The sequence below is a fragment of the Exiguobacterium sp. LL15 genome, assembly GCF_024436095.1.
GTDB classification, from domain to species: domain Bacteria; phylum Bacillota; class Bacilli; order Exiguobacteriales; family Exiguobacteriaceae; genus Exiguobacterium_A; species Exiguobacterium_A indicum.
In genome coordinates this window covers 1,793,309-2,023,994 of the sequence record NZ_JANFNX010000001.1, presented here as the reverse complement: position 1 = coordinate 2,023,994, position 230,686 = coordinate 1,793,309, and the positions used below count along the sequence as shown (strand labels likewise).

The 230,686-nt window shown below is 47.7% G+C and carries 235 protein-coding genes, 2 tRNA genes, 1 riboswitch and 2 other annotated features (2 of these 240 cut by a window edge); of the genes, 192 read left to right on the top strand and 45 right to left on the bottom strand.

Annotated elements, in window-relative coordinates; genetic code table 11:
- Together NOM72_RS10590 and pulA are read left to right on the top strand one after the other, a co-directional pair.
- A protein-coding gene (locus NOM72_RS10590; protein ID WP_023467480.1) for an LCP family protein crosses the window boundary here: on the top strand, positions 1–46 show its end. Its footprint begins 881 nt before the window's first position; only the last 46 of its 927 coding nucleotides appear in the window; its start codon lies off the left edge, out of view; its stop codon occupies positions 44–46.
- A 228-nt stretch (positions 47–274) separates the two neighbouring features.
- Entirely contained in the window at positions 275–3,187 is a 2,913-nt protein-coding gene (pulA, locus tag NOM72_RS10585) for a type I pullulanase (protein ID WP_255999150.1), read from the top strand.
- Between the two features lie 68 nt (positions 3,188–3,255).
- On the opposite strand, the gene NOM72_RS10580 is transcribed toward pulA, so the two are convergent.
- Complete coding sequence (locus NOM72_RS10580) at positions 3,256–4,515, bottom strand: dicarboxylate/amino acid:cation symporter (RefSeq protein WP_050678369.1); 1,260 nt, start codon at positions 4,513–4,515, stop codon at positions 3,256–3,258.
- A 313-nt stretch (positions 4,516–4,828) separates the two neighbouring features.
- Between NOM72_RS10580 and rpsU the strand changes: the two genes are divergently transcribed.
- The 21 genes from rpsU (at position 4,829) to NOM72_RS10475 (ending at position 23,986) form a co-directional block, all read left to right on the top strand.
- Positions 4,829–5,002: a 30S ribosomal protein S21 gene (gene rpsU / locus NOM72_RS10575; protein ID WP_012369719.1), complete on the top strand. Its 174-nt coding sequence runs from the start codon at positions 4,829–4,831 to the stop codon at positions 5,000–5,002.
- 21 nt (positions 5,003–5,023) lie between these two features.
- Complete coding sequence (locus tag NOM72_RS10570) at positions 5,024–5,470, top strand: GatB/YqeY domain-containing protein (protein WP_023467485.1); 447 nt, start codon at positions 5,024–5,026, stop codon at positions 5,468–5,470.
- A 181-nt stretch (positions 5,471–5,651) separates the two neighbouring features.
- Positions 5,652–6,161, top strand: coding sequence for an NfeD family protein (locus NOM72_RS10565; RefSeq protein WP_023467487.1), 510 nt, complete (start codon positions 5,652–5,654; stop codon positions 6,159–6,161).
- Positions 6,158–7,141: a flotillin-like protein FloA gene (floA, locus tag NOM72_RS10560; protein ID WP_023467489.1), complete on the top strand. Its 984-nt coding sequence runs from the start codon at positions 6,158–6,160 to the stop codon at positions 7,139–7,141. Before NOM72_RS10565 ends, floA begins: the two co-directional genes overlap by 4 nt.
- A 13-nt stretch (positions 7,142–7,154) precedes the next feature.
- Positions 7,155–7,625 (top strand): hypothetical protein, encoded by a 471-nt coding sequence (locus NOM72_RS10555; RefSeq protein WP_023467490.1) that lies wholly within the window; start codon positions 7,155–7,157, stop codon positions 7,623–7,625.
- Between the two features lie 171 nt (positions 7,626–7,796).
- Positions 7,797–8,759, top strand: a complete 963-nt coding sequence (locus NOM72_RS10550) for a PhoH family protein (protein WP_023467492.1) — start codon at positions 7,797–7,799, stop codon at positions 8,757–8,759.
- Between the two features lie 36 nt (positions 8,760–8,795).
- On the top strand, positions 8,796–10,853 hold the full coding sequence (locus NOM72_RS10545) for an HD family phosphohydrolase (protein WP_255999149.1): 2,058 nt from the start codon (positions 8,796–8,798) through the stop codon (positions 10,851–10,853).
- A complete protein-coding gene (gene ybeY / locus NOM72_RS10540) occupies positions 10,850–11,326 on the top strand; it encodes an rRNA maturation RNase YbeY (protein ID WP_029341033.1) in 477 nt (158 codons plus the stop codon). The genes NOM72_RS10545 and ybeY overlap by 4 nt, the downstream gene beginning before the upstream one ends.
- Complete coding sequence (locus tag NOM72_RS10535) at positions 11,323–11,673, top strand: diacylglycerol kinase (protein WP_023467497.1); 351 nt, start codon at positions 11,323–11,325, stop codon at positions 11,671–11,673. Before ybeY ends, NOM72_RS10535 begins: the two co-directional genes overlap by 4 nt.
- Before the next feature lie 48 nt (positions 11,674–11,721).
- Positions 11,722–12,120, top strand: a complete 399-nt coding sequence (locus NOM72_RS10530; RefSeq protein WP_023467498.1) for a cytidine deaminase — start codon at positions 11,722–11,724, stop codon at positions 12,118–12,120.
- Complete coding sequence (era, locus tag NOM72_RS10525) at positions 12,113–13,021, top strand: GTPase Era (RefSeq protein ID WP_023467500.1); 909 nt, start codon at positions 12,113–12,115, stop codon at positions 13,019–13,021. The genes NOM72_RS10530 and era overlap by 8 nt, the downstream gene beginning before the upstream one ends.
- 3 nt (positions 13,022–13,024) lie before the next feature.
- Complete coding sequence (gene recO, locus NOM72_RS10520; RefSeq protein ID WP_023467502.1) at positions 13,025–13,774, top strand: DNA repair protein RecO; 750 nt, start codon at positions 13,025–13,027, stop codon at positions 13,772–13,774.
- A 288-nt stretch (positions 13,775–14,062) separates the two neighbouring features.
- Positions 14,063–14,953 carry a glycine--tRNA ligase subunit alpha gene (glyQ, locus tag NOM72_RS10515; protein ID WP_029341034.1) on the top strand — a complete coding sequence of 297 codons (891 nt, stop codon included), beginning with the start codon at positions 14,063–14,065 and terminating at the stop codon, positions 14,951–14,953.
- On the top strand, positions 14,946–17,006 hold the full coding sequence (gene glyS / locus NOM72_RS10510) for a glycine--tRNA ligase subunit beta (protein WP_255999148.1): 2,061 nt from the start codon (positions 14,946–14,948) through the stop codon (positions 17,004–17,006). Before glyQ ends, glyS begins: the two co-directional genes overlap by 8 nt.
- Before the next feature lie 21 nt (positions 17,007–17,027).
- A complete protein-coding gene (gene ccpN, locus NOM72_RS10505) occupies positions 17,028–17,657 on the top strand; it encodes a transcriptional regulator CcpN (protein WP_023467507.1) in 630 nt (209 codons plus the stop codon).
- Between the two features lie 12 nt (positions 17,658–17,669).
- Positions 17,670–18,479, top strand: coding sequence for a pyruvate, water dikinase regulatory protein (locus tag NOM72_RS10500; RefSeq protein ID WP_047396410.1), 810 nt, complete (start codon positions 17,670–17,672; stop codon positions 18,477–18,479).
- Between the two features lie 146 nt (positions 18,480–18,625).
- Entirely contained in the window at positions 18,626–20,422 is a 1,797-nt protein-coding gene (gene dnaG / locus NOM72_RS10495) for a DNA primase (RefSeq protein WP_023467510.1), read from the top strand.
- A 34-nt stretch (positions 20,423–20,456) separates the two neighbouring features.
- A complete protein-coding gene (rpoD, locus tag NOM72_RS10490) occupies positions 20,457–21,542 on the top strand; it encodes an RNA polymerase sigma factor RpoD (protein WP_023467512.1) in 1,086 nt (361 codons plus the stop codon).
- A gap of 153 nt (positions 21,543–21,695) precedes the next feature.
- The gene (gene cccA / locus NOM72_RS10485) at positions 21,696–22,037 is read left to right on the top strand and encodes a cytochrome c550 (RefSeq protein ID WP_023467513.1); all 342 of its coding nucleotides are present in this window, start codon (positions 21,696–21,698) and stop codon (positions 22,035–22,037) included.
- A gap of 117 nt (positions 22,038–22,154) precedes the next feature.
- On the top strand, positions 22,155–22,874 hold the full coding sequence (locus NOM72_RS10480; RefSeq protein WP_326937793.1) for a tRNA (adenine(22)-N(1))-methyltransferase: 720 nt from the start codon (positions 22,155–22,157) through the stop codon (positions 22,872–22,874).
- Entirely contained in the window at positions 22,874–23,986 is a 1,113-nt protein-coding gene (locus tag NOM72_RS10475; RefSeq protein ID WP_058712882.1) for a Nif3-like dinuclear metal center hexameric protein, read from the top strand. Before NOM72_RS10480 ends, NOM72_RS10475 begins: the two co-directional genes overlap by 1 nt.
- A gap of 83 nt (positions 23,987–24,069) precedes the next feature.
- Here the strand turns inward: NOM72_RS10475 and NOM72_RS10470 are convergent, their stop codons facing one another.
- A complete protein-coding gene (locus NOM72_RS10470) occupies positions 24,070–25,017 on the bottom strand; it encodes a 4-hydroxy-3-methylbut-2-enyl diphosphate reductase (RefSeq protein ID WP_214747538.1) in 948 nt (315 codons plus the stop codon).
- A 144-nt stretch (positions 25,018–25,161) separates the two neighbouring features.
- Between NOM72_RS10470 and NOM72_RS10465 the strand changes: the two genes are divergently transcribed.
- The 5 genes from NOM72_RS10465 (at position 25,162) to NOM72_RS10445 (ending at position 30,914) form a co-directional block, all read left to right on the top strand.
- Positions 25,162–26,925, top strand: coding sequence for an ATP-binding protein (locus tag NOM72_RS10465; RefSeq protein ID WP_255999147.1), 1,764 nt, complete (start codon positions 25,162–25,164; stop codon positions 26,923–26,925).
- On the top strand, positions 26,922–27,875 hold the full coding sequence (locus tag NOM72_RS10460; protein WP_055966910.1) for a sugar ABC transporter substrate-binding protein: 954 nt from the start codon (positions 26,922–26,924) through the stop codon (positions 27,873–27,875). Before NOM72_RS10465 ends, NOM72_RS10460 begins: the two co-directional genes overlap by 4 nt.
- A 47-nt stretch (positions 27,876–27,922) precedes the next feature.
- Positions 27,923–29,275, top strand: a complete 1,353-nt coding sequence (locus tag NOM72_RS10455) for a DEAD/DEAH box helicase (RefSeq protein WP_023467520.1) — start codon at positions 27,923–27,925, stop codon at positions 29,273–29,275.
- A gap of 98 nt (positions 29,276–29,373) precedes the next feature.
- A complete protein-coding gene (locus tag NOM72_RS10450; RefSeq protein WP_058712880.1) occupies positions 29,374–30,276 on the top strand; it encodes a deoxyribonuclease IV in 903 nt (300 codons plus the stop codon).
- A 20-nt stretch (positions 30,277–30,296) separates the two neighbouring features.
- Positions 30,297–30,914 carry a hypothetical protein gene (locus NOM72_RS10445; protein ID WP_255999146.1) on the top strand — a complete coding sequence of 206 codons (618 nt, stop codon included), beginning with the start codon at positions 30,297–30,299 and terminating at the stop codon, positions 30,912–30,914.
- Positions 30,915–31,035: 121 nt separating this feature from the next.
- On the opposite strand, the gene NOM72_RS10440 is transcribed toward NOM72_RS10445, so the two are convergent.
- From NOM72_RS10440 to NOM72_RS10430, 3 genes are all read right to left on the bottom strand, one after another.
- The gene (locus NOM72_RS10440; RefSeq protein WP_023467523.1) at positions 31,036–31,206 is read right to left on the bottom strand and encodes a XapX domain-containing protein; all 171 of its coding nucleotides are present in this window, start codon (positions 31,204–31,206) and stop codon (positions 31,036–31,038) included.
- 65 nt (positions 31,207–31,271) lie between these two features.
- A complete protein-coding gene (locus tag NOM72_RS10435) occupies positions 31,272–33,425 on the bottom strand; it encodes an RNA degradosome polyphosphate kinase (RefSeq protein WP_075642018.1) in 2,154 nt (717 codons plus the stop codon).
- Complete coding sequence (locus tag NOM72_RS10430) at positions 33,422–34,960, bottom strand: Ppx/GppA phosphatase family protein (protein WP_023467525.1); 1,539 nt, start codon at positions 34,958–34,960, stop codon at positions 33,422–33,424. Before NOM72_RS10430 ends, NOM72_RS10435 begins: the two co-directional genes overlap by 4 nt.
- 215 nt (positions 34,961–35,175) lie before the next feature.
- Here NOM72_RS10430 and NOM72_RS10425 point away from each other — a divergent pair, with 215 nt between their 5' ends.
- The 5 genes from NOM72_RS10425 to NOM72_RS10405 all read left to right on the top strand — a co-directional run bounded on the left by NOM72_RS10425 (position 35,176) and on the right by NOM72_RS10405 (position 40,718).
- Complete coding sequence (locus tag NOM72_RS10425; protein WP_023467526.1) at positions 35,176–35,943, top strand: metal ABC transporter ATP-binding protein; 768 nt, start codon at positions 35,176–35,178, stop codon at positions 35,941–35,943.
- Positions 35,940–36,809: a metal ABC transporter permease gene (locus tag NOM72_RS10420; RefSeq protein WP_023467527.1), complete on the top strand. Its 870-nt coding sequence runs from the start codon at positions 35,940–35,942 to the stop codon at positions 36,807–36,809. Before NOM72_RS10425 ends, NOM72_RS10420 begins: the two co-directional genes overlap by 4 nt.
- Positions 36,781–37,212, top strand: coding sequence for a Fur family transcriptional regulator (locus NOM72_RS10415; RefSeq protein ID WP_023467528.1), 432 nt, complete (start codon positions 36,781–36,783; stop codon positions 37,210–37,212). Before NOM72_RS10420 ends, NOM72_RS10415 begins: the two co-directional genes overlap by 29 nt.
- Positions 37,213–37,306: 94 nt before the next feature.
- Positions 37,307–38,737 carry an NAD(P)H-hydrate dehydratase gene (locus NOM72_RS10410; protein ID WP_255999145.1) on the top strand — a complete coding sequence of 477 codons (1,431 nt, stop codon included), beginning with the start codon at positions 37,307–37,309 and terminating at the stop codon, positions 38,735–38,737.
- A gap of 151 nt (positions 38,738–38,888) precedes the next feature.
- Positions 38,889–40,718 (top strand): GGDEF domain-containing phosphodiesterase, encoded by a 1,830-nt coding sequence (locus NOM72_RS10405; RefSeq protein ID WP_255999144.1) that lies wholly within the window; start codon positions 38,889–38,891, stop codon positions 40,716–40,718.
- Between the two features lie 59 nt (positions 40,719–40,777).
- Here the strand turns inward: NOM72_RS10405 and NOM72_RS10400 are convergent, their stop codons facing one another.
- The 4 genes from NOM72_RS10400 to NOM72_RS10385 all read right to left on the bottom strand — a co-directional run bounded on the left by NOM72_RS10400 (position 40,778) and on the right by NOM72_RS10385 (position 44,387).
- Positions 40,778–41,857 (bottom strand): GGDEF domain-containing protein, encoded by a 1,080-nt coding sequence (locus NOM72_RS10400; RefSeq protein WP_058712875.1) that lies wholly within the window; start codon positions 41,855–41,857, stop codon positions 40,778–40,780.
- A gap of 98 nt (positions 41,858–41,955) precedes the next feature.
- Positions 41,956–42,525 carry a 5' nucleotidase, NT5C type gene (locus NOM72_RS10395; RefSeq protein WP_023467532.1) on the bottom strand — a complete coding sequence of 190 codons (570 nt, stop codon included), beginning with the start codon at positions 42,523–42,525 and terminating at the stop codon, positions 41,956–41,958.
- Between the two features lie 99 nt (positions 42,526–42,624).
- Positions 42,625–43,734 carry a flavodoxin-dependent (E)-4-hydroxy-3-methylbut-2-enyl-diphosphate synthase gene (ispG, locus tag NOM72_RS10390; RefSeq protein ID WP_023467533.1) on the bottom strand — a complete coding sequence of 370 codons (1,110 nt, stop codon included), beginning with the start codon at positions 43,732–43,734 and terminating at the stop codon, positions 42,625–42,627.
- 167 nt (positions 43,735–43,901) lie between these two features.
- Positions 43,902–44,387 carry a hypothetical protein gene (locus tag NOM72_RS10385; RefSeq protein ID WP_055966894.1) on the bottom strand — a complete coding sequence of 162 codons (486 nt, stop codon included), beginning with the start codon at positions 44,385–44,387 and terminating at the stop codon, positions 43,902–43,904.
- A gap of 207 nt (positions 44,388–44,594) precedes the next feature.
- Here NOM72_RS10385 and NOM72_RS10380 point away from each other — a divergent pair, with 207 nt between their 5' ends.
- The 22 genes from NOM72_RS10380 (at position 44,595) to NOM72_RS10275 (ending at position 66,802) form a co-directional block, all read left to right on the top strand.
- Positions 44,595–46,238, top strand: a complete 1,644-nt coding sequence (locus NOM72_RS10380; RefSeq protein ID WP_255999143.1) for a Na/Pi cotransporter family protein — start codon at positions 44,595–44,597, stop codon at positions 46,236–46,238.
- Positions 46,239–46,365: 127 nt separating this feature from the next.
- Positions 46,366–46,439, top strand: a tRNA-Met gene (locus tag NOM72_RS10375).
- Positions 46,440–46,450: 11 nt separating this feature from the next.
- Positions 46,451–46,524: transfer RNA gene (locus tag NOM72_RS10370), tRNA-Ile, on the top strand.
- 116 nt (positions 46,525–46,640) lie between these two features.
- Complete coding sequence (locus NOM72_RS10365) at positions 46,641–48,101, top strand: alpha-amylase (RefSeq protein ID WP_023467536.1); 1,461 nt, start codon at positions 46,641–46,643, stop codon at positions 48,099–48,101.
- A gap of 93 nt (positions 48,102–48,194) precedes the next feature.
- Positions 48,195–48,803 carry a superoxide dismutase gene (locus NOM72_RS10360; RefSeq protein WP_016404085.1) on the top strand — a complete coding sequence of 203 codons (609 nt, stop codon included), beginning with the start codon at positions 48,195–48,197 and terminating at the stop codon, positions 48,801–48,803.
- 135 nt (positions 48,804–48,938) lie between these two features.
- Positions 48,939–51,011, top strand: coding sequence for a peptidoglycan D,D-transpeptidase FtsI family protein (locus NOM72_RS10355; RefSeq protein WP_023467537.1), 2,073 nt, complete (start codon positions 48,939–48,941; stop codon positions 51,009–51,011).
- Between the two features lie 225 nt (positions 51,012–51,236).
- A complete protein-coding gene (locus NOM72_RS10350; RefSeq protein ID WP_023467538.1) occupies positions 51,237–52,181 on the top strand; it encodes a PstS family phosphate ABC transporter substrate-binding protein in 945 nt (314 codons plus the stop codon).
- A 90-nt stretch (positions 52,182–52,271) separates the two neighbouring features.
- Positions 52,272–53,213, top strand: coding sequence for a phosphate ABC transporter permease subunit PstC (gene pstC / locus NOM72_RS10345; protein ID WP_023467539.1), 942 nt, complete (start codon positions 52,272–52,274; stop codon positions 53,211–53,213).
- Position 53,214: 1 nt separating this feature from the next.
- Positions 53,215–54,123, top strand: coding sequence for a phosphate ABC transporter permease PstA (gene pstA / locus NOM72_RS10340; protein ID WP_023467540.1), 909 nt, complete (start codon positions 53,215–53,217; stop codon positions 54,121–54,123).
- 99 nt (positions 54,124–54,222) lie between these two features.
- Positions 54,223–54,999, top strand: coding sequence for a phosphate ABC transporter ATP-binding protein PstB (pstB, locus tag NOM72_RS10335; RefSeq protein WP_053454494.1), 777 nt, complete (start codon positions 54,223–54,225; stop codon positions 54,997–54,999).
- A gap of 18 nt (positions 55,000–55,017) precedes the next feature.
- Positions 55,018–55,680, top strand: coding sequence for a phosphate signaling complex protein PhoU (gene phoU / locus NOM72_RS10330; RefSeq protein ID WP_023467542.1), 663 nt, complete (start codon positions 55,018–55,020; stop codon positions 55,678–55,680).
- Positions 55,681–55,787: 107 nt separating this feature from the next.
- A complete protein-coding gene (locus tag NOM72_RS10325; protein WP_035398333.1) occupies positions 55,788–56,510 on the top strand; it encodes a DUF4912 domain-containing protein in 723 nt (240 codons plus the stop codon).
- 32 nt (positions 56,511–56,542) lie between these two features.
- The gene (locus NOM72_RS10320; RefSeq protein ID WP_023467544.1) at positions 56,543–58,726 is read left to right on the top strand and encodes a 1,4-alpha-glucan branching protein domain-containing protein; all 2,184 of its coding nucleotides are present in this window, start codon (positions 56,543–56,545) and stop codon (positions 58,724–58,726) included.
- A 104-nt stretch (positions 58,727–58,830) separates the two neighbouring features.
- Entirely contained in the window at positions 58,831–58,980 is a 150-nt protein-coding gene (gene rpmG, locus NOM72_RS10315) for a 50S ribosomal protein L33 (protein WP_012369771.1), read from the top strand.
- A gap of 57 nt (positions 58,981–59,037) precedes the next feature.
- Positions 59,038–59,583: a 5-formyltetrahydrofolate cyclo-ligase gene (locus NOM72_RS10310; protein ID WP_255999142.1), complete on the top strand. Its 546-nt coding sequence runs from the start codon at positions 59,038–59,040 to the stop codon at positions 59,581–59,583.
- Complete coding sequence (locus NOM72_RS10305) at positions 59,577–60,356, top strand: DUF92 domain-containing protein (RefSeq protein ID WP_029341068.1); 780 nt, start codon at positions 59,577–59,579, stop codon at positions 60,354–60,356. Before NOM72_RS10310 ends, NOM72_RS10305 begins: the two co-directional genes overlap by 7 nt.
- A 165-nt stretch (positions 60,357–60,521) precedes the next feature.
- A complete protein-coding gene (locus tag NOM72_RS10300) occupies positions 60,522–61,478 on the top strand; it encodes an L-lactate dehydrogenase (protein ID WP_029341069.1) in 957 nt (318 codons plus the stop codon).
- A 254-nt stretch (positions 61,479–61,732) separates the two neighbouring features.
- Positions 61,733–62,242 carry a GNAT family N-acetyltransferase gene (locus tag NOM72_RS10295; protein WP_023467548.1) on the top strand — a complete coding sequence of 170 codons (510 nt, stop codon included), beginning with the start codon at positions 61,733–61,735 and terminating at the stop codon, positions 62,240–62,242.
- 159 nt (positions 62,243–62,401) lie between these two features.
- Complete coding sequence (locus NOM72_RS10290) at positions 62,402–63,439, top strand: M42 family metallopeptidase (RefSeq protein WP_029341070.1); 1,038 nt, start codon at positions 62,402–62,404, stop codon at positions 63,437–63,439.
- Complete coding sequence (locus NOM72_RS10285; protein WP_023467550.1) at positions 63,423–63,626, top strand: YqgQ family protein; 204 nt, start codon at positions 63,423–63,425, stop codon at positions 63,624–63,626. The genes NOM72_RS10290 and NOM72_RS10285 overlap by 17 nt, the downstream gene beginning before the upstream one ends.
- A gap of 83 nt (positions 63,627–63,709) precedes the next feature.
- Positions 63,710–64,660 (top strand): ROK family glucokinase, encoded by a 951-nt coding sequence (locus tag NOM72_RS10280; RefSeq protein WP_035398324.1) that lies wholly within the window; start codon positions 63,710–63,712, stop codon positions 64,658–64,660.
- A gap of 216 nt (positions 64,661–64,876) precedes the next feature.
- Positions 64,877–66,802, top strand: coding sequence for an LTA synthase family protein (locus NOM72_RS10275; RefSeq protein WP_023467552.1), 1,926 nt, complete (start codon positions 64,877–64,879; stop codon positions 66,800–66,802).
- Between the two features lie 101 nt (positions 66,803–66,903).
- Here the strand turns inward: NOM72_RS10275 and NOM72_RS10270 are convergent, their stop codons facing one another.
- On the bottom strand, positions 66,904–67,083 hold the full coding sequence (locus tag NOM72_RS10270; RefSeq protein WP_023467553.1) for a DUF2759 domain-containing protein: 180 nt from the start codon (positions 67,081–67,083) through the stop codon (positions 66,904–66,906).
- 168 nt (positions 67,084–67,251) lie between these two features.
- Between NOM72_RS10270 and NOM72_RS10265 the strand changes: the two genes are divergently transcribed.
- Positions 67,252–67,869, top strand: coding sequence for an MBL fold metallo-hydrolase (locus tag NOM72_RS10265; protein WP_023467554.1), 618 nt, complete (start codon positions 67,252–67,254; stop codon positions 67,867–67,869).
- A 42-nt stretch (positions 67,870–67,911) separates the two neighbouring features.
- Here the strand turns inward: NOM72_RS10265 and NOM72_RS10260 are convergent, their stop codons facing one another.
- Positions 67,912–68,175, bottom strand: a complete 264-nt coding sequence (locus tag NOM72_RS10260; RefSeq protein ID WP_023467555.1) for a DUF2626 family protein — start codon at positions 68,173–68,175, stop codon at positions 67,912–67,914.
- A gap of 224 nt (positions 68,176–68,399) precedes the next feature.
- Here NOM72_RS10260 and NOM72_RS10255 point away from each other — a divergent pair, with 224 nt between their 5' ends.
- From NOM72_RS10255 to gcvPB, 13 genes are all read left to right on the top strand, one after another.
- The gene (locus tag NOM72_RS10255; protein WP_023467556.1) at positions 68,400–68,786 is read left to right on the top strand and encodes a Spx/MgsR family RNA polymerase-binding regulatory protein; all 387 of its coding nucleotides are present in this window, start codon (positions 68,400–68,402) and stop codon (positions 68,784–68,786) included.
- Between the two features lie 62 nt (positions 68,787–68,848).
- Positions 68,849–69,691, top strand: coding sequence for an ATPase, T2SS/T4P/T4SS family (locus NOM72_RS10250; RefSeq protein ID WP_023467557.1), 843 nt, complete (start codon positions 68,849–68,851; stop codon positions 69,689–69,691).
- A gap of 14 nt (positions 69,692–69,705) precedes the next feature.
- Complete coding sequence (locus tag NOM72_RS10245; protein ID WP_255999141.1) at positions 69,706–70,647, top strand: type II secretion system F family protein; 942 nt, start codon at positions 69,706–69,708, stop codon at positions 70,645–70,647.
- Between the two features lie 17 nt (positions 70,648–70,664).
- A complete protein-coding gene (locus tag NOM72_RS10240) occupies positions 70,665–70,976 on the top strand; it encodes a competence type IV pilus major pilin ComGC (protein ID WP_023467559.1) in 312 nt (103 codons plus the stop codon).
- Complete coding sequence (locus NOM72_RS10235; RefSeq protein ID WP_023467560.1) at positions 70,945–71,406, top strand: type II secretion system protein; 462 nt, start codon at positions 70,945–70,947, stop codon at positions 71,404–71,406. Before NOM72_RS10240 ends, NOM72_RS10235 begins: the two co-directional genes overlap by 32 nt.
- Positions 71,407–71,411: 5 nt before the next feature.
- Positions 71,412–71,771 (top strand): type II secretion system protein, encoded by a 360-nt coding sequence (locus tag NOM72_RS10230; RefSeq protein ID WP_023467561.1) that lies wholly within the window; start codon positions 71,412–71,414, stop codon positions 71,769–71,771.
- Between the two features lie 19 nt (positions 71,772–71,790).
- Entirely contained in the window at positions 71,791–72,057 is a 267-nt protein-coding gene (locus NOM72_RS10225; RefSeq protein WP_235147625.1) for a hypothetical protein, read from the top strand.
- Positions 72,033–72,326: a hypothetical protein gene (locus NOM72_RS10220; protein ID WP_035398316.1), complete on the top strand. Its 294-nt coding sequence runs from the start codon at positions 72,033–72,035 to the stop codon at positions 72,324–72,326. Before NOM72_RS10225 ends, NOM72_RS10220 begins: the two co-directional genes overlap by 25 nt.
- Positions 72,319–72,804 (top strand): shikimate kinase, encoded by a 486-nt coding sequence (locus tag NOM72_RS10215; protein ID WP_023467564.1) that lies wholly within the window; start codon positions 72,319–72,321, stop codon positions 72,802–72,804. The genes NOM72_RS10220 and NOM72_RS10215 overlap by 8 nt, the downstream gene beginning before the upstream one ends.
- Positions 72,801–73,115 (top strand): hypothetical protein, encoded by a 315-nt coding sequence (locus tag NOM72_RS10210; protein WP_023467565.1) that lies wholly within the window; start codon positions 72,801–72,803, stop codon positions 73,113–73,115. Before NOM72_RS10215 ends, NOM72_RS10210 begins: the two co-directional genes overlap by 4 nt.
- 184 nt (positions 73,116–73,299) lie before the next feature.
- The gene (gene gcvT, locus NOM72_RS10205; protein WP_050678404.1) at positions 73,300–74,382 is read left to right on the top strand and encodes a glycine cleavage system aminomethyltransferase GcvT; all 1,083 of its coding nucleotides are present in this window, start codon (positions 73,300–73,302) and stop codon (positions 74,380–74,382) included.
- A gap of 13 nt (positions 74,383–74,395) precedes the next feature.
- Positions 74,396–75,742 carry an aminomethyl-transferring glycine dehydrogenase subunit GcvPA gene (gene gcvPA / locus NOM72_RS10200; RefSeq protein ID WP_133207975.1) on the top strand — a complete coding sequence of 449 codons (1,347 nt, stop codon included), beginning with the start codon at positions 74,396–74,398 and terminating at the stop codon, positions 75,740–75,742.
- Positions 75,735–77,204 carry an aminomethyl-transferring glycine dehydrogenase subunit GcvPB gene (gcvPB, locus tag NOM72_RS10195; RefSeq protein ID WP_133207976.1) on the top strand — a complete coding sequence of 490 codons (1,470 nt, stop codon included), beginning with the start codon at positions 75,735–75,737 and terminating at the stop codon, positions 77,202–77,204. Before gcvPA ends, gcvPB begins: the two co-directional genes overlap by 8 nt.
- 66 nt (positions 77,205–77,270) lie before the next feature.
- Here the strand turns inward: gcvPB and NOM72_RS10190 are convergent, their stop codons facing one another.
- Entirely contained in the window at positions 77,271–77,651 is a 381-nt protein-coding gene (locus NOM72_RS10190) for a rhodanese-like domain-containing protein (protein WP_023467569.1), read from the bottom strand.
- A gap of 138 nt (positions 77,652–77,789) precedes the next feature.
- Here NOM72_RS10190 and NOM72_RS10185 point away from each other — a divergent pair, with 138 nt between their 5' ends.
- The 3 genes from NOM72_RS10185 (at position 77,790) to hpt (ending at position 79,746) form a co-directional block, all read left to right on the top strand.
- A complete protein-coding gene (locus tag NOM72_RS10185; protein ID WP_023467570.1) occupies positions 77,790–78,620 on the top strand; it encodes a lipoate--protein ligase family protein in 831 nt (276 codons plus the stop codon).
- Positions 78,621–78,644: 24 nt separating this feature from the next.
- Positions 78,645–79,067 (top strand): transcriptional regulator MntR, encoded by a 423-nt coding sequence (mntR, locus tag NOM72_RS10180; protein ID WP_035398709.1) that lies wholly within the window; start codon positions 78,645–78,647, stop codon positions 79,065–79,067.
- A 151-nt stretch (positions 79,068–79,218) separates the two neighbouring features.
- A complete protein-coding gene (gene hpt / locus NOM72_RS10175; protein WP_023467572.1) occupies positions 79,219–79,746 on the top strand; it encodes a hypoxanthine phosphoribosyltransferase in 528 nt (175 codons plus the stop codon).
- 57 nt (positions 79,747–79,803) lie between these two features.
- Here hpt and NOM72_RS10170 read toward each other — a convergent pair whose 3' ends face one another.
- Positions 79,804–80,205: an SA1362 family protein gene (locus tag NOM72_RS10170; RefSeq protein ID WP_255999140.1), complete on the bottom strand. Its 402-nt coding sequence runs from the start codon at positions 80,203–80,205 to the stop codon at positions 79,804–79,806.
- A gap of 20 nt (positions 80,206–80,225) precedes the next feature.
- Positions 80,226–81,158 carry a DUF1385 domain-containing protein gene (locus NOM72_RS10165; RefSeq protein ID WP_023467574.1) on the bottom strand — a complete coding sequence of 311 codons (933 nt, stop codon included), beginning with the start codon at positions 81,156–81,158 and terminating at the stop codon, positions 80,226–80,228.
- A gap of 156 nt (positions 81,159–81,314) precedes the next feature.
- Between NOM72_RS10165 and aroQ the strand changes: the two genes are divergently transcribed.
- The 15 genes from aroQ (at position 81,315) to spo0A (ending at position 95,113) form a co-directional block, all read left to right on the top strand.
- Positions 81,315–81,761, top strand: coding sequence for a type II 3-dehydroquinate dehydratase (aroQ, locus tag NOM72_RS10160; RefSeq protein WP_023467575.1), 447 nt, complete (start codon positions 81,315–81,317; stop codon positions 81,759–81,761).
- On the top strand, positions 81,758–82,822 hold the full coding sequence (locus tag NOM72_RS10155; RefSeq protein WP_023467576.1) for a M24 family metallopeptidase: 1,065 nt from the start codon (positions 81,758–81,760) through the stop codon (positions 82,820–82,822). Before aroQ ends, NOM72_RS10155 begins: the two co-directional genes overlap by 4 nt.
- Before the next feature lie 35 nt (positions 82,823–82,857).
- A complete protein-coding gene (gene efp / locus NOM72_RS10150; RefSeq protein WP_023467577.1) occupies positions 82,858–83,424 on the top strand; it encodes an elongation factor P in 567 nt (188 codons plus the stop codon).
- 168 nt (positions 83,425–83,592) lie between these two features.
- The gene (gene accB, locus NOM72_RS10145) at positions 83,593–84,042 is read left to right on the top strand and encodes an acetyl-CoA carboxylase biotin carboxyl carrier protein (protein ID WP_023467578.1); all 450 of its coding nucleotides are present in this window, start codon (positions 83,593–83,595) and stop codon (positions 84,040–84,042) included.
- Between the two features lie 15 nt (positions 84,043–84,057).
- Entirely contained in the window at positions 84,058–85,410 is a 1,353-nt protein-coding gene (accC, locus tag NOM72_RS10140; RefSeq protein ID WP_023467579.1) for an acetyl-CoA carboxylase biotin carboxylase subunit, read from the top strand.
- Between the two features lie 120 nt (positions 85,411–85,530).
- Positions 85,531–85,935 carry a transcription antitermination factor NusB gene (nusB, locus tag NOM72_RS10135; protein ID WP_023467580.1) on the top strand — a complete coding sequence of 135 codons (405 nt, stop codon included), beginning with the start codon at positions 85,531–85,533 and terminating at the stop codon, positions 85,933–85,935.
- A 69-nt stretch (positions 85,936–86,004) separates the two neighbouring features.
- Positions 86,005–86,838: a bifunctional methylenetetrahydrofolate dehydrogenase/methenyltetrahydrofolate cyclohydrolase FolD gene (gene folD, locus NOM72_RS10130; protein ID WP_023467581.1), complete on the top strand. Its 834-nt coding sequence runs from the start codon at positions 86,005–86,007 to the stop codon at positions 86,836–86,838.
- Positions 86,835–88,157 (top strand): exodeoxyribonuclease VII large subunit, encoded by a 1,323-nt coding sequence (gene xseA, locus NOM72_RS10125; RefSeq protein ID WP_023467582.1) that lies wholly within the window; start codon positions 86,835–86,837, stop codon positions 88,155–88,157. Before folD ends, xseA begins: the two co-directional genes overlap by 4 nt.
- 2 nt (positions 88,158–88,159) lie before the next feature.
- Positions 88,160–88,381, top strand: coding sequence for an exodeoxyribonuclease VII small subunit (gene xseB, locus NOM72_RS10120; RefSeq protein WP_023467583.1), 222 nt, complete (start codon positions 88,160–88,162; stop codon positions 88,379–88,381).
- Positions 88,378–89,247 (top strand): polyprenyl synthetase family protein, encoded by an 870-nt coding sequence (locus tag NOM72_RS10115; protein ID WP_255999139.1) that lies wholly within the window; start codon positions 88,378–88,380, stop codon positions 89,245–89,247. The genes xseB and NOM72_RS10115 overlap by 4 nt, the downstream gene beginning before the upstream one ends.
- 117 nt (positions 89,248–89,364) lie before the next feature.
- Positions 89,365–91,251 (top strand): 1-deoxy-D-xylulose-5-phosphate synthase, encoded by a 1,887-nt coding sequence (dxs, locus tag NOM72_RS10110; protein ID WP_255999138.1) that lies wholly within the window; start codon positions 89,365–89,367, stop codon positions 91,249–91,251.
- A gap of 6 nt (positions 91,252–91,257) precedes the next feature.
- The gene (locus NOM72_RS10105; protein ID WP_029341099.1) at positions 91,258–92,064 is read left to right on the top strand and encodes a TlyA family RNA methyltransferase; all 807 of its coding nucleotides are present in this window, start codon (positions 91,258–91,260) and stop codon (positions 92,062–92,064) included.
- A gap of 154 nt (positions 92,065–92,218) precedes the next feature.
- On the top strand, positions 92,219–92,668 hold the full coding sequence (ahrC, locus tag NOM72_RS10100) for a transcriptional regulator AhrC/ArgR (protein ID WP_023467586.1): 450 nt from the start codon (positions 92,219–92,221) through the stop codon (positions 92,666–92,668).
- Between the two features lie 12 nt (positions 92,669–92,680).
- Positions 92,681–94,387 carry a DNA repair protein RecN gene (recN, locus tag NOM72_RS10095; RefSeq protein ID WP_029341101.1) on the top strand — a complete coding sequence of 569 codons (1,707 nt, stop codon included), beginning with the start codon at positions 92,681–92,683 and terminating at the stop codon, positions 94,385–94,387.
- Positions 94,388–94,390: 3 nt separating this feature from the next.
- Positions 94,391–95,113 carry a sporulation transcription factor Spo0A gene (gene spo0A, locus NOM72_RS10090; protein WP_035398295.1) on the top strand — a complete coding sequence of 241 codons (723 nt, stop codon included), beginning with the start codon at positions 94,391–94,393 and terminating at the stop codon, positions 95,111–95,113.
- Between the two features lie 36 nt (positions 95,114–95,149).
- On the opposite strand, the gene NOM72_RS10085 is transcribed toward spo0A, so the two are convergent.
- Both NOM72_RS10085 and NOM72_RS10080 read right to left on the bottom strand, forming a co-directional pair.
- The gene (locus NOM72_RS10085) at positions 95,150–95,728 is read right to left on the bottom strand and encodes a dihydrofolate reductase family protein (RefSeq protein ID WP_255999137.1); all 579 of its coding nucleotides are present in this window, start codon (positions 95,726–95,728) and stop codon (positions 95,150–95,152) included.
- A 675-nt stretch (positions 95,729–96,403) separates the two neighbouring features.
- A complete protein-coding gene (locus tag NOM72_RS10080; protein WP_058265115.1) occupies positions 96,404–96,658 on the bottom strand; it encodes a DUF2627 family protein in 255 nt (84 codons plus the stop codon).
- Positions 96,659–96,780: 122 nt separating this feature from the next.
- Here NOM72_RS10080 and NOM72_RS10075 point away from each other — a divergent pair, with 122 nt between their 5' ends.
- The 15 genes from NOM72_RS10075 (at position 96,781) to trpA (ending at position 113,394) form a co-directional block, all read left to right on the top strand.
- On the top strand, positions 96,781–98,436 hold the full coding sequence (locus NOM72_RS10075; protein WP_058713638.1) for a sigma 54-interacting transcriptional regulator: 1,656 nt from the start codon (positions 96,781–96,783) through the stop codon (positions 98,434–98,436).
- Between the two features lie 144 nt (positions 98,437–98,580).
- The gene (yqiS, locus tag NOM72_RS10070; RefSeq protein WP_041255026.1) at positions 98,581–99,501 is read left to right on the top strand and encodes a phosphate butyryltransferase; all 921 of its coding nucleotides are present in this window, start codon (positions 98,581–98,583) and stop codon (positions 99,499–99,501) included.
- Positions 99,502–99,514: 13 nt separating this feature from the next.
- On the top strand, positions 99,515–100,639 hold the full coding sequence (locus NOM72_RS10065; protein WP_023467593.1) for a Leu/Phe/Val dehydrogenase: 1,125 nt from the start codon (positions 99,515–99,517) through the stop codon (positions 100,637–100,639).
- A gap of 16 nt (positions 100,640–100,655) precedes the next feature.
- Positions 100,656–101,759, top strand: coding sequence for a butyrate kinase (buk, locus tag NOM72_RS10060; protein WP_087679920.1), 1,104 nt, complete (start codon positions 100,656–100,658; stop codon positions 101,757–101,759).
- On the top strand, positions 101,729–103,150 hold the full coding sequence (gene lpdA, locus NOM72_RS10055) for a dihydrolipoyl dehydrogenase (RefSeq protein ID WP_255999136.1): 1,422 nt from the start codon (positions 101,729–101,731) through the stop codon (positions 103,148–103,150). The genes buk and lpdA overlap by 31 nt, the downstream gene beginning before the upstream one ends.
- 13 nt (positions 103,151–103,163) lie before the next feature.
- Complete coding sequence (locus tag NOM72_RS10050) at positions 103,164–104,177, top strand: thiamine pyrophosphate-dependent dehydrogenase E1 component subunit alpha (protein WP_023467595.1); 1,014 nt, start codon at positions 103,164–103,166, stop codon at positions 104,175–104,177.
- The gene (locus tag NOM72_RS10045) at positions 104,174–105,157 is read left to right on the top strand and encodes an alpha-ketoacid dehydrogenase subunit beta (protein WP_023467596.1); all 984 of its coding nucleotides are present in this window, start codon (positions 104,174–104,176) and stop codon (positions 105,155–105,157) included. Before NOM72_RS10050 ends, NOM72_RS10045 begins: the two co-directional genes overlap by 4 nt.
- A 14-nt stretch (positions 105,158–105,171) precedes the next feature.
- Entirely contained in the window at positions 105,172–106,452 is a 1,281-nt protein-coding gene (locus NOM72_RS10040) for a dihydrolipoamide acetyltransferase family protein (protein ID WP_255999135.1), read from the top strand.
- 56 nt (positions 106,453–106,508) lie between these two features.
- Positions 106,509–106,760: a binding site (T-box leader), on the top strand.
- A 48-nt stretch (positions 106,761–106,808) separates the two neighbouring features.
- Positions 106,809–107,057 (top strand) — a binding site (T-box leader).
- 51 nt (positions 107,058–107,108) lie between these two features.
- Positions 107,109–108,503 (top strand): anthranilate synthase component I, encoded by a 1,395-nt coding sequence (gene trpE, locus NOM72_RS10035; RefSeq protein ID WP_055966843.1) that lies wholly within the window; start codon positions 107,109–107,111, stop codon positions 108,501–108,503.
- Positions 108,500–109,066, top strand: coding sequence for an anthranilate synthase component II (locus tag NOM72_RS10030; RefSeq protein ID WP_035398279.1), 567 nt, complete (start codon positions 108,500–108,502; stop codon positions 109,064–109,066). Before trpE ends, NOM72_RS10030 begins: the two co-directional genes overlap by 4 nt.
- Before the next feature lie 6 nt (positions 109,067–109,072).
- Positions 109,073–110,089, top strand: coding sequence for an anthranilate phosphoribosyltransferase (gene trpD, locus NOM72_RS10025; protein WP_255999129.1), 1,017 nt, complete (start codon positions 109,073–109,075; stop codon positions 110,087–110,089).
- Complete coding sequence (gene trpC, locus NOM72_RS10020) at positions 110,086–110,853, top strand: indole-3-glycerol phosphate synthase TrpC (RefSeq protein WP_041255028.1); 768 nt, start codon at positions 110,086–110,088, stop codon at positions 110,851–110,853. Before trpD ends, trpC begins: the two co-directional genes overlap by 4 nt.
- The gene (locus NOM72_RS10015) at positions 110,850–111,419 is read left to right on the top strand and encodes a phosphoribosylanthranilate isomerase (RefSeq protein WP_058265120.1); all 570 of its coding nucleotides are present in this window, start codon (positions 110,850–110,852) and stop codon (positions 111,417–111,419) included. The genes trpC and NOM72_RS10015 overlap by 4 nt, the downstream gene beginning before the upstream one ends.
- Positions 111,416–112,612 (top strand): tryptophan synthase subunit beta, encoded by a 1,197-nt coding sequence (gene trpB / locus NOM72_RS10010; RefSeq protein ID WP_023467602.1) that lies wholly within the window; start codon positions 111,416–111,418, stop codon positions 112,610–112,612. Before NOM72_RS10015 ends, trpB begins: the two co-directional genes overlap by 4 nt.
- Positions 112,612–113,394 carry a tryptophan synthase subunit alpha gene (gene trpA / locus NOM72_RS10005; protein WP_055966839.1) on the top strand — a complete coding sequence of 261 codons (783 nt, stop codon included), beginning with the start codon at positions 112,612–112,614 and terminating at the stop codon, positions 113,392–113,394. The genes trpB and trpA overlap by 1 nt, the downstream gene beginning before the upstream one ends.
- 264 nt (positions 113,395–113,658) lie before the next feature.
- On the opposite strand, the gene NOM72_RS10000 is transcribed toward trpA, so the two are convergent.
- The 6 genes from NOM72_RS10000 to NOM72_RS09975 all read right to left on the bottom strand — a co-directional run bounded on the left by NOM72_RS10000 (position 113,659) and on the right by NOM72_RS09975 (position 121,174).
- Positions 113,659–114,129 (bottom strand): GNAT family N-acetyltransferase, encoded by a 471-nt coding sequence (locus NOM72_RS10000; protein ID WP_255999121.1) that lies wholly within the window; start codon positions 114,127–114,129, stop codon positions 113,659–113,661.
- 16 nt (positions 114,130–114,145) lie between these two features.
- Complete coding sequence (locus NOM72_RS09995) at positions 114,146–116,119, bottom strand: penicillin-binding transpeptidase domain-containing protein (protein WP_255999119.1); 1,974 nt, start codon at positions 116,117–116,119, stop codon at positions 114,146–114,148.
- A 116-nt stretch (positions 116,120–116,235) separates the two neighbouring features.
- Complete coding sequence (locus tag NOM72_RS09990; RefSeq protein WP_023467606.1) at positions 116,236–116,952, bottom strand: M23 family metallopeptidase; 717 nt, start codon at positions 116,950–116,952, stop codon at positions 116,236–116,238.
- Positions 116,953–117,198: 246 nt separating this feature from the next.
- On the bottom strand, positions 117,199–118,092 hold the full coding sequence (locus NOM72_RS09985) for a diacylglycerol/lipid kinase family protein (RefSeq protein WP_035398267.1): 894 nt from the start codon (positions 118,090–118,092) through the stop codon (positions 117,199–117,201).
- A 67-nt stretch (positions 118,093–118,159) separates the two neighbouring features.
- Positions 118,160–120,013 carry a ribosomal protection-like ABC-F family protein gene (abc-f, locus tag NOM72_RS09980; RefSeq protein ID WP_255999117.1) on the bottom strand — a complete coding sequence of 618 codons (1,854 nt, stop codon included), beginning with the start codon at positions 120,011–120,013 and terminating at the stop codon, positions 118,160–118,162.
- A gap of 279 nt (positions 120,014–120,292) precedes the next feature.
- Positions 120,293–121,174 carry a DUF1002 domain-containing protein gene (locus NOM72_RS09975; RefSeq protein WP_255999115.1) on the bottom strand — a complete coding sequence of 294 codons (882 nt, stop codon included), beginning with the start codon at positions 121,172–121,174 and terminating at the stop codon, positions 120,293–120,295.
- 193 nt (positions 121,175–121,367) lie between these two features.
- Positions 121,368–121,474, top strand: a riboswitch (TPP riboswitch).
- A 74-nt stretch (positions 121,475–121,548) separates the two neighbouring features.
- On the opposite strand from NOM72_RS09975, the gene tenA reads away from it, so the two are divergent.
- Positions 121,549–122,244, top strand: coding sequence for a thiaminase II (gene tenA, locus NOM72_RS09970; protein WP_255999114.1), 696 nt, complete (start codon positions 121,549–121,551; stop codon positions 122,242–122,244).
- Between the two features lie 51 nt (positions 122,245–122,295).
- Positions 122,296–122,592 carry a hypothetical protein gene (locus NOM72_RS09965; protein ID WP_058712931.1) on the top strand — a complete coding sequence of 99 codons (297 nt, stop codon included), beginning with the start codon at positions 122,296–122,298 and terminating at the stop codon, positions 122,590–122,592.
- Between the two features lie 30 nt (positions 122,593–122,622).
- Here NOM72_RS09965 and NOM72_RS09960 read toward each other — a convergent pair whose 3' ends face one another.
- Positions 122,623–124,539, bottom strand: coding sequence for a glycoside hydrolase family 3 protein (locus NOM72_RS09960; protein ID WP_255999112.1), 1,917 nt, complete (start codon positions 124,537–124,539; stop codon positions 122,623–122,625).
- A 208-nt stretch (positions 124,540–124,747) separates the two neighbouring features.
- On the bottom strand, positions 124,748–125,521 hold the full coding sequence (locus NOM72_RS09955) for a sporulation protein (RefSeq protein WP_023467614.1): 774 nt from the start codon (positions 125,519–125,521) through the stop codon (positions 124,748–124,750).
- Positions 125,522–125,631: 110 nt separating this feature from the next.
- Between NOM72_RS09955 and NOM72_RS09950 the strand changes: the two genes are divergently transcribed.
- From NOM72_RS09950 to NOM72_RS09920, 7 genes are all read left to right on the top strand, one after another.
- Positions 125,632–126,816, top strand: coding sequence for a class I SAM-dependent methyltransferase (locus NOM72_RS09950; protein WP_023467615.1), 1,185 nt, complete (start codon positions 125,632–125,634; stop codon positions 126,814–126,816).
- 30 nt (positions 126,817–126,846) lie between these two features.
- The gene (locus NOM72_RS09945; RefSeq protein ID WP_023467616.1) at positions 126,847–127,272 is read left to right on the top strand and encodes a BrxA/BrxB family bacilliredoxin; all 426 of its coding nucleotides are present in this window, start codon (positions 126,847–126,849) and stop codon (positions 127,270–127,272) included.
- Between the two features lie 287 nt (positions 127,273–127,559).
- Positions 127,560–128,333 carry a transporter substrate-binding domain-containing protein gene (locus tag NOM72_RS09940; RefSeq protein ID WP_029341130.1) on the top strand — a complete coding sequence of 258 codons (774 nt, stop codon included), beginning with the start codon at positions 127,560–127,562 and terminating at the stop codon, positions 128,331–128,333.
- 57 nt (positions 128,334–128,390) lie between these two features.
- Positions 128,391–129,050: an amino acid ABC transporter permease gene (locus tag NOM72_RS09935; RefSeq protein ID WP_035398698.1), complete on the top strand. Its 660-nt coding sequence runs from the start codon at positions 128,391–128,393 to the stop codon at positions 129,048–129,050.
- Between the two features lie 13 nt (positions 129,051–129,063).
- Entirely contained in the window at positions 129,064–129,786 is a 723-nt protein-coding gene (locus NOM72_RS09930; protein WP_041255311.1) for an amino acid ABC transporter ATP-binding protein, read from the top strand.
- 64 nt (positions 129,787–129,850) lie between these two features.
- A complete protein-coding gene (locus NOM72_RS09925) occupies positions 129,851–130,387 on the top strand; it encodes a GNAT family N-acetyltransferase (protein WP_023467620.1) in 537 nt (178 codons plus the stop codon).
- Positions 130,369–131,007 carry an HD domain-containing protein gene (locus NOM72_RS09920; protein WP_255999109.1) on the top strand — a complete coding sequence of 213 codons (639 nt, stop codon included), beginning with the start codon at positions 130,369–130,371 and terminating at the stop codon, positions 131,005–131,007. The genes NOM72_RS09925 and NOM72_RS09920 overlap by 19 nt, the downstream gene beginning before the upstream one ends.
- Before the next feature lie 65 nt (positions 131,008–131,072).
- Here NOM72_RS09920 and NOM72_RS09915 read toward each other — a convergent pair whose 3' ends face one another.
- The 4 genes from NOM72_RS09915 to NOM72_RS09900 form a co-directional block, all read right to left on the bottom strand.
- Positions 131,073–131,786, bottom strand: coding sequence for a ZIP family metal transporter (locus tag NOM72_RS09915; RefSeq protein WP_047390876.1), 714 nt, complete (start codon positions 131,784–131,786; stop codon positions 131,073–131,075).
- 227 nt (positions 131,787–132,013) lie between these two features.
- Positions 132,014–132,778: a 2,4-dienoyl-CoA reductase gene (gene fadH, locus NOM72_RS09910; protein WP_214747665.1), complete on the bottom strand. Its 765-nt coding sequence runs from the start codon at positions 132,776–132,778 to the stop codon at positions 132,014–132,016.
- A gap of 85 nt (positions 132,779–132,863) precedes the next feature.
- A complete protein-coding gene (locus NOM72_RS09905) occupies positions 132,864–133,799 on the bottom strand; it encodes a manganese-dependent inorganic pyrophosphatase (protein ID WP_023467624.1) in 936 nt (311 codons plus the stop codon).
- Positions 133,800–133,856: 57 nt separating this feature from the next.
- A complete protein-coding gene (locus tag NOM72_RS09900) occupies positions 133,857–134,933 on the bottom strand; it encodes an N-acetylglucosaminidase (protein WP_255999105.1) in 1,077 nt (358 codons plus the stop codon).
- An 85-nt stretch (positions 134,934–135,018) separates the two neighbouring features.
- Between NOM72_RS09900 and NOM72_RS09895 the strand changes: the two genes are divergently transcribed.
- Together NOM72_RS09895 and NOM72_RS09890 are read left to right on the top strand one after the other, a co-directional pair.
- A complete protein-coding gene (locus NOM72_RS09895) occupies positions 135,019–135,972 on the top strand; it encodes an aromatic acid exporter family protein (protein ID WP_255999104.1) in 954 nt (317 codons plus the stop codon).
- Between the two features lie 229 nt (positions 135,973–136,201).
- Complete coding sequence (locus tag NOM72_RS09890; protein WP_050678519.1) at positions 136,202–137,326, top strand: M20/M25/M40 family metallo-hydrolase; 1,125 nt, start codon at positions 136,202–136,204, stop codon at positions 137,324–137,326.
- Positions 137,327–137,388: 62 nt separating this feature from the next.
- Here the strand turns inward: NOM72_RS09890 and NOM72_RS09885 are convergent, their stop codons facing one another.
- Positions 137,389–137,568: a hypothetical protein gene (locus tag NOM72_RS09885; protein ID WP_023467629.1), complete on the bottom strand. Its 180-nt coding sequence runs from the start codon at positions 137,566–137,568 to the stop codon at positions 137,389–137,391.
- Between the two features lie 108 nt (positions 137,569–137,676).
- On the opposite strand from NOM72_RS09885, the gene rnz reads away from it, so the two are divergent.
- From rnz to NOM72_RS09850, 7 genes are read left to right on the top strand one after another with little or no spacing between them, the layout of a single operon-like run.
- Positions 137,677–138,582, top strand: coding sequence for a ribonuclease Z (rnz, locus tag NOM72_RS09880; protein WP_058712926.1), 906 nt, complete (start codon positions 137,677–137,679; stop codon positions 138,580–138,582).
- Between the two features lie 3 nt (positions 138,583–138,585).
- Positions 138,586–139,482 carry a hypothetical protein gene (locus NOM72_RS09875; RefSeq protein WP_058712925.1) on the top strand — a complete coding sequence of 299 codons (897 nt, stop codon included), beginning with the start codon at positions 138,586–138,588 and terminating at the stop codon, positions 139,480–139,482.
- Positions 139,479–139,883: a DUF4430 domain-containing protein gene (locus tag NOM72_RS09870; RefSeq protein WP_255999101.1), complete on the top strand. Its 405-nt coding sequence runs from the start codon at positions 139,479–139,481 to the stop codon at positions 139,881–139,883. Before NOM72_RS09875 ends, NOM72_RS09870 begins: the two co-directional genes overlap by 4 nt.
- Entirely contained in the window at positions 139,861–140,580 is a 720-nt protein-coding gene (locus NOM72_RS09865; protein ID WP_058265135.1) for a hypothetical protein, read from the top strand. Before NOM72_RS09870 ends, NOM72_RS09865 begins: the two co-directional genes overlap by 23 nt.
- Entirely contained in the window at positions 140,516–141,469 is a 954-nt protein-coding gene (locus NOM72_RS09860) for an ATP-binding cassette domain-containing protein (RefSeq protein WP_255999099.1), read from the top strand. Before NOM72_RS09865 ends, NOM72_RS09860 begins: the two co-directional genes overlap by 65 nt.
- On the top strand, positions 141,466–142,029 hold the full coding sequence (locus NOM72_RS09855; RefSeq protein ID WP_058265136.1) for a hypothetical protein: 564 nt from the start codon (positions 141,466–141,468) through the stop codon (positions 142,027–142,029). The genes NOM72_RS09860 and NOM72_RS09855 overlap by 4 nt, the downstream gene beginning before the upstream one ends.
- 27 nt (positions 142,030–142,056) lie before the next feature.
- Positions 142,057–142,428, top strand: a complete 372-nt coding sequence (locus NOM72_RS09850; protein ID WP_255999097.1) for a hypothetical protein — start codon at positions 142,057–142,059, stop codon at positions 142,426–142,428.
- Between the two features lie 43 nt (positions 142,429–142,471).
- Here the strand turns inward: NOM72_RS09850 and NOM72_RS09845 are convergent, their stop codons facing one another.
- Positions 142,472–143,287: an SDR family NAD(P)-dependent oxidoreductase gene (locus NOM72_RS09845; RefSeq protein ID WP_023467637.1), complete on the bottom strand. Its 816-nt coding sequence runs from the start codon at positions 143,285–143,287 to the stop codon at positions 142,472–142,474.
- 145 nt (positions 143,288–143,432) lie between these two features.
- On the opposite strand from NOM72_RS09845, the gene NOM72_RS09840 reads away from it, so the two are divergent.
- A complete protein-coding gene (locus tag NOM72_RS09840) occupies positions 143,433–144,893 on the top strand; it encodes an MDR family MFS transporter (protein WP_255999095.1) in 1,461 nt (486 codons plus the stop codon).
- A gap of 254 nt (positions 144,894–145,147) precedes the next feature.
- Here NOM72_RS09840 and NOM72_RS09835 read toward each other — a convergent pair whose 3' ends face one another.
- A complete protein-coding gene (locus NOM72_RS09835; protein ID WP_255999094.1) occupies positions 145,148–146,044 on the bottom strand; it encodes a DMT family transporter in 897 nt (298 codons plus the stop codon).
- A 44-nt stretch (positions 146,045–146,088) separates the two neighbouring features.
- Here NOM72_RS09835 and NOM72_RS09830 point away from each other — a divergent pair, with 44 nt between their 5' ends.
- The 5 genes from NOM72_RS09830 to NOM72_RS09810 all read left to right on the top strand — a co-directional run bounded on the left by NOM72_RS09830 (position 146,089) and on the right by NOM72_RS09810 (position 153,166).
- Complete coding sequence (locus tag NOM72_RS09830) at positions 146,089–148,206, top strand: DNA topoisomerase III (protein ID WP_255999092.1); 2,118 nt, start codon at positions 146,089–146,091, stop codon at positions 148,204–148,206.
- Positions 148,206–148,625, top strand: a complete 420-nt coding sequence (locus NOM72_RS09825) for a hypothetical protein (protein ID WP_023467641.1) — start codon at positions 148,206–148,208, stop codon at positions 148,623–148,625. The genes NOM72_RS09830 and NOM72_RS09825 overlap by 1 nt, the downstream gene beginning before the upstream one ends.
- Before the next feature lie 71 nt (positions 148,626–148,696).
- Positions 148,697–149,149, top strand: coding sequence for a hypothetical protein (locus tag NOM72_RS09820; RefSeq protein ID WP_023467642.1), 453 nt, complete (start codon positions 148,697–148,699; stop codon positions 149,147–149,149).
- Between the two features lie 208 nt (positions 149,150–149,357).
- Positions 149,358–151,913 (top strand): sensor histidine kinase, encoded by a 2,556-nt coding sequence (locus NOM72_RS09815; RefSeq protein WP_255999090.1) that lies wholly within the window; start codon positions 149,358–149,360, stop codon positions 151,911–151,913.
- A 143-nt stretch (positions 151,914–152,056) separates the two neighbouring features.
- A complete protein-coding gene (locus NOM72_RS09810; RefSeq protein ID WP_255999089.1) occupies positions 152,057–153,166 on the top strand; it encodes an MFS transporter in 1,110 nt (369 codons plus the stop codon).
- A 52-nt stretch (positions 153,167–153,218) separates the two neighbouring features.
- Here NOM72_RS09810 and NOM72_RS09805 read toward each other — a convergent pair whose 3' ends face one another.
- The 6 genes from NOM72_RS09805 to NOM72_RS09780 form a co-directional block, all read right to left on the bottom strand.
- Complete coding sequence (locus NOM72_RS09805) at positions 153,219–154,391, bottom strand: MFS transporter (protein ID WP_035398227.1); 1,173 nt, start codon at positions 154,389–154,391, stop codon at positions 153,219–153,221.
- Between the two features lie 114 nt (positions 154,392–154,505).
- A complete protein-coding gene (locus NOM72_RS09800; RefSeq protein ID WP_058712917.1) occupies positions 154,506–155,534 on the bottom strand; it encodes an ABC transporter permease subunit in 1,029 nt (342 codons plus the stop codon).
- The gene (locus tag NOM72_RS09795; protein ID WP_058712916.1) at positions 155,534–156,394 is read right to left on the bottom strand and encodes an ABC transporter permease subunit; all 861 of its coding nucleotides are present in this window, start codon (positions 156,392–156,394) and stop codon (positions 155,534–155,536) included. The genes NOM72_RS09800 and NOM72_RS09795 overlap by 1 nt, the downstream gene beginning before the upstream one ends.
- A gap of 28 nt (positions 156,395–156,422) precedes the next feature.
- A complete protein-coding gene (locus tag NOM72_RS09790; RefSeq protein WP_255999087.1) occupies positions 156,423–157,490 on the bottom strand; it encodes a DUF58 domain-containing protein in 1,068 nt (355 codons plus the stop codon).
- Positions 157,491–157,496: 6 nt separating this feature from the next.
- Positions 157,497–158,420 carry an AAA family ATPase gene (locus NOM72_RS09785; RefSeq protein WP_029341157.1) on the bottom strand — a complete coding sequence of 308 codons (924 nt, stop codon included), beginning with the start codon at positions 158,418–158,420 and terminating at the stop codon, positions 157,497–157,499.
- 17 nt (positions 158,421–158,437) lie between these two features.
- Entirely contained in the window at positions 158,438–159,133 is a 696-nt protein-coding gene (locus NOM72_RS09780) for a hypothetical protein (RefSeq protein ID WP_255999086.1), read from the bottom strand.
- 181 nt (positions 159,134–159,314) lie between these two features.
- Here NOM72_RS09780 and NOM72_RS09775 point away from each other — a divergent pair, with 181 nt between their 5' ends.
- Both NOM72_RS09775 and NOM72_RS09770 read left to right on the top strand, forming a co-directional pair.
- Entirely contained in the window at positions 159,315–159,929 is a 615-nt protein-coding gene (locus NOM72_RS09775; protein WP_023467651.1) for an NAD(P)-dependent oxidoreductase, read from the top strand.
- Positions 159,930–159,944: 15 nt separating this feature from the next.
- A complete protein-coding gene (locus NOM72_RS09770) occupies positions 159,945–160,814 on the top strand; it encodes a hypothetical protein (protein WP_255999085.1) in 870 nt (289 codons plus the stop codon).
- A 171-nt stretch (positions 160,815–160,985) separates the two neighbouring features.
- Here the strand turns inward: NOM72_RS09770 and amyS are convergent, their stop codons facing one another.
- On the bottom strand, positions 160,986–162,527 hold the full coding sequence (gene amyS / locus NOM72_RS09765) for an alpha-amylase (RefSeq protein WP_255999084.1): 1,542 nt from the start codon (positions 162,525–162,527) through the stop codon (positions 160,986–160,988).
- A gap of 337 nt (positions 162,528–162,864) precedes the next feature.
- On the opposite strand from amyS, the gene NOM72_RS09760 reads away from it, so the two are divergent.
- The gene (locus tag NOM72_RS09760) at positions 162,865–163,689 is read left to right on the top strand and encodes an endonuclease I family protein (protein ID WP_035398221.1); all 825 of its coding nucleotides are present in this window, start codon (positions 162,865–162,867) and stop codon (positions 163,687–163,689) included.
- A gap of 360 nt (positions 163,690–164,049) precedes the next feature.
- The gene (locus tag NOM72_RS09755) at positions 164,050–164,634 is read left to right on the top strand and encodes a YdcF family protein (protein ID WP_023467654.1); all 585 of its coding nucleotides are present in this window, start codon (positions 164,050–164,052) and stop codon (positions 164,632–164,634) included.
- Between the two features lie 52 nt (positions 164,635–164,686).
- Here the strand turns inward: NOM72_RS09755 and NOM72_RS09750 are convergent, their stop codons facing one another.
- Together NOM72_RS09750 and ytzI are read right to left on the bottom strand one after the other, a co-directional pair.
- The gene (locus NOM72_RS09750) at positions 164,687–165,238 is read right to left on the bottom strand and encodes a hypothetical protein (RefSeq protein ID WP_023467655.1); all 552 of its coding nucleotides are present in this window, start codon (positions 165,236–165,238) and stop codon (positions 164,687–164,689) included.
- A 134-nt stretch (positions 165,239–165,372) separates the two neighbouring features.
- Positions 165,373–165,546: a YtzI protein gene (gene ytzI, locus NOM72_RS09745; protein ID WP_023467656.1), complete on the bottom strand. Its 174-nt coding sequence runs from the start codon at positions 165,544–165,546 to the stop codon at positions 165,373–165,375.
- 126 nt (positions 165,547–165,672) lie between these two features.
- Between ytzI and NOM72_RS09740 the strand changes: the two genes are divergently transcribed.
- Together NOM72_RS09740 and NOM72_RS09735 are read left to right on the top strand one after the other, a co-directional pair.
- Positions 165,673–165,936 (top strand): response regulator, encoded by a 264-nt coding sequence (locus NOM72_RS09740; protein ID WP_255999083.1) that lies wholly within the window; start codon positions 165,673–165,675, stop codon positions 165,934–165,936.
- Between the two features lie 75 nt (positions 165,937–166,011).
- Positions 166,012–166,776 carry a PP2C family protein-serine/threonine phosphatase gene (locus NOM72_RS09735; RefSeq protein WP_255999082.1) on the top strand — a complete coding sequence of 255 codons (765 nt, stop codon included), beginning with the start codon at positions 166,012–166,014 and terminating at the stop codon, positions 166,774–166,776.
- 80 nt (positions 166,777–166,856) lie between these two features.
- Here NOM72_RS09735 and NOM72_RS09730 read toward each other — a convergent pair whose 3' ends face one another.
- Complete coding sequence (locus tag NOM72_RS09730) at positions 166,857–167,792, bottom strand: magnesium transporter CorA family protein (RefSeq protein WP_023467658.1); 936 nt, start codon at positions 167,790–167,792, stop codon at positions 166,857–166,859.
- A 122-nt stretch (positions 167,793–167,914) separates the two neighbouring features.
- Here NOM72_RS09730 and NOM72_RS09725 point away from each other — a divergent pair, with 122 nt between their 5' ends.
- Positions 167,915–168,283, top strand: a complete 369-nt coding sequence (locus tag NOM72_RS09725; RefSeq protein ID WP_023467659.1) for an Hpt domain-containing protein — start codon at positions 167,915–167,917, stop codon at positions 168,281–168,283.
- 45 nt (positions 168,284–168,328) lie between these two features.
- Here the strand turns inward: NOM72_RS09725 and NOM72_RS09720 are convergent, their stop codons facing one another.
- A complete protein-coding gene (locus NOM72_RS09720; RefSeq protein WP_055967060.1) occupies positions 168,329–169,207 on the bottom strand; it encodes a chemotaxis protein CheV in 879 nt (292 codons plus the stop codon).
- A gap of 218 nt (positions 169,208–169,425) precedes the next feature.
- On the opposite strand from NOM72_RS09720, the gene NOM72_RS09715 reads away from it, so the two are divergent.
- The 11 genes from NOM72_RS09715 (at position 169,426) to NOM72_RS09665 (ending at position 178,895) form a co-directional block, all read left to right on the top strand.
- Complete coding sequence (locus tag NOM72_RS09715) at positions 169,426–170,865, top strand: NADP-dependent glyceraldehyde-3-phosphate dehydrogenase (protein WP_023467661.1); 1,440 nt, start codon at positions 169,426–169,428, stop codon at positions 170,863–170,865.
- A 173-nt stretch (positions 170,866–171,038) separates the two neighbouring features.
- On the top strand, positions 171,039–172,010 hold the full coding sequence (locus NOM72_RS09710; protein ID WP_255999081.1) for an MBL fold metallo-hydrolase: 972 nt from the start codon (positions 171,039–171,041) through the stop codon (positions 172,008–172,010).
- Complete coding sequence (locus tag NOM72_RS09705) at positions 172,010–172,768, top strand: SDR family NAD(P)-dependent oxidoreductase (protein ID WP_255999080.1); 759 nt, start codon at positions 172,010–172,012, stop codon at positions 172,766–172,768. Before NOM72_RS09710 ends, NOM72_RS09705 begins: the two co-directional genes overlap by 1 nt.
- Positions 172,769–172,787: 19 nt before the next feature.
- Positions 172,788–173,984 carry an ABC transporter substrate-binding protein gene (locus NOM72_RS09700; RefSeq protein ID WP_255999079.1) on the top strand — a complete coding sequence of 399 codons (1,197 nt, stop codon included), beginning with the start codon at positions 172,788–172,790 and terminating at the stop codon, positions 173,982–173,984.
- Entirely contained in the window at positions 173,971–174,729 is a 759-nt protein-coding gene (locus NOM72_RS09695; protein WP_035398208.1) for an ABC transporter permease family protein, read from the top strand. The genes NOM72_RS09700 and NOM72_RS09695 overlap by 14 nt, the downstream gene beginning before the upstream one ends.
- Positions 174,726–175,475, top strand: a complete 750-nt coding sequence (locus NOM72_RS09690; RefSeq protein WP_251055778.1) for an ABC transporter permease subunit — start codon at positions 174,726–174,728, stop codon at positions 175,473–175,475. Before NOM72_RS09695 ends, NOM72_RS09690 begins: the two co-directional genes overlap by 4 nt.
- Complete coding sequence (locus NOM72_RS09685) at positions 175,447–176,334, top strand: ABC transporter ATP-binding protein (protein ID WP_058265152.1); 888 nt, start codon at positions 175,447–175,449, stop codon at positions 176,332–176,334. The genes NOM72_RS09690 and NOM72_RS09685 overlap by 29 nt, the downstream gene beginning before the upstream one ends.
- 1 nt (position 176,335) lies before the next feature.
- The gene (locus NOM72_RS09680; protein WP_023467668.1) at positions 176,336–176,917 is read left to right on the top strand and encodes a CDP-alcohol phosphatidyltransferase family protein; all 582 of its coding nucleotides are present in this window, start codon (positions 176,336–176,338) and stop codon (positions 176,915–176,917) included.
- Positions 176,914–177,498 carry an NUDIX hydrolase gene (locus NOM72_RS09675; RefSeq protein ID WP_255999078.1) on the top strand — a complete coding sequence of 195 codons (585 nt, stop codon included), beginning with the start codon at positions 176,914–176,916 and terminating at the stop codon, positions 177,496–177,498. The genes NOM72_RS09680 and NOM72_RS09675 overlap by 4 nt, the downstream gene beginning before the upstream one ends.
- Before the next feature lie 162 nt (positions 177,499–177,660).
- The gene (locus tag NOM72_RS09670; RefSeq protein WP_023467670.1) at positions 177,661–178,197 is read left to right on the top strand and encodes a PadR family transcriptional regulator; all 537 of its coding nucleotides are present in this window, start codon (positions 177,661–177,663) and stop codon (positions 178,195–178,197) included.
- An 80-nt stretch (positions 178,198–178,277) separates the two neighbouring features.
- Complete coding sequence (locus NOM72_RS09665; RefSeq protein WP_255999077.1) at positions 178,278–178,895, top strand: hypothetical protein; 618 nt, start codon at positions 178,278–178,280, stop codon at positions 178,893–178,895.
- A 63-nt stretch (positions 178,896–178,958) separates the two neighbouring features.
- Here NOM72_RS09665 and NOM72_RS09660 read toward each other — a convergent pair whose 3' ends face one another.
- Both NOM72_RS09660 and NOM72_RS09655 read right to left on the bottom strand, forming a co-directional pair.
- Positions 178,959–179,618 (bottom strand): type 1 glutamine amidotransferase domain-containing protein, encoded by a 660-nt coding sequence (locus NOM72_RS09660; RefSeq protein WP_255999076.1) that lies wholly within the window; start codon positions 179,616–179,618, stop codon positions 178,959–178,961.
- 67 nt (positions 179,619–179,685) lie between these two features.
- The gene (locus NOM72_RS09655) at positions 179,686–180,540 is read right to left on the bottom strand and encodes an aldo/keto reductase (protein ID WP_023467673.1); all 855 of its coding nucleotides are present in this window, start codon (positions 180,538–180,540) and stop codon (positions 179,686–179,688) included.
- Positions 180,541–180,721: 181 nt separating this feature from the next.
- Here NOM72_RS09655 and NOM72_RS09650 point away from each other — a divergent pair, with 181 nt between their 5' ends.
- From NOM72_RS09650 to NOM72_RS09600, 11 genes are all read left to right on the top strand, one after another.
- Complete coding sequence (locus tag NOM72_RS09650) at positions 180,722–181,252, top strand: NUDIX domain-containing protein (protein WP_023467674.1); 531 nt, start codon at positions 180,722–180,724, stop codon at positions 181,250–181,252.
- A gap of 101 nt (positions 181,253–181,353) precedes the next feature.
- A complete protein-coding gene (fur, locus tag NOM72_RS09645; RefSeq protein WP_023467675.1) occupies positions 181,354–181,836 on the top strand; it encodes a ferric iron uptake transcriptional regulator in 483 nt (160 codons plus the stop codon).
- A 125-nt stretch (positions 181,837–181,961) separates the two neighbouring features.
- Entirely contained in the window at positions 181,962–182,846 is an 885-nt protein-coding gene (xerD, locus tag NOM72_RS09640; RefSeq protein ID WP_029341179.1) for a site-specific tyrosine recombinase XerD, read from the top strand.
- A 118-nt stretch (positions 182,847–182,964) separates the two neighbouring features.
- On the top strand, positions 182,965–184,137 hold the full coding sequence (gene deoB, locus NOM72_RS09635; RefSeq protein WP_058265155.1) for a phosphopentomutase: 1,173 nt from the start codon (positions 182,965–182,967) through the stop codon (positions 184,135–184,137).
- 18 nt (positions 184,138–184,155) lie between these two features.
- Complete coding sequence (locus NOM72_RS09630; RefSeq protein ID WP_029341181.1) at positions 184,156–184,968, top strand: purine-nucleoside phosphorylase; 813 nt, start codon at positions 184,156–184,158, stop codon at positions 184,966–184,968.
- Between the two features lie 46 nt (positions 184,969–185,014).
- Complete coding sequence (locus NOM72_RS09625; RefSeq protein WP_023467679.1) at positions 185,015–186,316, top strand: pyrimidine-nucleoside phosphorylase; 1,302 nt, start codon at positions 185,015–185,017, stop codon at positions 186,314–186,316.
- Positions 186,317–186,421: 105 nt separating this feature from the next.
- Positions 186,422–187,081, top strand: coding sequence for a hypothetical protein (locus NOM72_RS09620; RefSeq protein WP_255999075.1), 660 nt, complete (start codon positions 186,422–186,424; stop codon positions 187,079–187,081).
- A gap of 81 nt (positions 187,082–187,162) precedes the next feature.
- Positions 187,163–188,167 (top strand): S66 family peptidase, encoded by a 1,005-nt coding sequence (locus NOM72_RS09615; RefSeq protein ID WP_255999074.1) that lies wholly within the window; start codon positions 187,163–187,165, stop codon positions 188,165–188,167.
- Between the two features lie 103 nt (positions 188,168–188,270).
- The gene (locus NOM72_RS09610) at positions 188,271–188,708 is read left to right on the top strand and encodes a peptidylprolyl isomerase (RefSeq protein ID WP_023467682.1); all 438 of its coding nucleotides are present in this window, start codon (positions 188,271–188,273) and stop codon (positions 188,706–188,708) included.
- Between the two features lie 97 nt (positions 188,709–188,805).
- Positions 188,806–189,333, top strand: a complete 528-nt coding sequence (locus tag NOM72_RS09605) for a type 1 glutamine amidotransferase domain-containing protein (RefSeq protein ID WP_035398198.1) — start codon at positions 188,806–188,808, stop codon at positions 189,331–189,333.
- Positions 189,334–189,484: 151 nt separating this feature from the next.
- Positions 189,485–189,832 (top strand): GNAT family N-acetyltransferase, encoded by a 348-nt coding sequence (locus NOM72_RS09600; RefSeq protein ID WP_023467684.1) that lies wholly within the window; start codon positions 189,485–189,487, stop codon positions 189,830–189,832.
- Between the two features lie 17 nt (positions 189,833–189,849).
- On the opposite strand, the gene NOM72_RS09595 is transcribed toward NOM72_RS09600, so the two are convergent.
- Positions 189,850–190,314 (bottom strand): DUF309 domain-containing protein, encoded by a 465-nt coding sequence (locus NOM72_RS09595; protein WP_058712906.1) that lies wholly within the window; start codon positions 190,312–190,314, stop codon positions 189,850–189,852.
- Positions 190,315–190,406: 92 nt separating this feature from the next.
- On the opposite strand from NOM72_RS09595, the gene NOM72_RS09590 reads away from it, so the two are divergent.
- The 37 genes from NOM72_RS09590 to NOM72_RS09410 form a co-directional block, all read left to right on the top strand.
- Positions 190,407–191,162, top strand: a complete 756-nt coding sequence (locus NOM72_RS09590) for a segregation/condensation protein A (RefSeq protein WP_023467686.1) — start codon at positions 190,407–190,409, stop codon at positions 191,160–191,162.
- Complete coding sequence (gene scpB / locus NOM72_RS09585) at positions 191,152–191,724, top strand: SMC-Scp complex subunit ScpB (RefSeq protein ID WP_023467687.1); 573 nt, start codon at positions 191,152–191,154, stop codon at positions 191,722–191,724. Before NOM72_RS09590 ends, scpB begins: the two co-directional genes overlap by 11 nt.
- A complete protein-coding gene (locus tag NOM72_RS09580; RefSeq protein WP_023467688.1) occupies positions 191,724–192,485 on the top strand; it encodes a pseudouridine synthase in 762 nt (253 codons plus the stop codon). The genes scpB and NOM72_RS09580 overlap by 1 nt, the downstream gene beginning before the upstream one ends.
- Positions 192,486–192,611: 126 nt before the next feature.
- Positions 192,612–193,202, top strand: a complete 591-nt coding sequence (resA, locus tag NOM72_RS09575) for a thiol-disulfide oxidoreductase ResA (protein ID WP_023467689.1) — start codon at positions 192,612–192,614, stop codon at positions 193,200–193,202.
- A gap of 22 nt (positions 193,203–193,224) precedes the next feature.
- On the top strand, positions 193,225–194,772 hold the full coding sequence (resB, locus tag NOM72_RS09570; protein WP_023467690.1) for a cytochrome c biogenesis protein ResB: 1,548 nt from the start codon (positions 193,225–193,227) through the stop codon (positions 194,770–194,772).
- Entirely contained in the window at positions 194,769–195,935 is a 1,167-nt protein-coding gene (gene ccsB, locus NOM72_RS09565) for a c-type cytochrome biogenesis protein CcsB (protein WP_023467691.1), read from the top strand. Before resB ends, ccsB begins: the two co-directional genes overlap by 4 nt.
- A 170-nt stretch (positions 195,936–196,105) precedes the next feature.
- The gene (locus NOM72_RS09560; protein ID WP_023467692.1) at positions 196,106–196,822 is read left to right on the top strand and encodes a response regulator transcription factor; all 717 of its coding nucleotides are present in this window, start codon (positions 196,106–196,108) and stop codon (positions 196,820–196,822) included.
- Positions 196,823–196,824: 2 nt separating this feature from the next.
- Positions 196,825–198,552: an ATP-binding protein gene (locus tag NOM72_RS09555; RefSeq protein WP_023467693.1), complete on the top strand. Its 1,728-nt coding sequence runs from the start codon at positions 196,825–196,827 to the stop codon at positions 198,550–198,552.
- Between the two features lie 33 nt (positions 198,553–198,585).
- On the top strand, positions 198,586–199,137 hold the full coding sequence (locus NOM72_RS09550) for a cob(I)yrinic acid a,c-diamide adenosyltransferase (RefSeq protein ID WP_023467694.1): 552 nt from the start codon (positions 198,586–198,588) through the stop codon (positions 199,135–199,137).
- Positions 199,134–200,387, top strand: coding sequence for an EF-P 5-aminopentanol modification-associated protein YfmF (yfmF, locus tag NOM72_RS09545; RefSeq protein WP_255999073.1), 1,254 nt, complete (start codon positions 199,134–199,136; stop codon positions 200,385–200,387). Before NOM72_RS09550 ends, yfmF begins: the two co-directional genes overlap by 4 nt.
- Positions 200,384–201,655, top strand: a complete 1,272-nt coding sequence (gene yfmH / locus NOM72_RS09540; RefSeq protein ID WP_255999066.1) for an EF-P 5-aminopentanol modification-associated protein YfmH — start codon at positions 200,384–200,386, stop codon at positions 201,653–201,655. The genes yfmF and yfmH overlap by 4 nt, the downstream gene beginning before the upstream one ends.
- Positions 201,655–202,359 (top strand): elongation factor P 5-aminopentanone reductase, encoded by a 705-nt coding sequence (gene ymfI, locus NOM72_RS09535; RefSeq protein ID WP_023467697.1) that lies wholly within the window; start codon positions 201,655–201,657, stop codon positions 202,357–202,359. The genes yfmH and ymfI overlap by 1 nt, the downstream gene beginning before the upstream one ends.
- Positions 202,360–202,453: 94 nt before the next feature.
- Positions 202,454–203,236, top strand: coding sequence for a DUF3388 domain-containing protein (locus tag NOM72_RS09530; RefSeq protein ID WP_023467698.1), 783 nt, complete (start codon positions 202,454–202,456; stop codon positions 203,234–203,236).
- A 9-nt stretch (positions 203,237–203,245) separates the two neighbouring features.
- Positions 203,246–204,163, top strand: coding sequence for a helix-turn-helix domain-containing protein (locus NOM72_RS09525; RefSeq protein WP_023467699.1), 918 nt, complete (start codon positions 203,246–203,248; stop codon positions 204,161–204,163).
- Between the two features lie 63 nt (positions 204,164–204,226).
- Positions 204,227–204,805: a CDP-diacylglycerol--glycerol-3-phosphate 3-phosphatidyltransferase gene (gene pgsA, locus NOM72_RS09520; protein WP_023467700.1), complete on the top strand. Its 579-nt coding sequence runs from the start codon at positions 204,227–204,229 to the stop codon at positions 204,803–204,805.
- Between the two features lie 71 nt (positions 204,806–204,876).
- Complete coding sequence (locus NOM72_RS09515; RefSeq protein ID WP_035398191.1) at positions 204,877–206,109, top strand: competence/damage-inducible protein A; 1,233 nt, start codon at positions 204,877–204,879, stop codon at positions 206,107–206,109.
- A gap of 111 nt (positions 206,110–206,220) precedes the next feature.
- Complete coding sequence (gene recA / locus NOM72_RS09510; RefSeq protein ID WP_023467702.1) at positions 206,221–207,264, top strand: recombinase RecA; 1,044 nt, start codon at positions 206,221–206,223, stop codon at positions 207,262–207,264.
- A 193-nt stretch (positions 207,265–207,457) separates the two neighbouring features.
- A complete protein-coding gene (gene rny, locus NOM72_RS09505; protein WP_023467703.1) occupies positions 207,458–209,020 on the top strand; it encodes a ribonuclease Y in 1,563 nt (520 codons plus the stop codon).
- Between the two features lie 49 nt (positions 209,021–209,069).
- Positions 209,070–209,864 carry a TIGR00282 family metallophosphoesterase gene (locus NOM72_RS09500; RefSeq protein ID WP_023467704.1) on the top strand — a complete coding sequence of 265 codons (795 nt, stop codon included), beginning with the start codon at positions 209,070–209,072 and terminating at the stop codon, positions 209,862–209,864.
- 29 nt (positions 209,865–209,893) lie between these two features.
- Positions 209,894–210,154 carry a stage V sporulation protein S gene (locus NOM72_RS09495; RefSeq protein WP_023467705.1) on the top strand — a complete coding sequence of 87 codons (261 nt, stop codon included), beginning with the start codon at positions 209,894–209,896 and terminating at the stop codon, positions 210,152–210,154.
- Between the two features lie 189 nt (positions 210,155–210,343).
- The gene (locus NOM72_RS09490) at positions 210,344–212,092 is read left to right on the top strand and encodes a 2-oxoacid:acceptor oxidoreductase subunit alpha (protein WP_035398188.1); all 1,749 of its coding nucleotides are present in this window, start codon (positions 210,344–210,346) and stop codon (positions 212,090–212,092) included.
- Positions 212,079–212,945, top strand: a complete 867-nt coding sequence (locus NOM72_RS09485; RefSeq protein ID WP_023467707.1) for a 2-oxoacid:ferredoxin oxidoreductase subunit beta — start codon at positions 212,079–212,081, stop codon at positions 212,943–212,945. The genes NOM72_RS09490 and NOM72_RS09485 overlap by 14 nt, the downstream gene beginning before the upstream one ends.
- 99 nt (positions 212,946–213,044) lie before the next feature.
- Positions 213,045–214,133 carry an L-threonine 3-dehydrogenase gene (tdh, locus tag NOM72_RS09480; RefSeq protein WP_023467708.1) on the top strand — a complete coding sequence of 363 codons (1,089 nt, stop codon included), beginning with the start codon at positions 213,045–213,047 and terminating at the stop codon, positions 214,131–214,133.
- Positions 214,133–215,308 (top strand): glycine C-acetyltransferase, encoded by a 1,176-nt coding sequence (locus NOM72_RS09475; protein ID WP_023467709.1) that lies wholly within the window; start codon positions 214,133–214,135, stop codon positions 215,306–215,308. The genes tdh and NOM72_RS09475 overlap by 1 nt, the downstream gene beginning before the upstream one ends.
- A gap of 128 nt (positions 215,309–215,436) precedes the next feature.
- Positions 215,437–217,071: an alpha/beta hydrolase gene (locus tag NOM72_RS09470; protein WP_174316078.1), complete on the top strand. Its 1,635-nt coding sequence runs from the start codon at positions 215,437–215,439 to the stop codon at positions 217,069–217,071.
- Positions 217,068–218,522 (top strand): phytoene desaturase family protein, encoded by a 1,455-nt coding sequence (locus NOM72_RS09465; protein WP_255999056.1) that lies wholly within the window; start codon positions 217,068–217,070, stop codon positions 218,520–218,522. Before NOM72_RS09470 ends, NOM72_RS09465 begins: the two co-directional genes overlap by 4 nt.
- Before the next feature lie 124 nt (positions 218,523–218,646).
- Positions 218,647–218,934 (top strand): hypothetical protein, encoded by a 288-nt coding sequence (locus tag NOM72_RS09460; RefSeq protein WP_029341204.1) that lies wholly within the window; start codon positions 218,647–218,649, stop codon positions 218,932–218,934.
- A gap of 105 nt (positions 218,935–219,039) precedes the next feature.
- Entirely contained in the window at positions 219,040–220,308 is a 1,269-nt protein-coding gene (locus NOM72_RS09455) for a DUF445 domain-containing protein (protein WP_055967116.1), read from the top strand.
- Positions 220,305–221,132: a DNA-3-methyladenine glycosylase family protein gene (locus NOM72_RS09450; RefSeq protein ID WP_023467713.1), complete on the top strand. Its 828-nt coding sequence runs from the start codon at positions 220,305–220,307 to the stop codon at positions 221,130–221,132. Before NOM72_RS09455 ends, NOM72_RS09450 begins: the two co-directional genes overlap by 4 nt.
- Before the next feature lie 111 nt (positions 221,133–221,243).
- Positions 221,244–221,681 carry a YlbF/YmcA family competence regulator gene (locus NOM72_RS09445; RefSeq protein ID WP_023467714.1) on the top strand — a complete coding sequence of 146 codons (438 nt, stop codon included), beginning with the start codon at positions 221,244–221,246 and terminating at the stop codon, positions 221,679–221,681.
- A gap of 62 nt (positions 221,682–221,743) precedes the next feature.
- Positions 221,744–224,275 (top strand): DNA mismatch repair protein MutS, encoded by a 2,532-nt coding sequence (gene mutS / locus NOM72_RS09440; protein ID WP_058713411.1) that lies wholly within the window; start codon positions 221,744–221,746, stop codon positions 224,273–224,275.
- Positions 224,276–224,285: 10 nt separating this feature from the next.
- Positions 224,286–226,118, top strand: coding sequence for a DNA mismatch repair endonuclease MutL (gene mutL / locus NOM72_RS09435; RefSeq protein ID WP_023467716.1), 1,833 nt, complete (start codon positions 224,286–224,288; stop codon positions 226,116–226,118).
- 270 nt (positions 226,119–226,388) lie between these two features.
- Positions 226,389–226,778 carry a CidA/LrgA family protein gene (locus NOM72_RS09430; RefSeq protein WP_255999048.1) on the top strand — a complete coding sequence of 130 codons (390 nt, stop codon included), beginning with the start codon at positions 226,389–226,391 and terminating at the stop codon, positions 226,776–226,778.
- Positions 226,771–227,454: an LrgB family protein gene (locus tag NOM72_RS09425; RefSeq protein ID WP_055967125.1), complete on the top strand. Its 684-nt coding sequence runs from the start codon at positions 226,771–226,773 to the stop codon at positions 227,452–227,454. Before NOM72_RS09430 ends, NOM72_RS09425 begins: the two co-directional genes overlap by 8 nt.
- Before the next feature lie 101 nt (positions 227,455–227,555).
- On the top strand, positions 227,556–228,080 hold the full coding sequence (locus NOM72_RS09420) for an AAA family ATPase (RefSeq protein WP_058713409.1): 525 nt from the start codon (positions 227,556–227,558) through the stop codon (positions 228,078–228,080).
- 101 nt (positions 228,081–228,181) lie between these two features.
- The gene (locus tag NOM72_RS09415) at positions 228,182–230,221 is read left to right on the top strand and encodes an ATP-binding protein (protein WP_058265170.1); all 2,040 of its coding nucleotides are present in this window, start codon (positions 228,182–228,184) and stop codon (positions 230,219–230,221) included.
- Positions 230,222–230,460: 239 nt separating this feature from the next.
- Positions 230,461–230,686, top strand: the start of a protein-coding gene (locus tag NOM72_RS09410; RefSeq protein WP_255999042.1) for an anaerobic ribonucleoside triphosphate reductase. It continues 1,604 nt past the right edge of the window; only the first 226 of its 1,830 coding nucleotides appear in the window; its start codon is at positions 230,461–230,463; its stop codon lies beyond the right edge, outside the window.

The window sequence follows — 230,686 nt, the reverse complement described above, 5'->3', positions numbered from 1 at the left end:
GGAACAGACGAAGCAGACAATCGCTAAACTTCTTGCACGATCGTAAGCTATAACTAGTAGTACCATCAGACAAACCAGGATGAGCGTCTCTAGCACATGATTGTGGAGACGCTTTTTTTCTGTCTTCCTCTGATGTAACTCCCCATTCTTTTTGAAAAAAAGTGCTTGGTTCAAAAGTCTTATTTTCGACCAAACCGATGAAATAGGCTTTGACAGGACCTGTAAACGGATGCAAAATGAAAACGATTACATACCAAAAGGAGATGGCTACCGTATGAAACGCATGAGATTCGTTTGTATCGTTGCGCTAACGTTTGCACTGATATTTAGTGGACTCTCTTTATCTGGTCAAGCACTGGAAAAAGGGAAGTCGACATTGGTCATCATTCACTACAAGGCAGACCCGAATGCCACGAAGGATTGGAATCTGTGGTTATGGGCAAATGGACCGGATTATTTTCCGAATAAAGCTCACGCTTTTAACGGCGAGGATGCTTACGGAAAAATCGCAGCTTATGAATTCCCAGTTGATCAGCCGGAAAAAATCGGCTTTATCGTTCGAGATGATAACTGGAACAAAGATGGGGGATCTGAGAATGATCGCTTCATTACGAAAGACATGATTAAAAATGGTGTTGCTGAAATCTGGATCGAGTCGGGAAGTAAGAACATCTCGACAGTCAATCCAAGCAATGGAGCAGATGTCGAAAATATCGACACGAACATCCACTATTACCGGTATGACAATGATTATGAAAAGTATGGCGTTTGGTCTTGGCCGGAAGAGCAGGATGGCAAGCGATTCGAGTTTGACAAGCAAGATGAGTTCGGTGCCGTTGCCAAGGTAACACTCGATAATCCGACGAAAGCACGTCTTGCAGGCGTCATTCCTCATCTTGAAGGATGGTCGGAAAAAGACGGAGCTGATCGTTTCTTTTATGCAGGGGCGAAAGACATCTGGTTGATTGAAGGGGATCAGACGGTATACTACAGCAAACCGGAAATCGATCGCACACCGAAAATCACAAGCTTTTTAGCAGATGACTTCCGGACGATGACATTGAAAACGAATGCACCGTTGACGGAAGAAGACGTAAAGGCATTTACGTTTGAAGGCGTGACGAATCCAGCCGTGTCAGCAATCGATGCCAAAACGGTAAAAGTCGAAGTCACTTCAGATATCGATTTAGCAAAAGTCGTCCGAGCGTCTCATCCTGTTTTTGGAGAAGCAGTCCTTGAAGCGGGTAAAGTGCTCCGTTCGAAAGCATTCGACCAAAAGTATGCCTACGATGGAAAACTCGGTGTCGACTATCAAAAGTCAAAGACGACGTTTAAAGTTTGGGCACCGACAGCACAAGCGGTCGAGCTCGAATTGTATCGCTTACCAAAGCAACAAGCTGCTACGACAAAAGATATCACGCGCGAAATCAAGATGGAACGAACGGATCGTGGTGTGTATCAAGTGACGGTCAAGGGCGATCTTGACGGTGTCGGATACACATACGAAGTCAAACATGCCAAAGAATCGACGCGTGCGGTTGATCCGTATGCGACAGCAGTCGCCGTCAATGGCGACCAAGGTGTCGTCGTCGACTTACGCGAGACGGATCCAAAACGCTGGACAAATGGAAAAATGCCACTTCGCCATGCGACAGATGCGATCATCTATGAATCACACGTCCGTGATTTATCGATGTTTGATGTGACGAACTCGGGTTACGATTCAGGTATCAAACAAAAAGGGAAGTATCTCGGCGTCATCGAGCCAGGTACACGTTTAACGAAGGATGGTAAGAAAACGAAGACGAAGACGGGACTTGATCATCTGAAGGAACTTGGCATCACGCACGTTCAGTTCATTCCAGTCTATGATTTCAACACAGCTTCCGTCGATGAGACGAACCCGCTTAAATCTTATAACTGGGGTTATGATCCAAAGAACTATAACGCACCAGAAGGATCGTATGCGACAAACCCCTATGATCCAAAAGTCCGAATCAAGGAAATGAAGCAGATGATTCAAGGGCTACATGACAATGGACTTCGTGCTGTCATGGATGTCGTCTACAACCACATGTTTGACGCAAAGGCATCAAACCTTGATAAAATCGTTCCTGGTTATTACTACCGTTATACAGAAGGCGGCGATTTAGCGAACGGAACGGGTGTCGGAAACGATACAGCGTCTGAGCGTAAAATGATGCACAAATTGATCGTTGACTCTGTCTCTTACTGGGCGAAAGAATACCACTGGGACGGATTCCGCTTTGACTTAATGGGCATTCACGACGTCAAGACGATGAATGCTGTCAAACAGGCGACAAAACGAATTGATCCGTCGATTCTTGTATTCGGAGAAGGGTGGAGCCTTGGAACACCACTTCCAGATTCAGAGAAGGCCAACCAAACGAATACAAAACAAATGCCTGGAATCGGACATTTCAATGACAATCTACGCGATGCGCTCAAAGGTAGCGTCTTCATCGATTCAGATGCTGGTTTCATTAACGGAGCAACCGGTCTTGAAACGCGCATCAAACGCGGAATTGTCGGAGAGATTGCTTATGACAAAGAGATTCAAGGATTTACGCAAGAACCAGATCAAGCGATCACGTACGTTGAAGCACATGATAACCATACGCTTTGGGATAAGTTGAAGCTGACGAATCCACAAGACAATGACGCAACGAAGACAAAGATGCATCGTCTAGCTTCAAGTATCTTGTTGACGTCTCAAGGAACAACGTTCATCCATGCAGGACAGGACTTCATGCGGACGAAGGGTGGCGACCATAACTCATATAAATCACCGGATTCTGTCAACCAGCTCGACTGGAAACGGAAGATGGACCGTCAACAAGACGTTGATTATATGACAGGATTGATCGAGTTACGTAAAAAGAATCCAGTACTTCATTTAGCAACAGCAAAAGACATTCGTCGTTACCTGACGTTTGAAGCAGCACCGGCACAAGTCATCGCGTATCGACTAGATGATGCTGCGCCGAAACAAAAAGATGATCTCTACGTCATTCACAACGCAAATCGAACAGCAGTCGATATGAAGCTACCGACAGGGAAATGGAAGCTGCTTGTAGACGGTAAACAAGCAGGATCCAAAACAATCCGTAAAGTATCAGGTACGGTTCGTGTCGAAGGACTTAGCTCATTCGTCTTATCAAAATAAGTGAACAAATAAAAAAGGACGTTCCGCAGTTGGCGGAACGTCCTTTTCGTCAGTCGAGAAACGTGCAATCAAGCGTAACGCTCATCCGTTTCTTCGTTCTCTTCTTCTTTCAGATTACCTTCTTCCGATTTCGAGACGATGACGGCACATGCTGCGTCACCAGTAATGTTGACGGCTGTCCGCATCATATCAAGAAGACGATCGACACCGATGATCAATGCAATCCCTTCGACCGGTAGATTGACCGACTGGAGAACCATCGTTAGCATGACGAGACCGACACCCGGTACACCGGCTGTTCCGACCGATGCAAGAACAGCTGTCAGGACGACCGTCGCAAGTTGACCTGGCGTCAAGTCAACAGCGTAGACTTGCGCGATGAAGACAGTCGCGACACCTTGCATGATTGCTGTTCCATCCATGTTGATCGTCGCACCGAGAGGCTGGACGAAACTTGAGACGGAACGCGGAACCTTCAACTCTTTTTGAGCCGTTTGCATCGCAACAGGGAGTGTTGCGTTCGACGAAGACGTCGAGAAAGCGAACAGCATGACAGGTGCGAACTTCTTAAAGAAGAAGAACGGGTTCATCTTCCCAAGAAGTGAAACAGTCGAACCATACGTCAATACGGAATGGACGAATAGTGACAAGATGACGACACCCATATAAAGTCCCATTGCTTTTAGCGAATCCCACCCTTGAGAACCGACGGCTGATGCGATCAAAGCAAATGCTCCAAGCGGTGCCATTTTCATGACGAGCGTGATCAAGTACGTCATTAAATCATTACCCTGCTCGATGAACGTCCGTAGTGTCGAGACTTTTTGACCGAGGAACGTGATCCCAAAACCGATAAAGACACTGAAGACGATGATTTGTAGCATATTTCCTTCCGCCATCGACGTGATCGGGTTCGTCGGGAACATACCAACGATTGTGTTGATTATGCTCGTATCTGGTAGATTTCCGTTATCATATTCCAGACCTTGCGTCTCGAAGTTACCAAACGTACCCGGTTTGATCAGTAATGACAAACCGAGAGCAATGACAATTGCGACAGCTGTCGTCGTCATGAAATAAGTGATGGCTTTACCACCAACACGACCAAGCTCTTTTGGATTTCCAAGTCCCATGACGCCAAGGGCGATTGAGAAGAAGACGATCGGTACGACGAGCATCTTAATTAAGTTCAGGAAGATCGTTCCGATGGGTTGTAAAGCATATTTATTCAATCCCTCATAAATCGACTTGTCCGGTAAGGAAGCGAGGACGATTCCGAGAATCACCCCGAGAATCAATCCCCAGATGATGCGCTTTGCTTCTTTCATAAGTAATGTCACACTCCTTTATTTGATAATTGTCTATATTTTGACACATCATCACCCTTTTTGACAAAACATTTTAAAAAATAGATGATAACGCTTACAAAAAAGTTTCTGGATTTTGATGCAGGAATGACTAGATTTTGTTGTCAAACGGATGCAACCATGAGAGGATAGATAAGAACAAAAAGGAACAGCGTAGGGTACAGAAAAGTCGCTAGAATCAACTGTTGACCAAATTGTATATTCCTACTATAATGTTGTATGACGTGTCTGACACGTTTCCTTTAGTCGGTAATATCGGAGGGAGGGAAAACTAGTGGAAACTCGTGTACGTAAAAATGAATCACTTGAAGACGCACTTCGTCGCTTCAAACGTGGTGTTTCAAAAGATGGTACGCTTGCAGAAGTTCGTAAACGTAAACACTACGAAAAGCCAAGTGTAAAACGTAAGCTTAAATCGGAGGCTGCGCGTAAGCGTAAGAAGTTCTAACGTTAGAGAGGGTGTATCCTCATGAGTCTTCAGGAGCGTTTGACAGCGGATATGAAAGAAGCCATGCGTCTACGTGAAAAAGATCGTCTTACGACGATTCGGATGGTGAAATCATCGCTGCAAAATGAAACGATCAAACTCGGTAAGCAAGAATTGACAGACGAGGAAGAATTAACAATTCTTTCACGTGAAATGAAGCAGCGCAACGACTCCCTCCGAGAATTCGAAAGCGCTGGTCGTCACGATCTCGTCGAGAAAATTCAAGCAGAGATTGTCGTGCTCGAAGCTTATATGCCAAAACAGCTTTCCGAGGAAGAAGTACAGGAAATCGTCGACGCAGCTATTGCGCAGACGGGTGCCTCTGCTCCTTCAGATATGGGGAAAGTAATGGGTATCGTCATGCCACAGCTTAAAGGCAAGGCAGACGGTGCGTTAATTAATCGACTCGTCAAACAACGGCTCGCTTAATACATGAAAAAGGTGTCCTTCGGGGCACCTTTTTTGTCGTTCCTGTCACAATTAAAAGTTTCTTAATGAATTCAGAATAGTCATGAAACCTTTTTGTTTTGAAAGCGTATATAATTATAGTAACGAATCAAAGTGCAAAAGAAGCAGCTTCTGACACGAATGAAAAGGGGTGAACGTACGCATGACGTTTAGCTTAGGAATGATTTTGGCGGTCTTCATGATTGGGGTCCTCATGTTACTGGTCGAAATATTCGTCACAGGGTTCGGAATCTTTGGAGTCCTCGGAATCGGTGCGGTCCTTGCTAGTCTGATCATGGCAGGCGCTACAGTTGGTCAAGTAGGTATCGCAATCGGACTTGCTGTATTTCTATCGCTTGCGGCCGGATACTGGGCGTATCGCAGAATTAAATCAAATCAGTCGTTACTATGGCGCGGTTTGATTTTGACGGATTCGACATCGTCTGAAAAAGGCTATCTCTCCCATCAAGACAAAGTACAACTGTTAGGACAAGAAGGAGTCAGTTTGACGCCTCTTCGTCCATCAGGAACGATTGAAATCGATGGGAATCGAATTGATGCCGTAACGGAAGGGACCTTCATTCAAGCGGGGGAAACAATCGTCGTAAAAGAAGTGACGCATGGACGCGTCATTGTTAGAGTCCAACATACGAAGGAGGAGTCCCACACATGACACCTGAACTATTGACCGTATTACTCATATCTGGAGGAATTTTAATTTTCCTCGCCATCTTCTTCACGCTCGTTCCGATCCCACTTTGGATCAGCTCGCTCGCGGCAGGCGTACGTGTATCGATCTTTACATTAGTCGGGATGCGACTACGTCGAGTGACACCATCTAAAATCGTCAATCCGTTGATTAAGGCAGTTAAAGCGGGATTGAACTTGAATACGAATCAACTGGAAAGTCACTTCCTTGCCGGTGGTAATGTTGACCGCGTCGTCAATGCCTTGATTGCAGCACACCGTGCGAATATCGAGTTGAGCTTCGAACGCGCAGCAGCGATTGATCTTGCTGGTCGTAACGTTCTGGAAGCTGTTCAAATGTCGGTTAACCCGAAAGTCATCGAAACACCATTTATCGCCGGTGTGGCAATGAACGGGATTGAAGTAAAAGCGAAAGCCCGGATCACGGTACGTGCGAACATTGATCGTCTCGTCGGTGGTGCTGGGGAAGAAACGGTCATCGCACGTGTTGGTGAGGGTGTCATCTCAACCATTGGTTCGTGTAATGACCAAAAAGAAGTACTTGAGAATCCAGAGATGATCTCACGGACGGTTCTTGCGAAAGGACTCGATTCGGGTACGGCGTTCGAGATTCTCTCGATTGATATCGCGGACATTGATATCGGTAAGAATATCGGTGCGGTTCTGCAGACGGATCAAGCAGAAGCAGATAAGAACATTGCGCAAGCAAAAGCGGAAGAACGTCGCGCAATGGCGATCGCAAGTGAACAAGAGATGAAATCACGTGTTGAAGAGATGCGTGCGAAGGTTGTCGCTGCTGAAGCGGAAGTGCCGCTTGCGATCGCTGAAGCGATGCGTGACGGTAACTTTGGCGTCATGGATTATGCAAACTACTTGAACGTGACGGCAGATACGAAAATGCGTCAAGCAATCGGTGGGCAATCATCACCAAATGACTCACAATAAAGGGTGAGACGGTATGGATATCATATGGGTCGGATTGATGATCGCATTCGGTGTCATCTCCGTCATCTCAAAAGCAGCGGATAAAAAACCGAAGCAGACGAACCGGACACCTTCAAAGGAGTTCGGCGACTATGTGAAACAAATAACCGAACAGGTCGATACGGCGCGACAAGAGATGGTACCTCCACCTGTCGTTCGTAAAAAAGCACCCGCGAAGAAACAACCGGGGGTAACGCAAACAAAAGCGCGACCCGTTCATGAACGAACGGAATTGCAACAACGTTTGGACCAGCGTCAGAAACAACATTCGAAAAAAGGGATGTCCTCTTCGACGATCGGTGAAATCAAAGATAGCGTCGCAGACGGTGCTATTGGAACGTCGAGTCGTTCAGCATCAGCGACGAGACTCTCACAGGATGAAATGCGTCGTGCCATCGTCTGGAGTGAGGTTCTGGGTGCACCCGTTTCAAAACGAAAACGATGATGATTAGACAGTGAGTCGATCCTACGAAACGCGTAGGATCGACTCTTTTTATTTCCCAAAAGGTGGGAACGGGTTTTTCTTTCCATCTTTTCGGCGGAAGTGCTAAAGTGGAAGAGATTAGATATGAAGCGATGACAACTTGTTATCCATGACTAGGAGGCCATTCACAACGTGATATTCAACGAAAGAATCCCATTTGCATTTTCGAATTCAGAACAGATTCAAGCATTCGTCGGTCCGAATGATGCAGTCTTACGTACGATGGAAGCAGAACTTGACGTTCAGCTTACGCATCGAGGAGATGAGCTGTTGGCACAATCCGAACAGGAGCAGTCTGTAATCTTAGCAGGACAGGTCGTAGGCGTCTTGAAACAACTTGTGAATCGTGGAGCTGTTTTGACGGAGCGTGACGCGACGAGCGCCATTCAACTGGCACGTCAAGATCGGGTGGATGAACTACTGGAACTTTACGATACGGTCATTCATACGAATCATAAAGGAAAACCACTTCGTGCAAAGACACTCGGTCAAGCACGTTACGTTCGGGGAATCGACCGCTGTGATTTGACATTTGGTATTGGACCAGCGGGAACCGGAAAAACGTATCTTGCTGTCGTGATGGCGGCAAAAGCGTTAAAGGAAGGTCACGTCAAACGACTTGTCCTGACGCGTCCAGCAGTAGAAGCAGGAGAAAATCTAGGATTCCTTCCAGGGGATCTGAAAGAAAAAGTCGATCCCTATCTACGTCCTCTATACGATGCGCTACATGACGTACTTGGTGTCGAACATACGGCTCGTCTGCTTGAGCGTGGCGTCATCGAGATCGCGCCGCTCGCTTACATGCGTGGACGGACACTTGAACATGCCTTCGTCATTCTTGATGAAGCGCAAAATACGACACGTGAACAAATGAAGATGTTCTTGACGCGTCTCGGATTCCATTCGAAGATGATCGTCACAGGCGATTTGACACAAGTCGATCTTCCGCGAGGAAAAACGTCTGGTCTACAAGAAGCGTTACATTTGCTCGGCAATGTCAAAGGGATTCATTTTGAGCACTTTGGCTCAGCGGATGTCGTGCGTCACCCACTTGTCCGAAAAATCGTTGATGCTTATAGTCAGGATTTGACCTAAGCCGTTACGAAAATAGATGGAAAAGGGGGAGATGATATGCGCAAGGTTGGGGTCTGGGTCGGGCTTTTGACAGTAGTATTCTATCTCGTCGTATCGACGATGATGTATGTCAGTGTTCGGCCAGAAGCCTTGTCCGCAGAACCATTCTCAATTGCAGAAGAAGATATCCGGTCACCCTTGACGATGGAGGACCGGGTTGCAACAAATCAAATCAAGGAAAATTCGGTTGCTGCAATCGAGAGTCAGTATACGATCAAACAAGAGTATGCAGCACAACAAATTGATAAAGTCGAACAACTTTTTGCGAGTTTGTCTGGTATCAAAAAAACAAATGAGATCGGTAAAATCAAACAGCGTCTGCGTGGAACGGAGGCGGCAACTCTTTTGAAGGATGATGAGTTACGCTTGCTTGTGACGTCGACGACAGCACTACGGAATACGACACGTGACGTCGTCATCACCGCGATTGAAGAAGCGATGCGTCAACGTATCTCGTCTGATGGTGGTGAAGTAGCGGAGGCACGTGAGAATGCGCGAACGGATATTGAACGTTCGCCACTGTCCTTTTCACTAAAAGCAGTCGCTAAAGCGATGACCGATCAACTGATCGTGACGAACTACGTCTATGATCCGGAAAAGACGGAACAGCTTCGTAAGCAGACGAGTGATAAAGTTGAACCAGTCATCATTTCAGAAGGCGAAGTGATCGTTAAACGAGGCGAAGTGATTTCACAAGATGCCTATCGTCAGCTACAATTAGTCGGCTTGATTTCTGATCGACAGTCGTTGAAACCGTTACTCGGAGCGATGCTTGTCAGTGCGTTGATGACTGCCTTTTTATTTGGATTCATTCACCGTTCAAAACTGCGATACGCTCAAATGGGGCGGATTCGATTATTCGGGCTTGTCTACCTCGTCGTCAGTCTACAATTACTCGTCATGTATGGTATGGCGTTCTTAGCAGACGACATCAATCCAGCATTTTACTTACTCACGCCGACCGCTTTTGCTGCGCTCGTCTTGCGCAATTTATTGAACGAACGGATTGCATTATCGAGTTCTCTGTTTACGGCGCTTGCCGGAACGTTCTTCTATAGTACGAACCAGAACTTCAGCTTCAATATCGCAATCTATTTATTGGTCGGTGGTTTAGTCGCAACGTTTTTCCTGCGCTCTAGTTTGTCACGACGTCGTATTTTCATGAGCAGTGTTTCGATTGCCGGAGCAAACATTGCGATCTTTTTGGCATTCGTCCTGTTACGAAGTGGAACGTTCGAACTGCGCGAAACGCTGATTTTAGTTGGTTTTGCGATTGCGAGCGGTATCTTGAGTGCCGTCCTAGCAATTGGACTATTGCCGTTTCTTGAAATGACGTTCGGTATTTTAGCACCGACCCGTCTACTCGAACTGTTGAACCCGACGCATCCGTTACTCAAAAAATTATTAGTTGAAGCACCGGGAACGTACCATCACAGTATGATGGTTGCGAATCTAGCAGAAACAGCCTGTGAAGCAATCGGAGCAGATGGCTTGCTTGCACGAGTCGGCGCCTACTATCATGATTTAGGGAAAACGAGACGACCGCTTTATTTCATTGAGAACCAGCATGGACGCAATCCACATGATCGATTGACACCGGAAGAGTCGGCACGTGTCATCTTGGCACATACCGAGGATGGTGTTGAATTACTCGAAGAAGCAAAACTGCCTGCAGCAATCGTTGATATTTGCCGCCAGCATCATGGAACCTCTCTGCTGAGATACTTTTATGTCAAGGCAGCAGAACAAGGTGAGGTCGATGAGGAGACGTTCCGTTACACGGGTCCGAAACCACAAACTCGTGAAGCGGCGGTCATCATGATCGTTGACTCGATTGAAGCGGCAGTTCGTTCGATGAAAGCTCCTTCAGAAGAAGGAATTCGGGACTTGGTCGCGAAAATCATTCGTGAAAAGATGATGGATGATCAATTTGCGGAATGTGACATTACGACACGTGAGATTTATCGCGTTGGTGAAAGTGCGTGTCATACCTTATCCGGTTTGTTCCATGAACGAATCGAGTATCCAGAATTAAAGAAAGAGGCAACGACATGAATATTTATATGACAGACGAAAATAATCGTCTAACGGAAGAACAACGACAGCTTGTCGAATCGATTTTGATTTACACGGCAGAACAAGAAGAAGTCGATTCAAATAGTGAGTTGTCCGTGACTTTCGTTTCAAACGATGAGATTCAAGAGATCAATCGTGAATGGCGTGGAAAGGATCAGGCAACGGACGTCATTTCCTTTGCGATGGAAGAACTCGGAGAAGATGAAATCGATTTTGGATTGCTCGAAGACGAACCAATCGTCCTCGGCGATTTGATCATTTCCGTAGAACGGTGTCGCGAACAAGCGGCAGAGTATGGCAATCATTTTGAGCGAGAGCTCGGTTTTCTCGCTGTCCATGGTTTTCTCCATTTACTTGGATACGATCACATTGAAAAAGCAGATGAGGAAGTCATGACGAAGCGACAGGAGGAAATCCTGCATCACTTCGAGTTATATCGGGGCACATTGTGAAAAGCTGGTGGCAACCGTTTCGGCATGCCATGAACGGATTGTGCCAATCGATTCGAGAAGAACGGCATATGAAAGTTCACGTGACAGTTGGTGCCATCGTGTTACTTGTCGCTTTTCTATTACCATTGACGTCTGTCGAGCGAGCGATCCTCTTCTTGACGGTCGGGATCGTCATCAGTGCCGAGATGTTCAATACAGCGTTTGAGCGCGTCGTTGATCTCGTGACGCAGGAATGGCATCCGCTGGCAAAAGCAGTCAAGGATATTGCAAGTGGAGCTGTTCTCGTGTTGGCGCTTACATCTATTGCAATTGCACTATGCATCTTCATCCCATATTTGGTACAATAAGAATCCGGCCTTTTTGGCCAATACCGTTCCTAAGAAGGGGATATTCACATGAAAACAGAACAATTACTCGAACAAGCTAAACGTGCACGCGAAAAAGCGTATGTTCCATATTCGAAATTCCAAGTCGGTGCTGCTCTACTAACAAAAGACGGACAAGTCTTCCACGGCTGCAATATTGAAAACGCTGCATATGGTCTTTGTAACTGTGCAGAACGGACAGCAATCTTCTCTGCGTGGGCACAGGATGCGCGCGAGTATGCAGCGATGGCTGTCGTTGCGGACACGGAAGGACCGGTCGCACCGTGCGGACAATGCCGCCAAGTGTTATCAGAGATGTGTGACGCGGATATGCCAATCTATTTGACGAACCTTAAAGGGGATGTCACAGAAACAACAGTGGGTGCCCTCTTACCAGGAGCATTCACGAAAGGGGATTTACATGTTTAAAGAAGGATTCAAATCGGGCTTTGTCTCGATCATCGGACGCCCGAACGTCGGAAAATCGACATTCCTCAACCGTGTCATCGGACAAAAGATTGCCATCATGTCTGATAAGCCACAAACGACGCGAAACAAGATCCAAGGTGTCTATACGACAGAAGACGTTCAGACGATTTTCATCGATACACCAGGGATTCACAAACCAAAACATAAACTCGGCGACTTCATGATGAAGGTCGCGACGAACGCATTGCGTGAAGTTGATGCGATTTTATTCATGGTCAACGTGACGGAACCAAAAGGAAAAGGTGACGATTTCATCATTGAAAAATTGAAGGAACTCGATACACCCATCATCCTCGTCATGAATAAGGTCGATTTGATTCATCCGAATGATATTCCGCCAATCATCGAGTCATATAAAAATGAGCTCGAGTTTGCGGCAGTCGTTCCGATCTCTGCGCTTCAAGGTAACAACGTCGGACCGTTACTTGAAGAAATCGCGAAGATCTTACCAGAAGGACCGATGTATTACCCGGCGGATCAAGTCACTGACCACCCGGAGCGTTTCATCATCTCAGAGATGATCCGTGAGAAAGTCTTGCAGAAGACACGCGACGAAGTACCACACTCGATCGCAGTCGCGATTGATCAAATCAAGACGCGTGAGAATGGAAACATGGTCGATGTCCATGCGACGATCTTGATCGAGCGCGATTCCCAAAAAGGAATCATCATCGGTAAACGCGGAGCACTTCTAAAAGAAATCGGCTCTGAAGCACGAACGGACATCGAGATGTTACTCGGAACAAAAGTTTACCTGAACTTGTGGGTCAAAGTCCAAAAGGATTGGCGTAACAAGGCCGGTCAATTGCGTGAACTTGGCTTCCGCGATGACGAGTATTAAGCGATGATCGATAAGGCGGAAGGGCTTGTACTACGAACGGTCGTATACGGTGAATCGAATAAGATCGTCACGCTACTGACACGTGAATACGGCAAGCTCGCCGTCATGGCGCGAGGAGCGAAGAAGCCGGGTAGTCGTTTCAACGCGGCAAGCCAGCCTTTCGTTCGAGCCGTCTATATCTATCCACGGTCACGTGGTCTCGGTCAGTTGAAATCAGCAGACGTCATCACGAGCCACGCGCATATCCGGCAAGATGTCGTCTTGATGGCGTATGCGATGTATCTACTGGAGCTGGCAGATAAAGCGCTTGATGAACGAGTGCCGCAACCGGCACTCTATGATTTGTTCGTCGAAGGACTGGAGGCGATGGATGAAGGACTTGATCCCGACGTCGTCTCTTTCATCATCGAGTTGCGCCTGTTGCGTCATCTAGGGATTGCGCCGCACTTGAATGGCTGTACGATTTGCGGGAGTGCTGAAGCACCGTTTGCTTTTTCGTTACACCACGGTGGTCTACTCTGTCGCCGGCATCGCCATGAGGATGAACATGCTGTCTTTATGTCAGAGGCAGTCGCGAAGATGCTCTATGTGTTTTCTGTCTATGATTTCTCGCGGATCGGGACAGTGACGGTGAAGCCGGAAACGAAGCGTCTATTGCGTCAAATCATGGATGCTTATATGGAACGCTACAGCGGGTTACGTCTACGTTCAAAACGTGTCCTCGACCAGTTGATTGATTTCGGCAACGATTGACAGCAACAAGCGGGTTCGGTAGAATAAATGCGGTAGAAGCAACTAAATGAACACGATGACGAAAAGGAGTACCGTCTTTTTCTCAATCAAGCGATTCCAGGGTGGTGTGAGCTGGAAGTGAGAGGGGCGCGAATGGCGTTTCGGAGTGTTCTTTGTCAAAAAGAGTGGCATGCGATGCATGCAAGTAGGGTGGAACCGCGGGCTCGTCTCGTCCCTATGTGCAACGATTGTTGTACATAGGGGCGTTTTTTGCGTTCCTTAATCATTTCGGAGGTGAAAGTCGTGAAGATGACAGTACAAGACATGATCTTGACATTACAAAAATTTTGGGCAGAACAAGGCTGCTTGACGATGCAAGCATACGACGTAGAAAAAGGAGCCGGTACGATGAATCCGATGACGTTCTTACGGAGTCTCGGACCAGAACCATGGAACGTTTGTTATACAGAACCATCACGCCGTCCGGCTGACGGTCGTTACGGGGAAAACCCGAACCGTCTGTATCAACACCATCAATTCCAAGTCATCATGAAACCATCACCTGACAACATTCAGGAATTGTACTTACAAAGTCTCGAGTTGCTTGGTATCAACCCACTCGAACATGATATTCGTTTCGTAGAGGATAACTGGGAGAACCCGACGTTCGGTGCTGCAGGTCTCGGCTGGGAAGTATGGCTGAACGGGATGGAAATCACACAATTCACGTACTTCCAACAAGTCGGTGGAATCGAGTGTAATCCGATTGCAGTAGAGATCACGTACGGAATCGAGCGTCTCGCTTCGTACATCCAAGACGTCGAGAGTGTCTTTGATCTCGTTTGGACAGATGGCTTCAAATACGGTGATATCTTCTATCAACCGGAGTTCGAACATTCGAAGTATACGTTTGAAACATCAGATGTCGCCTTACTCTTCACGTTGTTCGATCAATATGAAAAAGAAGCGAATCGCGCCTTGGACGAGAACCTCGTTTTCCCAGCGTATGATTACATCTTGAAATGTTCACATACCTTTAACCTTCTCGACGCGAAGGGGGCGATTTCCGTCACGGAACGTACAGGATTCATCCATCGTGTCCGGAACATGTCGCGCCGTTGTGCGCAAAGTTTCATCGAAGAACGGGAACGTCTTGGCTTCCCATTGATCAAGTCGAAAGCAGGTGAGTCACATGCATGAATTATTACTTGAAATCGGTTTAGAAGAGATGCCGGCTCGATTCGTCCTTCAATCCGAAACACAACTCAAGGAACGCGTGACGCGTTTCCTTGAAGAAGCTCGGATTGAGTTCACAAGCGTCGAATCCTTCTCGACACCACGTCGTCTTGCAGTGTATGTCAAAGGTCTCGCAGCACGTCAAAGTGACCTCGAAGAGACATTAAAAGGACCAGCAAAACGTATCGCGATGGACGAAGCAGGGAACTGGACGAAAGCAGCCGAAGGGTTTGCGCGTGGTAAAGGGTTAACGACGGACGATCTCTTCCTTGGAGAAGAAAAAGGAGTCGAGTATCTCTATGCGACACGTAAGGAAGTCGGACAAGCGACAGCCGATCTACTTCCTGGACTAAAACAAGTCGTCGAAGCGATGACATTCCCGAAAAACATGCGTTGGAGCACACAATCGTTACGTTACATGCGTCCAATTCGTTGGTTGATTGCCCTGCTTGACGATCAAGTCATCCCGTTTGAAGTCGCATCCGTCGAAACGGGTCGGACATCACGTGGACATCGTTTCCTCGGGCAGGACATCACGATCCTGCGTCCGAACGCTTATGTTGAAGCGCTCGCAGGAGAAAACGTCATCGTCAGTTACGAAGCACGTCGTCAATTGATCGAAGAACAAATTGCAGCGCTTGCGACACGCGAACAATTCGAAGTGCCGATCGATGCGTCTTTACTTGAAGAAGTCACGAACCTCGTCGAGTATCCGACAGCCTTGTTCGGTGCATTCGATGAAGCGTATCTTGAGTTACCAGAAGAAGTCTTGATCACGACGATGAAAGAACACCAACGTTACTTCCCGGTCAAACGTGACGGTGCGTTGCTCCACTATTTCGTCACGGTACGAAACGGAAACGCAACACATCTTGAAAACGTCGCACGCGGAAACGAAAAAGTCATCCGTGCCCGTTTAGCCGATGCGCAGTTCTTCTATGAAGAAGATAAAAAAGCAGATATCGATGAACAGGCGAAACGTCTTGATAAAATCGTCTTCCATGAAAAATTAGGAACGACAGGCGAAAAAGTCCGTCGCGTCCGTCAGATGGCACTCGCACTTGCAGATCGTGTCGGTGCAGACAAAACACGTGTTGAACGTGCAGGACAAATCTATAAATTCGATCTCGTCAGTCAAATGGTCTATGAATTCACAGAATTGCAAGGTCTGATGGGTGAGCGGTATGCGAACATGAAGAATGAGGATCCGGAAGTCGCGGCTGCGATTCGTGAACATTACATGCCACGCTTCGCGGGGGATGCAAGTCCGGAAACACCGACAGGAACACTCTATGCGATTCTCGATAAGATGGACAGCGTCGCTGGATTCTTTGGTGTCGGTATGATTCCAAGTGGATCAGCGGATCCGTACGCATTGCGTCGTCAAGCACAAGGGATTGTTCAGATTTTATCCGATCGTAAGTTGAATCTGACATTGACTGAACTGATTGCTTTCGTCGTTTCAGAACAGGTGGCAGCAGGTCTTTACGCGAAGGATGCCGAAGAAGTTCAAGCTGCATTACAAGACTTCTTTGCACAACGCTTGAAATACCGTCTATCGGAAATGAACTTCCGTCATGATGTCGTCGAAGCCGCTCTGGATCATACGTTGACAGTCGAAGCGAATGAGCAACGTGCTGCAATGCTTGAAAGTGCGACGAAAAAAGAATCGTTCAAGAAAACGGTCGAACAACTCAGCCGTGTCTTAAACATCTCGAAAAAAGCAGAAGACGTCACAACTGTTAATCCAGCGCTCTTTGAAAATGATGCGGAACGCGCGTTGCATGAGGCGATTGAGAAAACCTTACCAGAGGTCGATCAAGCCATCGCGTCACTTGATTATGAACGAGCGCTTGAGGCACTTGAGGCAACCGTTCCGTCGATTACAGCCTACTTCGACGGTACGATGATCATGACGGACGACGAAACAGTCCGTACGAACCGTCTTAGCGAAATGAAACGATTTGCGCAAGCCATCGAATCAGTCGCCCGGTTCAATGCACTTACTTTAGCGTAAAGAAAAAGGACGGATGAGCCGATGAAGTTAAATGAACGGCAAAAAAAGATACTCCAAATCGTCAAAGAGAATGGTCCGATCACGGGAGAGCAGATTGCTTCTGCACTCTCCCTGACACGGGCGACATTACGACCCGATTTGTCGATTTTAACGATGACCGGCATGCTAGAAGCGCGTCCACGTGTCGGCTATATGTACGTTGGAAAGAAAAATGCGTCCATGCTTCATGAGAAACTCGACACCTTGACCGTCGGCGAATTCATGTCGTCGGCAAAGGTCATTCATGAAGGGATGACCGTATACGATGCGATCGTTCACTTATTCCTTGAAGATGTGGGTTCGCTGTTCGTCGTCAGTAAGGACCATGCGTTAGTCGGTGTGTTGTCACGTAAGGATTTTCTACGTGCGGCAATCGGTAATCAAGAATTAGATACGTTACCGGTCAACATCATCATGACACGGATGCCGAATTTGACGGTCTGTGAAAAATCGGAAACGTTGATTGGTGCCGGCATGAAACTGATCGAAAAGCAGATTGATTCAATGCCAGTCGTCGAAGAGGAGAACGGCGTCTTGAAAGTCGTGGGTCGAATGACGAAGACGAACATGACGAAAGTGTTGGTCGCTTTAGCACGTGATGAAGAAATTTAAGGAGGGTTCCTGATGCGTCAACGGATTTATGTCGTGAGTGACTCTGTCGGAGAGACGTGTGAACTCGTCGTCCGCGCAGCTGCAATCCAATTCCCGGAACAAGCCATCGAAACGGTCCGCATTCCGTTCGTCGATGATGATCAAGTTATTTATGACTTGGTTCTTCATGCGAAAGAAGAACAAGCGACAATCGCTTTCACGATCGTTCATGCGACCCATCGTCGTCTGCTTGCAGACACAGCTCGCGCCCACGGTGTTAAAGCGATTGATCTACTTGGTCCATTGCTTGACACGATGGAAGATCGCTTGCAGATGCAACCGAAGGAAGAGCCAGGGTTAATCTATCGCCTAGATGAGGAGTATTTCCGAAAAATCGAAGCGGTTGAATTTGCTGTCAAGTATGACGATGGACGTGATCCAAAAGGTATCAAACGTGCGGATATCGTCTTGATCGGGGTGTCGCGTACATCAAAGACACCACTTTCGCAGTATCTGGCTTTGAAGCGATATAAAGTAGCGAACGTACCACTCGTACCTGAATCGATCCCGCCAGCGGAGCTATTCGATATTCCAAAAGAAAAATGTTTTGGACTACTCATCTCACCGGAAAAGTTGATCGACATCCGAATGGAACGCCTGCGTTCATTAGGACTCAAACCAGAAGCAGCATACGCGCAGATGGACCGAATCAACCGGGAACTCGAATACGCACGGAATTTATACGAACGAATCGGTTGCCAAGTCATCGACGTGACGAATAAAGCAGTCGAGGAAACGGCAAACCTGATTTTGACCGGAATTTCCGGGAAAGCGCATGACTAGTCAAGCAGTCAGGAACATAGTATACTTGTTTAGCTGATAAATGAGATAATGCCCTTTTTCTAATGAAACGGAACGAGTCATCGTTCCGTTTCATTGCGGGTATGGTCATGTAAGGATAAGTTCTCAAGGAAAGGGGAGAGGACGGAATGAAGCGAATTCCTGATGAAATCGTCGATCAGGTCCGCCAAGCAACGGACATCGTCGAATTGATTTCAGAACGTGTAGAATTAAAAAAACAAGGGAATCGATATTCAGGGCTTTGCCCGTTTCATTCTGAGAAATCACCTTCCTTTTCTGTTTCTCCTGATAAAGGGATGTACTACTGTTTTGGATGTGGTGCAGGTGGAAACGCAATCACTTTCGTCATGGAAACAGAAGGAATGAGTTTCAAGGAAGCCGTCTCTAAATTAGCTGATCGAAGCGATGTCACACTTCCGGAACTGGAGCCGGATCGATTCGAACAATCGGAATCGACACCCGAACAGGAAAAGAAGTTCCGGATGCGCGAGGCACATCGGATCGTCACCGAGTTGTATCATGAGGTGTTGATTCAAACGGAAGCAGGCGACGCGGGACGAATCTATTTAGAGAATCGTGGTATCCGTGAAGGTGCGATGCGTGAGTTCCGACTCGGGTATGCACCGGATCAAGATCGTTTTACAGTGGATTCCTTGGCACGACGTGGGTTTGATTTAGATGAGATGGTCGAAGCGGGATTGATTTCAATCGGACGCGATGGCGATTATCGAGATCGATTCAACGGTCGAGTCGTATTTCCTATCTCCGATCGTGATGGCACGATCGTCGGATTTAGTGGACGTTCGATTGATGGTCGTGATCCGAAGTATGTCAATACAGCGGAAACACCTTTGTTCAATAAAAGTGAACTGTTATTCGGATTCGCTCAAGCACGAGGAGCGATGCGCAAAATCAAACAAGTCGTCCTCGTTGAAGGGAATCTTGATGTTGTGCGTGTCGCTCAAGCGGGTATACCTTATACGGTAGCCTCTTTAGGAACAGCCTTAACACCGGTTCATGCCCAAAACCTAGCACGTATCGTCGATGAAGTCATTATTTGTTATGACGGAGACAAGGCAGGACGCGCTGCGACGTTAAAAGCCCTACAGTTGCTTGAAGCCGTTGCCGTCGACTGTTCCGTCATCCGTTTACCGGATGGCGAAGACCCGGATTCCTTCATTGGGAATCAGGGCGAAGAGACGTTTTTACACTGGATTGAACAAGAACGGGTTTCAAGTCTTGAATTCAAATCTTTTTATTTTCGACAAGGAAAAAACTTGCGATTAGAAGGAGAACGCGTTCGATATATTGAAACTATGCTTGAAGAGATTGGTCGAACATCCAATCCGTTGTTACGGGACATTTATTTAGGAAAACTTTCTGAGGAATTTAAACTCTCGAAAGACTCCTTGATCGCACAAGTGCGTCCAACCGTCCAACAACCGAAGAGAGAACAAATCGTTTCCGATCGCCCAGCTGCTCTACCGACAGCACCTCCTGACCGAACGTTCGCGAACTGGAAAAAGGCAGAACGCTTCTTGCTTGCCTACATGATCCGTTCAGAAGAAGTATGTCTTGAAGTGCGAGAGCAACTAGGTGTCCAATTCAATGATCCGGCACACCAATTGATTGCCGGCAAGCTATATGAATTTTACGGAGCAGGTACGCAAGGAAGTCCTGATCGTTTTTTGACGATGTTGCACGACGCCTCTTTGCAACGAATCGTAGCGGATTTAGAGTTCATGCTAATGCCTGAATATGATCCTGATTTACTCAGTCACTACATTCGTGCCGTCCAAAATGAACAGCAACGTCGGTTGTTAGAAGAAGAAAAGTCACGATTGAATCAACAAACAGATATCCGTGCTCAAGCGGAGCTGATGCAGGCGATCATAGAACGGAAGCGTCGTTTAAAAGATCGATGACCTGCTGCATGATGTGGAAGGAGTGTATGGTTCGATGGCAGAAAAAGCAAGATCAGAAGCTGAATTACTCCGTCTCGCGAAAGAGGAACTCATCGCGCTCGGACATAAAAATGGTGAATTGTCACACCAAAAGATCGAAGACAAACTAAGTTCGTTCGAATCAATGGATGCTCAGCAATTCGAGGAATTCCTTCAATTGCTTGAAACAGAAGGTATCAAGGTCAACAATGACGGTACAGGGGACGAAAAAGAAGAGGCGGATCTAAACGATTTGTCTGTTCCTCCTGGTGTCAAGATCAATGACCCTGTCCGGATGTATTTAAAAGAAATTGGTCGCGTTGATTTGTTAAATGCAGAAGATGAAGTCGAACTTGCTAAACGAATCGAACAAAACGATGAAGAAGCAAAAAAACGATTGGCGGAAGCAAACTTACGTCTCGTCGTTTCGATTGCGAAGCGTTATGTCGGACGCGGTATGTTGTTCCTTGATTTGATTCAAGAAGGCAACATGGGTCTGATCAAAGCGGTCGAGAAATTCGACTATACGAAGGGATATAAATTCTCGACGTATGCAACATGGTGGATTCGTCAGGCAATCACACGTGCGATTGCTGACCAAGCGCGGACAATCCGAATTCCGGTTCACATGGTTGAGACGATCAATAAATTGATTCGTGTCCAGCGTCAACTCTTGCAAGATCTCGGACGTGAACCATCACCGGAAGAGATTTCAAAAGAGATGGAAATCACGCCAGAAAAAGTCCGTGAAATCCTGAAGATTGCGCAAGAGCCGGTTTCTCTTGAAACTCCAATCGGGGAAGAGGATGATTCACATCTCGGAGATTTCATCGAGGACCAAGATGCGACAGCACCACAAGATGCTGCAGCATACGAACTCTTGAAAGAACAACTCGAAGATGTGTTAGATACACTGACGGATCGTGAAGAAAACGTCCTCCGTCTTCGTTTTGGTCTTGACGATGGTCGGACACGGACACTTGAAGAAGTCGGAAAAGTATTTGGCGTTACACGTGAGCGGATTCGTCAAATCGAAGCAAAAGCACTTCGGAAGTTACGTCATCCGAGTCGTTCAAAACGCTTGAAAGATTTCCTCGATTAATTCAAAGTGTGAAGAATATATGAAATTTTAGTGGGAAGGAAGAAAAAAGTTTCGTTTTTTTCTTCCTTCCCTGTTTTTTTTACAGTAGAATAGTAACGGGGAATACCATTCAGTCACCAACTTGGTTGGGTATAGAATATGGGGGGAATCCAAATGCGTAATCCATTAGTACCGTTCGCGGCGATCGCAGTCATCGCCATCATCGCTATGATTTCATTGTCTTACTTTGGGGTCGATCAGGTGAAGGAAGCTCGCAAAGGGCCGTCAACTGCAGAAATGAAGCCAGAAGACTTGTTTGCATCTAAAGGATGTACAGGATGTCACGGTGGAAACTTAGAAGGCGGAACAGGTCCGAACTTAACAAAGATCGGCGCGAAGCTGAAAGAAGATGAAATTAAGAACATCGCAATGAACGGTAAAGGGCAAATGCCTGGCGGTCTTGCGAATGACGAAGAAGCAGCTGTTCTAGCCAAATGGTTAGCTGCTAAGAAATAAGAACAAGGGCATCTATCTCGTTACGAGATGGATGTTTTTTTGTGGTGTATGGTATCTTTTTTAGCGTAAATCCGCTATTTTTAAAAGAGAGTTTTTCGGAAAATAGGAAGGATGAAGATGATGCAAATGAACGTCGTATTGGATCAACGACTCCAAAAAGTCGTGTCGTATATTCCACAAGGAGCGATCCTCGCAGATATTGGATCAGATCATGCATTCGTACCATGTTTTTGTATCCAACAACAGAAAATCGAACGCGCGATCGCGGGAGAGGTAAACGAAGGACCGATGGAAGCGGCAAAAGGACAAGTGGCGCTTGTCGGGCTCGAGTCACAAATCGATGTCCGCCTTGGAAGTGGACTATCGGTTTTAAAGCCGGGCGAAGCAACAGCGATTACGATTGCAGGAATGGGCGGAACACTGATTGCCTCAATCCTTGAAGAAGGCAAAGATCGGCTGTCGGGGGAGGAGCGTTTGATCCTTCAACCAAATGTTGATGCAGTTGATGTTCGGAAGTGGTTGCTGACGAATTCATATGCGTTATTGTCTGAAGCCATCGTCGAGGAGAACGGAAAGATCTATGAAATTCTCGTTGCAGAACGTGGAGATGAAACACTGTACTCAGAGGACGAAACAACACGTCAGTGGGAATTGTTCTTTGGACCACAGTTAATGCGGGAACGTGCACCAGAATTCATTGAAAAATGGCAGATTGAAAAACAAAAGCGAGAGTATATCCTAGCTCAGATGAAACAAGGACAAGCAACGGAGGTTTTATCTGAAAAAATCGAAGCCATCGAACGATTGATTCAAAAGATGGAAGAGGTGACGAACTAATGGCGAATGGGAACCATGTCATTGAGCAGTTTGAAGCATTTGCTCCGAAAAAATTTGCACTCGAAGGTGATCCGATTGGTCTACAAATCGGAACATTGAACAAGGACGTCAAACGTGTGCTCGTGACACTTGATGTCTTGGAGTCTGTCGTCGATGAAGCGATTGAAAAGAAGGTCGATCTCATCATCGCGCATCATCCACCGATTTTTAGTAAATTAGCAAATGTGACGGATCGTTCTGCAACAGGACGGATCGTCACAAAATGTATCAAACACGATATTGCGGTGTATGCTGCACATACGAACCTTGACGTAACACCAGGCGGGGTCAATGACTGGATGGCAGATGCGCTTGGTCTTGAGTCTTGTGAAGTACTAGCACCGACGTTTGAAAACACGCAATATAAACTAAGTGTCTATGTACCGACCGAGGCTGTAGAGCGCGTTTCAACAGCCCTTGCACAAGCGGGAGCAGGAAAAGAAGGAGACTACAGTGATTGTCAATTCCACGTCGATGGAACAGGTCAATTCCGACCGTTGACGGAAGCTACCCCGTATATCGGTGAAGCAGGGCGACTCGAACGCGTTTCAGAAGTCCGAATCGAAACGATCGTTACGGAACTGAATCAGAAACAAGTCATTCGAGCGATGAAACAGGCTCATCCATATGAGGAAGTCGCCTATGATCTCATTCGCCAAGAACGCCCGGCAACATCACTTGGTCTTGGACGGATTGGTCGGTTACCGGAAGCAATGACGTTACGAGAATTTGCAGAACATGTTCGCGATGCGTTTGGTGTACAAAACTTACGCTTCGTCGGAGACGAATCGCGCCATATCCAAAAAGTAGCGGTCCTTGGTGGTGACGGCAATAAGTACGTCTCGACTGCAGCATTTGCAGGAGCAGATGTCCTTGTGACAGGAGATCTCTATTTCCATGTAGCGCATGATGCGATGGCACTTGGACTAGCAGTCGTCGATCCGGGACATCATGTGGAGTCGGTCATGAAAGAAGGCGTCGTCAACGAATTAAGCAAACGATTCAAAGAGAAGAAGATAGATGTGGAACTCATCGTCTCGACAGCCAATACGAATCCCTTTCATTTTTTGTGATATGTAAAGTAAAAAATGAGATAAAACACCGGACGGCGATGATTCGCTGTCCGGTGTTTGTTATTACTTCTATCATATTCAGGTTAAAGGACTTTTACTTTTGGTAAAATCCGTCGTAGTTCAAGGAATGGTGTCTTGTCATGTGTACTGATGTCTGATGGATCATATTGCTGTAAGAAATCAATGACCTTTTTCGTGATTGGTGTTGGTGTTGATGCACCTGATGTGACACCAACTTGCTGTACACCTTTAAGCCATGATAGATCGAGTTCTGTTAAATCACCAATCCGATGCGCTGGAGTTCCTGCGATATCGAATGATACTTGTGCCAATCGGTTCGAGTTGTTAGAACGTGGATCACCGACGACGATGACAAGGTCACAATCTCCTGCTTGATCAGCCACCGCTTCTTGCCGGACTTGTGTTGCGTTACAGATTTCATTGTGTACTTCTACATGCGGATACTTTTTACGCACGTGTTCCATCAAAGCTTGGACATCCCATTGGCTCATCGTCGTCTGATTCGTGACGATGATTTTTTTATGAGCGAGCTGAGGCGGGAGTTCATCGATATCTTCGACTTTTTCGATGAGGTGCACATGCTCTGGTGCTACACCGACTGCACCTTCAGGTTCCGGGTGTCCATGTTTGCCGACGTAGATGACTTCATAATCATCCGCGACGACTTGTCGAATCAAATCGTGTGTACGCGTCACGTCAGGACATGTTGCATCGACGACGTGCAGATTTTTTTCGGCGGCGCGTGCATAAACAGCAGGCGAAATACCATGCGCTGTAAAAATGACAGTTCCTTCTTGAATCGTCTCAAGTGCTTCGAGGCGATCGGGACCATCGACTGTGATGACACCCATACTTTCGAATTCACGTGTGACATGAGCATTGTGAACGATCATACCAAGAATATGAATCGGGCGTGGCAAGTCTTTATTCAATGCCGCTTGTTGTGCAAGTTTCATTGCATCGACGACACCGTAACAATAGCCGCGGGGGCTGATTTTTTTTACTAGCATAGTTGTAGATTCTCCCTTTGTGAAAAAGAATGATTAGTTAGAGTGTACCATTGTTTAGACGGGAATGAAAATAGAGGAGTCTGTTTCAGAAACAGAACATGGTATACTAATGAAGTTGCAATTATTTAATAAGGGGGCGAAAGGGTGGAGTCTAAGAAAATGATGCGGTCGTATTTTTTTCAAATCACCGCCATCTTATTCATCCTGTTATGTCTTGTCATTTCAGCGCTTGCCTTTACTGCGGATCGAGTCACGATTTCACGAGTCGAACAGCAAACGGAAAAGCAGAGTGAGAAAAGTGTCGAAGTTTCTGGAAACGCGATCCGTGATAACATTGGGAATTTACATGAGGAAATCATGAGTTTGCAGTTAAACGTCGAAAATCCTGATAAGCTAAGTCGAAAAATTGAAGAATCAAATCTTCTTGATATTGATACTGGATTTAAAAGTCTTTTTTATTTTGACAGAAAGACGAAACAGATTACTTGGTTCTCAAGTGAAGATCGTCGCGTACCAGATAGTACGATAGTAAAGGATGATGATTTTCTACAAACTCTGACAAGTACGGATTTTCATATGAGTAAGCTGTACTCAATGGAATCAGATGCCGTCACATATATGTTCGTGCCAGTTCGAGATGGTAACGAACGTGTAGGTGTGTTTGGTGGTGGACTAAGTGCGATGAATTCAATCATTTTCCGGAAATCATTAGAATCTTTTGATGATCAAACGATTGCCTATTTATTTAATAGTAAAAAAGAATTGCTAGCAACGTCGAGTAATCTTGTGACAGACGAAGAACGACTATTGTCGAGAAGTGTGATCGATCGTGCATTTCAATCCGTCGAACCGTCTGAAATCTTTAGTACGAATCAAGATATGTATTACTTTGCAAAAGATTTAAAGGTGACGGATTGGAAAATTCTCGTTCGAACGCCGCGAAACGTTTTTTATGAACCTGTCTACACGACACGGCAGCAGTATTTGATCATCGCCGCTTTGACGCTCGTCCTTAGTCTGATTGTTGGCTATTTAATGTCACGACAATTGACATCTCCTTTACTTGAGCTTGTTCATAAAATTGAGAAAAGTAGTTCCCCGAAACCGATCGTCCTTGAACGTGCCGGATCAAACGAAGTGAAGACATTGGTCGCTGCTTATAATGAATACTCACAGCGAATGGAACATGCGCGACTTGAGCAGTTAAGTCAACAGCAAACCATGTTGCAGCAAGAGAAACTAGCGTCACTTGGTCAATTAGCGGCGGGCATTGCTCATGAGATACGTAATCCATTAACGCCGGTCAAAATGACCTTACAGTTATTAGCCGCAGAAAAGGATCGAGATACAGAGATGTTGATGTTAGCTTTATCTGAGCTTGATCGAGCGAACGGTATGATTCAGACGATGCTTGATTTATCCAAAGGCGAGAACAATGCGCTTCAAAAAACGACGATTGATATGAATGATTTAATGAAGAAGCTGACATATATCTTAGAAGCGGAAGCTCATCTTTACGAAGCGGATTGTAAAATTTATACACCTTCCTTTATGCCAAAGATTCATGCATCAGAAGAGGGGATTTTGCAGATTTTAGCAAACTGTGTTCGAAATGCCCTTCAAGCTGTCGCGTTTAAAGGACCAGATGGGATTTGTCATTTGCATGTGCATATCTATCCGGAAGAGGTTGTCTTCATCATCCAAGATAATGGTGTCGGAATGGACGGTGATCAGATTGATCATGTTGGTCAAGCATTCAAGACGTCAAAAGTGGATGGAAATGGTCTTGGACTGTTCATGTCAAAACAAATCGTACGCGATCATAAAGGGAAGATGATTTTTGATAGTAAACCCGGAGTTGGCACAACGATTCAAGTTCACTTATCTCGAAAGGAGCAAACGGAATGAAATTCAATAAAGCGTGGCTATTCGTCTTAGTCATTTGGATATCATCCGTTCTTCTTATATCCAATATGTTCGTGAATACGGATTCGAATCCGCGTCGTCATCTCATCGGTTTTACGATCGTCAATGATAAACATGAATTTGCGCAGCGGCTCGTTGATGCGTTCAAGACACAAGCGAAACTGAATAAATATGAAGCAGTCGTCGCGACGTCGCATAATTCACGCATTAATGAAAGAGAGCAGATCGAAGAATTCATTCGAATGAAAGTGGATGCAATTTTCGTTACCACACTCGATGATGTTTACATCGCTGAATCTTTGGAAAAAGCTGCCAAAGAAGATATCCCTGTTTTTGCGATCGATCGATTGATCCGCTCCGATGCAGTCGTCAGTTCAATTACCTCAAATAATCAATTGATTGGTGAACAACTTGCATCATTCATCAAACACGAACGCATCAAGCAGACGGGACGAGCCACCGCTAATATCATTGAAGTCGCAGGTACGGCAAACGTCAACACGACGAATGAACGACACCGGGGATTTTTGACTGGTCTTGAGCGGGAGTCGGATCTGAAAATCGTCGAATCCGTGAATGGGGATTACGACCCCGTCACTTCAGAACAGGTCATGACACAGGTGATTAAGTCGGGAATTCCGTTTGATGCAGTCTATTGTCACAATGACGATATCGCGCTAGGTGTCCTCGAAGCATTGAAAAAAGCAGGGATCAAAGGAAAAATAATTGTCGGCATAGACGGGAATCGTGCTATATTAGAAGCTGTTGACATGAAATCGATGGATGCGACGGTCGTCCAGAGTGCTGATGAGATGATGAAAGTCGCCTTCAGTGCATTGAAGCTTCATACGAAAAACAAAAAGATTCCAACTCGTTTTTATACGTACTCCTATCTGTATGACGGTAGTAGACCCATAACCATGTTGAACTAATCGAGAGGCAGAAGCCTCAGCAAATAAGGAAAGGACGGTGTCAATTCATGAATGGATTCAGCCATTATCAATTACACCCGTTCGTCATCGAAGCACTCGATGACGCCCGCATCACAAAACCGACCGACATTCAGTCGCGGATCATCCCAGCTGCAGTAAAGGGACGCGATATCATCGGTCAATCACAAACAGGAACAGGAAAAACGTTATCGTTCCTTCTTCCAATCGTTCAAAACGTCGATCCAAAGCTTCAAGAATTACAAGCCATCATCGTTGCTCCAACGCGCGAACTTGCATGGCAAATTCATGAAGAACTGAAATCGTTACTTGTGAAGGAACCAGACTTCATCAAGACGAGTCTTATTACAGGTGGAATGGATCGCGAACGTCAAATCGGTCGTGTGAAAGTCTCGCCCCAAATCGTCATCGGAACACCAGGACGTATTTTAGACCTATTCAAAGAACAGGCTTTAAAACCGCATTTCGTGAAGCACTATGTTATCGATGAAGCGGATCAAATGCTCGACATGGGCTTCTTGCCAGAAGTTGACCGGATTGCGCAAGCTCTTCCAGAACAGCTTCAGATGATGGTCTTCTCAGCAACGATTCCTGAGAAATTGCAACCGTTCTTGAAAAAATATATGAATAACCCGCGTTATGCGCATGTGGATCCAAAACAACAGACAGCGAAGAAAATCGTTCACCATACGATTCCGGTCAAACATCGTGAGCGCTCACAATTGACGTTGAAAGTCGCGAAAGCGTTAAACCCTTATATCTGTTTAATTTTTACGAATACAAAAGCAGAAGCAATCGAAGTCGAAGCTTTGTTCCTAGAAGCAGGACTGAACGTTGGTTCTCTTCACGGAGATCTTCCAGCACGTCGCCGTAAGCAAGCCATCAAAGAAATCAACGATGCGAAGTATCAATATGTCATCGTGACGGATCTTGCTGCACGCGGAATTGATATTTCAGGTGTCTCGCACGTCATTAACCACGGCATTCCAAAAGATTTAGACTTCTACGTCCACCGTGTCGGTCGGACAGGTCGTGTCGATCAAGATGGATTGGCATATACACTGTTTGAAGATCACGAGAACGGCATGATCAATCGTTTAGAGGACCGTGGCATTCAATTCACAAACGTTGATGTCAAAGGAACTCAAATCGTCGAAGTCAAAGAACGTCGCCGTGCGAAGCCGCACATGAAGACTGCCGTCTCGAAGACAGCACATAGCCGTCTTTCGGGTGAAGCAGCAAAAGCGAAAAAACGTGTTAAACCAGGTTATAAGAAGAAACATCAATACAAGCTGAAAGAAACAGCAAAACGTGAACGCATCAAAGAACAACGTGGTGTCGGTCGCGCGCAACGTAAAGAAAACGCACGCAAATCAAAATAATTCCATTGATGACACCCGTGAAATGAAAAAACATTTTTCGGGTGTCTTGTCGTTTTCAAGATTTGGTACACTGTAAAAAGAGAAAGGTGGAAAAGAACATGAAAATAGGTTCACACGTCTCCGTTTCGGGGAAAAAAATGCTATTAGGTGCAAGTGAGGAAGCGGCATCTTACGGTGCAACGACGATGATGGTCTATACAGGAGCACCTCAAAATACACGCCGTAAGCCGATGGAAGAGTTACGGATTCAAGAAGCATTGCAACATATGAGCGCTAATGGAATAGAGGAAATCGTCGTGCATGCGCCGTATATCATCAACTTAGGGAATACGACGAAACCCGAGACATTCGAACTCGCCGTTTCGTTTTTAGCAGCAGAAATTAAACGAGCAGAAGCGCTTGAAAAGGCGCAACACATCGTATTACATCCTGGTGCGCATGTAGGTGCTGGGGAAGAAATCGGAATCAAACGGATCGTCGAAGGACTCAATGAAGTACTGACAGGTGACGAACAGGTCAAGATCGCGCTTGAGACGATGGCTGGAAAAGGATCGGAAATCGGAAAAACTTTTGAGGAACTTGCTCAAATCATCGAAGGCGTCACACATCATGATCGTCTGTCCGTCTGTCTCGATACATGTCACGTGCATGATGCAGGATACGATATCGTGCACGACTTAGATGGTGTTCTTGAACAATTCGACCGGATCGTTGGACTGGATCGTCTTGGTGTCATCCATGTGAATGACTCAAAGAATATCCGTGGTGCTCGAAAGGACCGTCATGAAAATATTGGTTTTGGTGAGATTGGATTTGATGCCTTACATCGTGTCGTGCATCATCCTGCTCTGGCACATTTACCGAAAATCTTAGAGACGCCATACATTGGTCTCGATCCAAAGAAAAAAGTGGCACCGTATAAACAAGAAATCGATATGTTACGTTCGGGTGCGTTTGATGCAGACTGGCGTCTACCGATTCTAGGAGCACCAGTCGAATAACTCATAAAGGGGTGTCTGTGATGTGTCATATACTCGTCGTTGATGAGACTAGTTTTGCGATACGACATGCTGTTGTCCACTACTATGAAACAAAGGAACCGTTTTATTTGCCGGCAGAACTGGTAGAGGGAGAAGAAGTGTTTCTTGCGACGACTGACGGTATCATGGCGTATGCTGAAGCCTTGTTCACCGAGTATACGACACGTCCAGAAGATCCATTTTGGTTGACGAATGCTGACGACTCAGAAGGGTCATATGTGTGCCTTGATCTCATCAGTGTGGATTTACGTCATCCCTTACTTGGACGACCACTCGATCAACTTGGTCTTAAAACTGGACCGGTCGAAGGAGTGTTTCGCACGCGTCTGCTTGATTCATGGCAGTATGGGTATTTCGAAACGGATGTACTGACACTCGAACAATCTAAACAACGTCGAATCGAGCGCTTCAAGGAGCGAAATCATCTGGAACAAGTCGCGCGTCAATGTATGCATTGTGAGGAGTCTAGGCAGTCGTTACTGGAATGGCATTTGACACCAGAAGGATATCAGACCGTTTGCCCGACCTGTCACCGATGGTTACATCAACAGATGCTTCATGCGGTGGATACGGCAGCAGCAACGGAAGAGAGTGAGTAAAATCTTTTCCTATTCAAGCAGAGCTCCCACGATCGACATTTAATCATTAAAACCTTAAAAAGAATCAAAAAAACAGTTCTCTTTTCTGCGCTGGCAGCAAAGAGAACTGTTTTTGTTTGGATTAGAAAAAGCGTTCTACTAAAAATAGATAGATTTTCATCCCAAGGAAGACACCGAAGATTCCGACGACGGCTGGAAAAACAGGTGGAGCAGGAATCGGCAGTTTCAGTGCGGTGAACACAACGCCGCAGATGACGCCGGCGAGAAGGGATAATAAGATTTGCTGAAGCATACATTTCGTCCTTTCTGCTGTAAATCAGCATTTGAAGTAGAGTACGTGGTAAAACATGACCAACATCATGTAGCATTTTGATCAAGAATGACTTTGTCCTCTTTCTTTTCAATCGTGATCCACTTGTGTGTCAATGGAGCTGTAAAACTAGGTTTTTGTTTTAGTTTGCCGCTCGTATAGTCTTGAATCAGCAGCTGGGATTCACAGCTCTGTTTTCCATCCTTCACGTAATGATAAGATCCATCGGCTGCCTGCTCACGCGACTTTACATTATCAGCAAGGGCGAGGGCGAGACAATCCTTTAAATACTCCTTATGTTCTTCGTCCATGATCGGGAACAAGATTTCAATCCGTTTTCGCATGTTGCGTGTCATCCAGTCCGCGCTTGACCCATACATCAAATCCTGTCCATTGTGGTGGAAGTAGAAGATGCGTGAATGCTCCAAGTAACGGTCGACGATCGAGATGACGCGAATATTCTCCGAAACATCTGGAATGCCAGGACGCAGACAACAGACGCCCCGAACGATCAGTTCGACTTGGACACCGGCGCGCGATGCCTTGTAGAGCCGTAAAATGATGTCTTTTTCCGTTAAACTATTCATCTTAGCAACGATTCGACCATTTCCGTGTTTTTTATGATGATGAATCTCTTCATCGATTAATGACAGGAACTTCTCAAGCATCGCGTTCGGTGAAGTTTGGATGACGTTCCATTCCGGCTGTTCCCCGTACCCGGATAACCAATTGAAGAAGTTCGTCGCATCTTCGGCGATCTCTTCCCGAGCGGTTAATAATCCGACGTCCGTGTATAGTTTCGCCGTCGAATCATTATAGTTGCCGGTACCAAGGTGGACAAAACGCTGAATTTTGCCTTCGTGGAGTCGGACGACGAGCGTGATCTTCGAGTGTGTCTTTAAATCACTATATCCGTAGATGACATGGGCGCCGACCTTTTCTAGTTGCTTTGCCCATTCGATGTTTTTCGCCTCGTCGAATCGAGCCTTGAGTTCAACGAGGACGGTGACCTGTTTCCCGTTTTCGGCAGCCGTTTTTAAGGCCTTGATGATCGGTGAATCACCAGATACGCGATAAAGTGTTTGTTTGATGGCAAGGACGTTCGGATCATTTGCCGCTTGGACGATGAACCGGACGATAGGATCAAACGTATGATACGGATGATGCAAGAGATAATCGCGTTCGAGTAATTGATTGAACAGATTTTTTGAACTATCGAGTGCTGGTGGGTCGACTGGCATGATCGTCTGATAAATCAAATGATCATATTCAATACCGATTTGACTGTAAAAGGCAAAGGAGAACGTTAAATCAATCGGACCATCCACGGCAAAGATGTCGCGTTCCTGTAAATCAAGTACATCGCGCAACATGTTGAGCAGTTCGGTATTGATGGCAGCTTTTTGAACTTCGAGTCGAATCGCGACTCCCCAACGCCGCTTTTTTAATTCTTTCTCAATCAGCTTTAATAAGTCATGCGTACCTTCCTCGTGAAACGGAAGGTCGGCATTCCGCGTAATTCGAAACGGCATCGCAGACAACACACGATAGCCTTTGAATAGACTATCGATGAAGGCGATGATGACGTCTTCGAGTAAGATGACAGCGGTCGTCTCATCATCTTCTACCGGTAAATCGACGAATCGTGGCAAGACAGCAGGTACTTGTACGAGCGCCAAATTCCGTTTTGTCCCGTCTTCTGCCTCGAGTACCGTCGCGATGTTGAGTGACTTTGACGAGAGCATCGGGAATGGACGATAGGCATCGACGGCGACAGGCGTGAGTACCGGAAAGACTTGTTCACGGAAAAAGGATTTTACATAGGTCGTCTGATCCGAAGTCAGGGCATCATATTTTAAGAATGTAATGCCTTCATCGGATAACGTCTGATTGATTGCTTGAAATGCTTCGTATTGCCGATCGACTAACTCCTTTGTTTTCGCTGCGATCGCACGTAACTGCTGTTTGGGTGTCATTTGTTGTTTATTTTCCGGTTTATTGAATCCGGCGAGTACTTCATCCTTTAAACCACCGACCCGTACCATATAGAACTCGTCTAGATTGGAACTAAAGATACCGAGAAACTTAAAACGTTCCATTAACGGATTGCGTGTGTCAAACGCTTCATCCAGTACACGTTTGTTGAATTGGAGCCAGCTAAGCTCACGATTATTGAAATGTTCCGGTATGTCGAGCTTCATGAAGGAAGATCTCCTTTCGTTTCGAAGGTAATCGTACAATCAATGATTCGTTCCAGGTGTTTCTTTTGTTTTTCCGCTTTTTCGACTTCGAATCCATAATCATGATCCCCTGTATCGAGGACGAATTGGAGTTGATCCTTTTGAAGGAATAGCTCCAAATGATCGACAGCTTTTCGCTCCGTCACGTCGAGCGCATGACTTAATTTGAGGAGAGAACCAAGTAGATCAAAGCGATCCAGCGATTTTTCCGTAAACCAGTCCTTGAAAGGTTTCGCAAGCTGGTTCATCCGTTTGGCAGAAGAATAGGAGCTGACAAGCGAGAGAGCAACGCGATCCTTGTGCGTCATGCCATTCAATTCGGTATTCGTCAACAGGTAGAACGTCTGGTCCGATCGTGTATCTGGATTAATGTATTGTCCACAATAAAATAAGCGACTTGCTGAATCGAGCAGTCGTAGATCAGACGCGCGTTCTGAAATCAAGTCGAGCGTGACGAGCTGCCGGTACATCGATTTGGCGAGAGTTCCAATATATGACGCACGATCTCGATTGACCTTATAGTCGCTTTCGAGCTGATAGAGACTTTGCTCACGTACGTTTTCAATCCGACGGTATGCTTCGTCCTGCACATCGAACTCGTAAACAAGACCTTCGCGAAGACCGAGATTACTCATGACGAATTCTTCCGCTTCGATGTGATGAGCTAACTCTTGAATCGCAATCAATGCCGGCAGGAAGATATCAATTCGATCCTTTGAGAGTCCTTCGATTTTCGATAGTTGTTTCGCCGACTTGCCTTCGAGATCGTCCACCATCTTCGCGAGTTCCTTCGCTTTGATTTGATATTGGTGAACACTTCGTAGGGGATAGTCCTGATTCGACTGATGGATCCGAACGAAATTTCGGGCAGAACCACCGACACCGATTAAAGGAAGCTTTTTATCACTCAGCCATGGAATCGATTCGAATTGCTCCCGTAGGAATTTCACCAATTTTTTCTTATCGCTGGTATTTAGTGTCTCGTCCGAAACGAATTGCCGTGTCAAAGTGACGGCACCAAATGGAAAGCTGTGATACGCCACCATTTCGCGATTTTCAATCAAGGTGACTTCCATGGAACCACCACCGATATCGACAGAAAAGCCATCAGTCAGGAAGGTCGAATTGATGATGGCAAAATAGCCATAGTATGCTTCTTGTTCATCTGTCAGAACCTGAATGGAAAAAGGCGTGTTTTCTGTAACGGATTCAACGATGGCATCTCGGTTCGTTGCATTACGGATGGCTGCTGTCGCGACACAGATTGTTTCTTCGACTTCATGGGTGACACCAACTTCATAAAAACGATGTAACGTTTCTTCGAGTAAGGCGATGCCTTCATCATCGAGTGCTCCATCCTCGTTGATGTGAGCAGATAACCGGGCGACGACTTTAATATTAATCTTCTCGATATAGCGACCAGAAGCGATCGGATGGAAGATGACATAACGAATCGAGTTGGAACCGATATCGATGACTGCAAGTTCTTGTTTCAAATGACTCCGACTCCTCTCTGCGATGCGTGCACTAAAAGAATTCCCTCTCTGAACAAGCCGGAAACAGCTAGCTTCTTTCTTTATTGTACCTTGAATGTTTTCTAAGGAGGATAGGAAGTTGCTAGAGTTGCACCAATAATTGGCGGGCGCTATAATAAGACAGTTGATTAAGGCGTAATTATTCCGTTTTACGAAAACGGAAGGAGTGAAAATACATGGAAACACCAATCATCGAGATTGATCAAGTCAGCTATGATTACCCGGATCGTCGGGTGTTGAATCAAGTCTCGTTTCAGGTCGAGCAAGGGCAATTTTTAGCCATCGTCGGTGAAAATGGATCCGGAAAATCGACGCTGATCAAATGTATATTAGGGTTATTGCAACCGAAAGGAACGATTCGTTTATTTGGACAATCCCAATCACAATTCAATGAATGGTGGCGGATCAGCTATGTTTCGCAAAAAGCGGCAGCGTTCAACTCCGGTTTTCCGGTGACTGTCGCAGAAGTCGTTGAGATGGGACTGTACGCTAAAAAAGGACTCTTTCGTCGCTTGTCTCGCGACGATCGAGACAAAGTACGAACGGCCCTCGAAACGGTCGGCATGTGGGAGCGACGCGATTCAAAAGTCGGCGACCTATCCGGTGGTCAACAACAACGTGTTTTCATCGCACGTGCGCTCGTCAACGATCCTGATTTAATGATCTTGGATGAACCAACCGTTGGTGTCGATCAGCGATACGTGAAAGAATTTTATGAGATCTTAGAAGAACTTCGTCGAGATAAGCGCCGGACATTCGTTCTTGTCACGCATGATATTCATTTCGTCAGTAAACTTGTCACGGATGTGATTCATCTGGTCGATGGACGTTTAGGATGTAACTGTGGCATCAAGGAATACTGGGAACTAGATGAACAGACGATTCGCTCCCTCTATCCGGTTCCGGGACGTGTCCTCGTTCATGAAGGGAAGAGTGTCCAATGATTGAAGCGTTCATGACGTTAAAGTTTTTACAGTACGCTTTGGTGGCTGCCATTCTGATCGGATTCACGGCACCATTGATCGGTTCGTTCGTCGTCGTCCGGCGGATGAGCTTAATCGCAGATGCACTATCACACGTCACGCTAGCTGGGATTGCGCTCAGTCTATTGATTTCTGGAATGGTCGCACAATTAGCGGACTTGAATCCACTGTATTTAGGAATCGTGACGTCGGTCATCGCGGCACTGACGATCGATTGGTTGCGTGCGAAGTACAAGCACTTCCAAGAACTCGCAATCCCGATCATCATGGCGACGGGAATGGGGCTTGGGGCAACATTCATCAGTCTCGCGAACGGCTTTTCAATGGATCTCGTCTCCTTCTTATTTGGAACGGTCTCGGCTGTCGCCTTGACGGATGTGTACACGATTCTTATCGTGACGATCGTCGTCGTCATCTTCGTCTTTGCTTTTTACAAGGAATTGTTGTTCCTCTCCTTTGACGAGGAGCAGGCGCGCGTTTCCGGGATTCGCCTTCGCTTAGTGCATATTCTCTTTATGATCGTCGTTGCGCTTGTCATTGCGATCAGTATGCGAATCGTTGGGATTTTGCTTGTCTCAAGCTTAATCACGTTACCGGTTGCGGCAGCACTTCGAATTGCGAAGAGTTTTAAGATGACAATCTTTTTAGCAATCATCTTCGGCGAAATCGCTACAGTACTTGGACTCATCCTGGCTTATCAGTTCGATTTGGCACCCGGCGGAATGATCGTCTTGATTGCGGTACTTGAGCTGATCATCGTGATGCTGTTGGAACGTTTTTGGATAGGAGGGAAAACACATGAAGACGAACATCGAACAAGCGCGTGAACGCATGAAGGCTTCTGGGTTTAAAATGACACCGAAGCGTCTCGATTTGCTATCGTATCTGTTTGAAGTGAATCGTTATGTCAGTGCGCGGGAAGTAGCAGAAGCTCTTCGAACGTCTCATCCTTCGTTAAGTTATGATACAATCTATCGAAACTTGAATGACTTTTCGGAAATCGACTTATTAGAAGTGACGGAATTAGACGGTGAGATGAAATACCGAGCAGCTTGTGCTTCAGGACACCATCATCATCATTTGATATGCCGAATCTGCGGCAAGACGGAAACATTGAATGTCTGTCCGATGGAATGGGTTTCTCCGGTCCAAGAGACTGGCTTTGAAGTCGAGGATCATAAGTTCGAAATTTATGGACGCTGTGCGAATTGTCAACGCATGACATCTTAAATGAAAGAGGATGCCCGGTCGGGCGTCCTCTTTTTGCGTTTTAAAAGACTAGTCCTGTTCAAAACGGGAATAGTCGAACAGAGGTGATGAGAAGATGATTTATGATACACAAGAAGCGCGACAAATCGATGAGTGGGCACGGACATCCGGACTGCCACTTGAAGTGCTGATGGAACGAGCTGGAAGTCACATCGCAACACGTATCAAAGAGCGTCATAGGAAGACGGAGCGAATCTTGATTTTATGTGGGACAGGCAATAACGGTGGGGATGGGTATGTCATTGGACGCGAATTGATACGCGACGGATTTGATGTCACACTACATGCACCATTTGGAGAAAATCGTTCGGATACATCCATCGTTCATGTTCATTATGCAGAAGCGTTTGGACTCGTGACCGAACAACCGTGTGGTCAATATGATGTCATTCTAGATGCCTTATATGGAACGGGATTTGATCTAAAGCGGATGAATCAGGTGTTCGAAGCGCAATGTGAATTCGTATCGGAACAAAAGCGACAAGGGGCACGTATCTATGCAGTGGATGTACCGAGCGGAGTACCGACGGATCATGCAACGGAATTTAAGGAGACAGCGATTCGCGCAGACGTGACATTCCAATTACATGCAATGAAACGATCTGCCTTTTTAATACGAACAGCACCGTTTTATGGCGAATTAGAAACGATTGATATCGGATTACCGACATTCGGTGAATGGCGCGTATCACCTAAGGGTGTGACCGCCTTGTTCAAGCGGGAACCATACGGTCATAAAGGAACGTACGGGACGGCGCTATTGATTGGTGGAAGTGAGACGATGCCGGGTTCCATCCAACTCGCTACACGGGCAGCCTTACGAACAGGAGTCGGTAAACTACAAGTGGCAACGACGGCACTTGCGAAACATGGAATCATCGCCCAAGCGCCGGAAGCGATGGTCATTGATCAGACGTTACTAGCAATTCAGGAGATGATTCCCTCCGTCTCAGCAGTTGGAATCGGTCCCGGATTATCGCAAGAGGCAGTCGAAACATGGGTGGACTATCTGCTTGAGAGTGATTTGCCGGTTGTACTAGATGCTGCAGCTCTAGTAAAAGAAAGTTATCCCGAACGAACCGCGCCAATCATCGTCACACCGCATATCGGTGAATTCGCCCGAATGACGAATCAGAGTGTCGAAAGTATTCAAGATGATCTTTTTGGTCAGGCAACCGACTATGCCATCTTGCATCAAGTAACTGTCGTTTTGAAGTCTCATGTCATCTTAATCGCGAAACCAGATGGAGGCGGATTCGTCGTCTCTGGTGCATCAAGTGGTCTCGCCAAAGGAGGAAGTGGGGATACGCTGTTTGGCATATTAACCAGCCTTCTTGCACAACATCCAACAGGAGATATCGAAAGAACACTAGCGCAAGGAGCGGAGTGGTATGCACGTGCTTCAAAACAAGTTGAACGACGGTTACATCCCAGTAGTTTGTTAGCAACGGATGTCATCGAAGAGTTAGGACGACTTGAGTTATAGAACACTGGATGTGAGAGAAAAGTCTTCCGCAGCAAGTATAAGGGAAGACTTTTCTTTTTAGGGAATAATTGACACATTCTATATGACAGGAGTATCATCAAGCGATGTCGAAACCTATATACGGAAAATCTACTGGAAAGGAGGGGGATACATGGAGGACATTGTCCGGAAACAACAATGGTGGATTGGAAACTTTGCTCTTTTCATGATGCTTGTTGGTGCTCTAATCATTTATACGACGACGGAAGAGACAATCAAGAATGCATATTTGAGTCGTTCTGTCATTATTTCATTTTTAGTCATCATGGGAATTTTTATTTTTTATATCAGTCGTCGTAAGATGGAAATCGTTTTGCAAACGCACTTATTGTCCTTGATGTTGCTCGTCGTTCCGATTACATCGATTAGCTTTTTACCTTACGCAGCAGTTACCGTTTGGGCAAGTAGCTTTTTGTTTTTGATGATCGCTTTAATCTCCTATCAACGCATCATGATGTGGTACGCCATCATTGTTACCATCGCAACTAGTTTGTACGTCATGGGGAATGTCGATACCGTAACGGTGGAAATTGATCCGACCGACCATTATGGGCGGATTGGTATGATTGTGATTGGCGTATCGATTGCACTTGTCATCAATCACTTGCATATTCGCAATTTAAATCGTTTGAATGACCTTGCGATACAATTACACGATACGGCGCGACGTGATGAAGAAACAGGTGTCTTGAATCGCCAAGGATTAAACGAAATTGATTTTCCAAGATCCGAACAACAGCTCATTTTTGTCGGGATTCATTTAGAAAACTACTATGAGCTGGCACGTTATTTTGGAGAAGATATTCAGTTACAAGTACTACGCGCCTGTATCGAGCGACTCAAGAGACAACTACCTCCTTATCAAGCGTTTGCTCGGATTGAAGCAGGGACGTTATTGATTGTCATGGAAAAGCCGGACGAGGTGGCATGTAAGGAAGCGATGGAAGAATTGAGCCAAGAAATTTCCGTACCATACGAAATCGAGGGGCATCATGTCTATGTCAACATATCCATCGTCATTGATAATGGCGATGGGGCGACCGACAATCGAAAGCGTCGTGTGCAGCAATTATTGACTGCCTTACAAGAAGCAGCGCAACAAAACGAACGTGTGATGTGTATTGACCAAGAATGGCGTAAGGATCAAGAATTACGAGTCAAAGCAGCACAATCGTTAGCACAGGCTAATATTGAAACGGATTTTCACCTCGTCTATCAACTGCAATACGATGTTCGATCAGAGCAATTCATCGGTCTCGAAGCATTGGTTCGATGGAAGACCCCGCTACAGGGAGCCGATCGACCATCCGTGTTCATCCCGATTGCTGAAAAAAGTGACTTGATCATTCGTCTAGGTGAGTGGATCTTTGAGGAAGGATGTAAGACGCGTAAAGCATTGGTCGGTCTGGTTCCGGATGAGTTTACGTTGTCAGTCAATGTATCACCACGACAGTTGACGAGTGAGTCGTTCATGCCATTCATTGAACGAACGTTACTCAAGTATGCATTAAAGCCGCAACAGATTAAGATTGAGATTACGGAAAGTCAGTCGCTCGATTTTGAGAGTCAGTCGATTCATCGAGCGCTCAAGCGCATCAAAACGCTTGATTTCCCAGTTTCGCTTGATGATTTCGGTACTGGTCATGCGTCTTATCACGTCCTCGAACGTTTATTACCGTTACGTCAATTAAAGATTCCGAAGCAATTCATTGAACAAATTGGAGCATCGGAGAAACGACAATCGATTCTTGAGTCGATTTTTCAATTGAGTGAGTCGATGCATGTCGAATGTATCGTTGAAGGAGTAGAGACAGGAGAGGAAGTACGCATTGCCAAAGAAATCGGGATTTATTTGTTCCAAGGCTATTTCTTCGCTAAACCCGTACCACTTAAAGAAATCATCTGTCTGCTACAAAAAACGAATGAAGGAACGATTCATTAATCAAAAAAAGCCACTTCAGTCCGAATTTTTCGGAGAGAAGTGGCTTTTTCATACAATACTTATGATTGGTACAGTCGATATTGATTTCGACCTTGCGTTTTTGCCTCATATAAAGCGGCATCTGCTTGCTTAAAGACCATTTCAGCAGGCTGATGATGAGCGTAAGCAATTCCAGCGGATACGGTGATTGATACGGCATGATCCTGCATCACGAACGGTGTTTGCTGAACGGCTGTTACGATTGTTTCCGCTATGATAACAGGAGAATATTGTTCGCTATCCGGAATGATGATGATGAATTCTTCACCTCCATATCGGCCGACCGTGACTGGTACAGGACAATATTCATTCAATATAATCGAAAAATGGCGTAAGACGGCGTCACCGATGGCGTGACCGTGTGTATCGTTCACAGTCTTGAAATGATCCAAATCGAATAAAATCACACTCCAAGAGGCGTTACTTTTTTCGAGCGTCGTTACTTTTTCTAAAATGACATGTCGATTCGCAAGCCGTGTCAACTGATCGGTCGATGCGAGGTAGGATTGATAGGAGTACAGAACAAAGTGCTGTTGAAGGAGCGAGGATAACCGATAAAACAAAATCGCTCCACCAATCGTTAGGATAAAATAGGGAATATAGATCGTTTCCCATGCATCGACAGGAGAATTGCTTATGATCAGTCGCCAAAGAACAAGTAATGAACCGACCGTGACGATGGCGGAAAAGAAGTACCCTTGTCGTGTGATAAATCGGCGACAAATAAACGAAAGAATTAAAAAACCAAGTAGTGTGATGACAGAACTAAGTAGAACATTCAGTGAAGCGCCGTCATGAATCAAGAACCGATAAAATAGAAGCATCGTTCCTGTCACTGCGATACTGACGTTACCGCCAAATAGGGCGGATAAAGCGAGAGGTAACAATCGTAAATCGATCAGTGCCCCATTTAAATCGATGGCGTGGTGCATAAGGAGAATTCCTGTTACTCCATTCGCGAGTCCGAAATACAGGCGAGTGGACATCATCGAGTCCGGTTGAATCGGTAAGCGATCACGCAACAGATAAAAAGTGAATGTAGAGACAAGAAAGATAATACAGATATTGACGAAAAAGATATTCACTGTCGTAAGCATCATGAAACCCTTTCTATTAGAAAATCTAAATCTAATGCCATTGTATGCTATCTCATCGGATAATGGCATAGAAAATGGAAAAAACAGCCTAATCGGCTGTTTTAACGAATTGGTGCAAATTTTTGAATCTCTTGAACGGCCTCATTCCAGGAAGCGACACGAATGACATTATTCGGTACGGCTTTACGGTTATAAGGTGCATCGAACAAGATTACAGGAATAGAGGTGTCTTCTGCGATTTGTACAGCATTCTCTAATCGATCTTCCATGAATAAATCGAGTGATAAATCACGGACGACTTGTACTTTGTCGTGTGATCCCGTCATGATCAAGGAATCAAGAGGAAGTTCGTGTTGTTTGATCCACTCTTCTGTTACAGGACGAACGAGCTCCGATCGTGCTGTTACGTAATGGAGATCATATTGCTTCCGCAAATTCCATAAGTGATGACGAACATGTTCTTGAGGGATGGATTCACGATAAATGCCTGTCTCGTGACCAGAGTTCACCATGTAGTCCCAAAATTCGATTTGATTCATATCGGTATACGTATGCAATTCATACTCGGACGCCTGATTGAAGTCAATCGACGTTCCGAGATGTTTATTCATGTAAGTGAAGCAAGAGGATGGATGTGTGATCGTTCCATCAATGTCGATTCCAATTTTCATTTACAGTCACCCACGTTCTAAAAATTTTTCTTCACTTAGTATAACATAGTCGAAATCGAGATAGGAAAAAAGACTCCTCGCGAGGGAGGAGTCTTCCACTTATGCGTGATTTGCTTTTTCGGCTTCTTTTTCAGCCTGTTTTTCGAGAACGATTGCATCAATCTCTTTCTTCAATTCTTCGACCATCGTTGCTTCCGGTACTTTACGGATGATTTCTCCGTGACGGAACAATAATCCTTCGTTGCGTGCGCCAGCGATACCGATATCAGCTTCACGTGCTTCACCAGGACCGTTGACCGCACATCCGAGAACCGCGACTTTGATGTTCGCTTGGATGTTTTCGATATAGTCTTCGATTTCTGCAGCGATCGACATCAAATCGATTTCGATCCGACCACATGTTGGGCATGAGATCAATGTCGCCGCATTCGCCGCGAGACCAAATGATTTCAAGACTTCTTTTGCGACTTTTACTTCTTCGACAGGATCCGCTGAAAGAGATACACGAACCGTGTTTCCGATTCCGCGTGACAAGATCGCGCCAAGTCCCGCTGCTGATTTTAATGAACCAGAGCGAAGTGGACCAGATTCCGTGATCCCGACGTGAAGTGGATAGTCGAACGATTCAGAAGCAAGTTGATACGCTTCAAGCGCCAACTGTACGTCTGATGCCTTAAGCGAGACGATGATGTCATGGAAGTCGAGATCTTCGAGGATCTTAATGTGGTGCAACGCACTCTCGACCATACCACGTGCTGTCGGGTAGCCGTATTTTTCAAGAATGTGCTTTTCAAGTGAACCGGCGTTTACCCCGATCCGGATTGGGATGTTTTTCGCTTTAGCTGCTGTCACGACGGCTTCGACCTTTTCGCGGCGACCGATGTTACCCGGGTTGATCCGGATTTTATCGACGCCAGCTTCGATTGCCATGAGCGCAAGTTTATAGTTGAAGTGGATGTCTACGACAAGCGGAATGTTGATTCGGCTTTTGATTTCTGCAAGTGCGAGCGCATCACGTTCTTCTGGACAAGCGACGCGGACGATTTGGCAACCAGCTTCTTCAAGACGTAGAATTTCAGCGACTGTCGCTTCGACGTCGTGTGTTTTAGTTGTCGTCATACTTTGGATGATGACTTCATTATTTCCACCAATGACAAGGTCCCCTACACGAACAGGACGAGTCTTAGAGCGATGGACCATTTTCGGCATATCGAAAATCTCCTTTTGTGGCATACCGCCATATTGTTTATGTTTACCCTTCCTATCATATCGAACTATTCCCTAAAAATCGAGAAACAAGAACGAAAATCGAACATTTACAATTGTTTAATGAAAGAAGGACGTCCGTCAATCCGTCGGACGCCTGATTTTGATACTCATTGAGGTTTGCGTGAAGCGCGTGGCTTCGCGGAACGGGCAATCCATAATGGAACTAATGTGTAGACGAGGTGTCCGATTACGAGTATCCCGATTCCGAAGCGAGGATAATCGAGTTGGTATAGAAGCATACCGAGTGGGAAAGACCAGAGATTCGTCGCAACTGTGTAAGGAAACGTTTGGCGATACGCCCACGGACGGGGAAGTAACAATCGGACAAATCCCTTCGTTAGATACGCCATAAACAATACGTAAAGTAATACAGCGATTGCGATAAAGATGAAATGAAGGATGAACCAGACGACGATTGGGATGTTTTTTTGTAAAAAGAAGGAATCAATGACCGTCGTCCAAAATGAAATCCAAGCTAATCCACAAAAATAAAGGGAAACATCTGCCAAACGAAGACGCAAAAACGGACGATTTGGAATTAAAGAAGTTTGTAAGTAATTAATTAGTTGACGTAAAAATGACAAGAAAATCACTCTTTCTAATGTTTTATAACAGATTTTATTTATTCGATTTTGATTGGTAATAAAGGTTTTTTGTGTAATGGTACAGATTAATGAAACCTTAACAAACGGATGTCTCAAAAACTATTTACAAGTTCAAAAGACCTTTACATAATGGGGGAGTTGAGAAAATAAACTTTACAAACACATCAATCCACATGAAATAAAGGAGCTGGCAAGATGAACTATGATTTGCAGGAAATGATTTTCACCTTCATCGGTGGACTCGGGATTTTCCTATTCGGTATTAAGTATATGGGAGATGGGCTCCAAAAAACAGCAGGAGACCGATTACGTTATATCCTCGATAAATATACGACGAACCCACTGTTAGGTATCCTAGCAGGTATCGTCGTCACGATTTTGATACAGTCGTCGTCAGGGACGACCGTCATCGTCGTCGGACTCGTTAGTGCAGGTCTGATGAATTTACGACAGGCGATTGGAGTCGTCATGGGGGCTAACATCGGAACAACGATTACGGCCTTCATCATCGGCTTTAACGTCAAGGAAGCTGCGCTTCCAGCAATCGCCATTGGTGCTTTCTTGATCTTCTTCTTCAATAAAGAACGGGTTCAATACATCGGACAGATTTTCTTTGGCTTCGGTGCATTGTTCTATGGTTTGACATTGATGGGCGACGGAATGGCTCCACTTGAGTCAAGTGTCTGGTTCCGTGAGTTGACGGTATCGATGTCGGATAACCCATTGCTTGGTGTATTCGTCGGAACGATCTTTACCGTTCTTGTTCAGTCGTCGTCAGCAACGATCGGTATCTTACAAGAGCTATACGCTGGTGGCATGATCGATATCAAAGCAGCACTTCCCGTCTTGTTCGGTGATAACATCGGAACGACAATCACAGCAGTACTCGCAGCACTTGGTGCGTCGATTGCAGCTAAACGAACAGCAGCAGCACACGTCATCTTCAATATCATCGGAACAGTATTGTTCCTGATTGCATTACCAATCTTCTCAAGCTTCATTACTTGGATCACAGGCGCGCTTGATTTAGGTCCAAAAATGCAAATCGCCTTTGCACATGGAACATTCAACGTCGTCAATACGTTGATTCAGTGTTGGTTCATTGCGCAAATCGCATGGCTTGTACAAAAAATCGTACCGGGTACGGATACGACGATTGATTCAAAACCGCGTCATCTGGATCAAAATATCTTGAACCAATCTTCAGCACTCGCATTAAACCAAGCAAAGCTCGAAGTATTGCGTATGGGTGAATTCTCGAAAGACGCACTTGCAAAAGCACAGCGTTACACACAATCGCATGATAAGAAAGATGTATCGGAATCACAACAGATTGAATATGCGATCAACCATTTAAATACAGAAGTCACGAGTTATCTCGTTAAAGTAGCGGCACATGATTTATCAGAGCGTGAATCAAATGAGCACTCGTTACTGATGCATGCCGTCAACGATTTTGAACGGATTGGTGACCACGTCGAAAACATCGTCGAATTGGTTGACTTCCAAATCGTCAACCGGATTCAGTTCACATCATCAGCGAAGCAAGAGCTTGATGACATGTACGCTTTGGCACAAGAAATCGTCGATTGTGCCGTTCGCGCTGTCGAAGAGGATGATGTCACACGAGCTCGCAAGGTTCTGGAACTCGAAGGTAAACTCGATGCACTCGAACGGTCATTCCGTAAGCATCACGTCCTTCGTGTTAACGCTGGCGAATGTACGGGACAAGCAGGGATGATCTTCGTCGATCTCTTGTCGAACCTCGAACGAATTGGCGATCACGCTGTCAACATCACGGATCTCGTCCTTGAACAGCGGACGGCTTTAACGAACTAAGTGAAATACGATTTATCTATGACAGCTGATTTCAAAAAATGAAATCAGCTGTTTATTTTTTTGAAATAGCATATTGACAAGTTTCGCTACATCTCGTAATCTAGTAAGAGTAAGAAACATACATCATGGCGGTGTAGCTCAGCTGGCTAGAGCGTACGGTTCATACCCGTGAGGTCGTGGGTTCGACTCCCTCCGCCGCTACTATTACTTAAGGACCCTTAGCTCAGCTGGTCAGAGCAGACGGCTCATAACCGTCCGGTCGCAGGTTCGAGCCCTGCAGGGTCCATTCAGTAGAACGCTTCTCGTTGAAAAACGAGGAGCGTTTATTTTTGTTCCCCCGGGGAATAGTAAAGATATTGTAATAATATTCATACTATAGTAACTAAGGGAGAGCGAAGAGAGATGGAACGTAACCATACGATGATGCAGTTTTTTGAGTGGCATGTAGAGAATGATGGGAAGCACTGGCAACGCTTGAAAGAGCGGGCGCCTGAATTACGTGCTGCCGGCATCACGTCCGTGTGGATTCCACCGGCGTCAAAAGGTCAATCGGATGAAGATACAGGATATGGCATCTATGACGTCTATGATTTAGGCGAATTTGATCAAAAAGGAACGGTCCGTACGAAATACGGTACGAAAGATGAACTCGTCGAAGCGATCCAGGTTGCTCGTGAGAACGATATCGCTGTTTACGCGGATGTCGTCATGAACCATAAAGCAGCAGCCGATGAACTCGAGACAATCAATGTCGTCGAAGTCCATCCGGAAGATCGTTCGAAAGAAATTTCAGAAGAGTTTGAAATCGAAGCTTGGACGAAGTTTACGTTCCCGGGACGTAACGGAAAATATTCAGATTTCATCTGGACACATGAATTTTTCAATGGAACGGATTTTGATGCTCGTGAAGAAAAGACGGGTGTCTTTAAAATTTCCGGTAAAAATAAAGATTGGAATGATCAAGTTGATGATGAATTCGGAAACTATGACTATTTGATGTTCGCGAACATCGATTATAATCACCCTGAAGTCCGAGAAGAAATGATCCGCTGGGGACATTGGTTCCAAGAAACAATTGATTGCCAAGGTTTCCGACTCGATGCCATCAAACATATCAACTATGAATTCGTTCATGAATTCGCAAAATCAATGATTGAAAAAAGTGAAGGTGACTTCTATATGGTCGGTGAGTTCTGGAAATCAGATCTCGATGATTGTCGTCATTTCCTCGATAGCGTCGACTATACGATCGATTTATTCGATGTTCCGCTTCATTACAAGTTCCATGAAGCTTCGAAGCAGGGGCAAGACTTTGATATGACGACGTTGTTTGCGGATACCCTTGTCGAATCACACCCGACGAATGCCGTCACGTTCGTCGATAATCACGATTCACAACCGGGCGAATCACTGGAGTCGTGGGTGGATGACTGGTTTAAACAACATGCTTACGCGGCGATTTTACTTCGTAAAGATGGTTATCCATGTGTCTTCTACGGTGACTATTATGGTGTGCAAGGACCACATCCGGTAGAAGGAAAAAAAGAAATGATTGATGCCTTACTCTATGCACGGTATCACAAAGCGTATGGTGAACAAGAAGATTATCTCGATGATCCACATTGTGTCGGTTGGGTTCGTCGTGGAGTTGAGGAAATTGAGAACTCCGGCTGTGCGGTCTTATTGTCGAATGCCGATATGTGTGAAAAACGGATGTTTGTCGGTGAAGAACGTGCAGGTCAAGAATGGTTTGACTATACGAACCATCAAGATCACCCTGTTGTGATCGACGATGAAGGATTTGGTGTCTTCCCAGTTCCAGGTGGTGGTGTATCAGTTTTTGCTCCACGAGAAGTCGAGTAAATCCGAGGGTCTTGACTTGCGTCAACACAGGTTCTTTTGCTAGTCTTAAAGGGTATTGAAGTTTTCGAAAATAGTACAAAGGGGGACATGAACATGTCAAAATTTGAATTACCAGAACTCGGCTACGCTTATGATGCGCTTGAGCCACATATCGATGCTCGTACGATGGAGATTCACCACACGAAACACCACAACACGTATGTCACGAACGTGAATGCGGCGCTTGAGGGTACAGAACATGAAGGAAAGTCACTTGAAGAACTTCTTCAAAACTTGGATGCTCTCCCAGCAAACATTCAAACTGCAGTCCGTAACAACGGTGGCGGTCACTGGAACCACTCATTCTTCTGGAAACTGTTGAAGAAGAACGATGGTGCTGCTCCAACAGGGGAACTCGCGGCAGCAATCGACGAAGCATTCGGATCATTCGATGCATTCAAAGATGCATTCGCGAAAGCAGCAACAACTCGTTTTGGTTCAGGTTGGGCTTGGTTAATCGTTGATGGTGGGAAATTGGCAGTCGTTTCGACACCAAACCAAGATACACCAGTCATGGAAGGCAAAACACCAATCCTCGGTCTTGATGTTTGGGAACATGCATACTATCTCAACTACCAAAACCGCCGTCCTGATTACATCAATGCGTTCTTCAACGTCGTTGATTGGGATCACGTAGCGAAGCTTTACGCTGACGCGAAGTAATGTGAAAACGAGCGTATCGTTCAATTGTGAACGATACGCTTTTTTTAATGCGGAAAATGATGGGATAGGTTGTTATGGAAAGTTTCCTTCTATATAATGAAACAAGATGACTTTTGAACGATAGGGGAGTACGCCATGGCTAAACGAATCACCGTACGAGGAAGACGGCGTAATCATCTGCCGCTTCGTCTGAATTTAATGTTCTTCGTCGTTTTTTTATTGTTTGCGATTTTGATTTTCCGTTTAGGAGTCGTGCAAATCGTCAATGGTGAGAAAATTTCGCGGGAAGTTCAAAAAACAGAAATGATCGCATCAAAATATGAAGTGCCACGCGGAAAGATTTATGACCGGGATGGTCGTCTTTTGGTTGATACGATTTCTAAATACTCCATCGTCTACCGTCGCGCACAAACGACGAAAGTCGATGAACGCATTGAGATTGCACAGCGTCTTGCGGCAATCATTGATCTACCGAAAAAAGATTGGAAAGTCACGGAACGGGACATCAAGGATTTTTGGGTGGCGACGAATACAAAAGAATCGGATCGTCGATACCAAGAGGCAGTAAAAAAGAAGTATCCTTCAACAGAAGCACAAAGTAAGCTCTCGATTCCGGAGCAAGATAAAATTCGTTTAGATGCCATCACAAAAGAGGATATCGATTATGATGATCAGACAATGGAAGTCATCGCGATCAAACATAACATGGAAGTTGGTTATGCACTTGATCCGCAGCTCGTCAAACTCGGTGCATCTGCAAAAGAGATGGCGATCATCGATGAAAATCTAGAAGATTTAAAAGGTGTATCGGTGGAACCGTTTTACGAGCGTTCTTATCCATATGAAGGAACACTTCGGAATATCTTTGGGAAGTACTCGAAGATTCCAGCAGAACAACAAGCAGAGTTCAAAGCAAAAGGTTACAGCTTGAATGACCGTGTCGGAACATCATTCCTTGAACAACAGTATGAAGATCTACTGCGTGGGAAACCCGCGTACGATGTGTATGAGACGTTTAACGGAGAGCCGGTCGGTGATCCAAAACGCGAGGAAGGCGAGTCTGGTAAAGATCTCGTTTTAACTGTTGATGCAGAGTACAACAAACAAGTCGACAAAATCATGCAACAAGCCATTAAAATGGGGCGTGGCATGGGTAGTCGTTATCTAAAAGAAGGTTACGCCGTCGTCATGAATCCACAGACAGGTGAGATTCTTGCGATGTCTGGTCAAAAGTTGGATCCAGCAACCGGCAAGTTCTCAGATGTCGCAATCAATAACGTCTTGACGTCGCTTCAAATCGGTTCGACGATCAAAGGTGCAACGGTTGCGATGGGACTTGAGGAAGGTGTTATCCGTCAAAACGAAGTCATCAATGATGCTCCGATCACGATTGGTGGTACGAAAAAAGCATCGTACGTCAACATGGGAGCAATCACGGATTTGACGGCACTTGAGCGTTCATCAAACGTTTACATGTTCAATATTGCGATGCGGATGGCGAAATATCCAAGTAATGGGATCGCTGGAGCAAGTGTAGATGCAGCGGCTGCGATCATGCAGAATTACTACAGTCAGTTCGGGCTCGGAGTGACGACCGGTGTCGATTTACCGTACGAAGCAAAAGGTGTTCAAGGGACACCGGACCGTGTCACGCTACTCATGGACCGAGTCATCGGACAGTACGATGCCTTTACACCGCTACAAGTTGCACAGTATATTTCAACACTTGCCAATGGTGGCTATCGTGTTCAACCGCACTTCTTAAAAGAAGTTCTCGCGTCGAATTCGATTGAAAAAGGAACGAAACAAGTGGATTATAGCTTCAAGACGAATTACCTGAATCGGATTGAGGTCAGTCAAGATAACATTGATCATGTCCGCGAAGGATTGCATCGTGTCGTTAAAGGAGAGCGTGGTACAGCAAAAATCATTGCCCAAACCGGTATTGATGCAGCTGCGAAAACAGGTACAGCGCAGGTCAGTGTCTATGGTGATGATGGAATCGCCTTACGTGACGGAAGTGGTCAACCGGTTCGTTCATTGAACTCGAACCTTGTCGGCTGGGCACCGTATGACAATCCAGAGATGGCATGGGCCGTGTTCCTTCCTTATATGGAACAAGAAACCGTCAACTCAAAAATCGGTCACGATCTTGTCAAAGCGTATTTCAATGTGAAGGACGTACCATGGCAAACTAAGCCAAATTAACTAGAAATAAAGCGAGAGTGAGCAATCACTCTCGTTTTTTTGTTTGTATTGACCTTTTTTTCTAATGGATTTCGAATTGTAAACACTAAAAAACACGCCTTTACAATTCTTTTACGTTGGATTCATTTCGTTTTAATAGTTCATCCGTAGTATAAGTCTTGTAAGGAAAACGGATAAAAAGTCGTGACATCGTCAGCGACATACTTTCGAGGAGGAAAATTAATCATGTCTTGGATGAAAAAAACAGCACTCATCACAACGGTAGCATCAATCGCAGTAGTGGGGGCAGCATGTGGTAACGATAAAGGCGGTTCTGCTAGTTCATCTGATTTAAAAGGAAAAATCGCAATCGACGGTTCTTCTACAGTCTTCCCGATCATGGAAGCTGTCGGTGAAGAATATTCGATGGAACAACCTGACGTAGATGTCACAGTCGGTGTCTCTGGTACAGGTGGCGGATTCAAACGCTTCGTCGTTGGGGAAACAGATCTTTCAAACGCATCGCGTGAAATTAAAGAAGAAGAAGCAGCTGAAGCGAAAAAGAACAACATTGAATTCACAAAAATGGCACTCGCATATGACGGTTTGACTGTCGCTGTCAGCAAAGAAAATACATGGGTAAAAGAACTCACAATGGAGCAACTCGAGAAAATCTGGCTCGACCCGAACATCAAGACTTGGAAAGATGTCGATTCTTCTTACCCGGCTGAACCATTGAAATTCTTCAGCCCAGGGAAAGATTCAGGAACATTCGATTTCTTCTCTGAGGAAGTACTTGAGAAAAAAGACATGCGTAAAGATGTTCAATTATCAGAAGACGATAACGTTCTCGTCAAGGGTGTTGAAGGAACGAAAGGCGCAATCGGATACTTCGGTTATGCGTACTACGCTGAGAATAAAGATAAGTTGAAGGAAGTACCACTTTCTGCTGAAGGAAAAGACGCAGTCGATCCAACACCAGAAACGATCAAAGATCTCTCTTATCCACTATCACGTGAAATCTACACGTACATCAATAACAAATCGATGAAAGACAAAAAACAAGTCGCTGACTTCGTTCAGTTCACGAACGAAAACGCTGGTGATCTTGCTGAAGAAGTCGGATATATCAAAATGCCGCAAGATCGTTACGATGAAAACGCAAAAGCAATTGAAGACGCAATGAAATAAATCATCGAGTCATGAGGATGGCCCAACCGGGGAAGTCTGTACCGGTTGGGTCCCGTTCTCATGTCAAGAAGGAGTAGGGAGTGAAGAAGGATGAGTTCAACACAAAATAAATCGGTTCGCGAGCTGATTCAACAGAACCGACAGCAAAAATATAGTATGAAAAACGTCATGGAACGCGTCATGCCGATCGTGTTATTCCTTTGTGCGTTCGTCTCGGTCGTTACGACCATCGGCATCATTCTCACGTTAGTCATTGAAACAGAGCACTTCTTCGAAGTCGTTCCGTTCAAGGAATTCTTCGGCAGTACGAGCTGGTATCCACTCAACTCACAACCAGAGTATGGAATTTGGCCGCTTGTCGTCGGGACGCTTGAGATTACCGTGATTGCGATGCTAGTTGCCGTGCCGATCGGTCTCACATCAGCGATTTATTTAAGTGAGTACGCGTCAGACCGCGCACGCCGTATCTTAAAACCAATTCTTGAAGTCTTAGCAGGTGTTCCAACGATCGTCTTCGGATTCTTCGCGTTGACGTTCGTCACACCAGTACTCGTAAAATTGATTCCAGGTATTCAAATTTACAATGCGCTCAGTCCGGGAATTGTCGTCGGGATCATGATCATTCCAATGATTGCTTCGATTTCTGAGGATGCGATGAGCTCTGTTCCGAAAAAAATTCGTGATGGTGCACTTGCACTCGGTTCGACACGTCTTGAAGTCGCTTTGAAAGTCGTCGTTCCAGCTGCCTTATCAGGTATCATTGCGTCGATCGTACTCGGTATGTCACGTGCAATCGGTGAGACGATGATCGTAACGATCGCTGGTGGTTCGAATCCGACAGCTGCGATCGATCCACTCGAGCCAGTCCAAACGATGACAGCGTATATCGTTCAGGTTGCCTTAGGTGATGCTGGATTTGGAACTGTCGAATATTACAGTATCTATGCGGTTGGTACACTCTTGTTCGTCTTCACATTAGTGATGAACTTACTTGCGAACTGGATCACACGTCGCTTCAGAGAGGAGTACTAAGATGGCCTTACCAGAAAAGCAACCTGTCTCAAAAAAATTCATTGATCCGGTCGCGGTGAAGAAATCCATTAGCCAGCGACTCATCGTCAACAACGTCACAAAAGTCATTTTCCTTGCTGGACTGTTCTTCGGTCTCGTCGTCTTAGGTATTCTCCTGTTCGGCGTCATCCGTGACGGTGCGTCATGGTTATCACTTGAGTTTCTACAAAATGCACCATCACGCCGTTCGGAACGGGCTGGGATTTATCCGGCGTTAATGGGCTCCATCTTCTTGATGCTCCTCATCATCCCGATGATTTTCATCATTGGTGTCGGGGCAGCGATTTACCTAGAAGAGTATGCGAAGAAGAGTCGGATGACTTCATTCATCGAAGTCAACATCTCAAACCTTGCAGGTGTACCATCGATCGTCTTCGGTTTACTTGGTTTGACGTTCTTCGTACGTAACATGGGCTTCGGCTCGACATTGATTGCAGGAGCCTTGACACTCGCGTTGATGAGTCTTCCGGTCGTCATCGTCTCGTCTCAAGAGGCGATCCGTGCCGTTCCACAAGCAATGCGTCATGCATCACTTGCACTCGGTGCGTCAAAATGGCAAACGACGTTTAAAGTCGTTCTTCCGGCATCACTACCAGGTGTCATTACTGGGATCATCTTGGCTGTATCTCGAGCAATTGGTGAGACAGCACCACTCATCATGGTCGGAGCTGCGATTTTCATTGCTCGTGCGCCAGAAAGTATTTTCTCAGAATTCACAGCATTGCCGATTCAAATCTACAACTGGACAAGTCGTCCGCAAGCAGATTTCCAAGGACTTGCAGCTGCGGGAATCATCGTCTTAATGGTCATTCTCTTGACGATGAACTCACTTGCGATCTGGATCCGGAACCGTTTCTCAAAACGTTATTAATCGAACGAGATAGATAGAAGGGATTTCTTTTAAGGAGGAAGACAGATGATGGATACGAAGCTGAATACGAAATCAGTCGTTACAGAAGGGACAGAGCGTATGAACCAACCAGTAGCAGCACGTGAGAGCGTCTATAACGTCAAAGACTTAAACTTATGGTACGGTGACGATCATGCGCTGAAAGATGTCAATCTCGACATTAAGAAAAATGAAGTCACGGCAATCATTGGACCGTCTGGCTGCGGGAAATCGACATTCATCAAAACATTGAATCGAATGGTCGAACTCGTTCCGATCGTACGGACGAATGGTGCAATCGAGTATCACGGACGTAATATCTTTGATAAAGAATACGGTGTCGAAGAATTACGGACATCGGTCGGAATGGTCTTCCAACAACCGAACCCATTCCCAAAATCAATCTATGACAACATCGCTTATGGTCCTCGTGTCCACGGTGTTAAAAACAAAAAGATCCTCGACGAGATCGTCGAACGCAGTTTACGCCGTGCGGCAATCTGGGATGAAGTCAAAGATCGTTTGAACGAAAATGCCTACGGTCTTTCTGGTGGTCAGCAACAACGTCTTTGTATCGCGCGTTGCCTTGCAATCGAGCCAGATGTCATCTTGATGGATGAGCCGACATCGGCACTTGACCCGATTTCTACATTAAAAGTAGAAGAACTCGTCCAAGAATTGAAATCAGACTACTCGATCATCATCGTGACACACAACATGCAACAGGCTGCACGTGTTTCGGACAAAACAGCGTTCTTCTTGAATGGTGAAGTCGTCGAGTTCGATCAAACAGACCGGATCTTTGGAAATCCGAGTGACAAACGGACGGAAGATTACATTTCAGGACGATTCGGATAAGAAGGGGAGACGAGACGAATGGCAGCGAACCGTACGATTTTTGGAGAAAATCTTGCAATACTCGATCAAAAGGTCTTTTTACTGGCTCGCAAGACGATGCAACAGATCGCAACAACGGCAGAAGCACTCGAAAAATATGATCAAGACATCGCGCGTAGTGTCATCGAAAACGATAATGAACTCGATGATCTTGAACTTGAAATCAACGATGATGCGATTCTCTTAATCGCGAAGCAACAACCCGTTGCGACGGATTTACGACGAATCATCACCGCGATGAAAATTTCGTCGGATCTCGAACGGATTGCAGATTATGCGGGGAATATCTCAAAAGCGGTTCTTCGTGTCGAAACATTCCCGTATGTCATCGATATCTCTTTGTTGAAAGAAGCATTCGAGACATTACTGGATATGACGGAAACTGCGATCGTCGCCTATCGTGACGGAGATGTCGAGAAAGCAAAAGCCTTGTCTGATCTCGATAACGTCATTGATGAGACGACATATAAGGCACTTCGCCAGTACATGCGTCACATGTCACTTCAGCCGATTGTCGTCGATGAAGTTATGCAATTCACGAACATTTGCCGCTACATCGAGCGGATGGGTGATCACTTGACGAACGTCGGGGAGCATCTGATCTATCTCGAAAAAGGAAAACATTATGATTTAAACGGATGAATCAAGTAGGCAGGAGGAATTTCCTCTGCCTACTTTTTTTGTAAAGGGATTCGAAACACGTTTGTAGAATAGGAAAGAAGTGAATAATGACAGAGAGGTGATTGGGAATGCTTGAGCAAATCATTAAATTGAAAGAACAAGGGCTGACAACAAAACAAATCGCAGCTCAATTGGATACGACTGAAGGAAAAATCAAATATGCGTGGACTAAATATCGTAAATCGTTAACAGAACAACCTTTAGTAGCGCCGAAAGTAGAATCAAAAACGGTCAAGCAGACAAAAAAGTCGACTGCACCTGTATTAGACGTCGTACCGTCTGTGCAAGTGGTACCTTCGCTAGAACGTGACGCGTTTGGAATGGCGACACATTACGAGGATGACATCCTCCACGCCATCGTTCAGTCACCGACAGCGTTATACGTCTACTGGGAATTGTCTGAACTGTCGAAACAGTTGCTAGAGACGCACTATCACACGACGTTTGATTCGTTCCGTAAAGAATTACGCATTATTGATGTCACGCTTGTTGAATATGAACAAGGACAGGCAAATCGGACGTATCAATTCGAGCTACCAGAAATGACGAATGCTTGGTTCGTTCGACCAGTCGCCCCGAATACTACATACATCATTGAATGGGGCATTCAAACGATCGACGGGGACTTTGTTCCAGTACTGCGTTCAAAACCAGTCGAAACGCCACGTGACGAGCCAGTTACGGACGGACGGTTCGCGGAAGTCGTGCATCATTGGCAATACGGAGAGGTCGAACAACCGGAATGGGTCGAAGTATTACGTCCTTACTCCTATTTCGATCGCGTCCGATAATGGAATTAGAGAGAGGGAAAGGAAGAGAAGCTATGCGAAAAGGATATTTTTCACTCGTCTTACATGCACATTTACCATATATCCGTCATGAAGAGGCGCATCGTCTAGAAGAACGGTGGATGTATGAAGCGATTTCAGAAACCTACATCCCATTATTGTGGGAGGTCGATCGCTTGTCACGTCCGCTCGGCTGGACGGTCAGCATTTCACCACCCGTCATCGAGATGCTTGCCGACCCATTGATTCAAGAGCGGTATATCGAGCATATCGAGGATACGTTACGTTTGATTCGCCAGGAACTAGAGCGAGAGCTTGCTCAAAAGGAACGAGATGCGCTTCTATTCTATCAAGACCGCTATCAAGATTTATTGAATACGTTCCTTCACTGGGAAAAAGATTTGAACCGCGCATTCCGTCATTACAAGGAGCAAGGTTATCTCGATTTGATTACGTGTACGGCGACGCACGGATTCAGTCCGCACATGTTGTCTGAACAAGCGGCACGTTCTGAAATTCAGACGGGATTGAACTGTTTCGAACGTCATTACGGATTCCGTCCATCTGGTCTTTGGATGCCAGAGTGTGCGTATACGCCAGGACTTGATCGTATTTTGTATGAAGAGGGCATTCGTTATACTTTCGTTGACGAACATTCAATCTTAAACGCGGATCCGTCACCGAAACACGGAATCGGAGCACCTGTCTATTCGCCGCACGGTGTGGCACTGTTCCCGCGTGATCAAATCATTTCCGGGAAGATTTGGAGCTCTGTCATCGGATACCCGGGTCATCCGGATTACCGCGAGTTTTATCGTGACCTTGCGTACGATCGAGAGTGGGATCAAATCGCTGAGTTCATGCACCCGGAAGGCTTACGTTATGATACAGGATTGAAATTGCATCGTGTAACAGGAGAAACGGATCAAAAAGACTATTACGTTCGTGATTGGGCATGGCAACGGACAAGTGAGCACGCAGCAGACTTCGCACAAGCACTTGGTGAACATTTAGATGCGCATCAAGGACAAGACTTCCCACCGTTCCTTGTCACAGCACCATTTGATGCCGAATTGTTCGGTCACTGGTGGTTTGAAGGTCCCGACTTCCTCGGTAAAGCGATGGAACGTTTAGAAGATCAAGGAATTGAGTCGATTTCACCGGCGATCTTCCTCGAACGTCACTTCCAAGACATCGACACGGCGCACGTCGCGATGGGAACGTGGGGACGAAAAGGCTACGCGGAAGTCTGGATCAATGAACGGAATGACTGGATGATTCGTCATCTCCATCAGCTTGAGAAGAGACTAGCAGGAATCGTAGCTCGAAATCGTCATCAAGATGCGTTGACTGTCAAAGCGAAGCGTCAACTCATTCGAGAATACCTCCTCGCTGTCTCGAGCGACTGGCCGTTCATCCTTGATGGACAGACGACAGCGCAGTATGCTGCGAATCGTTTCCGGGAGCATATCTTACGTTTTGAAGAAACCGAGCGTCGACTGGATGCTGAGGAGCTGACGGTGGAATGGTTGGATGCTCGATATCGCGAATATCCTTTTCTTCAAGATTCAGATATTGAACCGGATGTCTTCTTGACGGCACATGATTACTACGTGGCAGTGAAGCGTGAGAAATCTTGGAATACAGACGCCATCTTATTGTTCGTCCGACAATATGATGCGTCAGACCGACCAGCTTCGGAGCTCGCTCGACGGCTCGCTGCTGCTGGTGAGAACGTCTATGTCGTCACGGAACATCCGGAAGCGTATCGATTTGAAGAAGGTGTTCACGTTTACGGAGTGCAAGTGACAGGTCTACCGCTCGTTCAGACCTATAACCAACTGGCGGCACTAAATTTAGCCTTCTTACGCCAAGCGCAAGCTTTGAGTAAGATCGTTGATTTCGCAGTCATCCACAACTTCAACATGGAGACCGCATCAGCTGCCCAAGCTATCGCGAAGATCAAAGAGTTGCCACTCGTCAGTAACGTCTACGATGTCGAAAGTGAGCGTTCTCCTGATCGTTCAGGTGGTCTGGTCGTTGCCTTAAAACGACTTGAAGGAGATGCGTTGCGCCAATCAGCGGTTGTTTATCTAGAACGAGAAGAGTCACGTCACGGGGTGGAGCAAGAGTATCACGTCGAAAAGAAGCCACTGCGTTTTGAAGAGAACCTTGAAAAACCATATCAACACGTGACGAATCCGAAAAAGAACGGATGAACAGTTGCAATTCCTTTCCTTTCTTGGTACGATACTTGAGTATGCTTAACCTTATGTAAAGCAAAATCACTTGATACATCGAGAGCTAGATAGGAGGGAATCCCATGCGCGTTAAAATCACATTAGCTTGCACTGAAACTGGTGACCGTACTTATATCACTAAAAAGAACAAGCGTAACAACCCAGAGCGTCTTGAGTTGAAGAAATACAACCCACGTCTCCGTAAGCACACACTTCACCGTGAAGTGAAATAATTGAGATGGAAGCCGTCACTTCGTGTGATGGCTTTTTTTGTGGAAAGGAAGACAACTATGAATAAACAAGAAGTACGCCGTCTGATCAAAGAACGACTCGATATGATGGAGAACCGTGCGGAAAAGGAACGATTGATTCACGAACATGTCTTGTTACTACCTGAATGGCAACAAGCGACCTGTGTCGCAATCACGTTAGCTTTTCGAAATGAATGTGATACAAGAATGCTGATTGAACAAGCGTGGCAAGAGGGCAAGACGGTCTTGATACCAAAAGTAGTCGGAGACGAGATGGTCTTTTATGAACATGGACCAGAAGATCAACTGCAAGCAAATCAGATGGGGATTGCTGAACCGATCGCTTCAGCACGTCGCGCCTCACTTGATCAAGCAGAGCTTTGCCTCGTTCCAGGTCGCGCCTATCGTCGGGACGGCTATCGTTTAGGATGGGGAGGAGGCTATTACGATCGTGCACTCGTGCCATATACAGGATGTAAAGTATCGATTGCCTTTTCTGAACAACTTCTTCCAGATTTCGAAGTGGAAGCCTTTGATATCCCCGTTGACTTGATCGTCACTGAATTAGAGGTCATCCGATGTTGAGCGCGACCATTTTGTTTTGTCTATTGCTTGCTTGGACCGGACGATCTTTTCGTTTATTGACGACAAGTGGTGCTATCATGACCCTGCTCGTCGGTAGTGGTGTCTCTTTCGGATTCGGTTGGCAAGGATTAGTAGTACTCTTACTCTTCTTTGGTAGCTCGAGTCTGTTATCGAAGGTCGGACGATCTAGAAAACAATCGGTCGACTCCATCGTTGAGAAAGACGGCGCGCGTGACGGATGGCAAGTCCTTGCGAATGGAGGGGTAGCGTTCGTTGCTGCCTTAGCGTATGCCATGACGATGGATTTTGCGTATCTCTTGTTATTTCTATTCGTCATCGCAGCATCGAATGCTGATACGTGGGCATCTGAAATCGGACCGCTCTCAAGACGTGATCCGTGGTCTCTCAAAACGTTACGACGGGTACCAGCAGGAACGAGTGGAGCGATGTCGCTGATTGGAACGATCGGTACGATCGCAGGAGCTGCGTTCATCGCTGTAGCAGCGCATTGGATATTTTCTCTTTCTTTAAGACACGTCTTACTCGTAACAAGTATCGGTGTACTCGGGAGCCTACTGGATACACTATTTGGAGCGGTAGGGCAACGCGTTTACCGATGTACGGTTTGTGGGGAATACACGGAAAAGCGAGAGCACCATGGTCAACCGACGGCTTACGTTTCAGGCATTCGATTTTTAGGGAATGACGCTGTCAATGTCTTAACGAGTGGTTTGGCAAGCGGAATCGGGTTTATCATCGTTCGATTTTGGTAACTGGAAAGTATGTGAGTATGTAATTCCTTATGTTAGGATATTAATGACACAAAATGGACAAATGTGATTAATTTCACATGATGCAAAGAATGTGAAAGGTGTTACAATTTACTTGTGAGATAGTTAACAAACTCTTAGGACGAATGGAAGGGTGGACATAACGATATGGAATTACATGCGAAAGTGACACGAGTAGCCCTCATTGGAGCTGGTGCAGTCGGTTCAAGCTTTGCCTATCAGATGTCAACAGCTGGACTTTGTGAAGAACTTGTCATCATTGATGTCAACAAAGCCAAAGCAGAGGGCGAGGCAATGGACTTAAACCACGGAACACCATTTAGCTCTTCACCGATGCGAATATGGGCTGGAGACTACGCGGACTGCCGCGAAGCGGAAGTCGTCGTCATCACGGCAGGCGCTCCACAAAAACCAGGTGAGACAAGACTCGATCTCGTTGCAAAGAATGCGTTGATCATGAAAGAAATGATTCGTCAAATCATGGATTCCGGTTTTGATGGTATCATCGTCGTGGCTTCTAATCCGGTTGATATCATGGCGCATCTTGCCTGGAAATATTCTGGTCTTCCGAAATCCCGCGTATTTGGATCAGGAACGGTGCTTGATACAGCGCGCCTGCGTCAAATGCTCGGAGAATACTTTCACATTGATTCCCGAAATGCCCATGCCTATATTCTTGGCGAACATGGTGATACGGAATTCGCTGCCTGGAGTAACAGCCGTATTTATGGAAAAACGATTGATGAACTACTTGCTGAAGACGATCGTTATTCTCAAGCAGATCTTGATCAAATCTACATCAACGTCCGAGATGCTGCTTATCATATTATCGAGCGCAAAGGGGCAACCTATTATGCGATTGGGCTTGGGCTCGTTCGTATCGTTCGTGCCATCCTCGGAAATGAGAACTGTCTATTAACGGTCGGTGCGCATGTCGATGGTCAGTATGGCATTTCCGGTATCCATATTGGAGTTCCTGCCATCATCAATCGTCAAGGTGTGCGTGAAATCATTGAAGTCTCATTGACGGATGAAGAGTTGAAGAAATTCCATCATTCTGCTGATGTATTGCGTCAGACGCTTGAACCCGTCTTACAAGGATAATCGTACGAATCATGATGAAGGTGTTACGAAATAAAGTAGCAAAAAACTCAAGTGTTGGACCTGCTTCATATTGTCCACACTTGAGTTTTTTGATGTGGAGAACAAACACGTTAATAATTACATCTATTCGTCCGGTAGTAAAAAGAGAAAAATCTAGGTTTTATTTTACTAGAAAAGGGTTAAGTAAGAGATAGAAGCGTTTTTACGTCATTTTTTGTACGTCATGATACCCAAAAAGGAGAGAACCGACAGTCATGTATACTTTTCGAAAACTAACTAAAGAGGATGCAGAACAATACTGGAATCTACGCCTTGAGGGATTAAAAAATCATCCAGATGCATTCGGTCATTCGTTTGATGATGAACAGCAAACCCCGCTCCGCGAAGTACAAGAAGGACTTGAGGGAGAACCCGACTCCGATGAGGTTTGGCTTGGTATGTTCGACGGTGATACATTGTTTGGGTTTGGTCAGGTCAAACCATATGAATTGTCACGTGAATCGCATAAAGCGATGATTTCCGGAGTATACGTATCACCTGAATATCGTGGGGGTACTGGTCGTGCTCTAATGGAAGCCTTAATCGAGGAAGCGAAGAAGTTACCGGACGTCGAGCAAGTCATTCTTGCCGTTTTATCAGGGAACGAAGCCGCACAAAATCTTTATGAGTCGCTCGGTTTTGAAGTATATGCCGAAGATCCAGATTCCGTAAAATTAGAAGATGGCACATATCGTGATGATATTTGGATGAAGAAGTACGTCTAAGTTATTGAGATGGTGTGGAAAGAAGCTGTAGCAAAAAAGCGCTACAGCTTTTTCGCATGGTATCCGTAGGATATCAGTATCGGCAAAGAATGAATATTTGTTATCATGAGAACAAAGCGGATGTCACGTCGTCGTCCGATTGAAAGGGAGCGAATGAACATGAAAGAAGTCATACGTACGATTGAAGAGCTTGTCTCGATTCCGAGTCCAACAGGTTCGACAAAAGAAGCTATTACATATGTAGAAAAGCGATTGGTAGCAGAAGGGATCACGTATCGAAAGCTTGAAAAAGGAGCGATTTTAGCGACACTACCTGGTGCTTCAACGCGCACGCGGTTACTGACGGCACACGTCGACACACTAGGAGCGATGGTGAAAGAAATTTTACCAACAGGACGACTTCGTTTATCACAACTGGGGGGATATGCTTGGACAGCGATCGAAGGTGAGAACTGTCTCATTCACAAGATGGACGGTCAAACGATTTCAGGTACGATCGTGTTCCACCATTCGAGTGTTCATACGTCGCGCGAGACGAACAAAACGGAACGATCCGCTGATAATATCGAAGTACGGCTCGATATCCGTTCGACGACAGCAGAAGAGACGCGCGTCGCGGGGATTGAAGTAGGAGACATCGTAACGTTTGATCCGCGATTCCTCTATACGGAAACAGGATTCGTGAAGTCGCGCCATCTCGATGATAAAGCATCTGTTGCTTTGTTGCTTGAATTGATCAAGGAATGGAAAACAATCGAACTACCACACACGGTCCAGATCCTGATTTCAAATTATGAAGAAGTCGGATTCGGTGGAAATGCTGGATTCACGGAAGAAGTCGCAGAATACATCGCGGTCGACATGGGAGCACTAGGAGAGGGGCAACACTCCGATGAATTCACAGTCTCCATTTGTGCCAAAGATGGTTCTGGTCCGTATGACTTAGCTTTGCGCCACCAGTTAACACGCTTAGCACAACGTAATAGCATTCCATATAAAGTTGATATCTATCCGTTCTATAGCTCGGATGCCTCGGCAGCAGTAAGTGCGGGCCACGACGTCCGGCACGGATTGTTCGGTCCGGGAATCGAATCGAGTCATTCGTACGAACGTACGCATGAGACGTCGTTACAAGCGACATATGATTTGCTACATGCCTATGTAAAGGAGCCGATGGTCGATGAAGACACTGTATGACGTACAGCAGTTACTCAAGACATACGGGACATTCATCTATCTTGGGGATCGAGCGTCCGATATCGCGATGATGATGCTTGAACTCGATGAATTACAAGAAGCGGGCGTTTTGGAACAACGTCAGTACGATTCAGCGAAACTAATCTTACGACATGAATTAAAGCGTTCACAATCCGATAACATTTAAGATTGTGCAACCCTTTGCGCAAACGGGTTATGTCCGGTAAAATGATGAAGCAGACATTATATGAGTATAGGGGAGACGAAGCAATGAAATGGTTACTCGGCATTGATATCGGCGGAACGACAGTCAAGATGGCAATTTTGGATTTGCAAGGGATCATCGTAGAAAAGTGGGAAATCGAGACGGTCGTTTTGAATGATGGCGTACAAATTCCTGGAGATATTGCAAAATCTTTCTTTGAGAAGTGTCAAGAGAGCAATAAACGACCAGAAGATTTCGTCGGAGCGGGCATCGGTGCGCCGGGATTCATTGATTTTAATACAGGTGTCGTTGAGAAAGCAGTCAATATCGGTTGGAATAACTTTGAACTGATCGGTGAATTCGAACGTTTGACGGGTTTACCGGCTGTGCTTGAAAATGATGCGAACGCAGCGGCAATCGGTGAGATGTGGAAAGGTGCCGGTAGTGGGGCAACAGAACTCCTTGCTGTCACACTCGGTACGGGCGTCGGTGGTGGTCTGATCACGAACGGACAAATCGTGCATGGTACAGTCGGAATGGCTGGAGAAATCGGTCATATCACGATGTTGCCTGAAGGTGGCGTTCTATGTGGATGTGGTCGCAAAGGATGTCTTGAGACGATTGCGTCAGCAACAGGGATCGCCCGTCTTGGTCTTGAGAAGCGTAAAGAGAAGGAAACGTTACTCAACGACATCAAGGCAGTGACGGCGAAAGACGTATTCGAAGCGTATGAGAAAGGAGACCGGATCGCAACGGAAGTCGTAGAAGAAGTGACGTTCCACCTCGGTCTTGCCATCTCCAACTTAGCGAACAGTATTAACCCGGAAATCATCGTCATCGGTGGTGGTGTGTCAAAAGCAGGAGAGACATTGCTTGCACCACTGCGTAAACAGTTCGAACGCTTCGCTTTACCACGTGTTTTCGGATCGACGACGTTCAAGATTGCCGAACTTGGAAACGATGCCGGAGTCATCGGCTGTGCATGGCTTGCGAAGCAGATGTTTCTCAAAAAATGATAATATTCAATTTCAGTAGAAGGTTCGCTTCGGCGAATCTTTTTTTTGTTTACAAACGTACAGTAATTATGTGATTGTTAAGTATCTTCCGGATTCCAGTTGCATTTTTGTAAAACTAAGCGTAAAATTTTCACGTGATATGGGTATATGTAAATTATGATGTAAGTTGTGTGAACTGAAAGCAGAAAGCACATGTAAATTAGGAGGCAGGTTTTTATGCAGCAAGACGCAAACATCTGGTCGCGAATGCGCCTAAAGATGGGTCAAGGCGTTCGCAGCACCTATAAAGAGCACAAGCTCTTTTGGATTGCGACCTTATTGATTTGGTTAAAAACGTATTTAGCGTATACACTTTTCTTTAACGTTCCCGTAACAAACTCTGCGCAAGCATTCATTCTACTAATTAACCCAATTAGTTCAGCGCTCTTCATGTTCGGGTTCAGCTTCTTCTTCCGGGGAAATGTTCAAAAATGGTTCATCTACGGTACATTGTTCGTCGCGACACTCATTTTATATGCGGACATCATTTTCTTCCGCTTCTTTAATGACTATCTGACGTTGCCGGTATTGTTCCAAACATCGAATGCAGAGACCGTTTCTGCATCGCTCGGGTCACTCTTGAATTGGTCCGATTTATTGATCGTCGGTGACTTGATCATCTTACCGTTCTTCTTACGGAAAATGGACATGTCAAAAAACGTTGCGTCACGTGGACGCGCGATTCTCGCATTCGTTGCAGCAGTTGTCGTTTTCCTTGGAAACTTGACACTCGCTGAGACAGAACGTCCAGAATTACTCACACGTGCCTTTGACCGAGAACTGCTCGTTAAAAACATCGGAACATTTAACTTCCATATGTATGACGCACTCATTCAGTCGAAGACATCTGCGCAAAAAGCACTCGCGGACAGTTCTGAACTGTCGGAAGTTCAAAGCTTCATTGATTCAAAACATGCTGAACCGAACCCAGCTATGTTCGGAAAGTACAAAGGAAAGAACGTCATCGTCGTTTCCTTTGAGTCGGCACAATCCTTTGCAGTTGGATTAAAGGCACCAAACGGACAAGAGATTACACCGAACCTGAATAAGTTGATCAAGGAATCGCATTCATGGGATAACTTCTATCACAACACAGGACAAGGGAAAACGGCAGATGCTGAGTTCATTCTCGAAAACTCGATCTATCCACTTGGACGCGGTGCAGCATTCTTTACGAACGGAGAAAATGAATTCCGGGCAACTCCTGAAATGCTGAAAGAAGACGGCTATTATTCAGCTGTTTTCCATGCAAACAACAAATCGTTCTGGAACCGAGACATCGTCTACAATAGCTTTGGCGTCGATCGTTTCTTCTCAGAGACGGATTATGACCTAGGTGATCCAGCAGATTTGACGGAGTGGGGCTTGCTCGATGATAAATTCTTTGAACAGTCATTGCCGATGTTGAAAGATTTACCACGTCCGTTCTATTCGAAGTTCATCACATTGACGAACCACTATCCATTTGAGATGCCAAAACCAGAAGATGAACTTGTACCACCGCTTGAGACAAGTTCTACGACGCTGAACCACTACGTTCAGGCACTAGCGTATCAAGATATGGCACTCGGTAAATTCATCGAGGGTCTGAAAAAAGATGGTACGTGGGATGATACGATCTTCATGGTCTATGGTGACCACTATGGTATCTCGACGAACCACAATGCTGCGATGGCAGAGCTCATGAACAAAGATGAGTTGACACCGTATGATGTCGCGCAATTGCAACGTGTACCATTCGTGATCCATTTACCGGGTCAAACGAAAGGTGTTAAACATGAAGACGTCGCGAGCCAAATCGATATTAAACCGACATTGCTTCATCTGTTAGGACAAGACTTCAAGAATGAAGTATTGTTCGGTACTGATCTCTTCTCGAAACAGCACAAGGATTATGCGCTGTTCCGCGATGGTTCCGTCATAACAGACAAAACGGTCTATACGCAGGAAACATGTTATGATCGTCAGACGGGTGAAGAAGTAAAAGATGGAGAGTTAGCGGAGATGTGTAAACAATCTACGAAACAATCCGAGAAGGAGTTAGGACTTTCGGATAAAGTCATCTATGGTGACTTGCTCCGTTTCCTTCAAACTTCAAAATAAGATGAAGAAAACGAATCTACTTTCGAGTGGATTCGTTTTTTTGTAGAAAGACAAATAAAAAGAGAGATGCGCGAGGCATCTCTCTTTTTAACGTATCTTGATTACGATGGAATACCGCCGTAAATCAATGTCGCAATCCCGAACCAGCCGAATAAGACGACAGTCAGACCTGCGAATACGAGTGGAAACATTTGGCGTTTCTTAAGTGAACGAACGACGGCCCAAACGCCGACGAGTGCGACGAAGAAGAAAAGCCAACCGATTGGTTGATCCAAATGCATGACGTACTCCCCCTTAAACAATCACGTTATGAATTTCACGAAGATTTCACTTAAATCTCACTTTTTAGTTTATCCGACTGGCGGGATAAAGTCGAGAGGGCGTTGCAGGAACTTTCGACAATTTCGTGTATAGTAGGAGAAGAGTCTATTGTAAAGGGGTTTTATAGAATGGAAATCGTAATGATCACTTCCGGTATGGCATCTGAGAATGGTTATTTGTTATTTAAAGATAAGGAATGTCTCGTCATTGATCCGGGTACAGAAGATATGCGGTTTTTCGATGAGATTGAAAGTCGGGGAGCAACGTTAAAAGCGATTTTGTTGACGCATGCGCATTTTGACCACATTGGTGGTGTGGATATGTTACGACGCTTCACGGAAGCCCCTGTCTACGTGCATCCGGAAGAAGCAGGATGGCTCGGTAATCCAGAATGGAATGGTTCAGCAAAATTCGGAATGCCACCGATGCGGATGAAACCAGCGGATCATTTGTTGCAACCAGGACGATTGACGATCGGTAGCTTTTCGATGCATGTACTTGAGACGCCAGGACACTCACCAGGAAGTGTGACGTTCTACTTTAAAGGAGAACGGATCGCGTTCGGTGGAGATCTCCTGTTCCAGCAAGGCGTCGGACGAACGGATCTACACGGTGGGGATCAAGACGTATTGATGCGTTCACTGGATCGACTCATCGCGGAACTACCGGCAGATACGACGGTTTATCCAGGGCATGGTCCGAGTACGACGATTCGTCAAGAAATGAAATCGAATCCATTCCTCTGACTAAAAAAACTCGCCATCCAAAAGGATGACGAGTTTTTTTCATTACATCTGGAAGTTCGACCAGTACGTAAAGACGATGAAAAATACAGTTAAGTAAGCTCCAAAGATATAGACATACGTTTTTTCAGTTAAGCGCAAGTAACCGAGCGCTGCAAAAAAGACAGTTTGTGCTAAGAAGACGAAGCCCATGACTAAAAATGAATCCGTATGCTCACTTGAGCTTGCATCGCCACCCAATGCGCCGATAAATGCCATGACTGCGATGATACCAGTCCAGAAACCGAGTACGCGGTACATTCTCCCCATTCCTATAACCCCCTAAATCCGACAGATAGTCAATATACGTACTTATTTTACCAAGCAAACAATCATCCGTCCATCCTGTTCTAGTGATTGTTAAGGAATAACTGTGAACAAAAGATGAAGTTTCAAAAAAAGTTGTACAATAGTTGTACAAAAGGTGTACAAAGTCAAATTGACGTGCTATAGTAACTGTAATGAAACCCCACATTTTGAGAGGAGGAGCAAAAATGACGAATGAGTTAGTCTTTTTCACATACCCAAGCTGTACATCATGTCGTAAAACGAAATCATGGTTAAAAGAGGAACATGTTGATGTAGAGGAACGTCATCTGTTCAGAAATGCTCCAACAGTTGATGAACTCATGGAACTGTTGAAATTATCGACGGATGGGATTGAAAGTTTGCTCGCAACACGCAGTCAAGCCTTCAAGGATCTCGGCATTGATATTGAAGACATGAAACTCAGTGAGTTATTACGCCTCATGAGTGACAATCCGAAATTATTACGCCGCCCAATCATCACTGATGGAAAACAACTTGTTATCGGATACGATAAACCAGGTCTTGAGACATTGGCGAAGCGTAAACATCGGACAATCGCACACGTATCGTAAAGAAGCCGGTTTGGTCGGCTTCTTTTTTTTGTGTATTGTTTGCGGTAGGGAGGTGAAGAGAAATGAAGGAATGGACGACACAACTCATGGAACGATTCGAATCACTTGGTGCAACAGATGTTCATTTCGTACCGAATGAAGCTTGCGTCCGAATAGTTTGTCGAACGGGTGATGGTTTGTGTGAACAAGAAGAGGTGGAACTGACACGTTACCGGACACTTGTCAGTCATGTCCGCTATGAGGCGAACTTAAAGGAACAGAATGAGCGGATTCCGCAAAGTGGTTTGTATCCGCACGGGAAAAAGGGCATGCGTGTCTCGTTGTTGCCGAGTCGACAAGGGGATGCGATGTCGTGGCGATTTTATCGATCAACGGTCTCTCAAGAAACAGCTTTACGAACGTTACACAATCAATTGGACTTCGCTTGGTTAGCTGAACAACGACACGGGTGTATCGTCATTTCTGGATCGACAGGTGCAGGAAAGACGACGATGTTATATTCCTTGATGAGTGCAATGGAAGAAAAGCGAATCATCTCGATTGAAGATCCGGTGGAATGTACGGTACCAAACGTCTTACAACTGGAACTAAATGAAAAGGCAGGCTTCACTGCTACGCGATGTTTTGAGGAAATATTGCGAGCGGATCCGGATTGGATTGCTTTTGGTGAGGTGCGGACGAGAGAGGCAGCACGTTTGACGATGAATGCCGCACTTAGTGGTCACGTCGTGTTATTTACGTTACACGCTGGAAGTATTGATGAGGCGCGATTGCGATTGCGTAGTTTAGGGATCGAAGAGTCAGAACTAGCTGTCTGTCAACGCATCATTCATCTCGAGCGAAAAGGAGAGGATGTCCGCTGTACCGTCAGAAACTTACAAGCCGCGATCAAAGTCGGTTCTTAAAACGATATCACCGTTTGTTATCAAAAGGCATTTCCGCGAAAGAGACGTTACTCATTTTAAAACGATTCGAGCGTCAGCCGTTCGCGGAAGTAGTCGGAGAAATGGAACAACGTCTTGAGAAAGGAGACTCCTTTGCAGCATCGCTTGAACCGCTTGCGTTAACGAATACCTTAAAACGACTTCTTTTCGTTGGAGAAAGGACAGAGCGACCATTGCTCGTTCTTCGCCAAATCGTGAAACTGCTCGACCTCGAAACAGAAATGCGATCGAAGTTTTGGAAGATGATTCGGTATCCGCTTGTTCTAGCGACCAGTCTATTCCTTCTGTTCTTCTTTTACGCCCTCTACGTATTTCCGTTTCTCCTCGAGATGTCGGACCCGAAGACTCTCCCCTCATTTCTGCATCTCCTTCTTCACCCCTCTGCGAAATATCTGCTCGCAAGTATTCCCGTTATTTTGTTGACCTCCGGGTACCTCTTTTTTCGCTTCTTTCCGTTAAACCGTATTTTACGACTGAAACCGCTACAGCGTTTGATTCGCCTCTACTACAGCTATTTATTCACGATCGAAGTAGGATCGTTCATCGATGCTGGCTTCTCGCTCGAAGAGACCTTTCGCCATCTAGAGCAAGGACAAGCGAATAAAAAAGGGCATCTCTATGCTCGTCTACATGCTAAACAACAGGCAGGGGAACCACTTGCAGAAGCGCTTGGCGAAGATGAGATCATCGAAGCCGAGACGATTGGAATCGTCCATTTGGCGCGGGAAAGTGGCGATCTTGGACCGTTATTGCTTGAACAAGCGACACTTTTGCATGAGTCGATGGAAGAGGAACTAGAGAAAAAGTTGTTATGGATAGAGCCGATTTTGTACGGTGGATTGACGATCATGACGGGAACGTTGTTTCTCATCTTGTATTATCCGATACAGCTAGCGATACAGCAGCTTCCATTCTAAACAGAGGAGACGATACGATGAAACAATTCTTAAAGCGACAGGATGGATTCACCTTACTTGAGATGGCAGCCGTCTTATTGATCATTTCGTTATTACTGCTCGTTTTGATTCCAACGATGACAAGTGGAAAGGACCAGGCGAAAGGTGTGAGTTGTGAGGCGAACATTCGAGTCATTCGGTCAGAAGTAAACCTTTACTATGCCAAAGAGAAGAAGTACCCAGAATCGCTTCAGACGATCAATCGCGGAACAGCTGATAAACCGAATGCTCTCGTCTGTGATCAGGAGACGTATACGTATGATCCGAAGACTGGCGAACTTACGAAGTGAACGTGGATTTACCTTATTTGAGATGACGGCGGTGCTGACAATCATTGCTTGTTTACTTGTTTTTTTATTACCGGCACTGTTTGAAAAACGACCGGACTGGATTCCGCTTGAACAAGAGGTTCGTCTGATGGAACAAGATATTCAGACACTTCGACTGATGCAGTACTCAAAGCAAGATCAATCATTGATGCAGTTTCGATTTCGAGGAGACGGTGCAGGATACCTTGTCCTTGCGGATGACCGGTTGTTATGGCAACGGACATTCCAAAATGGTCATACGTGTACCGTTCCACCCTCGAATCGCATCATCTATTTTAAAAGCTATCACTCGATTTATGCAGCGACTTGGTCTTGCCGTTCGGCAACAGCCGAATATGAAATCAAATTCTTACTTGGGAACTATCAAATGGCAATCCGTAAAGTGAGGTGAGAAGGATGCAGAACGAACGCCAAGCGGGCTTCTCTTTGCTTGAAGTGATGCTCTCGATCGTTGCAATCGGTATCTTTATGATGTTAGCGATTGATCCTTATCTCGATTTACGGACGAAACAAATGAAATGGGAACAAGAGACGGAACAGCTTGAGCAGATGGCGACGGATCAAGTTGAAAACCGAACAGCGTCCTATGTCCTGAAACAAGGAGAGTGGTGCAATGAAACGATGTGTCTTGCGAGCGGAATCCGGAATGACCCTTCTCGAACTCTCATTCGTCCTATGGCTGAGCCCACTTCTTCTGCTGGCAATCTTGACATTGACCCCTCTCGTTCGTCCGCCGGAAGTCAACCGAATGAATGAAAAATTGTTCTTTCATACCGTGGAACGACTGATGTGGCGTAGTACGATGTGTGAGCGCGTCGGAGACGAGATTCGTGGAATGGACGTCAATCCGGGAGAGACGGCTGAAAAGTGGCGTCTCGTCCGTGTGCAAGATCAACTGCGTCTCAAGAAAGAACAGGGAGGTGAACTGACATACGCCCGCGACGTCAAACACTATACCGTGACAGGGGATGCCGAGATTCTCTCGATTCAGTTGAACGACAGCAGACGTTCCTTCCGATGCGTCAGGAAGGATTCATCTTGATTCAAACGTTACTGTTACTTCTAGGAATGGGAGTCGTGCTCTTGATTTCTTGTCAGCAAATTGACGAAGAGATGCGGCATCATCAGTTAGAGCAAGAAGCCCTTCAACTCGAGTCTCTCATCCGAGCGGCGAAAGCAGATTGTACGAAGGACGAGACCCTCCGCTACCCAATCGGACAAGTCAGCTGTACAGCGACCGATAAAGGCTTTAAAATGGAAGCGAGATTAGAGAATGGTCAAAGAATCGAGGCGGTCGTCACACATGAGTAAGGTTTATTTGATTGGGTTTATGGGAACTGGTAAAACAGCCGTCGGACATCGATTGGGTTCACAATACGAGGTCGACGAACTGGATGAACGGTTCGAACAGGAACATGGACAAACGATTACCGCTTTTTTCGCTGAGCATGGCGAAGCAGGGTTTCGTACACATGAAAGCGAATTGTTGAAGAGTAGCAAAGCCGAAGTGGTCGTCACAGGTGGCGGGATCATCGAACGAGAAGAGAACCGACTGTACATGCAGGAGTCCGGAACAGTCGTCTGGATCGATACACCCTTTGATTTGATTTGGGAACGGATCGCCGCTGATCCGAATCGTCCACTCGTGACAGAACGGGAACAAGTGAGACGATTGTTTGAACGTCGCTATTCCTTATATGCTGGAGTAGCTACTGTCCGACTTGAAGGAACGGCATCAATCGAAGAATTAACGCGTGCGATTGAAACTGTATTGGAGGAGAAGTCATGATTTGGATTACGTTAGGTATTATTTTATTGGCTATCATAGGACTCGTGTTGTTTGGATTCAGTCTTTACAAAAAGAAGCTGTCTCAGGATATTCGGCAGTTAAAACAACTGATGGAGCGCTTTACGATTCGTCAGCAAACCTTGCAGACGAACATTGATCATACGACGCAGCGAATCGATCAAATCAAAGGGAATATCAATCGAATCACTGAAGAAGGAAATCGTGTGAAGCAAGGAGCGAGCCAATTGGTGACGGAAGGTCGTCGACTCCAGGAAGAAATCAAACGAACTGCCGGAATCAAACAATTTTGAAATGGCTTTCATGGGAAGAATATGAAACAATAGGAGAGAAGGGACAGGGTCCTTTCTCTCTTTTTCGTATGTTCCTTTTTCCGAATAATACTAGATAATTATGATTTTAATTGGTAAGATGGATTTGAAAATGGAACATTAAAGAGAAGAGAGAGTGAAAACGTTCGTAAATAGGGGGATTTGTATGAGTCAAACGACATTGAAAAGAACACCGTTATTCGAAACGGTTTCGCAAACCGGTAAGATGGTGGATTTTGCGGGATTTGAAATGCCAGTTTTGTTTTCCTCGATTAAAGAAGAACACGTTGCAGTAAGGGAGAACGTCGGCATGTTCGATGTCTCGCACATGGGAGAACTGTTCGTCAGCGGACCGGATGCTCTGACGTTTTTACAAGCTACATTATCGAACGATATTTCAAAGATTGCGGTGGGGCAAGCGCAATATAACGTCTTATGCCAAGAAGACGGTGGGACAGTGGATGATTTACTCGTCTATCGTTTGGCAGAAACGGACTATCTTCTCGTCGTCAATGCTTCGAACATTGAAAAAGACGAACAACATTTACGTCACTATCTAACAGGGGACGTTACGCTTGAGAATCAATCGGAACAATATGGTCAAATTGCGGTCCAAGGACCACGTGCGGAAGCCATCCTTTCCGGCATGACACCACTTGTCTTATCAGAGATCGGATTTTTCAAGTTCCAACAGGGGACGGTTGCAGGAGTGGAAATGATCGTCTCGCGCAGTGGGTACACAGGGGAAGATGGGTTCGAACTCTACATGGCAGCTGGTGACGCACCTGCTGTCTGGCAAGCACTGCTTGAGCAAGGTGTCGTACCATGCGGGCTCGGGGCACGTGACACATTACGGTTTGAGGCATGTCTTCCTCTTTATGGACATGAATTATCAGCAACGATTTCACCAATCGAAGCTGGAATGGGATTTGCGGTCAAACCTCAAGTCAAACCGTTCGTCGGTTCGGAAGTCTTGTTGCAACAGAAAGAACAAGGAGCACCGCGGCGCTTGATCGGTCTTGAATTACTCGATAAAGGGATTGCGCGTCAAGATGCACCGGTTTGGCATGACGGGGAAGTCGTTGGTGTGGTGACGACAGGTACGTTGCCGCCGACAGTCGGAAAAGCGATTGCTTGGGCACTCGTTCCTGCAGAAATAGCGGAACAAGAACAATTTGAAGTGGAAGTACGCGGAAAACGTTTAGCAGCGAAACGAACAGCGACACCGTTTTATCGTCGCACGAAATAAGGGGGATATTTCTATGGATTTTCGTTATTTACCAATGACAGCAGAAGATGAGCAAGCGATGTTACAGACGATCGGTGCAGCATCGATCGAAGATTTACTCGCTGATATCCCGGCATCCGTCCGTGATAACGGTACATTGGAAGAAGTCGGTGTGCCACTTCCGGAAACGGACTTGATTCGGACGCTATCGAAGCTTGCCGACCAAAACATGAATACGAAACAATATCCATCGTTCCTTGGCGCAGGCATCTATGATCATTATGCACCTGCTGTCGTCAATCATATGTTACTGCGCTCAGAGTTTTACACTGCCTATACACCGTATCAGCCAGAGATTTCGCAAGGTGAACTACAAGCGATTTTTGAATTCCAATCGATGATTTGTGAATTGACAGGGATGGATGTCGCGAACTCGTCGATGTATGACGGTATCACGGCGTTAGCGGAAGCGGCTATGCTTGCTTGTGCCCATACGAAGAAAAAGACGATCGTTCTTTCAGACGGCGTTCACCCGGAGGCACACGATGTCGTTCGGACGTATGCGAACGGTCCAGGACTAAACGTCGAGACGTTGGCGCTTGAGCAAGGTGTCACACGGATCGATCAACTCGATGCCATCGAAGACGTCGCCTGTGTCATCGTGCAGTATCCGAACTTCTACGGTCGTGTCGAAGAACTACAAGCATTGGCCGATGCGACTCATGCTCGTGGTGCGCTGTTCATCGTCTCTGCGAATCCACTGGCACTCGGTATCTTAGAAGCACCAGGTAAACTTGGCGCTGACATAACGATCGGAGACTGCCAACCGTTCGGAATTCCACAAAGTTTTGGTGGACCGACGTGTGGTTATTTCACGACGACAAAAGCGTTGATGCGTAAGATTCCGGGACGTCTCGTTGGGCAGACCGTCGATGAGAATGGGAAACGCGGTTTCGTTCTGACGTTACAAGCACGTGAACAACACATTCGCCGTGACAAGGCGACATCTAACATCTGTTCGAACCAAGCGTTGAATGCACTCGCTGCTTCGATCGCGATGAGTGCACTCGGAAAACGGGGTATCCGGGAACTCGCGACACGCAACTTGCAAACGGCACATGCCTTAAAACAAAAGCTGAAACAGGCTGGCTTTACGATCGTTGACGATGGACCGAGCTTCAATGAATTCGTCGTTACGCTACCGATCGATGCAACACGTGCGAGTCAACAATTGCTCGATCACGGGATCATCGGCGGTTTGCCGTTAGGCGCTTATGACGCGGCACGTCAGAATGAAATGCTTGTTTGTGCAACGGAATTACGGACGAATGAAGAGTTGGATCAATTCGTGACAGCGTTAGGGGGACTCACACATGAATGAGCAAACATTGATCTTTGAAATTTCTAAACCGGGTCGTATCGCCTATAGCTTACCGTTACCGACTGTCGATGAGGTGGCAGTAGAAGAATTGTTACCGACCTCGATGTTACGGAAGGAAGACGTGGCACTACCGGAAGTATCTGAACTTGATCTCGTGCGTCACTACACGGCACTTTCGAACCGTAACCATGGTGTGGATTCTGGATTCTATCCACTCGGGTCATGTACGATGAAATACAATCCGAAAATCAATGAAGATATGGCGCGCCTCCCTGGCTTTGCACACATTCACCCGCTTCAACCAGTCGAAAGTGTTCAAGGGGCACTCGGTTTGATGTATGATCTGCAAGAAAAACTCGCGGTCATCACAGGAATGGATGAAGTGACGCTCCAGCCGGCGGCGGGAGCACACGGTGAATGGACAGGCTTGATGCTGATTAAAGCCTACCACCACGCACGTGGTGACTTTAAACGGACGAAAGTCCTCGTACCGGACTCGGCACACGGAACGAACCCGGCATCGGCATCAGTCGCTGGATTTGATACCGTGACGGTTTTATCGGATGAACGTGGTCTCGTTGATCTAGCAGACTTAAAGAAAAAAGTCGGTGACGATACAGCGGCACTCATGTTGACGAATCCCAACACGCTCGGTTTGTTTGAGTCGGATATCGTCGAAATCGCAAAAGCGGTTCACGAGGCGGGTGGAAAACTGTATTATGATGGTGCGAACTCAAATGCGATCATGGGCATTGCTCGTCCAGGGGACATGGGCTTTGATGTCGTCCACTTGAACTTGCATAAGACGTTCACAGGACCGCACGGTGGCGGCGGACCAGGATCGGGTCCAGTAGGGGTCAAACAAGATTTGATTCCGTATTTACCGAAACCAATCGTCCGCAAAGAAGAAGATCGTTATGTCCTCGACTACGATCGCCCGGAAGCAATCGGTCGTGTCAAACCATTCTACGGTAACTTCGGCATCAACGTTCGTGCCTATAGCTATATTCGGACGATGGGTGGGGCAGGTCTCGCTCGCGTCTCGAAAGAAGCGGTCTTGAATGCGAACTATATGTTGGCTCGTCTCAAAGGTGCGTATGACGCGCCATACGACGTCTATTGCAAGCACGAATTCGTCTTGTCGGGTAAACGTCAAAAAGCATTAGGTGTCCGGACGCTTGATATCGCTAAACGTCTGCTTGACTTTGGATACCATCCACCAACGATCTACTTCCCGTTGAACGTCGAGGAGTGTATCATGATCGAACCGACGGAAACAGAGTCGAAAGAAACACTCGATGCCTTTTGTGATGCGATGCTCCAGATTGCAAAAGAGGTCGAAGAGACACCGGATGTCGTCTTGAACGCACCACACACGACGGTCGTCAAACGGATGGACGAGACACTTGCTGCTCGAAAACCGGTCTTACGCTACGAACCAAAACAAGAAGTACACGCATAAGCTGTTTCATAAAAAAGAGGATCTCTCCGACGAAGGAGAGATCCTCTTTTTGCGATGAACGAAGCATTAGCTCCGTTTGATTTTTCCTGACCACTGCTTGAATCCGCCTTTTAACTGATACAGATTCGTATAGCCTGCTTTTTTCAAGACTTTTGCAGCCTGTGAAGAACGCATGCTACCTTGACAATACAAGTAAATCGGCATGTCTTTTCGTAATTCCTTCGAGCGCATCTTCATTTGGCTGACCGGGATGTTACGGGCACCGACGATGTGTCCACCTTTGAATTCCTGTGTTTCGCGAACATCGACGATTTGTGCTTTACGGTAGTTCGCACGGAATTCTTCTTGCGACAATTTCGTGATACCTTTGACCGGCATGAAACGCCAAGCGATGTAGGCGATCAGCGCGACCCATAATACGATCGTAATGATAGTTCCAGTTTCCATATTCGACTTCCAACCCCTTCGTTCGTTTAACCTCTGTTTCATTATAGTCAACGAAATCGATTTCGGCAATCGACTCGTGATTGCGCGACCGAGAATGGGTTTGATACACTAAGACGGAAACGTTTTGGGGGTGCTCAAGTGAACAGAGAGTGGCAAGTGTTGACGACGCCGGCGATGGAGCCGGCAATGAACATGGCAATTGATGAAGCATTGATTCAGTTCGTCGGGCGTGGTGAAATCGCACCAACGCTTCGTTTTTACTCATGGGAACCACGCGGACTAAGTGTTGGTCATTTTCAACGGGCAACCCGTGATATCGATCGTGAGCGGATCGCAGAGCTCGGGATTCCAATCGTGCGTCGGATGACAGGAGGGCGCGCTGTCTTGCATGCAGACGAGTTGACATACAGTGTCGTCATCCCGGAAGATACAGAAGGTTTACCACGCACGGTCATCGAAAGTTATCGGATGTTGACGGAAGGGATTCGCAAAGGATACCATCACCTCGGCATTCCGGTCGAATTTTCCGTTCCGTTGACGGAAGAGGAAAAAGAAGAATTACGGAAGCCGAAATCAGCCGTTTGTTTTGATGCAGCATCGTATTATGAACTCGCTGTCGGAAAACGGAAAGTCGCCGGAAGTGCACAAGTCCGCCATCAAGGCGTTGTCCTGCAGCACGGCTCGGTCCCGCTCTCTGTCGATGAAGGTGAATTGTTTGATTGTTTCTTGTATGATGATGAGTCAACGCGCGAGCGGATGAAAGCACGTTTTTCAGGTAAAGCTGTCGCTTTGAATGAGCTAGCAGGTCGCGCTGTAGCATTTGACGAGGTACGAGAAGCGTTCACGAAAGGCTTCGAAGAGGCGCTTGATTTGTCGTTCGTTCCGTTAACGTTCACTAGCGAGCAGTGGCAGGAGATTGAGCGTCTTGCCGAGAAATACCGTAGTGATGAGTGGAACTGGAAACGCTAATGAATGAAATGGGAAGGTGATGTCGTGCCAACTCCGAGTATGGAAGATTATTTGGAACAAATTTATAAACTGATCGAAGATAAGGGATATGCCCGCGTGTCGGATATAGCGGAGTCGTTAGGAGTTCACCCGTCCTCGGTAACGAAGATGGTTCAAAAGCTCGACCGGGAGACGTACCTCGTTTATGAAAAGTATCGGGGGCTCATGCTGACTCCTAAAGGACGCAAAATCGGAAAGCGTCTCGTGGAACGACACGCCTTACTTGAAGATTTTCTTCGTCTCGTTGGTGTAGATGAAGAACTGATCTATAAGGATGTCGAAGGAATCGAGCATCATATTAGTATCGAAGCATTGGATAAGATTAACGGAATGATTCAGTTCTTTGCGGAACGTCCTGGTTTGAAAGAGGAACTGCATCGCTATCAACAAGCCCATCCAGAGGATTGAGGCTTGTTTTTTTATATTTCCTTACTAATAAAAAAGTTCTTAAACACGAACAATTCATTACATTTTTATGATAAAGTGCGCATTTTAAGTTGGATATGCTATACTGAGCCTGAAAATGGACGAAGGGGGTGGCGGGTGTTCGCACCTTGTCATGGAAATCACGATTAAAGAAAAATTAGTGTCGGAGTCACAACTGAAAGAAAAAGTTCGTGAATTAGCACAACAGATCGAAGCAGATGCGGCTGGGCGTCAAATCGTTCTCGTCGTCGTGTTAAAAGGATCGATGGTCTTTGCTGCCGATTTGATGCGCGAAATCAAAGGAAGCGTTCAAATTGATACAGTCGCGTGCTCTTCTTACGGAACAAAGACCGTCTCTTCCGGGCGTGTTCAGTTGAAGAAAGATCTCGATCTCGATGTGCAAGGGAAATATGTCGTCGTCATCGAAGATATCATCGACACAGGGCGGACGCTCCATTTCTTATGTGATCACATGAAATTGCATCAACCCGGAGTTCTCAAAGTATGTACATTGCTTGATAAACCGGCACGTCGTGAAGTAAAACTCGACGCAGACTATGTCGGTTTCGAGATTCCGGATTACTTCGTTGTTGGGTACGGAATCGATTGTGCGGAGGAATATCGCAATCTACCGTATATCGGTTGGGTCGAAACGGATTGAACACGAAAAAAGGAGGTTCGTCGCATGACGAATCTCCTTTTTAATGTACTTCTGAAATTAGAAAGCACGTTTTTTCTTTTTGCCTTTTTTTCCTTCGATGACTTTCAGATGAGGCGCTTTTGAACGATCCCGCAACGGTCTGACTTTATTCGATGCCGGCGCTTTTGAAGACTTGACCGGTTTTTTCTTAAAGTCTGTCCGGCGAACAGAATTCGAAGAGCCATGCATTTTTTTTGATTGAGCGACGGATTTTCGGTACTGAGCATTTGCGCCCGTTCCGACGCTTCGATTACGAGTCAGGAACTTAAAGAGCAAGAAGATGATCCCGGCGGTAATCCCGAAGAACAGCAATTGTGAAAACAGACTACTTGGATTATTGACGAGTTTATATCCGAAGCCGACAAAAGCGAACAGTAACACGACGAGTGCAAATGTAGAACCAATGCGTTGTCTGATCATAATATCACCCCTGTTATCGATTAACCCAGTGCATTCTCATGTAGGTTATGTTCCTGTTTTTCCAATGCTTCAAACGCATAAATCGCAACCTCGATCTGTGCATCGTCCGGTTCTTTCGTCGTCAAGTATTGTAACCATAGGCCAGGCAAGGCAATGACGCGAAGTCCTTTGATGTGCTGTGCTTTGTTCGTCAGCTGCAACACTTCAAATGAAAGACCGATGACGACCGGTAATAAAGCGATCCGGCAGACGAGACGCAACCAAAGCGGATCCGTTGGCACGATCAGATAGACGAAAAATCCGACGATGACGGTGAAGATCAAGAAACTCGAGCCGCAACGGTAATGAAGACGACTGCTGACGCGAACGTTTTCGACCGTGAGTGGGCGTCCTGATTCGACGCAGTTGATGACCTTATGCTCTGCACCGTGATATTGAAAGAGTCGTTTGACGAGCGGAGTCAATGAAATCACGTAGAGGTAACTGAACAAAAGCGTTAATTTGATTGTTGCTTCGATGACATTTTGAATGACATGTCCTGATAAAGCAGGGAACACATCGAATAGTGACGCAAGGAAAGCAGGTAGTAACGTAAAAAGTAATTTACCGAAAAAGAATGATAGGACTCCGACGACAGCTACGCCGAGCCATTTCGTCAAAGGGCTGGCAGTCGTCTCTTCCGGCTCTTCTTCACCAGGTTTGACACCGTATCGGTCACTTGCGAAGTTCATATGACTGGCACCATTCGCTGAGGATTCCATCAAAGCGAACAAGCCACGTAGAAGTGGAATTTTTTTGCCTTTAGCGATTCGTGGTCGAACCGGTTTTTGTTGGGCGAACGTCTCGATCGACTCATCGTTTCGACGAATCGCTGAGACCGCGTGGGTCGCATTTTGGAACATGACGCCTTCGACGATGGCTTGACCACCGACCGGCGGATTAGTCGTTTTCATAATAGAACGCATCCCGTCTTCATTAAAATTAGGTGTATCGTCAGTGTACTTGATTTACAACAAAAAAACTATGTTCGACTCGTCAAAACGAGGTAATCTTTAGGAGTCGGAAATCGGGTTATGATACAATGAAAAGGAATTCGAGGAGGTGTTTTTTTGCGTGTCTTGATATTAAACGGACCAAACTTGAATTTACTCGGAACACGCGAACCGGATACATATGGAACGGCGACATTAGCCGACTTAGAACACGACCTTCGCACTTATTTTCCGAACATTCAGTTTCGGTTTGAACAATCGAACCATGAAGGACGATTGATTGATGTTCTTCACGAGGAACGGGGAGCGGACGGTATCGTCTTCAATGCGGCTGCCTACACGCATACGAGTATCGCGTTACGTGACGCGATTGCTGCGATCGAAGCACCCGTCATCGAGGTTCATCTATCGAATGTCCATGCGCGTGAATCCTTCCGGCATCATTCGATGATCGCACCCGTCTGCCAAGGTGTCATCGCTGGACTTGGCATGACGGGATATCGTCTGGCAACGGAGGCACTCCAAGCTTTACAACAATCGGAACAAGGGGGAAATCAATCATGAAACAACGGATCGAGGCGTTACAAGCAGCTTTAAAGGAACGGGACCTTCCAGGGTTACTCGTCACGAAGGCAGAGAATATTCGTTACATTTCCGGCTTCACGGGCTCAAGTGGTGCATGTCTCGTAACAGAAGAGCAAGCGTACTTCGTGACGGATTTCCGTTACACGGAGCAAGCGGCAGACCAAGTTAAAGGAATGGAGATCGTCCAAATCGAACGTTCGATTCCAGAGACGATGGGCGAATTGATGGCAGGAGCGCGTGTTCGCGCGGTTGGTGTCGAAAAGGATGCGATGACACTCGGTGCTTTTGAAGCATACGATCAAGCTTCAGCAATCGAGCTTGTTCCGACGACAGGAATCATTGAAAACCTACGCTTGATTAAGGATTCGTCAGAGATTAAGATGATTAAGGAAGCGGTGGAGCTCGCAGACGCGACCTTCCAACACATCTTGACGTACATTCAACCAGGACGAACGGAACTTGAAGTATCAAATGAACTAGAATTCTTCATGCGGAAGCATGGAGCGACGTCTTCTTCTTTCGATACGATCGTGGCATCGGGCTATCGTTCTGCCTTGCCGCACGGTGTTGCCAGCTCGAAGGTCATTGCGACGGGTGAACTCGTCACGCTTGATTTCGGAGCGCTCTTGAACGGTTATGTTTCAGATATCACACGGACTGTCGCAGTCGGTCCGATCAATGCCGAGTTGCAGAAGATCTACGATACGGTCTTGCAAGCGCAACTAGCGGGTGTCGACGGCTTAAAACCAGGCATCACTGGGATCGAAGCGGACGCATTGACACGTGATATCATCAAAGAAGCAGGTTACGGTGAGTACTTCGGTCACTCGACGGGACACGGTATTGGTCTAGAAGTACATGAAGGACCTGGCTTGTCGTTCCGCTCTGAGACGAAACTTGAACCGGGCATGATCGTTACGGTCGAACCAGGTATCTACGTGCCGCAAGTTGGCGGATGCCGGATTGAAGATGACGTTTTGATCACGGAAACAGGTCGAGAAATTCTTTCGTCTTCACCAAAAGAACTGATCACTCTCTAATTCAGAGTGACGGGACATTTTAGGAGGAACCATTCATGGTATCAGTAAACGATTTAAAAACAGGATTAACGATTAAGACTTCAGACGGTATGATTTGGCAAGTACTTGAATTCCAACATGTTAAACCAGGTAAAGGGGCAGCGTTCGTTCGGACGAAAATGCGTAACATCCGTAACGGAAACATCCAAGAGATGACATTCCGTGGTGGTGAGCGTGTCGAGCGTGCACACATCGAGCGTAACAAGATGCAATACCTTTACCCAATGGGCGAGACTTACGTCTTCATGGACACAGAATCGTATGAGCAATTGGAATTGACGACGGCACAAGTCGAAGCAGCTCTTCCATACTTGCTTGAAAACATGGAAGTTCAAATCGCGGTTTACAACGGCGAAATCCTCGGTCTTGAATTGCCGAACACAGTCGTCATGACGATCGTTGAAGCAGAGCCTGGCGTTAAGGGTGATACAGCTTCGAACGTCAAGAAAAATGCGACAGTGGAGACAGGTCATATCATTCAAGTCCCACTCTTCATCGAAGCAGGCGAAAAAGTAACGGTTGATACACGTACAGGTGATTTCACAGGTCGTTACAACGGATAATATTGAAACGACAAGACGTCTCTCACCTTTTATCAGGTCGAGAGACGTCTTTTTTCATCCAGCTTGACTTGCATCCAATGGTATGACCAGTTAATATAAGTATTTGAGTAGGCATTAGCACCTGGTATAATAATTGTGAATACAGCATAGATGGGGGAAGAATGACAGATGAAAATCGATCAGTTGAAACAAGTACTCGAAATGCTCGATCAGTCGAGTGTAAATGAACTCTCACTCGAGACGGATACGTATAAATTGAAGTTGAAGAAACAAGGAGAAACAGTAACGGTCTCGCACCAAGCACCTGCTACTCCAGTGGCGGCGCCAGCTCCTGTGAAGCAAGCGGCAGCACCAGTCGAGGAAGAGGTGACTACGGATGATACGGTCACGATCAATGCCTTGATGGTCGGAACGTTCTATTCGCGTCCGAATCCAGATAAACCTGCATACGTCAAAGTCGGTGATCAGATTGAAGTGGGTCAGATCGTTTGTGTCCTTGAAGCAATGAAACTCTTCAATAACTTAAACTCGGAAGTATCTGGAACGGTCGTCGAGATTCTTGTCGCCGATGGAGATCTCGTTGAATTTGGTCAACCACTCTTCCGGATCCGTCCGTAAACGGGGGTGAACAGCATGGAAAAATTATTGATTGCCAACCGTGGAGAAATCGCCGTCCGCATCATTCGAGCGGCAAAGGAACTTGGAATACAAACCGTTGCTGTCTACTCGACAGCGGATAAGGAAGCCTTACACGTTCGTTTAGCCGATGAGGCGTACTGCATCGGTGAGGCGAGTTCTGCTTCATCTTACTTAAACGTTACGAATATCCTCGCGGTCGCAACGAATCGTCAAGTGACGATGATCCACCCGGGTTACGGTTTCCTAGCAGAAAACGTTGATTTTGCTGAGATGTGTGAAGCGTGCGGGATCAAGTTCGTTGGTCCGACGTCGGATGCGATCCGTCAGATGGGGATCAAGGACGTTGCGAAGAAGACGATGATCGAGTGTGGAGTGCCCGTCGTGCCTGGTTCAGATGGAACGGTCACGGACGAAGAAGCGGTCGCACTGGCGCAAGAAATTGGTTATCCGGTCATCATCAAAGCAACAGCAGGTGGTGGCGGTAAAGGGATTCGGGTCGCTCGTTCGGAAGAAGAGCTGATCAACGGGCTAAGTGAGACACGCCGTGAAGCAAAACAAGCTTTCGGAAACGGGGATGTCTATTTAGAACGCTTCATCGAAGAGTTCCGCCATGTCGAGGTACAGGTCCTCGCCGATCGTCACGGGAATGTCATTCACCTCGGTGAACGGGATTGTACCGTCCAGCGCCGGATGCAGAAACTGATCGAGGAAGCGCCGTCACCTGCGGTTAGTGAAGCGACACGATTGAAGATGGGAGAGGCTGCCGTAAAAGCCGCAAAAGCGATTCAATATACAGGAGCTGGGACGATCGAATTCATCTTCGTCGAAGAGACGGAAGAGTTCTTCTTCATGGAGATGAACACACGCATTCAAGTCGAACACCCGGTAACGGAGATGATCACTGGGTTCGATCTCGTTCAAGCGCAATTGCAAGTCGCGCTCGATCATCCGCTTGCCGTTAAACAAAAGGATATCAAGTTCCACGGTCATTCGATCGAATGCCGAATCAATGCCGAGGATCCAGATCATGATTTCCGTCCGTCTGCTGGACGCGTCACACAATACGTGACACCAGGCGGAATGGGCGTACGTATCGATAGCGCAGTCTATCCGGGGTACATGATTCCACCGTACTATGACTCGATGGTCGCGAAATTGATCGTCCATGCGGAAACACGGGAAGAAGCATGTGCGAAGATGGAACGTGCACTGGCTGAATTTTGGATTGAAGGTGTCAAAACGACGATCCCGTTCCACGAACGTGTTCTCAGTCACCCGGTATTCCGGCGTGGGACGTTCACGACGAAATTCGCAGAGCGTGAGCTAAAAGGTACGATCGTTAACTGAATCAGGACGGGAGTTTGTGCGACGAACTCCCGTCTTTTTTTGGCGTTCTCTATGTTTTTTAAAAGAGGAATGTGCTAAACTAACTGATTGAGAACGACAAAAAAAGGAGCACGCAAAATCATGATGAAACGACACATGGCACGCGAACTCGCAGTCCAATCTTTGTTCCAAATGGAGCTTTCGGATCTGACTGCACAAGAGGCCATTGAATTCGCGGTAGAAGGTAAGGAATATGACACATTCGTCGAGCAATTGGTGAACGGTGTCGAAACGAACAAAGCAACGATTGACCAACACATCCGAGAAGCACTGGTCAACTGGTCATTCGAACGACTCGGAAACATCGAGCGGACGATTCTTCGCTTAGCCGTCTACGAATTATTGTTCGAAACGAACATTCCGGTTCGAGTGACGATCAACGAAGCGATTGAATTGACGAAGGCGTTCGCTGACGAAGAAGCGACAAAAATCGTGAACGGTGTTCTCGGTAAGGTCGCACAAGGCGTCGTTAAAGAAAATTCATAAAATTGTAAAACCGAATAGAGACAAACAGACAGAAGAGTGAATCGAACTTTTTGGGGGAGTGGACAAATCATGGCAGTAGTAATCGATGGAAAACAGGTAGCCCATTCATATCGTATGAAGCTGAAAGAAGAAGTCGCACGTCTGAAAGAACAGCGGATTCAACCGCAATTGACTGTCATCCTGATTGGCGAAGATCCTGCTAGTCAGTCCTATGTACGTGGTAAAGAAAAGGCGGCGAAGGAAATCGGTATGGATTCGGAGTTGATCCGACTTCCGGCAGAAACAACGGAATCAGAGCTTCTTCACTTGATCGAACGTCTGAACGTTGATGCGAGTGTCCACGGGATTCTCGTTCAATTGCCGTTGCCTGACCATATTGATGAGAGTAAAGTCATTTTTGCGATTTCTCCTGAAAAGGACGTCGATGGTTTTCATCCTGTCTCTGTCGGGAAAATGATGATTGGTGAACCGACATTTTTACCGTGTACACCAAACGGCATTCTTCATCTCGTCAAAGAGATGAACGTACCGATTGCCGGTCAACACGTCGTTGTCGTCGGTCGTAGCCAAATCGTCGGTAAACCCGTCGGTATGTTGTTCTTGAATGAATCGGCTACCGTTTCCTATTGTCATTCCAAGACAAAAGATCTCGGTGCGATGACGCGTCAAGCGGATATCTTGATCGTCGCAGTCGGCGTACCGAAGCTGATTACGGCGGATATGGTGAAACCGGGTGCTGTCGTCATTGACGTTGGTGTCAACCGTGTCGATGGCAAACTCGTCGGTGATGTCGAGTTTGATACGGTACAAGACGTTGCATCGATGATCACACCTGTTCCAGGTGGCGTTGGTCCGATGACGATCACGATGCTACTGCATAACACGATCGAGGCTGCGCGATGAGCGAACCTCTTCACGTTTCCGATTTAGTCCACTATGTCAAACGTGAACTAGAAGGCGACGCCCTTCTGCAACAAGTCCAGGTGGTGGGAGAAGTGTCGAACTTTAAACGACACTCTTCCGGTCACCTTTATTTTACGTTGAAGGACGAGCAGTCACGGATGAAAGCCGTCATGTTTGCCCGGGATGCGAGTCGAGTCAAAGCAGACGTTCGCGATGGGATGCGTGTCGTCGTCACCGCGCGCTTATCCGTTTACGTCTCTTCTGGAGAGATGCAACTCTATGTCGAACGGATGACGGAAGATGGTGTAGGAGCGCTATATGAGGCGTTCTCACGCTTGAAGGTGGATCTTGAAGAGCGTGGTTGGTTTGATCCAGCAATCAAACAATCGTTGCCAGCTTTTCCAGAGCGCATCGGAATCATCACGTCGCCAAAAGGAGCAGCGCTTCATGATATCGCAACGACACTCCGGCGCCGCTATCCGCAAGCAGCCATCGTCTTCGCCCCGGTCCTTGTACAGGGAGCGGACGCGGCACCACAAATCAGTCGTGCCATTCAGCTGATGAATGAGCATGCTGCCTGTGATGTGTTGATCATTGGTCGTGGTGGTGGTTCGATTGAGGAGCTGTGGGCATTCAATGAGATGTCTGTCGTGACAGCCGTGTTTGAATCCCGCATTCCGATCGTCTCTGCTGTCGGTCACGAAACGGATTTTACGATCAGTGATTTCGTCGCCGACGTTCGTGCTGCTACACCAACGGCAGCGGCAGAACTCGTCACTCCGGAAGCAGAGGCACTCACTCGACGTGTGCAGGATGTAGAGCGACGTTTAGAACGAACGTATGCACAACTCCTCAAAAGTAAACAAGAGCAAGTGACACGGCTTGCCGCGAGCTACGGTCTGAAATCACCACGCGTCCTACTCGGACTGAAGCAGGAACAATTGGACCGGGCAGAGATGTCACTCCAAAAGGAGATCAAGCAAGTAGTAGCGCAACACCAGCAACAGGTGGAGCGTCTTGACACACGCTTAATGCGTGTGCCGATGCGGGATCGCTTCGTGCAACAACGGGCGACGATTGAACAATCACGACGTCGACTCGAAATCGTTCGTCGACTTTTACAATCGAAGCAACAACAGGTGCGTCATGTGCTCGCGCGACTCGACTCCGTCAGTCCTACGCATGTTCTGATGCGCGGTTATACGTATGTCGAACAGGATGGACAAATCGTCCGTTCCGCGAAGGCATTGACAGCGTCTTCGTTCGATATCCGATTCCATGATGGAACGATTCGTGCTAAACGAGAGGATGGGGAGTAAGAATGGAGACGGAACAATCTTTTGAAGAAGCACTGGAACGATTAGAAGAAATCGTCACGTTACTCGAAGAGGGCGAAGCTCCTCTTGAACAAGCGATGGCTCTATATGAAGAAGGCGTCAAACTGACGGCTCTTTGCCAAGGAAAGTTATCCGTTGCTGAGAAAAAACTCGATCAAATCCTGGAGCAAGATGGTACGCTTCGGGAAAAAGGAGGAGCGCAATGATTGCTTTGAATGAGTGGAAGACACAAGTCGAAAATAAAATGGAAGAGTTCATGGAGCGACTCGACGCACCGGATCGTTTACGCGATTCGATGCGGTATTCACTCGATGCGGGTGGGAAACGAATTCGCCCAGCCTTGATTTATGCGGTACTCGATGCTTTTTCCATCGATCGTTCAAAAGGTGACGCGACTGCTGCGGCACTTGAGATGATTCATACATACTCACTGATTCACGATGACCTTCCCGCAATGGACGATGATGATCTGCGTCGAGGGCGTCCGACGAATCATATCGCTTTTGATGAAGCAACAGCAATTTTAGCAGGAGATGCCTTGCTCACGAACGCCTTCAGCTGTCTTCTTGAGGCACCAGCTTCGCCGGAAGTAAAGCTTGCACTTGTCGAACGGTTGGCAACAGCAGCGGGCGCTACGGGTATGGTCGGTGGTCAGCTCGACGATATGCTCGGTGAGCGTGGCGGCATCAATGACGTAGCGGAGCTTGAGTCGATTCACCGTCGGAAAACAGGAGCACTCCTCGTCTTTGCAGTCGAAGCGGGTGGTTTGCTTGCCTCGGTCAGCTCGACGGATCTTGAGCACTTGAAGCAATACGGTCGCCATCTCGGAATCGCATTCCAAATCCAAGATGACATCTTGGACGTAACAGGCGATGCTGAAAAAATCGGCAAACCGGTCGGTAGCGACGAAGGGAACGAAAAAGCAACGTACCCAAAATTACTGGGTCTTGAAGGAGCGAAACGCGCACTGACAGCTCAGGTGGAAGCAGCGGAACAAGCGATTGATGCATTATCAGTCGAAGCGACGACACTTAAGGAACTGCTCGACTTCGTGGTCAAGCGCGACCATTAAGCAGGACGACGCATCTGCGTCGTCTTTTTCTATGCTGACAATGGCGCTCGATAGATTGTTCTAGTACAATGTAGGGTACAAACCCTATAAGATTGTAAGGAAAAGAGGCGGTAAGGTATGAAATTGACAGAAATACAGGATCCGTCATTTTTAAAGCGTATGTCGGTCTCCGAACTCGAAGTACTCGCAGGCGATATTCGACGCTTTTTGATTGAAGAATTAGCGACGACAGGTGGACACTTGGCACCGAACCTCGGTGTCGTCGAGTTGACGCTTGCGTTGCATCGTGAATTCGACAGTCCGAATGACAAGTTCGTCTGGGATGTCGGGCACCAAGCATACGTGCATAAGATTTTGACAGGACGTGCGAGCCAGTTTGATACGCTCCGTCAGCACAAAGGACTCTGTGGGTTCCCGAAACGCAATGAGAGTGTGCATGACGTCTGGGAGACAGGACACAGCTCGACGTCCTTGTCAGCAGCAATGGGGATTGCTGTTTCGAACGAACTGAGCGGTAAGAGTGATCGTGCAGTCGCGATCATTGGTGACGGTGCGTTGACAGGTGGTATGGCACTCGAAGCATTGAATCATATTGGAGCAGAACAACAAAACGTCATCGTCATCTTGAACGATAACGAGATGTCGATTGCACCAAACGTTGGGGCGATGCATCAAATGCTTGGACGAATTCGTTCATCACGTAAAGTGCGTTTTGCCCAAGACGAGCTTGAAACGTTGATCAAAAAGATTCCGGTCATTGGCGGACGTCTTGAAAAAGGAAGCGAGAAGTTGAAGGAAGCTGTTAAAGGCGCACTTGTTCCTGGCATGTTCTTTGAAGAGCTCGGCTTCAACTATTATGGTCCAGTCGATGGGCACGATCTTGATGATTTAATCGAACAGCTCAATTACGTGAAAAAAGAAGAAGGTCCTGTCCTGCTTCATGTCATCACGAAAAAAGGGAAAGGCTATCGTCCGGCAGAGTTCGATGGTGTCGGCACATGGCATGGTCTTGGACCGTACAAGATGGAGTCTGGCGAAGTCATCAAAGGGAAATCAAAAGCACCTAGTTACTCCTTTACGGTAGCGGATACTTTAACAAAGATGGCACGCGATGATGAAAAGCTGACGTTGATTACGCCAGCGATGAGCGTCGGTTCAAAACTCGATTGTTTTGAAAAAGAATTCCCAGAGCGGATGTTTGACGTCGGGATTGCAGAACAACATGCTGTGACGTTCGCAGCTGGTCAAGCGACGCAAGGCATGAAACCTGTCGTATCGATCTACTCGACCTTCTTCCAACGTGCATACGATCAGCTCGTTCACGACGTGGCGCGTCAAAATCTAGATGTGACGTTTACGATTGACCGGTCAGGTCTCGTTGGCGCAGATGGTGAAACACACCAAGGCGTCTTCGATATTGCCTTCATGCGTCACGTACCGAACATTCGGATCGTCATGGCGAAGGATGAGAACGAACTGCAACACTTGCTCTATTCGGCCGTCAAATATGAAGGACCAATCGCCGTTCGTTTCCCACGTGGAGAAGGTATCGGTGTACCAATGGACGAGACACTGCAAGAAATTTCGCTTGATACATGGGAAGTCGAACGTGAAGGAACGGACGTCGCCATCCTTGCATTCGGACCACAAGTACAAGATGCGCTCAAAATCGCGGATCTCCTAGCAGACGAACTGTCGGTTCGTGTCATCAATGCTCGGACGATCAAACCGCTTGATGAGAAGATGCTGAATGCCCTTTACGCAGAAGGCATTCCACTCGTGACGCTCGAAGAAGCCGTCTTAAAAGGTGGATTCGGATCAGCTGTCCTTGAGCATGCGAACGAGCAGGAAGCATTTCCACGCGTCAAACGCTTTGGTATTCCAGATTGGTATATCGAGCATGGCGGTGTGAACGAATTACTGGAAGAAATCGGATTATTACCTGGACAAATCGCAGAAGAAGTACGCGCTTTCGTCAATCAAGGAAAGAAACAGAGTGTGTGACGATTCATGGAAAATGTAAAAAAAATCCGCCTCGACGTTCTTCTCGTCGAGCGCGGTTTGTTTGAAACGCGTGAAAAAGCAAAGCGATCGATCATGGCTGGACTTGTCTTTAGCGGAACGGAACGATTAGAGAAGGCTGGTGAGAAGGTCAAGTCGGACATCGACCTGCATGTTAAAGGTCAGTTGATGCCTTATGTCGGTCGTGGAGGCTTCAAGATGGAAAAGGCACTTCAAGTATTCGATTTCGATGTCGCTGGTAAAACAGGTCTCGATATTGGATCGTCAACAGGTGGCTTTACCGATTGCTCCTTACAAAATGGAGCAGCGCATATGTATGCGCTTGATGTCGGTTCCAATCAGCTGGACTGGAAGCTTCGTTCGGATGATCGTGTGACGGTGATGGAGAAAACGAACTTTCGGCACGCAACACCAGATATGTTCCCTGTTGCGCCACAGTTTGCGACGATTGATGTCTCATTCATCTCGTTACGGTTGATGCTTCCGCCGCTGAAGACGATCCTCGTCGAAGGAGGAGATGTCATGGCGCTCGTCAAACCGCAATTCGAAGCGGGGCGTGATGATATCGGTAAAAAAGGCATCGTGCGGGATGAACGGATTCATGTCCGCGTCCTCGATGAGATGGTTGAATTCTTCATTCAACAAGGGTTCTATGTGAAACAGCTCGACTATTCGCCGATTACCGGTGGAGAGGGGAACATCGAGTTCTTATTGCATGCGCGCCTTGGTCAACCAGGACTTGATCCATCTGTCCATGCGACAGAGACAGTCAAGCAAGCACATGCTAGTCTTTAAACGAACAGATGAAAACGAGGGCGGATCCGGTTCATGGGTCCGTCCTCCTTGTTGTTCGGAGCGACGAAAACCGTATAATAAAATGGCAAACGTGGACTTTTAATGATTTATTGGATTACAATAGTAACATCGAAGAATACTGTGAGGTGCAGGAATGACAAAGGGGCAACGGTTGATTAAGATTCGGGAGATCATCACCCAGTCGGAAGTAGAAACCCAAGATGAATTGGTAGAGGAATTACGGAATGCAGGATATAAGGTGACACAGGCAACGGTATCACGAGATATCAAGGAACTTCATCTCGTTAAGGTTCCGTTGAATGATGGACGTTATAAATACAGCTTACCCGCCGACCAACGCTTCAACCCACTCGGGAAATTGCGGCGTCTGCTCGGTGACAGCTTCATCTCGATTGATTCTGCTCAAAATCTGATTGTCATGCATGTCCTGCCGGGAAATGCGAACGCAGTCGCCGTCTTACTGGACCATTTGAGCTGGAACGAACTGCTTGGCACGGTGTGTGGGGACGATACGATCCTATTGATCGCACGAAGTGAGGAACAAGCGAAAGAAGTGACCGAACGAATTTTAGAAATGCTGTAAGGAGTTGACAGGATGCTAGCTGAATTATCGATCAAACAATTTGCGATCATTGACGAGCTACAGATCGACTTTAAAAAAGGAATGACCGTCTTGACTGGGGAAACAGGTGCCGGTAAATCGATCGTTCTCGACGCGATCGGTTTATTGATTGGTGGACGTGGATCCGCGGAATTCGTTCGATACGGGGAAGATCGGGCGGAACTAGAAGGATTGTTTCTGATTGAAGACGACCATCTCGTCTATGGTCTTGCAGAAGAGTATGGTATCGATATCGAAGATGGATTGATCATCTTACGACGTGATCTGTTCGCGACCGGGAAAAGTGTCTGTCGCGTCAACAATAAGCTGGTCACACTGACGATCTTACGGGAGTTCGGGCGTGTCCTCGTCGACATGCACGGGCAACATGAACATCAGCATTTAATGGACAGTACGTATCATCAAGCGATTCTCGATGACTTCGCGCAAGAGACGATTGCGCCGCTCCTTCAAGCCTATCAATCCGGTTATCAAGCGTATGAAGAAAAACGGACGGCGCTACAATCGCTCGCGCAAAGTGAGCAAGAACTCGCTCAACGGATTGATTTACTATCGTTTCAGACGGAAGAGATCGAAGGCGCAAAACTTCGAGCACATGAGGAAGACGAGTTGCTCGTCGAACGAAATCGTCTTGCGAATTTCGAGAAGCTATATGCGTCGTTAAAGACAGCATACGATGCTTTGCATGATGAGATGCGCGGCATCGACTCTGTCGGAGACGCGATGCGTGAACTACAACAAGCATCAAGCATTGACGAACAGTTTTCGCAGCAGAGTGACGCGATCGCAAGCGCTTTTTATGGACTCGAAGAAGTCGGGTATGCGATTCGAGATCAACTTGAAACACTTGAGTTCGATTCCAATCGACTCGATGAGATCGAGCAACGTTTATCCGTCTTTCAACAACTGAAACGAAAATACGGGGCGACGATCGAGGAAGTCATTGCGTATGGGGAAAAAATTCGAGTTGAACTTGATACGATGACGAATCGAGATGAACGGATTGAACGATTAAAAGCCGAAGTCGAACAGCTCGAAGGCGAATTGTTTGATATAGGTGGTCGACTCTCGCAACAGCGTCGAAAAGCGGCAGTTCAATTAAGCGAAGCGATTCATCTAGAATTGCGTGAGCTCTACATGGAGAAAGCACGGTTTGAAATTCGTTTTCTTCAAGACGGGAAGACACCGATGCTACGCAAGAACGGGATCGACCAAGTAGAGTTCTTCATCATGACGAATGCGGGAGAGCCATTCAAGTCGCTCGGAAAAGTCGCATCGGGCGGGGAGTTATCTCGTATCATGCTCGGATTGAAGTCAATCTTCTCGCGCTCGGTTGGAGTCGCTTCGATCATTTTCGATGAAGTCGATACAGGAGTATCGGGTCGTGTCGCACAAGCGATGGCTGAAAAAATCTATCGTTTGTCAGTAGACGGACAAGTACTCTGTATTACGCACTTACCGCAAGTCGCTTCGATGGCTGATCAACATCTCTATATTCGGAAGATTGAAGAGACGGATCGTACGACGACACAGGTCAATGTCTTGTCTCAGTCAGACCGAGGAAACGAACTTGGACGGATGATTTCCGGTGCACATATGACGGATTTGACGTTACGCCATGCCGAGGAATTGATGGATCAGGCGAAGACGATGAAAGAATCGCTTAAAAATGGGGTGTAAGGATTGATTAAAGTCGGGATAGCAGATGATAATCGCGAAATGGTCGAACTGATTCGCCAGCATATCTCTGCGCAAGAAGACATGGAAGTCGTTTGCGTCGCCTACAATGGCGAGAGTTGTCTCGAACGCATGAAAGAACACGAAGTGGATGTATTGCTCCTCGACATCATCATGCCTCATTTAGATGGGCTTGGTGTTCTCGAAGAATTGATGAAGAAAAAGAAGAACCCTGCTGTCATCATGTTGAGTGCCTTCGGTAAAGACGAGGTCTCGCAACAGGCGGTCACCCTCGGAGCATCGTACTTCTTACTTAAACCGTTCAGCATGGATCAGCTCGTTCAAAAAATTCGTCTCGTGACGAATCAAGGACAAGCACCGATCGTCGAAACGATTGATTTAAAAGTCGGTACGACACTTCGAGAAGTGGGGATTGCTCCGCATATTAAAGGCTTCACGTATTTGAAGGACGCTGTCTTAATGGTGCTTGAACGGGAAGATTTACTCGGATTGATCACAAAGGAACTCTATCCGACGATCGCGAAGAAACACCAAACGACGGCATCTCGCGTCGAACGAGCGATGCGTCACGCCATCAAGTCCGCTTGGAACGAAGGGATGCAACAGCACGAGCTCTTCAATGGTCGAATCGAACAAGAGAAAAGTCCGAAGAACTCGGAATTCATCTCGTATGTTTCAAGTCATATGAATCAAGAACAATCTGGTTAAAGGAAACACACCGTCTGAATGATAGACGGTGTGTTTTTAGTTCCTATCCCGTTCATAGCAAGCGATCAATACGCCGTTATCAAACGTGTGTCGTTTCGTGACGTTCCAAGTAAGAGGCGTCATTCCGTTGTCGGGAAATAGACGTTTACCAGAACCAACGATGACTGGATAGTGGATCAATCGAAGTTCATCGATCAGATCAGCTTCATAAAGCGTATGAACGAGTTGACTACTACCCCAGACGTGAAGCGGTGGTCCGTCCTGTTGTTTCAAGCGTGTTAGTTCAGAAGTCGGTTGATTCAAATATGTCGTTGGCTGCCAACGAATAGGTGGTGTATGACGCGTAGAAACATACTTCGTGGCACGATCGGCAACTGGCCAGATATCGGCATGGAGTGGCCAGTAACTCGACCATTGCTCGTAAGTCGCGCGACCGAGTAACAGGGCGCAATCCTCTTGCATCCATCCACGGATGACCTGACCGATCTCAGGATGCTGAAATGGAGCAGTCCATCCACCCTGTTCGAAGTCGTTGCTCACATCCTCATTCTTTCCGCTCGGTGCTTGAACGACACCGTCTAACGATAGATGTTCGAATACGATGATTTTTCGCATGAAAGATCTCCTTTCGATTACGTTCTGCTTATAGCATACCGCAAAGTTAAAAATATATAAAAGCGCTTGCAAATAAATATTGCATAAACTGAAATGTTTGTTATAATAAAGGTACCAAATGATTTGGCAAGACGTCAGATGAACGTCGAGTCGACAAGGACTCCGGAAATCCTGTTGATGAACATCATCTCAGAACGCCAACTGTAAATGGCTCAAGAATGCCGGACGACATTCTCTTGGTAGAAGTCGTACCAAGGTATCTTGTTCATTCTAGATGGGAAATCTCGAATGAATGGGAGCTTCCATGATTTCGAAGCTAGGGAAAAGTGGAAGGTAACGGATCGTCTAAAATGAAAAGTACAGTTCGTGAAAAGGAGTGTTGTCTAGCAGTGATTGTTAGCAACCGAATGTTTGACTGCTTCAAGCGGATGACATTACGCTCCACCTAGGTCCCGAGTACAGTCAGATGATGGAACTGAAACACCATTCTATCGTTAGCCCGATAGCCAGATCTGATTTCTTTCTACCTCTTCATTAAGAGGAACACCTAAGGTTTTGGAGTACACGAATAGTTCTAACTATGAGAGGAGTTCATCCGTAAGTGAAACCAATTTTATACGAGTAAAAGGTCCCGCGCTTGAAATGAATTCAAGAGATGGGGACCTTTTTCTGTGTTCATTTTTTTTGATAGCGGTCGGAGACTTTTCCACGTTTTCGATCGCGATAAAAGACATATCCTGCGACAAATCCAATGCCACCCATCGCAAGAACCAAACCAACGAGACCTTGCAGTACATATACGTAAGCCGCATCGCCTAAGTATTTAAACGGCACTTGCGCAATTAGAAAAACACTATCACGCATGAGCTTAATACCAATCGCGCCGATGATGCCGGGGATTAATAATGAGAGCAAACCAATGATACGCATAGGACGCCACTCCTTTCCAAGCGTATTGTATCAAAAAATTGATCGTTCTGCGAATCGGGTTTGCTTCCCTATTTTATTCCGAGTACGATAGAAATGTAAGCAGTTTCAAAGGGGGAATTCATATGCATCATCTACTCGTCGTCGGGGCTGGTCAAGGGGGAACAGAAGTCCTACATGCGTTTCAACGTTCACCATTATTAACGGTCATCGGTCTCGTCGATCCAAACATGGAGGCGCCTGGGGTGGCGCTTGCACGGCGTGCGGACATTCAGATCGAAACGAATTGGTCAGCTTTTGAAGGAGCTGATGTCGATTTCATCATTGACGCTACAGGAGAAACTGGCGTACTTGAGCAATTGATTCATGATTTTCCGGGAGCGGCGGTCTTACCGGGTGAATTCGTCAGAGTGTTGCTTGAGCGATTGACTGAAAAAGAGAAAATGCTCGAAGCAATCATTCATTGTACGAGCGAGGCGATTTCCGTCGCCGATCAAGACGGACAGACGATGCTGATCAATCCAGCATATACGCGTATGACTGGTTTCACGGAGCGAGACGTCGTCGGAAAACCGGCAAGTGCCGATATCGGAATGCAGGAATCCGTTCATTTGAAAGTCTTGAATACGGGCGAGAACGTGCGGGATGTTCGCATGAAGATCGGGCAAGATCAACGTGATATCATCGTCAATGCGGCACCCGTCATCGTCGATGGACAAGTCCGCGGTTCCGTTGGGGTCATTCGGGATATTTCGGAAATGAAGGCACTCGCCAAAGAATTGAAGGCAGCGCGCCAAAAAATCCGGACGCTCGAAGCTAAATATACTTTTGACGATATCATCGCTGAGAGTGAAGCGATGCGCTTCGTCGTCGATCAAGCAAAGCTTGCGGCAACGATGCCCGTCAACGTCTTGATTCGCGGTGAATCCGGAACCGGCAAGGAATTGTTTGCACATGCGATCCATGCAGCGAGCGAACGTAAATATGAACAATTCGTCCGCGTCAACTGTGCGGCAATCGCACCGACGTTACTCGAAAGTGAACTATTCGGGTACGAGGAAGGCGCGTTCTCAGGAGCGCGACGTGGTGGGAAGCGGGGATATTTCGAAGAAGCACACGGGGGTTCGCTATTCTTAGATGAGATTGGCGAACTACCACTCGACGTCCAGGCCAAACTATTACGGGTGTTACAGGAAAATGAAGTCGTTCGCGTCGGTGGGACGAAGGCGATTCCAGTCGATGTCCGGATTATCGCGGCGACGAATGCGAATCTAGAGCAAAAGATCATCATGAATGAGTTCCGAGAAGATCTCTACTACCGGATCAATCGTTTACCGATTCACATACCGGCACTACGTGAGCGACCGGATGATATCGCACCATTGACCTTGCACTTACTCCGTAAATTGAATCAAAGTTATGGACGATCGGTCGGACGGATCTCAGATGATGTACTTGAAGCAATGAAGAAGCAACCGTGGAAAGGAAATGTCCGCGAGCTTGAAAATGTCATCGGTCGCGCGTTGATTTTTACGGATAAAACAGAAACCGTCTTGCGAAAAGGTCATCTTCAGCTTGTCGTGCCACAAACAACGAAAGTCACGACGAGACAGAAAAAGGAAATCAAGCATTTATCGGACGAGATGTCACACGTCGAAGAACGGTTGATTCGTGAAGCGCTTACTGCCTTTAATGGCAACAAAACAGAAGCGGCGAAACAACTCGGAATTTCTCTTCGGGCACTTTATTACAAAGTGGAACGATTTAACATCTATTCGTGAAGCGCAAATTTTTGCGTGCAATATATTGCAAAAAATGCAAAAGCGTGCAAAATTAAAGACGTTCTTGCTTAACCTACCGTCTCTTTTGAATTGGCACGAAAATTGCTATTACTATTTATGTATGACAGGTGAGGGGGGAATACGGTGAGATTCAGTGAAATGGTCGAGCAGGCAGCTCGACTCGAAGATTCCGTCGTTGCGATTGCAGCTGCGGATGACGAAGAAGTGATGGATGCTGTCGCATTAGCAATTGAGAACGATTTAGCACGTTTTCATTTGTTCGGGGATGCGACACGGATTCAGCAGATGATTCAAAAACGAGCATTACGAGAGTCACAGTTCGTGATCACGCACACTTCTACATCACAAGAAGCGGCAGAGCGTGCCGCTCATGCCGTTCGCAAAGGGGATGCGAGCGTCTTGATGAAAGGTCTTGTTCCGACAGCAACGTTCATGAAAGCTGTCTTGAACAAAGAAACGGGTCTGCGTTCAGGGAATGTCTTGTCGCATGTCGCCTTGTTCGAAGTACCGGGGCGTGAATCAGCAATCGGATTAACCGATGCAGCGATTCACATCCAACCGACACTCGAAGACAAAGTGAAGATCATCGAAAACGGTGTCTCCGCCTTACGAGCGCTTGGATACGGCTTACCAAAAGTCGCAGTCTTAGCAGCTGTCGAAGTCGTCAATCCAACGATGCAGGCAACGATTGATGCCGCTCTGCTAACACAAATGAACCGACGTGGTCAAATCAAGGATTGCCTTGTAGACGGACCACTCGCACTCGACAATGCCGTAAATCTCGTCGCTGCCCAGCAAAAAGGGCTAACGGGAGACGTAGCAGGTCAGGCGGATTTACTCGTCGTTCCGCAAATTGAAGTCGGAAACGTCATCTACAAATCACTCATGTATTTCGCACATGCCTCGGTTGCGGCGATTCTCGTCGGAGCGCGGGCGCCAGTCGTTTTGACCAGCCGTGCCGATACAGCAGAAGCAAAAATGTACTCACTAGCCTTTGCGCTATTAAATGCCCAACAGACGAAAAAAGTAAAACAAACAATCTGAGGAGGAACTTAAAATGGTCGAAACAAACGTAGAGTCACGCTTCAGCATCTTTGAAACAATGGAGATGGAAGATTACGAACAAGTCGTTTTTTGCCACGATAAAGTATCAGGATTAAAAGCAATCATTGCGATTCATGACACGACACTCGGACCGGCACTCGGTGGACTTCGCATGTGGAACTATGCATCAGACGAAGAGGCATTGATTGATGCGCTCCGTTTATCAAAAGGAATGACGTATAAGAACGCAGCCGCTGGGTTGAACCTTGGTGGTGGTAAAGCTGTCATCATCGGCGATGCGAAGACACAAAAGTCAGAAGCACTCTTCCGGGCATTCGGACGTTACGTCCAGTCACTGAACGGTCGTTACATCACAGCAGAAGATGTCAATACGACAGTTGCAGACATGGATTACATCCACATGGAGACAGATTTCGTTACTGGTGTCAGCCCAGCATTCGGATCAAGTGGTAACCCATCACCGGTTACGGCATACGGTGTCTATCGTGGAATGAAAGCAGCGGCAAAAGAAGTGTACGGAACAGATTCACTTGGTGGAAAAACGATTGCGATCCAAGGTGTCGGTAACGTTGCCTTTAATCTATGCCGTCATTTACATGAAGAAGGGGCGAAACTGATCGTCACAGACATCAATCAAGAAGCACTTCAACGTGCAGAAGAAGCATTCGGTGCCTTGATCGTCGCACCAGAAGACATCTACAGTGTCGAAGCAGATATCTTCGCACCATGTGCCCTCGGTGCGACATTGAACGACGAGACGATTCCACAATTGAAAGTCAAGATCATCGCCGGTGCAGCAAATAACCAACTCAAAGAAGACCGTCACGGTGACATGCTCGAAGAACGCGATATTTTATACGTACCAGACTTCGTCATCAATGCTGGTGGTGTCATCAACGTTGCCGATGAACTCGATGGATACAACCGTGATCGTGCCATGAAAAAAGTTGAACTCGTCTACGATGCGGTCACGAAAGTGTTCGAAATCGCAAAACGCGATCATTTACCGACATACCGTGCGGCTGAGAAAATGGCAGAAGAGCGTATCGCAACGATGCGCAGTGCCCGCAGCCAATTCTTGCGTCGTGATAAAAACATTCTAGGATCACGTGGCTGATCAGAGGAGGATATCCATGAGCGAACGTATTTTAACGATTAATCCCGGTTCGACGTCGACGAAGATCGGTATCTTCGAAGGGGCGAACCAGGTGTTCACGAAGACGTTACGCCATCCAGCGGAGGCGGTCGGAGGACCGCTTCCAGCGCAGCTGGAGATGCGTCGTCATGTGTTACTCGAAGTATTGGCTGAAGAGCAGATTGATTTGAAAGCGCTTACTGCAGTCGTGGGTCGCGGAGGACTACTCCGACCGCTCGTCAGTGGTACGTATGCCGTCAATCGAGAAATGCGAGAAGACTTACTCAGCGGTATTTTTGGCGTCCATGCATCGAACCTCGGCGGACTCCTCGCGGATGAGATTGCTCGGACACTCGATATCCCATCGTTCATCGTTGATCCAGTCGTCGTTGACGAACTTGAGCCGATTGCGCGAATTACAGGCTTACCTGAACTTGAACGAAAGAGTATTTTCCATGCCTTGAATCAAAAAGCTGTCGCGAAGCGGTACGCGAAGGAAATCGGGCGTCCATATGAGGAACTGCGTCTGATCATCGCACACATGGGCGGCGGCATTACGGTCGGTGCGCACCAAGAGGGGCGTGTCATCGATGTCAACAACGGACTCGATGGAGAAGGACCGTTTTCGCCAGAACGAAGCGGATCGCTACCTGTTGGTCAACTAGTAGAACTATGTTATAGTACCAAGTATAAACTTGAAGAGATGAAGCGTCTGGTCGTTGGGTCAGGCGGACTTGTCGCGCACTTGGGTACGTTTGACGCGATCGAGATCGAGCGCCGGATTGAGGAAGGCGACGAAAAAGCGGCATTGTTATATGACGCGATGGCGTACCGGATCGCAAAAGAGATCGCTGGTCAAAGTGCCGTCTTGTTCGGTCAGATCGACGCGATCATTCTAACAGGCGGACTTGCCTATAGTGATCGGTTGACGCGTGCGATCGAAGAACGCATCGCCCACCTCGGTCAAGTCGTGCGTAGTCCTGGTGAAGATGAGTTGCAGGCGCTCGCAGAAGGAGTGTTGCGTGTCTTACGTGGAGAAGAGGAAGTTAAGGAATATGGAGGCGAACCAACATGGCTAGAGAATTCGACGTCGTTGTCCTAGGTGGTGGACCCGGTGGATATGTCGCCGCGATCCGTGCGGCACAAGCTGGGAAGTCGGTAGCAATCGTAGAACAAGGAAAATTAGGCGGGACATGCTTACATCGTGGCTGTATCCCATCTAAAGCCTTTTTGAAATCAGCAGCAGTCTATCAGACGGTCAAACACGCTGCTACATATGGCGTGGACGTACCGGAATCGTTTTTACGATTCGAACAGGTCAAACAACGTAAACAAGAGATCGTAGATGGATTAGAAGCAGGCATTCAGCACCTGATGAAAAAAGCAAAGATTGAAGTCTTTCATGGTCGGGGTTCGATTCTTGGACCAAGTATCTTTTCACCGATGCCGGGAACGATCAGCGTCGAACCGGAAGAAGGCGAAGGTGAGTTGATCCTTCCGCGTCAATTGATCGTCGCGACAGGGTCACGTCCACGTCCATTGAACGGACTTGCTTTTGATTCAGAGTATGTCCTCAGTTCGGATGATGCACTCGATATGGCAGATTTGCCAAAATCGATCGTCATCATTGGTGGTGGCGTCATCGGTGTCGAATGGGCATCGATGTTGACGGATTTTGACGTCGCAGTAACGGTCGTTGAATTCAGCGATCGGATTTTACCGACGGAAGATGCGGCAGTCAGTCGTGAAGTCGCCCGTCAACTGAAAAAGCGGGGCGTCAAGATTCATACCGGCGCAGCTGCACAAAGTGACACATTCCGGATGTCAGAAGACGGTGTCTCGATCGCGATTGACCGTAATGGAGAACAAACGACGCTTGAAGCGGATAAGTTGCTCGTCGCGATCGGTCGAATGGCGAACGTCGAAGGCATCGGGATCGAAAACACGAATATCGTCGTCGAAAATGGCTTCATCCAAGTAGATGACCATTTCCGGACGAAGGATCAACATATCTATGCGATCGGAGATGTCATCGGTCGCTTACAACTGGCGCACGTCGCGTCAGCAGAAGGTGTCAAAGCGGTCGAGGCGATCGTCCACGGAACGACGACACCACTTGAATATGCGTTCGTACCACGTTGTATCTACAGCGTACCGGAAGCGGCATCGGTCGGTTTGACGGAAGACGAAGCGAAACGTGCCGGAATGGACGTTAAGGTCGGAAGCTTCTCGTTCAACGGATTAGGGAAAGCGCGGATCGAAGGAGAAGCGGCAGGCTTCATCAAGCTCGTCTCCGATGCGAAGACAGATGATCTCGTCGGCGTTCACATCGTCGGACCAAAAGCAACGGAACTGATCAGTGAAGGTGGATTAGCGCTCGTACTCAATGCAACGGCATGGGAAGTCGGACAGCTCGTGCATCCGCACCCGGCCTTGTCAGAAGCATTCGGTGAAGCAGCACTTGCAGTCGACGGACTCGCGGTTCACGCCTAAGGAGGAATTACGGATGGAAAAAATAGAATTCAAAGAATTAGTAGAACTCGGATTAACGGAACAGGACGCGATTCAGATGTTCGAAACGATGGTCCGTGCGCGGAAGATCGACGAACGGATGTGGAAGTTGAACCGAGCGGGTAAAATTCCCTTCCTCGTCTCATGTCAAGGACAAGAAGCGGCTCAAGTCGGTGCAGCGTTCGCCCTTGAAAAAGGAACGGACTACATTTTGCCGTATTACCGTGATTTAGGCGTCGTCTTGCACTTTGGTCAAACGTCACGCGATATCATGCTGTCGGCATTCGCAAAGGCAGAAGATCCGAACTCAGGTGGTCGTCAAATGCCAGGACACTACGGTTCACGTGCCTTGAACATCGTCACGGGTTCAAGTCCGGTCACGACACAAGTCCCACATGCTGTCGGGATCGCACTTGCTGCGAAGATGCGTAAGGAACCACTCGTTGCTTACGTCTCGTTCGGAGAGGGCTCTTCAAACCAAGGAGACTTCCATGAAGGGGCGAACTTCGCCGGAATTCATAAGCTCCCGGTCATCTTGTTCTGTGAAAACAATAAATACGCGATCTCGACACCTCTCTCAAAACAGCTGTCAGCGAAACACGTCGCTGATCGGGCAATCGGCTACGGAATGCCTGGCTATACGGTAGATGGCATCGATCCACTCGCTGTCTATAAGGTCGTCAAGGAAGCACGTGAGCGCGGATTACGGGGAGAAGGTCCGACCTTGATCGAAGTTGAAGTCGAACGCCTCGTGCCACACTCATCCGATGATGACGATAAATCGTACCGTTCTGCTGAAGAACTCGATGCCTTAAAAGCACGTGACGGGATCAAACTCTTCCGTGCGCGTTTGATTGAAATGGGCGTCCTGACGGAAGAATCAGCGACTGAAATCGAACAAGCGATGGAGAAAGAAGTCGACGAAGCAACGGCTTATGCGGAAGCAGCAGCTTACGATGCGCCAGAAAATGCATTACGTTACGTGTACGACGAGGAGGAAACGAAATGACGACGTTAAGTTTAATCGAAGCGATCAATAGTGCAATCAAAGAAGAGATGGAACGCGACGAGTCTGTCTTCATCCTCGGCGAAGACGTCGGTGTCCGTGGTGGTGTTTTCCGGGCGACACAAGGATTGCTCGAACAATTCGGAGAAGAACGGGTCATCGATGCACCGCTCGCTGAGAGTGCGATTGCTGGTGTCGGAATCGGAGCTGCGATGTACGGCATGCGCCCGATTGCTGAAATGCAATTCGCTGACTTCATCATGCCAGCGGTCAACCAAATCGTCAGTGAAGCAGCGAAGATTCGGTACCGTTCGAACAATGACTGGACGTGTCCGATCGTCATCCGCGCACCGTTCGGCGGCGGTATTCACGGGGCACTTTATCATTCTCAGTCGGTCGAAGCGATGTTCAACTCGACGCCTGGTCTGAAAATTGTCATCCCATCGAATCCATATGACGCAAAAGGATTGCTAAAGGCAGCGATTCGTTCGAATGATCCGGTCTTGTTCTTTGAGCACAAACGAGGCTATCGTCTGTTAAAAGGGGATGTTCCTGAAGGCGACTATACGGTCGAAATCGGTAAAGCAGACGTCAAGCGTGAGGGTGAAGACGTGACGATCATCACTTACGGACTATGTGTTCATATGGCACTTGAGGCAGCAACACGCCTTGAAAAAGACGGAATCGATGTCCACATCCTTGACTTGCGGACCGTCTATCCAATCGACCGCGAAGCAGTCGTCGAAGCAGCGAAAAAGACGGGGAAAGTCTTGCTCGTCACGGAAGACAATAAAGAAGGTAGCGTCATGAGTGAAGTGTCGGCGATCATTGCAGAAGAAGCATTGTTCGATCTCGATGCACCAATCGAACGACTCTGTGGTCCAGACGTCCCAGCGATGCCATACGCTCCGACGATGGAGAAGTTCTTCAACATCTCAAGCGAGAAAATTGAAGATAAAATCCGGACGTTACACGCATACTAAGGGGGAACTGACCGATGAAGACTGAAACACTTACGATGCCACAACTCGGGGAAAGTGTTACTGAAGGAACGATTTCGATGTGGCTCGTCAAACCGGGCGATACTGTCAAAAAATATGATCCGATTGCAGAAGTCATTACCGATAAGGTAACGGCAGAAGTCCCATCTTCGTTTGATGGTGTGATTGAAAAACTACTTGCAGAAGAAGGCGATACGTTGCAAGTCGGTGACGCGATCGTCACGATGCAAGTCAGCGGTGGATCAACGGAAGTCGCGGCGACCGAACAAGAAGTGCCAGCTGTCGAAGAGACGACGTCGGCTGATACATCGATGAAAAAACGCTATTCACCAGCGGTCTTGAAATTATCAGGCGAACACGGCATTGATCTTGAACAAGTGACGGGAACGGGAGCGGGCGGCCGGATTACCCGGAAAGATCTCTTGAAATTGATCGAGTCTGGATCGATCCCGACACCACAAGCAACGGAACCAAAACCGGAAGCGCAAGCGGCTCCGGTAGCGGCTCCGGTAGCGCCTCCGGCAGAAGCACCACCCGCACCAAAACGTCCGGTCATTGCACCACAACCGACGGAAACAGGCGACATCGAGATTCCGACTGCCGGTGTGCGTCAAGCAATCGCTTCGAACATGGTTCGCGCGAAGCACGAAGCGCCACATGCTTGGTTGATGATCGAAGTCGATGTCACGAACTTGGTCGAAGCACGTAATCGTCATAAAGATGCGTTCTTCAAACAAGAAGGGGTCAAATTGACGTTCTTACCATTCTTCATGAAGGCGACAGTCGAAGGATTGAAGAAACATCCAATCATGAACTCGACATGGGCGGGAGATAAGATCATTCAAAAGAAAGCGATCAACCTATCACTTGCTGTCGCGACGCAGGACGCTCTGTTCGTACCAGTCGTCAAGAATGCGGATGAACTAAGCATCAAGGGGATCGCACGCGCGATTGATGACTTCGGGAAACGGGCACAAGCCGGCACGTTGTCGTCTGCAGAGATGCAGGGCGGGACGTTTACGGTTAACAATACGGGCTCATTCGGTTCAATCCAATCAGCACCGATCCTTAACTTCCCGCAGGCGGCGATTCTATCCGTTGAATCAATCGTCAAACGTCCAGTTTGGGTGAACGGCATGTTTGCAGCACGCGACATGGTCAACCTCTGTATGTCAATCGACCACCGGGTGCTCGACGGACTCGTTGCCGGACAGTTCCTACAAACTGTCAAACAAGCGCTCGAATCGATTGATCCGAACCAACTTTCCTTATACTGAGTTTTTCCAGTTGACAGGGAAGAAGAAGCATCGTAATATAAGAATCAATTCAACACACGATAGCAAAGACGAAGAGAAGTAACTTGTGAAACGATTCAAGAGAGCTGATGGGTGGTGCGAATCAGTATCGGGCAACAAGCGAATGGCCTTCTGAGCTTCAGACCGAATCCCTTCAATGGGTAGTAGGCTCTGACGGGTTCCTCCCGTTATCGGGGTCGACGAATCAGGACAACGGTCCGGTTCGTTTCAAAGGGGACGGTGTCAGCATCGTCAACGAAGGTGGTACCGCGGGTCTTCCCGTCCTTCATGTTCTACATGAATGGGCGAGAAGACCCTTTTCGTATACAATCGAATCGAACAAATCGTAGAGTGAGTTAAGTAGCGAGACAACATCGGCGTTTCAGAGAGCGGAAGAATGGTGCGACTTCCGTACGGCGAGGTTTCGTGAATGGTCTCATGAGAGCGTGGCTGAACGAAGAAGTAGGTCGCGACGGATGCCCCCGTTATCGTAGGCTATGATGTCTCTTATTAGACGCATCAGACAGAGTGGGAACGGTCGAACCGTTCCAATCGAGAGGTGGCACCGCGAGATAATCGTCCTCCATGCAGCATACGCTGTGTGGGGGACTTTTTTATATTCCAGGAGGCGAACAGGGATGGTTCAGACAGACACACTTATTATCGAACAACTTGAACTAAACGGCGACGAGATGACACCAATCATGATTTTTCAACAACTGAGCGGAACACAGAAATGTTTGCTTGAAAGTTCTGCGCATACGGATCAAGGACGGTATTCGATTATCGGTGTTGATCCGGTGGAGATGATTCGCGCAGAGGGACGGACCGTGACGCGGGAACAGTTGACGACAGGTCGATTGACGCAGGAAACGGGTGATCCAGTACGACTGATGCAACAGATGATCCTCCGGGGTGGAGTTGAAGAAGACCTTCCGTTTTTAGCGGGTGGGATCGGATATGTCGGTTACGACATGATGCGCGCCTATGAAACGCTCGGAGCGGTTCCGGAACAAACGCGCCAACTACCGGACGCGCTGCTCGCCGTATACGACCAAATCATCCTGTTCGATCATCTCGAGCATCGTGTTCATTTGATTCAAACGTCACTTGGTGGCATCACTGATCGTGATGAATTACGTCAACGTTTAGCAGAACGGAAAGCGCAACTTGAGCAACCACGGGAGCGAACGGACATCGAGCGTCCACTCCGGGATGTCGTCTATGAACCGTTAATGGATCAAGAGACGTTTGAAGGACTCGTCGAACAAGCGAAGAGACACATCCGCCAAGGCGACGTCTTCCAACTGGTTCTCTCGCAACGACTTGATGCGACGTTCTCAGGTGATCCGTTCCAATTTTATCGGAAGCTCCGCAAGGACAATCCGAGCCCTTATCTCTTCTATATCGACTTAGGCGAAGCAATCGTACTCGGGGCCTCCCCGGAAAGTTTGGTCCAAGTCAAAGGGAATCGCGTGACGACGAATCCGATTGCCGGTACACGCCGCCGGGGGAAGACGAAAGAGGAAGATGGACGGTTAGCAGAAGAGTTGCTGCACGACGAGAAGGAACGAGCGGAACATCGAATGCTTGTCGATCTTGGACGCAACGACTTAGGACGGATTTGCCAAATTGGTACCGTCGAGGTGACGCGATTCATGCAAATCGAACGATTCAAGAACGTTATGCATCTCGTCTCGGTCGTTGAAGGTACGTTAGCAGACGGGAAGACTGGAGCAGACGCACTCGTCTCTTGTCTACCGGCAGGGACGGTCACGGGAGCTCCGAAAATCCGAGCGATGCAGTTGATCGACCAGTACGAGCAGGTGAAACGAGAAGTATATGCCGGGGCGGTCGGCTATTTCGATGTTCGGGGGAATATGGATTTTGCCCTCGCTATCCGGACGATGGTGATCAAGGATGGTGTCGCTTCTGTTCAAGCAGGAGCTGGCATCGTCTACGACTCGATTCCACGCCTCGAGTACCAGGAGACGTTACACAAAGCGAAATCACTACTGGAGGTTTGGAAATGATCGTCCTAATTGATAATTATGATTCTTTTACCTATAACCTATACCAATACGCATCCGTTTATACGGACGTTCACGTCATTCGAAACGATGCGGTCAGCATCGAAGAACTACGCGAGATGAAACCAGACGGCATCATCCTTTCACCCGGTCCCGGTCGCCCGGCTGACGCTGGCATCTGCATCGATCTAATTCGTCAATTATCGGGTCAAGTACCAATTCTCGGTGTCTGTCTCGGACATCAGGCAATCGGCGAAGCATTCGGAGGACGCGTCGTCGAAGCACCGGTCATCATGCACGGAAAGACATCGATGATCCGACAATCGGGACAACTCTTCGACGACATGACGGAAACGTTAGAGGTCATGCGCTATCATTCGCTGATCGTCGCTCGCAACGACTTACCGACGGAGCTCGTCATCACAGCAGAAACGGATGACCGGACGATCATGGCACTCGAGCACCGGACGCATCCGACCTTCGGAATCCAGTTCCATCCGGAATCTGTCGGAACACCACAAGGACAGCAGATGATTAAACGATTCATTGAATTGACAAAGGAGTGACGAACGATGAAAGAGACGTTATTGAAATTAGCAGAAGCAAAACATTTACGATATGAAGAAATGCAACAGGCAGCACGCGAACTGTTTGCGGAAGACGTGACCGATAGCGAAATTGCCGCTTTTCTCGTCGCATTGAAAGCAAAAGGGGAGACTGCAGAAGAACTAGCCGGTCTCGCTTCGATCATGCGCGAGGTCGCCCTCGACATTCCGGTCACCGGCGATTTCATGGATAACTGCGGCACGGGAGGCGACGGCTCACAATCGTTCAACATCAGTACGACAGCCGCCTTCGTTCTAGCCGGTGCCGGCATGAAAGTCGCAAAGCACGGAAATCGGAGTGTCTCAAGTAAAACAGGCAGCGCTGATGTGCTCGAAGCACTCGGGGTTTCACTTGATACGACACCAGAACGTTTAGCAGAACAGCTCGAGTCGAACGGAATCGCCTTCTTGTTTGCGCAACGGATGCACCCACGCGTCAAGCAAATCATGAAGGTCCGACGCGATCTGCGGATTCCAACGATCTTTAACTTGATCGGACCGTTGACGAATCCGGTTCCGCTCAAGACACAACTATTAGGAATTTACCGAGAAGATATGCTTGAGACAATGGCGTTGACATTGCACCGACTCGGACGGAAGCGAGCAATCGTCTTACATGGTGCCAACGGAATGGATGAAGCGTCTCTTGCCGGAACGAATCAACTTGTCTTACTCGACGAAGGTGAACTGATTCGCTTCAGTCTTCACCCGGAGGAAGTCGGACTGAAGACCGCACCGCTTGAAGCGATCCGTGGAGGTAGTGCACAGGAGAATGCGACGATTTTACTGCAAGTCCTTGGTGGCGAGCATGGCGCTTATCGCGACACGGTCCTACTCAATGCCGGAATTGCCCTCTTTGCAGCAAATCGGGCGAAGACGATCGAAGAAGGGATCGCCTTAGCAGCAGATAGCATCGACTCAGGACGGGCGATGGAACGATTGAATCAATTACGACAAATGACACGGGAGGAAGCAATCGGATGAATATCTTAGATCGCATCATCGAAACGAAACGGACAGAAGTCCTGCAATTAAAATTAACTGGTGTCGAACGGATTGATCGGGAGGCATTGAAGCCGTCGATTAAGCAACGACTAGCCGGAGCGGATTTATCCGTCATCGCGGAAATCAAGCGAGCGTCGCCATCAAAAGGGGCCATCGCACTCGACGTCGACGTCATCGCTCAGGCCAAACAATATGAAGCGAGTGGGGCGACTGTCATCTCTGTCTTGACGGACGAGACGTACTTCAAAGGATCGATGGACGATTTAGCGGCAGTCGCTGCAGCAGTCGACATCCCGGTGCTTTGTAAGGATTTCATGATTGATCGGATTCAAATTGACCGGGCAAAAGCACATGGGGCACGGTTGATTCTCCTGATCGTCGCCGCTCTCGAGCAGGAGACGCTTGCTGACTTGTATGCATATGCTTACGCGGAAGGACTTGAGGTCTTAGTCGAAGTCCATGACGAAGAGGAGTTACGCCGGGCAGAGGCGATCGGTGCGCAAATCATTGGCATCAACAACCGCAACTTGAAAAAGTTCGAAGTCGATTTACAGACATCGGTCGGATTACTCGAACAAAAACAACCGGACGTCCGGTATATCAGCGAGAGTGGCATCAAGACAGTCGAGGAAGCACAGCGATTACACGCTGCCGGTGCAGACGGGATCCTCGTAGGTGAGACGTTGATGCGGGCAGACGATCCACAAGTCTTCATTCGAGAAGTGAGTGGCGTTCGCGTATGACACGGATTAAGTTCTGTGGTCTCCGGGAAAGAGAACATGTCGAAGCGGCAGTTCGCTTAGCGGACTACATCGGCTTCGTCTTTGCTAAAAGCAAACGACAGGTCACGCTAGAAGAGGCGGCGCGTCTTAGACGCGACATTCCGAGTACGGTCCAGGTCGTCGGTGTCTTCGTCTCCCCGACCTATCAGCAGGTGACCGACGCCGTCGAACAAGTCGCGCTAGATCTCGTCCAAATTCATGGTGTCATTCCGGACGGAGAGATACCAGTTCCCGTCATTCAAGCGATTCCGGTGACGAACATCGCAGAAATAGAGCAACAGACGGAGTATTTGCTCGTCGACGCACCGGTTGCTGGAAGTGGCGAGACATTCGACTGGTCACGAGACATTCAAGCCGATCGTCCACTATTCATTGCCGGTGGCTTGACAGCAGGAAACGTCGGAGAAGCAATCAAACGATATCACCCGTTCGCCGTCGATGTCTCAAGTGGCATCGAGACGGATGGACGGAAAGATCCCATCAAAATGCAGGCATTCGCAGATGCCGTAAAGGAGAGAGAAGCATGAGCTACGCACAACCGGATACACTCGGACAATACGGTAAATACGGAGGGCGCTACATCCCGGAAACATTGATGCACGCAGTGATCGAACTCGAAGAAGCTTACGCAACCGTAAAAGAAGATCCAGCGTTTCAAGCGCGGATGGACGAATTATTGAAAGAATACGTCGGACGTGAAACACCACTTTATTTTGCCGAACATTTGACGCAAACGATCGGTGGCGCAAAGATCTATTTGAAACGAGAAGACTTGAACCATACCGGTGCCCATAAAATCAACAATACGATCGGTCAAGCGTTACTGGCTGAACGGATGGGGAAACGAAAAATCGTTGCTGAGACAGGGGCAGGACAACACGGTGTCGCGACAGCGACGGTCTGTGCCTTACTCGATCTCGAGTGTGTCATCTTCATGGGAGAAGAGGACGTCCGTCGTCAAGAATTGAACGTCTTCCGGATGGAGTTACTTGGAGCAACCGTCATCCCGGTCACACAGGGCAGTCGGACACTCAAAGATGCCGTCAATGAAGCACTCCGTTACTGGGTCAAACATGTCGAAGATACGCATTACTTGATGGGTTCTGTTCTCGGACCCCACCCATTCCCGCAACTCGTCCGTGATTTCCAAGCAGTCATCGGAAAAGAGACACGACGCCAAATCATCGAAAAAGAGGGGCGTCTACCAGAGGCGATCGTCGCTTGTGTCGGCGGCGGTAGTAATGCGATCGGGATGTTCCACCCGTTCATCGATGATACAGATGTAAAATTGTATGGCATTGAAGCGGCGGGCAGCGGAATCGACACAGAGAAACACGCAGCGACGATGACAAAAGGAGAGGTCGGTGTCTTGCACGGCTCGATGATGTATCTCTTACAGGATGCGCATGGTCAAGTACAAGAAGCGCATTCGATCTCAGCTGGACTCGATTACCCGGGTGTCGGACCGGAGCATAGCTTGCTAAAAGATATCGGTCGTGTCCAATATGAAGCGGTGACCGATGAACAAGCACTCGAAGCACTCCAGTTGTTGAGCCGCAAGGAGGGAATCATCCCGGCACTTGAGTCGGCACACGCGATTGCCTACGCGACTCAACTCGCGGCAGAGATGGACAAGGAAGAGATTCTCGTCATCTGCTTATCAGGCCGGGGCGATAAAGACGTCGTCACTGTCAGAAACGCACTAAAGGGGGAAGCGTGATGCGATTAGAAACAGCCATTCGTACCGTTACGAGCAAAGGGGAGAAAGCCTTCATTCCGTACGTCATGGGGGGAGACGGAGGGATTGATCAACTCCCGGAAATCCTGTCGTTTCTCGCTGAATCCGGAGCGACAGCGATTGAAGTCGGTGTTCCGTTTTCGGATCCTGTCGCTGACGGTCCAGTCATTCAAGAAGCGGGACTCCGGGCGCTAGAAGCGAACGTTGGACTGAAGGATGTCCTCGAGGCAGTTCGCGTTGCTCGTCAGACCGTCGATGTTCCTGTCGTCTTGATGACGTACTTAAATCCGATTTTCCGCTACGGATTAACGGCGTTTCTAGCGACATGTCGCAAAGTCGGGGTCGATGGACTGATCATTCCTGATTTGCCGCTTGAGCAGAGCGAACAGTTTTTCGAGCAAGAGGACAAATCGGACATCGCGCTCGTCCAGCTCGTCTCCTTGACGAGTCCGATGGAGCGGATTCAAAAGATTGCCGATAAAAGTGAAGGATTCCTCTATGCGGTCACGGTCAACGGAACGACAGGTGGACAGACGACGTTTGATACGGCGCTTGAAGACCACTTAGCGAACGTCGCAGCAAATAGTCCAGTACCAGTCCTTGCCGGGTTCGGGATCAGTACACCGGAACACGTCAAACAATTGAGCCGCCCAGTCTCGGGGGTCATCGTCGGCAGTAAAATCGTCGATTTACTGCATCAGAACGATCGAGAAACAATTCAACAGTTGATGGCAGCACGTCTTGCGACGACGCCGTCGCATTAATAAAAAGGACCTGACTCAAAAGTCAGTCTATACAAAGATAAGGGTGGCAGAATGATGATCTGCCACCCTTATCTCGTAACAAAAAGAATGACGCGTCACACACCACTCTTACAGGATCAGGCGCATTTATGCGCTGTTAGAGACGAACAAGACCCGCTTTTCTGCTTGAATGAAGCAGGAAAGATGGCTTGTGTCTCACCTGAGGAAAGGGTGTGAAAAGACGCGTCATTCTTTTTTTGAGTCAGCTTCTTTTTCGTATAGATGTCACTGTTGAACGAGCGACTTCTGCAAGCTCGTATACAGTGGTTCGAATCCGAGTTCCTCATAAAATGTGGCGGCACGATCGTTGACCGCCCAGACGTTCAATCGAACCGCAGCAACACCTCGCTCGAGCGCGAGTTCTTCTGCCGCCTGCATTAACTGGCGACCAATTCCGGATGAACGATTGGAAGCGTTGACACCGACGTCAGTGATGTTCAAGATCCGGACAGGCGTGAATCGATTGGCTGTTGGCGCTGTCCACTTACCAAACAAGTAACCGGTGATGTCGTCTCCGTTGAGTGCCGTCAGACAGAGGTGTTGTTCTGAATCGAGCATTTGTCCTAATGACTCGAGCGTGTATGGCGTCAAAACATCCGGATGAAAATGAGACGATAACCGCTTATGATGCTCGAACGTCTCTGCCGTCAAAGAAAGCAGGACAGGGAGGTCTGAAGTACGGCTCGTGCGGATCATCAAGTAATCACTCCGATCATCGATTTTGTTTGAGTACTTCGGCGACGAGTCCCGATACATACGGACTGCCACGATCTTCTTTTTCGACCGATTCGATCATGATGGCAACGAGAAGATCTTTTTTGTCGTTGTCGTAACCGACAAAGAAGCCATTCTCTTTTCCATCGGTTTCGCCTGCTTTTTTCAATTCTGCCGTTCCGGTCTTACCGGCAACATCGACTTCCTTGATGTCAGCTGGGAGCGTATAACCGTTATGGACGACGTCATAAAGATCATCGCGAATCATCATCGCGTCTTTCGCATCCAGTAGATCCTTTTTAAAGACTTGCTTCGTTTTTTCCTCTTGTAAAAGGGTCGGACGATAGATTGTTCCGTCAGTCAGGAAAATTTCATACATCGACGCTAGATGTAGAATGTTCGTCAGCATCTGTCCTTGTCCGTAGGACGTATCCATCAGCTGTCCATCTGAAGCAATCGTCCCGTCGTTTGAGATTTGAGAAGCGCGTAACGGATACGCAAACGGTAGCTTCTCTCCGTAGCCGAGGGCTTCAAGTCCAGACGTGAACGCCTTCGTTCCGACCTGTTCGAGTGTGGAGCGGGCGAAATAGATGTTGTCTGAATAAACGAGCGCATTGTGCAGATTAACGGGTGCTGGCGTCTCGTGAATCCGCGTGACGTTAAAACCATCGATCTTATTTTTCAGTCCATTGATCGTATAGGCTTTTTCCGGGTCGAGTGTTCCACTCTTTAAACCAACCGCGGCCGTTAGGGGTTTTTGAGTCGAACCGGGTGCGAAAGCACTCGTGAATCGGTTCAACAATGGTTGATCCGGATCCTGCGTCAATTCATCGAGTCGCGCTTGCGAGATCCCTGACATGAATTCAGAAGGATCAAAGCCAGGGGAGCTGAGTAAGACACGTGTCTCACCAGTCCGCGGATCGATTGCCGATGCCGTTCCTGGATCTTCTTTCATCGTGTCATACGTCTTTTTCTGAAGCGTAGCATCAATCGTCAACGGGATGTCCTCACCATCCGACGGTTTCGTTTCAGCGACGGTGACGCTTGATCCGTCTTTCTTTTGTAGAATGATCGAAGCTCCGGCTTTACCGCGTAAGCGATCATCAAGGACTTGTTCGAGACCCCGTTTCCCAATCTGTTCGCCAGCTTGGATTTTATTTTTTGATTCTTTAATCTCGTCTGCTGTCGCCGAACCGATATAACCGATCAAGTGTGAAGCGGCCTTCCCGAGTGGATATGTTCGGACTTCCGTCTCTTTAACGCTGATACCTGGAATGTCACGCAATTTCGCAACCGTTGCTTCGTCGGTCAGTGTTTTGAGCGGAACGAATTGTCCGTCCTTGACCCAACTTGCTTTTAAGGAATCTTCGACCGATGAGGTCGGGCGATCGAGCAACTCGGCAACTTGTGCGACATCTTTAAGTTGTCCTGCAGTTGCGCCGACAGCATATCCTTTACCAGAGGTCGCGAGCGGTTTATCGTTCGCATCAAGTAAATCACCGCGTTTTCCTTCTACGGTTTGTAACTGAACTTTATCTTCTTTCTTAAAGTCTTTTAGAACAAACGAAGAGTCCCAGTCAATGAACCAGTTTTCCGTTTCTCCTTGTTTCTCGAATGTTAACGGGACTTGTTTATCATAAGCAACGGCTCCTGCAACCGTATCAAAGGAGATTTGTACGGGAAGGGACGCTTTTTCGTCATCCGTTGCTTCCTCTGCTTTTTTTCGCTCGACGGATAACTTTTTGATATCAAGTGTTTTCGACAACTGTTTTGTCCGGTCGATGAATTCTTTTTTACCATATTCTTTTTTAGTAGCCGTACTCGCGTACGTATACATTTTATCGTAATCTTGTTTTTCCCAAAGTTTGATGTAGGCATCAAGACGTTCTTCAGGTGTCGGCTGATCTTGACATCCGGCAAGTAACGTCACACCAAACGTCGCTGATAAAAGAAGAGGGATCGTTCGTTTCATGGGTTTCGCCTCCGTTGTGGATTAGACTCATAATCATACCGTACCACTCCTGTTAGGAGATTTCATCTGAAACACAAAACCGGACTTCTCATGGAGAGAAGTCCGGTGAATCAAGCTTAGTTGAAGTAATTGAGTGGATTGACACTGTTTGCAGCAGACGTTCCGCTGTAGACGTATGGACCACGATGCATTTCGAAGTGGAGATGCGCACCGAATGCGTTACCTGTCGCACCAATCGTACCGATTTTCGATCCTTTAGCAATCGTTTGTCCGACTGAGACAGAGCGACTGTTCAAGTGTGCATATACTGTCGTGTACTGGATACCGTTCACCGTATGTGTCATCATGACATGATTTCCGTATGCGCCGTAATAACGGGATGTGATGACTTTACCGGCAGCCGATGCATAGACAGGTGTTCCTGTTGGAGCACCGATATCGATGCCGTTATGGAACGTATAACCGTAAACGCCACTCGCAGCACCATATCCTTGCGTGATTGGACCACTTGCTGGACGTGAGAAACCAGTCGTTGCCTTTGACGAAGTCGTCGTACTGTACTTTTTAACATATGTAGAAGAAACATAGCGTGATGCGCCGCCGTACGAAATTTTCGTCCATGAACCGGAAACACCGAGATAATTGAATGTCTGTCCTGTATTGACGCTACCGACGATTTTATAAGCCGTTGATGGACCTGTACGGACACGAAGCCCGTCCGCTGTGACCTTTACCTTATATGTCGTTGCAGCTTCAACTTTCGAAGCACTCGTTGTTGCAAAACCTGAAACTACCAAAGCTGTCATTGTCATTGTTGTAAGTAAACGTTTCATTGAGTGTATTTCCTCCTTAAAAATCTGAAGCGACAGAACGGATCATTACAAAATTGTAAGATTTTATGTATATTTATTTATTTTAGGGAATGATTTTTCGCCTGAGATGATTATAGCATCGTCAATAACACAAAAATATTTCAAATGTATTTCAAAATTATGCGTTATTAACATATATTGTAATGGATTAATAAGTAAAAAAGAACTGACGAAGAGTCAGTTCTTTTTTCTATGAAACCTATACTGTTATTCAATGGAAGAGGGTGAAAACACAGTCAAATGTTGTGGGAGTACCTCGACAGTCACGGGAACATGACCTGCTGTATCCCCATCGGCATTAATCGGCAATTCTTCTTTCGAGCGAATTTCGACACGTGTCGTCGTGAAGTGTTCGATTTGATCGGCTTTTGATAATCCACCCGTGATGAGTTTGGGTAATGCTTGGAGCGCATCAAAGAATCCAAGCTTCGTAATGATGAACCCATGTAGCAGTCCATCATCGACTTTTGCGTCTTCTGCAAACGATTCGAACCCACCAACGGAATTCGTCAAGGCGATAATCAACAAGTGTGCTTCTCCATCGAATTGTTTCTCAGCAGAATCAATTTCAATCGGATAGGGACTATGATCCTTGAAGGCTTTTAGACCTTCAATGAAATAAGCGACCGATCCGAGTGACGTTTTTTGTTCGACACTGACCTCCTCGACGGCTTCTGCAATCAGACCAACAGCGATGACGTTCATGAAGTAATGGTCATCATATTTACCGATATCGAGCGGTCGGGCAGGGGCATCAGCTAGAATCTGGATCGCCTCTTCGGGATCCGTCGGGATGTGTAATGCGCGCGATAAGTCATTGACCGTTCCGAGTGGGACGATCCCGAGTGTTGGCCGATGCGGTTGCTCGGCGATTCCGGTGATGACTTCATTGACCGTTCCGTCACCTCCCATGGCGATGACAGCGTCGTAATTAGACTGGGCGGCATGACGCGCGAATTCCGTCGCATCGTGTTCTTTTTCCGTAAACCGGACGTCGACGGTTTCAAAGCGAGTAGCAAGCGTCTCTTCAGCGAGAGTCGCGTGTTTTTTTCCGAGTTCTTTTCCAGAAGACGGGTTGATGATCAACATGGCTTGAGACAAGATGAATTCCTCCTTTGACGTATCTGTTCCTATTTTCCCGAGTCAAAGGAGGACTAATCATGTTAGTTCAAGTTTCTAGAATTAAGCGCTCATACAAACCTTCAATTTTTTGTAACAATGCTTCTTTTTTCATCTCGACCGTCATCCATTCTTCTTCCTCGGATACATGAGAGAGAATGGCATCAAGATGTACGACTTGAAATTCTAGCTCTTCAATTTGTTGTTCGATGGACTGTTCTTTCGCAGGCGCATTCGAACGCTTTGAAATACTCGATTTCTTCTCATGATTTATTTGAGGTGGTGTGGCACGAACGGCTTGTCGTTTCTCCACTGCGTAAGCATAGCTTCCAGCATACGAAGTAATTTGGCGGTCAAGCCAAATGATTCTCGAGAAAAGACGATTCAAGAAATAGCGATCGTGTGAGACGGCAATCAATGTACCAGAAAAATTCTCGAGTGCTTCTTCGAGTGTCTCTCTTGATTCAATATCTAAATGATTCGTCGGCTCATCGAGAATCAAGACGTTAATCGACGAATGAACGAGGACGGCGAGTTGCAATCGCACCCGCTCGCCTCCGCTCAGTGACAAAATGGACCGAAAGACAGTTGGTCCAAAGAACAGGAACCGGGCAAGGATATGGCGGGCTTCCGCTTCTGGAACGGCAATCCGGTCTCTAAACCAGTCGATTAACCGCGCGTCCTCTTCGAAATGGGCATGCTGGGACAGGAAACCGATCCGATTCGATGGTCCACGCGTGAGTGTGCCTGCGTCTGGTGATAATTCGTCAAGCAGCAGTGAGAGCAACGTCGATTTTCCGCTTCCATTCGTTCCGACAATCGCGATCCGATCCTGTGCCATGATCTCGAACGAGACGTCATCAAAAATGTGGTGGGTTCCGTAAGCAAACGAGAGTTCTTCAGCGCGAAAGACGACTTGGCTCGTGTGATCAGTGGAAGAGAAGGAGACATCAGCGGTTTTGGCTTCGAGTTGTGGTCGTTTAATCCGTTCGATCCGCTCGAGTGCTCGTTCCATTGATTTTGCTTTACGGAATAATTTCTCACTCGGTGGAGACGCTTCGTTTGCCCATTGCCGGAGTCGACGAATCGCTTCCTTCATTTTCTTTATTTTTTTCTGTTGCTCTTGGTAGGCGTGGAACTGTTCGAGCAGACGGCGTTCTCTCTCGTCGACGAACGCGCTGTAGTTCCCTATATAGGCTGTCAGTTCACCGTCTTCGAGTTCAACGATCGAGGTGACGACGGCGTCTAAGAAGACCCGGTCGTGAGAGACGAGCAGGATGGTTCCTGTGTAGTCCCGTAAGAACTGCTCCAGCCATTCCACGGCAGCTAAATCAAGATGGTTCGTCGGTTCGTCAAGAATGAGCAGATTTGGCTCCATGAGTAACATGCGACCGAGACAAATCTTCGTCTGTTCACCACCGCTCAACTGGTGGAAAGGACGAGTGAGTAACGGACGAAGGTGTAACCCGTTCACCATGCGCTCGATTTTCGAGTCGAGTAGATAGCCATCCTTTTGTTCGAACGCATTCGTCGCTTCCGCATATCGTGCGAGTAACGCATCAAGATTCTCTGGTGCTGTCGCCATCATTTGCTCCAACTGTTGCATCCGAGAACGGATCGCGAGGATGTCTTCAAACGCTGTCCAAAGGACGTCGAGTCCGGTCATCGTCTCACTATATACAGGAAGTTGTTCCAAATAGCCGATCGTCAAACCGCTCTTTTGATAGATGACACCACCGTCCGGTTGCTCAAGGCGAGCAAGCAAGCGGAGTAATGTCGTCTTGCCACTCCCGTTTCGTCCAATTAGACCGACACGGTCGTGTTCGTTTAAGAAGAGGGAAACATCCGTTAAAATTGTCTCGCCTCCGAATTGTTTGGTCAGGTGTTGAATGTCGCAAATCATCATAGTAAGTCGATCCTTTCGCGCGCATCAAAAAAAGGAGAGCGCAAATAGCACTCTCCATCACGTGTGAAAGATGCGCTTTGCTGTATTTTTCAATCATGAAGTTCTAAAAAAGGGCAGACGGGTGCCTTAGAACGCCATTCCATGAAAAATCGCGCGCAACAGATACAATTGTTCCATCAACCAGTGTTTGCACGCGGCAAAGTCCATCTTTTCACACCACCTTTCGTTTCAGATACATCTAGTTTACTATTTTTTTGTCAGTTACGGAAGTCTGAATTATTTGAACACACCCGCGATTGAACTGAAGAAGTCACTGAGTCCATCAAATAATTTAGCGAAAAATCCTTTCGTTTCTTCTGAAGTTGCGAACGCGTGGATGTCTTGTCCCGCATTTTTCAATCCACTCTCGATTTGTCCCCAGTTGATGTTCGCTTGCTCCATTTGATTGAACAGATTCGTCAGCCGGTCCATTTGTGCGTCAGACAACTGGATATTGTTGTTTTGAATGACTTGGACGATCAGGTTTTCGATTTCGACTTTGGTTTCCGGTTTTTGATTGGCGATCTCAGCCTTAATCTCATTCATCAAGTCAGCCACCTTATCCGTTCCGACCGTTTTCCCGACGTCTGATGTGACCGATAATTCTTGCTGTGCTAAATCCTTGCGTTTGTCACTTAACTTTATCCCGGTTTCAGCGGAAGTTTGATCGTACGCCTTCATGATTCCTGTCAGTGCCGATGTCCCGGTCACCTTGTAAGGGGAAGTAATCGTGATGTCGGCATCTTTGACACCCGCTGTGACGAGAGCGTTGAGATACATATCCTTCGTCACCCATGTGATGTTTTCCGTCGAGACGGAGAGTCCATCTCCTTTTTCCGTCAGTTCGATTTTAGCCGACGAATACATGTTGCCGCCTTTTTGCGACTGTGGGATGTTTTTCCCGAGATATTTTTCCTCGTCAGCAGAAGTGGCGATGATCGGTGTGATCCCTTCCGGTGCATTGAGACGTGAAAGCACCCATGCTTTATCTTTTGCGCCGAGCGACTCCCCGAGTGTGACGATCGTCTTATCGACGACTTGTTCGGCGGATGCGGCTGTTGGGAGTAATAAAGCAGAAGCGATAACGGCTGATGCCATGATTTTTGTTGGTGTATGCATAATGAAATCCTCCAATTGTAAGTAACAGAATGAATTATAGTATCAGGTACTAAATTTAGTGTACGGGAACGATGTCTGTTCGGAATCGGTCTGCAGATGGAGACGATATCCGTCTTCTGACACTCCATAGTATAGCGAAAAGGAGACAACTTGACTTCCGTTTTCAGCATGCTATAGTGAATTTGAATCGAATAATGACCACTAGGGGAGTCGGTAGACCGACTGAGACGAACGAAGACGTTCGGACCCTTTGAACCTGATTAAGTTCGTACTTACGGAGGGAAGTGGCGTCAAGTCTTGTTCTTCTTGCGCCATGCCCGTGTGTTTCGGGGTGGTGTTTTTTCGTTTCATAACTAAACGAGGAGGATGAGATCATGACATTCACACAAGAAATCAAACAAGCGGCACAAGCGTATTGGGATAGTAGTTTTACGCACCCATTCGTACAAGGAATCGGGGAGGGGACGTTACCGCTCTCGAAATTTCGGCATTACGTCATGCAGGATGCCTATTACTTAAAACACTTTGCGAAGATTCAAGCGAAGGCAGCGTCAAAAGCAGACGACTTCGCGACGATTGCGACACTTGCCGAGCATGCGACTTCGACTTACGAGGCAGAGTTGAGCTTACATCAATCATTTTTTGAGCCGCTCGGTATTACGGAAGCAGATCTTGAAGCATTTGAACCGGCACCGACAGCATATGCGTATGTCTCGCACATGCATCATGCGAGTGAAGGAACGCTCGGTGAGACGATTGCTGCCATCTTGCCATGTTACTGGTTGTATTATGAAGTCGGGCAACAATTACTAACGTGTACACCGGAAGAAAAAATCTATCAGCAATGGATCGACACGTATAGCTCGGAATGGTTTGAAAAGGTCGTCTTTGAACAGATTGCACGGCTTGATGCGCTGGCGGAGCAAGCGAGCCCGACAGAACGCGAGCGGATGAAACGTCATTTCGTGACTAGTTGTTACTATGAGTTACTCTTCTGGCACATGGGGTGGACGGAAGAGACGTTCACGTCGGTCTACGAAACGATTCCAGCTCGCCCGGTATCTTCTTAAACCAGTAGATGGTAGAATTAGGAATACCTTCTAGTGAAAGTAGGGATTGGAATGGAAATCATAGTCATCACACTCGTGATCCTCGCGGCATATGCTATGCAACGAATGCTTGGTAAAGTCAAAGTAAGATTTGTAGGACTTATCATCCCAACGTTGATCGTGTTATCCGGTATATCCGCATCGACTCGAAACTTCAAGGTAGCGTATAGCATGGGAAGCTACATTTCTGCTGTTCTTGTCATCGTCGTCTATGCACTACTGACTTATTGGTTATACCGCGTCTACCATCGTGCGAAAGAAGAAGCTGAATATCCGTATCAATCATTAAAAGACCGAGGCATCCTTTAAGGAGCTTCGGTCTTTTGGTGTATCACGTCATCATTTTTTCCAGTTTTTAAAGCCGTCACCGAATTCGAGATGCAGTTGATCGGTAAAGACACCGTTCTTAAAGACCGGCACATCAACCGGTAAAGTGCCTTGCGGTTTGAACGTTCCGAAGATCGCTCTGATACCTGCAGGCAGGTTCGGTCCCGCTGATTTTAGATTGCCTGCTTCGGAGTCTGGACCGTTTGGATCGCCTTTGAAGCCATAGACGAGGACGTGTGCCGGTGCGTCCGGTTGTACGGCGACATCGTATGGGTTACGGAGACTGAGCAGGACGGATGGTGTATCCGTTTGTTTCGCATAGCGGAAGATCGAAGCCGGAATCGCTTGTTCTGGTGCAGTAGGTAGTAGTTTAGCACTCGTGTTGACGTTGGAACCGACGATGATGTAATCTGCTGCATCGAGTTGCGCCCGTAATGTCGGGTTTTGGTCGAGCGGTAGCGTAGTAGCCGAGTAATTCGCTGTCGTCACGTGCCAGTTCCGATTCTTCGGTAGGGAAGCGATCGTTTTTTTCATGCTGTCCGTTTGATCCGCCGCAGGAGCGATCACAAGAACGTTGGCATTCTTTTTCGGTTTGAATGGTAAGGTCCGCTGATCATTTTTCACGAGTGTGACCGCGGCTTCCGTCATCGCACGTTCTTTTGCTTTATGCTCGGGACTACCGACGATTTGGTTCGATTGCGCGATTTTTTCAGCTAGGGATGTCGTGTCAGTCGTACCGTTCCAAATTCCGCGTTCTGCTTTCAGTGTCAGAATCCGCTCAACCGATTGATCGATCCGTTCCTCTGAGAGGCGACCATCTTTGACTGCTGCGATCACATCCTTGAAAATCCGGTCGAGTTTTGTGACATCCTGCTCGGAACGAAGGATCGTCGGCATGAGCGCGATATCGACACCGGCGTCAAACGTCTTTAAGACGGCTTCTGATTCCGTGAAGTTGTCGGCGATCGCCTGCATGTTCAACGCGTCTGTGATGACGATGCCATCGTAGCCAAGTTTTTCGCGCAGTACGCCCGTGATGACATCATCCGATAACGTCGCAGGTAAAGGGAAGGTACCATTTGTCGACGTGACGACTTCAGGTTCGATTTGCGGCATCCCGATGTGTCCTGTCATGATCATATCGATGTCTTCAGCAATAGCTCGCTTGAACGGTACGAGCTCGACTTGTTCTAGCTCCTGCAGGGACCGGTCAACGACCGGTAATCCATAGTGGGAATCGGTCGCCGTATCGCCGTGACCCGGGAAGTGTTTGGCGGTCGCCGCGACACCTTCAGACTGAATTCCCTTCATTAGAGCGGAACCGAGTGTGCCGACGAGCTCCGGATCACTCGAGAACGAGCGGACACCAATGACAGGATTTCCAGGATTGCTGTTGACGTCGAGAACCGGACCAAAGTTGACATTGATGCCGAGCGCACGCAGTTCCGAACCGATGATATGACCGGCATCATTGGCATATGTGCTACTGCGGGTCGCACCTAACGCCATGTTGCCAGGTAAGTTCGTCCCTGTTCCGAGCCGAGTAACGATTCCACCTTCTTGGTCGATCGTGACGAAGAGCGGAATATCGTTGCTAGCGTCTTGTTTGACGACTTCTTGCAGATCATGAACGAGTTTCGTCGTCTGTTCGGTTTCGCTGACGTTCTCAGCAAACAAGATGACGCCGCCTAAATCATAGCGATCGATGATGTTCGCGACTTCTGGGGCAAGCGACGTATGATTGCTGCCATTCCACTGCCGGAAGTCCGGCATGATCATCTGCCCGATTTTTTGTTCGAGTGTCATCGTGTCGATTTTGTGACTGATCCGATCGGCTGAAGATCCTGCCTCTGCCATGACAGGTAAACTACTTGAGACGAGTACTGCTGCGAGTCCGGCTGTTAACGTGAACTGTCCGATTTTTTTCATGATGTACGTCCTCCTTTAGTCAAACCGTGACTGGAATTCTTTTCAATACGGACAGTATAGCAAGGTGTTTGTTTTAAAACAATATTTTATTTGTAAACGATTTCAAATTGAAATAAATTTCAAAGGTGTTTTTAGACAAACTGACTTGAATGAAAAAAAGTGACTCCCCCTGAAGAGGAATCACTTTCAAGTAAAGTCGATCGATTGATCAGCTATAGCGTTCCACGATGCTTGTCAGCTGACGTTCGACGAACGATTGATCCTGCAGTTCACTATTGGACAGACGCAGTTTGATCATCGACTCATCTGCACCAGCCATTTCACTGAATAATGAACCGAGACTGTGAGCACGACGGTCGACTTGGACGATTAAATCAATCCCTGAGCTGTCTTGAAGCATGATGATTTCGATCTCATCCAGTTTATGGGCGTAGTGTGTATTGCGAGCTGAATACTCAAGCTCCTGAGCAATCGGTAAATCTTTCCGGAATCGTCCAGGTAATTTTTCCGTATCGGCTTTTTTCAATCGGAAGCCAAGTGACTCCATCGCGTCTAAGACTGTCGCTTGGTAGCGGTTTGCTTCGACGATGACGGCGTCACGGTCCGATGGATCAACGGCTTGAGCGATGTCGAGTCCCGTCTCGATCCACGATTTCGATTGACTGACGGAGAGTGGTGTATTCAGCGGTACGCGTAATGTAAAGGGAATTTCCCGCTCGACACCCGCTTCAATCGTGAACTTCGCTTCATTTAAGGCAAATCGGTCGAGCGTGAAGGTCGTAAACGTCGTGCTATCATTGACTTCTTGTTTGTACTGCGTGTTGAATTCAAGATAAATTCGATCAATTTCTTGATCGACGTTTCCGCCCTTGATATGGACGACACCGTGAATTTGACCGCCTGGTTCACAGCGGTCATCCGTCAAGCGTGTATCGACCGTTGCGGCACCGATTCCGATTTGTGAGAGAATTTTTTTGAACATGATGAATTCCTCCTTTTGATTACGTACGAATGATAAAGCGTGTAAACTTGTCGAACAGGTACGAATTTGCTACAGTTTCGAAAGAACATCAGAAAAGGACGGGACGACTAGTGGAACTACATGAATTAAAAGCGAGTCTTGCCTCGCAAATCACGCAAGGAACACTGATCCATGCAACGATAAGTAATCCGCGTCAAAAATCAAATGATCTCCGACGAATCAAGGTAAAACCGATTCTATTAAGAGATACGGTGATGATGCAGGTAGAGTTTCAATTTGAACGCGTTATGAAGCATGAAAATATTTTAATTGACGATTTCGTCGGACGACTCGATGACTGGTTCACGGAATTCCGTCAATTCTTATTCCGTTTTGAAGAAGAAGAATGGCAATTCCAGCTCTCGAAAAAGATGAAAGTCGCGATCAAGACATCCAAAAAGGAGCCGATGAAAGCTCTCTTGTCGCATGACCGGAAAAAAACCTATCTATTAGAAGACGGTGTGCCGGTTCCGTTTCTGATTCGCTTAGGCGTCATGACGGAAGCGGGTCAAGTCAAAAAACAGAAGTATGATAAGTTTAAACAAATCAATCGCTTTCTTGAATTCGTTGAGGATAGCATTGCTGCCTTGCCAAAAGGAAAAAAACTCCGGATCTTGGACTTCGGATGCGGGAAGTCGTATTTGACGTTCGCTCTCTATCATTATCTAAAAGTCGTCAAAGGATTCGACCTCGAAGTGACAGGTCTTGATTTAAAGAAAGAAGTCATCGAAGAATGTACGCAAATTGCGCGTGATCTGGATTATACCGATCTGACATTCCGCGTCGGGGACGTTCATGATTACACAGGGGAGACGGAAGTCGACCTGATGGTGACACTTCACGCTTGTGATGTCGCGACGGACGTCGCACTCGCACGAGCTGTCGACTGGAATGCATCAGTCATCCTGAGCGTACCGTGCTGTCAAAAGGAATTGAACCGTCAACTGGACTGTTCGCCACTCGATGTCATGCTACAGCACGGACTGATTAAAGAAAAATTCGCATCACTGGCGACAGACTCGATTCGTGCCGAGTTGCTGACGCTCGTCGGATACGAAGCGCAGCTTCTCGAATTCATTGATCTCGAGCACACACCGAAGAACATCTTGATTCGAGCATACAAACAAAACAAGCGACCAACGGAAGAGAAAATCGATCGTTACATCGCGTTCCGTGATTTGTTGCATGCCCGACCATTTTTAGAAACTGAATTAAGCGGCAGACTTGGACAGATTTCACCGAAACTCGTACAATAAGAAGGAGAACGAATCAAAGGAGGCAATACGATGGATTTCCAAATGTATTTTGAAGATGTCGTCCAAACAGCCCGCAAAGAAGCGCAAGCTGCTGGATTTGAAGAATTAACGACGCCAGAGAGCGTGGATGAAGCAATGAAACGCGAAGGGCTAACACTTGTCCTTGTCAATTCGGTGTGTGGATGTGCTGGCGGGATCGCCCGTCCTGCTGCAGCGTACGTTAATCGGAAAGAGGGCATCAAGCCCGATCATTTCGTCACGGTATTCGCTGGACAAGATCGCGAAGCGACAGACCGTGCGCGTGAATACTTCGAAGGTTACCCACCTTCATCTCCATCATTTGCATTAATGCAAGATGGAAACATCCTCTCGATGGTCGAGCGCTTCGACATCGAATCGTTCACGGCGGAAGAGGTCGTCGAGAAACTTGAATCATTGATTGAAATCTACGCATAAGCAAAGAAGGCTCCTGATAAAGGAGTCTTTTTTTGCGTATTCATGAGATTAAAATAATAAATTTTAAAATTGAAAGCGTTTGCAAAATTGTATAAAAAGTCATTTATGCATGATTTATGAATAGAAACTCAAAAAAATTTATATATTTATGCTTTACAGTGAATAAATATTCGTATATCCTAAAAGCAATAGAACAGGTCAGGCTTTTCGGTATTGAATTGGACATACACATAAGTCATACTATTGTTAAAGTTCTGACAATTGAGCGTTGGAAGGGGAAAACTCGAATGAAAAAATTATTAGCAACGGCAATGGCAGGCATTCTGGCAGTCACGATGGCAGCATGTGGCGCGTCGGAAGAATCAACAGGTGGATCAAGCAAAAGCGATAAAGTATTGACGATGGGAACGTCAGCGGATTACTTCCCATTTGAATACATCGATACGAAAAAAGGAGAGGACATCGTCGGGTTCGACGTTGCTATCGCCAAAGAAGTCACGAAAAATCTCGGGTATGACTTAAAAATCGAAGACATGGAATTCGGTAGCCTACTTGGTGCCCTCAGCTCAGGTCGTGTCGATTTCGTCATGGCGGGTATGACACCGACAGAAGAACGGAAGAAAAATGCTGACTTCACAGACATTTACTTCGAATCGAAAAACTTGGTCATGACGAAGGATAAAGCGATCAGTTCGGAAGACGAACTCAAAGGCAAAAAAATCGGTGTCCAGCTTGGATCAATCCAAGAGGGACTCGCAAAAGATCGCTTCAAAGATAGCGAAGCGGTTCCTTTGAACAAAATCCCAGAAATCATTCAAGAATTGAATACAGGTCGGATTGATGCCCTCATCATTGAGGACGCAGTTGCCGTCAAATACATGGATCAAGATGCATCCCTGAAAACGTACCAGATTGAAGAAGATGGTCCAGCTGGATCAGCGATCGCCTTCAAAAAAGGTGACAAGATGCGTGACGATTTCAACAAAGAGTTGAAGAAGATGATTGACAGTGGTGAAATCGATAAATTGGCAGAAGAATGGTTCCAAAAAGAAGCAAAATAAGTCAAGTGCATGGGGGTGGGGGTAACCTCATCCCTTTTGTGCGACGTTAGGAGATTGATTATGATAGACTTTACAAAGATTCAAGATTCAATTCCATATATTCTTGAGGGGATTCCGGTCCTTTTCCAAGTCGTCATCGTGGCGGCCATTGCCGGGATGCTGATCGGAATCGTCGTCGCGGCACTGAAAATCACGAAGAGCCGTTTCATCCGTTTCATTGGTCATACGTATACGGCGATCTTCCGGGGAACCCCATTGATCTTGCAACTGGCGATCGTCCACTTCGGATTACCACAGTTGACAGGGTATGTCACGACAGGATACCAATCGGCAATCATCGCCTTCTCCTTGAACTCCGGAGCGTACATCTCGGAAATCATTCGGGCCGGGATTCAAGCCGTTGATCGTGGGCAGTGGGAAGCTGCAGATGCGCTTGGTATTTCGTATTTCAAACAACTCCGTTCGATCATTTTGCCGCAAGCCTTTAAAAATATCCTTCCAGCGATCATGAACGAATTGATCACGTTGACGAAGGAATCGGCACTCGTCTCGACGGTCGGTGTGCTCGATGTCATGCGTCGTGCACAAATCGTTGGAGGAGAAAAGGCGATTTATTTCGAACCGTTGTTGTTTGCCGGATTCGTATATTTTGTTCTCGTCATGGGATTGAGCTTGATAGGCCAACAAGTCGAAAAAGCTATGAGAAAGAGTGGGTAATCAGATGGAACCTATGATCCAAGTCACCGATTTGCATAAGCAATTCGGAAAATTAGAAGTATTAAAAGGTATCTCGACGACAGTTACACGCGGTGAAGTCGTCGCTGTCATTGGACCGTCGGGATCCGGTAAATCAACATTTCTACGTTGTATCAACTTACTTGAACAACCAACGAGTGGAACGATCATCGTCGATGGTTTTGAACTGACGAAACCAAAAGCGAACATCTCGAAAGCACGTCAGAACATCGGAATGGTGTTCCAACAATTTAACTTGTTCCCACATAAGTCTGTTCTTGATAACTTGACGTACGCACCGATCAACGTCCTTGGTATCTCAAAAGACGAGGCAGTCAAGCGGGCAGAGACATTGCTTGAACGTGTCGGTCTAGCTGAAAAACGCGATAATTACCCGAACCAGTTGTCAGGTGGACAAAAACAACGGGTCGCAATCGCACGCGCTCTTGCGATGGAACCGAACGTCATGTTGTTTGATGAACCGACGTCAGCGCTTGACCCAGAGATGGTCAACGAAGTACTGGACGTCATGAAACAATTGGCGGAAAGCGGAATGACGATGGTCATCGTCACTCACGAGATGGGCTTCGCCAAAGAAGTCGCGGATCGTGTCTTGTTCCTCGACGAGGGGATTCTGATGGAAGAAGGTTCACCGGTCGAACTCTTCGACAATCCGAAGACGGACCGGGCGAAAAAGTTCCTCGAAAAAGTTTTATGAGCACAGCACGCTAACTCTGAAGAGGGTTAGCGTTTTTCGGTTTTTAGTAGAGAGGGGGATAAGAATGAAAAAATTGCTTGAAGGTCATCATACTCGTCTGACGCGTTTTCAGTCGGAAGATACCGAAGTGATGCAACGTCTGCTTGACGATGCAACGTTTGCTCGTCATTTCAGTGCGACGCCATATCGTCACTTATCGAAGGAAAAGATTGAACAGATGATGGCGACTGATGCTCCGGAGACGTTTCGGTTTGCGATTCGTAACTTCGAAGATGAACGGATGATTGGTGTCGTCGCATTAGAAGATATTTTACCGACACATGGAACGGCATGGCTGATGATTGGCATCGATCCGGATTGTGAAGGACAAGGGTATGCGACGGATGCGCTACAGACGATACTAGAGTACGCCTTCTTAGAGTTGAACTTGTACCGGATTCAATTGACGGTCTTTGAGTATAATACACGTGCGGTTAAGCTGTACGAACGACTCGGGTTCGTACAGGAAGGAAGATACCGTGCCTTTTTACGACGAGACGGAGAGCGGCATGATATGTTACTGTACGGATTACTCGAACCGGAATGGAGAGATCGACAATGATTCAAGAAACGGAAATCTTCGTCCGGTCGTTTCACGCGACGGACTTTTCAGGTCATGATTATGCCCATATCGAACGGGTTCGCCGTTTAGCGTTACATATTGCCAAACAAGAAGGCGGGAACGTCAAAATCATCGAACTGGCGGCCTTACTTCATGACGTAGCAGATAGCAAACTCGGAGGAACGGCAGAGACGGTCGCATCCTTTTTGCAAGGAAAAGTGACGGAAGAAGAACAAGAACAAATTCTAGACATCATCACGAGCCTGTCCTATAAAGACGGTACACGCCCACCGATGCAAACAATCGAAGGGCAAATCGTTCAAGATGCTGATCGTCTCGATGCCATCGGTGCAATCGGGATTGCGCGCACATTTCAGTTCGCTGGTCGGTTCGGGGAGCCGATGCATGTACCTGGTCTAGCACCACGAGAACCGGGTGACCGAACCGGAGAGACGAGTGCCCTGAATCATTTTGAAGAAAAGTTATTCCGGCTAAAAGATTTAATGAATACGAACACAGCACTTCATTTAGCAGAGGAGCGACATCGCTACATGGAAGAGTTCGTTAATCGTTTTAAGCAGGAATGGGAGGGTGCTACGGGAGAAATAGGTGATATGTAAATCGATTTAAACACATAAGGCGCGTTGTCCGGTTCATTTTCCAGACAACGCGCTTTATGTTGTATTTAACTAAGGATGATGGCAGTAATTAACCCAAGTGCTGCGAACAGACCAACGATCGCACCACCTTCCTCGTGAGCTTCCGGCATCATCGTCGAAGCGAGCATCGCAATGATCCCACCGCTTGCGAAGCCACCGATCATGGCGAATTGCATGTCCGGGAGTTCTGCGAGAATCGTGTAGCCGGCGAGTGAGGCGAGGGCGGAGATCAACCAGACGACTCCCCACATCAGTAATACTTTGTTCTTCGAAAAGCCATCTTTTCGCAAACCGGTCGTACTCGATAAGCCTTCCGGGATGTTGCTGACGAAAATCGCCGCGACGAGTGCCGCGCTGACATTTCCCGATAACAGACTGGCACCGATCATGATTGATTCCGGGATCGCATCAAGAATCGTCCCGAAAAAAATCGCTGTTCCCGTGCCTTCGTTCCCACCAGACGAGCGTTTCCGTTTACTCGCGCCGCGTGACGAAACGAATAGGTCAAAGCCCGTAAAGACGAGTGCGCCGACGATGAAGGAGATTGCGACGACGAGCGTCGTTGACTTCTTTAATGCTTCATCGAGTAACTCGAACGTCGCTGCTCCAATTAAGATGCCGGTCCCAAACGACATGATATAACCAATCAGGCGTTGCTTTAAGGGTAAGTAGAGCCCGAATAGGGCACCGATGACAACGGCACCACCTGCTAGCGCTCCCCAACCGAACGCTTCCCACATACGATCGCCTCCTTCTTGTCCTTTCTACCTGTTCTAGATAATTCATAAACATAGCGAAAAGAAAGAAAAAAGTTCGCGACGCATGCAAGGGGCTGACTTAAAAACAGAATGACGCGTCATTTCACGCCTTTTCCTCAGGGGAGATACAAAATCCTGTAGGAGTGGCGTGAAACGCATGATTCTTATCTTTGTGGAGACCGACTTCTTGAGTCATTCCATCTCAATCATTAGAACGGTTGTTTATTTAACCAATGTCCACCGTCAAGAGCGATACATTCTCCGTTCAAGTAGCGGGCTTGATCTGACACCATCCATGTTGCAAGTGTTGCGATCTCTTCCGGTGTCCCGAATCGACCGAGCGGGACGTTGCGGCGAATTCGTTCCGCGTGTTCCGGTGACAATGCGAGTTTATCAGCACCACCTGTCCGTTCGATCGGTCCCGGACTGATCGCGTTGACACGGGCTTGATATTTATAGCCCCATTCGACGGCAAGCGTCCGCGTCAAGTTCAGGACACCGGCTTTCGCAGCAGCACTCGGAGCGACACCAGCTCCGGCCTGCCACGCATAAGACGCAACGATGTTGACGATTTGTCCGCCAACGACTTGATCTTCCTGCCATCCTTTGACCAGAGCGTGACAGCAGTTGAATGTCCCGTTGAGGACGATATCGATGACCGTCTTCCATCCATTCGGTGATAACTCGTCGGTCGGGCAGATGAAGTTCCCGGCAGCATTGTTGATCAATGCTTCGAGACGACCGAACCGTTCCCGTGCTTGATTGACAGCAGCCAGACAAGCGTCAGCATCACGGACATCCATCTGAATCGTCAGATGTTCGCCTTGAATCTGATCCAATGCTTCATCCATCAGTCGCAAGCGTTCCGCGTCGCGTCCTGTAACGACGACGTTCCAGCCGGCTTCCTTTAAGGCGAGCGCCATCGCTTTCCCCATTCCGTTCGTTCCACCCGTCACCATGATCGTTTGTGTCATATTGCTTCCTCCTTTATGTAATGAATGAACAGCCATTCATATTCTTTATTCAAAAAAGAAGGAGCGAACTCCTTCTTTTTCTGACTTATTGTGTTGCAAGAGCCGTATCTGTTAAGACAGGAACGACTTGTTTCTTACGTGAAACGACACCTTCAAGGTAAACAAGGTTGTTCGTCGCTTCAAGACCGTAAGCACGCTCGACGAGATTCGCTTCTTTCCCGAGGACGAGTCCAACAGAGTTGTTCGTCAAGATATCCGTGACGATGAAGACGAACAGATCAAGACCTTTTGCAAGGATGACTTCGTTGATCGCTGTTTCGAGTTCTTCTTGGCGAAGCAAGACTTCTGCTGTATCGACCGTGTTGACTTGAGCGATTTCGACTTTGAGTGTTCCCATCGTGAATTCTTTTGCATCAAGTGAGATCAATTCAGGAACGGATTTTTTCGAGAGATCAGCTCCAGCTTTGAGCATCTCAAGACCGTAGACGTTCGCATCGACACCAGCGATTTCTGCGAGTTCACGTGCTGCGATGATATCTTGCTCCGTGCAAGTCGGCGATTTGAATAGGAGCGAGTCAGAAATGATCGCTGATAACATCAACCCAGCGATTTCTGGTTTGATGGCAACACCATGCTCTTTGTAGAGCTTGTTAAGGATCGTTGCTGTACAGCCGACCGGTTCTGCCCGGTAGTAAACAGGATCCGATGTCTCAAAGTTTGCGATCCGGTGATGGTCGATGACTTCTGTTACGGTAACAGCGTCGATATCGTTCGCACTTTGTTGACGTTCGTTGTGGTCGACTAAAATGACGTGTGATGCTTCCGTCGCGACTTCTGTCACGAGACGTGGTGCTGAAACTTTGAACGTATCGAGTGCGAATAACGTTTCATCATTCATTTCACCGAGGCGGATGGCTTCGGCATTGACACCGAGTGCTTTCTTTAATTCTGCATAAGCGATTGCCGATGTGATTGTATCGGTATCAGGATTTTTGTGACCAAATACTAAAACTTTTTCCATGACGTGTTCACTCCTCAATGATTGTTGTCTCGCCCTATAGTGTATCATATCTCGGATTTAGAAAGCGTTCATTTTCACCATGATACCAGCGATTTTTTCACTCCAGAAGGGGTCTGACGCGTAAAAGACGTTCATGCCTTTTTGTTTGTTCCCAAGGTACGCTCCACGGAAATAACGTCCATCCCGATCGAGATAATCCTTTGCGATGAATCGACCGGTTTGCTCGATCGAGTCCGTCAAGGATTTATAGACGGTCGCATCTTCTCCCGGAGCGGAATCGGTCGCATTGACGCCGAACAAGTTATTTTTCTCGCGGGCAATCTCAGACCGTCCATAATCGGATTCGTGGATGGCGTGTGCAAGCAGATAGGCCGCGTTGACACGGTATTTCTTTTCAACGGACTTAAAGACTTTTCCTTTATCGATCAAGGGACTGTCCGGTGCTTGCTCCTTGATGAACGCATCGAGTTGTTTCGCACTGAGACGCGTCGGCTTCGTCAAATCACGTGTTAATGTCTTCGATTCGACATATTTGCTCGTCCGAGGCGTCGCGTTCGTTGCTTCACCGGCAACGATCAGTCCACCAAGTCCGCTGTCTGCGACGATGTAGTGAAGGAGACGATCGCCCTTCGTCTGATAATACGATGCATTCGAGACGCGTTCTGCCGGGAACGGACGTAAGCGGTCCGTTGGGACATGACCCGTCACGCCGGCGATGCTGACACGACTTGTCTGTTCCCCGAACTCAAGCAACTGAACACGAGTGCCAGAAGCGACGTACGTGAGCCGTTTCTTTAACTCAGGATCACGATGAATCGATAGGATACCACGATCATCGACGATCCCAGTACCTGGTCCACCGAGGTAGACGTAGCGGTCGTCCGATGAACGCTTGACAGCACCACGCTGACCCGCATATTCCTTCGCTTCGGCGAACGTCTGGAAGTCTTGCTCGTTGATTTTACCTTTTTCATAGCGCTCAGCCGAATAAGGCGCTGGTGGGGTTAAGACGGTCTTCGGTTCCTCGCGGAGCCAAAAGAACAAGAGAACTCCGATGAGGAAGAAAAAAAGTAATCCTTTTATCGAACCGGTCCGGCGCACGGGGCGACCGGGGCGGATAGTGCGTGTCGTCAAAGTAAATCACGTCCTTTAAAAAGCAATGGACATTCGTGTCCAACGTAGGTAGTCTAACAAAGAAAAACAAAAGGGGGTGAACCTGTTGAAAATCGGTTATCGCACGCTGAAGACAGCGGTCGCGGCTGCGCTCGCGATGTGGATCGCAGAACAACTCAAGCTCGACTATTACGTCTTCGCGGCCATCATCGCCATCTTGAGCATCCAGTCGACACGAAAGAAGACGTTCCGGTCCTCTTACGAACGCATCATGGCATCATTACTTGCCATCGTGCTTGGATTCATTCTATTCGAGGTCATCGGCTATCGTCCGGTGACGTTATTGATCTATTTCATTTTATTCCTTCCATCCGTTCAACGCCTCCGACTTCAGGACGGTTTCATCACGAGTGTCGTCATTCTGACACATTTGTATACGGAACGTCAGCTTAACGCGCACATCTTATTGAACGAATCCTTATTGCTTGGCATTGGTGTTGGTGTCGGATTACTTGTCAACATGTACATGCCAAGTCTCGATTTGTTGATCGACGAACGACGAGAAAAGATTGATCAACGGATCGCTGCCTTATTCTTCGAAGTCGCGGCTGCGATCGAGACAGGGCGGGTCAATCATCATGCGTTGACGCTTGACGAGACAGAACGTCTGTTACGTGAAGGGAAAGATGCCGCCTTAAAACGAATGGGAAACGCGATCGGTCGTCGGAACGATGATGAAGATTATGCCTACTTCCGGATGCGCGAACAACAATTCGAGTTACTACGCGGTATCGTCCATCATGCCGAGGAACTCGTCCTCGTCGTCGAAGAAGGAAAAAAAGTCGCCGACTTCTTTCGGACGATTGGTGACAATGTCCGACCTGAAGCCGACGCAATGGTGTACATTTCAGAACTAGAGGCATTATTGACACGTTTTCGTGCCTCTGCCTTACCCGTCACGCGGGAGGAGTTCGAGGTCCGCTCTGCCTTACTGCACATGCTACAAGAAGCGGAGCAGTATTTACGTTTAAAACAACGCTACGTCAATCAAAAGAAATAAAACATCGTCGAGGCGAACGTACCGATCAGGAAGATTGCTAAAATCCCGATCGTCGTCCATTTGATGATACGTTGTTGTTTCGATGGTTTTGCCATATCCACTACTCCTCTCTTACATCAACTGATTACTGCCATTGTACAAACAACCTTTCAGAAGTGCAAATGACGATGGGGATGGTATACTAAAAAAGCGCTAATGGATTGAAACATATTAGGAGGAGGGTTTTGTCATGGTCAATGAACAACGTGTATTAGATACGTTTTTAGAACTTGTCCAGATTGATTCGGAATCAAAAGAGGAGGCACGGATTTGTGCCCATTTGAAAAAAACGTTCGAGGATCTCGGATGTGATGTGTTCGAGGATGACGCTTCATCCAAGACGGAACATAAAGGAAACAATTTAATCGTCACGCTTCCGGCAACAAAAGACGGCGTCGATAAAATTTATTTCACTTCCCATATGGATACGGTATTCCCGGGTCAAGGCATTAAACCGATCATCGAGGACGGTTACGTCAAGACGGACGGCACAACGATTCTTGGGGCAGACGATAAAACAGGTCTCGCATCTCTGATCGAACTCGTGCATGTATTGAATGAAACGAAACAACCTCACGGGAAAATTCAGTTCGTCATCACAGTCGGTGAAGAATCTGGACTCGTCGGTGCGATGGTTCTTGATCCATCAAAAATCGATGCCGATTACGGTTTTGCACTTGATTCAGATGGAAAAGTCGGAGACATCATCACGGCTGCTCCAACGCAAGCAAAAGTCAATGCGAAGATTTTCGGGAAAACAGCGCATGCTGGTGTCGCACCGGAAAAAGGTGTCTCGGCGATTACGATTGCGTCGAAAGCGATCGCGAAGATGCCGCTCGGTCGGATTGATGAAGAGACGACAGCGAACATCGGACGGTTCAGCGGTGGCGGTCCATCAACGAACATCGTTTGTGATTATGTCGAAATCTTCGCGGAAGCACGCTCACTCGTCGCTCCGAAGATGGAAGCACAGACAGAGAAGATGAAAGCGGCATTCGAAGAAGCGGCAGCAGAGCTTGGTGGTCGTGCAGAAGTTGAAGTCAAAGTCATGTACCCAGGCTTCAAGTTCGAGGATGGAGATCAAGTCGTCGAAGTCGCGAAAGCAGCGATCACACAACTCGGACGCACGCCACGCCTCTTACATTCTGGTGGCGGATCAGATGCCAACGTCATTGCTGGTTTTGGTATTCCAACGGTCAACTTGGCTGTCGGATATGAAGATATCCACACGACGAATGAGAAGATGCCGATCGAAGAACTCGTCAAAACAGCGGAACTTTGCGTGACGCTAGTTGATTACATTACGAACAAATAAGCTGATGAGACACAAAAAAGAGTGTACCGCAACATTGCGGTACACTCTTTATCATTGTACGATTAAACTACTTGAGGACGATCAACATATTCCATAGACTCTAGAACGAGTTCTTCTGTACATAATAAGGTCGAAGCGATTTCATCGATTTGAATCGACTTTCCGTATTTTTGCCGATAACTCTCGTTCAGTTTGCGGGCTTCCCGGACGATGCGGGCATAGGTCCGTTCAATCTTAGTCATGGAAAAAACCACCTTCCAAATCTGAATAGGTACAGTTTACCATGCTTCAACAGAAGAAAGGTGTATTTTGTGTATAAAAAATGCTAATTTTACGAAAAGGGGAAAAAGATGGAATTTTATTTTTTAGGGACAGGAGCCGGTATGCCGTCGAAACAACGAAACGTCACATCGATTGCCTTGTTACACCCCAAAATGACATGGTTGTTCGATTGTGGAGAGGCGACGCAACATCAAATCTTACACAGCCCGATCAAGCCACGAAAAGTCAACGCGATCTTCATCACCCATTTACACGGAGACCATATCTTTGGGTTACCGGGGTTCATTAGCACAAGAGCAGCGCTGGAAGGAACGACACCGCTAACGATCTATGGACCGACCGGGATCAAAGAATGGATGGACGCGACATTACGCATCACAGGAACATATCTACGTTATCCACTCCGGATCGTTGAAGTCGAAGACGGTCAAACCTATGAACAGGACGGATTCCGCGTGACGGTGCGGTCGCTTGAGCATCGTTTCCCGGCGTTCGGTTATCGACTCGAAGGTCCCGAGGAAAGAGGCGCCTTGCGTGTGGATGCACTGAAGGCACTAGGAGTGCCATCCGGTCCGATCTATCGCCGAATCACACTGGAAGAAACCTTCGAATTCGATGGAACGGTCTATCCATCGTCCGACTTTTTAGAGTCACCAAAACCGGGTGTCAAGCTAGCCGTTCTTGGCGATACGATGCCGTGCGCGGCCTCGGTCGAACTGGCGCGAGACGTTGATGTATTAGTCCATGAAGCGACGTTTGCCGATCGGGAAATCGAACATGCGGGACGCTTCGGTCACTCGACCGCTCGACAGGCAGCTGTCATTGCAGAAACGGCACAAGCGAAAAAGCTTCTATTGACGCACGTATCCGCTCGTTATGTCGATCAAGAGGAAGTACTGGAACAAGAGGCACGAGAAGTATTCGCGAACAGCCATCTCATGTTTGATCACCGGGTCGTCCCGGTCAAAGGATAGACGATGGACTTTCTCATTTTATGGGCACTCTTTTTACTGGCTGCTAGCGGATTAGGTTTTTTGCTCGAACGTCGGACGGAAAAAGAAAAATACTTGTACATGAAGTTCGTTTTTTATGCGTGTCTCGGTGCCGTGTCGTTTCCAGTCTATGATATTCAGTTACCGCTCGGCATCATCATTTTCCTGATCGTCCTGCACCCGAAAAAGAACTCGCGTTATAAACGGTACATGGCACTCTTTGGGTTCTTATTCTTCCTGTTCCAACTCTTTCTCGGTCCGTTTGATGCGGGGATGTTGCGGGAAGAAACACAACAGATTGGTCGCGTGACGATCACGGATGACTCATTCGACAATTTCCTTTCTCAAATCGAACGTCGTGTCGGTGAAGAGGGACTGCGGATGGAACAAAGTCAGTTGATGTTCGATCGGGGCGGGAATCTCCGGAACGCCTCGTTTGAGATGCTCGTCGAAACACCGAAACGTTTCATTCGTTACGATGTCAGTTACCAGGAGCTGACAGGAACGATTTCCTATCGACCACGTGAAGAGTTGACGACAAAATCGTTGACGTCGTATTACCAGAAACTGATTGATGCGAATCAATCGTTTGAGACGTTGCGAAAGCTTTCGATTCATGAGATTTTACATGATTCCAAAACACCCTATGTCGAGATGGATCTCGATGGGCTCTATGAAACGTTTAGTCTACAGGATGCAACGGTCTTCTTGATTGATGACGAAGGGAAATTGATTCCGTACGTCAATACAGGGGACGATGTCTTAGCGAATGCGGTCCGTTTGACCTATTATCGTTCTGACGGTCAATCCTTACGAAATAAAACCATTCTGTTATACAATTACAGCTTTGAGACATCAAGGCGAAAAGGAGTCGTACGATGAAAAAATGGCTATTTGCTGCAAGTATCGTGTTACTTGCCGGTTGCGCGGAAGCAAAAGAGGAACAACAAACAGCGTCTTGTGAGGCGGAAGTCAAGGTATCGGTCGTGGATCACGTCAAGGATAAAACGTTATTTAATAAAGACGTATGCTTGAACAAAAAAGATACAGCACTTGATGCACTTGAAGATACGACGCTCGATGTCGTCAAAACAGGCAAAGGTGAGATGGCATATGTCACGGCAGTCGATGGGATTCGAGAGAAATCAGCTGGAGCAGGTAGTGGCTGGGTCTTCGGAGTCAACGGCAAACCAGGCGAAGTCGGTGCTGGAAGTTATGAACTGAAAAAAGGAGATCGTCTCGAATGGCGATTTGAAAAAGATGCAATGGCTTATTTTGAGTAAGCCAGAACGGGAGCGACTTCACCCAGTGAACGTCGCTCTCTTTTTCATCGGGATGATTACGATCCCGTTCGTCCTCACACATGATCAATCAGTGATCGTCGTCTATCATCTGCTCTTGTTTTTATTCGTTCAAGAACGGACTGTGTTTCGCTATTTAGTCCTCCCGGCTCTTTATGCGGTCATGATGTGTGTCCCGCTTCTTTATGGTGCAAGTATCGACACGGTGGCAATCTATGAAACGACGGTCCAAGTGACGTTATTCATCACGTCGAGTCAATGGATTTTTACATTGGTTCGACTCGATCAGATGGGACCGTTGTTTCGTTTCTTACCTCGACTGACACGATTGACGGGGATGGTGCTGGCGCTGATTCCGTCTTTCTTACGGACTTGGCCGGAAGTCAAGATGAGTCATCCGAAAGCGTCGCTTGCTGTTCGACTGGAGCGGATGGCCGCCTATCATATCGTACCGATCGAAGCGGTGCCGTCTCGCTTAAGACCGATCACGCGACGTGATGTTCATACAGGCTTATTGCTTGCGGCAGGACTGGCTCTTTGTCTGACACCATGGGCGATCATTCCGGCGCTGATCTTGCCTATAGTGCTATTATTTACAAAAGGAGGAATCCGGGATGCCTATCATGTATATCGACACAAATCGCGAAGAGCGGCTACGTCAACAGGCGAGCGAACATGAACAACCGGTATTGACACCGGAGCGGTTGCTTCATGGACGTGTTCGAGATCTTCTGGCGACGGGTTCCTTGTTTCGGGCAGGAGAACTCGCGACCTTGCTTGGGCTAGAAGCTTTTTTTGAAGCGGAGTCGAGTGAACTCTCATCTGGAGAACAACAGCTCGTCGGTCTCGGTCATGCGTTGTCTTCGTCACCAAAGGCCTTGTTCTTGTCGGAACCGTTTCTCTTTCTTGATCATGTCAGGCGAAAGCGATTAATGGGATTGCTTGAAGAAATCGAACGACGGTTTGGTTGTCAGATCCATTGCTCGATGACGATACAATCCGATTTGTCCATCACGAGTCGCGCCACTGAACTGACAGGTCGTATCCTGAATCGGATCGAAAACGTCCAACACCGTTATCCGTTACAGACACGCTATGCACTCGTGACAGAAAAATTGTCGTTTCACCAAGGTGAACGCATTGCGATCGTCGGTGCGAATGGTAGTGGGAAATCGACGTTACTACGGCTCGCGCTCGGTGTCGAGCGACCGCTATACGGAAAAGTCCGGCGGTCGGGGGAGACGCATTATGTACCAGCGCATCCGATGCTTGCGCCATTATACGATCGAAGCGGTAGTTTTACGATGCAAAAAAAACGTCTCTTGGACGGTATCGATTGGAGTAAAGACAGCTATTACTTTGATGAACCGACGGCTGGACTTGATGACAGCGCACGAATGGCTTTTGTCGCATCGTGGAAGCAGAATCCGACGAATCTGATCGTCATGGCGACGCATGATCCAGTTCTCATTCGGGCAGCACAACGGGTCATTTATCTCGTGCACGGAGAGGTTGCTTTCGATGGACCGACGAAGCATTTTTTACAAGAAAGTCGGTTGTTCGTATGATCGTCGCAACGGTTCTAATCGTTTGTCTGTTTTTAGTCATGTTCGAGAGACTTCAGATGACGGATCAACGATTACGGTTCATCGCCATCATCACGGCAGCGGCAATCGTCGGACGATTGTTGTTTTCTAGTTTGCCGAACGTCCAGCCGGCAACGGCACTCGTCTTATTATTAGCCGTATTCATCCATCCGATCGTCGGAGCCATTTCTGGGATGCTTGTCGTTGTGTTAACGAGCTTATTTCTCGGAAGCGGTCCGTTCGTCCTCTTTCAGGCGCTGGCGTATGCAACGATTGCCAGTTTAGGATTCGTTCCGTTTCTTCGATCCCGGATCGTATTGACTGGATATGGATTTCTAGCTGGTTTCTTATACGGATGGGTGAGCAATCTCGGGTTCTTGGTATTGACCGGATTCTCGTGGCAAGCTTTTTTGACACTGCTTGTAGCCGGGGGAACGTTTGATATGCTTCACGGATTTAGTAACGCGATATTCATTTGGATATTGTTTCCGATTTTTTTACGAATTATGCATTCATTCGATGAAAAGAGGGGTACAGAATAGTAACATACCGAACAGGAGGGAAGGCATATGCTGGGATCGTCGATTTCGCTTGCTTATGTCGTCATGTTGCTCATCGTCTCAAGTGTCGGCTTAGTGTTTGGCAGTATTCTGTTGATGAAAGGTACGATTAGAGGACGTTACGCTGCTTGTTACTTACTTGCTGCCGCCATCTTCCCAAGCGCCATGCTCATTACCTCATCAGAAGGATTACTTTGGCAACATTTACGATTCGAGAGTTCATGGTTCCTCGCGGTTATCTCCTGGTTACTCGTCTTATCGACGGGCTACATCGTCTCGATCACGGGTGCGCTCGTCATTCGTTATCTGTATCGCTATACGACGACCTTTGATCGCGTCAAACGTTATGCGACGCGGCGTTTTCGTCATCATGAGGCATAAATACAAAAACGGAAGAACCAGCTATCTGGTCCTTCCGTTTTTTTCATGAATTCGCGTACAGGAGTTCTTCTTCTGTCGAGGATTCTTGTTGGCGAGCAGGATCTTGAATTCGACCTGTCACTTCTGTCAGGAGACGGCGTGGCAAGAGACGAGACAAGGAAACCATGGCGCGGTTGCTTGCACCTGGAACGACGACGCGGCGTCCTTTGAGCATGCCACGGTACCCGGCGAAGGCAACGAGGTGTGACGGCATACTCTTGAATGGTAGCGTGATGTTCGCCCGGTCGAAGAAGTTCGTATCGGTCGGTCCCGGGCAGAGACAAGTCACACTGACACCCGAGCCGTCGACTTCTGTCGCAAGTGCTTCCGAGAACGACAGGACATAGGCTTTCGTTGCGTAGTAGACACTCATGTAAGGTCCTGGCATGAAGGCAGCGACCGACGCGACATTCAGGATGCGTCCGAAGCCACGTTCAACCATTCCTGGTAAGAGACGTTTCGTCAAATCCGTCAAGGCGACGACGTTGACCTGGATCGAGTTAATGTCTTCTGTTGGATCGATTTCCGCAAAGCGTCCTGACGTGGCGAAGCCGGCGTTATTGAACAATAGATCGACCGTCAATTCTTGTTCCTCTAAGTATTGCACGAGACGATCAACGCTGTCGCTTAGTGATAAATCAGCAGCGAATACATAGACTTTGATCTGATAGCGTTTTTCAAGGACCTGTTGAAGCTCCTTCAATTTCTTCTCATTGCGGGCAACGAGTACACAATCGAAGCCATCTCGCGCCGCGAGGACAGCGAGATCCAGTCCGATTCCACCCGATGCACCGGTAATCAGTGCCGTTTTTCGTAACATAGGACATTCCTCCATTCGAAATCGTGAATCTGAGTCTAGTGTATACCATTCCATACCGTTCCCGCGAATCCTGTTTCGTAAGCATTTACTTTTCTTATCACTGGTCCAACCAGTATGATAGAACAGTAGAGGGGAAGTGGAACGAATGAGGAAAAAAGTAACCGTCGCCTTGTTGCTCGCGACGTTTTTAGCCGCGATCGAGGGGACGATCGTTGCAACAGCAACACCTGTCATGGCGAGTGAATTGAACGGGGCGAAATTAGTCAGTTGGATCTTTGCTGGATTCTTGTTGTTCATGGCGGTATCAACACCGATTTATGGAAAGATGGCAGATTTATATGGTCGAAAACGGGTTCTGTTATTCGGGATCGGCGTCTTCACCGTCGCTTCGTTAGCCTGTGGACTCGCTCAATCGATGGAGATGTTGATCGTTTTCCGCGCCGTCCAAGGAATCGGGGCAGGAGCTGTATTGCCGATCGCGATGACGATCATTGGGGATTTGTATACATATGAGGAGCGGGGGAAAATCCAAGGAGTGCTCAGCGCTGTCTGGGGAATCTCAGGTGTCGCTGGACCACTTGTCGGTGGATTCCTCGTCGAATCGCTTTCGTGGCGGTATATTTTCTTACTAAACGTACCGTTTGCGTTATTGTCGTTCTTCATGATCGTCGTTTACTACAAAGAGAGGGTCCGTGAAACGGAGAGGAAAATCGATTACCGGGGTGCGTTATTGTTTGCGCTCGGGATGAGTGCGTTTCTTTACGGCTTATTATCGGGCAGTGAGTCGGAGACGTTCTTGCGTCCGATCATTCTAGCGAGCTTTTTCATTAGTTTCGTTTTATTGTTCACGTTCTATCGTGTCGAGAAAAAGGCGAGCGATCCACTCTTACCACCAGCAGTCATTCGCCATCCGGTCATTCTCGTGATCAACTTAGCGGTCTTCTTTTCCGCCTGGGTACTCGTCTCGATGTCAGCGTATATTCCGATTTTTGCCCAAGGGGTACTCGGCAAGAGTCCGACCGAAGCTGGTTTCATGTTGATGCCACTGTCGCTTTTTTGGACGCTGACCGCCATTATCGGTGGACGGACGATTGGTGCCGCCTCACCCCGGTATCGGACGATGATAGGAATGGGACTGCTGATCGTCGGTACAGTGATTTTATCGTTGATCACGCGCGAATCAAGTGATGTTTTCATCTATCTTGCCGTTTCGCTGATCGGAATTGGTTTTGGTCTCTCACAACCCGTCTTCATGGTCGTCCTGCAGACTTCCGTCGATTGGTCACTTCGTGGCTCAGCGACGGCCGTCAACTCGTTCTTGAGTACGACGGGACAGACACTCGGTGTTGCGATCTTCGGTACGATTTTCAACCTATCCATCCTTCGTTCGTTTGCAGCGTCGGACACGCTCTCAGGGTACTCGATTGATCCATTTTTCCAATCGAGTACGGCAAAAACGTTCGGACAGGATGTGCAGTATGCGGCAGAAATCGCGTTATCACATGGATTACGTTACGTCTTCATCGGTGGCGTTCTTTGTGCCGTTCTCGCGTTTGCGATGACATGGCGTTTACCGAAAGTTCGACCTGACGATCCACGATCGTAATGAAGGGGCTGACTCAAAAAAAAGAATGACGCGTCTTTTCACGCCCTTTCCTCAGGCGAGACACAAGCCAGCTTTCCTGCTTCGTTGAAGCAGGAAAGCGGGTCTTGTTCGTCTCTGACAGCGCATAAATGCGCTTGTTCCTGTAGGAGTGGCGTGTGACGCGTCATTCTTTTTGTTACGAGATAAGGATGGCAGATCATCATTCTGCCACCCTTATCTTTGTAGAGACTGACTTTTGAGTCAGCCCCTTGTCATTAGGAAGATTGACTAGTGGCACTCTCACGCTGGGCGAGTTGTTCGCGAATATCGCGTTCGTTGCGTCGGAGGAACAATCCGATTCCGATCAATAGTAAAGCGGCACCGGTGATTTGAATCCATGTCAGCTTCTCATCGAACAGATAGTATCCGAAAATCATCCCCCAAACCGCTTCACCAAGAATCGTGATGCTGATGATACTGGCACTGACACGAGCGAGCGCCCAGTTGAATAAATTGTGACCGAGTAACGTCGGGAAGACGGCAAGAAGAATATACAGCCACCAATCCTGTTGGAACGCAGCAACGAGATTCGTTGATTGAATCAATGATAACAAAAGCAAGACGAGCGACGCGACAGCGTAGACACCGAACGAATAGAGGTTCGTCGAGACGCTCGTGCGGACGTGTTGACCGAGCAGCCAGTAACCAGCGACTAAAATCGTTGCGAGCAAGGCAAGACCGTCCCCGATCAAGGCGCGCATGCCGACAGCGATATCTCCATAAGCGACGAGACCGCCACCAAATAAGGCGACAGCGACGAACAGGAGTGCTTTGCGCGACGGGTGTTGTTTGAAGAATAACGCGTTACCGGCCAGGACAAAAATCGGACTCGCGGTCACGAAGAGCGTCGAGCTCGCAACTGTCGTATAATCAAGAGAGAGGAACCACAGCCAAAAATGACCGGCGAGCAAAATGCCACTTAACAGCATATGCCGGATCGTCGACGAACTGAGTTGCAACAGTTCCTTCAATCGAATGAGTGGGAGCAACAACAAGGTCGAAAACAACATGCGGTAAAAGGCGACAGCCTCGATCGGTGTCTCCGCCCACTTGACGAAGATTGCCGATGTTGAAATAAAGAATAAAGCCATGAATAACGTAAAATAGGGCATGGGTACCTCCACATGTCTGAAGTAAGGAAATGAGGGTGAAGCGTGTGCAATTGATCATTGCTGAAAAACCAAAACAAGCGGAAAAACTGGCAGCTCCGTATCCATCGGTGAAGCGGGACGGCTACATTGAAATCAAACCATGTGACCGGTTTCCACAAGGAGCAAAACTCGCTTATGCGGTCGGACACTTATGTGAACTGCAGGAGCCAGCGCATTATGACGCCAAATGGAAACGATGGAACTACGATCATCTGCCGATCATCCCGGAACGATTTGATTACCGACTGGCAAAAGGCAAGAGTAAACCATACCAGGTCATCAAGAAATTATTGAATGAGCGGACGACGACTTCCATCATTATAGCATCGGATGCCGAGCGAGAGGGAGAGGCAATCGTCCGATTGATCTTACGTCTCGCGAACAACGCAAAACCGTTGCAACGACTCTGGATTTCGAGTCTGACGCCTCAAGCCGTTGACCATGGTTTTGCGAACCTGCTCGATGGCAAGGAAACGGAGAACATTTTTCACGAGGCGATGAGTCGCGCTTGTGCCGATTGGTTGATTGGGATGAATGCGTCCCGTGCGTATACGACGTTACTGAAGAAGAAGGGCATCGCCGACGTCTTTTCCCTCGGACGGGTCCAGACACCGACGCTTGCACTGATCGTCGAACGGGAAAAACAAATCGAGAATTTTCGACCGGAGACGTACTACGAAGTCGAGGCGGATTTTACGCAATACAAAGGAAAATACATCAATGCGAAGAAACAGACGAAACTGAGTGACCGGGACCAGGCACAAGCGATCGTGGATCGGACGAAAGGAACCGGAGTCGTCGCATCAATCGAGAAAAAGCGGCAGACGGAACGACCACCGTTTTGGTTCAGTTTGTCACTCTTACAAACAGAAGCGAGCCGACGGTTTGGTCTCGGTGCAAAAGAGACGCTCGATATCGCGCAAAAACTCTATATCCGTGGTTGGATCAGTTATCCGCGAACGGACTCTTCCTTCGTGACGAAAGAGGAGGCGGGACAGTTCCCGGTCATTCTTGATCGGTTATTGAAGCAAGCGGAATATAGCCCAATCAAGGATGTCCTGACGAACAATCCGGCTAACGATAAACGCTACGTCAATCCGGCAAAGGTCAGCGACCACTATGCGATCATTCCAACAGAAGAGGCGGGTGCCGTCGCGAAGCTCTCTGGACGAGATGCGCAAGTCTACGATTTAATCGTTCGCCGTTTCCTTGCTGCCTTTGCACCGGACGCCGTCTCGGAGAAGACGGAAATCGTGACGACGCGTGAGATGGACCGTTTTTTGACACGCGGCAGTCGGACGATTGATCCGGGCTTTAAACAGGTCTTACAAATCGAGTCAAAAGAAGTCGAATTGCCAGCCGTCGAACAAGGACAAGAGATGCCGATCAAAGGCTGTCGTCTGCTCGAGAAACAAACGGAGCCGCCGAAACGCTATACGGAAGGGACGCTCATCCTCGGTATGAAAACAGCTGGTAAGTTGCTTGAAGACGATCTGCAAGCGATCATGAAGGAAGTCGAGGGACTCGGGACGGAAGCAACTCGTGCCGGGATCATCGACGGACTAAAACGGCGGGAATACATCAAACTCGTCAAAAAAGAGATTCATCCGACGCCAAAAGGTCGGATATTGATCGATGCCGTGACGGGGAGTATTCTTGCTTCGCCAGAGATGACAGCGAAGTGGGAGAGCCGTCTCGAGCAAATCGGTAAAGGGGAGGCATCTGCTGCCCAGTTCATTGAACAGGCGAAAAAATTGTCGGAGCATCTCGTCGTCGATGCCAAACAACGAATTGAACAACTCGCCGTTGATCCGACACAAGTCAAAAGCAAGTCCCCGCGGGGTGCAACGAATCGTCCGGTCGGTCCGTGCCCGCTGTGTCAATCAGCAGTGCTTGATCGTGGGAAGTTCTATGGCTGCAGTGGATATCAAAAGAACAACTGTGGCTTTACGTTACCGAAAACGATCCTTGGTGCCCGACTGACGCAAACGGAAGTCAAAAAAGTACTAGCGGGTCAAAAAACAAAGCCACTCGAGATGAAAAAGAATGCGCGCCAGTTTAAGGCGATGCTCTATCTCGAACGTGATCAATTAAAATTCGAATTCACGAAAGGGGAAGACTGATGCAATACGAACTGATTCAAAATCAAACGTTTCGTCCTGTCTTTGAACGACTGTTACAGGAAGGGCGCCGCTTGACGGTCTGGTTTCCGGATCATATCGAGGTACAGTCGGCAGAAGGACTGGTCGAAGAAGCAGAAGAACTGTTTGGTGTGACTGCGGAAGTGATCGATGATCCACAATCATTCGGAAAACACATCCTACTTCCGTACTTGACGGAAGTCGAGCACCGGGAAGATGGATTCATCCGCTACGAAGCTGAGCTGACGGAAGAGTTACGCCAACTCGTACGCGAATTGACCTTACCGATGCTGACGGAAGGCGACTTCGAAGTGTTGTATTCATATCAAATCGAGACGGAGACGGAACGCTTCTTCGTTGAAGACTGGTTCCAAGCTGACTTACAAAAACTACCTAACTAGGTGAAACTTTCTTGAAGAGGATGACGTAGGATAAGTGATCGTCATCATTCTATTCATTTGGAGGGTTCACTATGTTCACAGTAGCATTCATGGAAAGCGAATTGGGAGGCGACGGCTTCTTCTCGGGCATGCCGATTTTCATGGTCGGATTTTTTGTTCTCATCATCGGTTTCATTCTGTTTGGAGTCATCTCTGCAGCCTCAAAGGGAATCTCAACGAATTCATTGACGCAACAACTGCGCGAGCATGCGGCGCGTCTCGTCAGTCCGGATGAATCGGATGCACAGAATTACGTCGCTTACTTAGAAACGTTGACAAGTTTTCCAGTGGAAAAGACGAATCTCGAACCGTTTCGGATTGCGACTGGCATCTTAAGACTCGTCCAAGGAACGGATCAAATTTCCGAAACGACGAAAAAACAAGTCGTCGCTCAGTACTTACGGCTCGGTATTTTGGATGCGGATCATTTAGCGGACGAACAGCCGGTCCGGAGCCATAGCCATAGCCATCACCATCATCATTAAAAAAGGGTCCTGAGGGGCTCTTTTTTTGTTGAAAACGATCGAATCGTGACATCTAATTGTCATATACAACGATTTAGATTAAAGTTGTATGAAATTGAAATCTTTTTGAGCAGAATGCTGTGTATCGGTTGAAAAAAGTTTACAATGAATGGACGGGAATACCTTTATTGCTGGAGAAAGATAAAGGGAAAGGAGTTGAATTCCTTTAATGAAAACATGGCTGAATCGAACGATTGGACGGCAAATCATGTCTGCGTTTTATGTGATTTTTCTGACACTGCTGCTAACGACAGGTGGTGTCTACCTATATACGAAACAACAGGTGGATGAATCACGCCAAGAGTTAAAGATGTTAAACGAACATCGGACACGGGCGACGGATTTGTACGAATCATGGCAAAGCATGCAGTACGAGATGCGTGGCTTCGTCTTGCTTGGTGACGAAGAGATGTTAAAAGAAATCGAAGCAAAGAAAAATGGCATCAATCAACAAACGACATGGTTCGAGCGCAATGCACGCTTCAAAGAAGAACGGCAGTATGCAACGGACGCACGGGAACTCTATACAGCGTATACCCAACGCGTCATGCCGAGCCTCGTCAATTATGTCACGGCGAAAAAAGACGGCAAAGTGACGGAACCGTTCTTGAAGATGCCGACGCTTGGAAAGGTCACAAAATCAAAACCACTCGATCCACAGCGGAAGTTTAACATCAAGACGAAGAGTGCGGCTGATATGAGTTCAAGTATCGTTGATATGGAGACGGTCTTCACAAAATATCGTAATTCCTTAAACGATCAAGAGATGGCAGCGCAAGAGCGACTTGGTAAACAAGTCAACTCGTCGCAAATTCTCGGAGCAGTCAATATCGCAATCCTCTTATTGATTACTCTCGTTTTCGTCCGACCATTCGTCCGCCGCTTGACGCGTCAGTTGCGTCAGTTGAACCGGGAAAGTGGACGACTCGCTAAAGGTGAGGATGCGACACCAATCGTCATCACGAATCGTCAAGATGAGATCGGTGAATTGACGACGACGTTCAACCAGATGGCAGCCGCCATTTCCGGGCAAAAACATCAACTCGTCGCAAGTAACGACGAACTACAAAGTCAACAGGAAGAATTAATTGCCCAGCAAGAAGAGCTTCAATCGCAACAGGAAGAACTTGAAGAAGCGCTCGACATCACGTTACGCAACGAGACCCATTTGCGTTATCGCAATGAGTTGACCGAGACACTCGCTTCTCGTGAAACGTTGACGGCATATCCGGCAATCATCGAAAAATTGATCACGATCACCGATGCGGAGCTCGGAGCGATCGTCTTCCTAGAGCAGGACCGCTATACGAATCTCGTCTCGTACGGGATGACGGCAGCTCAGGAGCACCAGTTATTACATGCTTCGACGTCATTACTCGAACGCACACGTCAAAACAAGCGAGCCGTTCGCTCGACGAAACAAGTCGCGAGTCATCATCCGCTCCCGTATCCATACACGATGTACGAAATCGTCGTACCGGTGATGGACCCAGCAACGAACACGATGATTGCAAGCATTTATCTCGTCCGTTACCGGGATGCTTTCACGGAAGACCAGACAAATGAAATCTGGTCGTTCTCCCGTCAATTGGCACTCTCCTTGCTCCGGATGCGCGTCTTCGAAGAAGTCGAACGAGAACGGGAAAAGACGTCCAAACTTCTCCATTCGATTCGGGAAGCGGTCATCTATATCGAAGGAGAGACGATTTTTGCCAATAAACCATTGCTCGCTTTATTCCATCATCCGGCGCACGATCAAGTGGCGGAAGAAGGATTGATGACGCTCGACGTCAAAATCGAAGAGTTGGCAGTGCAGGTCGATCAACATGAGGCGTTCTTAACCTACATGGATCATGTCTGCAGTCAGGAAATTCCGACGGAGAGCTTGGCGTTGTCCTTAAACAAGGAAGAGCGATTCGTCACGCTGTATGCAGAGGAAATTCATTACGGTGGTTGTTTCCGCGGTACGATGCTCGTCTTACGTGACGTGACGGCAGAGACGGCGATCGACCGGATGAAATCGGAATTCGTCTCGACCGTATCGCATGAGTTGCGGACACCGCTTGCCTCGATTTACGGCTATACGGAATTGATGCTCGCGCGCGACGTCCAGGAATCAAAACGTCAACGGTATCTCGAAACGATTCATGCGGAAACCGAACGGTTGACGAATCTCGTCAACGACTTCCTCGATGTCCAGCGCATGGAATCGAGTCAGCAACAGTATGACTTTAAACCGCTTGATCTGACGAAAGTCATTCAGGAAACGGTCGAGTTCCATACCGCTTCGGCAAAAGATCACGAGCTTGTCCTTGATTTTGAAGAAACGACGACGGGTCGGATTCATGCCGATGAACAAAAAATGCGCCAGCTGTTCACGAACCTGATCAACAACGCGATCAAGTATTCACCAGATGGTGGTCAGATCACGATTACGATGCGTCAAGTCGAAGACCGGGTTCAGTTGAAGATCGAAGACGAAGGGATTGGTATTCCACGTCACGCGCTACCACAACTGTTTAGTAAGTTTTACCGAGTCGATAATTCGGATAGTCGAAAAATCGGCGGTACCGGACTTGGTCTTGCGATTTGTCAGGAAATCGTTCGTTCGCACGAAGGAATGATTCATGTTGAATCAACGGAAGGTGTCGGGTCCGCGTTCATCGTCGAACTACCGATCGTCCAGTCCGTCGTACCGGTCACGGAACCGGTGGAGGATTGTTAATGTCAAAAACGTTCTTTGATTGAAAAATCAAAGAACGTTTTTTGTTGGTTTCATCTGCAAAACGGGAATTAACTACTATCAAACAGAAAGGAAGTGAGGAGATGCGGCGAAGCAGATGGCCTTGTTAAGTCCGACGATCACTCATGCTTTGGATCCTGATCGAAGCCAGTAGTTCGTTCATTCCAGCTTATGTGATTGAACGCTTTTACTGGGAAGACCGGGGAATGAGCATTGCCGACGTCGTCATCGCAGAAATCGTCTTTGCTTGGGTCATGTTGATTGGTGAGGTTCCGTTCGGTTTGTTATCCGACCGGTGGGGTAGAAAGCCGTTCATTCTGGCTGGTTTCGTATGTGAGTGGTTATCGTTTACGGTGTTGCTTGAAGCCTACTCATTACCTGCTTTCCTCTTGGCGATGGTCCTTGCTGGCATCGGTGGCGCAGCACTTAGTGGAGCGCTTGAAGCCCACGTCTATGAAACATTGCGAATGCAAAGGATAGAAGAGCGATTCGAGACGGTCTGGCGAGTGATTTCAATCGGTGGTTTATTGACATCAGGACTCGCGGCACTTGTCGGAAGTTACGCCGTGCGATCGGTAGACTTGATTTGGCACTATCACGTGTCCTGGTGGGTATTGCTCGGAACAGTACTGCTGACGTTTTTCTTAAAGGAAGCATCGCGAGAACAAGACGGAGAGACGAGTTCATTAAAGACATTGCTCAAAGGATTCTCGATCCAGCGCGTTTATGTTCGGATCCTTAGCCTCGTCTTGTTATACGCAGCAACGATTGATTTCGTTGATGAGTTTTGGCAACTCTATTTGCGTGACCAGTCGATACCGATGATCTATATGGGTCTCATCTTCGTGTTGTTTCAAATCATGCAGGCAATCGGTGCGTCCTTGTCACGGTTTCGGTCACCCATCGGATGGGCGATGATCTATATCGTGTGTCTTGCCGGATTGTCGGTTGCCTCTCCGCTCGTCAGTATCGGTTTACTCGGTATGCTGTACTTGTGCTATGGCTGGGCTGAGCCTTATGTGAACACTGTCATCCAAGATGTTGCGCCGACAAATGGACGCGCAACGTTTACGTCGCTGATCTCAGTCATTGAACGTTTAGCTGTGCTTGGAACCGGTACGCTATTCGTCTTCGTCGAACGTGTCTTCTCGCTTCAGATGACCTATGCTGCGCTCGGTCTCGTCTCACTTATATTGCTTCTGTTGTATAGTGTGACGCGAACGCGTCAGAACTGAATCAAAAAAAGGACAAAGGTGCATTGACCTTTGTCCTTTTGACTGTCATTTATTACGACACGTGTCGTTGCTCCTGAGAGGAACGTGCCAATACCTGGCGAGCCGGTTGCCACATCAACAAGGAGAGGGCTCCTGCGAGCGCATAGACAAGCTCGATCGCAAACAGATCGGCAAGCCATCCGAACAGCAGACTACCGAGACAGAAGCAGAGTGCATACACGGTTTGTTGCACGCTATAGACATACGGTAACCGTTCGAGTGGTGTCGTCGTCTGCAACAACGTATTAATCTCGATCGCCCGGACCTGACTTGCGAAGCCTTGGAACAGACAAGCGATCACGGCAAGTGTGACGATTGGAGCGAAAGCAAACAAGAAGGTCGCCCCAATCGAAAAGGCGATACTACAATAAAGCAACGAACGCGTTCCACGACGACGTAACATCATGTAACTACCGGCGATCATGCTCAGCAGATAGAAGGCATTTAGAATGCCCCACCAGCGTTCCGATAGCTGGAAATGTGTATCGATGTAGACGAGAAACAGAGCAGAAATCCACGCCGTACTGACGAACGCATCGATTCCGACGAGGTAGGTGTTGGCTTTCGCGAAAGAATGCGATCGCGTGTAGCGAATACTCGACCGGAAGGAGACGTCTTCTTCTTCCATCGAAGGGTCGGGTAGAGAGCGGACACTTCGATAGAACAGATAGCTGATGAGACTGGCACCTAAAAACAGACCAGCCGAGACGGACAAGACGGAAAGAGGCGATAACCAGCTGACCAGGATGGCGCCGAGCGGCCACATGATAAGTTGAATCACTTGATTCGAACCTTGTACGAGACTGTTAGCTTTCTGGACATCCTGACACAGTCGAGGGATGAAGGCACTTTCGATCGGACGAGCAAATCCATCGAAGAAAGCGATACACCCAACGAGTGCGAGGATAAGTGGCAGTGGTAAATCAAATCCCCAGATGATGCCTAATAGAATCGTCTTGAGGAGTTGACTGCCGAATAACAAGGAGGCATGGGGAACACGTTGAGCGACTTGGGCGAATAAGAAGCCGCTTCCTGTCATGCCTGCTGTGACGAGAACGGGAAACAGGGCAGCGAGACTCGCTTGCCCTGTCGTTTGATAGATCATCGCGATCAGGGAGACGATATAGAGCGCATCTCCCGCATTCGCAATCCATTGACTGACCAATAAAAGCGTAAACCGGTTCATTCTGAATGACCTCCATATCGTACGTATTTAGTTAGGAGTGAGAATTCAGAATGACTTACATTGGACGCCCTCATTTCATGTTTTTTTCTAGTGTAAGAGGAAAAAAATGGATTGTCAATCAGAATCGTGACGGGAGTTCCGGGCAACGAGTGTAAAGGGATCGACCATCGACGTCGCAGCGGCTTCGTCTTGAGCACGAGATGCCGATAGCTTGATTGGTTTTAGTTGCTGGCGGAAGCGGAAAGCCCGTTCGAGTCGACTCATGAATAGATTGCTGAAAAAGACGACTAATGCTAGCCCAATCAGTGGAACAAGGAACATATGATTGAGCCAAGACGTCGCTGAAAACTGGTTATAGTAATAACCGAACATCGAGGACCACTCAAAAATCGTTGGGGCAGTTCCTACATGTAAATTAACCGTTCCAGCGAAGAAAATTTTGAAAAGTGATAAGTGAACGAGTAACATCAACGTTTGGATGAACTGTTGCATAAAAACGATTGTCAACGTTGGAACAAGATGTGGCCAAATGTGGCGTCTGAACCGATGCCACGGACTGCCACCAAGCGTCTGGGCGACAATCATGAACTCTTGACTAAGTAACTGACGGGTCTCAGCAATCAGATAAAGCGATAAAGAGGGGAGACCAAGCAAAATCAAGACGATCAACTCGAACGATACACGGTCGAACAACGGTGGGATAGCAGTCGAATCAAAGAACGTAAGTGATGGAAGCAAAAGGAGCAACGCGACAAGAGAGAGCGGTAAAACTAAAAATCCATCAAGAATAAGTTTTAAGTATCGATTGACGCGAGCACTTCTAAAAGCTAGCGGAATCGCAATCACTAGCGAAAGAAACATTCGACCGAGCGCAACAATCATACAAATACCGGCTGTCCATTTAAATCCTTCAATCATCAATTGAAAGAGGTCATAGCCAGAGCGGTCTGTACCGAGCCATTGATCACTTGACGGTTTTAGTGGTGACGTCGCAAGGAACGTACCGTCTTCAGCATACCGGTTCGAGATTTGATCGACTTGACCATCACGGAAGATCGTATTTCCAAAACTAAGCAGCAGTAAACCAGTAAGTAAAAATAAACATAGCCAGAAGACAGGATCTCGCATCAAAGTACGACGCATCAAATCCCCCCTTTCCAGGCGTTAGGAATAAGCCATTCTGCCAACAAATCAATGATGAAAATCGGCAGATAGATTAAAAACAAGATGACCATCAAAATCGGCATTTGTCCATTATAAAAGACGAACCGGAACATACCTTGGACTTCGAATGTGTATTCAATGATCACGAGACTCGATAAGACCGTAATGATATTCGCTCGGAAAAACAGATAAAACCGATAGATCACTGTCGGAATCAAGTGTTTCCAGAAAAGAGCGGCAGGATGAATGCCTTTAGCCCGTGCGAGTTCAAGGAAAGGAGCAGCTTCCTGTTCGAGTACTTGCGTCGTCAACCATTTGATGAAGAAGAATAGTGTTGTCAACGTTAGGGTAAGAATCGGTAAAAAACGAATGTACTCAGCATAGGATCCCGCAATTTCGATTTTGTCATACCCGGTCGTTTTAAACAGATAAAGGACAAGGAATTGTGAAAGAATGATCCAGAACAAATCCGGAACCATCTCAAGCGTCCGCGTCGTCTGCTTCAGCATCATGCGTGTTTTGCGACCGCTCCGATAAAACAAATAAGCATAAAAAATCGCACACACAGCGGAGACCAGCATAGCTGTCGTAAAGATGATCAACGTCTCTTTAATAAAGGGACTGATGGTAGGAAGCAACAAGAATTCCTTTTGAGCGGTTACGTTGAAATAGGTGATCTCATCAAGTTTCGTTAATTGAGCAAATTGCTGTTTCAGACCTTCCCAGTAGCTTGCTGGGTTGAATTTCATTTGCGCGACGAGCGCCGGAAGAGCGCTGATCGCAATCAAGACAAAAAAAGCCACGATGAGCTGAATTGATTTTCGGGCGATAAACACCATGAGGTAAAAAACTCCTTTCTTTGGATCCTCAGCCGATGGCGAGGATCCGATCATTGCCAATCTGGATCAACTGACTGTTCATATGTTTACGGCGCAGTACGTAGCGTTCGAACTGTTGTGTTGCGATGAACGAATCACGCGTCGAGACCGTCGAGAGCGTCATCAGGACATGTTTTAATTGTGGTTGTCCTTCTTGTAATGAGAGATGCGTCATTCGGTTCGCTCCGTCGAGTCGATTGAGGAACAGTTCAATCTTACAGCCTTCCTTGATCAATTCACTAATCAAGAACGCCGCTTGTTCAATGAACGTCTCAAATTGTTGGTGGAGACCATAACCGCTCGGGGCCGATAAGTTCAAGGCAATCGTGAACGTATCCTGATTGCTCGTTTCGAACACTTTCGCCTGCAGACGACCGGTCTTCGCCGTCGCATACCAATCGATCTCTTTTGACGGTTCCGCCGTATAAGGTTTTGCACTAAGCTGAACCAGTTTGTTCTTGAGCGGTGAGTAGCGGTCCGGTCGATCACCGATCCGTAAACGTTGTAAAAGAAGCGGCGTCGCTTGCGCTGTCAAGGACGGCAAGACTGTAAACGACGGATACGTATCGAACGTGAAGAGATAAACGCCCATCTTCCACGGCAAACGAATCGTCAAGATGATCTCATCGAATTCGGCTGGTCCACGACGAACCGTCTGAATTGGGATCGTCACTGCGTCTTCAGAGTCAATCACTGCATGAAACGTCGCCGGGTGAAGTGGATCCATCTCCGGAAAGATGACTCCACCATCCGTGTGCAAACGAAGTGTCGCTTCGAGTCCAAGCTGACTCAAGGATTCGACACCGAAGACTTGTAAATGGAGTGTCGTCTGTTCCTGGTTGAACATCAATGATTCATAGTGCTTCCATTCAATTGCGACGTCCCGTCGGAGCTGCTTTTCTGTTCGCCCGACGACGAAATGAATCGTCGCCAAGGCTGCAAACAGGAAACCGAGGACGGAAAGACGCGGAATGAAGAGGAAGATGAACGTCATCGTGACGTACAGTGGAAAAAGTCGGCGTTCAAGCCAAAACGGGACGGAACGTTCAATCTGCATGATTCGTCACCCCATCTCGACCGGAACCGGCACGTCGTCCAGAATATGCGTCAAAACAGCCGCTTTCGTCGTCTTGATTCCACCTTCGAGTGTCAGTGTCAGGCGATGGGATAGGACGTGTTTTGCAAGATATTTGATATCTTCCGGGATGATGAAGTCGCGTTGATTCAAGAAAGCGTAGCTTTGCGAGGCGCGAAGTAATGCAATTGCTCCACGCGGACTGACACCGACTTCAATGAGTTCATGGTTTCGTGTCGCTTGAACGATGTGTAATAGATAATCAAGCACGTCTTGCGATGCATGGACGCGGCGTGCCTCTTCCTGCCAGGAAATCAAGTCGCCACCTGACGCGATGCCGACAGCTGACCGACGGACGTTCGTCAGAATTTCAGACAATAAGCGCCGTTCGTTCTCAAAATCCGGATAACCGACTTCGATCGCGACCATGAACCGGTCGAGTTGGGCGTCCGGTAGTGGGAACGTTCCTGCCGATTCGATCGGATTTTGCGTCGCGATGACGAAGAATGGGGCTGGCATCTGATAGGTCGTTCCACCAATCGAGACCTGACGCTCTTCCATCGCTTCAAGTAATGCCGATTGTGTCCGCGGAACGGCACGATTGATCTCATCGATCAAGACGACGTTCGCAAACAAGGGACCGCGTTTATTCTCGAACTCCTGCGTCTTTAAGTTGAAGAAGTCCGAACCGATGACATCGGACGGAAGCAAATCCGCCGTAAACTGGATCCGCGAGAAGGCACTCTCGAAGCTCTGAGCGAGCGCCTTGGCGAGCATCGTTTTCCCCGTTCCCGGTACATCTTCTAGTAGAATATGTCCTTCTGCGATGAGTGCCGTCAGACAAAGATCGATGACGTCCGGTTTACCGAGATAGATCGAATTGAGTTGGTCTTTTAATTGTTGTAGTTTCATAGGAAATCCCTCCAAAGTTAAATGGTTGAGTAGCGTGCTAGTTGTTGTTCGAAGCGTAGAATCTCATCGTCCGTGACGATTGTTTCCGACATGTCACCGTAGCGGATATCCCGATATAACTGAAAATCGACAGCGACTTCAATCCGACGTAACCAGTCTTCAAGCGTTTCGTTCGGACGACGTTGCTGACTGCGCGGTAACTGTTGCTCAAAACGAATGACGAGATCACGGACACGTGAAGACGAATACGATGAATACAGATAAGGCGATTTTCTTAAAGAAGCAGGACGAAAGATTGATTGAGCGAATGGAACGTCATCCGTTACTTCTCCGGTAGACCTGCGCCGTTTTTTCACGCGACGCGACTGACTGAGTTTCCAGACCATGAAACTAAACAAGCTGATTAAAATGATGTATTGCAGATAAGAAAGTGGAGAGTCAGAATCAGATACATCCGCTTTAAAAGATTTCCAAAACTCCTTTGGACCAGGTCGTGGATCAATCAATTCAAAAGGCATCTTGCCTTTTTTGTTAGTAGGTGAATGACCTTTTTTAAAAGTAATTTCACCGTGTGCTTCACTTTGTGAAATCGAAGGCTTTTTAAAAGGATCCGGCATGATGTAATGCGTATAGACGTACGTCGTGACGGTTTGAAACAAGAACAGACCAATCAGAATGACACCAAGCGACATGATAAAGCGTTGCCGTAACACAAGCGATCCTCCTTCCTGTTTTTAAGGAAAAAATATCCATATGTACTTAGGAAGATTTTAGCATACACGCTTAACAAATAAAAACAATTTTCTGAAAATAAAGACAAGGTGAGACGATTCATTTTCAAGTAGTAAGGGTATGATGGAATCAGTGGTTCTTGAAAGAGAAAGGATGTTTTGTATGAAATTGATTATTTTTGGAGCGACGGGTCAAACGGGGCAAGAACTGGTCAAGCAAGCGATTGATCACGGTCATGAGGTCACAGCATTCGTCCGTAGTCCGGAAAAACTGACACTACGTGACGAACGGTTACACGTCGTTAAAGGCGACGTGCTCGATCAAGAAGCGGTGACGGCTGCTGTTGCCGGGCAAGAGGCTGTCCTGACGGCTCTTGGCACAGAGAGTCTTGCATACAGCGGCTTTTTAGAACGGAGTCTCGTCCGGATTGTGACAGCGATGAAAAAACAGGGGGTAGACCGGATCGGTTATGTTGCGTCTGCCGGTGTTGATGATGAATTACCGGGTGTACAAGGGATGCTCGCTCAGCGGATTCTGAAAAATCCACTGAAGGATCACCGCCAAGCGATCGCGCTTTTGCAACAAGCAGATTTGAACTATACGGTAGCCCGACCACTTCGCTTACTGAACGGTCCGTTGACGGGGCTTTATCGTCAAGCAGATACAGGTGTACCGGAAGATGCGAAACAAATCAATCGCGCAGATGTGGCGCATTTCCTCTTACAGGCAATCGAGACAGAAGATCATATCAAATCGAGTGTTGGACTAGCTGAATAGGGAGGCGAATTTTAAATGGCCCAAGGAACATTTGGTGGATCTAGCAGATATGATAATCAAACTTTGGGGGATATTGTTAAAGATATAAAAGTTTGGATTCGTTTTTGTGAGGAAACTCTTCTACTTTTCAATGAAACAATCTTAAAATTAAAAGAAAATAATTATTACGACACTGTTCCATTCAATTTACGTGCCCTTTTTGAAGTTACTACAAGAGATATAACTACTTTTATTAGTGATTTCAATTCTATTCTTTCCAGTATATCCGAAGATAAAATTTATATGCGCGACGTTAGACTCCTGAAAAACATAGGAACTTACTCTATTGAAAATAACAATACTTTCGGTCGTGTATACCATGCTTCTTTTGACGATTGGATTGAAATGCCTAACCACAGTGATATAAACTTCAAGGCTGTAGAAAGACTTTATGGTGATGGTAGAGATCTGTTTGTTACTTTAATGGATGCGTCTAATGCTGCAGAAAGGTTGAGAGACTATATGAGTAATGAACACCAAAAAAATCAGCAAGTTATTATTAACGGTCATGGCAATCAAGTTCAAGCTGCTTTCGGAGATAATAACGAATTTGTAATGGAGTTAGCTGATTCTCTTGGTCAAGATCAGGCTGAACAACTGAATATGTTATTAGCGGAATTAAAACAGAACCTAAATCATTATTTCGCTGAACATGAAGAAGAGAAAAAAGAAACTACGAAAGAGTTGATTGATGGACTTCGAGAAGAAATCACAAAAGAACATCCTAAAAAAGGAATGGTTCGAGCGTGTTTGAGTTCTTTAAACAGTCTAAGTACATCTGCAGATTTCGTTACAATTGTAAGTGGTATTACAAGTATTGTGGGATCACTTCCGTTTATGAAGTGATGAAAAAAAGACTATATTAGAGGTTATTTTTTGAAAAGATTAATCAATGATATTCGTGCTACGAAGTCATTAATTGTATGCTCTATGTAAGTGTGTAGATGCAAATAAAGGTTACGATTTCTCTTTGATTAAAGGTCTCTCCCGTCATACGGAAGAGACCTTTTTGAATGCTTATTGTTGACGATAGACGGAGACCGAACCACCATTGACGAAGAATTGACCGTAGCCATCTTGGTTGATCGTAACTGATGCCGTGTTGTTTCCAGTGATGTCTGTCCAGATTTCTCCTTTGTTCTGAAGACCGACATACATCCATTTGCTACCGCCAGGACCATCTGATAGGATCGTCGCAAGACCAGATTTCGCACGGTCCGAGACACCTTCACGTGTCCAACCGATGACGTCTTGGTTATCGAGGTAATCGTTTTGTTTCCCGAACGCGAAGTCTTTCCGTGCTTTAAGCAATGGATCAATCTTCGAAGCAAGTGCTGGAATCTCGCGATTTGACGTGCCTTTTGTGCCATAGTAGTCACCATAGAAGACCGACGGATATCCTTGTTCCCGTGTCAGGATCATCGCGTAAGCAAGTGGTTTGAACCATGACTGAACCGTTGATTCAAGTGATTGTCCGGGTTGTGAATCATGGTTCTCAACGAGTGTGACGGCTTGAACCGGATTACTCTTAACGAGAGTACCGTCAAAGATTGTCCGCATGTCGTAGTACCCGCCGCCTTTACTTGCCTGTTCGAATTTATAATGAAGCGGCGCATCAAAGACGGATTGTTGATAATTAGTCCGGCTTAAGTAGTTTTGCAACGTGCCGAGATCGTTCTGCCAATACTCTGCGACTGTAAACAATGGTTTGCCCGTCGTCTGACGAACATTCGCGAGCCAGTCCGCTAAGTAACCGTGTTTGATATGCTTGACGGCATCGAGACGGAACCCATCAAGACCAAGTTCGTTGACGTACCATTTACCCCAGTTCTTCATTTCTTGCTGGACTTCTGGATGATCGAAGTCGAGATCCGCATACATCAAGTAATCGTAGTTGCCATTTTCAGTTGAGACATCCGTATCCCACGCTTTACCGGTACCGCGGAACTTGTAGATGGCACTCTTAGAACGTGATTGATCCCAGTCCGTGCCGTCGAAGTGGTACCATTTCCACTTGAAGTTCGAGTAGAGGTTATTTCGTGCTGCAAAATTGAAACCCGTCCATGCCTGGATTTGATAATCGCCAGAGACTTCTTGATTACGGTTACCCGGGTTGACTTCGACTGCCGTGACGGCTTCCGTGAAATCGGCGCCACCTTTATGGTTCATGACGACATCACCATAGACATCGATTCCAGCGGTATGCAATTGTCCGATCGCCGTTTTTAATTGCGCCTTTGTGCCGTATTTCGTACGGACCGTTCCTTTTTGATTGAACTCACCTAAATCGTATAGATCGTAGGCGCCGTATCCGACATCATTTTGCGAGGTACCTTTGTAAGCAGGGGGAATCCAGACCGATGTGATTCCGAGCTGATCAAGCTTTGTTGCGTCACTCCCGAGACGGTTCCAATGGTTACCGTCATTTGGCACATACCATTCGAAATACTGCATCATCGTTCCGTTGTCTGCCGTTGCGCCGACTGCAATCGGTTGCGCAAGTGGCGCTAAAAAAGCAGCGGATGCGACGGTTGCTAAAATCCATCTTTTTTGTTTCACGTAAAGACCTCCTTATGATTTGTGAAAGCGCTTGCATTATTTATTATAGGGAAGCTTCAGACAGGAGGAATATCGTCCCGGATTCTTATTTGTAAGTCTCTTTTGTTCGTGACTTTTGACCCTAGAATATTTCTTCTGAAGAATTATTTTGATGAGATTGACGTCATGAATGAAAAAAATCAGGACCATCTAACCGTTGCCTTTCGATGAATATTCTGAACGACGACTCACCTTTAAAAAAGCAGGTCTATCGTCCATCTTCCACCAGGAATGGATTCGGTGTGAAAATGAGCGTGTAACACCAGCTCTCATACATACCATTTAAGGGGGAACACACATGAACTGGAAGTCAAAGGTCACAGGTGCGCTTGCCGCAACACTTGCACTCGGGTCAATCGTCTTTACACCGGTCACAGCAAAAACAGTTGATCCAAAACAAGTTTCAGCAGGTCCGCAGATGGTCACGTCACAATCGACGATCGATGCGTACTATCTACCAGCAGCGGGGAAGACAGGGGCAGCGTTGAAGGCATCGCTGCACGATATCATCGACAACCATACACAAGTGTCATACGACACGGTATGGACAGCACTGAAAGAAACGGATCAAGATCCAAATAATGCGAATAACGTCATCGAGTTATACACGGGGAAATCGATTGCGAAAAGTAACAACGGTGGGAATGTCGGTCAATGGAATCGTGAACATGTCTGGGCAAAGTCGCACGGTGACTTTGGTACGACGAACGGTCCTGGAACAGACTTGCATCACTTGCGTCCGGAAGACGTCGTCGTCAACAGTGCACGTGGGAATCTTGACTTCGACAATGGCGGTACGAAATACAGTGGTTGCGATTGCTACCGTGATGGCGATTCATGGGAACCACCAAACCGCGTCAAAGGTGACATCGCACGGATGATCTTCTACATGGCGGTTCGTTATGAAGGTGGCGGTGAAATCGATCTCGAAGCTTCAGAAAACGTCAATAATGGTACGAACCCGTTACACGGCAAATTGTCGACGCTGAAAGCATGGAATAAGCTTGACCCAGTTGATAGCTTCGAGAAACGTCGCAACGATGTCATCTTCGAGAAGTGGCAAAAAAACCGGAATCCGTTCATCGATCATCCGGAATACGTAACATCAATTTGGGGAAATTGATGACGAGTCAGTAAATAGGAAAGGGGCTGACTCAACAGTCAGTCTCTACAAAGATAGGGGTGGCAGAATGATGATCTGCCACCCCTATCTTGTAACAAAAAGAATGACGCGTTTCACGCAACTCCTACAGGGAAAAGCGCATCTTTGCGCTGACAGAGACAAATAAGACCCGCTTTCCTGCTTGAATAAAGCAGGAAAACTGGCTTGTGTCTCGCCTGAGGAAAGGGCGTGAAAAGACGCGTCATTCTTTTTTGAGTCAGCCTTTTTTCATTGAGTCCGAACCTGTTATGCTGAACCTTTTTTGGAGAACCATTCGTATTGCCTACCGTAAGCCATTTTTTAGTAGAGAGGTCGTACGGTATGATCAAACGCACGTTTAACAAACGAAACATCAAATGGATGGTCGGTGGGGGACTAGTCGCTTGTGTCGCCTTCTGGTACAGTGTCGGTATTTTCGTCAATAAAGGGGAACGGCCACTCGCTGATGGGACGTCACCGTATGTCATCGTCCTCGGTGCGGGTGTCAAAGGAGAAAAACCGTCGCAAATCCTACATAACCGGATTCAGGCAGCTGCGGCATATGGGAAACAACATTCAGAAGTCCGCTTCATCTTGAGCGGTGGACAAGGTCCGGATGAAGATATTTCAGAAGCAGAGGCGATGCGTCGCGGGATGGTGGCATCTGGGATTGCTGAAGAACGGTTGATCCTTGAAGCCGACTCGACATCAACGACGGAAAATCTACAATTTTCAAAAGCGTTGTTGCCAAAGGACGTTCGTCGCGTCTCGATCGTCACGTCAGACTTTCATCTGTACCGTGCGCGACAAGAGGCGAAACAACTTGGTTTACAGACGGATGCGATTCCGGCTGAAACGCCACTTTCAGGAGTCCTTCGATTTGGAATGCGCGAACGCGTTGCGATCGTTGTTCAATTCCTACGCTAAAAACCCCGACATGCTGAACATGTCGGGGAGAAAGAAGAAGTGCATTGAATGATTAGATGCCTTCACCTTTATGTTTTTCCTCGGAAGATTGAGAATCATTTGCTTGTTTGTCGGAAGCATCATGCTCAGCAGGTGGTTCTTCTTTGCCGAGTGCGACATCCTTCGCTTCGACGACTTTATTGCTGATTGCATTCAAGTCACCTTTCGTCTCATTTACTGTCTCTTTCACCGTCGAGGCATCTGATTTCACCGTTTCAAGCTCTGTGTTCACTTTGTCATAGACATTTTGAACGTCAGATGCGACTTCTTGAATGATGCTTGAAGCACTCTTCACTTGATTGATGACTTGTGATGCTTTACCTGACGGATCTTCCTTAATAGAAGAAGCGAGGGTAGAGACGGAATCTTTCGCCCCCCGTAAACTCTGTTTCGTATTTTGGCGAGACGAAGAACTAAGTAGCGTCAATAGACCGCCGACAAGGGCACCGAGCAACATCCCTGTGACGAGATTGATTTGACGACCTGATGATTCTTCCTGATCGAACTGGCGATTCGGATGTTCTGCGTGTGCTGCGTGTGGATCATGTTGAAGCTTCGGTTCCATGATGAACACTCCCTTGAGATAATATTTAACCATGATATGGATATACCCTTGTGAGTGAATAAAAAACATTTAAAAATAACATGTATTTGAAATGAATATAAAAAAGACCATCGTGATATGATGGTCTAAGAGGTTCATTTGTTGGATGAATCATCATCATTTTCGTGACGAAGTTTTCGGTTGATTTCATCATAATCGATTTCGATATCATCTTTGTTGCCTTTGTAGCCATATCCTTTCGAAATGACGATGATCGAGGCGACCAAGACGAATACGATGATGAGAATGGAGACGACATATAACCACATAGTCCACTCCTCCTTTCGTTCACTTTCTAGTATGACGGAAAACGCAGCTTCCGTCTAAACGAAATTGTAGGTTGTGTGCTAAACTGATGTCAGATAAACATGTTAAACGGAACGAGGTGACGGCGTATGAGTATTTTGGTCGTAGATGATGAGTTAACGAATTTAATGCTCCTAGAGCGATTGTTAGAAAATGAAGGCTATGACGTCGTCAAGGCGATGAGTGGGGAAGAAGCAATCGAATTGATGGAGGATCCGTTATTCATCGAACAGTTGGACGTCGTTCTCCTCGACGTCGAAATGCCAGGAATCAGCGGAATCGAGGCGACACGTTTGATTCGAAAACGGTTTGGTCTTGATGAATTACCGATTCTGATCGTTTCCGGGCGATAAAACGAAGAAGATATCGTTGATGGACTGAATGCAGGAGCATCGGATTATACGACGAAACCGATCCGTAAAACGGAATTGCTCGCGCGAGTTCGTAACGCGATTGGTCTGAAGCAAGCAATCGATGCGCGAAAACGATATGAAAAAGTATTACAGGAAGACTTTGATTTGGCGCAAAAACTGCAACAGAGTGTGCTCAGTGCGAATATCGAAGACGATGAGATCCGCATCATGGCGACGTATATCCCTTCTAAAAAGCTCGCGGGAGATATGTACGCTTGGTACCGCATCTCTCAAAATAAATACGGCATCATCTTGTTTGACGTCATGGGACACGGTGTCTCTTCTGCGCTGATCACGATGGGAATGAGTTCGATTTTGTTCGAACTCGTGCACCGGATTGGTGATCCAGCACAAGTACTTGAAGAATTGAATCAGCAGATGAGTCGTTTGTTCCCGGGAGACGAGACAGAAATCTATTTCACTGCCGTTTACCTCTACATCGACCTAGATGAGATGAAGCTCAGCTATGCGAACGCAGGGCACCCACCTGGTTTGTTACGCATGAATGATCGAATCATTCCGCTTGAGAATACGGGACTTCCTGTCGGTATGTTCGAAGACTCGACGTATTCGAGCAAGACGATCGACATCGTCTCACCAGGATGTGTTTACTTGTACACGGATGGTTTCATGGAACTCTACAGTAAAGGCATTGATGAAGGAATCCATGCCATCCAGAATCTGATCGAACAACAAGGACCGAACATCCATCAGTTGATTCAACCGGATCAGAGCGATGAAGCGGATGACCTATGTCTCGTGACGGTCGAAATCAATTAACCTGTAAATGAAAAGACTCAGCGACGGAAGCACCGTCGCTGAGTCTTTTTTGAGTCATACAAGCTCTGGATCTACTTGAACTAAAAGAACCTTCTCCGCCATAAGATGAAGGCGGCAAGACCAGAGAAGAAGATCATCATACCGAAAACAATCCAGAATCCGATGACTTCTCCTTCCCATGGAACGTGGACGTTCATCCCGAACATCCCGGAAATCATCGTCGGAATCGAGATGACAATCGTAATTGAGGCAAGGAACTTCATAACGAAGTTGACGTTGTTCGAGATGACAGAACCAAACGTATCCATCGTCGAACTGATGATGTCTTTATAAATTTGAGCCATCTCCATCGCTTGTCGGTGTTCGACGAAGACGTCTTCCAGTAAATCTTCATCATCTTCATGTTTCTCAAGACTCGGTGTCTTAATGATTCGGTCGAGCACACCATCGTTCGATTTCAAGGACGTCATGAAATAGACCAATGATTTTTGAAGATTCATCAATTGAAAGATTTCTTGATTTCGCATCGAACGTTGAAGTTCTTCCTCAAGTTCGTCCATACGACGATCGATTTGACGCAAGAAACGTAAATACGAGGAACTGACTTTATAGAGAATCTGGAATACGAAGCGCGATCGGTAATTCGTCCGGAATCCTCGCAACTTACCACTCGAGAATAACGTCAGGACATCGAGCTGTTGCGAACAAACGGTGATGAAATGACGGGATGTCACGATGATACCGAGCGGAATCGTATTATAACGGCGTCCTGATGATTCTTCTTCGATGTAGGGAACGTCGACGATCATCAGTAGACCTTCTTCATCTTTTTCAAAACGTGGTTTTTCTTCCACGTCCAAAGGGTCATATATGAAATCCTCTGGAATATTCGTAGCAGCGATGACTTGGTCGGCTTCGTCCTTTGTCGGATTGACAAGATGGATCCAGGAACCCTTCGTGAACTCCTGTATCTCGTTGACTGCCCCGGTGACATCGCTTCGATAAATCGTCAACATATTGTCTATCCCTCCTGCTCTTCACTGTCTCATTATAGAAATAGATGTGACAGCGTGTAAATGATTCTCCGATTTTTTTTTACGAAGATTAGTGATAAGATGAAAACAGAGGAGGGGAAGACATGCCTTTTTTTAATGCTAAGAAGCTCGAAGAACTTCAATCGATTGCGGGTGGGGATCACGCGTTCCTTCAAAAAATCGGAGAAACGTATATCGCGCAGTTCGATCGAAAGTTTCCTGAACTAAAAGATGCCGTCGCCAAGCAAGATGCTGAGCAAACTGAAAAGCTCGCTCACTTGCTAAAAGGTGCTTCCTATTCCGTTGCCGCTGATGATTTAGCTGATGATTTCGAACTGCTTGAAAAAGAAGCAGAATCTGGTTCAATGACCGGAACACAAGAAATCGTCGATCGGATTGAGCAATGCATGGTGGAATTCCGTGTCGTCTGGCTCGATGTGTTTACTGGAAAAAATCTTGACGCGCTGCGTTGAGCAATCGAATAGATCAAAAAAGCCGACATGCTGTCGGCTTTTTTCTTATAAGACGTATGAATCGACCGTTTCGATCAAACGACCGATTTCCGGTTTCGTGATTTGTGCATTGACACCAACCGACTCACCTTTATGGCGTAAATCGTCGGAAATCAAGGAAGAGAAGACGATGATTGGCAATTCCGCATAACGATCATCTTCACGGAGTCGTTTCGTCAAGTGTAGTCCATCCATCTTCGGCATCTCGATATCGGTGATCAGGAGGTCGCAGTTGCTTCCGTTTTCAAACGCATCAAAAGCGTCCTTACCATTGATGAACCATTTCAGACCATGGTAACCGGCTTCCTCGAGTGTTTCGATGATCAATGTCCGAAGCATTTCCGAGTCTTCGGCGATCCAGATGACTTTGTCGGACCGGTCACGGGACTGGACGCGACGCCCTTCTTCGCGGGCGAAGATATCCTTGCGTGAGAGCTCAAGTGCGATTTTTTCGTAGTCGAGCAAGATGATCATCTTGTCGCCCGTTTTGACGACACCGTTCGTTAATCCCTCAATGCCACGAGCGAGTTCGTTTGGTGTATCGATCTGTTCCCATGAGATACGACGGATTTCCGTCACGGAATCGACACGCAGGACGCTCTTTTCCCCATTAAATTCACAGATGATCAATCGATCCTCGGTTGCTTCATCGTGAGGAACACCGATGACGGTCGGCAAATCGATGACCGTCATGACTTCGCCACGGAGTTCAATCAATCCTTTGACAGCATCCGGTGTACCTGGGAGTGGTGTCATCGGGAGCGGAACGATGATTTCCCGGACCTTCATGACGTTGATTCCAAACGTGTATGGTCCGCAATGGAAGATGACGATCTCGAGTTCGTTCGTGCCGGCTTCTAATAAAATATCGTGCTGATTATACATATGGTTGTGCCCCTTTCCATTACCTTCACTTCACTTCTGACTAGTTATCGGCATGCTACGCTGAAAATTCTAGTTCTGAATTGACAAAAAAAGTGTTGTAATCGCTTTCATAATATGTTAAGCAAAAAGTTTGGCATTTGTCAGACCAATTGATTACAATAAGCTATGCAGCCACACACTGAAATGAGAGAGATAAAAATAAATGGAGGTAGAGTGGAATGACTACAGCAACAACCTACACATTTTTACTAGATGGACAATGGCATGAAAGTGAATCAAAAGAGACAATTGAAATCTCTTCACCATATAAAGAGGATCTTGTCGGTCGCGTTCAAGCGATGACGAAACCGGAAGTCGATCGTGCCATCGCTTCAGCGAAAGCGGCACAAGCAGAGTGGGCAAAACAACCAGCGAACAAACGGGCTGAATTGCTTCACGCTTGGGCAACGGAACTCGAAAAACGTGCGGACGAAATCGGTGAAGTCATCATGCGCGAAGTCGGTAAAGGACGTGCAGATGGCGTCAAAGAGGTCAAACGGACAGCTGAAATCATTCGCTACACAGCGGAAGAAGGTCTCCGTTTCGACGGTCAGATGATGCAAGGGGATTCGTTCCCTGGTGGTAGCGCGAAAAAAATCGCGGTCATCAAAAAAGCACCACTCGGCGTCGTGCTTGCAATTTCACCGTTCAACTACCCAGTCAACTTGGCAGCAGCGAAACTCGCACCTGCCCTCATGACAGGAAACGCCGTCGTCTTCAAACCGGCAACACAAGGTTCGATCAGCGGTATCTTGATGGTCGAGGCACTCGTCGCAGCAGGTCTTCCAGCTGGACTCGTCAACATCGTCACAGGTCGTGGATCGGTCATCGGTGATTACTTGACGGCTCACCCAGGCATCAACATGATCACATTTACTGGTGGTACAGGCACAGGACAACATTTGTCGCGTCAATCGGCAATGATTCCACTTGTCCTTGAACTTGGTGGAAAAGACCCAGCGCTCGTTCTTGAAGATGCGAATCTGTCACTTGCGGCAGACCATATCATCAGTGGGGCGTTCTCTTACTCAGGTCAACGTTGTACAGCAATCAAACGCGTCTTCGTTCTTGATCACCAAGCGGATGCACTCATCGAAGAACTCAAGACACGAATCGCGAAATTGACAGTCGGTTCACCTGAACAAGACAGTGTCGTCGTACCGCTCATCGATACGAAATCAGCGGACTTCGTCGAAGGCTTGATCACGGACGCAACAGACAAAGGCGCAACACTCGTCACAGGTGGCGGACGTACGGCGAACTTGATCGAACCAACACTTCTTGACAACGTGACACGCGATATGCGCGTTGCTTGGGAAGAGCCGTTCGGACCAGTTCTTCCAATCATCCGTGTCAACTCGGTCGACGAAATGATTGCATACTCAAACGAATCAGAATACGGTCTTCAAGCAAGTGTCTTCACAGAGAACATCGATGCTGCGTTTGCAGTAGCGGATGCGCTTGAAACAGGTTCTGTTCAAATCAATGGTCGGACGGAACGTGGTCCTGACCACTTCCCATTCATCGGTGTGAAATCATCGGGTCTCGGCGTTCAAGGCGTCGGACGTAGCCTCGCTTCGATGACACGCGACAAATTAACAGTCCTCAACTTAAAATAAGTTTCTGACCGACCTTTCAATCTGCGGAAAGGTCGGTTTTTTGTGCATCCATTTCTCGCGCTTTAACGTAAGCTAGAAAACAAATGTTACCCTTTGACGCACAAAGTTTGGCGCTATAGCTTCATTCTCTCTATAATGAAAGAAAATGGACGAGAGAAAAGAGGCGTGTAGGTATGACTGTATCAGACGAAATCATCCCGATTCCGATTCCGACACCATTTCCGGTTGGAGACGTGAACTGCTATGTACTACGAACGGAAGGGGAAAACATCCTCATTGATTGTGGACCGGATACGCTTGAAGCATGGCAAACGATGCAACGGACGCTTGCGCGACATGAACTTCAGGTCGAGGATTTAGATCGTGTCATCGTGACACATCACCATGCGGATCATGCTGGGATGGCACATCGCTTTTCAGAGAAAGGCATTCCCGTCTATGGACATGCGCGATTACGCCCATACTTGGAACAGGACGAGACCTTCTTAAACAACGGGGACGTATTCTTGCGTCGATTGGCGACATCGTTTGGCGTTCCGCTAGCGATTCAAGAGATGTTACCAAGCTATCAATCTGCCTTGAAATGGCTTGGAAAAGGTCAACTTGATTTCACATTAAAAGAAGGCGACGCGATTACGCCGTCTGGGCGATACCGGGTCATCGAACTACCGGGGCATGCAAGTGACCAAATCGGAATACTAAGTGACGATGGTGTGTTGTTCGCGGCTGATCACCTGCTCGACCGGGTCGAGCCGAATCCATTGCTCGAGCAACCACAACCAGGTGATGATGTGCTCGTAAAACGTCCTGTTCTTGCGTATCTTGACTCTTTAGAAAAATTACAAAGTGAGCAGATTCGAATCGCCTACACTGGACATGGTGCTCCGATTCGAGATGTTGCGGTACTCGTCGAAGAACGATTGATGCAACGCAAAGCACGTGGTGATCAGCTCTTGAAGTATTTTACGGGAGAACATACGTTATTCGAATTAGCACAAGTGACGTATGGAAACCGATTAAAAAAATCATTCCCTCTTGTCATGAGTGAGATGAAAGCACGCCTCGATACACTCGTCGCCCGCGGTGCGATCACGGTCGAGAAACGATCAGGTATCCTCTACTATTCAAAAGCGGAGGAAGTCTAATGCAACTCATCAACCGGACGATCGTCATCACAGGTGCTTCAAGTGGACTCGGGGAAGCACTGGCGCGCACTCTGCATAAAGAAGGCGCAAACTTGATTTTAATTGCACGACGCGAGGATCGATTACAAACGTTAGCATCTGAACTCCATGCAGACTACCTGCTCTACGATTTGGAAGAGGCGCCTGAAATTCTTGCGAAAACACTCGCAAATCGTTATGGACGGATTGATATTTTGATTAATAACGCAGGTTTCGGGGAATTCAGCTTCCTAGACGATACCTCGATTGAAACGATTGAATCGATGCACCGGATCAACGTCTTAAGTCCCGTTCGCTTAACGAAGGCATGTCTGCCATTACTCAGAGAGGGTGGCATGATCGTCAACGTGGCCAGTCAGGCGGGAAAACTACCGACACCGAAATCGACGATCTATTGCATGACGAAAGCAGCGATGTTGCAGTTTTCGAACGCGTTACGTCTGGAGTTACGTCCAAAAGGCATCCACGTCATGACGGTCAATCCAGGGCCGATCGCGACAGAATTTTTTGTCCGTGCGGATGTCGACCGGAAGTATGAGCAAAATGTCGCTTCCATCGTCCTATCGAAAGAACGACTAGCTTCGACTGTCGTCCGAGCAATAGAGCGGCGTAAACGTGAAGTCAATGCACCATGGTGGATGGAGCTATCGGCAAAAGGGTACGGCGTGATGCCACGGTTGATCGAGTGGTTAGGAAAACCGGGCTTCGATAAAAAGTGATGACGGAGGAGAACGATAAATGAAAACAAAGGTAATCAGCTTTCTTGCCCTAGGTACGCTGCTCGCAGGCTGTGGAACACCGGATGCGACACCGGAACCGAAGAATGTCTTAGGGACTTCTTATCAGACGATCGAAAAAGAAGCGGAAAAGTCAGCGGTTCGGATGTATATGTGGGGCGGCGATGACGGCATCAATGCCTATATCGATGAATACGTAGCACCGCGTCTGAAGAAGGAACACAACATCACGTTAGAACGGGTCCCGATCGAGACGGCGGATATCATTCAAAAACTGCGTGCTGAGAAACAGGCAGGTAAGGAAAAAGGTGTCATCGATGTCGTCTGGATCAATGGTGATAATTTTTTAAATGCTAAAAAAGATGATTTACTCTATGGAGAAATCACAAAAGTCCTCCCGAACATGAAATATGTTGATGCTGCCGCACAGAGTTCAGATAGTGGTACGAAAACAGACGGACTTGAAGCCGCATGGGGGAAAGTTCAATATACGTTGCACTATGACGCAGCTGACGTGAAGTCGCCACCGACCGACTTGAAAGCACTGAAGTCATGGGTCAAGGAAAATCCAGGACGTTTCACTTATCCGGAAGTGACGGACTTTACGGGGAATGCCTTCGTCCGCCACGTCATGTATGGTGTCGAATCGAATGAAACCTTAAAAGACCCGAAAGCAGACTTCAAGAAGACATGGGCTTATTTGAACGAAATCAAACCGTATCTCTGGAAAAAAGGGAAGACCTATCCAAAGACACTTGCCCAACTCGATCAGTTATACGCGAAGGGAGACGTTGATTTCACGATGGGCTTCAACGAACGACGGGCTGAACAAGAAGTGAAGTCAGGAACGTTTCCGAAACAAACACGTCCGATCGTCTTGAAGGATGGATCAATCGCGTCGACGCATTTCCTTTCCGTACCGTTCAACGCACCGAATCCGAAGGGCGCACTCGTAGCGATCAATACGTTGTTATCACCAGAAGCACAGTTGAAAAAATACGATGCGACGTATTGGGGAGACGGAACGAGTCTTGATTTATCGACACTTGATTCATCAGAACAAAAGCAATTCGCTGATGTACCGGCTGCACCGTCGACACCAAAGCCAAGCGTCTTTGAAGGAAAGGTCCGGACGGAACTCGACCCATCCATTTTCGAGATGATCCGTAAGGAATGGCCGTCTCGTGTGGCGCGGTAACGCGTATCCTGCTGCACTCTTGATGGCAGGGATGGTCTTATACGGGTTATGGGTCAGTATCTCGATGACGACATCTGCTGATTACCGCGAGCTACTGACGGATGAGGTCTTTTTAGAGAGTCTAGCCGTCAGCAGTTACGTGGCCATCATCAGTACGGTGCTCGCGCTGATCATTGGTGTGGTGCTCGCAAGGCTCTTGAGCAGAACACGACTAGCTGCGTTACTTGCGATTCCTTTATTCATCCCTCATCTAGGAGCAGCATACCTCGCGATTCTCTATTTGAGTGATGTGCCTGTCATCGGACCGCATGAAGGGAATTATTTTAGTGTCATCCTGACGTATCTGTATAAAGAAATTCCGTTCGTGTTTTTTTATCTCTTACCGGTGGTCCGGCGCCTTGATTCGCGTTATCAAGAACTCGGTATGATGCTCGGTTTATCACCAGTGCGCCGATTCTGGCATGCGCGGGGCGTTTTCCTACTCGTTCCGATGCTTGAGGCAGCATTTATCTTGCTTGCCTTCATCCTGTTCGCATATGAGATTCCAGCACTGCTCGGCGTGACCTATCCAAAATTACTTGGCGTCTATGCATTCGATTTGTATACACAAGGCGATTTATCGGAGCAACCACTCGCTTTTGCAATGAGTGTCGTCTTGACGGGAGGACTCTTCCTCCTGCTATTGCTTATGACTGGTTTGACACGCCCACTGGCAACGAAGATCAGTAGGGGGCGAAGCGAATGATGAAAAAAATCAGTGTGACCGTATTCGTTGTACTCCTGTTCATCGTTCCTTTAATTGGTTTGATTCCAGGAGAGTGGAATTGGAATCCGCGCCTAGAAGCGACGCTCGGCACGACCGTCGCGATGATTTGTGCCGTCGTATTGTTAAATCATCTCTTCGGATACATGGCAGGAAAAGCGATTGCCTTTCAAACGGGGAAACGGATTCGTATAGCAGAGTTCTTGATTAGTTTGCCGCTGTTCGTTCCCGTGTTATTGCTATCATTCGGTCTCTATTTGACATGGATCCGTCTTGGTTTGGCAGATCGATTTTTTGGTGTCCTGCTCGTGTTGCTTCTGCCGACCTTACCCTATACAGTTCGCTTGTACACGAACGGATTTCAGGCGCTCGGAGAACGGATGCTTGAACAGATGGTCTTGATTGAGGGAAACCGGTTCAAGCGTTGGTTCTATTTGACGGGACCGATGCTTCGGTCGACGTTACAATCCGTGACGCTACTCGTCACGGTGATCACCATCAGTCAGTACGCACTGGTTGCGTTGATTGGTGGCGGAATCGTCCGCATGATTGCACTGGAAGTTTTTCCGGCGTATTCCGGTAATTCTCAGGGAGCGGCTCGTCTAGCGACACTCTGGTTGATTGGTTTACCCATCCTCTTTTATGCTGGACAAGCCATTATTTTTTCTAGTTGGATACGAATCGTACGGAGGCGTTTAAATGGAAGTCACGATACAACAAGTCAATAAACGTTTTGGAACGAAGCATGTATTATTTGATATCGATGTAAGCATTGCGTCTGGACAATGTGTGGCCTTAGTCGGACCGAGTGGTAGTGGGAAAACGACATTACTCCGTCTGATTGCAGGTCTTGAGCGCGTGACGAGCGGAATGATTCAGTTCGGCGACCGAGATGTCACTGTTCTTTCGCCGAATCAACGTGGTGTGACGATGATGTTTCAACGGTCGCTATTGTTCCCACATTTGAACGTCGAACAAAACATCCGTCTCGGTGCCAAACAATTAACACCGATCGAGCTCGAATCCTGGTTACATCGCGTCGGACTCGAGGGAAGAGGAAAAAGTGCTGTTCACGAATTGTCAGGGGGTGAACAGCAGCGGGCGAGTTTAGCTCGTGCGCTGGCGAGTCAACCGGACTTCTTGTTGCTCGATGAACCGTTCTCGAGTCTAGATGTACCGAGACGACGTGAACTACGGACATTGATTCGGAAGTTGACCGAGGAACAAGGTGTCACGACGCTCCTTGTCACACACGATCGGGAAGAGGCAATGGCGATGGCAGATGTCGTTTATGTCTTAGAGCACGGACGAATCGTCGATCATGGCACTCCAATCACACTTAGTCAGACAAGTCCGTTTTTTGGCGAAGGCATTCAGATTGAAGAAACATGGCATCCGCTGACGGCAGTCAACTTGGTCTCAAGACCGACGAAGGAAACGGATGAACGTGTTACGATTACGAAAGAACTCATTCAATACGGCGTTCGCTTCTACGAAGTAGAACGGGCGTGCGGAGAACGGCTCGTGCTTTCTTCAGACGAGACGATTCATGAGAAAGAAGGCTATATCGTTAGAAAGGAGGGGTGACATGTTAGATACGCGTGCGCGTAAAATCGTTCAACCCCTGTTTGATCAAGGGGCGACCTTATTTAAGAAAATTGGATTATCGGCGACACAGGTGACGATCATTTCCGGCATCATCGGTGGTGCGACGGGATTTTTCGTTTATAACGATATGATGGGAACGGCGATTGTCTTATTGTGGATCTCGGGCATGCTTGATGTCATCGATGGAACGATGGCACGAAAAGAAAAGACAACTCCGATTGGTACGATTCTTGACCTTGTGCTCGACCGGATCGTCGAGCTGTCAGTATTGATTGGTCTTGCGCTTCGGTTTCCGGAAACGCAGGTCGTTATTCTGTTGCTCGTCGCATCATTCGTCATTGGGATGACGATGTTCCTTGCAATCGGAGCAGTCAGTGAAAATTACGGCTACAAGTCGTTTCAATATCAACCGGGACTCGTCGAGCGGACGGAAGGGTTCTTATTCCTAACAGCGATGATCCTGTTCCCAAGTGCCATCATTTGGATCGCAATTGTCTTCTTGATTGCTGAACTCTATACGGTCGGGGAGCGATTCCATCAAGCTTCGAAGGTGTTACGATGAGTGAACAAGAGATGATCATGACTGTGGATCGAGCGGGCAACCTGCTCGGACCTCGTCCACGATCAGAAGTCCACGCAAACGGCTTGTGGCACGAAACGTTTCATTGTTTCGTTTACGATCCAAAGCGGAACGTCGTGCTGCTCCAGCAACGGTCTGAACAAAAGAAGGACTTTCCAGGAATGCTTGATATCACGGCAGCGGGTCACTTGCTTGCGAATGAGACAGTCGAGGATGGTGTCCGGGAACTCGAGGAAGAGATTGGTTTGACGTGTACGTTTGATCAATTGATACCGCTTGGCATCCAGGAAGAGGAGTTTCGGGATGCGTCACTATGGGACTGTGAGCGATGCCATGTCTTTCTTGCTCGAAGTGATCAAGCGATAGACGCATACGTCCTCCAGGAAACAGAAGTGAAGCGATTGATTGCTTTTTCGATCGAGCAGTTTGAGCGAATCGCTGACATGTCCATCGAGCGTATTCAGGACACGACAGGCGAGTGGTTCGATCGTCGTCAATTCGTTCCGCATCCTTCTTCTTACTGGAGACATGTACGACAAGGAATCGAGCAATTACGTAAATAGAAAGAATGGGAAAGAAATAACGCATGAAGACCTACGATCGAATGTGATTTCGCTCGTAGGTCTTTTTTTAATCGTACATTCGTTCGACGCAAGAGTAGCGAAATTAAGATATATTTGAGATAATTAAGTATATATACAAAAGAAGGAAAGAAGGTGCAGCCAGTGGCATTACGATTTGCACTACTCGGGCTGCTGACCCAAGGGGAAGCGACCGGTTACGATTTAAGCGCGACTTTTAAAAAACAGATGATCCACTTCTGGACCGCACACCATACTCAAATATACCGAGAGTTGTTGAAAATGGAAGAGGCAGAGCTCGTGACGAGTGTTCATATCGTCCAAGAAGACTTGCCGGACAAGAAAGTCTATTCGATTACCGATAAAGGGCGTACGGAGCTCGTTGAATGGTTACGGACACCAAATGAATTCAAACCGAAGATGAAGGATGAGAACTTGATGCGGGTGTCGCTCTTGCATCTGCTCCCACCAGAGGAAGCCGTTGCTTATTTGGAAGAGTCGAAGCGGCACCATCAATTTGCCGTCGAGATGATGCATAGTTGGCGTCACGACCACCTCGAGAACGGTGCAACACTAGGGGAGACCTTGACGAGTGAGTACGGCTTGCGTATGATGTTGAATTACTTGGATTGGTGTGACTGGGCAATCGCGGAAATCAAAAAGAACGAAGCAAACGTCTAACAATATTGGCTCGACTGTCATGTAGATGGCGGATTCGAGCCAGTTTTATTTTGTAATAGGATTTAGTAAGGAGAGAATCGATGTACTTTAATGACTATGAAGACTGGATTGAGGAAGAGGCGGAAGCCTTATTTCGCTTACATGAAGAACGGTTGATACGAGAAGCAATCTCGTATTCGCAATTCACGGCGTATGTAGAAGAGGCACTCCTTGAACCATTATTACTGAAACTACGTTGGCTAGGAGAAGCAGAAGAAGAGGAGATTCTAGAACGGGCGGATTCAATCGTTTGGGAGAATGCCTCGGGTCATTCGGAAGCTTCCCTTCGGCGAGATGTGTTACGACGGGTCGTCGAGCGAGACTTTACTGCGCATATCCTCGCGTACCTCACACCAATTCTTGAAGCTAGACAAGCTACTTATGAGGCGGAATTGAAGCAGCTTCAATTGGCGCATGCTGAACAAATAGATGAGGTCAAACAACACGAGCAACAGATTGAACTCGGACCGCCACCTAAAAAAGTCAAAAAATGGTGGTACCTCAAAGAAAAAGAAGTAGCACGTTCCTATACGGAGGAAGAACGATCTGCATTGCAAGCCCAACAGCAACAACTCGAGGACGAGTTAAAGCGACTCGAACAAAAAACACGTGAGACAGAAGCTGACCTCGAACGATTGGATTCAATTCACCGTCTATAACGTATGAAAAAATGGAGCATGCGACATGATGTCGCGTGCTCCATTTTGTATGAATACTATCTATTACGCTTGTGTCGCCAGTTTTGCGAGGACTAGTTTTGCGACTGCTTCACTTGACGCTGGGTTTTGTCCTGTGACGACGTTGCCATCGATGACGGCGAATTCCTTACCGGCATCCGATGTGAGGAAAGTAGCGCCTTCGCCACGGAGTGTCGTCTCAAGCAAGAATGGTACTTTATCTTCGAGACCTGTCGATTTTTCTTCTTCGTCTGTGAAGCCGTTGATTTGACGACCTGAAACGAAATGTTTGCCATCGATCATGACGTGCGCGAAGGCCGCTGGACCGTGACAGACTGATGCGACGACGCCATCTTTTTTGATGACAGCTTCAATGGCACCAGCCACTTGTGGGTTATTCGGGAAGTCGACGACTGCACCGTGACCACCTGGGAAGTAAACAGCATCAAATGATGCTGGATCGACTTCCGAGAGTGCTTTCGTGTCGTGCAATGCACGGCGTGCATCTTGGAATTTTGGCAAGATTTCTTTGACGATCGATGCTTTATCGATCGGGACGTCGCCACCTTTGATCGAAGTGACCGTCACGTCATGTCCTGCATCCTTAAACAGGTTGTATGGTGCTGCGAACTCTTCGAACCATAATCCTGTTTTGTGACCATTCATGTCATCTGCACTTGTTGATACGATTAAAATACGAGCCATAATAAAACTCCTCCTCTGTATGAACGTTACAAAGAAGGAGTTTCCCGGAGATATGAAGAGTTAAACCTCACCGGTGTTCCGTATAGTGATGAACCGGTAGTGTAGCAAGTGCCTGGTCGATTTGAGCTTGTGAGATCGACTCTTTCATCGCTTGGACGTTTGCCTGAAGCTGTGACACGCTCGACGCACCAGGAAGGACGATGTCGACCTGTTGATCGATGGCTTGCAAAGCAAGCGCAGGAAGCGGGAAATCTTGAAGTTTTTGTAGACTCGCCTCAAGCGTTTCCTTATCGAATTGTTCGAACCGATCAACCGACTGCAGGCGTGAAGCACTCTCATGTGTCAAGAGTCCTTTTGCCAGTGGACCACGGGCAACGACTTGGATGTTTTTCTCTTTTAAGCGTGGCAACAACTCTTCGATGCGGCGATCGAGCAACGAATAAGGCGTCATCAAGTAAGAGAAATTACTATGCTCGAGCCAATATTCGATGACATTCGGGCGCAGTGACGACAGACCATATTCCTTGATCTTCCCCTCTGCTTTTAAATCTTCCATTGCGCGGATCGACGCATCGATGTCATCATCGATCGTGCCGCCGTGGACGTAATACAGGTCGAGATAAGGTGTTTCAAGACGATTCAAACTTTCAAGACAAGCTTGCTTCAGATAGTCATAACTCGGATCCCATGTCCAACCGGTTCCGGTCGCGTTCATCCGATTCCCACCTTTTGAGGCGAGGAACAATCGACTGCGATCCTCTTGTGAGAAGGTTTGACCGATGATGGATTCGACCGCTCCGTTCGCATAGACGTCCGCTGTATCGAAGTGCGTGATTCCGGCATCAAGTGCCGTCCGCAGGATTGCTGTTGCTTCCTCCTGACCACGCTTTAAGATCGTCATCGTACCTAATCCTAATGACATGTTCAATTCCCTCTTTTCTTAGATGAACTATAAGTTTGGAACTTCTGCTTTCTAGTGTATCATATCTGATGAAAAAGACGATTTCGAAGTCTTGCGGCAATACGTCGGAAACGGCATACTAATCATGATAGAGAACGTAAACTAAGAACGTAAACTAAGATAGAAGAGGGGAACACATCCGATGGAAGAAAAAACGATTGAACGTGAAGTGATCTATGAAGGAAAAGTCTTTGATGTCGAGAAACATGTCGTCACGTTACCGAACGGCAATACCTCGGTCCGTGAATTGGTCTATCATAATGGTGCCGTCGCAATCATTGCTTTTGATGAACAAGGTGATTTGATCGTCGTGGAACAGTACCGGAAGGCGTTCGAGAGTCTATCGATCGAGATTCCAGCAGGAAAACTCGAGAAAGGCGAAGATCCACTCGATTGTGCCGGACGCGAATTAAAGGAAGAAACAGGATACGTCGCGAAAGAGTTACGACATGTCTTTGATTTCTACGGTGCGCCTGGTTTCTGCAGTGAGCGTGTACATATCTATGAAGCGATTGGTCTGACTGCCGGTGATCGTCAACTCGATGAGGATGAGTTCCTTGAGAATAAGACATTGAAGCTCGAAGAAGCACTCGAACTCGTTGCAAACGGAACGATCGTCGACGCGAAAACGATCATGGCGATCCAGCATTGGCAAATTCGTACTTTAAAATGATTCTCATTTAAATGATTTTCAGTTGATAATCATTTTAATTTGAAAAAAGACTGATTATCAGCTATGATAATAGCATCAGTTCGAACAAAGGGGGCGTTATGATGGAAAGTCGTGTAGAACGCATCAAAAAACAGCTAAGCGGTAAAGGATATAAGCTGACTCCCCAACGTGAAGCGACTGTGCGTGTCCTGCTCGAACACGAGTCGGATCACCTCAGTGCCGAAAATGTCTTTCTCCTTGTAAAAGAAAAGAACTCCGACATCGGACTTGCGACGGTTTACCGGACGCTCGAATTATTGACGGAGCTTGAAGTCGTCGATAAGGTCAACTTCGGAGATGGCGTATCCCGGTTTGATTTACGACAAGAAGGTGCGAGTCATTCGCATCACCATCTTGTCTGTATCGAATGCGGATCCGTCGAAGAGATTTTAGACGATATGCTTGAAGAAGTAGAGAAAGAAATCGTGTCCCGATTCCACTTTAAAATCAAGGATCACCGCCTGACATTCCATGGCGTCTGCCGTGTCTGCCAAGAGCGCCATGCTCGGGAAGCGTTGGAACAATCGCAAACACAAACAGTCTGACCGTCCGACGAAATTTCGGATGGTTTTTCTTTTTCAATTTTTATAGGTCAGACCTCTTCACAACGGTTTACACCTTTGATATGATGGGAAAGTAAGCGATTTCGTAAACGAAGAGGATGAGTTCAGTGCGTGAACAACTGGAAGCATTTATCAATTATTTAGTGATTGAACGGCAAATGTCCGCGAATACGGCAGCTGCGTATCGAAATGATTTAAATCAATACTTACAGACGCTTGAAACAGCGGAAGTTTCCTCGTTCGAACAGGTTCACCGACATCATATCGTCGACCATATTGAACGATTGCTTGAAGCACGAAAGTCACGATCGACGGTTCGCCGGGCGACGAGTTCGATCCGTTCGTTCCATCAATATCTGGTCGAAGAGAGACTTGCGACACATGATCCGTCTCGTCATCTTGATTTACCGAAACCGGAGAAGAAGTTGCCCGTCGTCTGGAGTCAAACGGACGTCGAACGCTTGCTTGATTCGGTCGTCGGTGTCGATCCGCTTACACGACGAGATGCAGCAATGCTTGAGCTTCTCTATGGAACAGGCATGCGCGTCAGCGAACTGCTCCAACTGAAGTTGAACGATTTGCAACTCGAACTCGGGTATCTGTCGTGTCTTGGGAAAGGGAACAAATCCCGGATCATCCCGATGAGTACGACATCGATTGAAAGTGTCAGGACATATCTTGACCTCGCGCGCAATAGTCTCGGCGGTCAACAGACGGACGATGTCTTCTTGAACAGTCGCGGTGATCGTTTGTCACGGCAAGGGTTTTGGAAGATGATCAAGCGACGGGCAAAGGAAGCGGGTATTGAAAAAGAGATCACACCGCACGTCCTGCGCCATTCGTTCGCGACCCATCTACTTGAAAATGGTGCCGATTTACGCGTCGTACAAGAAATGCTAGGACACGCTGATTTGTCGACGACACAAATGTATACACACGTTAACAAAGCACGACTTCACGACGTGTATAAGAAACATCATCCACGGGCATGATGGTTCTATCTTTTAAAGGTCTGACTTCAGACAAATGATGCGTTTTGTCTAGTCCCTTTCCGGGAAAAATCGTAACGGGAATCGCACAACTACAGCTCGTATATAGGAGGAACAGCAAATGGCTCAATCATTTAAACGTGTATTTTTGATCGTCATGGACTCCGTAGGAATCGGAGAAGCACCGGACGCTGAACAGTTCGGAGATCTTGGTTCGCATACGCTCGGTCACATCGCGCGTGAACGCAACGGACTCAACATGCCGAACATGGCAAAACTCGGTCTCTCGCATATCGAACCGATCGAAGGTGTCTCAGCTGAAGAAGCACCGCTTGCAGCATACGGAAAAATGCAAGAAGTATCTGCAGGGAAAGATACGATGACAGGACACTGGGAGATCATGGGACTCCGGATTGATACACCATTCCGTGTCTTTGAAAAATTCCCGGATGATTTGATTCATCGCCTAGAAGAGTTCTCAGGACGGAAAATCATCGGGAACAAACCGGCTTCTGGCACGGAAATTCTCGACGAACTCGGACAAGAACATGTTGAGACGGGCGCATTGATCGTTTATACGTCGGCAGACTCTGTTCTTCAAATCGCAGCACACGAAGAAGTCGTGCCATTAGAAGAATTATACCGGATTTGTGAATACGCACGTGATATCACACGGGATGACCCGTACATGCTCGGTCGTATCATCGCACGTCCATTCCTTGGCGAAGCAGGAGCGTGGGTCCGGACAGCGAACCGTCACGACTATGCCCTTAAGCCATTCGACCGGACGGTCATGAACGAACTTGAGACGGCAGGACTCGATGTCATCTCACTCGGTAAGATTGCTGATATTTACGATGGAGAAGGTGTCACGGATGCAATCCGGACGAAGTCGAACATGGACGGCATGGATCAGCTCGTAAAACAACTCAATCGTGATTTCAACGGACTTTGCTTCTTAAACCTTGTCGATTTCGATGCGTTGTTCGGACACCGTCGTGATCCGCAAGGCTACGGACAAGCACTCGAAGAGTTCGACGCGCGTCTTCCGGAAGTGTTTGCTCGCTTAAACGAAGACGATCTCTTGATTATCACGGCTGACCACGGAAACGATCCGGTTCATGCTGGGACTGACCATACACGGGAATACGTACCATTGCTTGCCTACCATAAAAATGGTGTTGCAAAACCGCTCGGTATCCGTGAGACGTTCGCTGATCTTGGAGCGACGGTCGCAGAAAACTTCGCCGTCAAGATGCCGGCACATGGAACAAGCTTTTTAACAGAACTATAATTCGAGGGAGCGATTCAGATGACAGTCAACTGGAATGAAACACGTTCGTTTTTAGAAAGCAAGATGCAGGCAAAACCGGAGATCGGATTGATTCTCGGTTCAGGACTAGGTGTCCTTGCGGATGAGATCGAAAACCCGATCGCGATTCCATATCATGAAATCCCGAACTTCCCGGTATCAACGGTCGAAGGACACGCGGGACAACTCGTCTTCGGTACTCTTGAAGGGAAACAAGTCGTTGCGATGCAAGGGCGATTCCACTTCTACGAAGGATATTCGATGGACATGGTCACGTTCCCAGTCCGTGTCATGAAAGCGATCGGTGTCGAGACATTGATCGTCACGAACGCAGCGGGTGCTTGTAACGAAGCGTTCGAACCAGGTGATTTGATGTTGATCACAGATCACATCAACTTCTTCGGTACGAACCCATTGATCGGGAAGAACGTCGACGAGATGGGACCACGTTTCCCGGATATGTCGAAGCCGTATGATGCGGAATTACTTCGTCTTGCACAGGAAACAGCGGATGAGCTCGGAATCCGTGTCCGTCAAGGTGTCTACTTCGGAAACACTGGTCCGACGTATGAGACGCCAGCAGAAGTCAAGATGGCACGGATGCTCGGTGGCGACGTCGTCGGTATGTCGACGGTCCCTGAAGTCATCGTTGCCCGTCATTCGGATATGCGTGTCCTTGGGATTTCGTGTGTCTCGAACATGGCAGCAGGTATTCTCGATCAACCGTTACATCATGATGAAGTCATCGAAACGACAGAACGTGTCCGAGCACACTTCCTATCGCTTGTTCGCGGTTCGATCAAAAAAATGTAACGACTGTTTTAAAACTCACAAACCACTCCTGAGGAGGAACTAGATTATGCGTATGGTAGATTTGATTGCAACAAAACGAGACGGTGGCGAACTCGCAACAGCTGATATTCAAGCAATGGTAGAAGGATTCACGAATGGTGAGATTCCAGATTACCAAATGTCAGCGATGTCGATGGCGATTTTCTATCAAGGAATGTCAGATCGTGAAATCGCTGATTTGACGATGGCGATGGTCAACTCGGGCGACGTGATCGACCTTTCACGTATCCACGGGAAAAAAGTCGACAAACACTCAACTGGCGGCGTCGGTGACAAAATCAGTTTGATCGTCGCACCACTCGTTGCGTCAATCGGTATTCCGGTTGCGAAGATGAGCGGTCGTGGACTCGGTCATACAGGTGGAACAATCGACAAACTCGAAGCGTTCCCTGGTTTTGACGTCGAGCTTTCAGAAGAAGCGTTCGTCTCACAAGTCAACGACATCAAGATGGCGATCATCGGTCAAACGGGTAACCTGACGCCTGCAGACAAAAAACTCTACGCACTTCGTGATGTCACGGCGACGGTCAACTCGATTCCATTGATCGCAAGTTCGATCATGTCGAAAAAGATCGCAGCAGGAGCAGACAGCATCGTACTCGACGTTAAGACCGGTTCTGGTGCCTTCATGAAATCGTTCGAAGATGCAAAAGCACTTGCGACAGAGATGGTTTCGATTGGTAAGAGTGTCAACCGTAAGACGGTTGCTGTCATTACGGACATGGATCAGCCGCTCGGCTTTGAGATCGGAAACGCAAACGAAGTCAAGGAAGCGATCGAAGTCCTTCAAGGGAAAGATGTCCGTGACTTGAAAGTCATCGCCTTGACGATTGCATCACACATGGCAGTCCTCGGTGAGTTCTACCCGACGTTTGACGAAGCATATGCGGATCTCGAAACACGTCTCGGTAACGGAGCAGCACTTGACGTCTTCAAGAAGTTCATCGCAGCTCAAGGTGGCGACGCGTCACTCGTTGACGACATGACTAAAGCACTTGAAACGAAATACGAAAAAACATTCGTCGCTTCAAAAGCAGGTTATGTCTCTGAAATCATCGCTGACGAAGTCGGTGTTGCAGCAATGATCCTCGGTGCTGGACGCGCGACGAAAGCAGATGAGATCGATCACGCAGCAAGCGTTACGTTGCACAAGAAAGTCGGCGACCGTGTAGAAGTCGGCGATGTCATCGCAACACTTCGTTCAAACAAAGAAACACTCGATCAAGCAATCGAAAAAATGGATCACGCGTACCATATCAGTGAAACGAAACCGGCAGAACGCCCGCTCGTTCACGCTGTTATCCAGTAAGCAATCCAATCAGCAATACTTGAGTAGTGGACGTCGTCCGCTACTCTTTTTTGTGATAAAATCAAAAGTGTAAAAAATTGGTATTGAAAAAGAGGGGGAGTATTCATGAAGCTTATGAAACGTTTGACCATCCTGTTATTCAGTCTAATCGGAGTCATCGGATGCGGCATTGTCATACTAGTTTTTTCCTTTTGGCAAAGTACGAAGCCAGACGCAGCAGAAGAAGCGAAAATAAAAAACGAAGCCAAGGTTTATTTAGAAAAGCAAAAGTATTTAAATGAAGCACGAGTGACCGGTAGTCTTTACGACAACATGGGCAATTTTCCATTTGAATATGCCGCACGCGCGATAGACGAAAAAACGAATACTGAATTTTTCGTCTATCAACAAGAGGAGTCGGGGAGGTTCGTTGACTCGTATCATGCGTCACTTTGGGAAGATCGGTTAGAGCGACGGATCCCGTCGCCGACTCTCGAACAACTGAACAATCAATTGAGCGTAACCGTACTTTATGACAACGATAAAATACAGCAGCTAGGTGACGCGCGTTTTGATTCAAAGGCTTATTTACGGAAGAAAGTCGCTCCGACGCTCTTAGTGGACGTTCCACGCAAGCGACACGAACAGGATAAAGCGCAGATCACAGCGTGGGCAAAGTCGTTGCGCGAACAAAAGATCCTTCAACATATGACAGTCAAGGTTGACTATATCTCGAAAAAAGGGGAATTGCTTGAGAACGGAGATTCGCTCTTCGTGAAGCTGTAAGATGGATTGAAAAACAAGATGTGCGGTTCCCTTTCGATTTGTTATACTGGAAATACTTGTAATGAATAAGGGGGAACTTTCATGAAACCACCACGTTTACAAAAAGGGGATAAGATTGCCATCGTCTCACCGGCGTCTGCTGTCGCAGCATACGTACCGCGTCGTCTCGCCCGCGGTATCGCAACACTTGAAAAAATGGGCTTTGAGGTCGTCTTGATGCCGAACGCAACAGCTGTCCATAGTCATACGGCAGGAACGATCGGGGAACGGCTACAAGATTTACATATGGCGTTCGCTGATCCGTCAATCAAGGCGATCATCTCGACGATCGGTGGGTTTAACTCGCACCAGCTACTCGACGAACTCGATTATGAATTAATCCGGAACAATCCGAAGATCTTCGTAGGTTACAGCGATATCACGGCACTGTTTGCTGGGATCTATCAGCAGACAGGATTGACGACGTTCGTCGGACCCGCACTGCTGACGCAGTTCGGTCAATTCGATGGTCTTGATCCGTATACAGAAGAATCGTTCAAACGTACGTTCATGCAGACGGAGCCGATTGGTCGGATCGAAGCGTCTGAGGAGTGGACAGATGAGGTTTTACGCTGGGATGTCGCGGACGACCGAAGACGAGAACATCAAGTGAACGCAGGGTACACGATCGTTAAGACCGGTGCCGCAGAAGGTCCGATTCTGACGGGGAATACGGGAACACTTTTACTGCTTGCCGGAACACCTTACTTGCCATCGTTTGACGGTGTCGTCTTGATGCTTGAGGATGACGAGAGTGAGACACCAGAAACGATCGACCGGTATTTCACGCAATTGCGACACATGGGTGCGTATGACAAGATTGCGGCACTCGTCGTCGGACGCTTCCCGCGAAAAGTCGATTTTGACCCGGACTTCCCGCTCAAGGACATCATTCTGCGCGCGACGCGAGGCTATGATTTCCCGATCATTCTCGATGCGGACTTCGGGCATACGGATCCCGTCACGACACTTGCGAATGGAATTCGGATTCGTGTCGAAGCAACAGATTCGGTGACACTCGATATTTTAGAGGCAGCCGTCGAGTAAAAAGGTCTGCACGACGTCCTGAAATTTGGTACACTGTACCATGGAATCACGATCTTGAATCGTGACGAATCTCTTGCTGAAAAGCACGAAAGGTTGGTCAAACATGCAAAAAACTGGTCATATCTTATTAGAAGATGGAAATAAAATCGAATTCGAATTGTTCAACGATGAAGCACCGATCACGACTGAAAACTTCGAAAACCTTGCAAACTCGAACTTTTACGATGGATTGAACTTCCACCGTGTCATCCCAGGCTTCGTCTCACAAGGCGGATGCCCAATCGGAAACGGTACAGGCGGTTCAGGAAAAACGATTCCTTGTGAAACGTCAACATCATACCCACACAAACACAAAGCGGGTTCACTTTCGATGGCACACGCTGGTCGTAACACAGGATCGAGCCAGTTCTTCATCGTACACGAGCCACAACCGCACCTCGACGGCGTACACACGGTCTTCGGACAAGTGACTTCAGGTCTCGAACATGCACAAAAAATGAAGCAAGGCGCTGGCATTAAAGAAATCCGCGTCGAAGCGTAAGTTCTTGCTCCTCTTCGAACGTTCGAAGAGGAGTTTTTCTTTTTTTAGAACCGGGTACAATCAGTAAGGGAACTCAACTCGAAAAGGAGTGTTTGTCATGCGTTTAGAAGGAAAACGAATCATCCAAGTCGTCAGCAATGACTTCGAGGATTTAGAATTATGGTATCCAGTCCATCGCTTACGTGAAGAAGGCGCAATCGTCGACATCGTCGGTGAGAAAGCGGATGAAACATATATCGGGAAGTACGGTGTCCCAATCAAATCGAATAAGACGTTCGATGAGATCAATCCAGCAGAATACGATGCGATTCTTGTTCCAGGTGGTTGGTCGCCCGATCTATTACGCCGCTTTGACTCTGTTCTGAACATGGTGCGTCATTTTGACCAGAACAAACAACCGATTGGTCAAATCTGCCACGCTGGTTGGGTGCTAATCTCTGCCGGCATCTTAAAAGGTGTCAACGTCACGAGTACGCCAGGAATCAAGGATGACATGACGAATGCGGGTGCAATTTGGCATGATGAAGCCGTCGTCGTCGACGGACATATCGTCTCGAGTCGTCGTCCGCCCGATTTACCGGACTACATGCGTGCCTTCATCCAAGTGATGGAAGAACAAGCGTGATTCAGATGCAGGGGACGTCACGAGACGGACTCCTGCATTTTCATGGATTATGAAAAAAATGCAGTAATTCTGTGTGAGAAGGTGTAGAATGAATGAGTCTCAGTCGTTCATGCTCCTGAGAGTTGTTGAAATTAGGAAGGTGTAGAATCACATGCTAGTAAAATATAAGAAGTTGAATGAACGGACCGCGATGGGGCTGATCGCCTTTTCGTGCGAAGTGAAGGATCCGAAGTATTTGCTTGAAACGGTTCAAGCCTATGAACAGGAAGAAGACCAACGCTTGTATTTGTACAAACAAGATGAGGATTTCGTCGGTGTCATCGGGTTTCAATTAATGGATGGCCATGCTGAATTGAAACATATCGCATTATCACCGTCTTTCCGTGGAGAACGGATGTCGTATCTCCTACTCGATGAAGCAGCCAAACTTCTTCGAACGGATATTACGGGTGCGACCGAAGAGACGCAACGCCTCGTCGACAAATGGAAAAATCAATAAAAAGACCGGTCCATGGCTCAGATGGACCGGTCTCTTCGGTTTTGTAGCGCTTCTTGTCGTGCCGTGACGACATCCGTACGATCGCGCAAACGGTGTTTATGCGTCACATAGTCGAGATCAGGTGCTGTCGCTTCAAGTGCGACGGTTCGGATGACGTCCGGGAAGACAGGTAACGGGATGTGCCGATAGATCTTATTCGTAAAATGGTCGCGATGATCGAGCAAATATGAGACGTCGATCCCGGACGCAATCAGTGTTGCCCGGTGGCGTTCGATTTTATCGAATGCTTTCGCATATGTCCGCTGTGCCCCAGTCGTATTGCCGCGGCGGTGATGATAGCGGGCGACGGCCAGCTGGATCAGACCGACAAGCGCCTCGTCCTGGCGTTGTCCTTCTTGCCAGACTTCCTCTAAGATTTCATGGCACTCGAAGTAATCGTGCCGGATGTTGAATTCAAATACGAATCGTTCAATCGGATTCATGGAATCACCTCTTCCTTGGAATATAACATAGTCGAACCCACCAGTTGTATGGTATACTAAGGCGCAAAAAACGTTGATGGGCAGGGAGAATCATGGAATCATACAGTGTAAAGATGGATGCGTTTGAAGGCCCGCTGGACTTGCTGTTACACTTGGTTGGTAAATTAGAAATCGATATTTATGATATATCCGTTTCCATGGTGACGGATCAATATGTGTCCTATATCCGTGCGATGCAGCATCTTGAACTAGATGTTGCTAGTGAATATCTTGTCATGGCAGCGACGCTGTTGCAACTGAAAAGCAAACAACTCTTGCCGATCGAACAGACGGAATACGATGAGATTCCCGATTTCGAGGAAGAACCGACGCGAGAAGGTCTGATTCAACAGTTGATCGAGTATAAAGCATACAAGGAAGCAGCACTCGTCCTGAAAGAAAAGGAAGAGGCACGCCTTGAGCTGTTCTCGAAACAACCAGAGGATTTGATGCGTTATCTCGATACGGATGCACAAGAGTATAACGGTACGTTATCACTGAGTGATTTATTACGTGCTTACGAAAAAATGCGCCAACGGGAAGCCTGGAAGGTACGCCGTTCGAAGACGGTCAAACGGGAAGAACGTTCACTCGAGCAACAGATGGAGTCCGTTGCCCGGTACGTCGCGACCCGTGAGCGGACGACATTCTTCGGTTTTTTTGCGGAGCAACCGACGGTCGAAGAACTAGTCGTCAGCTTCCTCGCTGTTCTTGAGCTCGTGAAGCAACGGGTCATTGATTGTGAACAGATGACCGATGATATCCTATTGCGGAGCATGGTGAAGGAGGAGAGTCAGATTGGCGTATGAACAAATCATTGAGAGCCTGTTATTCGTCGTCGGAGACGATGGAATCGATCCGCGTGGTCTCAGTCAAGCGCTAGAGATCAGTGAAGCGGCAGCGCGTGAACAGTTGCTGGCTCTTCAAACGACATTCGAAGCAGAGCAGCGTGTGTTGCAAATCGTGGAGTCGGGTGGTGTCTTTAAGATGGTGACACGAAAAGAGATGTCGCCATATATTCAGGCATATGCGGGTTCGCTCGCAGAAGATTCCTTGTCTCGAGCAGCGATGGAGACACTCGTCATCATCGCATACAAACAACCTGTCACACGTGCTGACATCGAAGTCGTTCGTGGTGTGAAGACGGAGCGTGTCATCCATACGTTAAGTGCAAAAGGTTTGATTGAAGAGGCGGGACGCGCTAAAGGCGTCGGTCGCGCAAAATTGTATAAAACGACGGATCATTTCCTGGACCATTTTGGTCTGAACAGTATTGAAGAGTTGCCGCCACTCGAGTTCGAAGAAACGTTCGAATCGGATGGAGATCTCTTCTTCCGGAATGATCCTTCATTAGAGGAGAGAGTGAATTAATGGAACGGTTACAAAAAATCATCGCACAAGCAGGTGTCGCTTCGCGGCGTAAAGCAGAGGAATTGATCACAGCAGGTCGCGTCAAGGTCAACGGAAAAGTCATCACGGAGCTTGGAACGAAAGTCGGAGCACGTGCCGAAGTCGAAGTAGACGGTGTGAAGCTCGAACGGGAAGAACACGTCTACTACATGCTCTATAAACCAACAGGTGTCGTTTCGACGGTTGAAGACGACAAAGGACGTAAGACGGTCGTCGATCTCGTACCACCCGGACACCGTGTCTTCCCAGTCGGTCGACTCGACTACAATACGAGCGGTCTTCTTTTAATGACGAATGACGGTGAATTCTCGAACCTCTTGCTTCACCCGAAATATAAGGTACCGAAGCGTTATATCGTCAAAATCAAAGGTGTACCAGAATACTTCCACGTCAAAGGTCTTGAAAAAGGTGTCGTCTTACCGGATGGTTTCAAGACAGGTAAAGCACGTGTCGAGATGCGCGATATCGATAAGAAGAAAAATACAGCGATTCTTGAAATGGTCATCTACGAGGGACATAACCGTCAAGTCCGTCAAATGGTCGAGACACTCGGTTCGGAAGTCTTGAAGTTGAAACGTGAACAGTTCGGTTTCTTGACACTGGCCGGTCTTACTTCTGGCGAGTGGCGTGAACTTTCAAAAAAAGAAGTCAATCAATTGCGTGAGCTAGCGGATCCAGCCGCTCCACCTACGAAAAGACGTAAGAACACAAAAAAACGTTAATTTGTAAAGCGAGAAGCTCATCCTCCGGGTTGAGTTTTCTTTTTTTGTGACAAAACGATTAACGAATTTCACATTTTGTCAACGGTAAAGCGATTTCAAGTACAATATGGGTGGAGGCGGTAAAATATGAAAAAAACGAAACAAAATCCGGAAGAACGCTTAGCAGCGGCCCAGCAAAAAAAGAAGAAACGCTCCTTCTGGCGTCTGATGATCATGACGATTGTCTTGTTCGCCGGAGCAGTCGTCATCATGCAATTCGTCGATCAAGCGACACGTGATAAAAACGGTCGTGTCATGGCAGGCGATGATGCCCCTGGTTTCGCACTCGTCGATCTATATGGTGAGAAACAGCACTCGATGGACGAATACAAAGGAAAAGGACTTTTACTCAATTTCTGGGGAACATTCTGTGAACCATGTAAGAAAGAGATGCCATTGATCAATGACAACTATCAGATGATGCAAGACCAAGGCGTCAATTTCGTAGCGGTCAATGTCGGTGAAACACCAGTTCGTGTCTCAAGCTTCATCAAGGATATTGGCGGAACGGACTATCCGATTCTCATGGATACGAACAGTTCGGTCGAGAAGGCTTACGGGATCTACAACTTACCTGTGACGTTCATCATCAATAAAAAAGGTGAAGTCGTCGAGAAGTATGAAGGTGAGATTGATCAAGCGAAGCTCGAAGAGATGGTGAAGAAGGCGAACGAGTAACGCATCGAAGGGGGATTTAAGGATGCAGGAGCAAGAAGATTTCAAACAACTGGACATGCGTTACGAGGAAGCGGAGCTTCGATCGAAACGTAAGAATCCATCTTGGATCGACCGGGCATGGACGTTCTTCTCGTCCGTCAAGGTCGGGTTATGGTTGATTGCCTTGATCATCATCGCGAGCGGGGTCGGAACGATCTTCCCGCAAGAGATGTATATTCCACAGGCAACACCACCAGAAGAGTTTTACCAAAAGGAATACGGCACGGCAGGTGACATCTACTATACGTTAGGATTCCATAACCTATTTGAATCATGGTGGTATATCGGATTGATCACGCTTTTATTACTCTCGATCATCATCGTGTCGATTGACCGATTCTTCCCGCTCTACCGAGCACTGAAGAAACAACCGGTCATCCAGTCGGACCGTTTCATGAACGGTCAGCGATTTGGCGCGGAAGCGACTGGCGATGTCAAAAAAATCGATGCGATCGCACCGTTGCTTGAGAAAAAAGGCTATAAAGTCCGTCGACAAGACGGGGCACTCTTAGCGGAAAAGCAACGTTTCGGACGATGGGGTCCATACATCAATCATATCGGACTCGTCTTATTCTTCGGTGGTGCGATGCTTCGAGTCGTACCAGGGATGCACGAAGATGAATTACTTTGGCTCCGCGAAGGAGAGACGTTGCCGATCGAGGCGACGGACAATCAGTACTACTTGAAAAATGAAGCGTTCAACATCGAGTTCTATGATCCTGAGAAGGTCGATGAGAAGTTCAAGAAATCACTTGAAGCAGCAGGCGGAAACGTACCGAAGAACTATGATACGAAGATGACGCTGTACAAGAAAGTCGGCGAAACAACCGATTTCAAACCGAAGCTTGAAGAAATCAAGTCAGGTGAGACGGCAGTCAACCGCCCATTCGAATTCGATGATTATCAAGTCTTCCAGGAACAATACGCGGCAGATCCGGAATTCAAGACGATGTCGTTTAATATCGTCAACCAGAAGACGGACAAAGTCGTCGATACGATCAAAGTCGACTTGCGTGATCCGAAAGAAACATATGCTTTAAAAGATGGATATGAAGTCGAACTGAAGGACTTCCTTCCGGACTTCGTCGTTAAAGATGGTCAGCCAACGACGAACTCGGGACGTCCAGTCAATCCAGCCTTCGTCTTTAGTATCAAGTCACCGGAACATCCGAAAGGTGAACGGAGTTTGATTGGGATCAAATTGAACGTCGGTGGAGATGAGAACCAGTACAAAATGGCATTCGCGGGTACGGAACTCTCGAACATCTCGGGTGTCCGGATTAAAAAAGATCTGACGCTACCGTTCCTGTTTGCAGGTGGTATCATCTTCATGGCAGGTCTATTGATCGGAATGTACTGGCCACACCGTCGTCTCTGGCTCAAAGAGAAGAACGGTCGGATCCAGATTGCTGGATTTACGAACAAAAATGCATTGGGGCTTCAAAAAGAAGCTAATCTCGCGTTGACGGAAGTCGGTCTACCAGAACTTGAGGATCGACAAAAGTTGCGGGAAGAGGGGGAAGCTAAATGAATTTGCTTCAGTTGAGCAGTAACCTGCTCCTTACATCATTCATCGTCTACCTCGTCAGTACAGGATTCTTCGCTGTAGCGACGAGTGGTAAAAAAGGACCGACGCGTTCTGGTAAAATCGCCTTTACGCTCGCGATCATCGGTTTCCTCGCGCAGCTCGGATATTTCTTCACGCGCTGGGCTGGAGCTGGGCACGTTCCAGTTTCGAACTTATATGAATACACGACATTCTTCGGCATGATGATGGTACTTGGTTTCTTGATCGTTTATGCCATCTACAAAAACAACGTCCTTGGCTTGATTGCGATGCCAGTTGCATTGCTCGTCATCGCCTATGCGTCGATGTTCCCGGATGAAGTCCAACCGTTGATCCCAGCACTACAAAGTGTTTGGCTCAAAATCCACGTCACGACGGCAGCGCTCGGCGAAGGGATTCTGGCCGTCAGCTTCGCGACGGGATTACTGTATCTGATTCACGCGACGGATTTCAGTAAGGAATCGAAAACACGGACGTGGCTCGAAGTCGTCATGTTCTCACTCGCATGTGTTGTCGGTTACATCTTAGTTGGGCTGTTGTTCAAAGCAACAGGTTCTGCATCGACGATCGAATACGTTGCGAAAAACGGTGCAACGATGACGCATGACTACGCGATGCCAGTCTTGACCGGTCCTGAAGGCGGAAAAGTCTTATCGGGTTCAGGTGCCGTCATCGAATTACCGAACTTCTTGAACGCGAACAAAGTCAATACGGTCTTATGGTCGATCATTGGTGGCGTCGTCTTATACGTCTTGCTTCGCTTCGTCATTCTTCGCAAGCGTCTTGCTGAAAGCTTGAAGCCGATTGCACGTAAGATTGATCTTGAGACAGCAGATGAGATCAGCTATCGTTCTGTTGCGATTGGTCTTCCAATCTTCATCCTGGGCGGTCTGATCTTCGCGATGATCTGGGCGCAAATGGCTTGGAGCCGTTACTGGGGCTGGGACCCGAAAGAGGTATGGGCACTCATTACGATGCTCTTCTACGTCTTTTATCTCCATATGCGCATCCAGCGTGGTTGGATTGGTAAAAAATCAGCTTGGTTATGTGTCGGCGGATTTGCCGTCATCATGTTCAACCTTGTCTTCGTTAACCTTGTCGTAGCAGGATTACACTCATACGCGTAAGAAAAAGCAAGCAGCGGACCCGGAAACGGTCCGCTGCTTTTTCGTGTGCGTCTGACCGAAGTGTGCCTTTTCGGAGAAATCAGCCGGAGCAAGCCATTCTTTTCGTTTCATAGTATACTAAAAGAGTAGTAGGATAGAGGAGTAGAGTTTAGTTCATAGGAGGAGACAGCATGTCAGAAGAAGCACGTATTTTAGTCGTCGACGATGAAGAACGGATTCGTCGCCTGTTGAAGATGTATCTGGAGCGGGAAAATTTCACGATCGAGGAAGCAGACAATGGAGAGACGGCGCTTGAAATGGCGCTTGAGACAGAATACGATGTCATTCTCCTAGACTTGATGATGCCGAAGATGGACGGGATGCAAGTCTGTGAAGAACTGCGGAAAACAAAAGCGACGCCAATCGTCATGTTGACGGCAAAAGGCGAAGAGACGAACCGCGTCCATGGGTTTGAGATGGGGGCAGATGATTATATCGTCAAACCATTCAGTCCACGTGAAGTCGTCTTGCGTGTCAAAGCGATTCTTCGTCGGGCAAGTGCGACGAAATTCCTCCACACGGATGCGAAAACAAAAGATGTCATCGTCTTCCCACACTTGACGATCGACAATGATGCGCACCGCGTGACGGTCGAGTCGCAAGAAGTCAATTTAACACCAAAAGAATACGAACTCCTGTATTTCTTAGCAAAACAAACGGATAAGGTATTCTCGCGAGAACAATTACTCAAGGAAGTCTGGAACTATGAATTTTTCGGAGATCTGCGGACAGTCGATACACACGTCAAACGTCTGCGTGAAAAGCTGAATCGTTTGTCTCCGAACGCCGCTCAAATGATCACGACGGTCTGGGGTGTCGGATACAAGTTCGAGAATAGTCCGACCTGACGATGAAATGGTTGCAAAGCGTTGTCATCAAACTATGGGGAACGATTCTGTTACTCGTTTCGGTCGTCTTGATCGCCTTGACGATCTTGTTACTTGAATTTTTCAACTCGTTCCATATCGAACAGGAACGGGGGCACTTGGCAAAGCTCGGTCAACAAGTCGAGACCGTCTTTCAGGCGCACTCCGGCATCGAGGAAGGGTCGAGTACTGCTGTTGAAATCACGGATATCTACGGGGCAACACTGATCGCAAAGACGCAGGATGATTCCGTCGAAGCGAATATCTCACAAGCGAAGGCGAACCGGATCATCAAGGAACTCGAACGTCAGAACTGGAAAGCAATTGATGGTGAAGAAGGCGAGACAGCGATAGGCAACTATGAGACCTTTGATGGAAAAGCAGCACTCGCGTATCGGGCACCGCTCATTACGGATAGTGGCAACGGAACGATCTACTTGATCGAGCAATTGACGAACATCGAACAGGCGAATGAGGGTGCACGTCAAATCATTCAACTCTGTGTCCTGTTAGCGATCATCGGAACGACCGTCTTTGCCTTCTTCCTCTCGACACGAATCACGGCGCCACTGCGAACGATTCGCCAAGCTGTCGTTGAGGCCGGTGAAGGAAAGTTTGATCAGAGCCTGACGCAACGTTCACGGGATGAGATCGGTGACTTAGCGCTTGCGTTCAATGAAATGAGTAGTCAACTCAATCAATACGTCACCGATCTCGACAAGGAGCGGCATTTACTCTCCTCGATTCTGCGCTGTATGGCAGACGGTGTGTTGACGTTCTCAAAATCAGGTGAGCTCCTCGCGACGAATCCACCGGCTGAAGCCTTTTTGGCGGGTTCTCCCGTACCGGATGAACTAATTGAGTTATTCCAGACGGTCATGCGTGAAGAGACGGAGATGACGGTCTCCTTTGAACGAGAGGGACGCTTCTACATCATCATCGTCAGTCCGTTACTCGAACAAGAAGAACAGATCGGAGCGGTCGCCGTCTTGCGTGATATGACGGAAGCGCAGCAACTCGAGAAGATGCGCGCTGATTTCGTCGCAAACGTCAGTCATGAATTGCGGACACCACTCGTCATGCTGCAAGGGTACTCGGAAGCAATTGTCGATGGGATGACCGAGAGTGATGAGGCAACGAAGGAATTCGCTTCGATCATTTACGACGAGTCCCAGCGACTGTCGAGACTCGTTAACGATCTTCTTGATCTTGCACGAATGGAAGCGGGATATCAGGAGTTACGGATTGAATCCGTCGAAGCAATCCCTTTTGCGAAGCGGGTGATCAAGAAGTTCAAACAGATGGGACGCGATAAACAAGTTACCTTCTCGGTTTCTGGTCCGAACATCGCGTTTGAAGCAGACCCTGATCAGATGGAGCAAGTCTTGACGAACCTGCTTGGGAACGCCCTGCGTTATACGGAGAACGGTGAAATCAAGATTAAGATTGACGAAGATAGGGAAAACATTACATTATCCGTCATTGATTCGGGTGACGGAATTCCAGAAGAAGATCTACCGTTCGTCTTTGACCGTTTTTATAAAGCGGATAAAGCGCGGACACGTGGCAAGACGGGTACAGGAATCGGTCTTGCGATCGTGGCGAATGTCGTCCGAGCTCATGGTGGTGAAGTCGAAGTCGACAGCCGCTTAGGAGAGGGAGCGACCTTCCGGATCCGATTACCGAAAAAACAAGGGAAGCGAACATTATGAGTCGCTTCCTTTCGCTATAGGAGTGAATGAAAAATGAAAATTTACACGAAGTCTGGTGACGAAGGAGAAACATCTCTCGTTGGTGGGAGAGTCAAAAAAAATGATCGGTTGATTAGCTTGATGGGAGAACTCGACGAATTGAACAGTTTCGTCGGACTTGCCCGGACGAAAGCATCGTCAATCGAGGTGCGGGAACAGCTGACAGTGATCCAGCACGCCTTATTCGATTGTGGCAGTGACTTGATGTATGTCGAACCGCGCCCGTCACGTTTGAGTCAAGAAGCGACGATTGATTTAGAAAGTTGGATCGACACGTTAACGGAGTTATCGCCGCCGCTCGATAAGTTCATCTTGCCTGGCGGAACGGAAGCAGCTGCAACGTTACACGTGGCACGGACGGTCTGTCGTCGCGTTGAACGTTCGATGATCGATGTTCCTCAAGCGGCTCATTTATTACCGTTCATCAACCGACTCAGTGACTTCTTCTTTACAGCAGCTCGTTACGAGAATGCCGTCAAACAAAAAGCAGATATTGAATATGTCCGCAGTGCGCATGTATTCAAACGAAAGGATGGAGAGCAATGAGTCAGTCATTTAGCACATGGAAAAAGGAAGGAACGAGCTACCATCTCGTTCCGACTAATAAATTCAAGACGACGACGATTCTCGTCACATTTTCAGCACCGTTAGAAGCGAAGACGCTGACAAGCCGTGCAATCCTACCGTATATCATGGAAAAATCGACAGCCGCTTATCCGTCGATGAAAGCGTTACGTGAGCCGCTTGAAACACTATATGATGCGGGACTTTATGCGGACGCGTCGAAGTTCGGAGAAGAGCATGTCATCTCATTCCAACTCGATGTCATCCGGGGAGAACTCGTCCATCATCCGTCGTTGTTAAAAGAAGCACTCGAATTGCTCGAGCAAATGGTGCTGTATCCAGATTTGACGGAAGGTGGCTTCCGTGAACAGTTCGTCAAACAAGAAAAACGATTGCATGCCTTACGGATCAGTTCACTATATGACGATAAAATGCGCTACGCACAGCAACGTCTTCTCGAATTGATGGCACCAGGTGAAGCCGTCGCGTTGCCATCGCTTGGAACACTCGAAGAACTCGAACAGATCACCCCGTCATCCTTGCGTGATACATACCGTTCGATGATCGAAGACGACCGGATTGATGTCTTCGTCGTCGGACATGTAACGAAGGAGGAGATGGAAGACGCTCTATCATTCTTGCCAACGCATTCTGAAAAAATCAGTCATTACATTCCGGCCCAAAAAGCAGTCAATGGTGTAAAACGGTCGAGTGAAACGCAACCGATCAAACAAGGTAAATTGCATCTTGGTTACCGGGTAGCGGTCGATCCGACATCTGCTGACTCGATTCGGATGCAAATCGTCAATGGTCTGTTCGGTGGCTTCCCGCATTCAAAACTGTTCATGAATGTCCGTGAAAAAGAGAGTCTCGCCTATTATGCGGCTTCACGGTATGCGGCATTGAACAGTGCACTCTATGTTTATGCCGGGGTCGACACGAAAGAAGCAGAACGTGCCGAGAAGATCATCTTGGAACAACTCGTTGATTTGAAAGCAGGACAGTTCACGGATGAAGAATTGACACAGACGAAGGCGATGTTGATCAATGCGCGCCGTCAAATCCTTGATCAGCCAGGTCAACTGATTGGTTGGTTGAATGGTTCGAAGATGCGTGGACTGACACTGGAAGATGAGATTCATATCATTGAAACGGCGACACGTGAAGACGTCGTTCGATTAGCAGCGGCAATCGATCTTGATGCCGTATATCTATTGCGAGGTGAAGCATGATGGAACAACTAACCTATCACGATACAGACGAAACGGTATACCACGAGCAGCTCGATAACGGCTTATCCGTCTATTTGTTGCAAAAAAAAGGATACGAAAAGACGTATGCGACGTTTACGACGCATTATGGTTCGATTGATCAACGATTCAAAAAAGGCGAGGAATGGATCACGGTACCGGACGGCATCGCCCATTTCCTCGAGCATAAGATGTTCGAATCCGAAAAAGGGGACGTCTTCCAAGAGTTCGGTCGTCTCGGTGCCTCTGCGAACGCCTTTACCTCGTTCTCGCGGACAGCGTATTTGTTCTCAGCGACGTCGTTGATCGAACAAAACCTCGAGACGTTGATCGATTTCGTACAAGATCCCTACTTCACGCCGGAAAGCGTTGAAAAAGAGAAAGGGATCATTACGCAAGAAATCCAGATGTATCAAGATAATCCGGGATGGCGCCTGTTCTTCGGTCTGATCGAATCGATGTATGCATCGCATCCAGTTCGGATTGATATCGCGGGAACTCCGGAATCAATCAATCAAATCACAGCCGATGACTTGTACACGTGCTACCGTACGTTCTATCATCCATCGAACATGGTGTTGTTCGTCGTCGGAAACATCGATCCGGAAGAGACACTGGCATTGATCAAGGCGAACCAAGCGAAGAAAGACTATACGGATCGCCCGGCAATCGAACGAGATTACGGTCAAGAGCCGCATGGCGTACATCGTCCACGTTTTGAACTCGAGCTCGACGTTAAGACACCAAAGGTATTGATCGGTTACAAGGACGAATCGCTTCGCGGCGAGGCACAAGTCCGCCGTGAGTTAACGAGTGAACTGCTGTTACACCTCTTGTTCGATCAGACATCATCGACGTATTTGGAACTGTATGAAGACGGTCTGATTGACGATACGTTCAGCTTTGATTACTCGAGTGAGGAAGAGTTCGCCTTTGCGACGTTTGGCATGGAGACAGAGGATCCAGACAAGTTCATCCAAGCGTATGAGACACTCCTGCAAACGCGTCCTGACTTCACGGAAGATGAAGTCACGCGCAAGCGGAACATGATGCAAGGGAAATTCCTCCGTGCCTTGAATTCACCGGAATTCATTGCGAATCAGTTCTCGCGTCACGCACTTGCCGGTACGAATCTGTTCACGCTTCCGACATTGATTGCTTCGATTACGAAAGAAGAGATTGAAGCCCGTTTCGACGAGTTGTTCGCCATTGAAAACCGGGCGATCTCAATCGTCAAACCGTACGCGTGATGCGAATCCTCATCACCGGTGCGAGTGGCGCCATTGGTCTTGCGGCAGCAAAACAACTTGCTGCCGCCGGACATGAATTGGTGCTTCAGACGTATCGACAGCAAGCGGTTTTAGAACGGATGATAGAGGAGTGGCAAGGCGAGCACCACATCCTGACTGCGAATTTAGCAGACGAGAAGGACTTGCAGGCATTTTGTGCGGCATTACCTGTCGTCGATGCCTTCGTCCATTGTGCCGGAACGAGTTATAGCGGTCTGTTGCTCGATCAATCAGCAACATCAATGCACGAACTCTGGAAAATTCATGTCGAGGCGTTGATGCGCATCAGCCAAACCGTGACACGGACGAAACCGTTTACGTCGAAGCTTGCGATCGTCGTCATCAGTAGTGTGTTAGGAGAACAAGGTGTCGCGGGTGAGGTCGTCTATTCGACATGCAAGGCGGCACAGCTTGGATTCGTCAAGGCATACAGTAAGGAACTTGGACCGATGCATGGACGCATCAATGCGATTACGCCGGGGTGGATCGATACGCCGATGAACGCGATTTTTTCTGAGGATGAAAAGGCAGAAGCGATTGCTGAAATTCCTGCCGGACGATTCGGAAAAGCAGAGGAAGTGGCTACTGCGATCCGCTACTTAGTGCAACCCGAATCGAGTTATGTATCGGGAGCCATCCTTAAAATAGATGGCGCGTGGATGTAAGCATTGGAATTTCAGTTCAGGAATGCTTTTCATTTTTCAAAAAATCATTTAACATGAGGAATGGATAATCGTATCAATAGAGGAGGATGGGCGCGTGAGTGAGTTCGAGCAATGGTATCTCGAATATGAATTAAAGGTCAATCGTCCCGGTATACTCGGGGACATTGCTTCGTTGATGGGAATGTTACATATTTCGATCGTGACGATCAATGGTGTCGATCATCAACGACGCGGTATGTTGCTCCAAACGAAACAACCGGATCAAATTCCACGACTCGCCGCTATTCTCAAGACGATGTCAACCATAGAGGTCATCAAACTACGAAAACCAAAACTACGTGACCGAATCGCGATTCGTCACGGGCGCTATATCGATCAAAGCAGTGATGAACGAAAGACGTTCCGCTTCGTCCGGGAAGACTTAGGGATTCTCGTCGATTTCATGGCAGAGCTATGTAAACAGGATGGGCACTTGTTGATTGGTGTCCGCGGCATGCCACGCGTCGGTAAGACGGAGTCGATCGTCGCAGCGAGCGTCAGTGCAAATAAGAAATGGCTGTTCCTATCGTCGACGTTGATTAAACAGACGGTTCGAACATCGTTGTTCGACGACGAGCGGACGGGTGATTATGTTTACATCATCGATGCGTTAGTGTCACAACGAAATTTCGATGAACGACACTGGCAAATCCTGCGGGAAGTCATGCGTCTACCCGCGACGAAGATCGTCGAACATCCGGATGCGTTCGTCAAATCGAGTGAGTATACGTGGGATGATTTTGATTACATCATTGAATTACGCAACACGACTGAAGAAATCATTGTGACTGAACTGCCTCGTTCCCATGGGGGAAATGATTGGTTCAACTTTGAATAAGTATGAAAAATGGAAGGTGTGTTACCGATGACCGAGCTCGGAACCTACTTAAAGGAACAACGGGAGGCGCTAGGCGTCTCTCTCGAACAAATTCAAACGACGACAAAGATTCAAAAGCGTTACATCGTCGCGATCGAAGAAGGCAATTATGATCAATTGCCGGGAGCCTTTTACGCCCGGGCCTTCATCAAGACATATGCGGAAGCACTCGGTCTTGACGTCGATGAAGTCTTTACGACTTATAAACGTGATCTTCCGGAACCGGAAGCACAACCGGTCGTCGAACTGTCACGGCGCGCGACGTATTCGAAATCCAGTGCTCCGAAAAAGAGCGTTGCGAAGCGTTGGATTCCGAATATCATCATCATCGTACTAATCTTTGCAATCGGTACTGCCTTGTATTATGGTCTGCAGACGTTCCTCGACGGTAACGAAGAGGCGAAGACGTCCGCACCGAAGCAAAATGATGTCACGATCGATCAAGGGGACGCGCCAAGTAAAGAGACGGATGCGCCTGCGAAGACGGAAGAAGAGCCGAAGGAAGAACCGGCGAAACAGGAAGAAACAAAAGAAGAACCTAAAAAAGAGGCACTTGCTGCGAAGTCGACATCTGGTCAAGATGTCACGTATGAAGTCGCAACGAAAGATACGATGAGTGTCTCGATTCAAATCAAGAAAGATGCCTCTCCGTCGCCATTCGTCGGTGTGCGTGATACATCACTTGAAGGAAAAGCACTCGCGCCAGACCACATCAACGCATCGGATCCGAATCCGATCGTCGTGAAGGACGCGAAGACGGACTTGATCCGCATCCGGATCGGTTCGATTAAAGGGATTGATAAAATCGTCGTCAATGACCAAGAACTGAAACTGAACCGTTCGCTTCTCGTCCAAAACATCTATCTAAAGAAAGTAGCCACGCCGTAATCCGGCGTGCCTTCTTTTAGATGGCATGTCATTTACATATGAAATGAAGGAGGAGGGCGTTACATGAACTTACCGAATCAATTGACAGTATTACGTGTTTTATTAATTCCCGTGTTCGTCATCGTACTTGCGATTGATCCGAACTGGGGACAGTGGGATGTGTTGGGAGCCGAGCTTCCCGTCTCACACTTCGTTGCAGCTATCATCTTCCTTGTTGCTTCACTGACGGACTGGCTCGATGGATATATCGCTCGTAAACAAAAATTAGTAACGAACTTTGGAAAATTCATGGATCCACTTGCCGACAAGATGTTAGTTGCAGCTGCGCTTGTCTACTTGGTGGAACTTGGATTCGTCGCAGCATGGATCGTCGTTATCATTCTCTGTCGAGAGTTCGCAGTCACGGGTCTTCGTCTCGTCGCATCTGACGAAGGGATCGTCCTTGCTGCCGGAAACTCTGGGAAAGCCAAGACATGGGTCCAGCTGACATCAATCACGGCATACTTGTTGCACGATATCATCTTTGCGATGTGGAACATTCCGTTCGCAGATATTACGATGTGGCTTGCTTTGATCTTGACGATCTACTCAGGCGTCGAATATTTCTCGAAAAACATTAAGTTAATTACGAAATCCATGTAAGATGGATCAATTTAGACTGTTCGTCATACCGAACAGTCTTTTCTTATACTTCAAGAAGGTGAGGAATCAACATGAAAGCAGAAATCATCGCAGTCGGAAGCGAACTCCTCCTTGGGGAAATCGCGAACACGAATGCACAGTACCTTTCCGAATGGTTAGCGAGTGCCGGAATTGACGTTCATTATCATACAGTCGTCGGTGACAATCGCGAACGGATGCAAGAAACATTCCGTCAGGCACAACAGCGGGCAGATCTCCTCGTCATCACAGGAGGTCTTGGACCGACGGAAGACGATTTGACGAAAGAGGTGCTCGCTGATCTCCTCGGACGTGATCTCGTTCTCGATCAAGCGGCGTACGAGCGAATCGAAGGGTTTTTAAAGACACGTCAACGAGAGATGACGATCAACGAACGAAAACAAGCATTAATCATCGATGGTGCAACGGTTTTACGTAATGATGCAGGACTTGCTCCCGGTATGTCGGTCCAAACGGAGCATCACCAATATATCGTCTTACCCGGTGTGCCACGCGAGATGAAGCAAATCCTCAAAGATCACTTCAGTCATCTATTCGGTCAAGAAACGATTCGTTCTCGAACGTTACGATTCTTCGGAATCGGGGAATCGGCTTTAAACGACCGTCTAGAAACGTTGATCAAGGAAGCTACCAATCCATCGGTCGCACCGTATGCGGAGCTCGCTGAAGTCCGGTTGCGCCTGACGGCTAAAGCACTCGATCAACAGGAAGCCGATCGTATGCTCGATGAACTCGAACAACACGTCCTTGCTGAAGTCGGCATGTACTTTTATGGATATGGGGAGACGAGTCTGCCGGAAGTCGTCCTAAAACGGTATCAAGAAGCAGGATTGACACTTTCGCTCGCCGAATCACTGACGGGAGGAGCTGTCGCGAGTGGTCTCGTTGATGTCAGCGGTGCGAGTCAAGTATTGCGCGGGAGCGCTGTCGTCTATGATGATGCAGCGAAGCAAGCCGTGTTATCGGTACCAGAGGATTTATTACGAGAGCATACTGCTGTCAGTAAAGAGGTAGCGATTGCGATGGCTGAAGGGGCACGAGAACTGTATCAATCCGATATCGCCGTCGCCTTGACGGGGGAAGCAGGTCCGACGAGCAACAGTGGAAAAGTGGTCGGAACGGTCTATTGTGCTGTTGCGGACGCACATGGAACACGGATCGTCGAATGGCAATATCCATCGTTCGACAGAGGCATGATTCGACTGCGCGCCGTCAAGGATACCTATTTCCTTTTACTGAAACATCTCGAAAAATCATCAGAGTAAGAAAAATGATCGAAGTGCAAGTATGCGAATAAATGTTCGTAAAATGCTTGTCATTCGGTCTCAAAAGAAGTACAATAATCTCAGTAAGATAATTAAAAGGAGGCCTGCTACGTGAGTGATCGTAAAGCAGCACTTGAGATGGCGTTACGCCAGATAGAGAAACAGTTCGGTAAAGGTTCTATCATGAAACTCGGAGAAAATGCGGATCAGAAGGTATCAGTAATCTCTTCTGGATCGATTACATTAGATATTGCCCTAGGTGCAGGTGGATACCCACGTGGACGGGTCATCGAAGTATACGGACCTGAATCGTCAGGTAAAACGACGGTTGCGCTTCATGCAATCGCAGAAGTTCAAAAACAAGGCGGACAAGCCGCATTCATCGATGCGGAGCACGCGCTCGATCCAGCATATGCAAACAAACTCGGTGTCAACATCGATGAGCTCCTCTTGTCACAACCGGACACTGGGGAACAGGCACTTGAAATCGCGGAAGCACTCGTTCGTTCTGGTGCGGTCGATATTCTTGTCGTCGACTCTGTTGCAGCACTCGTACCAAAAGCAGAGATCGAAGGCGAGATGGGTGACTCACACGTCGGTCTTCAAGCACGTTTGATGAGCCAAGCGCTTCGTAAGTTGTCTGGTGCAACGAATAAATCGAAGACGATCGTCATCTTCATCAACCAAATCCGTGAAAAAATCGGTGTCATGTTCGGTAACCCGGAAACAACTCCAGGCGGTCGTGCACTTAAATTCTACTCGTCTGTTCGTTTAGAAGTGCGTCGTGCAGAAGCGTTGAAAAACGGTACGGATGTCGTCGGTAACAAAACGAAGATTAAGGTCGTCAAGAACAAGATCGCACCTCCGTTCAAACAAGCGGAAGTCGACATCATGTATGGTCTCGGGATTTCGAAAGTCGGCGAGTTGATCGACATCGGAACAGACCTTGATATCGTTCAAAAGAGTGGTGCATGGTACTCGTACAACTCTGAACGTCTCGGTCAAGGGCGTGAGAACGCGAAACAATACATGGTCGAGCATCCGGAAGTCGCAGCAGAGGTCGAACGTTTGATTCGTGAACACCACGGTCTCGTCGATCGCGAAGAGCCGGTTGATTTCGAAGCAGAACAACCAGAAGATCTATTTGCTGAATAAACCGTTTCAGAGAGGATTCGCGTGCGAATCCTCTCTTTTTTAGTGTAAAAGAGGAAAACAGTGGAATTCTTTCCCGTCCGTTCGTTGACAATGAACGAGTGCTATCCTTACAATATAGATGTACGTTTTTTAGACAGCTTCGATGAAATACCGAAATGAACTAAGAAACACCTTGCAAAGGGGAGGTGAACCCATGAGTACACTGACTTGGATTGTCATACTTCTCCTCACTTTGCTGATCGCATTCATCGTAGGCTACTTCTTGCGGAAATCGATTGCAGAAGCGAAAATTCAAGGCGCAGAAACGGAAGCGAACAAAATCGTCGAACGTGCGCGTGAATCGGCTGAGGCAACGAAAAAAGAAGCAGTACTCGAAGCGAAAGATGAAGCATTCAAACTTCGTAACGAAGTGGAAAAAGAATTGCGTGAACGTCGCCAAGAGCTAGCGAAACAAGAAGCCCGGTTGCTCCAGAAAGAAGAGACACTCGATCGCCGTGTTGACGCTATCGACCGTAAGGAAGATCAAATCAATACACGTGATGCAGAGATCGCGAAACGGAAGCATCAAGCTGAAGAACTAGAGCGCAAAGTAGAGGACCTGTATGAACAGGGACGTCAAGAGCTTGTCCGCGTCGCGAATTTATCGCAAGACGAGGCAAGAACGATCATCATGGATGAGACGAAACAGGCTGCTTTACATGACGCAGCCATTCTTCAAAAAGAAATCGAACAAAAAGCAAAAGAAGAAGCCGACAAGAAAGCACGTAACATCTTGTCACTTGCGATTCAACGGTTCGCCGCTGAACATATCGCAGAGACGACTGTATCGGTCGTCAACTTACCGAACGATGAGATGAAAGGTCGGATCATCGGACGGGAAGGCCGCAACATCCGTACGCTCGAGACCTTGACTGGGATCGACTTGATCATCGATGATACGCCGGAAGCCGTCATTTTGTCTGGTTTTGACCCAATTCGTCGCGAAGTCGCTAAAATGGCGCTCGAGAAATTGGTTCAGGATGGTCGGATTCACCCGGCCCGTATTGAAGAGATGGTCGACAAATCCCGTCGTGAAGTCGACGAGCGGATTCGAGAAATCGGAGAAGAAGCGACGTATGATGTCGGAATCCACGGCATTCATCCGGACCTTGTCAAAATTCTCGGTCGCTTGAAGTACCGTACGAGTTACGGACAGAACGTCCTGTATCACTCACTTGAGGTTGCCCACCTTGCAGGTATGATGGCAGCTGAACTTGGAGAAGATGTCACGCTTGCGAAGCGTGCGGGTCTTCTGCATGATATCGGGAAAGCGATCGACCACGAAGTCGAAGGCAGTCACGTTGAGATCGGAGTCGAGCTCGGTACGAAGTACAAAGAGCATCCAACCGTCATCAATGCGATCGCGTCCCACCACGGGGATACGGAAGCGACATCTGTCATTTCCGTCTTGGTTGCAGCTGCGGATGCATTATCTGCTGCTCGTCCAGGTGCACGTCAAGAGACACTCGAAAGTTATATCCGCCGTCTCGAACGCCTCGAGGAAATCTCGGAATCGTTCGACGGTGTCGAAAAATCATTTGCGATCCAAGCGGGTCGTGAAGTCCGTATCATCGTTCGACCTGACGTCGTCGATGATGTACTGGCTCACAAGATGGCGAGTGACATCCGGAAAAAAATCGAAGAAGAACTCGATTATCCGGGACACATCAAGGTCACGGTCATTCGGGAAACACGAGCAGTCGAATACGCGAAATAAGTGGAGTGGCGGGCGACCGCCACTTTTTTTAATGAACGGAGGAACAGCAATGAAGATTTTATTCATCGGAGACGTCGTCGGTGCACCCGGTCGACACATCCTGCAACAATTCACAGCACGCCTGAAAGCGAAGTACAACCCGAACGTCATGCTCGTCAACGGCGAAAACGCGGCACACGGACGCGGCATCACGAAGTCGATCTATCATCAATTCCTTGAACTCGGATTCCACGGAATCACGATGGGGAACCACACGTTTGATAACCGCGACATCTTTGACTGGATCGACGACGCGGATCGAATCGTCCGTCCGGCGAACTATCCGGAAGGCACGCCAGGTCGTGGGATGATGATCGTCAAAGCAGGTAATAAAAAGATTGCCGTCATCAACGTCCAAGGAACGGTCTTCTTACCACCACTCGGTGACCCTTTCCGTACCGTCGATGCACTGATTGCCGAAGTCGAAGGAAAAGTTGATGCCATCTTCGTTGATGTCCATGCGGAAGCAACGAGTGAGAAAATTGCGATGGGCTATCACCTCGACGGTCGAGTACAAGCTGTCGTCGGCACACATACGCACGTCCAGACAGCAGATGAGCGTGTCCTTGACGGAGGAACAGCTTACATCACGGATGTCGGGATGACAGGTCCGCTGAACGGCGTGCTCGGAATGCGCCAGGAAGATGTCCTACGAAAATTCAAGACACAGCTCCCAACACGGTTTGAAGTTGCCGAAGGACGGGAACAACTTAATGGAGTCTTGATTCATATCGATGACACAACCAAAAAAGCAACGAAGATTGAACGGATTCATCTGACGGATCAGTCAGTATTCTTCGACTGATTGCCATTTCTGGATGGGGAGGTACACGCATGGACGTCCTGAAAGTATCAGCTAAGTCGAATCCAAACGCGGTAGCAGGTGCACTCGCGGGTGTCATTCGAGAGAGAGGTTCCGTCGAGATTCAGGCCATTGGTGCGGGAGCGCTCAATCAGTCTGTCAAAGCCGTCGCCATCGCACGCGGATTCGTGGCGCCTTCTGGCATCGACTTGATTTGTATCCCAGCCTTCACAGACATTTTGATTGATGGGGAAGAGAGAACCGCCATCAAACTCATCATCGAACCACGATAACGAATTGGACATAGGTCCTATTTGCAAGTAGACCATTTACTCGACTGGAGTAGATGGTCTTTTTGCTGCGCCTTCGAAATTTTCTCACCTTTCCACCGAGGGAGCATTGTACTACTTCCGGTAAATCGGTATCATGAGGGAGGATAGAGAGAACTATCATTTCAGGGGACAGAGAAGGAGCGAACGTCGATGTATAATCAGTTATCATGGAAAGTTGGCGGTCAGCAGGGAGAAGGGATCGAATCAACAGGCGAAATCTTTGCGATTGCCTTGAATCGACTCGGCTATTACCTGTATGGTTACCGTCACTTTTCGTCACGTATCAAGGGAGGACATACGAACAATAAGATTCGTGTCGCGACACAGGAAGTCCGGACGATTTCCGATGATCTCGATATTTTGGTCGCGTTCGATCAAGAGACGATCGATGTTAACTTCCATGAATTGCGTCAAGGTGCCATCATCATCGCGGATGCGAAATTCAATCCGACGAATCCGGACGAAGCACGCGCTTCCTTGTATGCGATTCCATTTACGGAAATTGCAGCTGATCTCGGTACGGCTTTGATGAAGAACATGGTCGCGATCGGTGCATCGAGCGCGATTCTCGGCATTGCACCGGAGCGCTTCCAAGCCGTCGTCGAACAGATTTTCGGTCGAAAAGGTCCAGACATGGTCGAGAAAAATTTAGCGGCAATCCGTGAAGGAGCAGCAGCGTTTGAAGCACTTGCAGGAGAGGGCGAGCGTTTCGTCTTGGAACCGGCTGACGGAAAACAACGGATGTTCATGATCGGAAACGATGCGATCGCCCTTGGTGCAATCGCCGGTGGAGCGCGTCTGATGGCAGCTTACCCGATCACACCATCATCTGAGATCATGGAATACTTAATCAAGAAACTGCCGCAGTTCGGCGGAACGGTCGTCCAGACGGAAGACGAGCTGGCAGCAGTCACGATGGCAATCGGTGCGAACTACGCAGGTGTCCGTGCTTTGACGGCGTCTGCTGGTCCAGGATTGTCATTGATGGCGGAAGCGATCGGATTATCCGGGATGACGGAAACACCGCTCGTCATCGTCGATACACAACGGGGCGGTCCGTCAACCGGTCTACCGACGAAACAGGAACAGTCTGACCTGATGGCGATGATCTACAGCACGCATGGTGAGATTCCAAAGGTCGTTTTGGCACCGTCAACGGTCGAGGAAGCGTTCTACGATGCAGCAGAGGCATTCAACATCGCAGAGGAATACCAGTGTCCTGTCATTCTATTGACGGATTTGATGCTGTCTCTTGGAAAACAATCGGTCGAACCACCGGATATGTCACGCGTTGAAATCCGACGCGGGAAGTTGATCCAGGAAGACTTACCGGAACTTGAAGGAAAAGCGTACTTCAAACGCTACGAAGTGACGGAAGATGGGATCAGTCCACGTGTCATTCCAGGCGTCAAGCACGGAATTCACCACGTAACAGGTGTTGAGCACAATGAGGAAGGACGTCCGTCGGAAGCGACGAAGAACCGAGTCGATCAGATGACGAAGCGACTCCGTAAGCTAAACACGTTCCGCTTACAGGATGCCGTTCTCGTAACAGAGCATCATGCAGAACCGGATATCTTATTCGTCGGTTTCAACTCGACACGTGGAACGATCGAAGAGATCATGCCACGACTCGAAGCACAAGGAATCAAAGTTGATCACTTGCATATCCGTCAAGTCCATCCGTTCCCAAGTGAGCTCGTCACGCCGCACTTAGAGCGGGCAAAACGAGTCATCGTCGTCGAGTACAACGCAACGGGACAACTGGCGAAGCTGATCCAGATGAACTGTGGACATGCATCGAAGATCGAGCATATCCTGAAATTCAATGGCGACCCGTTCTACCCAGCAGAGGTCGTCGAGCAGGTCGTAGGAGGGGTATATCATGGCAACCTTTAAGGATTTTAGAAATGATGTCAAACCAAACTGGTGTCCAGGGTGTGGAGACTTCTCGATTCAAGCAGCGATTCAGCGTGCTGTCGCGAACGTCGGTCTCGAACCAGAAGAGTTGGCATTGATTTCCGGGATCGGCTGTTCTGGTCGGATATCCGGTTATATCAATACGTATGGCTTCCACGGCGTTCATGGACGGTCCCTTCCGATTGCCCAAGGTGTCAAGATGGCGAACCGCGAATTGACTGTCATCGCGTCTGGTGGCGACGGTGATGGATTTGCGATCGGCATGGGACATACGATTCATGCATTCAAGCGCAATGTCGACATGACGTACATCGTCATGGACAATCAAATTTACGGCTTGACGAAAGGGCAGACATCACCCACTTCTGCACCTGGATTCAAGACGAAATCGACGCCAAAAGGGTCGATTGAAAAGAGTGTTTCACCGGTTGAACTCGCCTTGACGGCTGGCGCGACGTTCGTTGCCCAAAGCTTCTCGAATGATTTGAAGGGCTTGACGCAATTGATCGAGCAAGCGACGGCACATAAAGGATTTGCCTTCATCAACGTCTTCAGTCCATGTGTCACGTTCAACAAGGTCAATACGTACGATTGGTTCAAACAGAACTTGACGAAGCTGTCCGATATCGAAGGATACGATCCGTCGAACTTGGATCTTGCGAAACAGACCGTTCATGCTCACGACGGACTCGTCATGGGATTGATCTATCAGGATGAAACACGTCCTGATTACCAGTCACAAATCGATGGCTATCAAGAATCTGGTCTCGCGTATGCGGATCTTGAGCTAAACGAAGAAACATTCGGTAAACTGGCAGCGGAATTCATGTAAGATAGAGGAAAGATGTGTTTGGTTTTTTGGGGATGCTAAACATTTGGAAGTTCGCCACATATAAATAAACGTGAACTTCCGCGAAGGAGTCGGGGAAAGATGACGAAATTAGTAACGACGGTAGAAGAGACGACAACGACGAAAACGATGCGTGCACTCGTCAAAGAAGAACGCGGGTTCGGTGCGGCACTCAAAGAAGTACCGGTACCCGTACCGAGTCGTGGAGAAGTCTTGATTCGAGTCGAGGCAACATCGATCTGTGGGACGGACGTGCATATCTATGAGTGGGACGCGTGGGCAGCCTCGCGTGTCAATCCGCCGTATGTCTTCGGTCACGAGTTCTCGGGCGAAGTCGTCGAGCTCGGAGAAGGCACGAAACGTTTGAAACTCGGTGACCGTGTCTCGGCGGAGACGCATATCGTCTGTCATCAATGTAAACAGTGTCTTCGTGGTCAATATCACATCTGTAAGAACACGAAGATCATCGGTGTCGATACACAAGGCTGTTTTGCAGAATACGTCGTCATGCCGGAAGAAAACCTCTGGGTCAACCCGGAAGATATGCCAGCAGGGATTGCCTCGATCCAAGAGCCGATGGGCAATGCCGTCCATACGGTTCTTGCGAGTGATGTCAGTGCGAAAACGGTCGCAATCGTCGGTTGTGGTCCGATCGGTCTGATGGCGGTCTCCGTCGCTAAAGCAGCTGGTGCGGCGGAAGTCGTCGCGATCGACGTCAATCCGTATCGTCTCGAACTCGCACGGACGATGGGGGCGGATGTGGTCATTGATTCACGTCATGACGATGTGTTAGAGCGGATCGAGCGCATGACGGACGGCGACGGGATTGATGTCGTCTGTGAGATGAGTGGTCATCCGGTTGCGATTCGTCAAGCCTTCGAGATGGTGACAGCAGGTGGAGACGTCAACATCCTCAGTCTGCCGGTCAAACCGGTTGAAATCGATTTGACGAACCACGTCGTCTTCAAAGGTGTCCGGGTCCAAGGGATCACCGGTCGGAAGATGTATGAGACATGGAGCCAGGTTTCTGCTTTCTTATCGAGCGGAAAAGTCGATGTCCGACCGTTGATCACACACACGTTGCCGCTCGAGCGGTTCGAAGAAGGATTTGAATTGATGCGTCAAGGGAAATGCGGGAAAGTCGTATTACAACCAAGGGGGACGAATTAATGGGATTTGAACACTTACGGACAGAACTAGAAGAGATGAAACAGGCGGGCACGTTCCGCAACCTCGTAGCACTTGAGAGCGCGCAACATAACCGCGTGACGATCGACGGGAAGGAACTCATTCAACTGTCGTCGAACAACTACCTCGGACTCGCAGCACATCCACGTCTCGCTGAACAAGCTGCGGAAGCAGCGCGCACGTTCGGTGCTGGAACAGGGTCAGTTCGGACGATTGCCGGAACACTCGAGATGCACCAAGCATTCGAACGGGAACTTGCGACATTCAAGCATACGGAAGCAGCACTCGTCTTCCAGTCGGGATTCGCAACGAATCTCGGTGTCTTATCGGCACTGCTCGGTCCGGAAGACGTCGTCATCTCGGATGAGTTGAACCACGCTTCGATCATCGATGGGATTCGTCTGACGAAAGCGAAACGCCGAATCTATAAACACGTCGACTTGGCTGATCTTGAAGCGGCCTTACAAGAAACGCAAGACGCGCGGACGCGCCTTATCGTCACGGACGGTGTCTTCTCGATGGACGGAAACATCGCACCACTTCCGGAAATCGTTGAATTAGCCGAGCGATATGACGCACTCGTCATGGTCGATGATGCCCATGCGTCAGGTGTGCTTGGGAAAGCGGGACGCGGTACGGTCAATCACTTCGGTCTTGACGGACGTGTTGCCCTGCAAGTCGGTACGCTCTCAAAAGCCATCGGTGTCCTCGGGGGATACGTCGCGTGTGAACAGCACGTCAAAGATTACCTGATCCATAAAGGACGTCCGTTCTTGTTCTCGACATCACATCCACCAGCAGTCGTCGAAGCGAACCGGGAAGCGCTCCGTGTCATGGAGGAAGAGACGGAACTCTTCGATCGTCTGTGGGAAAACACGGAATTCTTTAAACAAGGACTCCGGGATCTTGGATTCGACATCGGAACGTCGACGACGCCGATCACACCTGTCATCGTCGGGGATGAAGCACGTTGCCACGAGTTGTCGGACCGCTTACGTCAAGAAGGTGTCTTTGCTCAAGGCATCGCCTTCCCGACGGTTGCAAAAGGAAAAGCACGTGTCCGGACGATCGTGACGGCGGAACATACGCGTGAAGATTTAACGACGGCGCTTGCAGCTTTCGAAAAAGTCGGTCGTGAATTAAACTTGATCGGTTGATATCGATCACGGACGAACCAGGTCCGCATACTTTCAGGCAGTGGGTCGATGACCCACTGCCTGAAGTGCGTCACGGGCGAAAGAATCAAAGTCGACCGTTTTTACTTTTGCAAGATAGGGAATAACAGATGAGGAAAGGATGTGACCTAATGAGTACGAAGAAGAAAGGGATATTGCTCTCATTTTTGATGCTGACGCTGCTCCTTGGGGGTTGTATTCGCATCCAATATGATGCGACGATCCATACCGATCAGAGTGTTACCTTAAAGACGACATATGCCGCAAAGGAACACCCAGTGGCGCGTTTATTGAATCTAAATCCGAATTGGAATAGTTATGTCAAACAGGCAGAAAAGAACGGCTATGCAGCGAAGACGTTCAAGACGAAGGATGACTATGAAGGGATCCGGATGCAGAAGACATTCGCGAACTTCAAGGACATGACATCGATCAAGGACGAATGGAAGACAGGTATCGGTGGGATTCTCATTCCACCCGATACGAAGTTCGACATGAAAAAATCGGACGGTTTTTGGTTTGATACGTATCGACTGGATACGAACATCGATCTCAGTATCGATCGTTTGAATATCAAAGGCTATCAACCGACAGGACAGGTCAAGAAACTCGCCGATCGGTATATCCGTCAAGCCGATATCGAGATCAAGCTCCACGGTCCGAAAGTGATCGGTCTCCAAAATGGAGAAAAGATCGACTGGTCGAATTACCATGATGTGTCATGGAAATTATACGGAACGAAAGCCAACCAGCTACAGTTGATTGCGTATGTACCGAATCCGACAGGTTGGATCATTACCGGTATCGTGTTATTAATCGGTGTCGGATTATTCCTCTACTGGGTCTTTCACCGTGTCCGTCGTTTGCGCCGGCAACAGTTGAAGACGATCAGCATCTCGCTCCTCGTCTGTTTGATCGTCGGGGGAGGAGCGTGGTGGGTGTTCGCGGAAGATACGTCAAGTGCGCCGCCACCAACGCGTCAGATCGTCACGCAAGGAAAGAGTGAAATCGTGCCGACGTTCCTCGTCCACGGGTTATTCGGAACGGAGCGGACGTTCGTGCCGATGATTCAAAACTTCACGAATAAAAAAGTCGCCGATGATGGTGGTCGATGTGACGTAACTCGTTCCGGAAAAGCAACCTGTAGCGTCAAACCCTCGCCGACGGGCTACCCACTTGTCCGAATCGTCTTCGCAGATGATGAGGCAAGTCTTGCCGATCAGCAAAAGTGGTTGAATGCGGCGATTGCAGCTTACGATGCGAAACAAAAAGCGACCTTTGCCGATATTCAGCTCGTTGGGCACAGCATGGGTGGTGTCGATGTCGTCGCCTACACGGTCCAAGAGGAGATGCCGTATCACGTCCGGAAAGTCGTGACGCTCGACTCACCGATCGCCGGTTCGGATTACGCGAAACTCGGATTGACACTTGCGCCACTTGGCACGAATACGAACAGTCCTGCGATACGCGATCTTGCGAAGGGCTCACCAGCGATGAACAATCTGACCCAAAGGCTTGAGACGTGGCCACGCGACGTACTCGTCTATTCGTTTGGTGCCAAAGGAGGCGACTTCAATCTGATTTCGTTAAATAGTTCGTTTGCACTCGAGAACTACACGGATAACATCCAGACGAAATCCTATAAGTATGATCACTTCACGATTCATCGCCGGGAGCCGGTCTTCCGCGAAATCCGCAATTTCCTGTTTAAAGAAAATCGAGTCACGGAGGAGGAACCATCATGAAACAGGTCGCCATCGTCGGCGGAGGAATTGCCGGTCTAACGGCTGCGGCATTGATCGCACAAGAAGGACATGCCGTCACGGTACTTGAAGGAAGCCGTGAATGGGGAGGGTCAGCCGGGAAGTTCACACGCCGGGACTTGACGTATCCCGTTGGAGCGACCCTTGGGATGGGATTTGAACCGGGTGGCATTCATGCTCGTGTGCTCGATCATCTCGGAGTGACGCACCAAGTCGAGCCACTCGACGTCGTCATGACGATTCGCATCGAAGGACGATTGATTCATTATTATCAAAATCGTGATGCGTTTCTAACCGAATTGACCTCACATTTTCCGGAGCAGGCATCGTCGATTCGGGCATTCTTTGCTGAAATCGAGCAGATACACGAGGCAATTCGTCCACTGATGGCAGAACTGCCGGCATTGCCACTTCAAGATTTAGCCGACGTCCGGCGGTTAGTTCGTCACACGAAAAGTGTCGTCCTCTTACCATATTTTCCGCTGACGATTGGTCATCTGTTACGCAAACATCGACTAACGGATACGCTGTTCGCACAAGTGATCGACGGGATCCTACTCGACAGCATGCAGACAGGGCAGGAAGCATCAGCTTTACTAGGAGCCGTCGCCTTATCGATTTACCACGAGGGTGCTTATTATGTACCGGGTGGATTATACCGACTGGCCGAGCAATTGAAAGAGACAGCAGAGGCGAGCGGGGCGACCTGTCTCCTTGGGCGAAAAGTCACGACGATTCGTAAGACACCGGATGGTTTCTTGATCGAGGATCGTCGCGGGCGCTTGACGCTTGCAGATGCGGTCATCTGTGCGGTTCCGCTTGAAGGCATCCGGGAAGTCGTCAGCGCGGATATGCGACGAACGTTACGACGGACGTACCAGCGACAGGAAAAGCTACAGCAATGGGCGACCTTTACGTATTATGCGTCGATACCGGAGTCGGTCATTTTGTCTGATGAAGCATTCCGGCAAGTCCATGATCCGTCCCTACCTTCAGGTCATGCCTTCATCTCCCTCTCCCGTCCGGACGACCGATTACGTGCACCAGTCGGTCAACGGACGCTGACGATGTCATGTCATGTTCCGATTGGTACGTTCGATAAGACGAACCGGAAACGCTACGACGAACAGGTCGAGGTGATGTCGGCGATCTTCGAAGCTATTCTTGAACAACAGTTTCCGGGTTTCCGTCAACAGGCAATCGAACGCCATCCGGGTGGACCCGGTGCGTGGGTACGCTATACGTTCCGTCCGGACGGTGGAGTCGGGGGATATCCGCAACGTCCGAGTACGAGTCTCTTGTTCGCAGCGCCGTTTCGAACAGGCATCAATCACTTCTTTGCGATCGGCGACACGATCTTTCCGGGTGCCGGGACGATCGGGGCGACGACGTCTGCGATTCATGTTGCCCGACAGTTTGATGTCAGATTATGAGAAATCATCGTAAAATGATGAAAGAAGCGACGCATCTGTCGCTTTTTTCACATTTGAGGATTATGATGAGGAAGAGTCGGGAACATGATATCCATGAACAGAAAGAGAGAAGGAGTGAAGAACCATGGAGACATTCGAGCAAAAATGTCAGTCGTTCATTCAGGAACGACGACCTGAAGTCGGTCCGATTCAATTCGAGTCGGCGCGTACGTTTCTCAATGCACGCGGTTTAAGTGTCTACGAACGGATTTATCAAGGGAAAGAAGAAGTCCGATTAGCATTCGTCGAGCAGACGAATGGTCAACAACTCGTTTCATTGATGGAAAATACATTCGGCAACGGACTGGTCTATTTTGTCTCAACGGCAACCGCGACATGGGATGGCGACCGTTTTGGTGAATACACGTTTTAAGTACATAGGGAGTCCCAGTCGATGACTGGGGCTCTTTCGTGTCGAAACCTAATCCTTGTCCCGTTCGTAAGGTAGATAAGTGACTCAGTTGAAGGAGGAAACGATGTGTCATCACTTGAACAACCTAAAACATCGACACGGCGGCTTGCGACCGTCTCGTTGATTTTCATGGCGGTCGGATTCGTCGTCTCATTGCCATTTAAAGAAAATGCGTGGGTCTTTTGGCTCCAGAGTGGTTTTGAAGCCGGACTCGTCGGTGGGATTGCCGACTGGTTTGCGATCACGGCATTGTTTCGCCATCCGCTCGGCTTAAAGATTCCCCATACGAACCTGTTGCCGAAAAATCGGGAACGGGTCATCGAATCAATCGTTCATATGCTCGAGACGGACTTGCTCAATAAAGAGAGTATCGTCGCGAAGCTCCAGCATATGACGCTCGCAGACCGTGTCATCAAAATCTTACGTTCGATTCTCGTTCTGCCTGCTTTTCGAGCGACCGTTACCGAACTATTGGTCGGTCTGATCCGGAAATTACCGAAAGAGGCGATTCTTGAGTTTGCGAATACACGGTTGACGGAGACGATCAAAGCGTATCCGTCAAAACGGCTGGCGGTACGGGCGATGGAGTTAAATGAGGAACGTCGACTCGACGAGTGGCTGATGGATCAGTTACTCGGTTATGGGCAACGTCTGCTCGAAGACCCCGTCATCCGAGACCAGATTGGGCGCCTTGCCTATACGGCGATGATCGACCAAGAAAAGAATACGTTCTTGCGGGTGACGGCGCGAACCGTCCAAAAAGTCTATTCAGAAGAAAAACTCAGTCTTGTCATTCAAGGTGTCTTGTTGACGGTCATTCAAGATATGCGACACGTCCATCACCCGAATCGTTTAGCGATTCTTGATCATCTGCGTCGTAATCTGGCACAGTTATCGATTGATGAAGAGCGTCTAGCAAAAATCGATGCTTGGAAGGCAAGCGAGGTCGACCGGTTTGACTTCGTTCCGGTCATTGAACGCGCGTATGATGCTGGTTTGATCGAACTCGAACGCTACTTGACGTCAGATGCCTTCTGGACGGAACGGGCGATGCCGATGCTTTCGCGCGCTTTAGACGACTGGGAACAGCATCCGACGTTCAAAGATAGCAGTGATCAATGGATGAAGGAGCAACTCGTTCGTTTCGTCGAACAAAATCACCAAAAAATCGGTGGACTCGTCCGCGAGAACTTAAACCGGTTCGATACGGAGACACTGATTCATATGATCGAGGATAAGGTCGGCAGTGACTTGCAATGGATTCGGGTCAACGGGGCATTGTGTGGATTCATCATCGGTTTGATTCTCGGTGCGATCAAGGTGTTCGTCGGATGAGCCGGTGGACGCATGATGTGACGTTGTCGGAAGCATTTGATTTTAAAGGAATCGTATCTCGTTTGACGGAAGACCCGTTACAAATCGAACAGGATGGGCGACTCGTCGTTCCGATCTTCATCAACGATCAGGCATACATCACGACGATGGAAGCCATCGATGGTTACACGTTACGGATTGACGGTTCAGGACCGCAAACAGCGGTGCTGACGCAACTCAATCGACGCTTTCGACTCAATGAGCCAAATCCTGCGCAGCGTCTCAAGGCGACGTCGTTACACGCGATCGTCGAACGGTTCGGCGATGAACGACTCGTGCTTGATCATTCACCGTTCACGGCCTTGATTCGCTCGATCATTCATCAACAGATCAATCTCTCATTTGCCCATACGTTGACGGAACGTGTCTTTCGAACATTCGGAACGGTCAAGGACGGGATCATCCTTCCACCGACACCGCGTCAATTAGCAACTGCGCGTCGCGAGGACTTGCTTGCTCTGCAACTATCAGGACGTAAAGTCGATTATCTGCTTGGCGTAGCGACAGCAACGATTGATTATGATGCATTGACGTCAGCCGACGACGCAGAAATCGCTGAGACGTTGATTGCACTGAAAGGCGTCGGACCATGGACGGTCCAAAACGTCCTGATGTTCGGGTACGGTCGTCCGGATTTATTTCCGGCATCGGACATCGGGATATTACGGGCTTTCGAACGGTTGCTCGGTTACCGACCGACGGTGGAAGAAGCGACGCGACTGGCGGAGGAATTTGCCCCTGTCCGTAGTCACGCCGCCTATCTATTATGGCGTTCGATTGAATAAGGAACTATTCTTGTCACTCTATCGCGAGAACGGTATAATGAATGCGACAGAACGAGGAATCGTTCAGAATGCTAAGGGAAGCGACGTGTTCGCTAACGATAGAGGGGACGAATGTGGATGTATACAGATGAACAAATCATCGAAAAAGCCAATGAAATCGCCAAAATGATTTCAGAGACACCGGAAGTAGAACGATTTAAAGCGGCAGAAGCCAACATCAATGGGAATGAAAAAGTCCAAAAGATGATGAAACAAATCAAGTTCCTTCAAAAAGAGGCAGTCAACTGCCAACATTACGGCAAAACAGAAGCACTCGCACGTGTCGAAGCGAAGCTCGATAAATTGTTCGCTGAGCTCGATGAGATGCCTGTCGTCCAACAGTTCCAAGAAACACAAGAAGAAGTCAACGGACTTCTCCAATACATCACGGTGACGATCTCGAACGGGATTACGGATCAAATCATCGAAGCGACGGACGGAGATGTTCTCGCTGGTAAGACAGGTAGCGGCATGGAAGCAGAAAACAAAAGCGGCGGTTGCGGCTACTAATCACGAAATGAACGAAAAGCCGACGGACATCCGTCGGCTTTTTCTACGAATGAGGTGGAAGAATGGAAGCAGTACACAACACTCCGATGATGAAACAATACTTCTCAATCAAGGCGGATTATCCGGATGCCTTTTTGTTTTATCGACTCGGTGATTTTTACGAATTATTCTTTGAGGATGCCAAGAAAGTCGCTCATGAACTGGAGTTGACGCTGACGGCGAAAAACGGCAAGAACGCGGAACATCCGATTCCGATGTGTGGCGTGCCCCATCACGCAGCGAACGGCTACATCGAACAGTTGATCGAGCGTGGTTATAAAGTGGCGCTTTGTGATCAAGTCGAGGATCCGAAGTTGACGAAAGGACTCGTCAAACGCGAAGTCATCCAAGTCATCACACCGGGAACGTTGATGTCCGCCTTGACGGAAAAAGAGAATCGGTACTTAGTCGCGGTCGTCGAACAGGACGGTCGCTTTGGGATTGCTCGCGGTGATGTCTCGACCGGTGAGAGTGCCTTGACTAGCGTTGCGACACTCGACGGTGTGGTCAAAGAACTGAGCATCATCCTGCCACGGGAAATCATCGTCACGACAGAGGAACACGAGACAGCGCTCGCGCACTTACGGATTCCACTGACGCGTAGTTCACGGCGCGAGACGCATCCGCACGGTGACCGTGCGATTGATACAGCCCAAGCGGAAGCCTTTGCGGTCCTCTATGCCTACATGCACGATACACAAAAACGAGCGTTGACACATCTACAACCTGCTGTCGTCTATGAAGCGAGCGACTTCATGCAACTCGAGCCGAATACGGTCAAGAATCTCGAGCTCGTCCGCTCGGCACGGACAGGAGATAAAAAGGGTTCGTTGCTTGGTCTGCTTGATGTGACAGGTACAGCGATGGGCGGACGGATGTTGAAACGCTGGCTTGAAAAACCGTTGTTATCGGAACGCGTGATCACCGAGCGGCTCGACGCTGTCGAGGAATTGTTGCAACACTACTTCGAACGTCAGCAATTAAAAGATACGTTACGCGAAGTCTATGATCTCGAGAGACTCGTCGCAAAAGTCGGTTACGGTACGGCTTCAGCGCGCGACCTCGTTCAATTGAAGTCGACGTTACGGCTGATTCCCCGCATTCAATCAGCGCTCGAGGAGATGATGAGCGAACGTCTTGGTCAGCTCAGTCTCGGACTCGATCCGCACGACGAATTGAGCGATTTGCTCGATCGTGCTTTCGTTGAAGCACCACCAATCTCAACGAAAGAGGGCGGAATGATTAAGGCTGGTTATTCAGCAGATCTCGACGAGTTACTCGTCGCCTCAAAAGACGGAAAGACATGGCTTGCGACACTTGAAGCCAGTGAACGGGCAGCAACCGGCATCAAGACGTTGAAGATCGGCTACAATCGCGTCTTCGGTTATTACATCGAGGTATCACGAGCCAATGCCAAGCTGTTGCCAGAAGGACGGTATGAACGGAAGCAGACACTTGCCAATGCCGAGCGTTACATCACACCGGAACTGAAGGAAAAAGAAGCATTAATCCTTGGTGCGGAAGAGAAGAGTGTCACGCTCGAGTACGATCTCTTCTGTGGAGTGCGCGATGAAGTCAAAGGACACATCGAAAGCTTACAACGGGTCAGTCGCCGGATCGCGGAACTCGACGTCCTCGTCGCACTAGCTGAGATTGCTGAAACGCACGACTATGTCCGACCAATCACGACGACGGGACGAACGGTTGATATTCAGCAAGGACGTCACCCGGTCATCGAAACAGTCTTACCGCGCGGTGAATATGTCGCGAACGGGATCACCTTAAACGAAGGACGCGAGATGCTGTTGATCACTGGACCGAACATGTCCGGTAAATCGACCTATATGCGACAATTCGCATTGATTGCTCTATTGCACCAAATCGGCTCGTTCGTACCAGCTGCTCAAGCGGAACTGCCGATCTTCGATCAAATCTTCACCCGGATCGGGGCGGCAGACGACCTCGTCAGTGGACAGTCGACATTCATGGTCGAGATGGTCGAGACACAAGAAGCGTTGACGCGTGCAACGGACCGGTCGTTGATCCTGCTAGATGAAATCGGTCGCGGGACCTCGACGTACGACGGGATGGCACTCGCACAAGCGATCGTTGAACACATCGCCCGGCATGTCGGAGCGAAGACGCTATTTTCGACCCATTACCATGAACTGACGGTGCTCGAAGAATCGATTGATCGATTAGCGAACGTTCACGTCCGTGCCGTTGAACAAGATGGGCGTGTCGTCTTCTTGCATGAAGTACGCGACGGAAAAGCCGACCAATCATACGGAATCCATGTCGCGCGGTTAGCTGATTTACCAGATAGTCTGATCGAACGGGCGCAAGTCCTCTTGTCCGAGTTCGAGCAGGCTGAGCCTGTTCCGGTCGCAGCACCTGTAAAAGCTCCTGTTCAGGAGGAGCCGATTGATCAACTCAGTCTGTTCTCAGATGCGGATCCTCTGCGAGAGACGATGGCGAGTCTTGATTTGATCAATATGACGCCGCTCGAGGCATTGAATACGCTGTATCGTCTACAAGCCGAAGCGAGAAAGTGAGGAGAATGCAGTGGGAATCATTCGTGAATTATCCGATAGTTTAGCGAATCGGATCGCGGCGGGAGAAGTCGTCGAACGACCAGCATCGGTCGTCAAGGAACTGGTCGAGAACGCACTTGATGCCGGTGCGACCCAAATCGATGTCGAACTCGAAGAAGCTGGAATGAAACGGATGACGATCCGCGACAACGGACACGGGTTTTACCCGGATGACGCTGAACTGGCTTTCGTCCGTCACGCGACGAGTAAGATTAAGGACGAGCATGACTTGTTCCGAATCAAGACACTTGGTTTTCGCGGAGAGGCACTTGCCTCGATCGCGTCCGTCAGTAAAGTGACATTGAAGACGAAACGTGAGGACGCGGAAGGAATTCAAGTGACGCTTGAGTACGGGACGGTCGTTGAACGGACACCAGCAGCAATGAACCGGGGAACGGAATTGACGGTCGAGCATCTCTTCTTCAATACACCGGCACGGCTGAAGTATTTGAAGACGACGCATACGGAGCTTGCGGCGATCACGGACGTGCTGAACCGGATGGCGTTCGCTCATCCAGACGTCAAACTTCGAGCAACGCATGAAGGGAAGACATTGATCCAGACGAACGGATCAGGAGACGTCCGGCAAGCACTGGCGAGTGTCTACGGTCATCAAACGATTCAAGGAACACTAGTCGCCAAAGGTGCGAATGCCGATTATCAATTGACGTGTCATCTCGTCAAACCGGAAGTGACCCGTGCCTCAAAGAATTACATCACGTTGATTCTCAATGGACGTTCGGTCAAAAACTTCGCCCTGACGCAAGCGGTCTTGAACGGTTACCATACGCTCTTACCGATCGGGCGGTATCCGATTGCGGTCATCGAGGTGACGATGGATCCACTCTTGATCGATGTCAACGTTCACCCGGCGAAACGAGAAGTCCGTCTTTCAAAAGAGATGGAGCTCTGCCAGTTGATCCAGGAGACGATCAAGATGACGCTCAGCCGGGAGACGCTGATTCCGAAAGTGACGCCACCGAAACCAAAAAAAGATCCGAGTAGCCAGGAAAAACTCGATTTTTCTTATGTCGCTGAACCGGTCGAAGAAACGTCATCGCGAGCGGTCTGGAATTATCCGATTCCGAAAAAGCCGCAAGAAGACGATCGACCACCTGTCGAGAAATCATTACCTTTTAGCAACGAGGATGATCTATTCGAGCCCATCGCACCGGTCAAGCAGGAGTTTGCTGAACTGATTGAGGAACCAGCCGCGCGTCCGCGCTTTCCGCATCTCGACGTCATCGGTCAACTTCATTCGTCCTATATCGTCTGTGCCGGGGAAGACGGGATGTATATGATTGATCAACATGCAGCACAGGAACGAATCAAATACGAGACGTATAAGGTCATGTTCGGTCGACCACCGGAACAGAGGCAACAATTGCTCTTACCGTATACGTTCGAAATCTCGTCGGATGATATGAAACGGATGGATGAAGTCCTTCCGTTGCTAAAAGACGTCGGCATCGAGTTCGAAGCATTCGGTCCACAAAGCTTCATCGTCCGAGAAGTTCCGACGTGGTTCCCGTCCCATCGGCAGGAAGAGACGATTCAGGAATTACTCGATGAAGCCTTGATGAAGCGAAAAATTGATCTCGAGACGTATCGGGAAGATGCCGCCATCATGATGGCATGTAAGAAATCAATCAAGGCGAATCATCCGTTGAACGATGAGATGATGCGCCGGTTGATTGACGATCTAGCGAAAACGGAGATGCCGTTCACATGTCCACACGGACGTCCAGTCATCATCGAATGGACGACGTATGAACTCGAGAAGTTATTTAAACGGATCATGTGATTAAGATGAGTAGACGATCCCATTCAGGTGTCGTCTTCAGATTGAAGACAAGGCGCAATTTTTCTCTAATGAGAAGGATTGCGCTTATTGTTCGTCTCGAATCATTTTTTGTACTGATACACGACTGACTGGTTTTTGTTTGTGCTAATACAAAAAAGGTGAGGATTTTCATGAGAACGGTTACTTCAGTTGATTAACTAGATTTCATTGATTGTTGAAGGAAAGAGGCGGATAATAAGACCCGAAACTGTTAACAAGGGGACCTTTATCATGCTTTCACGCGTTATGCGTATCATTCAAATCATTGCTCAAATCGCACTTATTTTTTGTTTTTCACTCAGTGGGGACTGGGTGAGCGAAACTTTCCAGTTACCATTACCCGGTAACATCATCGGCTTGATTCTTCTGTACGTGACGTTAAAAAGTCAATTGCTTCCTCTCGTCGCTGTTGAACGGGGCGGAACCTTTCTGCTGTTCGTCATGCCATTATTCTTCGTTCCAGCACTGTCTGGAATCATGGATTATACGGCATTCCTTCGAACATCTGGTCTTCAAGTCGTGTTGATCGTCGTCGTCAGCAGCCTGCTGACGTTAGTCGGCTCAGCGTACATCGTCGATCGCTTGGCACACCGGAAAGAGGCGGTGAACCCACATGAGTGAGACACTGTTCTGGATCATCCTAACCATTCTTTTATTCAGTGGCGCGATGTTCCTTTATCAACGTCATCCTCGTGTCTGGACGTTACCGATCCTGACGGTGACGGCTGTCCTGATCGTGATTCTCGTCTATAGCGGCGTCTCACATGCAGAATACATGCAGGGTGGACAATACTTGTCGAAGATGCTCGGTCCAGCGATCACAGCGTTCGCGATTCCACTCTATCGCGTCCGACATCACGTCCGCCGTTTTCTGCCGGAAATCGGACTCGGTGTATTGCTTGGAACATGTATTGCAATGAGTTCAGATCTGTTACTCGGTCTGCTGCTCCATCTCGAGCGGACGACGAACCTTGCCTTGTTACCGAAATCGGTCACGTTACCCGTTGCCTTAGCGATCTCACAAAAAGCAGGCGGGACGACGACGCTGACGGCAGCTTTCGTTTTATTGACCGGATTGACGGGATCCATCGTCGGACCAAAATTAATGACGGGCTTGAAGATTCGGCATTTCGTCAGCCGTGGAGTAGGCTTAGCATCGATTGCCCACGTCATGGGTGCGACGAAATCGATGAGTCTTGATCAACGCGAAGGGGCGGTCGGTCTGTTGACGATGGTCTTGACGGCTGTCTGTGCTAGCATTCTCGCACCGTTTTTAATCACATGGTTATATGGCTAAACACTCTGTTTTTTCAACGGAGTGTTTTTTTGTAACCGATTGAAACTTGTCGACCACTTTTGCAGTATAGTACAACAGAAAACAGGGTGGAGGAGAAGAAGATGATCATTTGGATTAACGGTACGTTTGGTGTCGGGAAGACGACAGCAGCAAAAGGATTACAAAAGCGTTGGAGCGGATCATACATTTTTGACCCGGAAGAGACGGGTTATTTTCTACGGGCGCAACTGCCGGAAAACAAGGACGATTTCCAGGATGAGCCGTTGTGGCGCACGTTTAACCGACAGCTCCTCGAACAGCTCGATACGGAAGATGCGCGGATCATCGTGCCGATGACCTTGACGAATCCAGCGTACTTTCAGGAAATCATCGGCACGTTACGAGCGAACGGTCATGACGTCCGTCATATCGCCCTGATGGCGAAGGAGACAACTGTCAAACGCCGCCTGATCAGCCGCTTTGAGCGTCCAAACTCGTGGGGCGGTCAACAGGCAGAACAACGCTTACGTCAACTGACCGATCCATTGTTCAGTCAACAGATCGAGACGGATGATCTGACGAAAGGACAAATCGTCGATGCGATTGCCCTCGTGACCGGGATTGGACTCTCGCCTGCCCGACCGTAAAGGATTCAAGAGGGATGTTTCCGGGAATCATTAGATGATAATAGATGAGGAGGAAACAATCTTGAACGAAGGGCAACTTATTGCTAGGAGGATTTATGAATATGAAACACTGGATGACTGAGAAATTGGGCAGACAGTTGATGGCGATTTTTTATAGTGTCTTTGCACTAAGTGTCATCACATCGGTTGCCAGTTATTTATACGTGGATAATGCAGACGGTCGGACGAAGGAGCAAGTACTTGACCAGTTACAAAAGACACAATGGTTCTGGTTCTTGAACTTGATGATTTTTTTATTTTGTCTATTGTTCATCGTCCGTCCGTTGATACATCGGGTGACGTCACAACTCCGCGAATTGAACGTCAAGAGTCGTCGCCTTGCAGAAGGCAAGTCGATTTCGCTCGAGCATGATGTCGACAGCCATAATGAAGTCGGTCAATTGACGGCATCGTTTTACCAGATGGCACGGTCGATCTCATCACAACATGCGGAATTGTCAGCTAAGAATCAAGAAATGGAACACAATCAGGAAGTATTGAAGCAAAAACAGAATGAGCTTGAGCGTGCTCTTGAAGTGACGCGGACGAATGAACTCCATTTGCAGGATCGGAATGAACTGATCGAAACGCTTGCTTCAAAGGAGAGTTTATTCGATTACTCGTCTGTCATCAGTACGATTGTCCGGTTGACGAAGACAGAGTTCGGGGCATTGTTATTGATTAAGAACAATGAAATCGCGCAAGTCGTTCCAAAAGAAATGACAGAAGAACAACAAGAAAGCCTGAAGACGGAGTCGTTACTACTAAAGCGAGTCATGATTTCAAAGGAAACCGCACATTCTTCAAAAAAGGTCGCGAACGACGATCTGATCAAGTATCCGTATCACGTATATGAAGGTGTCATTCCGATCATGGATCCGGCAAAAGAAGAATTGATTGCTTGTCTTTATCTAGCACGGTTTGACGCACCATTCAACCAACAGGATTTAGCGGAACTGGAATCGTTCTCAAAACAGATTGCGATCTCATTGATGCGAATGTCACTCTACGAACAGATGGAATACGAACGAAAAGAGACGGCACAACTGCTGAATTCCGTTCGGGAAGCGATTCTCTACATCAAACACGAAGAGAAGACGATCTTAGGAAATCAGGCGTTATTCGATATCTTCCAGTCGTTACAAGTCGAAGAAGACAACGATTCGATGACATTCCTTGAAGTCCGACCGGAAACGATGTTCGAACAGATGGATCAAAAGGAAGCGTTTGAAGCATACTTTGAAGAAGTCTTATCGGGTGAGATTCCGGAGGGCATGTTCTCCTTATCGATTGATCAGGGGGAATACTTCATTCAAGTCTATGCCGAAGCCATTGCGCACGGGGGACATTCAAAAGGAACGATTCTCGTCTTCCGTGACGTCACGGCTGAGACAGAAGTCGACCGCGTGAAGTCGGAACTCGTCTCAACGGTCTCGCATGAACTTCGAACACCGCTCTCTTCGATTTATGGCTTTACGGAGCTCATGTTGAAACGGGATTTGGATCCTGAGCGGAACAAGCGATACTTGCAGACGATTCACGATGAATCGAAGCGTCTGACCGATCTCGTCAGCGACTTCTTGAACGTTCAGCGGATGGAGTCAGGAAAGCAAGAGTATGACAAACAAATCTTTGACCTGAAAGAAATCGTCAAGGAACAAATTCAGTTTTATCAAGCAGCGACGGAGCAACACAGTCTGAAACTTGATTTGAATGATGAACAGGACTTCATGGTCGAGGCAGATGCGAACAGCATGAAACAGTTACTCGGTAATCTCTTGAATAACGCGGTGAAGTACTCACCGGACGGCGGGGATGTCGTCGTCACGATGACTCACCAACACAATCAAATCGAACTCAGCGTTCGCGATTTCGGGATCGGGATTCCGAGTCATTCGATGCCGCATCTATTCAGTAAGTTTTACCGGGTCGACAACTCAGACAGCCGAAAGATTGGCGGGACAGGTCTTGGATTATCGATCTGTAAGGAAATCGTTCGCGCACATGATGGCAATATCGAAGTCGAATCAATCCTTGGAGAAGGAACGGTCTTCCGGGTCAAGTTGCCGAGTGCGACAGACGCGTTACTCGAAGCAGAATGAAGAGATGAAGAAGAGGCGATATCATGAGCCTCTTCTTTTTTGTCGTGCCTCGTGTGAGATTCGTCCAAATTCCTGCGTTTGGCTAAAACGAGTAAGATGCAGACATTTGAACGATAAATCGAACAGATTGATGACAGAACGGCTGAAACAGTTGAAAAAATCGTAAGTTGTGCAGGGATTGCGAATGTTTCTGAACTCTCGCTATAGTGATTACAAAAAAACGTGGGAGGAAAAGAATCATGGAGAGCTTAGAAGCGTTACTCACACCACCGCAAGATATCGAACAAGAGAATGCAAACATTGATGGCAAAACACCGCTAGCGAAATTACAGCGGATTGCTGGGGAAGCAGCGCGACAGATGATGCGACAACATCTCGAAGCAGATGTCTTGCAGGCGCTTGACGACAACATCTTGTATATCCACGACGCCGATTATTACGTGACTGGGACGACGACTTGTGCCC

Bases quoted from the DNA above. Each gene is read 5' to 3' on its own strand.
- gcvPA (WP_133207975.1), top strand. From the start codon at position 74,396: ATGGATTTTCGTTATTTACCAATGACAGCAGAAGATGAGCAAGCGATG.
- NOM72_RS10565 (WP_023467487.1), top strand. From the start codon at position 5,652: ATGACGTTTAGCTTAGGAATGATTTTGGCGGTCTTCATGATTGGGGTC.
- trpE (WP_055966843.1), top strand. From the start codon at position 107,109: ATGGTTCAGACAGACACACTTATTATCGAACAACTTGAACTAAACGGC.
- NOM72_RS10435 (WP_075642018.1), bottom strand. From the start codon at position 33,425: ATGAAGCTCGACATACCGGAACATTTCAATAATCGTGAGCTTAGCTGG.
- NOM72_RS09965 (WP_058712931.1), top strand. From the start codon at position 122,296: ATGGAAATCATAGTCATCACACTCGTGATCCTCGCGGCATATGCTATG.
- NOM72_RS09600 (WP_023467684.1), top strand. From the start codon at position 189,485: ATGCTAGTAAAATATAAGAAGTTGAATGAACGGACCGCGATGGGGCTG.
- NOM72_RS09490 (WP_035398188.1), top strand. From the start codon at position 210,344: ATGTATAATCAGTTATCATGGAAAGTTGGCGGTCAGCAGGGAGAAGGG.
- yfmH (WP_255999066.1), top strand. From the start codon at position 200,384: ATGATGGAACAACTAACCTATCACGATACAGACGAAACGGTATACCAC.
- NOM72_RS09615 (WP_255999074.1), top strand. From the start codon at position 187,163: ATGAAACCACCACGTTTACAAAAAGGGGATAAGATTGCCATCGTCTCA.
- tdh (WP_023467708.1), top strand. From the start codon at position 213,045: ATGACGAAATTAGTAACGACGGTAGAAGAGACGACAACGACGAAAACG.
- NOM72_RS09975 (WP_255999115.1), bottom strand. From the start codon at position 121,174: ATGCATACACCAACAAAAATCATGGCATCAGCCGTTATCGCTTCTGCT.
- NOM72_RS09865 (WP_058265135.1), top strand. From the start codon at position 139,861: ATGCAATGGCTTATTTTGAGTAAGCCAGAACGGGAGCGACTTCACCCA.
- ispG (WP_023467533.1), bottom strand. From the start codon at position 43,734: ATGCCGAAAATGGTCCATCGCTCTAAGACTCGTCCTGTTCGTGTAGGG.
- NOM72_RS09930 (WP_041255311.1), top strand. From the start codon at position 129,064: ATGATCCAAGTCACCGATTTGCATAAGCAATTCGGAAAATTAGAAGTA.
- NOM72_RS09465 (WP_255999056.1), top strand. From the start codon at position 217,068: ATGAAACAGGTCGCCATCGTCGGCGGAGGAATTGCCGGTCTAACGGCT.
- NOM72_RS10415 (WP_023467528.1), top strand. From the start codon at position 36,781: ATGAAGACGAACATCGAACAAGCGCGTGAACGCATGAAGGCTTCTGGG.
- NOM72_RS10190 (WP_023467569.1), bottom strand. From the start codon at position 77,651: ATGGAAACTGGAACTATCATTACGATCGTATTATGGGTCGCGCTGATC.
- NOM72_RS10050 (WP_023467595.1), top strand. From the start codon at position 103,164: ATGGAAAAAATAGAATTCAAAGAATTAGTAGAACTCGGATTAACGGAA.
- NOM72_RS09860 (WP_255999099.1), top strand. From the start codon at position 140,516: ATGCCTATCATGTATATCGACACAAATCGCGAAGAGCGGCTACGTCAA.
- NOM72_RS09740 (WP_255999083.1), top strand. From the start codon at position 165,673: ATGAGTATTTTGGTCGTAGATGATGAGTTAACGAATTTAATGCTCCTA.
- glyQ (WP_029341034.1), top strand. From the start codon at position 14,063: ATGACAGTACAAGACATGATCTTGACATTACAAAAATTTTGGGCAGAA.
- NOM72_RS10040 (WP_255999135.1), top strand. From the start codon at position 105,172: ATGAAGACTGAAACACTTACGATGCCACAACTCGGGGAAAGTGTTACT.
- NOM72_RS09630 (WP_029341181.1), top strand. From the start codon at position 184,156: ATGACAGTCAACTGGAATGAAACACGTTCGTTTTTAGAAAGCAAGATG.
- NOM72_RS10045 (WP_023467596.1), top strand. From the start codon at position 104,174: ATGACGACGTTAAGTTTAATCGAAGCGATCAATAGTGCAATCAAAGAA.
- trpA (WP_055966839.1), top strand. From the start codon at position 112,612: ATGCGATTAGAAACAGCCATTCGTACCGTTACGAGCAAAGGGGAGAAA.
- NOM72_RS10470 (WP_214747538.1), bottom strand. From the start codon at position 25,017: ATGCTAGTAAAAAAAATCAGCCCCCGCGGCTATTGTTACGGTGTCGTC.
- accB (WP_023467578.1), top strand. From the start codon at position 83,593: ATGAAAATCGATCAGTTGAAACAAGTACTCGAAATGCTCGATCAGTCG.
- NOM72_RS10270 (WP_023467553.1), bottom strand. From the start codon at position 67,083: ATGCATTTGGATCAACCAATCGGTTGGCTTTTCTTCTTCGTCGCACTC.
- era (WP_023467500.1), top strand. From the start codon at position 12,113: ATGTTTAAAGAAGGATTCAAATCGGGCTTTGTCTCGATCATCGGACGC.
- xseB (WP_023467583.1), top strand. From the start codon at position 88,160: ATGGAGACGGAACAATCTTTTGAAGAAGCACTGGAACGATTAGAAGAA.
- recO (WP_023467502.1), top strand. From the start codon at position 13,025: ATGATCGATAAGGCGGAAGGGCTTGTACTACGAACGGTCGTATACGGT.
- NOM72_RS10500 (WP_047396410.1), top strand. From the start codon at position 17,670: ATGCGTCAACGGATTTATGTCGTGAGTGACTCTGTCGGAGAGACGTGT.
- NOM72_RS09460 (WP_029341204.1), top strand. From the start codon at position 218,647: ATGGAGACATTCGAGCAAAAATGTCAGTCGTTCATTCAGGAACGACGA.
- NOM72_RS09810 (WP_255999089.1), top strand. From the start codon at position 152,057: ATGCTTTGGATCCTGATCGAAGCCAGTAGTTCGTTCATTCCAGCTTAT.
- NOM72_RS09605 (WP_035398198.1), top strand. From the start codon at position 188,806: ATGCGTTTAGAAGGAAAACGAATCATCCAAGTCGTCAGCAATGACTTC.
- gcvPB (WP_133207976.1), top strand. From the start codon at position 75,735: ATGAATGAGCAAACATTGATCTTTGAAATTTCTAAACCGGGTCGTATC.
- buk (WP_087679920.1), top strand. From the start codon at position 100,656: ATGAGCGAACGTATTTTAACGATTAATCCCGGTTCGACGTCGACGAAG.
- yfmF (WP_255999073.1), top strand. From the start codon at position 199,134: ATGAGTCAGTCATTTAGCACATGGAAAAAGGAAGGAACGAGCTACCAT.
- NOM72_RS10450 (WP_058712880.1), top strand. From the start codon at position 29,374: ATGAAAATAGGTTCACACGTCTCCGTTTCGGGGAAAAAAATGCTATTA.
- pulA (WP_255999150.1), top strand. From the start codon at position 275: ATGAAACGCATGAGATTCGTTTGTATCGTTGCGCTAACGTTTGCACTG.
- accC (WP_023467579.1), top strand. From the start codon at position 84,058: ATGGAAAAATTATTGATTGCCAACCGTGGAGAAATCGCCGTCCGCATC.
- NOM72_RS09580 (WP_023467688.1), top strand. From the start codon at position 191,724: ATGGAACGGTTACAAAAAATCATCGCACAAGCAGGTGTCGCTTCGCGG.
- NOM72_RS09725 (WP_023467659.1), top strand. From the start codon at position 167,915: ATGCCTTTTTTTAATGCTAAGAAGCTCGAAGAACTTCAATCGATTGCG.
- ytzI (WP_023467656.1), bottom strand. From the start codon at position 165,546: ATGTGGTTATATGTCGTCTCCATTCTCATCATCGTATTCGTCTTGGTC.
- NOM72_RS10365 (WP_023467536.1), top strand. From the start codon at position 46,641: ATGGAACGTAACCATACGATGATGCAGTTTTTTGAGTGGCATGTAGAG.
- rpoD (WP_023467512.1), top strand. From the start codon at position 20,457: ATGGCAGAAAAAGCAAGATCAGAAGCTGAATTACTCCGTCTCGCGAAA.
- NOM72_RS10555 (WP_023467490.1), top strand. From the start codon at position 7,155: ATGGATATCATATGGGTCGGATTGATGATCGCATTCGGTGTCATCTCC.
- NOM72_RS09720 (WP_055967060.1), bottom strand. From the start codon at position 169,207: ATGTATAATCAGCACGATATTTTATTAGAAGCCGGCACGAACGAACTC.
- NOM72_RS10310 (WP_255999142.1), top strand. From the start codon at position 59,038: ATGAATAAACAAGAAGTACGCCGTCTGATCAAAGAACGACTCGATATG.
- NOM72_RS10285 (WP_023467550.1), top strand. From the start codon at position 63,423: ATGAAGACACTGTATGACGTACAGCAGTTACTCAAGACATACGGGACA.
- NOM72_RS10105 (WP_029341099.1), top strand. From the start codon at position 91,258: ATGGAAAATGTAAAAAAAATCCGCCTCGACGTTCTTCTCGTCGAGCGC.
- NOM72_RS10250 (WP_023467557.1), top strand. From the start codon at position 68,849: ATGAAGGAATGGACGACACAACTCATGGAACGATTCGAATCACTTGGT.
- NOM72_RS09800 (WP_058712917.1), bottom strand. From the start codon at position 155,534: ATGCGTCGTACTTTGATGCGAGATCCTGTCTTCTGGCTATGTTTATTT.
- NOM72_RS09750 (WP_023467655.1), bottom strand. From the start codon at position 165,238: ATGGAACCGAAGCTTCAACATGATCCACACGCAGCACACGCAGAACAT.
- NOM72_RS09755 (WP_023467654.1), top strand. From the start codon at position 164,050: ATGATCAAACGCACGTTTAACAAACGAAACATCAAATGGATGGTCGGT.
- NOM72_RS09815 (WP_255999090.1), top strand. From the start codon at position 149,358: ATGAAAACATGGCTGAATCGAACGATTGGACGGCAAATCATGTCTGCG.
- NOM72_RS09875 (WP_058712925.1), top strand. From the start codon at position 138,586: ATGGACTTTCTCATTTTATGGGCACTCTTTTTACTGGCTGCTAGCGGA.
- NOM72_RS09995 (WP_255999119.1), bottom strand. From the start codon at position 116,119: ATGAAACGAACGATCCCTCTTCTTTTATCAGCGACGTTTGGTGTGACG.
- NOM72_RS09760 (WP_035398221.1), top strand. From the start codon at position 162,865: ATGAACTGGAAGTCAAAGGTCACAGGTGCGCTTGCCGCAACACTTGCA.
- recN (WP_029341101.1), top strand. From the start codon at position 92,681: ATGCTAGCTGAATTATCGATCAAACAATTTGCGATCATTGACGAGCTA.
- NOM72_RS09625 (WP_023467679.1), top strand. From the start codon at position 185,015: ATGCGTATGGTAGATTTGATTGCAACAAAACGAGACGGTGGCGAACTC.
- NOM72_RS10325 (WP_035398333.1), top strand. From the start codon at position 55,788: ATGCTTGAGCAAATCATTAAATTGAAAGAACAAGGGCTGACAACAAAA.
- fadH (WP_214747665.1), bottom strand. From the start codon at position 132,778: ATGACACAAACGATCATGGTGACGGGTGGAACGAACGGAATGGGGAAA.
- NOM72_RS09870 (WP_255999101.1), top strand. From the start codon at position 139,479: ATGAAAAAATGGCTATTTGCTGCAAGTATCGTGTTACTTGCCGGTTGC.
- NOM72_RS09825 (WP_023467641.1), top strand. From the start codon at position 148,206: ATGCAATACGAACTGATTCAAAATCAAACGTTTCGTCCTGTCTTTGAA.
- NOM72_RS10460 (WP_055966910.1), top strand. From the start codon at position 26,922: ATGAAATTCAATAAAGCGTGGCTATTCGTCTTAGTCATTTGGATATCA.
- NOM72_RS09925 (WP_023467620.1), top strand. From the start codon at position 129,851: ATGAAAAAATTGCTTGAAGGTCATCATACTCGTCTGACGCGTTTTCAG.
- NOM72_RS09550 (WP_023467694.1), top strand. From the start codon at position 198,586: ATGAAAATTTACACGAAGTCTGGTGACGAAGGAGAAACATCTCTCGTT.
- mutS (WP_058713411.1), top strand. From the start codon at position 221,744: ATGGAAGCAGTACACAACACTCCGATGATGAAACAATACTTCTCAATC.
- NOM72_RS10405 (WP_255999144.1), top strand. From the start codon at position 38,889: ATGGAGGACATTGTCCGGAAACAACAATGGTGGATTGGAAACTTTGCT.
- NOM72_RS10420 (WP_023467527.1), top strand. From the start codon at position 35,940: ATGATTGAAGCGTTCATGACGTTAAAGTTTTTACAGTACGCTTTGGTG.
- NOM72_RS10380 (WP_255999143.1), top strand. From the start codon at position 44,595: ATGAACTATGATTTGCAGGAAATGATTTTCACCTTCATCGGTGGACTC.
- NOM72_RS09675 (WP_255999078.1), top strand. From the start codon at position 176,914: ATGAGTGAACAAGAGATGATCATGACTGTGGATCGAGCGGGCAACCTG.
- deoB (WP_058265155.1), top strand. From the start codon at position 182,965: ATGGCTCAATCATTTAAACGTGTATTTTTGATCGTCATGGACTCCGTA.
- NOM72_RS10350 (WP_023467538.1), top strand. From the start codon at position 51,237: ATGTCTTGGATGAAAAAAACAGCACTCATCACAACGGTAGCATCAATC.
- NOM72_RS09430 (WP_255999048.1), top strand. From the start codon at position 226,389: ATGCTTTCACGCGTTATGCGTATCATTCAAATCATTGCTCAAATCGCA.
- NOM72_RS09710 (WP_255999081.1), top strand. From the start codon at position 171,039: ATGACTGTATCAGACGAAATCATCCCGATTCCGATTCCGACACCATTT.
- NOM72_RS09805 (WP_035398227.1), bottom strand. From the start codon at position 154,391: ATGAACCGGTTTACGCTTTTATTGGTCAGTCAATGGATTGCGAATGCG.
- NOM72_RS09955 (WP_023467614.1), bottom strand. From the start codon at position 125,521: ATGTTCAAAAAAATTCTCTCACAAATCGGAATCGGTGCCGCAACGGTC.
- NOM72_RS09715 (WP_023467661.1), top strand. From the start codon at position 169,426: ATGACTACAGCAACAACCTACACATTTTTACTAGATGGACAATGGCAT.
- NOM72_RS09560 (WP_023467692.1), top strand. From the start codon at position 196,106: ATGTCAGAAGAAGCACGTATTTTAGTCGTCGACGATGAAGAACGGATT.
- fur (WP_023467675.1), top strand. From the start codon at position 181,354: ATGGAAAGTCGTGTAGAACGCATCAAAAAACAGCTAAGCGGTAAAGGA.
- NOM72_RS09940 (WP_029341130.1), top strand. From the start codon at position 127,560: ATGAAAAAATTATTAGCAACGGCAATGGCAGGCATTCTGGCAGTCACG.
- NOM72_RS10015 (WP_058265120.1), top strand. From the start codon at position 110,850: ATGACACGGATTAAGTTCTGTGGTCTCCGGGAAAGAGAACATGTCGAA.
- NOM72_RS09500 (WP_023467704.1), top strand. From the start codon at position 209,070: ATGAAGATTTTATTCATCGGAGACGTCGTCGGTGCACCCGGTCGACAC.
- dxs (WP_255999138.1), top strand. From the start codon at position 89,365: ATGAAATTGACAGAAATACAGGATCCGTCATTTTTAAAGCGTATGTCG.
- NOM72_RS09990 (WP_023467606.1), bottom strand. From the start codon at position 116,952: ATGAAACGTTTACTTACAACAATGACAATGACAGCTTTGGTAGTTTCA.
- NOM72_RS09835 (WP_255999094.1), bottom strand. From the start codon at position 146,044: ATGCCCTATTTTACGTTATTCATGGCTTTATTCTTTATTTCAACATCG.
- NOM72_RS09590 (WP_023467686.1), top strand. From the start codon at position 190,407: ATGGAATCATACAGTGTAAAGATGGATGCGTTTGAAGGCCCGCTGGAC.
- NOM72_RS09515 (WP_035398191.1), top strand. From the start codon at position 204,877: ATGAAAGCAGAAATCATCGCAGTCGGAAGCGAACTCCTCCTTGGGGAA.
- rpmG (WP_012369771.1), top strand. From the start codon at position 58,831: ATGCGCGTTAAAATCACATTAGCTTGCACTGAAACTGGTGACCGTACT.
- NOM72_RS10580 (WP_050678369.1), bottom strand. From the start codon at position 4,515: ATGAAAGAAGCAAAGCGCATCATCTGGGGATTGATTCTCGGGGTGATT.
- NOM72_RS09555 (WP_023467693.1), top strand. From the start codon at position 196,825: ATGAAATGGTTGCAAAGCGTTGTCATCAAACTATGGGGAACGATTCTG.
- NOM72_RS10395 (WP_023467532.1), bottom strand. From the start codon at position 42,525: ATGAAAATTGGAATCGACATTGATGGAACGATCACACATCCATCCTCT.
- rny (WP_023467703.1), top strand. From the start codon at position 207,458: ATGAGTACACTGACTTGGATTGTCATACTTCTCCTCACTTTGCTGATC.
- NOM72_RS09660 (WP_255999076.1), bottom strand. From the start codon at position 179,618: ATGGCTCGTATTTTAATCGTATCAACAAGTGCAGATGACATGAATGGT.
- NOM72_RS09770 (WP_255999085.1), top strand. From the start codon at position 159,945: ATGGCCCAAGGAACATTTGGTGGATCTAGCAGATATGATAATCAAACT.
- NOM72_RS10075 (WP_058713638.1), top strand. From the start codon at position 96,781: ATGCATCATCTACTCGTCGTCGGGGCTGGTCAAGGGGGAACAGAAGTC.
- NOM72_RS09915 (WP_047390876.1), bottom strand. From the start codon at position 131,786: ATGTGGGAAGCGTTCGGTTGGGGAGCGCTAGCAGGTGGTGCCGTTGTC.
- NOM72_RS10440 (WP_023467523.1), bottom strand. From the start codon at position 31,206: ATGCTTCAGCAAATCTTATTATCCCTTCTCGCCGGCGTCATCTGCGGC.
- NOM72_RS10265 (WP_023467554.1), top strand. From the start codon at position 67,252: ATGGAAATCGTAATGATCACTTCCGGTATGGCATCTGAGAATGGTTAT.
- NOM72_RS10280 (WP_035398324.1), top strand. From the start codon at position 63,710: ATGAAATGGTTACTCGGCATTGATATCGGCGGAACGACAGTCAAGATG.
- NOM72_RS10155 (WP_023467576.1), top strand. From the start codon at position 81,758: ATGAAACAACGGATCGAGGCGTTACAAGCAGCTTTAAAGGAACGGGAC.
- NOM72_RS10165 (WP_023467574.1), bottom strand. From the start codon at position 81,158: ATGAAAACGACTAATCCGCCGGTCGGTGGTCAAGCCATCGTCGAAGGC.
- NOM72_RS09595 (WP_058712906.1), bottom strand. From the start codon at position 190,314: ATGAATCCGATTGAACGATTCGTATTTGAATTCAACATCCGGCACGAT.
- NOM72_RS09795 (WP_058712916.1), bottom strand. From the start codon at position 156,394: ATGGTGTTTATCGCCCGAAAATCAATTCAGCTCATCGTGGCTTTTTTT.
- NOM72_RS09785 (WP_029341157.1), bottom strand. From the start codon at position 158,420: ATGAAACTACAACAATTAAAAGACCAACTCAATTCGATCTATCTCGGT.
- NOM72_RS10305 (WP_029341068.1), top strand. From the start codon at position 59,577: ATGTTGAGCGCGACCATTTTGTTTTGTCTATTGCTTGCTTGGACCGGA.
- NOM72_RS09485 (WP_023467707.1), top strand. From the start codon at position 212,079: ATGGCAACCTTTAAGGATTTTAGAAATGATGTCAAACCAAACTGGTGT.
- NOM72_RS10215 (WP_023467564.1), top strand. From the start codon at position 72,319: ATGAGTAAGGTTTATTTGATTGGGTTTATGGGAACTGGTAAAACAGCC.
- NOM72_RS09700 (WP_255999079.1), top strand. From the start codon at position 172,788: ATGAAAACAAAGGTAATCAGCTTTCTTGCCCTAGGTACGCTGCTCGCA.
- NOM72_RS09610 (WP_023467682.1), top strand. From the start codon at position 188,271: ATGCAAAAAACTGGTCATATCTTATTAGAAGATGGAAATAAAATCGAA.
- pstB (WP_053454494.1), top strand. From the start codon at position 54,223: ATGAACCAACCAGTAGCAGCACGTGAGAGCGTCTATAACGTCAAAGAC.
- floA (WP_023467489.1), top strand. From the start codon at position 6,158: ATGACACCTGAACTATTGACCGTATTACTCATATCTGGAGGAATTTTA.
- NOM72_RS09470 (WP_174316078.1), top strand. From the start codon at position 215,437: ATGAGGAAAGGATGTGACCTAATGAGTACGAAGAAGAAAGGGATATTG.
- trpB (WP_023467602.1), top strand. From the start codon at position 111,416: ATGAGCTACGCACAACCGGATACACTCGGACAATACGGTAAATACGGA.
- NOM72_RS10300 (WP_029341069.1), top strand. From the start codon at position 60,522: ATGGAATTACATGCGAAAGTGACACGAGTAGCCCTCATTGGAGCTGGT.
- ccpN (WP_023467507.1), top strand. From the start codon at position 17,028: ATGAAGTTAAATGAACGGCAAAAAAAGATACTCCAAATCGTCAAAGAG.
- NOM72_RS10000 (WP_255999121.1), bottom strand. From the start codon at position 114,129: ATGATCCGCACGAGCCGTACTTCAGACCTCCCTGTCCTGCTTTCTTTG.
- NOM72_RS10220 (WP_035398316.1), top strand. From the start codon at position 72,033: ATGCGTCAGGAAGGATTCATCTTGATTCAAACGTTACTGTTACTTCTA.
- NOM72_RS09855 (WP_058265136.1), top strand. From the start codon at position 141,466: ATGATCGTCGCAACGGTTCTAATCGTTTGTCTGTTTTTAGTCATGTTC.
- efp (WP_023467577.1), top strand. From the start codon at position 82,858: ATGGTATCAGTAAACGATTTAAAAACAGGATTAACGATTAAGACTTCA.
- pstC (WP_023467539.1), top strand. From the start codon at position 52,272: ATGAGTTCAACACAAAATAAATCGGTTCGCGAGCTGATTCAACAGAAC.
- NOM72_RS09685 (WP_058265152.1), top strand. From the start codon at position 175,447: ATGGAAGTCACGATACAACAAGTCAATAAACGTTTTGGAACGAAGCAT.
- NOM72_RS09905 (WP_023467624.1), bottom strand. From the start codon at position 133,799: ATGGAAAAAGTTTTAGTATTTGGTCACAAAAATCCTGATACCGATACA.
- NOM72_RS10230 (WP_023467561.1), top strand. From the start codon at position 71,412: ATGCAGAACGAACGCCAAGCGGGCTTCTCTTTGCTTGAAGTGATGCTC.
- trpC (WP_041255028.1), top strand. From the start codon at position 110,086: ATGAATATCTTAGATCGCATCATCGAAACGAAACGGACAGAAGTCCTG.
- NOM72_RS10400 (WP_058712875.1), bottom strand. From the start codon at position 41,857: ATGATGCTTACGACAGTGAATATCTTTTTCGTCAATATCTGTATTATC.
- pgsA (WP_023467700.1), top strand. From the start codon at position 204,227: ATGAACTTACCGAATCAATTGACAGTATTACGTGTTTTATTAATTCCC.
- ymfI (WP_023467697.1), top strand. From the start codon at position 201,655: ATGCGAATCCTCATCACCGGTGCGAGTGGCGCCATTGGTCTTGCGGCA.
- phoU (WP_023467542.1), top strand. From the start codon at position 55,018: ATGGCAGCGAACCGTACGATTTTTGGAGAAAATCTTGCAATACTCGAT.
- NOM72_RS10235 (WP_023467560.1), top strand. From the start codon at position 70,945: ATGATCCGAAGACTGGCGAACTTACGAAGTGAACGTGGATTTACCTTA.
- xseA (WP_023467582.1), top strand. From the start codon at position 86,835: ATGAGCGAACCTCTTCACGTTTCCGATTTAGTCCACTATGTCAAACGT.
- nusB (WP_023467580.1), top strand. From the start codon at position 85,531: ATGATGAAACGACACATGGCACGCGAACTCGCAGTCCAATCTTTGTTC.
- NOM72_RS09425 (WP_055967125.1), top strand. From the start codon at position 226,771: ATGAGTGAGACACTGTTCTGGATCATCCTAACCATTCTTTTATTCAGT.
- NOM72_RS10355 (WP_023467537.1), top strand. From the start codon at position 48,939: ATGGCTAAACGAATCACCGTACGAGGAAGACGGCGTAATCATCTGCCG.
- tenA (WP_255999114.1), top strand. From the start codon at position 121,549: ATGACATTCACACAAGAAATCAAACAAGCGGCACAAGCGTATTGGGAT.
- folD (WP_023467581.1), top strand. From the start codon at position 86,005: ATGGCAGTAGTAATCGATGGAAAACAGGTAGCCCATTCATATCGTATG.
- NOM72_RS10260 (WP_023467555.1), bottom strand. From the start codon at position 68,175: ATGGGGAGAATGTACCGCGTACTCGGTTTCTGGACTGGTATCATCGCA.
- NOM72_RS10360 (WP_016404085.1), top strand. From the start codon at position 48,195: ATGTCAAAATTTGAATTACCAGAACTCGGCTACGCTTATGATGCGCTT.
- NOM72_RS10570 (WP_023467485.1), top strand. From the start codon at position 5,024: ATGAGTCTTCAGGAGCGTTTGACAGCGGATATGAAAGAAGCCATGCGT.
- NOM72_RS10210 (WP_023467565.1), top strand. From the start codon at position 72,801: ATGATTTGGATTACGTTAGGTATTATTTTATTGGCTATCATAGGACTC.
- NOM72_RS10170 (WP_255999140.1), bottom strand. From the start codon at position 80,205: ATGATCAGACAACGCATTGGTTCTACATTTGCACTCGTCGTGTTACTG.
- NOM72_RS10320 (WP_023467544.1), top strand. From the start codon at position 56,543: ATGCGAAAAGGATATTTTTCACTCGTCTTACATGCACATTTACCATAT.
- NOM72_RS10545 (WP_255999149.1), top strand. From the start codon at position 8,796: ATGCGCAAGGTTGGGGTCTGGGTCGGGCTTTTGACAGTAGTATTCTAT.
- NOM72_RS10475 (WP_058712882.1), top strand. From the start codon at position 22,874: ATGGCGAATGGGAACCATGTCATTGAGCAGTTTGAAGCATTTGCTCCG.
- NOM72_RS09705 (WP_255999080.1), top strand. From the start codon at position 172,010: ATGCAACTCATCAACCGGACGATCGTCATCACAGGTGCTTCAAGTGGA.
- NOM72_RS09845 (WP_023467637.1), bottom strand. From the start codon at position 143,287: ATGTTACGAAAAACGGCACTGATTACCGGTGCATCGGGTGGAATCGGA.
- ybeY (WP_029341033.1), top strand. From the start codon at position 10,850: ATGAATATTTATATGACAGACGAAAATAATCGTCTAACGGAAGAACAA.
- NOM72_RS09920 (WP_255999109.1), top strand. From the start codon at position 130,369: ATGGAGAGATCGACAATGATTCAAGAAACGGAAATCTTCGTCCGGTCG.
- NOM72_RS10115 (WP_255999139.1), top strand. From the start codon at position 88,378: ATGATTGCTTTGAATGAGTGGAAGACACAAGTCGAAAATAAAATGGAA.
- NOM72_RS10455 (WP_023467520.1), top strand. From the start codon at position 27,923: ATGAATGGATTCAGCCATTATCAATTACACCCGTTCGTCATCGAAGCA.
- NOM72_RS09445 (WP_023467714.1), top strand. From the start codon at position 221,244: ATGTGGATGTATACAGATGAACAAATCATCGAAAAAGCCAATGAAATC.
- trpD (WP_255999129.1), top strand. From the start codon at position 109,073: ATGAAAGAGACGTTATTGAAATTAGCAGAAGCAAAACATTTACGATAT.
- resB (WP_023467690.1), top strand. From the start codon at position 193,225: ATGCAGGAGCAAGAAGATTTCAAACAACTGGACATGCGTTACGAGGAA.
- NOM72_RS09885 (WP_023467629.1), bottom strand. From the start codon at position 137,568: ATGACTAAGATTGAACGGACCTATGCCCGCATCGTCCGGGAAGCCCGC.
- NOM72_RS09730 (WP_023467658.1), bottom strand. From the start codon at position 167,792: ATGTTGACGATTTATCGAAGCGATGTCACCGGGGCAGTCAACGAGATA.
- NOM72_RS09665 (WP_255999077.1), top strand. From the start codon at position 178,278: ATGTACTTTAATGACTATGAAGACTGGATTGAGGAAGAGGCGGAAGCC.
- NOM72_RS09820 (WP_023467642.1), top strand. From the start codon at position 148,697: ATGTTCACAGTAGCATTCATGGAAAGCGAATTGGGAGGCGACGGCTTC.
- lpdA (WP_255999136.1), top strand. From the start codon at position 101,729: ATGGCTAGAGAATTCGACGTCGTTGTCCTAGGTGGTGGACCCGGTGGA.
- NOM72_RS09945 (WP_023467616.1), top strand. From the start codon at position 126,847: ATGGATTTCCAAATGTATTTTGAAGATGTCGTCCAAACAGCCCGCAAA.
- ccsB (WP_023467691.1), top strand. From the start codon at position 194,769: ATGAATTTGCTTCAGTTGAGCAGTAACCTGCTCCTTACATCATTCATC.
- hpt (WP_023467572.1), top strand. From the start codon at position 79,219: ATGGAAATCACGATTAAAGAAAAATTAGTGTCGGAGTCACAACTGAAA.
- NOM72_RS09890 (WP_050678519.1), top strand. From the start codon at position 136,202: ATGGTCAATGAACAACGTGTATTAGATACGTTTTTAGAACTTGTCCAG.
- NOM72_RS09680 (WP_023467668.1), top strand. From the start codon at position 176,336: ATGTTAGATACGCGTGCGCGTAAAATCGTTCAACCCCTGTTTGATCAA.
- NOM72_RS10480 (WP_326937793.1), top strand. From the start codon at position 22,155: ATGATGCAAATGAACGTCGTATTGGATCAACGACTCCAAAAAGTCGTG.
- NOM72_RS10085 (WP_255999137.1), bottom strand. From the start codon at position 95,728: ATGCGAAAAATCATCGTATTCGAACATCTATCGTTAGACGGTGTCGTT.
- NOM72_RS10240 (WP_023467559.1), top strand. From the start codon at position 70,665: ATGAAACAATTCTTAAAGCGACAGGATGGATTCACCTTACTTGAGATG.
- NOM72_RS09420 (WP_058713409.1), top strand. From the start codon at position 227,556: ATGATCATTTGGATTAACGGTACGTTTGGTGTCGGGAAGACGACAGCA.
- NOM72_RS09655 (WP_023467673.1), bottom strand. From the start codon at position 180,540: ATGTCATTAGGATTAGGTACGATGACGATCTTAAAGCGTGGTCAGGAG.
- NOM72_RS09415 (WP_058265170.1), top strand. From the start codon at position 228,182: ATGAAACACTGGATGACTGAGAAATTGGGCAGACAGTTGATGGCGATT.
- NOM72_RS10255 (WP_023467556.1), top strand. From the start codon at position 68,400: ATGACGAATGAGTTAGTCTTTTTCACATACCCAAGCTGTACATCATGT.
- NOM72_RS09690 (WP_251055778.1), top strand. From the start codon at position 174,726: ATGATGAAAAAAATCAGTGTGACCGTATTCGTTGTACTCCTGTTCATC.
- NOM72_RS10030 (WP_035398279.1), top strand. From the start codon at position 108,500: ATGATCGTCCTAATTGATAATTATGATTCTTTTACCTATAACCTATAC.
- NOM72_RS09450 (WP_023467713.1), top strand. From the start codon at position 220,305: ATGAGCCGGTGGACGCATGATGTGACGTTGTCGGAAGCATTTGATTTT.
- NOM72_RS09850 (WP_255999097.1), top strand. From the start codon at position 142,057: ATGCTGGGATCGTCGATTTCGCTTGCTTATGTCGTCATGTTGCTCATC.
- NOM72_RS10425 (WP_023467526.1), top strand. From the start codon at position 35,176: ATGGAAACACCAATCATCGAGATTGATCAAGTCAGCTATGATTACCCG.
- resA (WP_023467689.1), top strand. From the start codon at position 192,612: ATGAAAAAAACGAAACAAAATCCGGAAGAACGCTTAGCAGCGGCCCAG.
- ahrC (WP_023467586.1), top strand. From the start codon at position 92,219: ATGACAAAGGGGCAACGGTTGATTAAGATTCGGGAGATCATCACCCAG.
- NOM72_RS09840 (WP_255999095.1), top strand. From the start codon at position 143,433: ATGAGGAAAAAAGTAACCGTCGCCTTGTTGCTCGCGACGTTTTTAGCC.
- cccA (WP_023467513.1), top strand. From the start codon at position 21,696: ATGCGTAATCCATTAGTACCGTTCGCGGCGATCGCAGTCATCGCCATC.
- abc-f (WP_255999117.1), bottom strand. From the start codon at position 120,013: ATGATTTGCGACATTCAACACCTGACCAAACAATTCGGAGGCGAGACA.
- NOM72_RS10080 (WP_058265115.1), bottom strand. From the start codon at position 96,658: ATGCGTATCATTGGTTTGCTCTCATTATTAATCCCCGGCATCATCGGC.
- dnaG (WP_023467510.1), top strand. From the start codon at position 18,626: ATGAAGCGAATTCCTGATGAAATCGTCGATCAGGTCCGCCAAGCAACG.
- NOM72_RS09960 (WP_255999112.1), bottom strand. From the start codon at position 124,539: ATGAAAAAAATCGGACAGTTCACGTTAACAGCCGGACTCGCAGCAGTA.
- gcvT (WP_050678404.1), top strand. From the start codon at position 73,300: ATGAGTCAAACGACATTGAAAAGAACACCGTTATTCGAAACGGTTTCG.
- NOM72_RS10295 (WP_023467548.1), top strand. From the start codon at position 61,733: ATGTATACTTTTCGAAAACTAACTAAAGAGGATGCAGAACAATACTGG.
- NOM72_RS09620 (WP_255999075.1), top strand. From the start codon at position 186,422: ATGAAGCTTATGAAACGTTTGACCATCCTGTTATTCAGTCTAATCGGA.
- NOM72_RS10410 (WP_255999145.1), top strand. From the start codon at position 37,307: ATGATTTATGATACACAAGAAGCGCGACAAATCGATGAGTGGGCACGG.
- NOM72_RS09790 (WP_255999087.1), bottom strand. From the start codon at position 157,490: ATGCAGATTGAACGTTCCGTCCCGTTTTGGCTTGAACGCCGACTTTTT.
- NOM72_RS09475 (WP_023467709.1), top strand. From the start codon at position 214,133: ATGGGATTTGAACACTTACGGACAGAACTAGAAGAGATGAAACAGGCG.
- glyS (WP_255999148.1), top strand. From the start codon at position 14,946: ATGCATGAATTATTACTTGAAATCGGTTTAGAAGAGATGCCGGCTCGA.
- NOM72_RS10445 (WP_255999146.1), top strand. From the start codon at position 30,297: ATGTGTCATATACTCGTCGTTGATGAGACTAGTTTTGCGATACGACAT.
- pstA (WP_023467540.1), top strand. From the start codon at position 53,215: ATGGCCTTACCAGAAAAGCAACCTGTCTCAAAAAAATTCATTGATCCG.
- NOM72_RS10275 (WP_023467552.1), top strand. From the start codon at position 64,877: ATGCAGCAAGACGCAAACATCTGGTCGCGAATGCGCCTAAAGATGGGT.
- NOM72_RS09650 (WP_023467674.1), top strand. From the start codon at position 180,722: ATGGAAGAAAAAACGATTGAACGTGAAGTGATCTATGAAGGAAAAGTC.
- NOM72_RS09525 (WP_023467699.1), top strand. From the start codon at position 203,246: ATGGAAGGTGTGTTACCGATGACCGAGCTCGGAACCTACTTAAAGGAA.
- NOM72_RS10290 (WP_029341070.1), top strand. From the start codon at position 62,402: ATGAAAGAAGTCATACGTACGATTGAAGAGCTTGTCTCGATTCCGAGT.
- NOM72_RS10530 (WP_023467498.1), top strand. From the start codon at position 11,722: ATGAAAACAGAACAATTACTCGAACAAGCTAAACGTGCACGCGAAAAA.
- NOM72_RS09775 (WP_023467651.1), top strand. From the start codon at position 159,315: ATGAAATTGATTATTTTTGGAGCGACGGGTCAAACGGGGCAAGAACTG.
- rnz (WP_058712926.1), top strand. From the start codon at position 137,677: ATGGAATTTTATTTTTTAGGGACAGGAGCCGGTATGCCGTCGAAACAA.
- NOM72_RS10065 (WP_023467593.1), top strand. From the start codon at position 99,515: ATGGTCGAAACAAACGTAGAGTCACGCTTCAGCATCTTTGAAACAATG.
- NOM72_RS09495 (WP_023467705.1), top strand. From the start codon at position 209,894: ATGGACGTCCTGAAAGTATCAGCTAAGTCGAATCCAAACGCGGTAGCA.